The sequence below is a fragment of the Pseudomonas fluorescens genome (assembly GCF_902498065.1).
In the GTDB taxonomy this organism is placed as follows: Bacteria; Pseudomonadota; Gammaproteobacteria; order Pseudomonadales; family Pseudomonadaceae; genus Aquipseudomonas; species Aquipseudomonas fluorescens_BJ.
On record NZ_CABVIR010000009.1, the window covers coordinates 57,672 to 278,785 of the forward strand.

The 221,114-nt window shown below is 60.3% G+C and carries 196 protein-coding genes, 2 tRNA genes and 1 pseudogene (1 of these 199 only partly in view); 94 read left to right on the top strand and 105 right to left on the bottom strand.

The window, feature by feature from the left end:
- The 4 genes from F8N43_RS25530 to F8N43_RS25545 form a co-directional block, all read left to right on the top strand.
- On the top strand, positions 1–958 hold the 3' portion of the coding sequence (locus tag F8N43_RS25530) for an esterase-like activity of phytase family protein (RefSeq protein ID WP_150632392.1). The gene continues 32 nt to the left of window position 1, outside the view; only the last 958 of its 990 coding nucleotides appear in the window; the start codon falls outside the window, past its left edge; it ends in the stop codon at positions 956–958.
- Positions 955–1,479, top strand: a complete 525-nt coding sequence (locus F8N43_RS25535; RefSeq protein ID WP_150632393.1) for a TIGR02281 family clan AA aspartic protease — start codon at positions 955–957, stop codon at positions 1,477–1,479. Before F8N43_RS25530 ends, F8N43_RS25535 begins: the two co-directional genes overlap by 4 nt.
- Positions 1,480–1,486: 7 nt before the next feature.
- On the top strand, positions 1,487–3,754 hold the full coding sequence (parC, locus tag F8N43_RS25540) for a DNA topoisomerase IV subunit A (RefSeq protein ID WP_150632394.1): 2,268 nt from the start codon (positions 1,487–1,489) through the stop codon (positions 3,752–3,754).
- A gap of 177 nt (positions 3,755–3,931) precedes the next feature.
- The gene (locus tag F8N43_RS25545; protein WP_150632395.1) at positions 3,932–4,645 is read left to right on the top strand and encodes a membrane integrity-associated transporter subunit PqiC; all 714 of its coding nucleotides are present in this window, start codon (positions 3,932–3,934) and stop codon (positions 4,643–4,645) included.
- A gap of 232 nt (positions 4,646–4,877) precedes the next feature.
- On the opposite strand, the gene F8N43_RS25550 is transcribed toward F8N43_RS25545, so the two are convergent.
- A complete protein-coding gene (locus F8N43_RS25550) occupies positions 4,878–6,389 on the bottom strand; it encodes an AhpA/YtjB family protein (RefSeq protein WP_150654533.1) in 1,512 nt (503 codons plus the stop codon).
- A gap of 135 nt (positions 6,390–6,524) precedes the next feature.
- On the opposite strand from F8N43_RS25550, the gene serB reads away from it, so the two are divergent.
- Entirely contained in the window at positions 6,525–7,739 is a 1,215-nt protein-coding gene (gene serB / locus F8N43_RS25555; RefSeq protein WP_150632397.1) for a phosphoserine phosphatase SerB, read from the top strand.
- Between the two features lie 144 nt (positions 7,740–7,883).
- Here serB and F8N43_RS25560 read toward each other — a convergent pair whose 3' ends face one another.
- Positions 7,884–9,671, bottom strand: a complete 1,788-nt coding sequence (locus tag F8N43_RS25560; RefSeq protein WP_150632398.1) for a molecular chaperone — start codon at positions 9,669–9,671, stop codon at positions 7,884–7,886.
- Between the two features lie 229 nt (positions 9,672–9,900).
- Here F8N43_RS25560 and F8N43_RS25565 point away from each other — a divergent pair, with 229 nt between their 5' ends.
- Positions 9,901–10,302 (top strand): lectin OAA, encoded by a 402-nt coding sequence (locus F8N43_RS25565; protein ID WP_150632399.1) that lies wholly within the window; start codon positions 9,901–9,903, stop codon positions 10,300–10,302.
- A gap of 57 nt (positions 10,303–10,359) precedes the next feature.
- Here the strand turns inward: F8N43_RS25565 and asd are convergent, their stop codons facing one another.
- Genes asd through F8N43_RS25580 form a run of 3 tightly spaced genes read right to left on the bottom strand, consistent with a single transcriptional unit; the run spans position 10,360 to position 13,632 of the window.
- Positions 10,360–11,220, bottom strand: a complete 861-nt coding sequence (gene asd / locus F8N43_RS25570) for an archaetidylserine decarboxylase (RefSeq protein ID WP_008040415.1) — start codon at positions 11,218–11,220, stop codon at positions 10,360–10,362.
- 18 nt (positions 11,221–11,238) lie between these two features.
- Complete coding sequence (locus F8N43_RS25575) at positions 11,239–12,054, bottom strand: rhodanese-like domain-containing protein (RefSeq protein ID WP_150632400.1); 816 nt, start codon at positions 12,052–12,054, stop codon at positions 11,239–11,241.
- 39 nt (positions 12,055–12,093) lie between these two features.
- A complete protein-coding gene (locus F8N43_RS25580) occupies positions 12,094–13,632 on the bottom strand; it encodes an HDOD domain-containing protein (protein ID WP_150639566.1) in 1,539 nt (512 codons plus the stop codon).
- A 166-nt stretch (positions 13,633–13,798) separates the two neighbouring features.
- On the opposite strand from F8N43_RS25580, the gene motA reads away from it, so the two are divergent.
- Both motA and motB read left to right on the top strand, forming a co-directional pair.
- Positions 13,799–14,650, top strand: coding sequence for a flagellar motor stator protein MotA (gene motA, locus F8N43_RS25585; protein WP_150639567.1), 852 nt, complete (start codon positions 13,799–13,801; stop codon positions 14,648–14,650).
- A 3-nt stretch (positions 14,651–14,653) separates the two neighbouring features.
- Positions 14,654–15,673 carry a flagellar motor protein MotB gene (gene motB / locus F8N43_RS25590; RefSeq protein ID WP_150632403.1) on the top strand — a complete coding sequence of 340 codons (1,020 nt, stop codon included), beginning with the start codon at positions 14,654–14,656 and terminating at the stop codon, positions 15,671–15,673.
- Between the two features lie 93 nt (positions 15,674–15,766).
- Here motB and rsgA read toward each other — a convergent pair whose 3' ends face one another.
- A complete protein-coding gene (gene rsgA, locus F8N43_RS25595) occupies positions 15,767–16,798 on the bottom strand; it encodes a small ribosomal subunit biogenesis GTPase RsgA (RefSeq protein ID WP_150632404.1) in 1,032 nt (343 codons plus the stop codon).
- 107 nt (positions 16,799–16,905) lie between these two features.
- On the opposite strand from rsgA, the gene orn reads away from it, so the two are divergent.
- Together orn and F8N43_RS25605 are read left to right on the top strand one after the other, a co-directional pair.
- Positions 16,906–17,448 carry an oligoribonuclease gene (orn, locus tag F8N43_RS25600; RefSeq protein WP_150632405.1) on the top strand — a complete coding sequence of 181 codons (543 nt, stop codon included), beginning with the start codon at positions 16,906–16,908 and terminating at the stop codon, positions 17,446–17,448.
- Between the two features lie 201 nt (positions 17,449–17,649).
- Entirely contained in the window at positions 17,650–18,261 is a 612-nt protein-coding gene (locus F8N43_RS25605; protein ID WP_150632406.1) for a trimeric intracellular cation channel family protein, read from the top strand.
- Here the strand turns inward: F8N43_RS25605 and queG are convergent.
- Positions 18,243–19,322: a tRNA epoxyqueuosine(34) reductase QueG gene (queG, locus tag F8N43_RS25610; protein WP_150654534.1), complete on the bottom strand. Its 1,080-nt coding sequence runs from the start codon at positions 19,320–19,322 to the stop codon at positions 18,243–18,245. The genes F8N43_RS25605 and queG overlap by 19 nt on opposite strands.
- 63 nt (positions 19,323–19,385) lie before the next feature.
- On the opposite strand from queG, the gene F8N43_RS25615 reads away from it, so the two are divergent.
- From F8N43_RS25615 to F8N43_RS25670, 12 genes are all read left to right on the top strand, one after another.
- Entirely contained in the window at positions 19,386–20,885 is a 1,500-nt protein-coding gene (locus F8N43_RS25615) for an NAD(P)H-hydrate dehydratase (RefSeq protein ID WP_150654535.1), read from the top strand.
- Positions 20,873–21,343, top strand: coding sequence for a tRNA (adenosine(37)-N6)-threonylcarbamoyltransferase complex ATPase subunit type 1 TsaE (gene tsaE, locus F8N43_RS25620; RefSeq protein WP_150632409.1), 471 nt, complete (start codon positions 20,873–20,875; stop codon positions 21,341–21,343). Before F8N43_RS25615 ends, tsaE begins: the two co-directional genes overlap by 13 nt.
- Positions 21,344–21,391: 48 nt before the next feature.
- Positions 21,392–22,771 carry an N-acetylmuramoyl-L-alanine amidase gene (locus F8N43_RS25625; RefSeq protein ID WP_412071024.1) on the top strand — a complete coding sequence of 460 codons (1,380 nt, stop codon included), beginning with the start codon at positions 21,392–21,394 and terminating at the stop codon, positions 22,769–22,771.
- Positions 22,768–24,675: a DNA mismatch repair endonuclease MutL gene (gene mutL, locus F8N43_RS25630; RefSeq protein WP_150639571.1), complete on the top strand. Its 1,908-nt coding sequence runs from the start codon at positions 22,768–22,770 to the stop codon at positions 24,673–24,675. The genes F8N43_RS25625 and mutL overlap by 4 nt, the downstream gene beginning before the upstream one ends.
- Complete coding sequence (gene miaA, locus F8N43_RS25635; protein WP_150654536.1) at positions 24,675–25,646, top strand: tRNA (adenosine(37)-N6)-dimethylallyltransferase MiaA; 972 nt, start codon at positions 24,675–24,677, stop codon at positions 25,644–25,646. The genes mutL and miaA overlap by 1 nt, the downstream gene beginning before the upstream one ends.
- Before the next feature lie 95 nt (positions 25,647–25,741).
- Positions 25,742–26,002 carry an RNA chaperone Hfq gene (gene hfq, locus F8N43_RS25640; protein WP_007902656.1) on the top strand — a complete coding sequence of 87 codons (261 nt, stop codon included), beginning with the start codon at positions 25,742–25,744 and terminating at the stop codon, positions 26,000–26,002.
- A 12-nt stretch (positions 26,003–26,014) separates the two neighbouring features.
- Positions 26,015–27,316 (top strand): ribosome rescue GTPase HflX, encoded by a 1,302-nt coding sequence (gene hflX, locus F8N43_RS25645; protein WP_150632413.1) that lies wholly within the window; start codon positions 26,015–26,017, stop codon positions 27,314–27,316.
- Between the two features lie 96 nt (positions 27,317–27,412).
- Positions 27,413–28,585 carry an FtsH protease activity modulator HflK gene (gene hflK / locus F8N43_RS25650; protein WP_150632414.1) on the top strand — a complete coding sequence of 391 codons (1,173 nt, stop codon included), beginning with the start codon at positions 27,413–27,415 and terminating at the stop codon, positions 28,583–28,585.
- A complete protein-coding gene (gene hflC / locus F8N43_RS25655) occupies positions 28,585–29,454 on the top strand; it encodes a protease modulator HflC (protein WP_017336255.1) in 870 nt (289 codons plus the stop codon). Before hflK ends, hflC begins: the two co-directional genes overlap by 1 nt.
- 316 nt (positions 29,455–29,770) lie before the next feature.
- Positions 29,771–30,958: an ATP phosphoribosyltransferase regulatory subunit gene (locus tag F8N43_RS25660; RefSeq protein WP_150632415.1), complete on the top strand. Its 1,188-nt coding sequence runs from the start codon at positions 29,771–29,773 to the stop codon at positions 30,956–30,958.
- 55 nt (positions 30,959–31,013) lie between these two features.
- Complete coding sequence (locus tag F8N43_RS25665; protein WP_010464193.1) at positions 31,014–32,306, top strand: adenylosuccinate synthase; 1,293 nt, start codon at positions 31,014–31,016, stop codon at positions 32,304–32,306.
- A 150-nt stretch (positions 32,307–32,456) separates the two neighbouring features.
- Positions 32,457–34,391, top strand: a complete 1,935-nt coding sequence (locus F8N43_RS25670) for a methyl-accepting chemotaxis protein (RefSeq protein ID WP_150632416.1) — start codon at positions 32,457–32,459, stop codon at positions 34,389–34,391.
- Positions 34,392–34,515: 124 nt separating this feature from the next.
- Here F8N43_RS25670 and F8N43_RS25675 read toward each other — a convergent pair whose 3' ends face one another.
- The 4 genes from F8N43_RS25675 to F8N43_RS25690 form a co-directional block, all read right to left on the bottom strand.
- Entirely contained in the window at positions 34,516–36,081 is a 1,566-nt protein-coding gene (locus F8N43_RS25675; protein ID WP_150632417.1) for an ABC transporter permease, read from the bottom strand.
- Positions 36,081–37,091: an extracellular solute-binding protein gene (locus F8N43_RS25680; protein ID WP_150639572.1), complete on the bottom strand. Its 1,011-nt coding sequence runs from the start codon at positions 37,089–37,091 to the stop codon at positions 36,081–36,083. Before F8N43_RS25680 ends, F8N43_RS25675 begins: the two co-directional genes overlap by 1 nt.
- Positions 37,092–37,393: 302 nt before the next feature.
- A tRNA-Leu gene (locus F8N43_RS25685) sits at positions 37,394–37,480 on the bottom strand.
- A 166-nt stretch (positions 37,481–37,646) separates the two neighbouring features.
- Positions 37,647–37,733 (bottom strand) — tRNA-Leu (locus F8N43_RS25690).
- A gap of 226 nt (positions 37,734–37,959) precedes the next feature.
- On the opposite strand from F8N43_RS25690, the gene rnr reads away from it, so the two are divergent.
- The 13 genes from rnr to F8N43_RS25765 all read left to right on the top strand — a co-directional run bounded on the left by rnr (position 37,960) and on the right by F8N43_RS25765 (position 56,271).
- Complete coding sequence (rnr, locus tag F8N43_RS25695; protein WP_150639573.1) at positions 37,960–40,578, top strand: ribonuclease R; 2,619 nt, start codon at positions 37,960–37,962, stop codon at positions 40,576–40,578.
- Positions 40,575–41,342 carry a 23S rRNA (guanosine(2251)-2'-O)-methyltransferase RlmB gene (gene rlmB / locus F8N43_RS25700; RefSeq protein ID WP_150632420.1) on the top strand — a complete coding sequence of 256 codons (768 nt, stop codon included), beginning with the start codon at positions 40,575–40,577 and terminating at the stop codon, positions 41,340–41,342. Before rnr ends, rlmB begins: the two co-directional genes overlap by 4 nt.
- A gap of 314 nt (positions 41,343–41,656) precedes the next feature.
- Positions 41,657–42,079, top strand: coding sequence for a 30S ribosomal protein S6 (rpsF, locus tag F8N43_RS25710; RefSeq protein ID WP_003217491.1), 423 nt, complete (start codon positions 41,657–41,659; stop codon positions 42,077–42,079).
- Positions 42,080–42,107: 28 nt separating this feature from the next.
- A complete protein-coding gene (rpsR, locus tag F8N43_RS25715) occupies positions 42,108–42,338 on the top strand; it encodes a 30S ribosomal protein S18 (RefSeq protein WP_002551829.1) in 231 nt (76 codons plus the stop codon).
- A 36-nt stretch (positions 42,339–42,374) separates the two neighbouring features.
- Entirely contained in the window at positions 42,375–43,268 is an 894-nt protein-coding gene (locus F8N43_RS25720; RefSeq protein ID WP_150632421.1) for a hypothetical protein, read from the top strand.
- Positions 43,269–43,287: 19 nt separating this feature from the next.
- Positions 43,288–43,734: a 50S ribosomal protein L9 gene (gene rplI, locus F8N43_RS25725; RefSeq protein WP_008035347.1), complete on the top strand. Its 447-nt coding sequence runs from the start codon at positions 43,288–43,290 to the stop codon at positions 43,732–43,734.
- A gap of 133 nt (positions 43,735–43,867) precedes the next feature.
- A complete protein-coding gene (gene dnaB / locus F8N43_RS25730) occupies positions 43,868–45,262 on the top strand; it encodes a replicative DNA helicase (RefSeq protein ID WP_109627711.1) in 1,395 nt (464 codons plus the stop codon).
- Positions 45,263–45,455: 193 nt separating this feature from the next.
- On the top strand, positions 45,456–47,759 hold the full coding sequence (locus tag F8N43_RS25740) for a YgiQ family radical SAM protein (RefSeq protein WP_150632422.1): 2,304 nt from the start codon (positions 45,456–45,458) through the stop codon (positions 47,757–47,759).
- Positions 47,760–47,973: 214 nt separating this feature from the next.
- Positions 47,974–48,894: an NAD synthetase gene (locus F8N43_RS25745; RefSeq protein ID WP_150632423.1), complete on the top strand. Its 921-nt coding sequence runs from the start codon at positions 47,974–47,976 to the stop codon at positions 48,892–48,894.
- The gene (locus F8N43_RS25750; RefSeq protein WP_150654537.1) at positions 48,891–49,340 is read left to right on the top strand and encodes a hypothetical protein; all 450 of its coding nucleotides are present in this window, start codon (positions 48,891–48,893) and stop codon (positions 49,338–49,340) included. The genes F8N43_RS25745 and F8N43_RS25750 overlap by 4 nt, the downstream gene beginning before the upstream one ends.
- 190 nt (positions 49,341–49,530) lie before the next feature.
- Positions 49,531–52,806 (top strand): DUF2126 domain-containing protein, encoded by a 3,276-nt coding sequence (locus F8N43_RS25755; protein ID WP_150654538.1) that lies wholly within the window; start codon positions 49,531–49,533, stop codon positions 52,804–52,806.
- Positions 52,807–52,894: 88 nt separating this feature from the next.
- Positions 52,895–55,381, top strand: a complete 2,487-nt coding sequence (locus tag F8N43_RS25760; protein WP_150632426.1) for a circularly permuted type 2 ATP-grasp protein — start codon at positions 52,895–52,897, stop codon at positions 55,379–55,381.
- Positions 55,381–56,271, top strand: a complete 891-nt coding sequence (locus F8N43_RS25765) for a transglutaminase family protein (RefSeq protein WP_150639577.1) — start codon at positions 55,381–55,383, stop codon at positions 56,269–56,271. Before F8N43_RS25760 ends, F8N43_RS25765 begins: the two co-directional genes overlap by 1 nt.
- A gap of 144 nt (positions 56,272–56,415) precedes the next feature.
- Here F8N43_RS25765 and F8N43_RS25770 read toward each other — a convergent pair whose 3' ends face one another.
- Entirely contained in the window at positions 56,416–56,607 is a 192-nt protein-coding gene (locus F8N43_RS25770) for a hypothetical protein (RefSeq protein ID WP_110660080.1), read from the bottom strand.
- 68 nt (positions 56,608–56,675) lie between these two features.
- Positions 56,676–57,263: a TIGR00730 family Rossman fold protein gene (locus tag F8N43_RS25775; RefSeq protein ID WP_150639578.1), complete on the bottom strand. Its 588-nt coding sequence runs from the start codon at positions 57,261–57,263 to the stop codon at positions 56,676–56,678.
- 343 nt (positions 57,264–57,606) lie between these two features.
- Here F8N43_RS25775 and azu point away from each other — a divergent pair, with 343 nt between their 5' ends.
- Positions 57,607–58,053: an azurin gene (gene azu, locus F8N43_RS25780; RefSeq protein ID WP_150639579.1), complete on the top strand. Its 447-nt coding sequence runs from the start codon at positions 57,607–57,609 to the stop codon at positions 58,051–58,053.
- 178 nt (positions 58,054–58,231) lie between these two features.
- Here the strand turns inward: azu and nadE are convergent, their stop codons facing one another.
- The 3 genes from nadE to F8N43_RS25795 all read right to left on the bottom strand — a co-directional run bounded on the left by nadE (position 58,232) and on the right by F8N43_RS25795 (position 61,431).
- Positions 58,232–59,059, bottom strand: a complete 828-nt coding sequence (nadE, locus tag F8N43_RS25785) for an ammonia-dependent NAD(+) synthetase (RefSeq protein WP_150632430.1) — start codon at positions 59,057–59,059, stop codon at positions 58,232–58,234.
- A 4-nt stretch (positions 59,060–59,063) separates the two neighbouring features.
- Positions 59,064–60,290, bottom strand: a complete 1,227-nt coding sequence (gene pncB / locus F8N43_RS25790; protein WP_150639580.1) for a nicotinate phosphoribosyltransferase — start codon at positions 60,288–60,290, stop codon at positions 59,064–59,066.
- 229 nt (positions 60,291–60,519) lie between these two features.
- On the bottom strand, positions 60,520–61,431 hold the full coding sequence (locus F8N43_RS25795; protein ID WP_150639581.1) for a LysR family transcriptional regulator: 912 nt from the start codon (positions 61,429–61,431) through the stop codon (positions 60,520–60,522).
- Between the two features lie 175 nt (positions 61,432–61,606).
- On the opposite strand from F8N43_RS25795, the gene F8N43_RS25800 reads away from it, so the two are divergent.
- The 8 genes from F8N43_RS25800 to F8N43_RS25840 all read left to right on the top strand — a co-directional run bounded on the left by F8N43_RS25800 (position 61,607) and on the right by F8N43_RS25840 (position 71,566).
- Complete coding sequence (locus F8N43_RS25800) at positions 61,607–63,097, top strand: aldehyde dehydrogenase family protein (protein ID WP_150634650.1); 1,491 nt, start codon at positions 61,607–61,609, stop codon at positions 63,095–63,097.
- A 119-nt stretch (positions 63,098–63,216) separates the two neighbouring features.
- Positions 63,217–64,500, top strand: coding sequence for an NAD(P)/FAD-dependent oxidoreductase (locus F8N43_RS25805; protein WP_150639582.1), 1,284 nt, complete (start codon positions 63,217–63,219; stop codon positions 64,498–64,500).
- Positions 64,501–64,864: 364 nt separating this feature from the next.
- Complete coding sequence (locus tag F8N43_RS25810) at positions 64,865–65,998, top strand: branched-chain amino acid ABC transporter substrate-binding protein (RefSeq protein WP_008035383.1); 1,134 nt, start codon at positions 64,865–64,867, stop codon at positions 65,996–65,998.
- A gap of 171 nt (positions 65,999–66,169) precedes the next feature.
- The gene (locus F8N43_RS25815) at positions 66,170–67,084 is read left to right on the top strand and encodes an ABC transporter permease subunit (RefSeq protein WP_017336280.1); all 915 of its coding nucleotides are present in this window, start codon (positions 66,170–66,172) and stop codon (positions 67,082–67,084) included.
- A gap of 3 nt (positions 67,085–67,087) precedes the next feature.
- Positions 67,088–68,371 (top strand): high-affinity branched-chain amino acid ABC transporter permease LivM, encoded by a 1,284-nt coding sequence (gene livM / locus F8N43_RS25820; RefSeq protein ID WP_150639583.1) that lies wholly within the window; start codon positions 67,088–67,090, stop codon positions 68,369–68,371.
- Positions 68,368–69,243, top strand: coding sequence for an ABC transporter ATP-binding protein (locus F8N43_RS25825; protein WP_150634653.1), 876 nt, complete (start codon positions 68,368–68,370; stop codon positions 69,241–69,243). Before livM ends, F8N43_RS25825 begins: the two co-directional genes overlap by 4 nt.
- Complete coding sequence (locus F8N43_RS25830) at positions 69,240–69,956, top strand: ABC transporter ATP-binding protein (RefSeq protein ID WP_150634654.1); 717 nt, start codon at positions 69,240–69,242, stop codon at positions 69,954–69,956. The genes F8N43_RS25825 and F8N43_RS25830 overlap by 4 nt, the downstream gene beginning before the upstream one ends.
- Before the next feature lie 842 nt (positions 69,957–70,798).
- Positions 70,799–71,566 carry an SDR family oxidoreductase gene (locus tag F8N43_RS25840; protein WP_150634655.1) on the top strand — a complete coding sequence of 256 codons (768 nt, stop codon included), beginning with the start codon at positions 70,799–70,801 and terminating at the stop codon, positions 71,564–71,566.
- 118 nt (positions 71,567–71,684) lie between these two features.
- On the opposite strand, the gene F8N43_RS25845 is transcribed toward F8N43_RS25840, so the two are convergent.
- From F8N43_RS25845 to F8N43_RS25875, 7 genes are all read right to left on the bottom strand, one after another.
- The gene (locus tag F8N43_RS25845; protein ID WP_150634656.1) at positions 71,685–72,812 is read right to left on the bottom strand and encodes an AGE family epimerase/isomerase; all 1,128 of its coding nucleotides are present in this window, start codon (positions 72,810–72,812) and stop codon (positions 71,685–71,687) included.
- Positions 72,813–72,985: 173 nt separating this feature from the next.
- A complete protein-coding gene (locus tag F8N43_RS25850) occupies positions 72,986–73,558 on the bottom strand; it encodes a HupE/UreJ family protein (protein ID WP_150654539.1) in 573 nt (190 codons plus the stop codon).
- 34 nt (positions 73,559–73,592) lie between these two features.
- Positions 73,593–74,207, bottom strand: coding sequence for an urease accessory protein UreG (ureG, locus tag F8N43_RS25855; RefSeq protein ID WP_150634658.1), 615 nt, complete (start codon positions 74,205–74,207; stop codon positions 73,593–73,595).
- A 23-nt stretch (positions 74,208–74,230) separates the two neighbouring features.
- Positions 74,231–74,905 carry an urease accessory protein UreF gene (locus tag F8N43_RS25860; RefSeq protein WP_150634659.1) on the bottom strand — a complete coding sequence of 225 codons (675 nt, stop codon included), beginning with the start codon at positions 74,903–74,905 and terminating at the stop codon, positions 74,231–74,233.
- Positions 74,902–75,402, bottom strand: coding sequence for an urease accessory protein UreE (gene ureE, locus F8N43_RS25865; RefSeq protein WP_150639586.1), 501 nt, complete (start codon positions 75,400–75,402; stop codon positions 74,902–74,904). The genes F8N43_RS25860 and ureE overlap by 4 nt, the downstream gene beginning before the upstream one ends.
- Before the next feature lie 246 nt (positions 75,403–75,648).
- A complete protein-coding gene (locus F8N43_RS25870; RefSeq protein WP_150634661.1) occupies positions 75,649–76,281 on the bottom strand; it encodes a TetR family transcriptional regulator in 633 nt (210 codons plus the stop codon).
- A gap of 157 nt (positions 76,282–76,438) precedes the next feature.
- Complete coding sequence (locus F8N43_RS25875) at positions 76,439–76,951, bottom strand: hypothetical protein (protein ID WP_150654540.1); 513 nt, start codon at positions 76,949–76,951, stop codon at positions 76,439–76,441.
- A gap of 388 nt (positions 76,952–77,339) precedes the next feature.
- On the opposite strand from F8N43_RS25875, the gene F8N43_RS25880 reads away from it, so the two are divergent.
- On the top strand, positions 77,340–79,409 hold the full coding sequence (locus tag F8N43_RS25880; protein WP_150633412.1) for an AsmA family protein: 2,070 nt from the start codon (positions 77,340–77,342) through the stop codon (positions 79,407–79,409).
- 69 nt (positions 79,410–79,478) lie between these two features.
- On the opposite strand, the gene F8N43_RS25885 is transcribed toward F8N43_RS25880, so the two are convergent.
- The 4 genes from F8N43_RS25885 to F8N43_RS25900 form a co-directional block, all read right to left on the bottom strand.
- Positions 79,479–80,150 carry a hypothetical protein gene (locus F8N43_RS25885; RefSeq protein ID WP_150654541.1) on the bottom strand — a complete coding sequence of 224 codons (672 nt, stop codon included), beginning with the start codon at positions 80,148–80,150 and terminating at the stop codon, positions 79,479–79,481.
- An 80-nt stretch (positions 80,151–80,230) separates the two neighbouring features.
- A complete protein-coding gene (locus F8N43_RS25890; protein ID WP_150633410.1) occupies positions 80,231–81,001 on the bottom strand; it encodes a hypothetical protein in 771 nt (256 codons plus the stop codon).
- A 161-nt stretch (positions 81,002–81,162) separates the two neighbouring features.
- Entirely contained in the window at positions 81,163–81,693 is a 531-nt protein-coding gene (locus F8N43_RS25895) for a ferritin-like domain-containing protein (RefSeq protein ID WP_150633409.1), read from the bottom strand.
- 54 nt (positions 81,694–81,747) lie between these two features.
- The gene (locus F8N43_RS25900) at positions 81,748–82,710 is read right to left on the bottom strand and encodes a LysR substrate-binding domain-containing protein (protein ID WP_224787858.1); all 963 of its coding nucleotides are present in this window, start codon (positions 82,708–82,710) and stop codon (positions 81,748–81,750) included.
- Between the two features lie 108 nt (positions 82,711–82,818).
- Here F8N43_RS25900 and F8N43_RS25905 point away from each other — a divergent pair, with 108 nt between their 5' ends.
- From F8N43_RS25905 to F8N43_RS25915, 3 genes are all read left to right on the top strand, one after another.
- Positions 82,819–83,457 (top strand): FMN-dependent NADH-azoreductase, encoded by a 639-nt coding sequence (locus F8N43_RS25905; protein ID WP_150633407.1) that lies wholly within the window; start codon positions 82,819–82,821, stop codon positions 83,455–83,457.
- Entirely contained in the window at positions 83,458–83,763 is a 306-nt protein-coding gene (locus tag F8N43_RS25910; RefSeq protein WP_150633406.1) for a DMT family transporter, read from the top strand.
- 108 nt (positions 83,764–83,871) lie between these two features.
- Entirely contained in the window at positions 83,872–84,771 is a 900-nt protein-coding gene (locus tag F8N43_RS25915) for an esterase/lipase family protein (RefSeq protein WP_150654542.1), read from the top strand.
- A gap of 88 nt (positions 84,772–84,859) precedes the next feature.
- On the opposite strand, the gene F8N43_RS25920 is transcribed toward F8N43_RS25915, so the two are convergent.
- Complete coding sequence (locus F8N43_RS25920; protein WP_150633404.1) at positions 84,860–85,747, bottom strand: DMT family transporter; 888 nt, start codon at positions 85,745–85,747, stop codon at positions 84,860–84,862.
- A gap of 96 nt (positions 85,748–85,843) precedes the next feature.
- Between F8N43_RS25920 and F8N43_RS25925 the strand changes: the two genes are divergently transcribed.
- From F8N43_RS25925 to F8N43_RS25935, 3 genes are all read left to right on the top strand, one after another.
- Entirely contained in the window at positions 85,844–86,638 is a 795-nt protein-coding gene (locus tag F8N43_RS25925; RefSeq protein WP_191623736.1) for an AraC family transcriptional regulator, read from the top strand.
- Positions 86,639–86,702: 64 nt separating this feature from the next.
- Positions 86,703–87,008, top strand: a complete 306-nt coding sequence (locus tag F8N43_RS25930) for a PsiF family protein (protein ID WP_150654543.1) — start codon at positions 86,703–86,705, stop codon at positions 87,006–87,008.
- A 221-nt stretch (positions 87,009–87,229) separates the two neighbouring features.
- Positions 87,230–88,243 carry an AI-2E family transporter gene (locus F8N43_RS25935; protein WP_150633401.1) on the top strand — a complete coding sequence of 338 codons (1,014 nt, stop codon included), beginning with the start codon at positions 87,230–87,232 and terminating at the stop codon, positions 88,241–88,243.
- 125 nt (positions 88,244–88,368) lie between these two features.
- Here the strand turns inward: F8N43_RS25935 and F8N43_RS25940 are convergent, their stop codons facing one another.
- Both F8N43_RS25940 and F8N43_RS25945 read right to left on the bottom strand, forming a co-directional pair.
- Complete coding sequence (locus tag F8N43_RS25940; protein WP_150654544.1) at positions 88,369–89,643, bottom strand: Hsp70 family protein; 1,275 nt, start codon at positions 89,641–89,643, stop codon at positions 88,369–88,371.
- A 75-nt stretch (positions 89,644–89,718) separates the two neighbouring features.
- Entirely contained in the window at positions 89,719–89,952 is a 234-nt protein-coding gene (locus tag F8N43_RS25945) for a hypothetical protein (RefSeq protein ID WP_150633400.1), read from the bottom strand.
- Here F8N43_RS25945 and F8N43_RS25950 point away from each other — a divergent pair.
- Complete coding sequence (locus F8N43_RS25950; protein WP_150633399.1) at positions 89,942–90,889, top strand: DnaJ C-terminal domain-containing protein; 948 nt, start codon at positions 89,942–89,944, stop codon at positions 90,887–90,889. The two genes, F8N43_RS25945 and F8N43_RS25950, sit on opposite strands and share 11 nt — an antisense overlap.
- 23 nt (positions 90,890–90,912) lie before the next feature.
- Complete coding sequence (locus F8N43_RS25955; protein WP_150633398.1) at positions 90,913–91,218, top strand: chaperone modulator CbpM; 306 nt, start codon at positions 90,913–90,915, stop codon at positions 91,216–91,218.
- A 736-nt stretch (positions 91,219–91,954) separates the two neighbouring features.
- On the opposite strand, the gene F8N43_RS25960 is transcribed toward F8N43_RS25955, so the two are convergent.
- Both F8N43_RS25960 and F8N43_RS25965 read right to left on the bottom strand, forming a co-directional pair.
- Positions 91,955–92,251: an RHS repeat-associated core domain-containing protein gene (locus F8N43_RS25960; protein WP_150654545.1), complete on the bottom strand. Its 297-nt coding sequence runs from the start codon at positions 92,249–92,251 to the stop codon at positions 91,955–91,957.
- 107 nt (positions 92,252–92,358) lie between these two features.
- Positions 92,359–93,498 carry a sensor histidine kinase gene (locus tag F8N43_RS25965; RefSeq protein ID WP_150654546.1) on the bottom strand — a complete coding sequence of 380 codons (1,140 nt, stop codon included), beginning with the start codon at positions 93,496–93,498 and terminating at the stop codon, positions 92,359–92,361.
- 238 nt (positions 93,499–93,736) lie between these two features.
- On the opposite strand from F8N43_RS25965, the gene F8N43_RS25970 reads away from it, so the two are divergent.
- Positions 93,737–99,019, top strand: coding sequence for a dermonecrotic toxin domain-containing protein (locus F8N43_RS25970; protein ID WP_150654547.1), 5,283 nt, complete (start codon positions 93,737–93,739; stop codon positions 99,017–99,019).
- Positions 99,020–99,073: 54 nt separating this feature from the next.
- Here the strand turns inward: F8N43_RS25970 and ureC are convergent, their stop codons facing one another.
- The 23 genes from ureC to cbiE all read right to left on the bottom strand — a co-directional run bounded on the left by ureC (position 99,074) and on the right by cbiE (position 123,189).
- A complete protein-coding gene (gene ureC / locus F8N43_RS25975; RefSeq protein WP_150639634.1) occupies positions 99,074–100,774 on the bottom strand; it encodes an urease subunit alpha in 1,701 nt (566 codons plus the stop codon).
- A gap of 139 nt (positions 100,775–100,913) precedes the next feature.
- Positions 100,914–101,219 carry an urease subunit beta gene (locus F8N43_RS25980; RefSeq protein WP_008146494.1) on the bottom strand — a complete coding sequence of 102 codons (306 nt, stop codon included), beginning with the start codon at positions 101,217–101,219 and terminating at the stop codon, positions 100,914–100,916.
- Positions 101,219–101,752, bottom strand: a complete 534-nt coding sequence (locus F8N43_RS25985; RefSeq protein ID WP_150639633.1) for a GNAT family N-acetyltransferase — start codon at positions 101,750–101,752, stop codon at positions 101,219–101,221. The genes F8N43_RS25980 and F8N43_RS25985 overlap by 1 nt, the downstream gene beginning before the upstream one ends.
- A gap of 6 nt (positions 101,753–101,758) precedes the next feature.
- A complete protein-coding gene (locus tag F8N43_RS25990; RefSeq protein WP_150639632.1) occupies positions 101,759–102,292 on the bottom strand; it encodes a GNAT family N-acetyltransferase in 534 nt (177 codons plus the stop codon).
- Positions 102,293–102,301: 9 nt separating this feature from the next.
- Positions 102,302–102,604: an urease subunit gamma gene (gene ureA / locus F8N43_RS25995; RefSeq protein WP_007907366.1), complete on the bottom strand. Its 303-nt coding sequence runs from the start codon at positions 102,602–102,604 to the stop codon at positions 102,302–102,304.
- 161 nt (positions 102,605–102,765) lie between these two features.
- Positions 102,766–103,605, bottom strand: a complete 840-nt coding sequence (locus tag F8N43_RS26000) for an urease accessory protein UreD (protein WP_150654548.1) — start codon at positions 103,603–103,605, stop codon at positions 102,766–102,768.
- A gap of 30 nt (positions 103,606–103,635) precedes the next feature.
- The gene (gene urtE / locus F8N43_RS26005; RefSeq protein WP_008031204.1) at positions 103,636–104,334 is read right to left on the bottom strand and encodes an urea ABC transporter ATP-binding subunit UrtE; all 699 of its coding nucleotides are present in this window, start codon (positions 104,332–104,334) and stop codon (positions 103,636–103,638) included.
- Positions 104,335–104,473: 139 nt separating this feature from the next.
- Complete coding sequence (gene urtD, locus F8N43_RS26010) at positions 104,474–105,343, bottom strand: urea ABC transporter ATP-binding protein UrtD (protein WP_150654549.1); 870 nt, start codon at positions 105,341–105,343, stop codon at positions 104,474–104,476.
- Positions 105,340–106,419 carry an urea ABC transporter permease subunit UrtC gene (urtC, locus tag F8N43_RS26015; RefSeq protein WP_150633389.1) on the bottom strand — a complete coding sequence of 360 codons (1,080 nt, stop codon included), beginning with the start codon at positions 106,417–106,419 and terminating at the stop codon, positions 105,340–105,342. Before urtC ends, urtD begins: the two co-directional genes overlap by 4 nt.
- On the bottom strand, positions 106,419–107,921 hold the full coding sequence (gene urtB / locus F8N43_RS26020) for an urea ABC transporter permease subunit UrtB (RefSeq protein ID WP_150633388.1): 1,503 nt from the start codon (positions 107,919–107,921) through the stop codon (positions 106,419–106,421). Before urtB ends, urtC begins: the two co-directional genes overlap by 1 nt.
- Before the next feature lie 159 nt (positions 107,922–108,080).
- Positions 108,081–109,346, bottom strand: a complete 1,266-nt coding sequence (urtA, locus tag F8N43_RS26025; protein ID WP_150654550.1) for an urea ABC transporter substrate-binding protein — start codon at positions 109,344–109,346, stop codon at positions 108,081–108,083.
- A gap of 325 nt (positions 109,347–109,671) precedes the next feature.
- On the bottom strand, positions 109,672–110,682 hold the full coding sequence (locus tag F8N43_RS26035) for a FecCD family ABC transporter permease (protein ID WP_150633386.1): 1,011 nt from the start codon (positions 110,680–110,682) through the stop codon (positions 109,672–109,674).
- Positions 110,679–111,626 carry an ABC transporter substrate-binding protein gene (locus F8N43_RS26040; RefSeq protein WP_150639630.1) on the bottom strand — a complete coding sequence of 316 codons (948 nt, stop codon included), beginning with the start codon at positions 111,624–111,626 and terminating at the stop codon, positions 110,679–110,681. The genes F8N43_RS26035 and F8N43_RS26040 overlap by 4 nt, the downstream gene beginning before the upstream one ends.
- A complete protein-coding gene (locus F8N43_RS26045; protein ID WP_150654551.1) occupies positions 111,623–112,411 on the bottom strand; it encodes an ABC transporter ATP-binding protein in 789 nt (262 codons plus the stop codon). Before F8N43_RS26045 ends, F8N43_RS26040 begins: the two co-directional genes overlap by 4 nt.
- A 121-nt stretch (positions 112,412–112,532) precedes the next feature.
- The gene (locus tag F8N43_RS26050; RefSeq protein WP_150654552.1) at positions 112,533–114,653 is read right to left on the bottom strand and encodes a TonB-dependent receptor; all 2,121 of its coding nucleotides are present in this window, start codon (positions 114,651–114,653) and stop codon (positions 112,533–112,535) included.
- Between the two features lie 147 nt (positions 114,654–114,800).
- Entirely contained in the window at positions 114,801–116,180 is a 1,380-nt protein-coding gene (locus F8N43_RS26055) for a PepSY-associated TM helix domain-containing protein (RefSeq protein WP_150633382.1), read from the bottom strand.
- A gap of 127 nt (positions 116,181–116,307) precedes the next feature.
- Positions 116,308–118,425, bottom strand: coding sequence for a TonB-dependent copper receptor (locus F8N43_RS26060; RefSeq protein ID WP_150654553.1), 2,118 nt, complete (start codon positions 118,423–118,425; stop codon positions 116,308–116,310).
- Positions 118,426–118,612: 187 nt separating this feature from the next.
- Entirely contained in the window at positions 118,613–119,062 is a 450-nt protein-coding gene (locus F8N43_RS26065; protein WP_150633380.1) for a DUF2946 domain-containing protein, read from the bottom strand.
- A 21-nt stretch (positions 119,063–119,083) separates the two neighbouring features.
- On the bottom strand, positions 119,084–119,563 hold the full coding sequence (locus F8N43_RS26070; protein WP_150633379.1) for a copper chaperone PCu(A)C: 480 nt from the start codon (positions 119,561–119,563) through the stop codon (positions 119,084–119,086).
- 48 nt (positions 119,564–119,611) lie between these two features.
- The gene (locus tag F8N43_RS26075) at positions 119,612–120,010 is read right to left on the bottom strand and encodes a DUF2946 domain-containing protein (RefSeq protein ID WP_150633378.1); all 399 of its coding nucleotides are present in this window, start codon (positions 120,008–120,010) and stop codon (positions 119,612–119,614) included.
- A gap of 161 nt (positions 120,011–120,171) precedes the next feature.
- Positions 120,172–120,891: a cobalt-precorrin-6A reductase gene (locus F8N43_RS26080; protein WP_150654554.1), complete on the bottom strand. Its 720-nt coding sequence runs from the start codon at positions 120,889–120,891 to the stop codon at positions 120,172–120,174.
- The gene (locus tag F8N43_RS26085) at positions 120,888–121,985 is read right to left on the bottom strand and encodes a cobalt-precorrin-5B (C(1))-methyltransferase (protein WP_150633376.1); all 1,098 of its coding nucleotides are present in this window, start codon (positions 121,983–121,985) and stop codon (positions 120,888–120,890) included. The genes F8N43_RS26080 and F8N43_RS26085 overlap by 4 nt, the downstream gene beginning before the upstream one ends.
- On the bottom strand, positions 121,978–123,189 hold the full coding sequence (cbiE, locus tag F8N43_RS26090) for a precorrin-6y C5,15-methyltransferase (decarboxylating) subunit CbiE (protein WP_150654555.1): 1,212 nt from the start codon (positions 123,187–123,189) through the stop codon (positions 121,978–121,980). The genes F8N43_RS26085 and cbiE overlap by 8 nt, the downstream gene beginning before the upstream one ends.
- Before the next feature lie 168 nt (positions 123,190–123,357).
- Between cbiE and F8N43_RS26095 the strand changes: the two genes are divergently transcribed.
- From F8N43_RS26095 to F8N43_RS26120, 6 genes are all read left to right on the top strand, one after another.
- Positions 123,358–124,110: a hypothetical protein gene (locus F8N43_RS26095; RefSeq protein ID WP_150654556.1), complete on the top strand. Its 753-nt coding sequence runs from the start codon at positions 123,358–123,360 to the stop codon at positions 124,108–124,110.
- 144 nt (positions 124,111–124,254) lie between these two features.
- Positions 124,255–125,562 carry a precorrin-3B synthase gene (gene cobG, locus F8N43_RS26100; RefSeq protein ID WP_150654557.1) on the top strand — a complete coding sequence of 436 codons (1,308 nt, stop codon included), beginning with the start codon at positions 124,255–124,257 and terminating at the stop codon, positions 125,560–125,562.
- On the top strand, positions 125,555–126,181 hold the full coding sequence (locus tag F8N43_RS26105) for a precorrin-8X methylmutase (protein WP_017336331.1): 627 nt from the start codon (positions 125,555–125,557) through the stop codon (positions 126,179–126,181). Before cobG ends, F8N43_RS26105 begins: the two co-directional genes overlap by 8 nt.
- Positions 126,181–126,912: a precorrin-2 C(20)-methyltransferase gene (locus F8N43_RS26110; protein WP_150654585.1), complete on the top strand. Its 732-nt coding sequence runs from the start codon at positions 126,181–126,183 to the stop codon at positions 126,910–126,912. The genes F8N43_RS26105 and F8N43_RS26110 overlap by 1 nt, the downstream gene beginning before the upstream one ends.
- A complete protein-coding gene (gene cobJ, locus F8N43_RS26115) occupies positions 126,912–128,615 on the top strand; it encodes a precorrin-3B C(17)-methyltransferase (RefSeq protein WP_150654558.1) in 1,704 nt (567 codons plus the stop codon). The genes F8N43_RS26110 and cobJ overlap by 1 nt, the downstream gene beginning before the upstream one ends.
- 416 nt (positions 128,616–129,031) lie before the next feature.
- Complete coding sequence (locus F8N43_RS26120) at positions 129,032–129,826, top strand: hypothetical protein (protein WP_150654559.1); 795 nt, start codon at positions 129,032–129,034, stop codon at positions 129,824–129,826.
- A 51-nt stretch (positions 129,827–129,877) separates the two neighbouring features.
- Here F8N43_RS26120 and F8N43_RS26125 read toward each other — a convergent pair whose 3' ends face one another.
- The 14 genes from F8N43_RS26125 to gcbA all read right to left on the bottom strand — a co-directional run bounded on the left by F8N43_RS26125 (position 129,878) and on the right by gcbA (position 148,535).
- Entirely contained in the window at positions 129,878–130,474 is a 597-nt protein-coding gene (locus F8N43_RS26125) for a MarC family protein (RefSeq protein ID WP_007937197.1), read from the bottom strand.
- A gap of 64 nt (positions 130,475–130,538) precedes the next feature.
- Positions 130,539–133,316 (bottom strand): hybrid sensor histidine kinase/response regulator, encoded by a 2,778-nt coding sequence (locus tag F8N43_RS26130; RefSeq protein ID WP_150633370.1) that lies wholly within the window; start codon positions 133,314–133,316, stop codon positions 130,539–130,541.
- Positions 133,317–133,415: 99 nt separating this feature from the next.
- Positions 133,416–134,711, bottom strand: a complete 1,296-nt coding sequence (purD, locus tag F8N43_RS26135) for a phosphoribosylamine--glycine ligase (protein WP_150633369.1) — start codon at positions 134,709–134,711, stop codon at positions 133,416–133,418.
- 154 nt (positions 134,712–134,865) lie between these two features.
- Positions 134,866–136,473 carry a bifunctional phosphoribosylaminoimidazolecarboxamide formyltransferase/IMP cyclohydrolase gene (gene purH, locus F8N43_RS26140; protein WP_150633368.1) on the bottom strand — a complete coding sequence of 536 codons (1,608 nt, stop codon included), beginning with the start codon at positions 136,471–136,473 and terminating at the stop codon, positions 134,866–134,868.
- Between the two features lie 81 nt (positions 136,474–136,554).
- Complete coding sequence (gene fis / locus F8N43_RS26145; protein WP_007907419.1) at positions 136,555–136,875, bottom strand: DNA-binding transcriptional regulator Fis; 321 nt, start codon at positions 136,873–136,875, stop codon at positions 136,555–136,557.
- On the bottom strand, positions 136,872–137,882 hold the full coding sequence (dusB, locus tag F8N43_RS26150; RefSeq protein ID WP_150633367.1) for a tRNA dihydrouridine synthase DusB: 1,011 nt from the start codon (positions 137,880–137,882) through the stop codon (positions 136,872–136,874). The genes fis and dusB overlap by 4 nt, the downstream gene beginning before the upstream one ends.
- 185 nt (positions 137,883–138,067) lie before the next feature.
- Complete coding sequence (locus F8N43_RS26155; protein WP_150654560.1) at positions 138,068–139,327, bottom strand: DUF3426 domain-containing protein; 1,260 nt, start codon at positions 139,325–139,327, stop codon at positions 138,068–138,070.
- 30 nt (positions 139,328–139,357) lie between these two features.
- Complete coding sequence (prmA, locus tag F8N43_RS26160) at positions 139,358–140,236, bottom strand: 50S ribosomal protein L11 methyltransferase (protein WP_150633365.1); 879 nt, start codon at positions 140,234–140,236, stop codon at positions 139,358–139,360.
- A 271-nt stretch (positions 140,237–140,507) separates the two neighbouring features.
- The gene (gene accC, locus F8N43_RS26165) at positions 140,508–141,866 is read right to left on the bottom strand and encodes an acetyl-CoA carboxylase biotin carboxylase subunit (protein ID WP_008153754.1); all 1,359 of its coding nucleotides are present in this window, start codon (positions 141,864–141,866) and stop codon (positions 140,508–140,510) included.
- Between the two features lie 17 nt (positions 141,867–141,883).
- A complete protein-coding gene (accB, locus tag F8N43_RS26170) occupies positions 141,884–142,345 on the bottom strand; it encodes an acetyl-CoA carboxylase biotin carboxyl carrier protein (protein ID WP_121733746.1) in 462 nt (153 codons plus the stop codon).
- A gap of 24 nt (positions 142,346–142,369) precedes the next feature.
- Positions 142,370–142,825 (bottom strand): type II 3-dehydroquinate dehydratase, encoded by a 456-nt coding sequence (aroQ, locus tag F8N43_RS26175; RefSeq protein ID WP_007947649.1) that lies wholly within the window; start codon positions 142,823–142,825, stop codon positions 142,370–142,372.
- Positions 142,826–142,956: 131 nt separating this feature from the next.
- On the bottom strand, positions 142,957–144,696 hold the full coding sequence (locus F8N43_RS26180) for a protein-disulfide reductase DsbD (RefSeq protein ID WP_150654561.1): 1,740 nt from the start codon (positions 144,694–144,696) through the stop codon (positions 142,957–142,959).
- Between the two features lie 169 nt (positions 144,697–144,865).
- Positions 144,866–146,812, bottom strand: coding sequence for a methyl-accepting chemotaxis protein (locus F8N43_RS26185; protein ID WP_150639618.1), 1,947 nt, complete (start codon positions 146,810–146,812; stop codon positions 144,866–144,868).
- A gap of 52 nt (positions 146,813–146,864) precedes the next feature.
- A complete protein-coding gene (gene gcbA, locus F8N43_RS26190; protein WP_150633362.1) occupies positions 146,865–148,535 on the bottom strand; it encodes a diguanylate cyclase GcbA in 1,671 nt (556 codons plus the stop codon).
- A gap of 326 nt (positions 148,536–148,861) precedes the next feature.
- Between gcbA and F8N43_RS26195 the strand changes: the two genes are divergently transcribed.
- The 12 genes from F8N43_RS26195 (at position 148,862) to F8N43_RS26250 (ending at position 160,186) form a co-directional block, all read left to right on the top strand.
- Entirely contained in the window at positions 148,862–150,013 is a 1,152-nt protein-coding gene (locus tag F8N43_RS26195) for a DUF2515 family protein (RefSeq protein ID WP_150654562.1), read from the top strand.
- Positions 150,010–150,693: a hypothetical protein gene (locus F8N43_RS26200; protein ID WP_150654563.1), complete on the top strand. Its 684-nt coding sequence runs from the start codon at positions 150,010–150,012 to the stop codon at positions 150,691–150,693. The genes F8N43_RS26195 and F8N43_RS26200 overlap by 4 nt, the downstream gene beginning before the upstream one ends.
- A gap of 136 nt (positions 150,694–150,829) precedes the next feature.
- Positions 150,830–151,507, top strand: coding sequence for a hypothetical protein (locus F8N43_RS26205; RefSeq protein ID WP_412072602.1), 678 nt, complete (start codon positions 150,830–150,832; stop codon positions 151,505–151,507).
- A gap of 15 nt (positions 151,508–151,522) precedes the next feature.
- Positions 151,523–152,029, top strand: coding sequence for an Hcp family type VI secretion system effector (locus tag F8N43_RS26210; protein ID WP_150634522.1), 507 nt, complete (start codon positions 151,523–151,525; stop codon positions 152,027–152,029).
- On the top strand, positions 152,026–152,502 hold the full coding sequence (locus tag F8N43_RS26215) for a hypothetical protein (protein ID WP_150639613.1): 477 nt from the start codon (positions 152,026–152,028) through the stop codon (positions 152,500–152,502). Before F8N43_RS26210 ends, F8N43_RS26215 begins: the two co-directional genes overlap by 4 nt.
- Positions 152,503–152,653: 151 nt before the next feature.
- Positions 152,654–153,721: a DUF2333 family protein gene (locus F8N43_RS26220; RefSeq protein ID WP_150634524.1), complete on the top strand. Its 1,068-nt coding sequence runs from the start codon at positions 152,654–152,656 to the stop codon at positions 153,719–153,721.
- A gap of 3 nt (positions 153,722–153,724) precedes the next feature.
- Positions 153,725–154,282: an NUDIX hydrolase gene (locus F8N43_RS26225; RefSeq protein ID WP_150634525.1), complete on the top strand. Its 558-nt coding sequence runs from the start codon at positions 153,725–153,727 to the stop codon at positions 154,280–154,282.
- Between the two features lie 177 nt (positions 154,283–154,459).
- The gene (locus F8N43_RS26230; RefSeq protein WP_008031278.1) at positions 154,460–154,831 is read left to right on the top strand and encodes a translation initiation factor Sui1; all 372 of its coding nucleotides are present in this window, start codon (positions 154,460–154,462) and stop codon (positions 154,829–154,831) included.
- 218 nt (positions 154,832–155,049) lie between these two features.
- Positions 155,050–156,963 carry an arginine decarboxylase gene (gene speA / locus F8N43_RS26235; protein WP_150634526.1) on the top strand — a complete coding sequence of 638 codons (1,914 nt, stop codon included), beginning with the start codon at positions 155,050–155,052 and terminating at the stop codon, positions 156,961–156,963.
- Positions 156,964–157,196: 233 nt separating this feature from the next.
- The gene (locus tag F8N43_RS26240; RefSeq protein WP_150639612.1) at positions 157,197–158,513 is read left to right on the top strand and encodes a contractile injection system protein, VgrG/Pvc8 family; all 1,317 of its coding nucleotides are present in this window, start codon (positions 157,197–157,199) and stop codon (positions 158,511–158,513) included.
- Positions 158,510–159,292: a DUF4123 domain-containing protein gene (locus tag F8N43_RS26245; protein WP_150654565.1), complete on the top strand. Its 783-nt coding sequence runs from the start codon at positions 158,510–158,512 to the stop codon at positions 159,290–159,292. Before F8N43_RS26240 ends, F8N43_RS26245 begins: the two co-directional genes overlap by 4 nt.
- 18 nt (positions 159,293–159,310) lie before the next feature.
- The gene (locus F8N43_RS26250) at positions 159,311–160,186 is read left to right on the top strand and encodes an alpha/beta hydrolase (protein WP_150634528.1); all 876 of its coding nucleotides are present in this window, start codon (positions 159,311–159,313) and stop codon (positions 160,184–160,186) included.
- Here the strand turns inward: F8N43_RS26250 and F8N43_RS26255 are convergent.
- The gene (locus tag F8N43_RS26255; RefSeq protein ID WP_150654566.1) at positions 160,180–161,529 is read right to left on the bottom strand and encodes an MATE family efflux transporter; all 1,350 of its coding nucleotides are present in this window, start codon (positions 161,527–161,529) and stop codon (positions 160,180–160,182) included. The two genes, F8N43_RS26250 and F8N43_RS26255, sit on opposite strands and share 7 nt — an antisense overlap.
- 202 nt (positions 161,530–161,731) lie before the next feature.
- Complete coding sequence (locus F8N43_RS26260; RefSeq protein WP_150634530.1) at positions 161,732–162,025, bottom strand: hypothetical protein; 294 nt, start codon at positions 162,023–162,025, stop codon at positions 161,732–161,734.
- A 144-nt stretch (positions 162,026–162,169) separates the two neighbouring features.
- Between F8N43_RS26260 and F8N43_RS26265 the strand changes: the two genes are divergently transcribed.
- The 5 genes from F8N43_RS26265 (at position 162,170) to F8N43_RS26285 (ending at position 166,511) form a co-directional block, all read left to right on the top strand.
- Positions 162,170–162,475 (top strand): MazG-like family protein, encoded by a 306-nt coding sequence (locus F8N43_RS26265; protein ID WP_150639609.1) that lies wholly within the window; start codon positions 162,170–162,172, stop codon positions 162,473–162,475.
- Positions 162,472–163,221 (top strand): methyltransferase domain-containing protein, encoded by a 750-nt coding sequence (locus F8N43_RS26270; protein WP_150639608.1) that lies wholly within the window; start codon positions 162,472–162,474, stop codon positions 163,219–163,221. Before F8N43_RS26265 ends, F8N43_RS26270 begins: the two co-directional genes overlap by 4 nt.
- Positions 163,222–163,233: 12 nt before the next feature.
- Positions 163,234–163,845 carry a DUF4136 domain-containing protein gene (locus tag F8N43_RS26275; RefSeq protein WP_150639607.1) on the top strand — a complete coding sequence of 204 codons (612 nt, stop codon included), beginning with the start codon at positions 163,234–163,236 and terminating at the stop codon, positions 163,843–163,845.
- A 54-nt stretch (positions 163,846–163,899) separates the two neighbouring features.
- Entirely contained in the window at positions 163,900–164,457 is a 558-nt protein-coding gene (locus F8N43_RS26280) for a DUF4136 domain-containing protein (protein ID WP_150639606.1), read from the top strand.
- Between the two features lie 131 nt (positions 164,458–164,588).
- Positions 164,589–166,511 (top strand): pilus assembly protein TadG-related protein, encoded by a 1,923-nt coding sequence (locus tag F8N43_RS26285; protein ID WP_150654567.1) that lies wholly within the window; start codon positions 164,589–164,591, stop codon positions 166,509–166,511.
- Here the strand turns inward: F8N43_RS26285 and F8N43_RS26290 are convergent.
- Together F8N43_RS26290 and F8N43_RS26295 are read right to left on the bottom strand one after the other, a co-directional pair.
- Positions 166,496–169,240, bottom strand: coding sequence for an ATP-binding protein (locus tag F8N43_RS26290; protein WP_150654568.1), 2,745 nt, complete (start codon positions 169,238–169,240; stop codon positions 166,496–166,498). The two genes, F8N43_RS26285 and F8N43_RS26290, sit on opposite strands and share 16 nt — an antisense overlap.
- Entirely contained in the window at positions 169,237–169,677 is a 441-nt protein-coding gene (locus tag F8N43_RS26295) for a TadE/TadG family type IV pilus assembly protein (RefSeq protein ID WP_150654569.1), read from the bottom strand. The genes F8N43_RS26290 and F8N43_RS26295 overlap by 4 nt, the downstream gene beginning before the upstream one ends.
- Before the next feature lie 75 nt (positions 169,678–169,752).
- Here F8N43_RS26295 and F8N43_RS26300 point away from each other — a divergent pair, with 75 nt between their 5' ends.
- Together F8N43_RS26300 and F8N43_RS26305 are read left to right on the top strand one after the other, a co-directional pair.
- Positions 169,753–170,223, top strand: coding sequence for a prepilin peptidase (locus F8N43_RS26300; protein WP_150654570.1), 471 nt, complete (start codon positions 169,753–169,755; stop codon positions 170,221–170,223).
- Between the two features lie 114 nt (positions 170,224–170,337).
- On the top strand, positions 170,338–171,120 hold the full coding sequence (locus F8N43_RS26305) for a response regulator transcription factor (RefSeq protein WP_150639602.1): 783 nt from the start codon (positions 170,338–170,340) through the stop codon (positions 171,118–171,120).
- A 136-nt stretch (positions 171,121–171,256) separates the two neighbouring features.
- Here F8N43_RS26305 and F8N43_RS26310 read toward each other — a convergent pair whose 3' ends face one another.
- Genes F8N43_RS26310 through cpaB form a run of 8 tightly spaced genes read right to left on the bottom strand, consistent with a single transcriptional unit; the run spans position 171,257 to position 178,761 of the window.
- Complete coding sequence (locus tag F8N43_RS26310) at positions 171,257–171,532, bottom strand: DUF3613 domain-containing protein (protein WP_150634539.1); 276 nt, start codon at positions 171,530–171,532, stop codon at positions 171,257–171,259.
- Between the two features lie 9 nt (positions 171,533–171,541).
- Positions 171,542–172,255, bottom strand: a complete 714-nt coding sequence (locus F8N43_RS26315) for a tetratricopeptide repeat protein (protein ID WP_150639601.1) — start codon at positions 172,253–172,255, stop codon at positions 171,542–171,544.
- Positions 172,256–172,265: 10 nt separating this feature from the next.
- The gene (locus tag F8N43_RS26320) at positions 172,266–173,156 is read right to left on the bottom strand and encodes a type II secretion system F family protein (RefSeq protein WP_150634541.1); all 891 of its coding nucleotides are present in this window, start codon (positions 173,154–173,156) and stop codon (positions 172,266–172,268) included.
- On the bottom strand, positions 173,153–174,037 hold the full coding sequence (locus tag F8N43_RS26325) for a type II secretion system F family protein (protein WP_150634542.1): 885 nt from the start codon (positions 174,035–174,037) through the stop codon (positions 173,153–173,155). The genes F8N43_RS26320 and F8N43_RS26325 overlap by 4 nt, the downstream gene beginning before the upstream one ends.
- Positions 174,038–174,047: 10 nt before the next feature.
- On the bottom strand, positions 174,048–175,328 hold the full coding sequence (locus F8N43_RS26330) for a CpaF family protein (protein WP_150634543.1): 1,281 nt from the start codon (positions 175,326–175,328) through the stop codon (positions 174,048–174,050).
- Positions 175,325–176,521 carry an AAA family ATPase gene (locus F8N43_RS26335; RefSeq protein ID WP_150654571.1) on the bottom strand — a complete coding sequence of 399 codons (1,197 nt, stop codon included), beginning with the start codon at positions 176,519–176,521 and terminating at the stop codon, positions 175,325–175,327. The genes F8N43_RS26330 and F8N43_RS26335 overlap by 4 nt, the downstream gene beginning before the upstream one ends.
- Positions 176,518–177,789, bottom strand: coding sequence for a type II and III secretion system protein family protein (locus tag F8N43_RS26340; RefSeq protein ID WP_150634545.1), 1,272 nt, complete (start codon positions 177,787–177,789; stop codon positions 176,518–176,520). Before F8N43_RS26340 ends, F8N43_RS26335 begins: the two co-directional genes overlap by 4 nt.
- A gap of 21 nt (positions 177,790–177,810) precedes the next feature.
- Positions 177,811–178,761, bottom strand: a complete 951-nt coding sequence (gene cpaB / locus F8N43_RS26345; protein WP_150639600.1) for a Flp pilus assembly protein CpaB — start codon at positions 178,759–178,761, stop codon at positions 177,811–177,813.
- Between the two features lie 316 nt (positions 178,762–179,077).
- On the opposite strand from cpaB, the gene F8N43_RS26350 reads away from it, so the two are divergent.
- Together F8N43_RS26350 and F8N43_RS26355 are read left to right on the top strand one after the other, a co-directional pair.
- The gene (locus tag F8N43_RS26350) at positions 179,078–179,287 is read left to right on the top strand and encodes a Flp family type IVb pilin (RefSeq protein WP_150654572.1); all 210 of its coding nucleotides are present in this window, start codon (positions 179,078–179,080) and stop codon (positions 179,285–179,287) included.
- Between the two features lie 54 nt (positions 179,288–179,341).
- Positions 179,342–179,755, top strand: a complete 414-nt coding sequence (locus F8N43_RS26355) for a response regulator (protein ID WP_150634548.1) — start codon at positions 179,342–179,344, stop codon at positions 179,753–179,755.
- A 124-nt stretch (positions 179,756–179,879) separates the two neighbouring features.
- Here the strand turns inward: F8N43_RS26355 and F8N43_RS26360 are convergent, their stop codons facing one another.
- The 4 genes from F8N43_RS26360 to F8N43_RS26375 form a co-directional block, all read right to left on the bottom strand.
- On the bottom strand, positions 179,880–181,547 hold the full coding sequence (locus tag F8N43_RS26360; protein WP_150654573.1) for a ShlB/FhaC/HecB family hemolysin secretion/activation protein: 1,668 nt from the start codon (positions 181,545–181,547) through the stop codon (positions 179,880–179,882).
- Between the two features lie 137 nt (positions 181,548–181,684).
- A complete protein-coding gene (locus F8N43_RS26365; protein WP_150654574.1) occupies positions 181,685–183,121 on the bottom strand; it encodes a collagen-like triple helix repeat-containing protein in 1,437 nt (478 codons plus the stop codon).
- A 430-nt stretch (positions 183,122–183,551) separates the two neighbouring features.
- The gene (locus tag F8N43_RS26370; RefSeq protein WP_150639595.1) at positions 183,552–184,406 is read right to left on the bottom strand and encodes a MaoC family dehydratase; all 855 of its coding nucleotides are present in this window, start codon (positions 184,404–184,406) and stop codon (positions 183,552–183,554) included.
- A 2-nt stretch (positions 184,407–184,408) separates the two neighbouring features.
- Positions 184,409–185,761, bottom strand: coding sequence for a 3-oxoacyl-ACP reductase (locus tag F8N43_RS26375; RefSeq protein ID WP_150654575.1), 1,353 nt, complete (start codon positions 185,759–185,761; stop codon positions 184,409–184,411).
- Between the two features lie 172 nt (positions 185,762–185,933).
- Here F8N43_RS26375 and F8N43_RS26380 point away from each other — a divergent pair, with 172 nt between their 5' ends.
- Positions 185,934–187,211: an acetyl-CoA C-acetyltransferase gene (locus tag F8N43_RS26380; RefSeq protein ID WP_150639593.1), complete on the top strand. Its 1,278-nt coding sequence runs from the start codon at positions 185,934–185,936 to the stop codon at positions 187,209–187,211.
- A gap of 178 nt (positions 187,212–187,389) precedes the next feature.
- A complete protein-coding gene (locus tag F8N43_RS26385; protein WP_150634127.1) occupies positions 187,390–188,181 on the top strand; it encodes an AraC family transcriptional regulator in 792 nt (263 codons plus the stop codon).
- A 92-nt stretch (positions 188,182–188,273) separates the two neighbouring features.
- Here the strand turns inward: F8N43_RS26385 and F8N43_RS30045 are convergent, their stop codons facing one another.
- Together F8N43_RS30045 and F8N43_RS30050 are read right to left on the bottom strand one after the other, a co-directional pair.
- Positions 188,274–189,041 carry a methyl-accepting chemotaxis protein gene (locus F8N43_RS30045; protein ID WP_412072603.1) on the bottom strand — a complete coding sequence of 256 codons (768 nt, stop codon included), beginning with the start codon at positions 189,039–189,041 and terminating at the stop codon, positions 188,274–188,276.
- Between the two features lie 90 nt (positions 189,042–189,131).
- Positions 189,132–190,220: pseudogene (locus tag F8N43_RS30050) on the bottom strand (cache domain-containing protein); the annotation flags it as partial.
- Positions 190,221–190,665: 445 nt separating this feature from the next.
- Here F8N43_RS30050 and F8N43_RS26395 point away from each other — a divergent pair.
- On the top strand, positions 190,666–191,559 hold the full coding sequence (locus tag F8N43_RS26395) for a PA4780 family RIO1-like protein kinase (RefSeq protein ID WP_150634125.1): 894 nt from the start codon (positions 190,666–190,668) through the stop codon (positions 191,557–191,559).
- 231 nt (positions 191,560–191,790) lie between these two features.
- The gene (locus F8N43_RS26400; RefSeq protein WP_150639591.1) at positions 191,791–193,008 is read left to right on the top strand and encodes an MFS transporter; all 1,218 of its coding nucleotides are present in this window, start codon (positions 191,791–191,793) and stop codon (positions 193,006–193,008) included.
- On the opposite strand, the gene cueR is transcribed toward F8N43_RS26400, so the two are convergent.
- From cueR to F8N43_RS26415, 3 genes are all read right to left on the bottom strand, one after another.
- Positions 192,962–193,375 (bottom strand): Cu(I)-responsive transcriptional regulator, encoded by a 414-nt coding sequence (gene cueR, locus F8N43_RS26405; protein WP_150654576.1) that lies wholly within the window; start codon positions 193,373–193,375, stop codon positions 192,962–192,964. The two genes, F8N43_RS26400 and cueR, sit on opposite strands and share 47 nt — an antisense overlap.
- Entirely contained in the window at positions 193,372–195,765 is a 2,394-nt protein-coding gene (locus F8N43_RS26410; RefSeq protein WP_150654577.1) for a heavy metal translocating P-type ATPase, read from the bottom strand. Before F8N43_RS26410 ends, cueR begins: the two co-directional genes overlap by 4 nt.
- A 133-nt stretch (positions 195,766–195,898) precedes the next feature.
- Positions 195,899–196,282 carry a hypothetical protein gene (locus F8N43_RS26415; protein WP_150634121.1) on the bottom strand — a complete coding sequence of 128 codons (384 nt, stop codon included), beginning with the start codon at positions 196,280–196,282 and terminating at the stop codon, positions 195,899–195,901.
- Between the two features lie 147 nt (positions 196,283–196,429).
- On the opposite strand from F8N43_RS26415, the gene F8N43_RS26420 reads away from it, so the two are divergent.
- Positions 196,430–196,627, top strand: coding sequence for a cation transporter (locus F8N43_RS26420; RefSeq protein ID WP_150639587.1), 198 nt, complete (start codon positions 196,430–196,432; stop codon positions 196,625–196,627).
- A gap of 237 nt (positions 196,628–196,864) precedes the next feature.
- A complete protein-coding gene (locus F8N43_RS26425) occupies positions 196,865–198,061 on the top strand; it encodes a multidrug effflux MFS transporter (RefSeq protein WP_150634119.1) in 1,197 nt (398 codons plus the stop codon).
- 8 nt (positions 198,062–198,069) lie between these two features.
- Here F8N43_RS26425 and F8N43_RS29370 read toward each other — a convergent pair whose 3' ends face one another.
- From F8N43_RS29370 to F8N43_RS26435, 3 genes are all read right to left on the bottom strand, one after another.
- Positions 198,070–198,240 (bottom strand): hypothetical protein, encoded by a 171-nt coding sequence (locus tag F8N43_RS29370; RefSeq protein WP_191623755.1) that lies wholly within the window; start codon positions 198,238–198,240, stop codon positions 198,070–198,072.
- 134 nt (positions 198,241–198,374) lie between these two features.
- Positions 198,375–199,388, bottom strand: coding sequence for a zinc-binding alcohol dehydrogenase family protein (locus F8N43_RS26430; protein WP_150654578.1), 1,014 nt, complete (start codon positions 199,386–199,388; stop codon positions 198,375–198,377).
- Positions 199,389–199,420: 32 nt separating this feature from the next.
- A complete protein-coding gene (locus F8N43_RS26435; RefSeq protein WP_150634117.1) occupies positions 199,421–199,714 on the bottom strand; it encodes a putative quinol monooxygenase in 294 nt (97 codons plus the stop codon).
- A gap of 118 nt (positions 199,715–199,832) precedes the next feature.
- Here F8N43_RS26435 and F8N43_RS26440 point away from each other — a divergent pair, with 118 nt between their 5' ends.
- From F8N43_RS26440 to F8N43_RS26450, 3 genes are all read left to right on the top strand, one after another.
- Positions 199,833–200,762 (top strand): LysR family transcriptional regulator, encoded by a 930-nt coding sequence (locus F8N43_RS26440; RefSeq protein ID WP_150654579.1) that lies wholly within the window; start codon positions 199,833–199,835, stop codon positions 200,760–200,762.
- A gap of 316 nt (positions 200,763–201,078) precedes the next feature.
- Positions 201,079–201,813, top strand: a complete 735-nt coding sequence (locus F8N43_RS26445) for an ArsR/SmtB family transcription factor (protein WP_150640042.1) — start codon at positions 201,079–201,081, stop codon at positions 201,811–201,813.
- A 127-nt stretch (positions 201,814–201,940) separates the two neighbouring features.
- Positions 201,941–203,323, top strand: a complete 1,383-nt coding sequence (locus F8N43_RS26450) for an MFS transporter (protein WP_150640041.1) — start codon at positions 201,941–201,943, stop codon at positions 203,321–203,323.
- Between the two features lie 118 nt (positions 203,324–203,441).
- On the opposite strand, the gene F8N43_RS26455 is transcribed toward F8N43_RS26450, so the two are convergent.
- The 3 genes from F8N43_RS26455 to F8N43_RS26465 all read right to left on the bottom strand — a co-directional run bounded on the left by F8N43_RS26455 (position 203,442) and on the right by F8N43_RS26465 (position 206,680).
- Positions 203,442–204,395 (bottom strand): adenosine deaminase, encoded by a 954-nt coding sequence (locus F8N43_RS26455; RefSeq protein ID WP_150634113.1) that lies wholly within the window; start codon positions 204,393–204,395, stop codon positions 203,442–203,444.
- A gap of 78 nt (positions 204,396–204,473) precedes the next feature.
- Entirely contained in the window at positions 204,474–205,442 is a 969-nt protein-coding gene (locus F8N43_RS26460; RefSeq protein WP_150654580.1) for a 2-oxoglutarate and iron-dependent oxygenase domain-containing protein, read from the bottom strand.
- 158 nt (positions 205,443–205,600) lie between these two features.
- A complete protein-coding gene (locus tag F8N43_RS26465; protein WP_150634111.1) occupies positions 205,601–206,680 on the bottom strand; it encodes a BMP family ABC transporter substrate-binding protein in 1,080 nt (359 codons plus the stop codon).
- A 306-nt stretch (positions 206,681–206,986) separates the two neighbouring features.
- Between F8N43_RS26465 and F8N43_RS26470 the strand changes: the two genes are divergently transcribed.
- A complete protein-coding gene (locus F8N43_RS26470) occupies positions 206,987–208,075 on the top strand; it encodes a calcium:proton antiporter (protein WP_150654581.1) in 1,089 nt (362 codons plus the stop codon).
- 77 nt (positions 208,076–208,152) lie between these two features.
- Here F8N43_RS26470 and F8N43_RS26475 read toward each other — a convergent pair whose 3' ends face one another.
- From F8N43_RS26475 to F8N43_RS26485, 3 genes are all read right to left on the bottom strand, one after another.
- On the bottom strand, positions 208,153–209,511 hold the full coding sequence (locus F8N43_RS26475; RefSeq protein ID WP_150634109.1) for an 8-oxoguanine deaminase: 1,359 nt from the start codon (positions 209,509–209,511) through the stop codon (positions 208,153–208,155).
- 196 nt (positions 209,512–209,707) lie between these two features.
- Positions 209,708–210,394, bottom strand: coding sequence for an SDR family oxidoreductase (locus tag F8N43_RS26480; protein ID WP_150654582.1), 687 nt, complete (start codon positions 210,392–210,394; stop codon positions 209,708–209,710).
- 25 nt (positions 210,395–210,419) lie between these two features.
- A complete protein-coding gene (locus tag F8N43_RS26485) occupies positions 210,420–210,770 on the bottom strand; it encodes a MerR family transcriptional regulator (protein ID WP_150634107.1) in 351 nt (116 codons plus the stop codon).
- A gap of 82 nt (positions 210,771–210,852) precedes the next feature.
- Here F8N43_RS26485 and F8N43_RS26490 point away from each other — a divergent pair, with 82 nt between their 5' ends.
- Positions 210,853–211,287, top strand: coding sequence for a hypothetical protein (locus F8N43_RS26490; RefSeq protein ID WP_150640038.1), 435 nt, complete (start codon positions 210,853–210,855; stop codon positions 211,285–211,287).
- A 43-nt stretch (positions 211,288–211,330) separates the two neighbouring features.
- Here F8N43_RS26490 and F8N43_RS26495 read toward each other — a convergent pair whose 3' ends face one another.
- The 6 genes from F8N43_RS26495 to F8N43_RS26520 all read right to left on the bottom strand — a co-directional run bounded on the left by F8N43_RS26495 (position 211,331) and on the right by F8N43_RS26520 (position 217,730).
- Positions 211,331–212,257: an ABC transporter permease gene (locus F8N43_RS26495; RefSeq protein WP_150640037.1), complete on the bottom strand. Its 927-nt coding sequence runs from the start codon at positions 212,255–212,257 to the stop codon at positions 211,331–211,333.
- On the bottom strand, positions 212,257–213,363 hold the full coding sequence (locus F8N43_RS26500; RefSeq protein ID WP_150640036.1) for an ABC transporter permease: 1,107 nt from the start codon (positions 213,361–213,363) through the stop codon (positions 212,257–212,259). Before F8N43_RS26500 ends, F8N43_RS26495 begins: the two co-directional genes overlap by 1 nt.
- 11 nt (positions 213,364–213,374) lie before the next feature.
- Positions 213,375–214,940 (bottom strand): ABC transporter ATP-binding protein, encoded by a 1,566-nt coding sequence (locus tag F8N43_RS26505; protein ID WP_150654583.1) that lies wholly within the window; start codon positions 214,938–214,940, stop codon positions 213,375–213,377.
- 532 nt (positions 214,941–215,472) lie between these two features.
- Positions 215,473–216,054 (bottom strand): IMPACT family protein, encoded by a 582-nt coding sequence (locus F8N43_RS26510; protein ID WP_150654584.1) that lies wholly within the window; start codon positions 216,052–216,054, stop codon positions 215,473–215,475.
- Between the two features lie 7 nt (positions 216,055–216,061).
- The gene (locus F8N43_RS26515; RefSeq protein ID WP_150634101.1) at positions 216,062–216,712 is read right to left on the bottom strand and encodes a TetR/AcrR family transcriptional regulator; all 651 of its coding nucleotides are present in this window, start codon (positions 216,710–216,712) and stop codon (positions 216,062–216,064) included.
- A 97-nt stretch (positions 216,713–216,809) separates the two neighbouring features.
- A complete protein-coding gene (locus tag F8N43_RS26520) occupies positions 216,810–217,730 on the bottom strand; it encodes a LysR family transcriptional regulator (RefSeq protein WP_150634100.1) in 921 nt (306 codons plus the stop codon).
- Between the two features lie 139 nt (positions 217,731–217,869).
- Here F8N43_RS26520 and F8N43_RS26525 point away from each other — a divergent pair, with 139 nt between their 5' ends.
- Both F8N43_RS26525 and F8N43_RS26530 read left to right on the top strand, forming a co-directional pair.
- Positions 217,870–219,219: an aspartate aminotransferase family protein gene (locus tag F8N43_RS26525; protein ID WP_150634099.1), complete on the top strand. Its 1,350-nt coding sequence runs from the start codon at positions 217,870–217,872 to the stop codon at positions 219,217–219,219.
- Between the two features lie 65 nt (positions 219,220–219,284).
- Positions 219,285–220,778, top strand: coding sequence for a CoA-acylating methylmalonate-semialdehyde dehydrogenase (locus F8N43_RS26530; protein WP_150634098.1), 1,494 nt, complete (start codon positions 219,285–219,287; stop codon positions 220,776–220,778).
- Positions 220,779–221,114: the final 336 nt, after the last annotated feature.

Genomic DNA, 221,114 nt, shown 5'->3' on the forward strand with positions numbered 1-221,114 from the left:
ACTCCTGACCTCCATTTCGGCGTTTGCCGAGCCGGCTCCGGAGTTGCGCCTGTTGTCCGAGCATCCCGTCGAGGGCATGCGCGGCGGCAACCTGTCGGGGCTGGCGCAGTGTGGCAAGGATTTGTGGACGATTTCCGATCGCGATGACGATCAGATCTACCGCCTCGAAACCGGCGATACAGTCTGGCAGACGGAAACCGTGCGCATCGGTGTGCCGCCAGTGCCGGACAGCGGTTTGCCCTGGGGCCTGCGTTCGCGGACCTGGGCGGCGTCTTTCGTGCGCGGCGGGGACCTGGATTTCGAAGGCATCACCTGCGACAGCGCGGGCAATCGCTACATCGTCAGCGAGTCCCATGCCGCGGTGCTGCAAGTGCCGCCCGTTGGGCCGACGTCCTGGCTGAAGATCTCGCCGATGCTGGTTCGCGAAGCCCGGGCCAGTGGCATGTTGTTGCACTTCAACGCATTGTTCGAAGGCCTGGCGATCAATCCGGCCGGTGATCAGTTGTGGTTGGCCGCCGAGCGCGAGCGCCGTGGCCTGCTGTTGATCAAGCGCCAGCAAACGGTCTGGGATTGCGACGGCGGCTGTGTGCTGCTGAGCGAAGCCGGGATGGAAATGCAGCCGGCGAAATTTCCCAAGGCCAGGGCAGTGTCACGGGATTTTGCCGACCTGTCGTTGTTCAACGGCAAGCTGTTTACCCTTGAGCGCAATGCGTTCGAAATTTGCCGCCGTGACGCGGTGACGGCCAAGGTCGAGCGTTGCTGGTCGTTTGCCGACGAAGCGTTGCAGGAAAACCGTCGTTATCCACAGGGCTATGGCCTGGCGGAAGCGCTGATCATCGACGCCAGCGGTGCCTGGGTCGGCATTGATAATAATGACGGCGCCCGTGCGGATGGCGAGTATCGCCCGATCGTCTGGCGCTTTGCCGCACCTGAAGGTGGCTGGAGTGCCAAGCCGTGACGCCGCAAACGCCCGGGAAACGCGCGGGTCGGGTGTTCATGGTGCTGGCCTGGTGCGCGGCGCTGTTTCTGGCGACGCGGTTTTTCGGCCAATGGGAGGAGCGACAGCAGAACCCCAACGTCGTCGTCAGCTCGGAGCAGGGCGAAGGTTTTATCGAAGTGAAACTGGCCAGCAATACCCAGGGGCACTTTGTCGCCAGCGGCCAGATCAACGGTCAGCCGGTGGATTTCATGCTGGATACCGGGGCAACCGATGTGGCGATCCCGGCGGAAATGGCCAAACGGCTGAAACTTGAAGAGGGCTTCGGGGTGACCCTGAGCACCGCCAACGGTCGCACCGAAGGGTATCGAACCCGTGTCGACCGCCTGCAAGTGGGCGACATTGTGCTGCGTGATGTGCGCGCCATCGTCGTGCCAGGCCTGGATGGCAAGCAAGTGCTGCTCGGTATGAGCGCGCTGAACAAACTTGAATTTACCCAGCGCGGTGGCACCATGCTGCTGCGCCAGACAACGAACCGATGAGGCCCGCATGAGCGACTCCCTTGATCTCAGCCTGGACGGTGTAGAACGCCGGTCACTGGCTGACTTCACCGAAAATGCCTACCTCAACTACTCCATGTACGTGATCATGGACCGTGCTTTGCCGCATATCGGCGACGGCCTGAAACCGGTACAGCGGCGCATCATCTACGCGATGAGCGAGTTGGGGCTGGACGCCGATTCCAAGCACAAGAAGTCGGCGCGAACCGTCGGTGACGTGCTCGGTAAATTCCACCCGCACGGCGACTCGGCTTGCTACGAAGCCATGGTCCTGATGGCCCAGCCGTTCAGCTATCGCTACACGCTGGTCGACGGCCAGGGTAACTGGGGTGCGCCGGATGATCCCAAGTCCTTCGCCGCCATGCGTTACACCGAAGCGCGGCTGTCGCGTTATTCCGAAGTGCTGCTCAGCGAACTGGGCCAGGGCACCGCGGACTGGGGCCCGAACTTCGACGGCACCCTCGACGAGCCGCTGGTGTTGCCGGCACGTTTGCCGAACATCCTGCTCAACGGCACTACCGGTATCGCCGTAGGCATGGCCACCGACGTACCGCCGCACAACCTTCGCGAAGTGGCGACGGCGTGCGTGCGTTTGCTCGATGAACCGAAAGCCACCGTCGAACAGCTCTGCGAACACATTCAGGGCCCGGATTACCCGACCGAAGCGGAAATCATCACCCCGCGTGCCGACCTGCTGAAAATGTACGAAACCGGCAAGGGCTCGGTGCGTATGCGCGCCGTGTATCACATCGAAGACGGCGACATCATCGTCACCGCGCTGCCGCATCAGGTCTCGGGCGCCAAGGTGCTGGAACAGATCGCGGCGATGATGCAGGCCAAACCGTCCAAGGCCCCACAGATCGCTGACCTGCGCGACGAATCCGACCACGAAAACCCGTGCCGGATCGTGATCATTCCGGGCGCACGGAAAAACTTTGACCACGATGCATTGATGACACACCTGTTCGCCAGCACCGAGCTGGAGTCGAGCTACCGAGTCAACATCAACATCATCGGTCTGGACGGCAAGCCACAGCTGAAAAACCTGCGGGCGTTGCTGGTCGAGTGGCTGGAATTCCGCGTTCAAACCGTGCGTCGTCGTCTGCAGTTCCGCCTCGACAAGGTTGAGCGCCGTCTGCACCTGTTGGACGGTTTGCTGATTGCCTACCTCAACCTCGATGAAGTGATCCACATCATCCGCACCGAGGAACATCCGAAAGCCGCCCTGATCGCGCGTTTCGCCCTCAGCGAAATCCAGGCCGATTACATTCTCGACACCCGTTTGCGTCAGTTGGCGCGACTGGAAGAAATGAAGCTGCGCGCCGAGCAGGATGAACTGCTCAAGGAACAAGCCAAGCTGCAAGCCCTGCTGGGCAGCGAAGCCAAGCTGAAGAAACTGGTGCGCACCGAGCTGATCAAGGACGCCGAAACCTACGGCGACGACCGTCGTTCGCCAATCGTCGAGCGCGCCGAGGCCAAGGCCTTGACCGAGCACGACCTGCTGCCAAATGAGAAAGTGACTGTCGTGCTGTCGGAAAAAGGCTGGGTTCGCTCCGCCAAAGGCCACGAAATCGACGCCACCGGCCTGTCCTACAAGGCTGGGGACGGATTCAAGGCCTTGGCGCCTGGTCGCTCCAACCAGTTTGCGGTGTTTATCGACTCCACCGGTCGCAGCTATTCGGTGGCCTCGCACACATTACCTTCGGCCCGTGGTCAGGGTGAACCGTTGACCGGTCGTCTGACACCGCCGCCAGGCGCCACGTTTGAATGCGTACTGATGCCGGAAGACGATTCGCTGTACGTCATTGCCTCCGATGCCGGTTACGGATTCGTGGTCAAGGGAGAGGACTTCCAGGCCAAGAACAAGGCCGGTAAAGCGCTGCTGAGCTTGCCGAACAACTCGAAGGTCATTCTGCCGCGCCCGGTGGCGGATCGTGAGAACAACTGGCTGGCTTCGGTGACCACCGAAGGTCGCCTGCTGATCTTCAAAATCAGCGATCTGCCACAATTAGGTAAGGGCAAAGGCAATAAGATCATCGGGATTTCCGGTGAGCGTGTGGCCAGCCGCGAAGAATATGTCACGGACATCGCTGTGCTGCCGGACGGTGCCACTTTGGTGCTGCAGGCCGGAAAACGTACCTTGTCACTGAAAGCGGACGACCTCGAACACTACAAAGGTGAGCGTGGACGTCGGGGTAACAAACTTCCTCGAGGCTTCCAGAGGGTAGATGCGCTGCTCGTCGAAAACCTCAATTAAGCGTCCTAGAGCGCTCGATCTACGATTTAACGCGTAGATCGACGCTTTGCCGCTGGAGTCGGAACGCATATTCACGGATGATATGGCCTTTCCAAGCGCCGGCGTGGCCGAGCGTTCTTCATATTTATTGAGTATTTTCACTGTGGTGAGCCTTGTGGCAACCACCTGGATGGGACGATGACTGCTCTGCGCCTTCCTTTTATTTTGATGCTCGCCGGCGTTCTTGGCCTGGCGGGATGCAGCACTCACCAACCGGTGTCGCTGTATCAGCTGGACAGCGGAAGTCCGGCTCAACCTGCGCAAAGCGCGGGCATGGCGGTTTTACTTGGCCCGGTAACGGTTGCCGACTACCTGCAACGTGAAACGCTGTTGCAGCGACAGCCTGACGGGAGCCTTCAGGCTTCAACCGATGGTCGCTGGGCTGGCAGCCTTTCTTCCGACATCGATCAGTTGTTGCTGCGTCAGGTGGCGGGTCATCTGGACAGCCAGCGTGTGGTGCTGGCGCCGGCAACCGTGGGCTTCACGCCGGATGTTCAGGTTCTGCTGACCATCACACGGCTGGACTCGGGTGAATCGCAGCCAGCGATCCTTGATGCACAATGGCGTTTGATCGACCGCCGCGGCCAGGTTCGCGACAACCGCATCATTCATCTGCAGGAACAACACGCTGGCGGTACGGCGGCGCAAGTTCAGGCACAGGGTGTGTTGTTGCAGAAACTCGCCGAGCAACTGTCGGTAGCGCTCAAGCCGCTGGCTAACCAGCCACCGATTGCGGAAGCGCCAAAAAAGCCGGCGTCCAAGCCCGCGGCACCGGCGGCGGAACAGGAAAAGCAGCCAAAGATCCCGATGGCTTCGCCGATCCGTACCGATATGGAAGTGTTCAGGTTCTAAGCCTGGATTGATCCCCAGCAAAGCCCGCCATGTGCGGGCTTTGCTGTTTCTGCGGGTTGGATCTTCATTGGCTGTCCCGGCCCCATCGCCAGCAGGCTGGCTCCCACATTGGATCTGTGGCGTACACATGTCCCCTGTGGGAGCCAGCCTGCTGGCGATGGGGCCAGAACAGGCAACAAAAAACCCGCAGACAATCTCTTGTCTGCGGGTTTTTTTACAGCAGGGCTAAAACTTACGCCCGACGTTCATGCATCCGCGCCAGTTGCCGCTCCAGCATCGATGGATAAGGCTCCATCAACCGCTCCACGCAACAAGCGCCCTCAGGACTGGCAATCGGACGGATCCGCGCGCGCTGGCGAATCAGCGCGTCGTCACCGATCTTGCGCTCCACCAGCAGCAGATTGCGGCTGTGTTGCGACAGGGCCAGGGCGTCCTGGGCGGTTTCGGTGAGCAAGAGATCGATCTGGCTCAGACCGAACAGCTCATCGCCCAAGGTCAGGCCCAGCTGCAATTGCAGGGTGATGCCACTGTCCGCGACTTCGATCTGCAACTGATGGCCCAGTGCCCGCAACAGCTCGCCACAGCAAATGGCGTTGGTCAGGTAGTCGTCGCCGCTGTCCTCGGTGTGAAACACCATCAGCGTGCTGCCATCGTTCAGGCTATGCAGTTCGCCCTCATAGAGCGAAGCGGCCTGGTCGAGGCAATCGCGATAGCGTTTGAGCAGTTCTTCCAGGCGCGCCCGGGGCAGGCGGCGCAGTTGATCCTGAGCGCCGAGCTGCACAGCCAGCACCGCGCTGTGTTGCGGCACGTTCGATACGGGCGCTCTGACGACTGCTTTCGCGGGTGTCGATTCGTCGCGCAAATCGGCAAATGCATCGTCATCCTCGTCTTCGACGGTGCTGACGATGTGCCGTGGCGCAGGTTTCAGACTGGCGACGGGGTTGGTCTCATCGAAACTCGGGTCGCGCAGGTTGCGCACTTCGAAGGCCGGATCGGCTTCTTCGTCGTAATCAACGTCGTCGAGCTCGGGTTCTGGCTCAGGCTCGGCCGGTTCCGGCGCGAAGTTGGCGTGCAGCTGGCGGGCCAGGTCGCCGATTTCATCCTGGCGGTCGGTGGCCGGGGTGTATTCATCGATATTGCGCAGCCACACGCGCAATTGCAGCAGAGGCGTGGAAATGTGTCGGCCCAGGCGCAGGCTCAGGGCCAGCGACAGCGCCAACAGAATCGCACTCAAGATGCCCATGCTTTGCAGGCTGATGGTCATCGGTTGCTGGAACTGATCCATGTCCAGGCTGATGCGCAATTGCCCGGCGGTCACGTCCTGGAAGGTGATCTTGCTCTGGTACATGCCCTCGGCTTCGCCCAGCAGGCTGTGCTTGGGACGCTGACCGGCTTCGGCGAGGATGCGGTTATCCACGCTGTAGATGGCGGCGTGGGCCACCAGCTTGTTCTTGGTCAGGTTATTGAGCAGCACGTTGAGGCTGAGGATGTCATTGGACACCAACAGCTCCGTGGCGGACGTGGCGGTCTGCGTGGTCAGGCTTTCGCCCAGGGCATCCGCCTGCTCGTGCATGGCCTGCTTGAACTGCAAACCCATCACGCAGGCGTAGATCACCAGGGCCAGAGCGACCAGGATCACGTTATGGCTGGCGATGCGCAATGCAATCGGTACACGGCGGTGGCGCAGTGCACGGAAGATCAGCAGAAAGAAGTTATCGGTTTTTACTGGCGTGGGCCGGTTCACTTGAGCTCGGCTCTTTTGTCCGTGAAGTTGACGCGCAGTATAGCGACAGGCCCTAGACCGGCAAAGCGCTCACGGTGCCCGATGGTCACTGAAAGTGGGTAGAATGCGGTTTTTTTCCACCTGCGGGGGTGCGCCTTGCGCGAAATCGTCCTGATAAACATCACGGGAGTCGACCGTCCGGGTCTGACTGCGGCCATTACCGGTGTTCTGGCCCAGGGTGGTGTGAACATTCTCGACATCGGTCAGGCGGTGATCCACGACACCCTGTCGTTCGGCATCCTGGTTGAAATTCCTGGCACCGAGCAAGGCCAGTCGGTGCTCAAGGACATTCTGTTCAAGGGCTATGAACTTGACCAGCAGGTGCGTTTCACGCCGGTGTCCGAAGAAGATTACCAGCAGTGGGTCGGCAATCAGGGCAAGAAGCGCCACATCGTGACGCTATTGACCCGCAAAGTGACTGCCGGGCAATTGCAGGCTGTGAGCTCGATCACCGCCAAATATGGCCTGAACATCGACCACATCGATCGTTTGTCCGGGCGCATGCCGCTGGACACCCCGGCTGACAAGGGCAAGGGCTGCATCGAGTTTTCTGTGCGCGGCGAAGCGGCTGATCCGCAAGCGCTGCGGGCGGAATTCCTCAGCGTCGCCCAGGAATTGAACGTCGACATCGCCTTCCAGGAAGACTCGCTGTTCCGCCGTAATCGCCGCCTGGCGGTGTTTGACATGGACTCGACGCTGATCGAAGCCGAGGTGATCGACGAGCTGGCCAAGGCGGCGGGCGTGGGCGATCAGGTGTCTGAAATCACCGAGCGGGCAATGGCCGGCGAACTGGATTTCCGCGCCAGCTTCAAGGAACGCCTGGCCTTGCTCAAAGGGCTGGACGTCAGCGTGCTGGACTCGATCGGTGCTTCGCTGCGCCTGACCGAAGGCGCCGAAACCCTGTTCGCCGAGCTCAAGCGTCTGGGCTACAAGACCGCGATTCTGTCGGGCGGTTTCACCTACTTCGCCAAGCAATTGCAGGCCAAGTTGGGCATCGACTACGTGTTCGCCAATGAACTGGAAGTGGTCGATGGCAAGGTTACCGGCGTGGCGGTCGAACCGATCGTCGATGCCCAGCGCAAGGCGGACCTGCTGAAGGAGCTGGCGCACAAGGAAGGTTTGCGTCTGGAACAGACCATTGCGGTCGGAGACGGCGCCAATGATTTGCCGATGCTGGCGATTGCCGGGTTGGGCGTGGCGTTCCGCGCCAAGCCGCTGGTCAAGCAGTCGGCGAAGCAGGCGATTTCCACGCTGGGGCTGGATGGCGTGCTGTACCTGCTGGGCTTTCGGGATCGTGACGGGCAGCTCTGAAATCTCGGCTGCCTGATCGGGCCCTGTCGCGGGCAAGCCCGCTCCCAGAGTGACGCCTGCGAGTACAAAATTTGTACACGATGGAGATCCCTGTGGGAGCGGGCAAGCCCGCGATGGCGGCACCGCGGTCTTAAGGTTTCACCCTCAAAGCGTCTTCCACAACGAATCAAATTCCTCCTCAATACCCACCACGCCGCTCCCCGCGGCGTTGTCGTTTCTGGCCACCTCCAGCGAACGATAGGCGAACTGATTGAAGCTGTTGGTGCTCGCCACCCGCCGATCCAGGCCGGCCCGGCGCTCGTCACCGTTGGTGTTGATCAACACCTTGTGGCCTTCCTGGAATGGCAGTCGCGGGGCGAGCAGGGTGGCCGGCAAATCTATCGCGCTGATGGCCGGCAACAACAGGCCGCGCAGGTAGTGACTGTGATCGTCACGGGTGCGCACCAGTTGCAGGCCGCAAGGTTCGGCGTAAGGCGCGACTTGTTCGAGGCCCATTTGCGTTCCGCCACCGCGAACCTGACGAATCCAGCGCACCACGGCAATGCTCCAGCCTGCCCCCGCCGTGTCCTCGATGCCGACCATCTCGCCAGCCTGTAACTCGGCCGGCACTGCGCCGGGCCAGGCCAGGCAATACCCGCCCGGGCTGTGATTGATCACGGACAGGGTGTAGGTCGGAAAGTGGCGGTTACGGTCGGAGGCTTCGTGACTGTCGTCATTCTGCATTTGCGGGTATTCGATTTCTTCGTAGGGCAGCAGCGCATCGGCAGTGCCGTGGGGCGCCGCGTCGAAGGCATGGCTCCATTGGTCTTTTTCCCGGTGCGCGGGCGACGTCGCCGTGAACTGCGCACGACGGACGCCGGGATTTTTCAGGATTTCGCTGAACGGGCGTTGCCCGCCCAGATAGAAGTGCAGCGCGCTCATGCCCACGCACAAGGTCAAGCTGCCCTGACTGGCGGTGCGCTGGAAGCTGCGTTCGACCGCCTGGCCCCACGCGGCACTCAAGTGTTGCAGCGTATCCAGGCTCAGACCCGCCGGCACCGGGAGTGGCGACGTGCTGTCGGTTTTTTGCAAATGGGCCTCGATGGCCGCGACCAGCTGCTGCGGATCGAGTCCCAGCAAGCTCTCCTGTTGTTCGGGACGGAATTTCGAGCGATAACGCGGTCCGATATCGAGCTCCGGGGCGACGGCGAATAATCCATCGGCCGGCCTTTGCGGTTGCAGCTTGACCCATTTGCTCCACGGCTCCAGCACTTCGGCGAGCCGCGCGATCTGGTTCTGGCGCAGTTGATTGCAACGTGCGGCGCCCAGTAGCAGGGCGACTACGTAAGTCTGTTCGATGCTCAGGTTTTGCGTCTGGCTCGCCAAATCATCGCGCAGGTTCAGATGCTGCAGCCGATGGGCACAGGCGATTCGGTACAGCTGATGCAACTCCAGCCACACACCTTCCGGTACCGGGCAATAGAGTTGGGTGGCGCGGGTCAGCGGCCCGTTAAGGCAATGCATCGCACGTTGCAGCGCCTGGGCCAGCAGCGGCGCGCGGTCCTTGCTGAAGCGTGGCGTGATACGTACGACGATTTGTTTGTAGCCGATCGCCAAATGGCTTTGCAGCGCCTGGCAGAGGTTGGCGATCTTGCGTGAACGCTCGTCGAGGACAATCGACTGATGAAGGAAATGCCGCTCCAGGTGTTTGCAGACGTAATACACCTCGGGCCTTAACAGTTCGAGCATTTGCAGGCGATTGTCGCTGGGTGTCAGCAACTGGTTCAGTTCGCTCAAGCCTTGATAGAGCTGGCGAGCGGTTTCGCCGATGTTGGCTTTGGGCAGGTTGGCAATCCAGCGCTTGAGGTCGCGCGGGGTGGCTTCACAGAACGACAGACGCAGCTGTGCGGGGACAGGGGCGCGGAGCAGGAGGTGAGGACTGGTCTCATTCATGCCGTGGACAAACTCCAGCCGGGAAATGGGCCGTCAATGACCTGACTGTAGCAGCAATAACCTGTGGACGTGCGCGCTTACCCAGGTAGGCGCGGCGACCGTTTGTCTGTCAGCCGAGTGAGGTTCGGGTGTGCTACTAATCTGACAGACGTGCGACTGGATACGCACGGTCGTACGGCCTGCTGCCTGTGCCGGGCAGGTCTCTCGTAACTTCAAGGAGATGAAGTTTATGTCTAGATACGTAGTGGCAAATCAATGGGGCGGTAGTTCTGCACCCTGGCATCCGGGCGGAGACTGGACGTTAGGCGCGCGGGACAACCAGAAGGTTGTCGCCATCGACATCAGGTCGAGCGATGGCGGCAAGAGCTTCACCGGTACCATGACGTACTCGGGTGAAGGTCCCATTGGCTTCAAGGCTCAGCGCACGGGCCAGAACCAGTACAACGTTGAAAATCAGTGGGGCGGCAACGACGCTCCATGGCATCCGGGTGGCAAGTGGGTCATCGGAGGCCGGGACAATCAGAACGTTGTCGCGTTGAGCGTGACCTCCAGTGATGGAGGGAAAAACCTCAGTGGCACCAATACCTACGCCAACGAAGGACCGATCGGCTTTCGCGGGCAGATAGAGTAACGGCACCATCGAAATGTCCGACCCCACGAAGACGTTCGTGGGGTTCGGATCAGGAGATCAGGCTTTTGGCAGGCCCATGCCCTGGCCCATCTGCACCGGCGAACCGGCCGCCAGCTCTTCAGCCCACTGCACTTGATCAGGCCCGAACAGCACAACAGCCGTCGAACCCAGCTTGAAACGACCCAGTTCCGCACCTTTTTCCAGGTGGATCGGCGCACGAGCCGCTTCGTCGTAGCGGAAGGTTTTCAGCTCGCGCTTCGGTGGCGTCACCAAACCCGCCCACACGGTTTCGATCGACGCCACAATCATCGCGCCCACCAGCACCACGGCCATCGGCCCGCGCTCGGTGTCGAAAATGCACGCCACACGTTCGTTGCGGGCAAACAATTCCGGAACGTTTTCAGCGGTGGTCTGGTTGACCGAGAAGATCCGGCCCGGAATGTAGACCATCTCGCGCAAGGTGCCGGCCAGCGGCATGTGCACGCGGTGGTAGTCCTTCGGCGACAGGTAAATGGTCGCGAAATCCCCGCCCATGAACGGCGCTGCGTTGGCCGCGTCACCGCCCAGCAATTCCAGAACGCTGAAACTGTGGCCCTTGGCCTGGAACACGCGACCGTGTTCGATCGGCCCGAGCTGGCTGACCGCGCCGTCGGCCGGGCTGAGGATCGCGCCCGGGGTTTCGTCCAGCGGACGAGCGCCGTCTTTCAGCGCGCGGGTGAAGAACGCGTTGAAGTGCTCGTAAGCCGTCAGGTCTTCGACCAGTGCCTGGGACATGTCCACCTGATAACGCTTGGCGAACCACGCGGTGAACGCATTCTTGAACCAGCGTACGCGGCATTCGGCGATGCAGCCGGCCAGTCGCGAGAGCAAGTGGTGGGGCAGCAGGTATTGGCTGAGGATAAACAAACGCTTATTCATTAACTGTCCTTAAAAACCTTAAATCTCTACAGGCGTATCGGGATGGTTACCCCATTCGCCCCAGGAGCCGGCGTAGCCTTTGACCCGCGGATAACCGAGGGACTTGGCCACCAGATAGGTGAAGCCAGAACGGTGGTGAGTCTGGCAGTGGGTAATCACTTCTTTGTCTTTGCTGATCCCGAGTTGTTCGAGGATCTGTGGCATGTCGGTGCGGATGCGCAGGTTGCGCGCCCGGTCCATGCCCGCGGTCCACTCGAAATTGACCGCGCCGGGGATGTGTCCGCCCTTGGCCGCCAGGACTTTCTCGCCGGAGTACTCCAGCGGCCCGCGCGCGTCCCAGATCGCCAGGTCGGCGGCGCCGAGACGGCTTTGCAAGTATTCGCGGGTGGCGGTGGGTTCGTCGTGCAGGGTCAACGCAACCGGGCCGCCGACCGCGGGAGGGATCTGGATCGACATGGGCGAGCCTTCTGCCAGCCACGCCGTCAGACCGCCGTCGACATAGTGATACTTGCTGTGGCCGATGACGTCCAGCAGCCAGATAAAACGCCCGGCCCAACCGCCGCCTTCGTCGTCATACACGACGTAGACCGCATCGGGGTTGTGGCCCAACTCACCGAACAGCGCCTCAAGAGCCGCTTGCGGCGGCATCAGGCCCGGCGCAGGTGGCTGGCCGAGTTGCGTGCGTTTCGGATCGACAAAGCGCGCACCGGGAATATGCCCTTCGGCGTAGCGGGCGCTGCTGGTCAGGTCCACCAGAATCAGATCGCGGGCGTCGAGGCGAGGGAGCAAGTCGCTCGGTTCGATCACCAGCGGCAAACCAGAGAAGTCAGACATGTGAGGTCTCCAGAGCACAAAGGGGGGGATTGTAGCGGGTCATTGGCCGCGATGGCTAAAGCTGTGCAGGGCTTTCTCGATGCACTGCGCGGTTTTGCCGAAGGCTTGCACGGTGATTTCCGAAAACGGCCCGCCGCCCTGGTCCGCCACCACGATCATGATCACGCGGCCGTTGTTGATCAGCGAGCGTAACAGCAAGTGTTCACCACCGAACTGTGAACGCAGGCTGGCCGGCAACAGCGCCGAAAATTGCGCGTTGTTGGCCGGTGTCAGGCGTACCTGGGCTTGTTGCGAAAGTAGACGTTGCAGCACGGTGCTTTGGCTGACCACGAAATTCTGGCCAGCGGTTTCTTTCGGCAGCCCGGCAATCTGGTGCACGCGCAGATTGGCATGCGTGCGGTCGGCCATCAGGATCATTACCCGTCGCATGCCGCACGCGACCAGTGCATCACGGGCCGAGTTGGTCAAATGCATGGCATTGGTGAAGCGACTCGGTTCCACCAGCAGTTCGGCGCATTGTTTGCGCCACTGGGCCAGGTCCTCGGCAGTCGGCGCCGGGGCGGGCAGCAGACCGGCGTGAACATGGTGCATGCCCCACGGCCAGAGCAGCGCAACAGCCGGGTGCCAGAGGTCGGGCATGGCGTGCTGGCGTGCACTGTTGGCGGCTTGCTGGTGCAATTGCTGCTGCACCTCGTCCATTGGGATTTGCAGGTAAAGGCTGGTCAGGTACTGCCAGCGTTCACTGTGCGGACAGTCCCAGGCCTGCTGTGCCGACAGCGCCAGACCGTTGGCCAGCAACACCGTGTTGGCCGGCTGATTGAGCCAGCGACGCAACGTCGGATCGTCATCGAGACGGTTCTGCTGACGCAATGGGTGATCGCTGTCGCGCGCGATACGCAGGACTTTCACCAGTTCCCGTTGCTCATTGAGTAACAGCTTGTAGCCCTGCTGCACCCAGATCGGCAGGTGCCAGATGCTCACCAATGCCTGACCGATTTCCAGCAGGCGTACGCCGAATAATTGTTTCTCGACTTTTCGTGCGGACTCGCCTTTATGGATGACCCGCAGCTCCCATTCTTCAAGCAACTGCGGATGGGTCAACGCCAATGGCCAGAACGGCGATAAAAACAGCAGGCTGCCCCAGTGAATGTCCTGCCACAGCCGCGCCAGGCGAGCGGCGAAAAAGCCGTTGGCTTGTTGCGTCGCGTGCTGGCTGATCATCTGCAACTGACGCAGGGCTGCGGGAATTTCCGATTCCGGTGTCGCGGGCAGCCGGGCGAGCAGTTCTTCGGTGCGCTTCAAACCGAGGCGATTGATCGCCACCTCAAGGTTTTCCGCAGGCTCGGTCATGCTGCCGTGGGTGTGCCGGTTGGCTTCGCGAATCACGCTCAAGGCCAAGGCGGGGCTGCCCTGCATCAGCTCGGCGATATCGCGTAATGAGCTTCGGTTGTCGCCGATGGCCTTGCAGACTCGGTCATGACTGGCTTGCGGAACGGGCAGGTGCACACCATCCAGAAGCTTTACCCAGCCTTGGAGCGTGTTCGGTTTTGGAATGGGTACGTTCGTTTCGTTAGCCATGGTTGGACGCGATCATCGTCTGCATTACCTATGCCCGAAGTGGGCCAAATTGGCTTTTCGCCTGAACTGGCTATAGTCTGGCGCAGTTTTGCCGATAAGTAGAAGAAGAGATTTTTTAACTTCCGAATATGACCTTGAACCCGACTCAGTAAGTGCTCTCCTACCTATGGCTAAAATAATCGGCATCATCGTCGTATTCGCGAGCGTGCTCGGCGGATACGTGCTCTCCCACGGCAAGATTGCCGCTCTGGTTCAACCCTTCGAGGTGTTGATCATCGGTGGCGCGGCCCTTGGCGCATTCCTCCAGGCCAACCCCGGCTACATGACCCTGCACGTGCTCAAGAAGTCCTTGAGCATGTTCAGTTCGCGGTTCAATCACGGCTACTATCTTGAAGTGTTGGGGCTGATCTACGAGATCCTCAACAAGAGTCGCCGCGAAGGCATGATGGCCATCGAAGGCGACATCGAAGATGCCGCCGCGAGCCCCATCTTCGCCAAGTACCCGTCGGTGCTCAAGGACGAGCGCATGACCGCGTTCATCTGCGATTACCTGCGCATCATGTCCTCCGGCAACATGGCTCCCCATGAACTGGAAGGCCTGTTCGACATGGAACTCTACAATCTCAAGGAAGACCTGGAGCACCCATCCCATGCGGTGAACGGCATCGCCGACGCCATGCCCGGTTTCGGTATCGTCGCGGCGGTATTGGGTATTGTGGTGACCATGGCGTCCCTGGGCGAAGGCGATCAGAAATCCATCGGTCTGCACGTCGGTGCGGCACTGGTCGGTACCTTCTTCGGTATTCTCGCCGCGTACGGTTTCTTCGGTCCCCTGGCCCACTCCCTGGCCCACGATGCCAAGGAAGAACTGAACGTCTACGAAGCCATCAAGGCCTCGCTGGTGGCTTCGGCTTCCGGCATGCCGCCATCGCTGGCGGTGGAGTTCGGGCGCAAGGTTCTGTACCCGGCGCACCGTCCTAGCTTCGCTGAGCTGGAACAAGCGGTTCGCGGTCGTTAAGCCATGGAAAACAATCAGCCGATAATCATCAAGCGCGTCAAGCGCATCGCCGGCGGGCATCACGGGGGCGCCTGGAAAATCGCCTTCGCCGACTTCGCAACGGCGATGATGGCGTTCTTCCTGGTGCTGTGGCTGCTGTCCACCGCGACACCGGAACAGAAGATCGCCATCGCCGGTTACTTCAAGGACCCGGTCGGCTTTTCCGAAAGCGGCACGCCGTACATCATCGACCTGGGCGGTACGCCGACCCTGGCGCCGGAAAACACTCTCAACCCCGAAGTGAAATCCCAGCCGCAGCCGGACAAGGTGACGGTCGACGCCGAACAGGTCGAAGGCATGGCCGAGATGGTGGAGAAGGAACGCCTCGAATTGTTGCTGCAAGAATTGCAGAACAAGGTCGAAGAGAACCCGCAGCTGAAGAAATTCAAGGACCAGATTCTGTTCGAGATCACGCCGGACGGCCTGCGCATCCAGATCGTGGACGCCGAAAACCGGCCGATGTTCGACTCGGGCTCGGCACGTCTGAAACCGTATTTCGAAGACATCCTGCTGGCCATGGCCGACACCATCAAAGCGGTGCCGAACAAGATCAGCATCAGTGGCCACACCGATGCCAAGCCTTACTCGGGCAGCGGGGACTTCGGTAACTGGGAGCTTTCAGCCAACCGGGCCAACGCTGCACGTCGTGCATTGGTGGCGGGCAGTTATCCGGAGCAGCAGATCGCACGAGTGGTCGGTTATGCCTCGTCGGCTTTGTTCGATCGCGAGAACCCGCTCAACCCGGTCAACCGTCGTATCGACATTGTCGTGCTGACCAAGAAAGCCCAGCGTGCCATCGAAGGTTCGCAAGGCGCGGAACCAACACCAGAGCCGACCCAGGGGCAGGGTGGCCCGGGTGAAGTGCCGGCCGACCCGAACGCGTTGCCGGCGGATAAAGAGCCGCTGCCGGCGCATGAGCTTCGTGAGCGTTTGAATCTGTTTGATGACCCGGCGCCGAAACCGGGTGAGCCGCCGAAGCAGTGACGCACAAAAAAGCCGCGAGATGATCGCGGCTTTTTTATTTCTGCGGGAAGCTGCTGATCATTTTCGTAGCGTCACGAAAATGATCAGGACTACTTAATAGCTGCTCTCCGGCAAACTCGCGATGATCGAGCGATAGCTGTTCATCCGTTGCTGCTGCACTCGGCCTTCTTCCAGCGCCTTGAGCAGGGCGCAACCCGGTTCGCGGTCGTGCTTGCAGTCGCGGAAGCGGCAGGTGCCGATCAGGTCGTTGAACTCGATGAAGCCGGCTTCGACATCGGCGCGGCTGACGTGGCCCAGGCCGAATTCGCGTATACCCGGGGAGTCGATCAACTCACCGCCACCGGGGAAGTGGAACAGGCGCGCAGTCGTCGTGGTGTGAGTGCCCTGGCCGGACAGCTCGGACAACGGGCCGACGCGAGTTTCGACCTCAGGCAGCAGGCTGTTGACCAGCGACGACTTGCCGACACCGGACTGGCCGACGAACACGCTGATGCGCCCGTCCAGCTGTTCCTGAAGTTGCTCCATGCCATTGCCGTGGTGCGCCGACACTTCCAGTACCGGATAACCCAGCGTGCGGTAAACCGCGAGCAGGGCGTTCAGCGCCGGGGCGTTCTGCTCGTCGATCAAGTCGAATTTGTTGAGCAGCAGCAACGGCCGGATCCCGGCGTGCTCCGCCGCGACCAGGTAGCGGTCGATCAGATTTGCATGGGGCTCGGGCAACGGCGCGAAGACAATGACGATCATGTCGACGTTGGCGGCTACAGGCTTGAGCTGGCCACGGCTGTCCGGGCGGCAGAGTTCGGTCTTGCGCGGCAGTTGCGCCACGATCACCCCGATGCCCTGGTTGCCGGCACGCCAGACCACCTGATCGCCGGTCACCAGCGCTGGCAAGTTAGCGCGCAAGTGGCAGCGGAACACCTGGCCGGCCAAATCGCCATCGAGGGCTTCGACTTCGACCTGCACACCGAAGTGCGCGATCACCAAGCCGGTCTGTTCCGGGCCCAGGTCGCCACCCTCAAGTGCCTCGACAGCCGAGGACTCGCGTTTGGCGGCGCGGGCAGCGCGTTCGCCCTGAATCTTTTCGATGCGCCAGTTTTGACGACGATTGAGTTGGCGTTTGGCCATGGGTGTTCCGTATCAAGAATGCAGCGATTAGGTAAAACGGCCGCGAGTTTAGCACGCCCGGGCGCCGCCCTAGGCTAAACTGCGCAGCATTGCCTAGGAGCCGACACATGCTAAACCCGCAGAATCTGATCTGGATCGACCTGGAAATGACCGGTCTGAACCCTGATACCGACGTCATCATCGAGATGGCCACCATCGTCACCGACAGTGATCTGAACACCTTGGCTGAAGGGCCGGTGATCGCGATCCACCACAGCGATGAAATCCTCGCCGGCATGGACGAGTGGAACACCCGTCAACACGGCGGCTCGGGCCTGACCCAGCGTGTGCGCGACAGCCGCATCAGCATGGCCGAAGCGGAAGCCGAGACCATTGCCTTCCTGGAAAAATGGGTGCCGAAGGGCAAGTCGCCGATCTGTGGCAACAGCATCTGTCAGGATCGTCGCTTCCTTTATACCCACATGAAATCCCTGGAAAGCTATTTCCACTACCGCAACCTCGACGTCTCGACCCTGAAAGAACTCGCTGCACGCTGGGCGCCGGACGTGCGCGACAGCTTCAAAAAGGGCAGCACCCACCTGGCGCTGGACGACATCCGCGAATCCATCGCCGAGTTGCAGCACTACCGCAAGCATTTCATCAAGTTCTGATTCGAAGGTGCCTGGTCCGGCCCCATCGCGAGCAGGCTCGCTCCCACAATGGGCCTGTGTTTACCGGCCAATGTGGAAGCGAGCCTGCTCGCGATGGCGTCCGCACAGTCAATCTTGATGGTCGGGTTGATTCTCCAATGCCCTCTTTTGGTGCCGGGACTAAATGGCTAGACTGCGCGCCTTCCCGCAAGGACTGCCACCATGTTGCTGATGCTTTACCTGATCGCCATCACCGCCGAAGCCATGACTGGCGCACTGTCTGCCGGCCGTCGCGGCATGGACTGGTTTGGCGTGGTGCTGATCGCCTGCATCACAGCGTTGGGCGGCGGTTCGGTGCGCGACGTGCTGCTCGGTCACTACCCGCTGACTTGGGTCAAACACCCGGAATACCTGGTGCTGACCTCGATTGCGGCGATGGTCACTGTCTTCACGGCACGCTGGATGCGTCACCTGCGCTCGCTATTTCTGGTGCTCGACGCCGTGGGTCTGGTGGCGTTCACCCTGATCGGCTGCATGACCGCGCTGGAAATGGGCCACGGCATGCTGGTGGCCTCGGTCAGCGGCGTGATCACTGGAGTGTTTGGCGGCATCCTGCGTGACATCTTCTGCAACGACATCCCGCTGATTTTCCGTCGCGAGCTCTACGCCAGCGTGTCGTTCGCGGCGGCGTGGTGCTACATGTTGTGCCTATACCTGAACGTGCCGGGCGAGCAGGCGATTCTGATCACCTTGTTCGGCGGCTTCCTGCTGCGCTTGCTGGCGATCCGCTTCCACTGGGAAATGCCCAAGTTCGTTTATAACGACGAAGCCTGACGTTCGGCGTGTTGCTTCAACGCCCATTCGACGTGCTCGCGAACCAATTCCGACGGGTATTCCCGTCGTGCCTTCAACGCTTCCAGCACCGGAATGCTCGACGGCGCATTCCCCAGGCCCACCGCCAGATTCCGCAACCAGCGCTCGTAACCGGCACGCCGTAACGGCGAGCCTTCAGTGCTGCTCAGAAACCGATCCTCATCCCACATGAACAACTCAGCCAGTTCGGCGTTGTCCAGGTTGTGCCGTGGCTTGAAGTCGCTTTCGCCGGACGGGCGAGCGAAGCGGTTCCACGGGCAGACGATCTGGCAGTCGTCGCAGCCGAAGACCCGATTGCCGATCAATGGCCGCAAGTCTTCGGGGATCGCGCTTTTCAGTTCGATCGTCAGGTAGGAAATGCAGCGTCGGGCATCCAGCACATAAGGGCCGACAAAGGCGTTGGTCGGGCAGATGTCGAGGCACGCGGTGCAGCGGCCGCAATGTTCGGTGCTGTGGGGCGGGTCGACGGGCAGCGGCAAGTCGACAAACAGCTCACTGAGGAAGAAATAACTGCCGGCCTTGCGATTCAAGACCAGGGTGTTTTTACCGATCCATCCAAGGCCCGCCTGTTCCGCAATGGCTTTTTCCAGCACCGGCGCACTGTCGACAAACGCGCGGTAGCCGAACGGGCCGATGACCGCCTGAATCTTTTCTGCCAGTTGTTGCACACGTTTACGGATCAATTTGTGGTAATCGCGGCCCAAGGCATAACGCGACACGTAGGCTTTTCCCGGTTGGGCGAGTCGTTTGGCCATTTCGGTATCACCCGGCAGGTAATCCATGCGCAGGGACACCACCCGAAGCGTGCCGGGCACCAGCTCCTCCGGATGTGAGCGTTTAGTGCCGTGGGCACCCATGTAGTCCATTTCGCCGTGGTAGCCGGCCGCAAGCCAGCGCTCCAGGTGCTGTTCATGCTCGGCCAGGTCCAGGCCGCTGATGCCGACTTGCTGAAAGCCCAGCTCGCGGCCCCAGTCCTTGATGGATTGGGCGAGGGCGGGCAGGTCTGTGGTAATAGCAGGCATGAGGCGAGAGAAACCGGAGCTGAGGTGCGTATAATTCTGCCAGACATCGGAGCCCGAAGACGCATGCCGCACACTAAAGATGATTTACCCGACGCGCTGTACAGCGCCGCACAAGTGCGAGCCCTCGATGCGAGCCTGATTGCGGCGGGTACGCCGGGCTTCGAATTGATGCACCGTGCGGCACGGGCGACCTGGCGTGCGCTGGTCCGACAGTGGCCGACGGCCAACGAGCTGACGGTAGTCGCCGGTCAAGGCAATAACGCCGGTGATGGCTATCTGGTGGCGGTGTTGGCCCGGCGTGCCGGCTGGCATGTGCGCGTATTGGCGGCGGGTGATCCTCAGCGTTTGCAGGGCGATGCCGGGTTGGCCCACGCCGAGGCCCTGTCCGAAGGCGTTGCCGTTCAAGCCTGGAGCGCGCAATCCGATTTGCGCGGTGTCGTGTTGGACGCCTTGCTGGGCACCGGTCTGACGGGCGAGGTGCGAGAGCCCTACGCCAGTGTCATCGGGGCGATCAATGCCAGCGGCCGGCCGGTGGCTGCGGTAGATATTCCTTCGGGACTGTGTGCCGATACGGGGCGTGTGCTCGGCGTGGCCGTTCGGGCGGATCTGACCGTGACCTTCATTGGTCTGAAACTCGGTCTGTTCACGGGGGATGCGGCGGATGTGGTGGGCGAATTGGTTTTCAATGATCTGCAAGCGCTGCCTGAGGCGTTCACCGGGGTCGCCATCAGTGCCCGACGCCTGGCGGCTGGCAATTTGCCGCGTCTGGCGGGACGAACGCCGACGGCCCATAAAGGCAAATTCGGCCACGTATTGCTGATCGGCGGTGATCGAGGCTTCGGCGGGGCGATTCTGTTGAGTGCGCAAAGTGCGCTGCGCAGCGGCGCTGGCATGGTGTCGGTGGCCACTCGCAGCGAGCATGTGCCGGCCGCACTGGCGAGAATTCCCGAAGCGATGGTGCTGGGCACTTCGTCGGCGAATCAGCTGATGGGATTGCTGCAAAAGGTTTCCGTGCTGGTGGTCGGTCCGGGCTTGGGGCAGGCTTCATGGGGGCGAAGCCTATTGTCGGCGGCGGCCAATGCGCCGCTTGCACAAGTCTGGGACGCCGATGCGTTGAATATGCTGGCGGGCGAACTCGTCACCTTGCCCAAGGACTGCGTGATCACGCCGCATCCGGGTGAAGCGGCGCGGTTGCTGGGAATGTCCACGGCCCAAGTGCAGGCGGATCGACCGGCTGCAGTCCACGCATTGAGCAAAAAATACACAGCTGTAGTGATTTTGAAAGGCGCCGGCAGCCTGATCGCCAGCCCCGATGGGCGCCTGTCGGTGTGCCATCAGGGCCATCCGGCCATGGCCACCGCCGGTCTGGGCGATGTGTTGGCCGGTCTGGTCGGTGCGTTGCTGGCCCAGGGCATGGACGCGTTCGATGCGGCCTGCCTGGGAGTTTGGCTGCATGCCAATGCCGGCACGCAACAAGGTAAATCGGGCCGTGGGCTGGCGGCCAGTGATCTGATACCAGCCATTCGTCAGTTGTTGGAGGAGCAAGCACCGTGTCTGAAGTAACCCTGTACCTGGCTGATGAAGAGGCGATGACCGCGTTTGGCGCCCGCATCGCGAAAACCACCGAAGGGCACGGTCTGATTTTTCTGGAAGGGGATCTGGGGGCGGGGAAAACCACGTTGTCCCGGGGCATCATCCGAGGCCTGGGGCATGTGGGCGCGGTAAAAAGTCCGACGTTCACCCTGGTAGAACCCTACGAGATCGGTGAGGTCCGCGCCTTCCATTTTGATCTCTATCGTTTGGTCGACCCTGAAGAACTGGAGTACCTCGGCATCCGCGATTACTTCGAAGACGATGCCTTGTGCCTGATCGAGTGGCCCGATAAAGGTGCAGGCTTTTTGCCAAAGCCTGACCTGACCATTACCATTAGCCCGCAAGACAGCGGGCGTTCGCTGAAAATTTTGTCCCAGGGCTCGCGTGGCGAGTCGTGGTGTGCCGCTTTGGCATTGGAAACCAATTAAATGATGGGGTCTGGTATGCGCTTTCGCGCGATGGTAGCTGCCGTAGGGATGTTGTTTTTGGCGGTGACCGTCAATGCTGTGGCCGAATCGAAGGTCAACAGCGTTCGTCTGTGGCGGGCGCCGGACAACACACGGTTGGTGTTCGACCTGACCGGGCCGGTGCAACACAGCGTTTTCACCCTGACAGCCCCGGACCGACTGGTGATCGACATCAACGGCGCGACCCTCGGTGCGCCGTTGAACGTCTCCACCGCCAACACCCCGATCACCGCCATGCGCTCGGCCCAACGCACGCCGACTGACCTGCGGGTGGTCATCGACCTGAAAAAAGCCGTTACGCCGAAAAGCTTCACCCTGGCGCCGAATGCCCAGTACGGCAACCGTCTGGTGGTCGATCTGTTCGATAACGCCGCCGACGCCGCGCCAATCCCCGCGCCGACCAACGTTGCCACCGTCGCCCCGGTGCCTGTCACCCCGGTCGACCCTCCGGTCAAGCTGCCGCCCGCACCGGCCGGCAAGCGCGACATCATTGTCGTGATCGACGCTGGCCACGGCGGCGAAGACCCGGGCGCCTCGGGCTCTCGCGGTCAGCGTGAAAAAGACGTGGTGCTGGCCATCGCTCGTGAATTGCAGCGTCAGGTCAACGGCATGAAAGGCTTCCGCGCCGAGCTGACCCGCACCGGCGACTACTTCATTCCGTTGCGTGGTCGTACCGAGATCGCCCGCAAAAAAGGCGCCGACCTCTTCGTTTCGATCCACGCCGATGCCGCGCCTTCGGCCGCTGCGTTCGGTGCATCGGTGTTTGCCCTGTCTGATCGCGGCGCCACGTCGGAAACCGCCCGTTGGCTGGCCGACAGTGAAAACCGCTCCGACTTGATTGGTGGCGCCGGCAACGTCAGCCTCGACGACAAGGACCGCATGCTCGCGGGCGTGCTGCTCGACTTGTCGATGACCGCTTCCCTGACCTCCAGCCTGAACGTCGGCCAGAAAGTTTTAAGCAACATCGGCCGCGTCACGCCGCTACACAAGCAGCGTGTGGAACAAGCCGGGTTCATGGTGTTGAAGTCGCCGGATATCCCGTCGATCCTGGTGGAAACCGGGTTCATCTCCAACGCCAACGAAGCCTCGAAACTCGCGGCGGCCAACCACCAGCAAGCGCTGGCTCGTTCGATCAGCAGCGGCGTGCGCCAGTTCTTCCAGCAGAATCCACCACCGGGCACTTACATCGCCTGGCTGCGCGATTCCGGCAAAATCGCCCAAGGGCCGCGTGATCACCGGGTAAACCCGGGGGAAACCCTGGCGATGATCGCCGTGCGTTATCAAGTGTCCCCGGCCACCTTGCGCAGCGCCAACAACCTGAAAAGTGACGAGTTGAAAATCGGTCAGACCCTGACCATTCCCGGCACCGAACTGGCGTCCAAAGAATGAATCAGGCCGTGACCAACAGCGCTCGCATCGAGCTGCTCAGCCCGCGACTGGCGAACCAGATTGCCGCCGGCGAGGTGGTAGAGCGCCCGGCATCGGTGATCAAGGAGTTGCTGGAAAACAGCCTCGACTCCGGCGCCAAACGCATCGATGTCGATGTCGAGCAGGGCGGCGTCAAGCTGCTGCGGGTTCGCGACGATGGCAGCGGCATTTCTGCCGACGACCTGCCGTTGGCCCTGGCCCGTCACGCCACCAGCAAGATCCGCAACCTGGAAGATCTCGAACAGGTCATGAGCCTCGGGTTTCGCGGTGAGGCACTGGCCTCGATCAGTTCCGTGGCGCGCCTGACCCTGACGTCCCGAACCCGCGATGCCGATCAGGCCTGGCAGGTTGAGACCGAAGGCCGGGACATGGCGCCCCGCGTGCAACCGGCGGCTCATCCGGTGGGCACCTCGGTGGAAGTGCGCGACCTGTTTTTCAACACCCCGGCGCGGCGCAAGTTTCTCAAAACCGAAAAAACCGAATTCGATCACCTGCAGGAAGTGATCAAGCGCCTGGCGTTGGCGCGTTTTGATGTGGCGTTTCACCTGCGTCATAACGGCAAGACCATCCTCAGCCTGCATGAAGCCCATGATGACGCGGCCCGCGCCCGGCGTGTGGCGGCCATCTGCGGTTCAGGTTTCCTCGAGCAGGCGTTGCCGATCGAAATCGAGCGCAATGGCCTGCATTTGTGGGGTTGGGTTGGCTTGCCAACGTTCAACCGCAGCCAGGCGGACTTGCAGTATTTCTTTGTGAATGGCCGTGCCGTGCGCGACAAACTGGTGGCCCACGCGGTGCGCCAGGCCTATCGCGACGTGTTGTTCAATGGTCGGCATCCGACCTTCGTGCTGTTTTTCGAAGTCGATCCGGCCGGTGTCGATGTCAACGTGCACCCGACCAAACACGAAGTGCGCTTCCGTGACGGGCGCATGGTCCACGATTTCCTCTATGGCACCTTGCACCGCGCCTTGGGCGACGTGCGGCCGGATGACCATTTGGCAGCGCCAGTGGCGACAGCCATTGTTCGGCCGAGCGGCATCGAGGCTGGCGAGTTCGGTCCGCAGGGCGAAATGCGTCTGGCGGCCAATGCGTTGCTGGAACAGCCTCAGGCACAACCCTCGCTCAACACGGCTGGCTCGGGCGCGGGCGCCGGTTTTCAGTACCAATACACGCCGCGTCCGCAGTCCGGTGTGCCTGCGGCTGAAGCCCAGGCTGCCTACCGTGAGTTTTTTGCGCCGTTGCCAGAAGCCAACGCGGTCCCGCTTCCGGCCGGTCAGGACGATATTCCCCCGCTGGGTTATGCGCTGGCGCAGCTCAAAGGCATCTACATTCTTTCAGAAAACGCTCAAGGCTTGGTTTTGGTGGACATGCACGCCGCCCACGAGCGGATCATGTACGAACGCCTGAAAGTCGCCATGGCCAGCGAAGGCCTGAGCGGTCAGCCGCTGTTGGTTCCGGAATCCTTGGCCGTGAGCGAGCGCGAAGGCGATTGCGCCGAAGAAAACGTCGCGTGGTTCCAGCGTCTGGGCTTTGAACTTCAGCGTCTCGGTCCGGAAACACTGGCCATTCGGCAGATCCCTGCCTTGCTCAAGCAAGCGGAAGCCAATCGGTTGGTCAGCGACGTCCTGGCCGATCTGATGGAATACGGCACCAGCGACCGGATTCAGGCACACCTGAACGAATTGCTCGGCACCATGGCCTGCCACGGCGCAATTCGGGCCAATCGACGTCTGGCCCTGCCGGAAATGAACGGTCTGCTGCGTGATATGGAGAACACCGAGCGCAGCGGTCAATGCAACCATGGCCGACCGACCTGGACCCAATTGGGCCTGGACGATCTGGACAAACTGTTCCTGCGCGGTCGTTGATGAGCCAGCTCCCTCCTGCGATTTTCCTGATGGGCCCGACCGCAGCGGGCAAGACCGACCTGGCCATCGAACTGACCAAAGTCCTGCCTTGCGAGCTGATCAGCGTCGATTCGGCGTTGGTCTATCGCGGTATGGACATCGGCACCGCCAAGCCGTCAAAAGAGATTCTGGCCGAATTCCCCCACCGTCTGATCGATATTCTCGACCCGGCGGAGAGCTATTCGGCTGCGGACTTCCGTCGTGACGCCCTTGAAGCCATGGCCGACATCACCGCACGGGGCAAAATTCCGCTGCTGGTGGGCGGCACAATGCTCTATTACAAGGCTTTGGTCGAAGGTCTGGCGGACATGCCGGCGGCCGATCAGGACGTCCGTGCGCAGATCGAAGAAGAAGCTGCACGCCTTGGCTGGCAAGCCCTGCACGACCAATTGGCAGTCATCGACCCGGAATCGGCGGCGCGTATTCACCCGAACGATCCGCAGCGACTCAGTCGAGCGTTGGAAGTTTATCGTGTCAGCGGTCAGAGCATGACCGCTCTCAGGCTGAGACAATCTGCGCAAAGTACTGAAGCAGCCGCTTCGGGACTGCAACAATTGCCCTATACTGTCGCGAACTTGGCCATTGCTCCGGCAAATCGTCAGGTACTGCACGAGCGAATTAAACAAAGATTCACTTTAATGTTGGAACAGGGATTCATCGACGAGGTCGTAGCCCTGCGTATGCGAAGTGACCTGCATTCCGGGTTGCCGTCTATACGCGCAGTAGGCTACCGACAAGTCTGGGACTACCTGGATGGCAAGCTGACGCAAGCCGAGATGCAGGAGCGTGGAATCATTGCCACGCGCCAATTGGCGAAGCGTCAGTTCACCTGGCTGCGCAGCTGGGCTGATTTACACTGGTTGGACAGCCTGGATTGCGACAATCTGCCGCGCGCCTTGAAATACCTGGGGACCATCTCCATATTGAGCTGAGTCCTTGCAATTGCCGTCTATCCTTGGGGGTGTGACGGCCACAAGCCATCTGTTTACCTATTTTTTTATATTGAATCCTTAAAGGAGTGCGGCACATGTCAAAAGGGCATTCGCTACAAGACCCTTACTTGAATACTTTACGTAAAGAGAAAGTTGGGGTGTCCATCTACCTGGTCAACGGGATCAAACTGCAAGGCACGATCGAGTCTTTCGACCAGTTCGTTATCCTGCTGAAAAACACCGTCAGCCAGATGGTTTACAAACACGCTATCTCTACAGTGGTGCCGGTTCGTCCAATTCGTCTGCCTAGCGCAACCGAATCCGAAGCAGGTGACGCTGAGCCAGGTAACGCCTGATAGGAGTCTCCTTTGTTCTTTGAGCGCCACGGTGGTGGTGAGCGAGTGATCCTCGTTCACTTGGATGGACAGGACCCTGAGGCGCGCGAAGATCCGCAGGAGTTTCAGGAGTTGGCTAATTCGGCCGGCGCCGAGACCGTTGCGTTTTTTAACGTGCCGCGTCATCGGCCAACCGCCAAATTCCTGATCGGTAGCGGCAAGGTCGAGGAACTACGCGACCTGGTTCATGCCGAAAAGGCAGATCTGGTGATCTTCAATCACATCCTCACACCCAGTCAGGAACGTAACCTCGAACGAGTTTTCGAGTGTCGCGTGATCGATCGCACCGGTCTGATTCTCGATATTTTCGCCCAGCGCGCCCGTACCCATGAAGGCAAGCTCCAGGTAGAACTGGCTCAGCTTGACCACATGAGCACGCGGCTGGTTCGTGGCTGGACTCACCTTGAGCGTCAAGGTGGCGGTATCGGCATGCGTGGCCCGGGTGAAACGCAACTGGAAACAGACCGCCGCTTGCTGCGGGTTCGCCTGCGACAGATCAAGGGCCGGCTGGAAAAAGTGCGCAGCCAGCGTGAACAGTCGCGACGTGGTCGTACGCGTGCGGATATCCCTACCGTGTCTTTGGTGGGGTATACCAACGCCGGTAAATCCACGCTCTTCAATAACTTGACGAAATCCGACGTGTACGCGGCTGACCAGTTGTTTGCCACGCTGGACCCGACCTTGCGCCGTCTGGAACTGGACGACCTGGGGCCGATTGTCCTGGCTGATACTGTGGGTTTCATTCGCCACTTGCCCCACAAGCTGGTCGAGGCATTTCGGTCTACCCTCGAAGAGTCGAGCAACTCCGACCTGCTGTTGCACGTGATCGATGCGGCCGAACCGGATCGCATGTTGCAGATCGAGCAGGTGATGGTGGTGCTGGGCGAGATTGGTGCCCAGGACTTGCCGATCCTCGAGGTCTATAACAAACTCGATTTGCTTGAAGGCGTTGAGCCGCAAATCCAGCGTGACGAAAACGGCAAGCCTCAACGGGTCTGGCTTTCGGCGCGTGATGGCAGTGGTCTGGAATTGCTTGAGCAAGCTATTGCCGAGTTGCTGGGCAGTGAGTTGTTTATCGGTACCTTGCGCTTGCCGCAACGATTCGCTCGACTGCGTGCGCAGTTCTTCGAACTCGGAGCGGTGCAGAAAGAAGAACACGACGAAGAAGGTGTCAGCTTGCTGGCCGTTCGATTACCCCGTTCGGAGCTCAATCGGCTGGTCAGCCGTGAAGGCGTTGTGCCGACAGAGTTCATCGAGCAACACACTTTGCAATAAAAGCCTGAGAAAGCGGTTGTGCCGTGGTGACAGGCATTCTGTAGCATTGGTCGGCGCGCCGTGGGTGCGTCTTTGCTTTATCAGATGGAGAGCGCTATGGCTTGGAATGAGCCGGGTGGCAACTCGAATAATCAGGATCCTTGGGGTGGCAAACGCCGCAATAACGGCGACCGCAAGGGGCCACCGGATCTCGACGAGGCCTTCCGAAAGCTGCAGGAAAGCCTGAACGGGTTGTTCGGTGGTGGTAAGAAACGCGGTGATGACGGCGGTGGTTCGGGCAAGAGTGGCGGCTTCGGCGGTCTGCTCGGCATCGGCCTGGTCGTGTTGGCGGCCGTGTGGCTGTACAGCGCGGTCTACGTGGTCGACGAGCAGGAGCAAGCCGTGGTGCTGCGCTTCGGCAAGTACTACGAAACCGTCGGCCCGGGTCTGAACATCTATTTCCCGCCGATCGATCGCAAGTACCTGGAAAACGTCACGCGTGAGCGTGCGTACACCAAGCAGGGTCAAATGCTGACTGAAGACGAAAACATCGTCGAAGTGCCGCTGACCGTGCAGTACAAGATCAGCAACCTGCAGGACTTCGTGCTGAGCGTAGACCAGCCGGAAATCAGCCTTCAGCACGCGACCGAAAGTGCCTTGCGCCATGTGGTGGGTTCCACCGCGATGGACCAGGTACTGACCGAAGGTCGTGAGTTGATGGCCAGCGAGATCAAGGAGCGTCTGCAACGCTTCATGGATACCTATCGCACCGGTATCACCGTCACTCAGGTCAACGTACAGAACGCAGCGGCGCCGCGTGAAGTGCAGGAAGCTTTCGATGACGTGATTCGCGCTCGGGAAGACGAGCAGCGTTCGCGCAACCAGGCTGAAACCTACGCTAACGGCGTCGTGCCGGAAGCCCGTGGCCAGGCCCAGCGCATCCTTGAAGATGCAAATGGTTACCGCGATGAAACCGTCTCGCGCGCCAAGGGTGAGGCCGATCGCTTCACCAAACTGGTCAGCGAGTATCGCAAGGCCCCTGAAGTGACCCGTGAGCGTCTGTATCTGGACACCATGCAGGAAGTCTTCAGCAATACCAGCAAGGTTCTCGTGACCGGCAACAAGAATGGCCAGAGCAATCTGCTGTACTTGCCGCTGGACAAGATGGTCGAAAGTGGTCGCAACACCAGCACTCCGGTGACTGGCGCGGCAGCCACGAGCAATGAAGCGAATGCACGTGCGGCAGCTGATCTGCAGCAACAGCCAGCACGTACCAGGGAGAGTCGCTGATGAGCAATAAATCGCTGATCACCCTTATTGTCGTCGTCGTTGTAGCGATCGCAGCCTGGAACTGCTTCTACATCGTGGCTCAGACCGAGCGTGCGGTGTTGCTGCAATTTGGTCGTGTGGTTCAGGCCGATGTTCAGCCGGGCCTGCATGTGAAAGTGCCTTACGTTAACCAGGTGCGTAAATTCGACGCGCGTCTGATGACGTTGGATGCACCGACACAACGCTTCCTGACGCTGGAAAAGAAAGCGGTCATGGTCGATGCCTACGCCAAGTGGCGGGTGAAGGACGCGGAGCGCTTCTACACCGCAACTTCCGGTCTCAAGCAGATCGCTGACGAGCGTCTTTCCCGTCGTCTGGAGTCGGGCCTGCGTGACCAGTTTGGTAAACGCACGCTTCATGAAGTGGTTTCTGGTGAGCGTGACGCGTTGATGTCCGATATCACTGCTTCGTTGAACACGATGGCGGAAAAAGAGCTGGGCATCGAAGTGGTCGATGTTCGGGTCAAGGCCATCGACTTGCCGAAAGAAGTGAACCGCAGTGTGTTCGAACGCATGAGTTCCGAGCGTGAGCGTGAAGCTCGCGAGCACCGCGCCAAGGGTAACGAGTTGGCAGAAGGCATTCGTGCCGACGCCGATCGTCAACGCCGCGTGCTGCTGGCTGAAGCTTATCGTGAATCCGAAGAGGTTCGCGGTGATGGTGATGCCCAGGCCGCTGCGATCTACTCCAAGGCCTACGGCCAGGATCAGGAGTTCTACGGTTTCTACCGTAGCCTGCGCGCCTACCGTGAAAGCTTCGCGAACAAATCCGACGTCATGGTCCTGGACCCAAGCAGTGACTTCTTCCGTTACCTGGAAAAAGCCAAGCCTTGATACGACGTTAACCTGAATCATCCCCCGCCTGGCGGCTAAAGCCTCGGGCGGGGTGATCCTTTGGGAAAACGTGTGTATGATGCGGCAGCCGGGAAATTCCCGGCTTTTTTGCGTCTGCACGTTTGATTGCTGTTGTTTAGGCAGGCGCCCGAGTTGAATGACTCGACAGGTTTTTCGAGGAAAGTGATTGGCGAAGCTTATTTTCAGGCTTTTCGCCGCGTTGTTTATGCGTGGCTTGTCAACAAAGCCGATCATTTTCTGCTTCACTCAAGGCTCGCCCAAAGGCTGGCCGCCCGGACCATAGGGGAATGGCGTAATGGCAACGGTAGACCGCTGGCTGCTGCCAGATGGCATCGAAGAAGTACTGCCACCGGAAGCGGCGCGCATTGAAGTTGCGCGTCGTCAGGTGTTGGATCTGTTCCAGAGCTGGGGTTACGAGTTTGTCGTGACTCCCCATATCGAGTACCTGGAATCCCTGCTGACCGGCGCCGGCCAGGACCTCGATCTGCGTACCTTCAAGGTCATCGACCCGCAATCGGGCCGGCAGATGGGTTTCCGTGCCGACATCACGCCGCAAGTGGCGCGTATCGATGCGCACACCCTGCGTCGCGAAGGTCCGAGCCGTCTGTGCTATGCCGGCAGCGTGCTGCATGCAAAGCCGCGTGCCTTGTCGTCCTCGCGCAGCCCGATTCAACTGGGCGCCGAGTTGTACGGCGATGCCAGCCCGAGCAGCGACGTGGAAGTGATCAGTCTGATGCTGGCCATGCTGCAACTGGCCGATGTGCCGGATGTGCACATGGACCTCGGTCATGTTGGCATCTACCGTGGCCTGGCCCGCGCGGCCGGTTTGTCCGGTGAAGTTGAACAACAGTTGTTCGATGCGTTGCAACGCAAAGCCATCGATGAGGTCATTACCTTGACCGAAGGCTTGCCTGCCGAGCTGTCGGGCATGCTGCGGGCGTTGGTTGACCTGTGTGGCGGCCGTGAAGTCCTGGAGGCTGCGCGCGTACGCTTGGCAAATGCGCCGGCGCCAGTTCTGGCAGCGTTGGACGATTTGCTGGCGATTGCCGAGCGTCTGTCCGCACGCTTCCCTGAGTTGCCGCTTTACTTCGACCTGGGCGAGTTGCGCGGCTACCACTACCACACCGGTGTGGTATTCGCGGTGTTCGTGCCGGGCGTTGGTCAGTCCATCGCTCAGGGCGGTCGTTACGACGACATCGGCGCCGACTTCGGTCGCGCCCGTCCGGCAACCGGCTTCTCTACCGATTTGAAAACCCTGGTGACCCTGGGGCGTGCTGAAATCGAGCTACCGTCTGGCGGTATCTGGATGCCTGACAGTACGGATGCGGCACTCTGGCAGCAGGTTTGCCAGTTGCGCAGTGAGGGTCAGCGTGTCGTTCAGGCCTTGCCTGGACAACCTTTGGCCGCCGCCCGTGAAGCGGACTGCGACCGGCAATTGATTCAGCAGAACGGGCTTTGGCAAGTATCGCCACTGGCTTCTTGAGTTTTCCTGTCGGCCCGTGGCCGGCACCAAGTTTGCGCGAATGAGGACAAGTGTTATGGGTAAGAATGTCGTAGTCCTGGGCACCCAATGGGGTGATGAGGGCAAAGGCAAGATCGTTGATCTGCTGACCGAACATGCTGCCGCCGTAGTGCGCTACCAGGGTGGCCACAACGCGGGTCACACCCTGGTGATCGATGGCGAAAAAACCGTCTTGCACCTGATCCCGTCGGGCGTGCTGCGCGAAGGCGTGCAGTGCCTGATCGGCAACGGCGTGGTGGTTGCACCCGACGCTCTGCTGCGGGAAATCATCAAGCTGGAAGAGAAAGGCGTACCGGTGCGTGAGCGCCTGCGTATCAGCCCGTCCTGCCCACTGATCCTGTCCTACCACGTAGCGCTGGACCAGGCCCGTGAAAAGGCTCGTGGCGAGCTGAAGATCGGCACCACCGGTCGCGGCATCGGCCCGGCTTATGAAGACAAGGTTGCACGTCGCGGTCTGCGTATCGGTGACCTGTTCCACCGTGAGCGTTTCGCCGCCAAGCTGGGCGAGTTGCTGGATTACCACAACTTTGTCCTGGTCAATTACTACAAAGAACCAGCGATCGACTTCCAGAAAACTCTGGACGAGTGCATGGAATACGCCGAGCTGCTGAAGCCGATGATGCTCGACGTCACCGCCGAGCTGCACGAGCTGCGTCGCGCTGGCAAAGACATCATGTTCGAAGGCGCCCAAGGCTCCCTGCTGGACATCGACCACGGTACTTACCCGTACGTCACCAGTTCCAACACCACCGCGGGCGGCATCGCCACCGGTTCGGGTTTCGGTCCGATGTACCTGGATTACATCCTCGGCATCACCAAGGCCTACACCACTCGCGTCGGTTCGGGCCCGTTCCCGACTGAGCTGTTCGACGACGTTGGCGCTTTCCTCGCCAAACGTGGCCACGAGTTTGGTGCAACCACCGGTCGTGCACGTCGCTGCGGCTGGTTCGACGCTGTCATCCTGCGTCGCGCTATCGACGTCAACAGTATTTCGGGCCTGTGCCTGACCAAGCTGGACGTGCTGGACGGTCTGGAAACCATCAACATCTGTGTTGGCTACAAGAACCAGGATGGTGCAGTGATCGACGCACCGACTGATGCCGACAGCTACATCGGCCTTGAGCCGGTGTACGAAGAGATGCCAGGCTGGACCGAATCGACCGTCGGTGCCAAGACCCTGGAAGAGCTGCCGCAAGCCGCTCGCAACTACATCAAACGCGTCGAAGAGTTGGTCGGCGCGCCGATCGACATTATTTCGACGGGCCCGGACCGCAACGAAACCATCGTTCTGCGTCACCCGTTCGCTTAATAAGTCGTTGATGTAAAACACAAAGGCCCCTTAATCGGGGCCTTTGTCGTTTATGCCTGTTGGACGGCATGACCTTTGCTGTGATCTTCATTAAGAGCATGTCTTCTGGCGTGCCATCAATTTAATGGCGTTAAAGCAGAGGGATATCAAGTGTCGGCGGTTCTCTCATTGTTACAAAGCCGTCTATTGCGGCCCGTGTTCGTTACCCTTGGTATCGCCCTTTTGGTGCAGGTGCTGGTGGCTGTCGCCCTGACTCGGAGCACAGTGACTGCACTGGAAGCCGATCTGGGTGTGCGCCTGGGGGCGGACAGTCAAAAACTCTCTGGTGAACTTGAGCAGGCGGGGCGTGAAGTCACGTCGAGTCTCGATAACCTCTCCACCAGCACTCGTCAGCGCCTCACGGCCGGTTTGTCCTCGCGACTGGAGGAAGAACAGGCTCAGCTGCGTGCCACGCTGGAAAAGGACCTGAAGGACTCCGCCAATGATATGGCGCAGCTCTTGGCTTCCGTCGCGCCCCGCGCCATGTGGGACAGCGATGTGCCAACCCTGTCCGAATTCGCCCGCCGGGCCCAGCGCAATCCCAACGTGCTGTTCGTGGTCTATGACGACGCAACGGGTCAGCACCTGACGCGCTATCTCAATCGCGAAAACCCGATCAACAAGGCGCTTCTGGAAAAAGGCCAGGGCGAGCGCGCGCTGGACAAAGTACTGGATGCGGCGAAGAACGACCCGTCGGTCTACTACCTGGAGGCCTCGATCAACCCTAATGGCGTGGAAATCGGCAAGGTTTTGATGGGCGTTTCCACTGCCTCGGTGGAAACCGATCTGGCAGCGCTGGACAAGCGCTTCTCGGCGCTGATCGCCAGCAGTGATCAACTGGTCGGCGACAGCCTCAAAGGTGCGGCAGCTGACAGCGCCACCGCGATGCGGGCGCGTCTGGCCTCCGCTCAGTCCACCGCCTCGGAAATGAAAGCCAACACCACCAGTACCGTGCAGGAAGCCGCGGCGACCTTGCGCTGGCGTATCGGCATGGGCCTGGCGCTGGTGGGTTGCGGCGTATTGCTGTTGCTGGCTGTGGTCTTGGGTCGTCGCGTGGTCAACCGCTTGAGGATGCTGATTACCGCGATGGACGACCTGGCGGCAGGCGAGGGTGACCTGACCAAGCGCGTGCAGATCAACAGCAAGGACGAAATTGGCGACATGGCTTCGGCGGTCAATCGCTTTGTGGATAAGTTGCAGCCCATCGTGCGTGAAGCGGGCGATGTGGCTCAGCGTACCGGCGTCGAAATCGGCGCCATGACCCTGCGTAACGCCGGTGCCGACGCGGCCGCAGGTATGCAGCGTGACGAGGTTGCCGAGAGCCTGCGCGCATTGTCGCAGATGGCTGATGAAGCTCAGTCTGAAAGTCATGCGATGCAGGCGGCCTTGCAGCAGGTAGTGGACATCCGTTCGGCGACCGATGAAAACACCCGGACCTCGGCGAAAGTCGGCAGCTTGATCGAAGCGTTGGCCGGACAGGTCGATACCGGCGCGAAAGTCATCGAGCGACTGGCGCAGCAGAGTGAACAGATTGAAGTGGTGCTGACCGTGATTCACGGGATCGCCGAGCAGACCAACCTGCTGGCGCTGAACGCTGCCATCGAGGCGGCACGTGCCGGCGAGACCGGTCGCGGTTTTGCCGTAGTGGCGGACGAAGTGCGGGCGTTGGCGAGCAAGACCCAGAGTTCCACCGGCGACATTCAGGCGCACATCGTGGCGTTGCAGCAAGGTGCGCGTGAGGCGGTTGCCGCGATTGGCCAGGCGGGGCGTCAGGCCAGCGAAGGTTTGCTGGTGTTGCGCGACAGTGCGCGGTTGCAGCAGTCGGTGCAGGCGTCGGTCGAGCAGGTGCATGCGGCGATTGGTCTGGCGACGCAGGCTGCGGCGCATCAGGCCCAAGGCGCGCAGGCAGTGCGGGGTCGGGTTGAAACCATTCATGCACAGGCTGAGAAAGCGGCTCAGGCGGTGGTGGAAACCACGGCCAGCGGCAAGGTGCTGGATGGCTTGGCGGCGCAGTTGAAGGCGAGCCTGGGGCAGTTCAGGGCTTAAAATTCATATTGGCTGGTCTGACGCTATCGCGAGCAGGCTCGCTCCCGCAGTGATTGTTGGTGGACACAAAATTTGTGGGCGCCTCAGATCAAATGTGGGAGCGAGCCTGCTCGCGATGACGGTCTCAGCGGCTCAGATACATCCGAGTTGTCAGTAGGTAAACAGGCAACCCCGACACCAAAATCAACAACGCCGCATAAGGCGCCGCCGCTGCAAATTCCACGTTCGCGGTATGCGCCCAAACCTCCGTCGCCAGTGTATTGAGCCCGGTCGGACTCAGCAGCAACGTCGCCGTCAGCTCCTTCATCGCGTCCAGAAACACCAGCGCAAACGCCGCGCCCAGCGCCGGGAAAATGATCGGCAGCGTTACCCGGCAAAATGCACTGAAGGACGACGCCCCCAGCGTGCGAGCCGCCTCTTCCAGCTGCGGCGCAGCCTTGTTCAATGCCGTACGAATCGGCGCCTGAGCCAGCGGCAGAAACAGCAGCGCATAAGCGATCAGCAGCAATGCCGACGTCTGGTACAGCACCGGCACGTAGTGCAGCGCGAAATACACCAACGTCAGCGCAATCACCAGTCCTGGCAGCGCATGCAGCAGGTACGGCAGGCGCTCGGCCCAGATCGCCAATTGGCCTTTGTAGCGCACCACCAACAAGCCCACTGGCACCGCCAACACCAGGCACAACGCTGCGCCACCCAGCGACAGCGCCAGGGACGACAGCAGCGCCTCGCTGATCGCCGCCACCGGAAACGCCGCAGACGAACCGACTGCCAGCCAATACGCCAGCATCCCCAAGGGAATCCCGCTGCCGATGATCGCCAGTGCCAGGCAATACATTTGTCCGGCGACAGCCCAAGGCCCTAATCGAACCTGTTCCGCTTGTCGCGCGGCGCCCTGGCCGGTGCGCACGTGCCGACCTTTACCGCGGACTCGCAGTTCAAGCCACAGTAGTATCAGGCACAGCGCGAGCAAAACAGCGGAAAGCATCGCCGCGTTGGCGTTGCTGAATTCCAGTTCGAACTGCTGATAGATCGCCGTGGTGAATGTCTGCAAGCCGATGATCGACAGCGCGCCGAATTCCACGAGCATGTGCAGGGCAATCAGTAATGAGCCGGCGAGCAGCGACGGCCAGAGCAGTGGCAGGGTGATTTTGAAGAACACGCCCCAACGATTCTGTCCAAGCGTCCGTGCGGACTCCTCGAGAGAGGGGTCAAGATTGCGCAGGGTCGCCGCAACCGGCAGAAAAATCAGCGGATACTTGGACAGGGTCATCACCAGGATCGCCCCGCCCAAACCTTCGAAGTGGGCGCTCAACGAAACCCAGGTGAAGCTGCTGACAAAAGCCGGCACCGCGAACGGCAAGCACAGAATCACGCCCCACAAACGCCGTCCGGGCAAGTCGCTGCGCTCAAGCAGCCAGGCCAGCGAGAGGCCGATCACGCCACAGGCAACCGTCACGCCCACCATCAATGCCAAGGTATTGCGCAGCAGGCCGAACACATAAGGTCGCCACAACAGATGCAACGCTTCGGCCCAGCCGGCCTGCCAGGTCTTGAGACCGACGTATGCCAGCGGCAAAAGACTGAGCACCACCAGCAGCAAAACCGGCAACAACAACCAAATCGAAGGCCGTTTGCGCCGTGGCACGTAGACCCCGCGAGAAGCAGGGGCTGATAACGATGCGCTCATCAGTTCAAGCCAACGTCACGTTCCAGGTCCAGGGCTTCTTCGGCGTTGCCGAGGTCGGCTGGCGTGACTTTCGGCGCCTCAAGCTCGCTGAATGGCTTGAGGCCGCGATCCGATTCCATGCCTTTGTGCAGCGGGTATTCGGCGGTGGTCTGGGTGATTACGCGCTGACCTTCTTCGCTGGCCATGTAGGCGAGGAATTGCTGGGCTTCTTTTGGATGTTTGCTGGATTTCAGTACCGCTGCGCTGGAAACGGTGATCAGTCCGCCGACATCGCCGCCAGTGAAGTAATGCAATTTCGAATCGAGCTGGCCTTTTTCGCGTTGCAAGGCGAACCAGTAGTAGTTGTTCACCAGCACGGTCGCGACTTCGCCGTTTTCCACGGCTTTGAGTGCGACCATGTTGTTGCTGTAGGTCTTGCCGAATGCGCGCAAACCGGTCAGCCATTCTTCGGCTGCGTCCATGCCGTGCACTTTGATGATTGCCACGGCTTGTTCCTGGAACGCGCCGCTGGTGGGCACGAAGCCAACCTTGCCTTGCCATTTCGGGTCGGAGAATTCCATCACCGATTTTGGCAGGTCTTTTTCATCGATCAGTTTTGGATTGAACGCAACCACGCGGACTCGCGCGGTGATGCCGATCCAGGTGCCATTGCCGGCGACGTAGTCTTTGGGCAGGACGGCAAGGGTGGCGGCATCGGTTTGTGCCAGCAGGCCCTGTTCGCCAAGTTTGTTCAGCGGCGGGGATTCTTCGGTGTAGATCACGTCGGCCGGAGAGCGATCACCTTCCTCGACGACCTGGCTGGCGAGCTGGTTGCTGCTGCCTTTGCGCACGTTGACGTGGATGCCGGTCTTGTCCTCGAAAGCCTTGGCGACGGCGTCGCCGACTTCCTTGTGTTGGCCGTTGTAGAGTGTCAGGGAAACTGGATCAGCAGCCTGGGTGAGGGGAGTGGCGAGTGCCAGGCCGAGTAGGGTGAAGGTCAGGCCGCGGCGCAGGGTATTTCGAAACATCATTCGCAGGGTTCCTCACTGTCGCATTGCAAAAACTTGTAACAATGATAAACGATATTGTTTCTCAAGTGCGCCTTGCGGGGAGCGGCACGCGTTCGTATCTCCCTTGCAGGAGCGAGCTTGCTCGCGATGGGCGTGAACGGTGACGCGTGATGATTGGAGAAATGTGTTGCCTGGGCTCATCGTCGGAACGCCGCCCGGAGCAAGCTCGCTCCAGGGTTTGTGTAGTTTTTCAGATGCCAGAAACGCAAAAACCCGCTTTCGCGGGTTTTTGTGAATTCCAGAGCGAACTCTGAAATTTGAATTGGTGCCCAGAAGAAGACTCGAACTTCCACGACCTTGCGGTCACCAGCACCTGAAGCTGGCGTGTCTACCAATTTCACCATCTGGGCATAATCTTCAGCGTTGCCGCTGTTGATGTGGCGCACTATACGGAGAGCGTTTTGATCTGTAAACCCCTGATTTGGTTTTAATAAATCAGAACCTTAGAATGCAAAAAACCCGCTTTCGCGGGTTTTTGTGCGAGCCTTGAAATTGATCTAATCTCAAGCTCGAAATTGGTGCCCAGAAGAAGACTCGAACTTCCACGACCTTGCGGTCACCAGCACCTGAAGCTGGCGTGTCTACCAATTTCACCATCTGGGCAGTATCGGCAGCGCTAGTGCGTCGTCGATGGCGCGCACTATACGGAGCGTCTTTTTAACTGTAAACCCCCAACATCAAAAAAACCTGAAAAATATTACCAGTGGCATTCAAGTAAGCTTTTCGGTGTCGATAAAGGGCTTTAGGTGGGCTCTCATAGCCTGAAATTTCCCGTTTCATTACGCCTATGCCAAACTAACCCGCATATAGACAAGGTGAAAACTCTCTAATGGCCGATTGGCAGTCCCTCGATCCCGAGGCCGCTCGTGAAGCGGAAAAATATGAAAACCCTATTCCTAGCCGCGAACTGATCCTTCAGCACCTTGCTGATCGGGGTTCGCCTGCTAACCGCGAGCAACTGGTCGAAGAGTTTGGTCTGACTACAGAAGACCAGATCGAAGCCCTGCGTCGCCGTCTGCGCGCCATGGAGCGCGATGCTCAGCTCATCTATACCCGTCGCGGCACGTATGCGCCGGTGGACAAGCTCGACCTGATCCTGGGCCGCATCAGCGGTCACCGTGACGGCTTCGGCTTCCTGGTTCCGGACGACGGCAGTGACGACTTGTTCATGAGCCCGGCGCAAATGCGTCTGGTGTTCGATGGTGACCGTGCGCTGGCGCGTGTTTCCGGCCTGGACCGTCGTGGTCGCCGCGAAGGCATGATCGTCGAAGTGGTGTCCCGCGCTCACGAAACCATCGTCGGCCGTTACTTCGAAGAGGGCGGTATCGGTTTTGTCGTTGCAGACAATCCGAAGATCCAGCAAGAAGTGCTGGTCACGCCGGGCCGCAATGCCAACGCGAAAATCGGTCAGTTCGTTGAGGTGAAGATCACTCACTGGCCGACCCCGCGCTTCCAGCCGCAAGGCGACGTGGTCGAGGTCGTGGGCAACTACATGGCGCCGGGCATGGAAATCGACGTCGCCCTGCGCGCGTACGATATCCCGCACGTCTGGCCTGAAGCGGTGTTGAAAGAAGCCGCCAAGCTCAAGCCTGAAGTCGAAGAGAAAGACAAAGAGAAGCGCATCGATCTGCGCCATCTGCCGTTCGTCACCATTGACGGTGAAGACGCGCGCGACTTCGATGATGCCGTTTACTGTGAAGCGAAGCCGGGCAAGCTGCGCCTGTTCTCCGGCGGCTGGAAGTTGTACGTGGCGATTGCCGACGTTTCCAGCTACGTGAAGATCGGTTCGGCGCTGGACAACGAATCCCAGGTTCGCGGCAACTCCGTTTACTTCCCGGAGCGCGTAGTGCCGATGCTGCCCGAGCAGCTGTCCAACGGCCTGTGCTCGCTGAACCCGCACGTCGATCGCCTGGCGATGGTCTGCGAAATGACCATCTCCAAATCCGGCGAGATGACCGATTACTGCTTCTACGAAGCGGTGATTCACTCCCACGCCCGCCTGACCTACAACAAGGTCAGCGCGATGCTGGAAACGCCGAAGCTCACCGAAGCGCGTCAGCTTCGTGGCGAGTACAACGATGTCTTGCCTCACCTCAAGCAGCTTTACGCGCTGTACAAAGTGCTGCTGGGCGCGCGTCACGTGCGTGGTGCGATCGATTTCGAAACCCAGGAAACCCGGATCATCTTCGGCACCGAGCGCAAGATTGCCGAAATTCGTCCGACCGTTCGTAACGATGCGCACAAGCTGATCGAGGAATGCATGCTGGCGGCCAACGTGGCCACCGCGGAATTCCTGAAGAAGCACGAAATTCCTGCTCTGTATCGCGTTCACAACGGTCCGCCACCGGAGCGTCTGGAAAAACTGCGCGCATTCTTGGGTGAGCTCGGCCTGTCCCTGCACAAAGGCAAGGACGGCCCGTCGCCGAAGGATTACCAGGCGTTGCTGGCGAGCATCAAGGACCGTCCGGATTTCCACCTGATCCAGACCGTCATGCTGCGTTCCCTGAGCCAAGCGGTGTATAGCGCCGATAACCAGGGCCACTTCGGCCTGAATTACGAAGCCTATACCCACTTCACTTCGCCGATCCGCCGCTACCCGGACCTGCTCACGCACCGGGCGATCCGCAGCGTCATCCATTCCAAGCAGGACACCCCGCACGTTCGCCGTGCCGGCGCGATGACCATTCCGAAAGCACGCATCTATCCGTACGACGAGGCTGCGCTGGAGCAGCTCGGCGAGCAGTGCTCGATGAGCGAGCGCCGCGCCGACGAAGCGACTCGCGACGTGGTGAACTGGCTCAAGTGCGAGTTCATGAAAGATCGCGTAGGCGAGTCGTTCCCGGGTGTGATCACCGCCGTGACGGGTTTTGGCCTGTTCGTCGAGCTGACCGATATCTACGTCGAAGGCCTGGTGCACGTCACCGCGCTGCCGGGCGATTACTACCACTTCGACCCTGTGCATCACCGCCTCGCGGGTGAGCGCACCGGTCGCAGCTTCCGTCTTGGCGACACCGTTGAAGTGCGTGTAATGCGCGTCGACCTCGACGAACGCAAGATCGACTTCGAGATGGCTGAAAAAACCATCAGCGCGCCGATCGGCCGCAAGAAGCGTGGGGCTGAAACCACTGCTCCTGCTGGCAAGGCCGCAGCAGAGCCGGCGCCGGCGAAAACCGGTCGTCGTCCGGCCAAGGAAAAAGCACCCGAAGCCTATCGCCCAAGCGATGCTGCGGCAAAAAACGCCGAGCTGCGCAAAAGCCGTGAACTGAAGCAGGCGTTGCTGTCTGAGGCGAAAAGCGGTGGTAAAGCGGCGTCTGGGGGAAAGACCGGACGGTCGGCGCCTGACAAGGCTCCCGGCAGCAAACCGAGCAAACACCGTAAAGGCCCGCCGAAAGCGGGCTCGGCCCCAGCCAAAAGCGGCGGGGCGCGTAAACCTAAGGCCAAGTCATGAGTCAGTTGGAAAAAATCTACGGCGTGCATGCGGTAGAAGCATTGCTGCGTCACCACCCGAAACGCGTCAAGCAGATCTGGCTGGCTGAAGGCCGCAGTGATCCGCGGGTTCAGACGCTGATCGAGCTCGCTGCGGAAAATCGCATAGCCGTCGGCAACGCCGAGCGTCGTGAACTGGATGCCTGGGTTGAAGGCGTGCACCAGGGCGTGGTGGCGGATGTGAGTCCGAGCCAGGTTTGGGGCGAGGCCATGCTCGACGAGCTGCTCGATCGTACCGACGGCGCACCGCTGCTGCTGGTGCTCGACGGCGTGACCGATCCGCACAATCTTGGCGCTTGCCTGCGCTCGGCCGATGCTGCCGGCGCGCTGGCGGTGATTGTTCCGAAAGACAAGTCAGCCACGCTGACCCCGACGGTACGAAAAGTCGCCTGTGGCGCGGCGGAAGTGATTCCACTGGTCGCGGTGACCAATCTGGCGCGCACCCTGGAAAAACTCAAGCAACGTGGCTTGTGGGTCGTCGGTACGGCGGGCGAGGCTGAGCAGAGCCTGTATCAGCATGACATGACCGGCCCGACCATCCTGATCATGGGCGCAGAAGGCAGCGGCATGCGTCGTCTGACTCGTGATCTGTGCGACTACCTGGTGCACCTGCCGATGGCCGGCAGCGTCAGCAGCCTCAACGTTTCCGTGGCGACTGGCGTGTGCCTGTTCGAAGCGCAGCGCCAGCGCAGCGTCAAGGCTGCCGGAACCGCTAAAAAGCCATAAGTCGGTTGTAATCCCTGTGGGAGCGAGCTTGCTCGCGGTAGCGGAGTAACATTCAGCATTAATGTTGAATGTTGCGTCCTCATCGCGAGCAAGCTCGCTCCCACAGTGGTTTGTGATGTGGCGAAATTGGGTGAGTGAGCAAACTGTTCAAATAATCACCAATTGCCTTGCACCTCTTCTGTCCCTTCTCTACAATTGCGCCCCTTGCTGTGACGGCAGGCACGCATGTGTCTATCGCAAGCAAGTCCATAAGTGTCATTCACTCCTTGTCTGACCGCTTTTGAGCGGCAGGCTACAACCCGTAAGGAGCATTCATGCGTCATTACGAAATCATCTTTTTGGTCCACCCGGATCAAAGCGAGCAAGTCGGCGGCATGGTTGAGCGTTACACCAAGCTGATCGAAGAAGACGGCGGCAAAATCCACCGTCTGGAAGATTGGGGCCGTCGTCAACTGGCCTACGCAATCAACAATGTTCACAAGGCTCACTACGTGATGCTGAACGTTGAGTGCACTGGCAAGGCCCTGGCCGAGCTGGAAGACAACTTCCGCTACAACGATGCAGTGATCCGTAACCTGGTCATCCGTCGCGAAGAAGCCGTCACCGGCCAATCCGAGATGCTCAAGGCTGAAGAAAACCGCAGTGAGCGCCGTGAGCGTCGCGACCGTCCTGAGCACGAAGGCGCCGAAAGCGCTGATAGTGATGACAGCGACAACAGCGATAACGCTGACGAGTAATCCACGGACCTTTTGAGGAGCCTATTACATGGCACGTTTCTTCCGTCGTCGTAAATTCTGCCGCTTCACCGCTGAAGACGTGAAAGAGATCGATTACAAAGATCTCAACACTCTGAAAGCTTATGTATCCGAGACCGGCAAAATCGTTCCAAGCCGCATCACCGGTACCAAAGCACGTTATCAGCGTCAGCTGGCCACCGCTATCAAGCGCGCCCGCTTCCTGGCCCTGCTGGCCTACACCGACAGCCACGGCCGCTGAGACCGGGCAGTCGACACGTAGCAAAGGATTGAATGTATGCGTGCCATAGCTGAGTTCATCATGCGCGGCCGTATGCAGGCCACTCTTGTAGTGGCCGGATGCGCAACATTGCCGTTGTTGTATTGGTTGGGTGCTGCCGCCGGATGCCTTGTGCTCCTGCGGCGCGGATTGAAGGACGCCCTTGGCGTACTTGCTCTGGGACTGCTGCCAGCGTTGATCTGGTGGCTTTACTCCGATGACCCACGGGCACTTCTGGTGCTGCTGGGGTCTTCGAGCCTTGCGTTGGTTTTGCGCGCAAGCGAGTCCTGGAACCGCGTGCTGCTGGTCAGCATAGCGATGGGAGTGGTGTTTGCAGTGGTGCTGGGGACAGTTTTTGCTCCCCAAATCGAGATGCTGGCGCAGGCTTTGATAAAAGTCATGCCGTCGCTACTCGGTGATGTCTACCAGAAGTTGTCGGTAGACGAGCAAGCGCATTTTGCGTCCCTGATTGCACCGGTCCTGACCGGCCTGATTGCGGCCTTGTTGCAAATCGTCAGCGTGCTGAGCCTGATTGTCGGGCGCTACTGGCAGGCGTTGTTGTACAACCCGGGTGGTTTTGGTCGCGAGTTTCGCGCCATCCGATTCCCGCTGGGGCTGGCGATGTTACTGCTGGCGTTCATGCTTCTGGGGCCGAACATCGGTCCGCAGATGGCCATGTTGACGCCGTTGTGCAGTGTACCGCTGGTATTCGCCGGGCTGGCCCTGATTCATGGGCTGGTGGCGCAAAAGCGACTGGCCAGGTTCTGGTTGGTGGGGTTGTACGTCACGCTGTTGCTGTTCATGCAGCTGATCTATCCGTTGCTGGTGGTCCTGGCCATCGTCGACAGCCTGATTGATTTTCGCGGTCGTTCGGCGCCGAAAGACGTCGATAGCGCGAACGGTGAAGGTTAAAAGTTAAGAGGATTTTCACATGCAACTGATCCTTCTGGAAAAAGTCACCAACCTGGGCAACCTGGGTGACAAAGTAAACGTTAAGGCTGGTTACGGTCGTAACTACCTGCTGCCTTACGGCAAAGCTACCGCCGCGACCCCAGCCAACCTGGCTGCGTTCGAAGAGCGTCGTGCTGAGCTGGAAAAAGCCGCAGCTGACCGTAAAACTTCGGCTGAAAGCCGTGCCGCCCAACTGGCTGAGCTGGAAGTGACTATCACTGCCACCGCTGGTGACGAAGGCAAGCTGTTCGGTTCGATCGGTACTCACGACATCGCTGATGCACTGACCGCCTCTGGCGTTGAAGTTGCAAAAAGCGAAGTTCGTCTGCCGAACGGCACCATCCGCAACGTAGGCGAATTCGACGTAGCCGTGCACCTGCACGCCGAAGTTGAAGCCACCGTACGCGTTGTCGTGGTAGCAGCTTAAGCAGCACTTGTCGGCTGGCACCCTCGGGTGCTTGTCGGTAACATCGGGCACGATCCTGTTTACAGGTCGTGCCCTTTGTCTTTCTGCAGTTCCTGTTTTTCACACCCTGCTTTTCTAATATAACCAAGTGGCCATGAACGATATCTCCGCTCCCGAGCAATACGATCTGCAAACAGCTGCCCTGAAGGTGCCGCCGCATTCCATCGAGGCCGAACAGGCCGTGCTCGGTGGTCTGATGCTGGACAACAACGCCTGGGAACGCGTGCTCGATCAAGTCTCCGACGGCGATTTCTATCGGCATGACCACCGCCTGATCTTCCGCGCGATCGCCAAGCTCGCCGACCAGAACTCCCCGATCGACGTCGTGACCCTTGCCGAGCAATTGGACAAGGAAGGTCAGACCTCGCAGGTCGGTGGCCTCGGTTACCTCGGTGAACTGGCAAAAAACACGCCGTCCGTCGCCAACATCAAGGCTTATGCGCAAATCGTCCGGGCGCGGGCGACATTGCGGCAGTTGATCGGCATCGCCACCGAGATTGCCGACAGTGCCTTCAACCCGGAAGGCCGTACCGCGGAAGAGATTCTCGACGAGGCCGAGCGGCAGATCTTCCAGATCGCCGAGGCGCGGCCTAAAACGGGCGGCCCGGTGAGCGTGAATGACCTGCTGACCAAGGCCATCGACCGCATCGACACCTTGTTCAACACCGATAACGCCATCACGGGCCTGTCCACCGGTTACACCGACCTCGATGAGAAGACCAGCGGCCTGCAGCCGTCCGACCTGATCATCGTCGCCGGCCGTCCATCCATGGGTAAAACCACCTTTGCGATGAACCTGGTGGAAAACGCCGTGTTGCGCAGCGACAAGTGTGTATTGGTTTACTCGCTGGAGATGCCAGGCGAATCGCTGATCATGCGTATGCTCTCGTCTCTCGGCCGCATCGACCAAACCAAGGTCCGTGCCGGTCGACTGGACGACGACGATTGGCCGCGCCTGACCTCGGCGGTCAACCTGCTCAACGACCGCAAGCTGTTCATCGACGATACGGCGGGTATCAGCCCTTCGGAAATGCGTGCGCGGACCCGGCGTCTGGTGCGTGAGCACGGCGATGTCGCGCTGATCATGATCGACTACCTGCAGCTGATGCAGATCCCGGGTTCCGGCGGCGATAACCGGACCAACGAGATTTCCGAGATCTCCCGTTCCTTGAAAGCCTTGGCCAAGGAGTTCAACTGCCCGGTGGTGGCGCTGTCCCAGCTCAACCGCTCTCTGGAGCAACGTCCGAACAAACGCCCGATCAACTCCGACCTCCGGGAATCCGGAGCGATCGAGCAGGATGCTGACGTGATCATGTTCGTTTACCGGGATGAGGTTTATCACCCGGAAACCGAGCACAAAGGCATCGCCGAAATCATCATCGGCAAGCAGCGGAACGGCCCGATCGGCACGTCGCGACTGGCGTTCATCGGTAAGTACACCCGCTTCGAAAACCTGGCGCCGGGTAGCTACAACTTCGACGACGAATAAAAACCTGTGGGAGCGAGCCTGCTCGCGATAGCAGTGTGCCAGACAACATCAATGTCGACTGACACACCCCTATCGCGAGCAGGCTCGCTCCCACATGGGTCGTCCGTAATTTCCGACCATAGCCGTCGGAATTGGTCATTTTTTGTGCTATATTCCGCGCCCGCGATTTTTCATCTCAACACCGGTCATCGTCATGCAAACAGCCAAGCCGTTATTTGATTATCCCAAGTACTGGGCCGAATGTTTCGGTCCGGCGCCATTCCTGCCGATGAGCAGGGAGGAGATGGATCAGCTTGGCTGGGATTCCTGCGACATCATCATCGTCACCGGTGATGCCTACGTTGACCACCCGTCGTTCGGCATGGCGATCATCGGCCGGCTGCTGGAGTCGCAAGGCTTCCGCGTCGGGATCATTGCCCAACCGAACTGGCAGTCCAAAGACGATTTCATGAAGCTCGGCGAGCCGAACCTGTTTTTCGGCGTCGCGGCCGGCAACATGGATTCGATGATCAACCGCTACACCGCCGACAAAAAAATCCGTTCCGATGACGCCTACACCCCCGGTGGCATGGCGGGTAAGCGTCCGGACCGCGCGAGCCTGGTGTACAGCCAGCGCTGCAAGGAAGCCTACAAGAATGTGCCGATCGTACTTGGCGGCATCGAAGCTTCCCTGCGCCGCATCGCCCACTACGACTACTGGCAGGACCGGGTACGCAACTCGATCCTGATCGACGCCTGTGCCGATATCCTGCTCTACGGCAACGCCGAGCGTGCGATCGTCGAAGTCGCTCAGCGTCTGTCTTACGGTCACAAGATCGAAGACATTACCGACGTGCGCGGCACTGCGTTCATCCGCCGCGATACGCCGAAAGACTGGTACGAAGTCGACTCCACGCGCATCGACCGTCCGGGCAAGGTCGACAAGATTATCAACCCGTACGTCAACACCCAGGACACCCAGGCCTGCGCCATCGAGCAGGAAAAGGGCCCGGTTGAAGACCCGAGCGAAGCCAAAGTCGTGCAGATTCTGGCCAGCCCGAAAATGACCCGCGACAAGACGGTGATTCGTCTGCCGTCGGTCGAGAAAGTCCGTGGCGATGCGGTGCTCTACGCACACGCCAACCGCGTGTTGCACCTCGAAACCAACCCGGGCAACGCCCGCGCGCTGGTGCAGAAGCATGGCGAAGTCGACGTCTGGTTCAACCCGCCGCCGATTCCGATGACCACCGATGAAATGGACTACGTGTTCGGCATGCCTTACGCCCGTGTCCCGCATCCGGCGTACGGCAAGGAAAAAATCCCTGCCTACGACATGATCCGCTTCTCGGTGAACATCATGCGTGGCTGCTTCGGCGGCTGCACCTTCTGCTCGATCACCGAGCACGAAGGCCGGATCATCCAGAACCGTTCCGAAGAGTCGATCATTCGCGAAATCGAAGAGATCCGCGACAAGGTCCCAGGCTTCACCGGCGTCATTTCCGACCTCGGCGGCCCGACCGCGAACATGTACCGCATCGCCTGCAAGACCCCGGAAATCGAATCCGCGTGCCGCAAGCCATCGTGCGTGTTCCCTGGCATCTGCCCGAACCTGAACACCGATCACTCGTCGCTGATCCAGTTGTATCGCAGCGCCCGTGCGTTGCCGGGCGTGAAGAAGATTTTGATCGCTTCCGGCCTGCGTTACGACCTCGCGGTCGAGTCGCCGGAATACGTCAAGGAGCTGGTGACCCACCACGTTGGTGGTTACCTGAAGATCGCCCCGGAACACACCGAGGAAGGTCCGCTCAACCAGATGATGAAACCGGGCATCGGCAGCTATGACAAGTTCAAGCGCATGTTCGAGAAGTACACCAAGGAAGCCGGGAAAGAGCAGTACCTGATTCCGTACTTCATCGCCGCTCACCCGGGCACCACCGACGAAGACATGATGAACCTGGCCCTGTGGCTCAAGGGCAATGGCTTCCGTGCCGATCAGGTGCAGGCGTTCTACCCGTCGCCGATGGCCACCGCCACCGCGATGTACCACTCGGGCAAGAACCCGTTGCGCAAGGTGACTTACAAGAGCGACAGCGTGACCATCGTCAAGAGCGAAGAGCAGCGTCGTCTGCACAAGGCGTTCTTGCGTTATCACGACCCGAAAGGCTGGCCGATGTTGCGTGAAGCGCTGACCCGCATGGGCCGCGCCGACCTGATCGGGCCGGGCAAGGACCAATTGATCCCGCTGCATCAGCCGGCAACCGACAGCTACCAGAGCGCCCGTCGCAAGAACTCGACGCCAGCCGGTAGCCATAAAGTCGCGGGTGAGAAGACCACCAAGATCCTGACCCAGCACACTGGTTTGCCACCGCGCGCCAGCGATGGCGGCAATCCGTGGGACAAGCGTGAGCAGGCCAAGGCAGCGGCATTCGCCCGCAACCAGCAGGCAGCCAAGGAGCGCAAGGATGCGGCCAAAGGCAAGGGGCCCAAGCCTGCGCGCAAGCCGGTTGTGCCGCGTTAATCTGCGCGCCCTATCGCAAAACGCCAGCCTTAGTGCTGGCGTTTTGTTTTCTAGCGAGTGTGCGGTCCGTTTGCTAAGGTGATGCTCGCTTAAATGGCTCGCCGGGATAATTGATTTCCCTGTACAACGCCACAGCCTGAGGGAGCCGGGTTCGCCTGCGTTGAAGGCGGTACAGGCAATAAAGATCTCACCCCGATTTTCAAGGACGATTCACATGAGCAACCCCTTACCGGGTATCGGCATGGACTTCAGCCCCTCCCAGTTCATGGCCCGTCAACGCATCGACAGCCAGATCAACCTGCCACGCCTGTTCGCCGCCATCGACGCCGATCCCGGAATCGTCGGCGCGGGCGTGGTGTACATCGACGCCGAATTCAACGTAGTGACCCTGCGCGAGTTCAAACCGATATGCAGTATCAGGCCCAAGCGAATCATTTTGCGCGAGGCGCAGAAGTACATTGCGCCTGCTCAATTCGCCCAGCAGGTGCGGGACAATCCGCGCGAATCGCGCCTGGTTGGTGAGGCAGTCAACACCAGCTTATCGTGCGTGGGTGCAGTGATCGGCTGGATCGTAGTGCTCAGTGGCTCCGTGGCTATTCCGTTTTCGGCAGGGGCAAGTACGGTGGTCGCTGCGCTCGGTTATACCGCTGCGGCTGCCAGCTCAGTACAGTGTTTCGCCAGCGGCTATCGGACCCGCAATGAGATCGTCAACCCTGCCCGTAACGATGAGCTCGACAGCGAAGAGTGGTACCGGTACACCATGATTGCGCTGGATGCTGCGTCCCTGGTCGGGGTAGGCGCATCCACGCTGACAACGCTCAAACTGGTCAGGATGAATAAGGCCACGACCGGGAAAAGTGTCAGGGAAGTGCTCAGGGGGTTGAATCGACAGGAGCGTGCCAAACTGACCAAAGAACTATTGAGCATTAACGACCCGCGCTTGACGTCGAAGATGATCAAGTTGAAGCAATTGTCGGGTGAATTGCCCAAGCGTTTCACACCCACCGAGGTCAAGCATGCAACGGTCACTCAGATAAAAGACGCCTTGGGCGCCGCTATCGGTTTTACCGGCAGTGCAATTTCGGGGAATGTCCGCACCATTGCCGTAGGCCTGTACGAGGAGGCTGAGCAATGAATGAGCTGCCCAGCATTCGCAATTTTCTATCGAAGTATTTCCCGGTCTTCATGGGGGCAATATTCGCGTCAATTTTTACCCTGGTCTTTGCGGTGTCTTTATTTTTCGAAAGCTATTTTCGAAACCTTCCGTTGGCTGACAACGCCAAGTACTCTTTTTTCGGGGGGATCGCGCTGACCCTCATCGTCGTGCACTGCAATTTCATGGTCGCACGCGGTCGCCCGCAATGGGTGCGGCCTCTGGTCGTGCTCCTGGCCCTTTGTTTTCTTGGGGTATTGCCCACCATTGCATATGAGGTGCAACCCCTGATTTATGCTGTGACGTTGCTGTTCCCACTGCTGGCGCTATTGCTGCTCAACAGCAAACGTCACCGCGAGATGCGCCAGAAACTGCTTGAAGTACGTCACTTGCGCCAAGCTCTTATTGCAAAGCACAAAGCCCGTTAGTTGGTTAGATTCAGCACCCGCCCCTCACACGTGCGCCACAAATATGTGCAGCCCTCGCACTATAACCGCAGCCACGGCGCCGTTTTGGTGCTGTACTGCACCGGCGTCTGTTGATAAAGCGCAATGACCGCCGCTCTGGCATAAGTCTTGCGCCGCTTTCGATAACGTCCAGGCTCGCAGGAGGCACGCCGTGTCGATTCATGTCGCATTGCACCACGTCACGCATTACCGCTACGACCGCGCCGTTGAGCTCGGTCCGCAGATTGTTCGCCTGCGCCCGGCTGCCCACAGTCGTACGCGGATACTGTCGTATGCGCTGAAAGTCTCACCCGAGCAGCATTTCATTAACTGGCAGCAGGACCCTCAGGGCAATTACCTGGCACGGTTGGTGTTCCCGGAGAAAACCACTGAGCTGCGGATCGAAGTCGATCTGCTGGCGGAAATGGCAGTGTTCAATCCGTTCGACTTCTTCCTCGAACCCTACGCGGAAAAAATCCCGTTCACTTACGCTGCGGATGAGCGCAAGGAACTGGCGCCGTACCTGGAAACCTTGCCCCTTACACCAAAGTTCAAGGCCTATCTGGACGGCATCGACCGCACGCCGCTGCCGAGTGTGGACTTCCTCGTCGCGCTCAATCAGCGCCTGAGCGAAGACATCGGTTACCTGATCCGTATGGAGCCAGGCGTGCAGACGCCCGAGCACACCCTTGAGCACGCCTCCGGTTCCTGCCGCGACTCGGCATGGCTGTTGGTACAACTGCTGCGCAACCTGGGGCTGGCGGCACGTTTTGTCTCCGGCTATCTGATTCAACTCACCGCCGATGTCAAAAGTCTCGACGGCCCTTCTGGCACCGAAGTGGACTTCACTGACCTGCACGCCTGGTGCGAGGTTTATTTGCCCGGTGCGGGCTGGATCGGCCTGGACGCGACGTCAGGGCTGTTCGCCGGTGAAGGACACATTCCGTTGGCGTGTAGTCCCGATCCGGGCTCTGCGGCACCGATCAGTGGCCTGGTGGAACCGTGCGAGTGCGAGTTCACCCACGAAATGTCCGTGGAACGGATTTGGGAGGCGCCGCGCGTCACCAAGCCCTACACCGAAGATCAATGGCTGGCGATCCAGGCGCTGGGCCGGCAGATTGATGCCGACTTGCTGGAAGGTGACGTGCGCCTGACCATGGGCGGCGAGCCGACCTTCGTCTCCATCGACGACCCGGACGGCGCCGAGTGGAACACTGCGGCGCTCGGGCCGGACAAGCGTCGCCTGTCCGCCGAACTGTTCCAGCGCATGCGCAAGCGTTACGCGCCCAAAGGGCTGGTGCATTTCGGTCAGGGCAAGTGGTACCCCGGCGAGCAACTGCCGCGCTGGTCGCTCAATTGCTATTGGCGCCGCGATGGCGTGCCAATCTGGCACAACAGCGCGCTGATTGCCGATGAGCAGGAAGACTACGGCGCCGATGGCGAACTGGCCGGGCGTTTTCTGGCGAGTGTCGCTGAACGCCTGAAAATTCCGACGCGTTTTGTGTTCCCGGCCTACGAAGACAATTTCTATTACCTCTGGCGCGAAGGCACTTTGCCGCAGAACGTCAGCGCCGAAGATTCGCGTCTGGAAGAGCCGCTGGAGCGTGCGCGATTGCGCAAAGTCTTCAGTCAGGGCCTGGATAAAGTGATCGGCCAGGTGCTGCCACTGGCGCGCACGGCCAAGGGCGATCAGTGGCAAAGCGGTCGCTGGTATCTGCGCGACGAGCACTGCCGATTGGTACCGGGGGATTCGCCACTGGGTTATCGCTTGCCACTGGGTTCGCAGCCGTGGGTGAAAGCCGCCGAGTATCCCTTCATCTATCCCAACGACCCCAATCAGGAATTCCCGGCGCTTCCAGACACTCAACAGTTGAACAGCCCCGCAGCTGCAGCCGAGGCGGTCGAGCGCGATCTGAAAGTCGACGAATCCGCCGATTGGCTGACGCGCACTGCGTTCTGCGCCGAGGCACGGGAAGGGCGGTTGTACTTGTTCATGCCACCGCTGGAGCGGGTCGAGGATTACCTGGAACTGGTCACTGCGATCGAGGCCACCGCTCAGGAACTGCATTGCCCGGTGCTGCTGGAAGGCTATGAGCCGCCGAGCGATCCACGCCTGAGCAACTTCCGCATCACCCCGGATCCTGGCGTGATCGAGGTCAACGTACAGCCGTCCGCGACTTGGGATGAGTTGGTCGAGCGCACCGAGTTTCTCTACGAAGAAGCGCGCCAGACTCGGCTGACCACCGAAAAATTCATGATCGACGGCCGGCACACCGGCACCGGTGGCGGTAACCATTTCGTACTGGGCGGCGCGACACCGGCTGACTCACCTTTTCTTCGTCGTCCGGATTTGCTGCGCAGCCTCATCAGTTACTGGCATAACCATCCGTCCTTGTCCTACCTGTTTTCCGGATTGTTCATCGGCCCGACGTCCCAGGCGCCGCGCGTCGACGAAGCCCGCAACGATGCGTTGTACGAGCTGGAAATTGCCTTTGCCCAGATGCCTGAACCCGGCGAGGAATGCGCGCCATGGCTGGTCGACCGGCTGCTGCGCAACCTGCTGATCGACGTGACCGGCAACACGCATCGCGCCGAGTTCTGCATCGACAAACTCTATTCGCCCGACGGCGCGACGGGGCGTCTTGGCTTGCTGGAGCTGCGCGCGTTTGAAATGCCGCCCCATGCGCGCATGAGCCTGGCTCAGCAATTGCTGTTGAGGGCGCTGGTCGCGCGGTTCTGGCGCGAGCCTTACGCACCGCCGAAACTGGCACGTTGGGGCACTGAGCTGCATGACCGGTTCCTGTTGCCACACTTTATCGAGCAGGATTTCGCCGACGTCATCGTGGACCTCAATGCCTCGGGTTATCCGGTGCGGGCCGAGTGGTTCGCGGCGCATCTGGAATTTCGCTTTCCCAAGGTTGGCGATTACGCCGTCAGCGGCATCGAGCTGGAAGTGCGTCAGGCGCTGGAGCCTTGGCATGTGCTGGGTGAAGAGGGCGCGGTTGGCGGCACGGTGCGCTACGTGGATTCGTCCCTGGAGCGCTTGCAAGTGAAGCTCACCGGCCTGGCGCCGCAACGTTATTTGCTGACGTGCAATGGCGTTCCCGTGCCCTTGCAGCCGACCGGGCGGGTTGGCGAATTCGTCGCGGGCGTACGCTTTCGTGCCTGGCAGCCGGCCAACTGCCTGCAACCGACCATTCCCGTCCACGCGCCGTTGGTGTTCGACCTGCTCGACACCTGGATGCAACGTTCGCTGGGGGGCTGTCAGTACCACGTCGCCCATCCGGGCGGGCGCAACTATGACAGCTTGCCGGTGAACGCCAATGAAGCCGAGAGTCGGAGGATGGCGCGTTTCTTCCGCATCGGACACAGCCCAGGGAAACTTCCTATACCGATTCTGGAAATTAACGACGAGCTGCCGATGACTCTCGATTTGCGACGTTTCTAAACCGTACGCGACGCTCGGATTTTTCGTATATCCGGGCGTCATGAGCCTGCGTTAGTCTGACCGTTCCTTGCTGTCTGCCGAGCTTTCCATGCCTGATCTGCTTGACCGCTACCCGCTTACGGCGGGCACTTATCACGAACTGCTCGACGACAGTGGCGCCGTGCGCCCCCACTGGCGTCGGTTGTTCGACCAGTTGCAACGCAGCACGCCAGCGCAGCTGGTGCAGCGTCAGGCGCTGCTGACCCGGCAGATCCAGGAAAACGGCGTGACCTACAACGTCTACGCCGACCCCAAGGGCGCGGACCGACCGTGGGAACTGGACCTGCTGCCGCACGTGATCGCCGCTGATGAATGGGAGCAGTTGTCGGCGGGCATTGCCCAACGGGCGCGTCTGCTGAACGCGGTGCTGGCCGATCTGTACGGGCCGCAACGGCTGATCGCCGAAGGTCTTTTGCCTGCCGAGCTGGTATTCGGTCACAACAACTTCCTCTGGCCCTGTCAGGGCATCACGCCGCCCGACGGGGCCTTTTTGCATCTGTATGCCGTGGATCTGGCGCGCACGCCCGACGGTCGCTGGTGGGTCACGGCGGATCGGACTCAGGCACCCTCCGGCGCCGGTTACGCCCTGGAAAACCGCACGATCGTGTCCCGGGCCTTTCCCGAGTTGTACCGCGATTTGAAGGTGCAACACCTGGCCGGGTTCTTCCGCACGCTTCAGGAAACCCTGGCCCGTCAGGCGCCGAGCGACGATGAAGTGCCACTGGTGGTGCTGCTGACGCCGGGGCGTTTCAACGAAAGCTATTTTGAACATTTGTATCTGGCGCGACAGCTTGGTTATCCGTTGGTGGAGGGCGGCGACCTCACCGTGCGCGATGCCACGGTCTACCTGAAAACCTTGAGCGGCCTGCGCCGGGTCCACGCGATCATGCGCCGGCTCGACGACGATTTCTGCGACCCGCTGGAACTGCGCACCGACTCTGCACTCGGTGTGCCGGGCCTGCTCGAAGCCGTGCGACAGGGGCGAGTGCTGGTGGCCAACGCTCTGGGCAGCGGCGTTCTCGAGTCGCCGGGACTGTTGGGCTTCTTGCCCAAGATCAACCAGTTCCTGTTCGGCGAAGAGCTGATCCTGCCCTCTATCGCCACGTGGTGGTGTGGCGAAGCGCCGGTGCTGGCCCAGGCGTTGGAAAAATTGCCGGAATTGCTGATCAAGCCAGCGTTCCCGTCACAGAGCTTCGTGCCGGTGTTTGGCCGTGATTTGAGTGAAAAGCAGCGCCAGAGTCTCTCTGAGCGCATGCAGGCGCGCCCCTACGCCTATGTGGCGCAAGAACTGGCGCAATTGTCCCAGGCGCCGATCTGGCAGGCCGAGGGTGGCCAGTTGCAACCCCGGGCCATCGGCATGCGTGTTTATGCGGTGGCGAGTCGCGACGGGTATCGGGTTTTGCCCGGCGGTTTGACCCGGGTGGCCGCAGAGGCCGACGCTGAAGTGGTGTCGATGCAACGCGGCGGCGCGAGCAAGGACACTTGGGTGCTGGGGGATCGGCCTCCGAGCGGTGAACAATGGAAAGCCCAGCGCAACATCGGCGTGCATGATCTGGTGCGGCGCGATCCGTATCTGCCGTCGCGGGTGGTGGAAAACCTGTTCTGGTTCGGCCGTTACTGCGAGCGCTGCGATGACAGTGCGCGATTGCTGCGGATCATGCTGGCGCGCTACGTCGATGGCGATGACCCGCAAGCGCTGGAGGCCGCGGTCGATCTGGGTGAGCGGCTGATATTGCTGCCTGATGAAGGCGAGTTGCCTGAACGGTTGTTGGCGGCGCTGCTCGGCGACGATTGGCCGTTCAGCCTGCGTTCCAACCTGCAGCGCTTGCAGTGGGCTGCGTCGCAAGTGCGCGGCAAGCTCTCGCGGGAAAACTGGCAGGCGCTGGTGGAGTTGCAGCGTGAGGCCGTTGAACTGGAAACCGAAGAACCGGATTTCGGCGAGTTGCTGGACTTTCTCAACCGTCTGGTGATGTCGCTGGCGGCGCTGTCGGGTTTTGCGCTGGACGACATGACCCGGGACGAAGGCTGGCGCTTCCTGATGATCGGTCGACGGATCGAACGCCTGCAATTTCTCAGCGGTAGCCTGGCGGCGTTCCTGCGCGGCAGCGGTGCCTTCGATCAGGCCGGACTGGAATGGCTGCTGGAACTGGGCAACAGCAGCATCACCTACCGCTCGCGGTATCTGGCGGTGGCGCAATTGATCCCGGTGCTGGACTTGTTACTCCTCGACGAGCAGAACCCTCATGCGGTGCTGTTCCAGTTGAAGCTGGTGACCCGTACCCTTAAACGCTTGAACGATGACTTTGGCGTGCCGCGCGAAGCAGGCTTGCCGCTGCTGGTGGAGCGTCTGGCGCGCTTTGATCTGGGGTGTCTGGAGAATTCGCTGTTTGGTGAAGCCAGCGTGCGCGCTGCCATCAATGGCTTGGCTGATCTGCTGCAAGAGATTGCCGACGCGAGCGGGCAGGTGTCGGATCGTTTGGCATTGCGCCATTTCGCCCATGTCGATGATGTCAGCCAGCGTACGGTGTCCGTCTGATGAGCGCCCATTACCAGATTTTTCACGACACCCATTATCACTACGACAGCCCGGTGTCGCTCGCTCAGCAGTTGGCGCACCTGTGGCCGCGTTCTTGCGCCTGGCAGCGTTGTACCCAGCAACGATTGCAGATCAGCCCTGACCCGACGGCACGTCGCGATGAGCTGGACGTCTTCGGCAATCCGCTGACCCGGCTGGCGTTCGAACGGCCTCACGATGAGTTGCTGGTCAATGCCAGCCTTACCGTTGAAGTGTTGGCCCGGCCAACGCTGGATTTCAATCAATCGCCGGCCTGGGAAGATACCCGCAACGCACTGACCTACAGCAGTCAGCCGCTTTCGCCTGACGTGCTCGAAGCGTGCCGCTACCGGTTCGAATCGCCCTATGTGCATTTGAAGCGCAATTTCGTCGAGTTCTCGGAAAGCTGTTTTCCGGCGGGCCGGCCGTTGTTGCTCGGCGTTCAGGCGCTGATGGAAAAAATCTTCAGTGAATTCACTTTCGATGCCGAAGCCACTCAAGTGGCAACTCCACTGGTGGAAGTGCTGGAGCGCCGGCGCGGGGTATGCCAGGACTTCGCTCACCTGATGCTCGCTTGCGTGCGTTCCCGTGGGTTGGCGGCCCGTTACATCAGCGGCTATCTGCTGACTCAGCCACCACCGGGCCAGCCACGGCTGATCGGTGCCGATGCATCGCACGCCTGGGTTTCAGTGTTTTGCCCGGTATTGGGTTGGGTGGATTTCGATCCGACCAACAATGTGCAACCGGCGCTGGAGCACATCACCTTGGCCTGGGGCCGGGATTTTTCGGATGTTTCGCCGTTGCGTGGGGTCATACTGGGGGGCGGAAATCACGATCCCGAAGTCCGGGTCACCGTGATGCCACTGGAGTAACGCAGATCCCCAGTAGGAGTAAGCGGATGTGCAGTTCTTTCGGGATGGAGGTATTTCAGACTGGTCTGTGAGGGTCAGCAACATCGCTGCTGACCCTGGACACAGATCCGGTGGGCCTGATCAGATCATCGGGCCCTGAGGGTCTCAGGCGTCGGGCGCCTGATCTTTCGGTGCTTCAACATCACTTTCTGCGGCCACTTCACCCTCTGCTTCCGGGTTCAGTGCGGCGGCTTCTTCTTCAGCTGTAGCTTTCTTGCGCTGAAGCTTTTCCTCTTTCTTCTGCTCCTTGGCCAAGTCTCTCTGACGTTTGGCGAAGGAATAATTAGGTTTAGCCATGGGCGATCCTCTGGGGTCGAAGGTGAGGTTGAGCGGCGCATATTCTGCCCTGTATCGGTGCCGAGCCGTTAGCTGGGTTTTTGCTCTGTCCACTTTGGCACTACTGTTGGCTGCCAGGCGTCCAGGGCATCGAGCAGGTTTTGCGGCGATTCGCTCACTTGCAGCATGTCACGGTGTGCTTCTCGAACGAAGCCTTCGCCGACGATATGATCAAGAAAACCGGTCAATTTGCTATAGAAGCCGTTCACTTCCAGCAGTCCCAGCGGTTTACCGTGGTAGCCGAGCTGACCCCAGGTCCAGACTTCGAACAGTTCTTCCAGAGTGCCCAGGCCACCGGGCAGAGCGATGAACGCGTCACTGAGCTCGGCCATCCGCGCCTTACGCGCATGCATGCCGTCGACCACTTCCAGGCGCGTGAGGCCGCTGTGGCCGATTTCCTTGTCCTTGAGGCTTTGCGGGATGATCCCGATCACCTCACCGCCGGCCGCCAGTGCGGCGTCGGCCACAATCCCCATCAACCCGACGGCGCCGCCGCCATAGACCAGGGTCAGCTTGCGCTCGGCCAATGCTCGCCCGAGGGCGACAGCCGCTTCACGATAAGCCGGGTTGGTGCCGGTGCTGGCACCGCAAAATACACAAACGGATGCTAAAGACATGCCTTACTCCATGGTCAGGATGGCCACAGAGTAAAGGCAGAGGCGCGGCGCTCCAAGGTCTAAACTGCGCGTTGGGACGTTTCACAGGTGCCACTGGCGCCACAGGCGTAAGCGGCGAGCAAACTGCACAAAAAGCTGTTGATGGACATGACAGACGCTCCGGATAAGTGATGACGACCTGATGATAGGGCCGACCTAGACGTCTGGCTGGTAGATTGTTTCGATAGGTGTCATAGCTCTAAAGTTGTATACAATTTTTGATTCAGGTCATAGGAACTTGCGAAGTTTTCAGGCAGTCTTCTGTCCATTCGCACTTTTGTTAACCCTGCCTTGGAGATTCACCATGTTTGCCAAACTTGTTGCGGTATCCCTGCTGACACTGGCCAGCAGTCAATTGATGGCTGCCGAGTGCAAGACAACCATCGACTCCACCGACCAAATGTCCTTCAACACCAAGGCCATTGAAATCGACAAAAGCTGCAAAACCTTCACCGTTGAACTGACCCATTCCGGCAACCTGCCGAAAAATGTGATGGGCCATAACTGGGTGCTGAGCAAAGAAGCTGACATGCAGCCGATTGCCACTGATGGCCTGGCTGCCGGTATCGACAAGAACTACCTGAAGGAAGGTGATGCGCGCATTATCGCTCACACCAAAATCATCGGTGCCAAGGAAACCGATTCGGTGACTTTCGATGTGTCGAAGCTTGATGCTGCCGAGAAATACGGCTTCTTCTGCTCGTTCCCGGGCCACATCTCGATGATGAAAGGCACGGTTACGCTGAAATAAGCGAATCGGGCTCATAAAAAAAGCGTCCTGTGAGGGACGCTTTTTTTTGTGCCTGACATTTGACCGAGTCATCGTTCATCGCTAGCAGGCTAGCTCCCGCAGTGGATCTGCGACACTCCGCAAGTCCCCTGTGGGAGCTAGCCTGCTAGCGATGTGGTCGGTTCAGGCGCCGCCTTGCTTATGGTGCAAACGGCATCACTCGCTTGTGATGGGTCTTTTTGTACGTATCACAAATGATCTTGAACGCTTCCTCACGCACCGGCTCACCGTGCAGGAACGCGTCGATCTCGGCGTAGGTCACGCCATGGGACGCTTCGTCCGGTTTACCCGGCGACAGGTCTTCCAGGTCGGCGGTCGGGACTTTTTCCACCAGCGATTCCGGTGCGCCGAAACTACGGGCAATGGCCCGGACCTGGTTTTTCACCAGACCGCTCAACGGGGCCAGGTCGCAAGCACCGTCACCGAACTTGGTGAAGAACCCCATCACCGCTTCTGCCGCGTGGTCGGTGCCGATCACCAGGCCATGGGCCGCGCCGGCGATGGTGTACTGGGCGACCATACGCATCCGCGCCTTGGTGTTGCCGAGGACGAAATCCACCGACACCGCGTGCTTGCCTTCGAAGGCTGCCACTTCATTGGCCAGGGACTTGACCGCCGGGCCGATGTTTACGGTGTGACGCTCGTCCGGCTTGATGAAATCCACCGAAGCCTGGGCGTCGTGTTCATCGAACTGGGTTTCGTACGGCAGGCGCACGGCGATGAACTTGTAGTTGTCATCACCGGTGCGGGTACGCAGTTCACACATGGCGCGCTGGGCCAGCAGGCCGGCGGTCAGGGAGTCCACGCCGCCGCTGATGCCAAGCACCAGGGTCTTGAGCCCGGAATTGACCAGGCAATCCTGGATGAAGGTAATGCGCCGGGCGATTTCTGCCTCGAGGGCGGCCTTGTCGGCGAATGGGGGTTGAACCTTGAGCTGCTCAGCAATCTCACGCTGTACGGCTTGCATGAATTCACTCCTTGCTTGGTGTGCTGGAAAGGGCGGCAGGAACTTTGAAAACGTGTCGCAAGTAGGCGACGAAATTCGGGTCTTTGCAGTGAGTCTTGCCAGGCTCGTCGGAGATCTTTGCCACCGGTTGGCCGTTGCAGGCCGCCATTTTAAGCACGATGCTCATCGGTTCGACACCTGGAATATCGCACGTCAGGTTAGTGCCGATGCCGAAGCTGACATTGATCCGACCGCGTAATGCGCGAAATATTTCCAGCGCCTTGGGCAGCGTCAGACTGTCGGAGAACGTCAGGGTCTTGCTCATCGGGTCGATGCCCAGCTTTTGATAGTGGGCGATCGCCTTTTCTGCCCAGATCACCGGATCCCCGGAGTCATGGCGCAAGCCGTCAAAGAGTTTGGCGAAGTACAGGTCGAAGTCGTTGAGGAAGGCATCCATGGTGATGCAGTCAGTCAAGGCGATCCCGAGCAAACCCCGGTATTCGCGGACCCAGCAATCGAGGGCGGCGATCTGGCTGTCGATCAGCCGCGGGCCGAGTTGCTGGTGCGCCATGATCCACTCGTGAGCCATGGTGCCCAGCGGTTTCATGTCCAGTTCCCGGGACAAATGCACGTTGCTGGTGCCGACGAAACGACCGGGGAAATCGTGCTTGAGCACGTTCACTACTTCTTCCTGCACTCGGTAGGAAAAGCGACGGCGAGTACCGAAATCGGCTACCTGCAATTCCGACAATTCGTCGCTGCCGGCGTTAGCGGTCAGCCAGTCGAACTTGCGATAGAGCTGCTCACGCGCCTGCTCCAGTACGATTTCGCGATAGCGATAGCGGTTGCGCACTTCGCTGACGATGGACAGCAGCGGCACTTCGAACAGGATCACATGCAGCCACGGTCCGCGCAGGCGGATGAACAATTCGCCGTTTTCGATGCCGGTGTGGACGTAGCGCAGGTTGAAGCGGAACAACCCGAGGAACCGCAGGAAATCCGGCTTCATGAAGCTGATGCGCTCCATGAAACTCAACTGGTCGGCGGTCAGGCTCAACTCGGCCAGGCGCTCGATCTGGACGCGGATTTCCGCCAGGTACGGGTGCAGATCTTCACTGTTGCGGCAACGGAACTCCCATTCGACGTCCACGTTCGGGTAGTTGTGCAGCACCGCCTGCATCATCGTCAGTTTGTAGAAGTCGGTGTCGAGCAGGTTCTGCACGATGCGATCGGCAAACACACTCTCGCTCATAACGGGGTTCTCCAGGCTGGCCGCGCCTGTGGCAGCGACGTTGCAGCTGTTTCAATGAATGGGGCTAGTGGCGCATATCAGTGCCGGGTATTGCCAGCGATTTTTATACCGCAGCAGATCCCTGTGGTAGCGAGCCTGCTCGCGATAGCGGTTTGTCAGTCGACTTTGATGTTGTCTGACACGCCGCCTTCACGAGCAGGCCCGCTACCACCGGGGATTGTGTGAAGGCTTAAGCTTGCGGCATGTCCGGGCTATCAACCTGCTCCAGCATCCACTTCACAAAATCCCGCACTTTGGGCACTTCCGCCGAGTGCTCTGGATAGGCCAGGTAATAGGCGTCGGAACTGGGCATCGCGTGCTGCCAGGGTATGACCAGCTTGCCGTCGGCCAATTCCTCTTCCACCAGAAACCGCGGCAACAGCGCCACGCCGCAGCCGACCTGCGCGGCGCGGATGCACATGTAGAAGGTCTCGAAGCGCGGCCCGTGGTAGCTGTGTTCGGTGTGGTAGCCCTGGCTGTCGAACCAGTCGTGCCAGGCCTGCGGTCGGGAGGCGTTTTGCAGCAGGACCAGGTCGGTGAGTTGGGTCGGATCAGTGAACGGTGTAGCCGGCAGGCTGCCCGGTGCGCACACGGGAACAAGCTCTTCGCCGAACAACTTCAGGCATTCGGTGCGGGGCCGTGAGCCCTGGCCGAAATAGAACGCCAGATCGCTGCGACCTTGCAGCAGGTCATCGGCTTCCTGCTCGCTGCACAGGTCCAGATGAATCGACGGATGACGCAGTCGCCAGCCTTTCAAGCGAGGCACCAGCCAACGGGCGCCGAACGTCGGTGGCGTCGAGACGCGCAGGACTTCGGTCTCACCGCCGTAGGAACGCAGGTAATGGGTCGACATCTCGACCTGCGTGAGGATTTTTCGTACCTCCACCAGGTACAAATCACCGGCAGGGGTCATTTGCAGGCGTCGGCGCACCCGACGGAACAACAGGTGCTGCAACAATTCCTCGAGTTGCGCGACCTGCTTGCTGACGGCGCTCTGGGTCAGGTTCAGCTCTTCGGCGGCCCGCGTGAAACTCAAATGCCGGGTCACGGCCTCGAAACACTGCAGCGCGGTGATCGACGGCAGGTAGCGTTTATTCAGCATGGGTTGTCCTTTTTTCTTGTTTCTTGCTGACCAGCAATTCGCAGCATGAATAAACGGAATGATATCTCTCTTAAAGGTCGTTTGTTGGGTAACCTCCGGCGAGCTAAAACTACAGGTCTGATCAGTCGTGATATTCCGACTGCACGTTTTCTGTTTTTTGCTTGAGGAGTGACCCATGGTTGCCGCATTGCTTGATCGTCTTGGTGTGAACCCGGCCCTGTACCAGAACGGCAAAGTGCCGGTGCATTCGCCGATCGATGGCAGCAAGATCGCCTCTGTGAACTGGGAAGGCGCCGCTGAAGTCGAGCAGCACATCAGTCGCGCAGATCATGCGTTCGAATTGTGGCGCAAGGTCCCGGCACCGCGCCGTGGCGAACTGGTACGCCAACTGGGCGACATCCTGCGTGAATACAAGGCCGACCTCGGCGAGCTGGTGTCCTGGGAAGCCGGCAAGATCACTCAGGAAGGCCTGGGTGAAGTTCAGGAAATGATCGACATCTGCGACTTCGCCGTCGGCCTGTCCCGTCAGTTGTACGGTTTGACCATCGCTTCCGAGCGTCCTGGCCACCACATGCGCGAAACCTGGCACCCGCTGGGCATCGTTGGCGTGATCAGTGCGTTCAACTTCCCGGTGGCGGTCTGGGCCTGGAACACCACGCTGGCGCTGGTCTGTGGCAACCCGGTGATCTGGAAACCGTCGGAGAAAACCCCGCTGACCGCACTGGCCTGCCAGGCGCTGTTCGACCGTGTACTGAAAAACTTCAGCGATGCACCTCCGCACCTGAGCCAAGTGATCATCGGTGGCCGCGATGCCGGCGAGGCGCTGGTCGATGACCCGCGTGTCGCGCTGATCAGCGCTACCGGCAGCACCCGCATGGGCCGCGAAGTGGCGCCGAAAATCGCCGCGCGATTCGCCCGCAGCATTCTGGAGCTGGGCGGCAACAACGCCATGATCCTCGGCCCAAGCGCCGATCTGGACATGGCTGTTCGCGCGATCCTGTTCAGCGCCGTCGGCACCGCCGGTCAGCGTTGCACCACGTTGCGTCGCCTGATCGCTCACGAATCGGTGAAGGAAGAAATCGTTACCCGCCTGAAAGCCGCTTATTCCAAAGTGCGCATCGGCAACCCGCTGGAAGGCAACCTGATCGGCCCGCTGATCGACAAACACAGCTTCGACAACATGCAGGACGCGCTGGAACAGGCCTTGAGCGAAGGCGGCCGGGTCTTCGGCGGCAAGCGTCAGCTGGAAGACAAATACCCGAACGCTTACTACGTCTCGCCGGCCATCGTTGAAATGCCGGAGCAGAGCGACGTGGTCTGTCATGAAACCTTCGCGCCGATCCTGTACGTGGTCGGTTACAAGGACTTCGACGAGGCCCTGCGCCTGAACAACGCCGTGCCGCAAGGCCTGTCCTCGTGCATCTTCACCACCGATGTGCGTGAAGCCGAGCAGTTCATGTCGGCGGTGGGCAGCGACTGTGGCATCGCCAACGTCAACATCGGCCCGAGCGGCGCGGAAATCGGCGGCGCGTTTGGTGGCGAGAAAGAGACGGGTGGTGGTCGTGAGTCGGGTTCCGATGCATGGCGCGGGTACATGCGCCGCCAGACCAACACCGTGAACTATTCGCTGGAGTTGCCGTTGGCGCAGGGGATTACGTTCGACTGATCGGGCCCCATCGCTGGCAAGCCAGCTCCTGCACGGCCTGTGTCGTGGCGCATAACCTGTAGGAGCTGGCTTGCCAGCGAAGCTTTTTCTGTTTGTTAGGTTTCTGTTGGAGTCTGGCAATGCCGTTACGCGAAGAGTGTCTGTGGGAAAAACTGACGCCGCAAAGGCCTGATAATGCGGCGCTCAAGAGCGAAGTAACGGCCGATGTTTGCGTCATCGGCGCCGGGTTCACCGGTCTGTCGGCGGCGGTGCATCTGCTGGAACAAGGCAAAACGGTGTGTGTGCTGGAAGCCCATCGTGCCGGTCATGGTGGTTCGGGGCGCAACGTCGGGCTGGTCAACGCCGGGATGTGGATTCCACCGGACGACATCGAGGCCGGGTTCGGCGAAGCGGTGGGCAGTCAGCTCAATCGCATGCTGGGGGCGGCACCTTCGTTGGTGTTCAGCCTTGTGGACAAATACAACATCGATTGCCAGTTACGCCGTGAAGGCACGTTGCACATGGCGCATAACGCCCGTGGTGAAGCGGACCTGCGCAGTCGTGAAGAACAATGGAAGCGTCGCGGTGCGCCGGTCGAACTGCTGACCGGTCAAGCCTGCGAACAAGCGACTGGCACCAGGAAAATCGCCGCCGCGTTGCTCGATCGACGTGCCGGTACGATCAACCCGATGGCGTACACCACCGGTTTGGCCAAAGCGGCCATCGGGCTTGGCGGTCGGTTGTTCGATCATTCTCCCGTGACTCGACTCGAACGTCAGGGCCAGCGCTGGTCGGTGCAAACGGCACAGGGTTCGGTGCTTGCCGAGCAAGTCGTGATTGCGTCCAACGCTTACACCGAAGGTGACTGGACGGAACTGCGACGCAACTTCTTTCCCGGTTACTACTATCAAGTGGCCTCGGTCCCGCTGACTGACGATGCCTCGCAACAAATCCTCCCCGGTGGACAGGGTTCCTGGGACACCCGTCAGGTCCTCAGCAGTATTCGTCGCGACAAAGATGGCCGTTTGCTGCTGGGGAGCCTGGGTAATGGCAATCAGAAGCCGACCTGGTTCCTCAAGGCTTGGGCCGACCGGGTTCAGCAGCACTATTTTCCGTACCTCAAGCAGGTGGAATGGGAGTGCACCTGGACCGGTTGCATCGCGTTTACTCCCGATCATTTGATGCGCCTGTTCGAACCGGCGCCCGGTTTAGTGGCAGTCACTGGCTACAACGGTCGAGGGGTGACTACTGGCACTGTAGTGGGCAAAGCCTTTGCCGATTATTTGTGTAACGGAAATCCTCAGGCACTGCCGATTCCTTTCGCACCCATGCAGCCACTGGCGGGGGTGGGGCTGCGTAGCTGTCTGTATGAAGCGGGATTTTCGCTGTATCACGCGGGCCAGTGCTTGCGGATCGTGATTTGATTGTTGAAATTTGTTGCGGGGAGCGGCGCTTTTCGGCGCAGCGACTAGCCTGTAAAAGGTGCGGGTTGTAGCAGTACCGCACCAGCAGTGTGCACTTCGGTGACGTACGTTGTTACAGGCTGGTTGCACTTCGTTTGGCGCTGCGGTTGCAATGATGGCGCACGCGGGTTGCGCCTTAATAAATAAATGGTTCCACCTTCAGCGGTTTAGACGGTTGCACGTCCAATGAAAATGGACTCGAAACAGTCGAAATAACAATAAAGCAGCGACTTTTTTCAGAATAAAAAACCGATGGCACGGCCCTTGCTCTGAGCATTCAGTGAAGTCGCAGTGCCAACTAAAAAAAACCTTGGAGCACCACCTCATGTCCCAGACGTTTTACAAGAAAGGCTTTCTGGCCCTCGCAGTGGCAGCTGCGTTGGGTGTTTCTGCGTTTGCACAGGCTGACGTAAAAATCGGTGTTGCGGGTCCTATGACAGGCGCCAACGCAGCATTTGGCGAGCAGTACATGAAGGGTGCACAGGCAGCAGCCGATGCAATCAACGCGTCGGGCGGCGTCAACGGGGAAAAAATCGTACTGGTCAAGGGCGATGACGCCTGCGAACCGAAACAGGCTGTGACGGTCGCCAAGGACCTGACCAACCAGAAAGTGGCAGGTGTGGTCGGTCACTTCTGCTCCTCGTCGACCATCCCGGCCTCCGAGATCTACGACGAAGCAGGCATCATCGCAATCACTCCGGGCTCCACCAACCCGCAAGTGACCGAACGCGGCCTGAGCGCCATGTTCCGTATGTGCGGCCGTGACGACCAACAGGGCATCGTTGCCGGCGACTACATCGTCGACGTGCTCAAGGGCAAGAAAGTCGTGGTTCTGCACGACAAAGACACCTACGGTCAAGGTCTGGCGGATGCCACCAAGGCTCAACTGGCCAAGCGCGGCGTGACACCAGTGCTGTACGAAGGTCTGACCCGTGGCGAGAAAGACTTCAGCGCCGTGGTGACCAAGATCCGTGCAGCCGGTGCCGATGTCGTCTATTTCGGCGGCCTGCACCCGGAAGCCGGTCCACTGGTTCGCCAACTGCGTGAACAAGGCCTCAAGGACGTCAAATTCATGTCCGATGATGGCATCGTGACTGACGAACTCGTGACCACCGCCGGTGGCCCGCAGAACGTTGATGGCGTGTACATGACCTTCGGCGCCGACCCACGTCTGCTGCCAGACAGCAAGACCGTGGTAGACACCTTCCGCAAGGCCGGCACCGAGCCTGAAGGCTACACCCTGTACGCCTACGCTTCGGTTCAGACCCTGGCGGCTGCTTTCAACGGCGCCAAGTCCAACAGCGGCGAAAAAGCGGCTGAGTGGCTGAAGAAAAACCCGGTTAAAACCGTAATGGGCGAGAAGACCTGGGACGCCAAGGGCGACCTGAAAGTCTCCGACTACGTGGTTTACCAGTGGGACAAGGATGGCAAATACCACCAACTGGAAAAACAGAAGTGATATGAGCTGCTGAACTACCCGGCGCCTTGTGCGCCGGGTAGTCAACCAACATGTCCGTGCAGTACCTGTCTTTTCTCGTAGAGCTGCACACAACCGTGTTGCGCGGGTGGCTGAACCCCGGTCCGTCGCACCTGGCTTCTGTGCAGTCTCTCAAATGCGTGAGATTGCGTTATGGATGGTATTTTCCTGCAGCAACTGGTCAACGGCCTGACCCTCGGGTCGGTCTATGGCCTGATCGCCATCGGCTACACAATGGTCTATGGCATCATCGGCATGATCAACTTCGCCCACGGCGAGGTTTATATGATTTCCGCTTACCTCGCGGCTATCAGTCTGGCTCTGCTGGCATACTTCGGTATTGAATCCTTCCCTCTGCTGATGCTTGGCACACTGGTCTTCACCATCATCGTCACGGCGGTGTATGGCTGGGTCATCGAGCGTGTGGCCTACAAACCCCTGCGGAACTCCACCCGACTGGCACCGCTGATCAGCGCCATCGGTATTTCCCTTATCCTGCAAAACTATGCACAGATCGCACAGGGCGCCCGTCAACAAGGCGTACCGACCCTTCTGACCGGTGCATGGCGAGTGGAGGTCGGAAGCGGCTTCGTCCAGCTCACCTACACCAAGATCTTCATCCTGATTGCCGCATTCGCCGGCATGGCCCTGCTGACCTACGTCATCAAGTACACCAAGCTCGGCCGCATGTGCCGCGCCACCCAGCAAGACCGCAAGATGGCCTCGATCCTTGGGATCAACACCGACCGCGTCATTTCCTACGTGTTCATCATCGGTGCGGCAATGGCGGCCCTGGCCGGCGTGCTGATCACCATGAACTACGGCACGTTCGACTTCTACGCAGGCTTTGTCATCGGCATCAAGGCGTTCACCGCAGCGGTACTCGGCGGGATCGGTTCGCTGCCTGGGGCGATGCTCGGCGGGATCATTCTCGGGATTTCCGAGTCGCTGTTCTCGGGCCTGGTCAACTCGGACTACAAAGACGTTTTCAGCTTCTCGCTGCTCGTTCTCGTTCTGGTCTTTCGGCCCCAAGGCCTGCTCGGCCGTCCTCTTGTGTCGAAGGTGTAAGCGATGTCTTCAACCACTAAAAAAACCATTGATCTCAAAAGAAGCCTGGTTGACGCGATTCTTGCAGGTCTAGTCGCCCTCATCGTGTTCGGCCCGATTGTTGGCGTAGTCCTTGACGGCTACGGCTTCAACCTGGAAACGACCCGAGTGGCGTGGATTGTCGCCATCGTCATGGCCGGCCGTTTTGCCCTGAGCCTGTTCCTGCAAACGCCCAAAGGCCTGAGAATTCTCGAAGGCTTTGAAAGCACCGGCTCCGGGGTTCATGTACTGCCACCTGATTACAAATCCCGTTTGCGCTGGATCCTCCCACTGGTGGTTGTCATCGCCGTGGTGTTCCCGTTCTTCTCCAACTCCTACCTGTTGGGCGTGGTCATCCTCGGGTTGATCTACGTGCTTTTGGGCCTGGGCCTGAACATCGTGGTCGGCCTGGCCGGCCTGCTCGACCTCGGTTACGTGGCGTTCTATGCCATCGGCGCCTATGGGTTGGCGCTCGGTTATCAATACCTCGGACTGGGTTTCTGGACGGTGCTGCCACTGGCGGCGATCACGGCGGGGCTGGCCGGTTGCATCCTTGGTTTTCCGGTGTTGCGCCTGCACGGTGACTACCTGGCGATCGTGACCCTCGGCTTCGGTGAAATCATCCGCTTGGTCCTCAACAACTGGCTGAGCCTGACCGGTGGTCCGAATGGCATGGCGGCGCCGCTGCCAACCTTCTTCGGCCTCGAATTCGGCAAACGGGCGAAGGACGGCGGTGTACCGTTTCATGAGTTTTTCGGCATCGCCTACAACCCGGACGTGAAGTACTACTTCATCTATGCGGTGTTGTTCCTGGTGGTACTGGCCGTGCTCTACATCAAGCATCGTCTGGTCAAAATGCCGGTCGGTCGCGCCTGGGAAGCCTTGCGCGAAGACGAAATCGCCTGCCGCTCCATGGGCCTGAACCACGTGCTGGTCAAGCTTTCGGCGTTCACCATCGGTGCGTCAACGGCAGGTCTGGCGGGTGTGTTCTTCGCCACCTACCAGGGTTTCGTCAACCCGACTTCGTTCACCTTCTTTGAATCGGCCCTGATCCTCGCCATCGTGGTACTCGGTGGCATGGGCTCGACCATTGGCGTGGTCATCGCAGCCTTCGTGCTGACCGTGGCCCCGGAACTGTTGCGTGGCTTCGCGGAATACCGCGTGCTGCTGTTCGGCATCCTGATGGTGTTGATGATGATCTGGCGACCGCGCGGCCTGATTCGGATCAGCCGTACCGGTGTGACCCCGCGTAAAGGAGTAGCGCCATGAGCGAAGTCGTACTCTCGGTCGAGAAGCTGATGATGCACTTCGGCGGCATCAAGGCGTTGAACGACGTCAGCCTGAAAGTCCACCGCAACTCGATCTTCGCGTTGATCGGCCCCAACGGCGCCGGCAAAACTACGGTGTTCAACTGCCTGACCGGTTTCTACAAGGCCTCCGGTGGCAAGATCGAACTCAGCGTGCGGGGCGAGCAGACCAACGTCATCCAGTTGCTGGGCGAATCGTTCAAACCTGCGGATTTCGTTTCGCCGAAATCCTTTCTCAGTCGGCTGTATTACAAGATGTTCGGCGGCACTCACCTGGTGAACCGGGCCGGCCTGGCGCGGACTTTCCAGAACATTCGCCTGTTCAAGGAAATGTCGGTGCTGGAAAACCTGCTGGTGGCCCAGCACATGTGGGTCAACCGCAGCATGCTCGCCGGTATCCTCAACACCAAGGGCTACCGCAAGGCTGAAAGCGATGCGCTGGACCACGCTTTCTACTGGCTGGAAGTGGTGGACCTGGTGGATTGCGCCAACCGTCTGGCCGGCGAGTTGTCCTACGGGCAGCAGCGTCGTCTGGAGATTGCGCGGGCCATGTGCACCCGGCCACAGATTATCTGCCTCGACGAACCGGCCGCCGGCCTCAACCCTCAGGAAACCGAAGCGCTGAGCGCGATGATCCGGCTGCTGCGCGACGAGCATGATCTGACCGTGGTGCTGATCGAACACGACATGGGCATGGTTATGAGCATTTCCGACCACATCGTGGTACTGGACCACGGCGTCGTCATCGCCGAGGGTGGACCCGATGCGATACGCAATGATCCGAAAGTGATTGCCGCCTACCTGGGCGCCGATGAAGAGGAAGTGGTGCTATGAGCCAACCGATCCTCGAACTCAAAGACCTGGACGTGTTTTACGGCCCGATCCAGGCGCTGAAAAAAGTCTCGCTGCACATCAACGAAGGGGAAACCGTCAGCCTCATCGGCTCCAACGGCGCGGGCAAGTCGACCCTGCTGATGTCGATCTTCGGCCAGCCGCGCGCGGCAGACGGGCAGATCATCTATCAGGGCGTGGACATCACCCATAAGTCGTCGCACTACATTGCGTCCCACGGCATTGCACAATCACCGGAAGGCCGGCGCGTGTTCCCCGACATGACCGTCGAGGAAAACCTGCTGATGGGCACCATCCCGATCGGTGACAAGTACGCCAAGGAAGACATGCAGCGCATGTTCGAGCTGTTTCCGCGTCTCGAAGAGCGGCGGACCCAGCGGGCCATGACCATGTCCGGCGGCGAGCAGCAAATGCTCGCCATCGCCCGTGCGCTGATGAGCCGGCCGAAACTGCTGTTGCTCGATGAGCCGAGCCTGGGGCTCGCGCCGATTGTGGTGAAACAGATCTTCGCCACGCTGCGGGAACTGGCCAAGACCGGCATGACCATCTTTCTGGTCGAGCAGAACGCCAACCACGCCCTGCGGTTGTCGGATCGGGCCTACGTGATGGTCAACGGCGAGATCCGCCTCAGTGGCACCGGCAAGGAGCTGCTGGTGAACGAAGAAGTGCGTAACGCCTATCTCGGCGGGCATTGAGTCCATCGTTGTAATCAACAAGCCCTGGCGAGCAATTGCCGGGGCTTTTTTACATCTCCAATACGCCACAAATCCCTGTGGGAGCGAGCTTGCTCGCGATAGCGTCATAACAGTCACAAATGAGGTGACGGACCCACCGCTATCGCGCGCAAGCTCGCTCCCACAAGTGTCCGTGGTGTGCTTTGGGGAAATTGTGGAAAACAAATTCACCAAGCTCTCAAAGCGCGACATAAAGCCGCTGCAAATAGTTGTTTTGTCACGGTTTTGACTTGTCCCCGTTTGCTGTGGAGCTGGCTGTGAATAACGTGGGAGTAGCTGGCTGAGAGCCTTTAAAATCATGGCCTGCAGAGATGTGATTGTTTTTTGATCAGGTGTTTTTGTCGGGCTTGGGGTCAGCATTGTCAACCTTTTTATTGGTGACGAAAGTGGCCTGAAAAACACGAGGTCAGCCTGTGGATAAGTCTGTGGTTAAACTCTGGAAAGACTCGGCTAACGGCCGTAGTTACTGGCTTGGCGCCATCGTTGGCTAACCCGGTCAATCGTGCAGAATGCCTTGGACTACACAGCCAGCACTTCAGGGTCAAGCGAAAAACTTTCTGATCTGCCCGCAAAGCCTTGTGCACAGCGGCTTCCAGCTTTTTCACTTGCCCCCGGAAACTGTGGACCGGCCTGTGGATAACGTGCGCGTACATGGCTGCAGGCCACGGTGTATATGGCGTCGCCAGCATTGATCATTTTTCGTACAGATTTTCTGATGGTTGCCGCTGTCGGCAAGGCCGGGCATGCTGCCAGCTGATTTTCTATTCCAATGGCGACCCGTGCGCCGAAGCAAGGAGAACACGATGTCCAACACCCTGTTTATTACCGGCGCGACTTCCGGTTTTGGCGAAGCCTGTGCCCGTCGTTTTGCCGAGGCAGGCTGGAAACTGGTGCTGACAGGTCGTCGTGAAGAGCGCCTGAATGCCTTGTGCGCCGAGTTGTCGAAGCAGACCGAGGTCCATGGCCTGGTGCTCGACGTGCGTGATCGCAAGGCCATGGAGGAGGCGATCGGTAATCTGCCACCTTCCTTCGCCAAGCTGCGCGGGTTGATCAACAACGCCGGCCTGGCGCTCGGCGTGGATCCGGCGCCAAAGTGCGATCTTGATGATTGGGACACCATGGTCGACACCAACATCAAGGGCCTGATGTACAGCACTCGCCTGCTGTTGCCGCGCCTGATCGCCCATGGCCGTGGCGCCGGCATCATCAACCTTGGCTCCATTGCCGGCAGCTACCCGTATCCGGGCAGTCACGTGTATGGCGCAAGCAAGGCGTTCGTCAAACAGTTCTCCCTGAACCTGCGCTGCGACCTGCAAGGCACGGGCGTTCGCGTCAGCAACATTGAGCCGGGCCTGTGTGAGAGTGAGTTCTCGCTGGTGCGTTTTGCCGGTGATCAGGAGCGTTATAACGCGACCTACGCCGGTGCAGAGCCGATCCAGCCGCAAGACATCGCCGAGACCATTTTCTGGGTCCTCAACGCGCCGGCGCACATCAACATCAACAGCCTCGAGTTGATGCCGGTGAGCCAGACGTGGGCCGGGTTTGCGATTGAGCGTAATGCGAAGGCTTAAGACCGTGTAACGGCCATCGCGGGCAAGCCACGCTCCCACAGACCTCGAGTTGTATCGCCAGTTTGCGAACGACACAAACCCTGTAGGAGCCGGCTTGCCGGCGATAGCAATCCTTGTGTCAGCGCAGATATTCAGCCAGTCCGCGATAGCAGGTCGCCAAGTGATAAGGCGTGGTCGAAGGCATGTCCTGTCGGCTCACTTCACCGTTCTCATCGCGACACTCATACCAGCCCCCCGCATGCAGTGAGCGCTGTTGCAGCGTCTGCAATTGGTGCAATACCGATGATTCGCTGCCCGGGCGCAGAGTTAATGCGCGCAGGTATTCAGCCTGAGCCCAGATGCGTTGGGTGGCATCTTTCGAATGCCCGTCGAGCGTGAGCATCGCGCGCACGGCGCCACTCGATTGATCGACGCCCAGCTGCTCGGTGAGCGCAAAGGCGCGTTCCACAGAAGTGTGCAGTTTGGAGTCGCGCAATAACGGCGAAGACTCCAGCAGGAAATACCACTCGAACTGGTGCCCCGGCTCAAACCAGTTATCCACAGATCCGAGCGGCTTTTCCATCAGCACACTGTGTTGCGGATCGATAAAGCGCTGTTGCATGGCTGTGCATAACTCGACGAGCGCGCGTTGCACGGCGAGGTCTTCACGTACCGACAATGTGGCGAGAAACGCTTCGGCGAGGTGCATCAACGGGTTTTGCAGAGGCCCGGTGTCGAGCAAGGACCAATCACGCTCAAGGCAGGCTTCGTACAAGCCGTCGCCGGTACTGAAGCGCTGCGCCAACACTTCCAGCACGGCGTTGAGCACCGACTCCACCAGCGGCTCGCGAACCTTGTCCCAGTAATGGGCGCAGGCGAAGAGGATGAAGGCGTGGGTGTAGAGATCTTTGCGCTGATCAAGCGGCGCGCCCTGTGGGTCGATGCTGTAGAACCAGCCACCGTGTTCGGCATCGTGGAAATGTTGCTGCAACGAGCGGAACAACGCCGCCGCCCGCTCTTTCGCGCCCGGCACCTGGCCGATCAGGCTGGAAAACAGATACAGCTGCCGCGCGCAGGCCATGGCCCTGTAGCGTTGCGGTGGCAAGGGATGATGCTCGGCATCCAGCGCTTCGTAGGGCAGCGCCAGCTCGGCATTCCAGCCGGGGCCTTGCCAGAGGGGCACGATCACGTCCTGGAAATGCTGTTGCACGGTGGCAAACAGAGCGGTCAATTCAGACTTGGAGGCGGAGCGGGAATCGGGTGGCATTGGCTGGCGTCGTCACGGCAGAGTTGATTGCGCGACATGTTAACAGGCCTGAGAGTTGCGGTGTCTGTCAGGCCGCCTTCGCGGGCAAGCCCGCTCCCACATTCGAACTGTGTATACAGATCCAATGTGGGAGCGGGCTTGCCCGCGAAGAGGCCATCACTGGCGGTAAAGAATCAACCCGCCAACAACCAGACCCCAGCCGCCGCCGAAGCCGCCCCCGCCAGACGAACCAACGGCGCCGCCGCTTGCGGCAACACACGAACCAGCGCATAACCCGCTGCATGCAACGCCGCCGTCGCCGCCACAAACCCTGCGGCATATGCCCACGGGCTCGACATGTCGGGCAACTCCAGCCCATGCGCCACGCCATGGAACAGGGCAAACAGCGCCGTCGCACCCACCGCCAAGCCCAATGGCGGACGCACCGCGAGTGCCACCGCCAGGCCCAGCGCCAGCACCGACGCGGCGATCCCGCTTTCCAGCGCCGGCAGGTTCAGCCCTTCAAACCCCAACAGACCGCCGATCAGCATGGTGCCGACGAACGTGCACGGCAGCGCCCAGCGTGCGGCGCCTTTCTGCTGCGCCGCCCACAGCCCCACGGCAAGCATCGCCAGCAAGTGATCGAGGCCGCCAATCGGGTGGCTGATGCCGGCGATCAAGCCGTTATTGCCGTGACCGGGGTGGGCGAAGGCGATGGCCGGGGTCAGCAGCAGGGCCATGGCGCCGAGGATGCGTTTAAGTGTCATGGATAAGCTTCCTTGTTGATAAGTTTGATCGTGATCAGGCTGCAGTCAGCAGGCCCTGGCGCTCGATGAACGCGATGATTTGTTCCAGTCCAAGACCGGTTTTCTGGTTGCTGAAGACAAACGGTTTGCCGTTGCGCATGCGCTTCGTGTCGCTGTCCATCATCTCCAGCGACGCCCCAACCAGTGGTGCGAGGTCGACTTTGTTGATCACCAACAGGTCGGATTTGCAGATCCCCGGCCCGCCCTTGCGCGGCAGCTTGTCGCCGGCCGAGACGTCGATCACGTAGATCGTCAGGTCCGACAGTTCGGGGCTGAACGTGGCCGACAGATTGTCGCCACCGGACTCCACCAGAATCAGGTCCAGCCCCGGAAAACGGCGGTTCAGTTGGTCCACGGCTTCGAGGTTGATCGAGGCGTCTTCACGGATCGCCGTATGTGGGCAGCCGCCGGTTTCCACGCCGATGATTCGCTCCGGCGCCAGGGCTTCGTTGCGCACCAGAAAATCGGCGTCTTCGCGGGTGTAGATGTCGTTGGTCACAACGGCCAGGTTGTAGCGGTCGCGCAGGGCCAGGCACAGGGCCAGTGTCAACGCGGTTTTGCCGGAACCGACAGGGCCGCCGATGCCGACGCGCAGAGGTTGTGTGTTCATGTGATTCTCCAAAATAACAGGCCCTAGGAACGGAACAGACGGCTGTACTGACGCTCATGGGCCATGCATGCCAGTGACAGGCCGAAAGCGGCGCTGCCATAGTGTTCGGGGGTGATTCGGGTGGCGTCCTGCTGGGCTTGTTGCAGCAGCGGCAGCAGTTCGCTGGTCAGGCGTTGCGCGGCTTGCTGGCCCAGCGGCAGAGTTTTCATCAGCACCGCCAATTGGTTTTCCAGCCAGCTCCAGAGCCATGCGGCCAGCGCATCTTGCGCACTGATGTGCCAGGCGCGCGCGGCCAGTGCCCAGCCGAGGGCCAGGTGCGGTTCGGGGCGTTGTTCAAGAAAGGCGCGGGCCGGTGCATCGAGTTCCGGCAGACCGTTGAGCAGTTGCTGCAAGGAGTAGCCCATCTGTCGGCTCTCCTGATGCAACTCGCGGGTTTCCCGGCTGGCGCGGTGTTCTTCACAGCGTTGCAGCAGTTCGGCCCAGTTTTCTGTGGCGGCGGCCACGCAATGGGCGAGCAACAGCGGCGCTTCGAAGCGTGCGAGGTTGAGCAGTAATTGATCGCTGATCCAGCGGCGGGCGCTGTCGGAATCATTCACCCGACCGTTATCCACCGCCATTTCCAGGCCTTGGGAATAGCTGTAACCGCCAATCGGCAACTGCGGACTGGCCAGGCGCAACAACGCCCAGGCCGGATTCACGGGCGCACGCCGAACTGGTGCAGTTTCGGCGGGTAGTTGAAGTCCTCGTCGCCATGCCGCGAATGGTGATGGCCACCGCCATAGGCACCGTGCTCAGGCTGGAACGGCGCTTCGATGTGTTCAACCTTGGCCTCCAGTTGTTCGAGCATGGCCTTGAGCACGTAATCGTCGAGCAGGCGCAGCCAGCCATCGCCGACTTGCAGGGCGACGTGGCGATTGCCGAGGTGATAGGCCGCGCGGGTCAGCTCGAAGGCATTGGCGCAAGTGACGTGCAGCAGGTGTTCGGGGCGGGCGCAGACGCGGACGACGCGACCGTCTTCAGCTTGTAGGCATTCGCCGTCAGACAGCGGCGACTGACCGCGCTCCAAAAACAACCCGACGTCTTCACCCTCGGCACTGAAACAGCGCAAACGGCTTTTGCTCCGGGCTTCGAAGGTCAGGTGCAACTCGGCGGCCCAGACGGGTTGAGGCTCGATTCTGCGATGAATCACCAGCATCGGTAAGCTTCCAGCTATGGACAATAGTCAGGCTAGAGCAAGGGGCTTGCCAATCGGGGGGATGTGTAGGAAATGCCTGTCGGCGTTGAGGAGGTGTTTAAGATTGTTGCGGCAATTTGGTGCGAGGTTGTGCTGGGCGCACCAAATGACAGCGCACGGTGTGCTCCAGATTAGTCGCGCGTCGCACAACGTTGTAGGCGCCAGATAGCCGGCTCCTGCCGGAGATAGGGGTGTTATGGAGAGGGATTATTCGGTGCTGCCCAGGCCTTGCCAATGCTTGAGGCCGATGAAGATAAAGCGCAGCTGTTGGGTAATCTTCGCTTGCGGCGTCAGATGCTCGGGCAATGCTTCGGCCGGTGGATCAATGATGTCCGGCAAGGTTGCGAACACGCTTTTAACGATGAGATCAGCCATGACACTCAGGCCGGCGATGTCCAGGTGTTGCAGTTTCGGCATTAAGGACAAATCGGCCGCCAGGTCCGAGCTGATGTCGTCGCGCAACCGTCCGATGGCCAGGCGCACCGGCAGCGAGCCGCCGTATTGCTCGCGGGCCAGAAACAGGAACTGCGAACGATTGGCCGACACCACGTCGAGAAAAATCCGCACCGAGGCGTCGATGATGCCGCCCATGACGAACTCGTTGTGGCGTACCAGGCGAATGGTTTCGCGGAAGGTTTGTCCGACTTCGCTCACCAACACCAAGCCCAATTCGTCCATGTCGGCAAAGTGCCGATAGAAACCAGTGGGAACGATGCCGGCGGTTTTCGCCACTTCGCGCAGGCTCAGGCTGCCGAATCCTCGGCCGCACTCCATCAAGTGGCGGGCAGCGTCCATCAGGGCGTTGCGGGTTTGTTGTTTCTGTTCGGCGCGGGGCAGCATCGCAAGGGTGTTTTCTGGACAGGACAGCGGCGCACTCTAGCAAATCGGCTTTGCCGGCGTCGAACGACTATCGGGGGTGACGCGAGGGAATGTGTGGCTTCTATAAAGTCAAAAGCCCAATCCGTGGATTGGGCTTTTTTTCAGGGCCGCCATGGGCTTAGCTCACAGCGCTGTTGCGTTCGATCACGCGGTCACCACCGCCTTCAGCCAGGGTTTGGCCTTGTGGAGTGCGGTCGGAACCGTCAGCGGCCAGGGTTTGACCTTGTGGGGTGCGATCGGAACCGTCAGCAGCCAGGGTTTGACCTTGTGGAGTGCGGTCGGAACCGTCAGCAGCCAGGGTTTGGCCTTGTGGAGTGCGGTCGGAACCGTCAGCAGCCAGGGTTTGGCCTTGTGGGGTGCGTTCGGAACCGTCAGCGGCCAGGGTTTGGCCTTGTGGGGTGCGTTCGGAACCGTCAGCGGCAAGGGATTGGCCTTGTGGGGTACGGTCCGAGCCATCTTGAGAGATCAGGCCTTTTTCTTTCAGGCGATCGTTACCACCTTCGGCAACGGTCTGGCTGAACACCGAGTGATTCGATTTAACTTGGGGAGTTGCCTGATCTGCAGCTGGCAGAGCGAAAGCGGTGCTGGCCAGCATGGAGAGGGTAAGGCTAAGCAGTAATTGGCGTTTCATGATTGGGTGCTCCGTGGGGGGGCGATAAAGTGGGTACGAGGGCAATGCTACTCTCGATAAGTCGATATAAAAGTTCATAAACGCAATGGTAATAATCAACAGAATTGATTGTTCCGTGCGAAGGCTCTAGATCGGGCCTTTCCGGCGGACGTTTTCGCACTGAAGTGGGTATTTTCGACTCACATGCGCCGCGCAAAAGTGCGGGGGCGGTAACGCCGGATTTCGCGTGCAGGGTGTCCCCGACCGATTATTTGAACGTTAAGCGGCATTTCGGTTAAACCTGCACCGCGTTTCCCAGTCCTAGGTTTCATGGCAGGCCGGTTCTGGCCTAACGTTTCACACGTGCGTCGCGGTCAGGGCGCTCAGTCGTAATCAGGAGCCCTGTGCAATGACGCGCACCCCGAAAATTCTCGCCTGGACCTTTGCCAGCCTGGCTGTGCTACTGGCGCTAGTGGTTCTGATCATCGTGTTCTTCGATTGGAACCGGATCAAACCAACCATCAACACCAAAGTCTCCGAAGAGCTGCATCGACCGTTTGCCATCAATGGCAACCTTGCGGTGGTCTGGCGGCGTGAGCTTGACGAAGGTGGATGGCGCGCCTGGGTGCCGTGGCCTCATGTGGTGGCGCAGGACCTGACCCTCGGTAACCCGGACTGGTCGAAGCAGCCGCAGATGGTCACGCTTAAGCGCGTTGAGCTGCGCATTTCGCCGCTGGCCCTGTTGGCGCAACGGGTGACGATCCCACGCATTGACTTGACCGAGCCCAGCGCCGACCTCCAGCGCCTGGCTGATGGCCGCGCGAACTGGACCTTCAAGTTCGACCCGAAAGACCCGAACGCCGAACCTTCAAATTGGGTGGTGGACATCGGCGCGATCGGCTTCGATAAAGGCCACGTCACCCTCGACGACCAGAGTCTGAACACTCAGCTCGACCTGATCATCAACCCGCTGGGCAAGCCGATTCCGTTCAGCGATATCGTCGGCGACAAAGCCGCGAAAACTGCACAGGAGAAGGGCGCTGCTCCCCAGGATTATGCGTTTGCGCTGAAGGTCAAAGGCCAATACCACGGCCAAAAACTGGCTGGCGAGGGCAAGATCGGCGGCCTGCTGGCCTTGCAGGATTCGGCCCGACCGTTCCCGCTCCAGGCCCAGGTCAAGATTGCCGATACCAGCGTCGAGCTCGCCGGCACGCTGACCGATCCGCTCAACCTCGGTGCACTGGACCTGCGGCTGAAACTGGCCGGCAGCAGCCTGGGTAACCTCTATCCACTGACAGGTGTGACCCTGCCGGATACACCACCCTACGCAACCGACGGTCACTTGATTGCCAAGCTGCATGAGCCAGGCGGTGCGGTGTTCCGTTACGAGGAGTTCAACGGCAAGATCGGCGAGAGCGACATTCATGGCAGCCTGGCCTACGTCGCCAGCCAGCCACGGCCGAAACTCAGCGGTTCACTGCTCTCCAATCAACTGTTGTTTGCCGACCTGGCGCCCTTGATCGGCGCCGACTCCAATGCCAAGCAAAAGGCTCGCGGCGGTGAAAGCAAACAGCCGGCGGACAAGGTGCTGCCGGTCGAAGAGTTCAAGACCGAGCGCTGGCGCGACATGGACGCCGACGTCGAATTCACCGGCAAGCGCATCGTCCACAGTGAAAAACTGCCGTTCAACGATCTCTACACGCACCTGGTGCTGACCGATGGCGTGCTCAGCCTCGAACCGCTGCGTTTCGGCGTAGCCGGCGGCAAGCTGGATGCGCAGATTCGCCTGAACGGACGCACCGAGCCGCTGGAGGGCAACGCCAAGCTCACTGCGCGGGGTTTCAAACTCAAGCAGTTGTTCCCGACGTTTGAGCCGATGAAGACCAGTTTCGGCGAGCTCAATGGCGATGCGGACATCAGTGGTCGCGGCAACTCGGTGGCCAAGCTGTTGGGCACGGCCAATGGCAATCTGAAGATGCTGATCAACGACGGTGCCATCAGCCGCGAGTTGATGGAACTGGCCGGTCTGAACGTTGGTAACTACGTGGTCGGCAAAATCTTTGGTGACAAGGAAGTGAAGATCAATTGCGCGGCGGCCGACTTCGACATCAAGACGGGACTGGCGACCTCTCGGTTGTTCGTCTTCGATACCGAGAACGCGATCATCTACATCGATGGCACGGCGAACATGGCGACTGAGCAACTGGACCTGACCATCACGCCGGAATCCAAGGGATGGCGCCTGATTTCCCTGCGTTCGCCGCTGTATGTACGGGGCAAGTTCATCAAGCCGGACGCCGGTGTCAAAGCGGTGCCGCTGCTGCTGCGCGGGGCAGGGATGGTGGCGTTGGGTGTGATTGCAGCGCCAGCGGCGGGGTTGCTTGCGTTGGTGGCACCGAGTGGTGGCGAGCCGAATCAGTGCGCGCCGTTGCTGGAACAGATGAAAGCGGGCAAGGCGCCGAAGACGGTCAAAAACTGACGTCTGTCAGAACGGTTCAATCGCTTTCGAGCGGGCGATTCAAGAGCGATTAATCCCTTTGTAAAGATTTCAGTTCAATCGGTTTGCCATGGGGATAAGTAGCAGGTCAGTAGTGATCTTGTCCCCGAGTTTATTGATCACCGTCTCTCTGACTTCGTTGTATTGGAGCTCATTCAGTGAGCTGCGCAGCAATCGAATATTGGGTTTTTCGTCGTTGACTGACTTCAGCAGCGGTTTGTCCAGGATGTCGATATCAATCACCTTGGGCGTTTTGAAGGCTAGCTGCAGTGTTAATACGGTTTTGTCTTGGCGGACAATGTTCAACAGCGTGTGTGTTGCGCCGGCAGTCGCAGAGCCGCTGCTGTTGAGTTTGTCGATGATTGTATGAATGGCCAATGAGCCGCGTTCGAGTTTTTTTATTCGTGAAAAGGCGTTGGCCACGATGTGTTGTTCAGCTTGTGGCAGGGCGGGTCCCGCACTCTGAATCAAGAGCTTCAGCAAACTTGAATTGTCAAACGCCGTGCTCTGCGTTTCTCGACTGTTGATGATCCATTTGAACTTGCTCACTATTTCTGTATACGTTGTCCATAATGCTTCCCGATCACCACGGCGCTGCGTCGCCACCAGTTCGGCATAGAGGCTTGAATTTAAAATGTCGCTCTTGAACGTGTCAGTGTGAATGCCACAAAAAATGGTGATGTTGCCATTGACAAGATAGGTATCGAATGGGGAGATGTCCATTATTAGCTCCAGGCGAGGGTTGTGCTCGGCAACGTTATTTAAATCGACAATTATTTGTCGATTTAAATATTCAATGGTAATTAGAAGTCAGGAAGATCCTTGATGAATTTTTTTCCGGCTTCAGTGAACCTGGAATAAAGTTCCGAGCGCAGTCCCGAGAAAACCTGAGTGTCCAGATAGGTGCGTACGGCACCTGTTTTTATGGTGGTGGACTGTTGGGTGGACTTCCAGAACAGAATGCCGCGCGTGCTTTCCCGTGCATCCAGGGAAATGCAATTGAGGAGCATGTTCGGTTGATTGTTTGTATCGACCCAAACCGGCGCGATATCAAACTTGGATTGTGTGCCGGTTTTCCTGTTTCGGTCAAAAATCTGAATGGCGCCGGGGTCTCTTTGCACTACGTCGACAGCCAATTGGGCCGCGTTTGCCAAAATGGCGGCGGGACCTGCTCCGATCAGAGCGGAGGCGACGTGAAGGGCCACCTGATCCATGGTCAGGCCGATTTTTCGGACGGTGACAGTTTCCATGTTTTTGTTTTGTATAACCCAGCCAAGATTGTCCAGGCCGCTCACATAGTATTTGTACCACTCGTAAAGTTGTGCATCTTCAGGATAAAGTTTGGTGGCGGCATTCTGCATGACTAACTTGCACAGATTGACGTCATCGATAGTTTGCTGTGAAACGCCGGGGAGGAATGCGTTGATCGTATCAGGCATGACGCTGGCGGTTGGCTTGTCAATGTTATGGTGCGGTGCGCTGGTCAGCGAACGGCGCATAATGATTCGTTCATTTGAAGCCGCTGGCAGGGGGGGCAGGGAGTCAATGAATTCGAGTCGTTCTTCCATGTGCATGGTTACAGTCCTTTATAGGTTTATTTAAACAACCTCTGGGTTGTGGTTGTTAGAATAAGTCCATGCTGGAAAATGTCTATGTGGTGATTGTAACTTTAGGTTTGAAGGGGGGTGTTTATAAAATCCTTATCGCAATTGCGCGATAAGGATTTAGTTGTTAGTTACAAGTCTTTCAATATGTCCGCCATGTCATCCGCATGCTCTTCTTCCTGAGCCAGGATGTCTTCGAAGATACGCCGGGTGGTCGGGTCTTTTTCGCCGATATACTGAATGATCTCGCGGTAACTATCGATGGCGATGCGCTCGGCGACCAAGTCTTCGTAGACCATCTCTTTGAGCGAGTTGCCGGCCACGTACTGCGCGTGGGAATTTTTCGACAGCAGGTCAGGGTTGAACTCAGGCTCGCCGCCCAGTTGCACGATGCGCTCGGCCAGGCGGTCGGCGTGCTCGGCTTCCTGGGTCGCGTGTTCGAGGAACTCGTCGGCGGCGACGTGGGCTTTCAGGCCGTTGGCCATGAAGTAGTGGCGTTTGTAGCGCAACACGCAGACCAGTTCGGTGGCCAGCGACTCGTTGAGCAGACGCAGAACTTCGTCGAGGTCGGCGCTGTAGCTTTCGGTCACCGCGCCATTCTCGACGTTCTGGCGGGCACGTGCGCGAAGGGTGGTTACGTCAGACAAATGCATGTCACTCATCTCGTTCTCCTTGGAGGCTGATCCGGTTTTGCGTCACTTTCTGGGAAGTGATCGCTACTTAGGTGTGAGTGACGAGCGCGGCGAAAAGTTTGATGAGATTTGTGATCTTGGCAACAGGCCAGACAATCGAGCTTCCTCCTGCAACCACGCAAAAAATGCGCGCACCGGCGGATGGCGCTCACGACCTGGTACACAGAGCGCGCTGTAGCCCGCGCCGTTTACCTGAATTTCACTCCGGTAAGCCACCAACAAACCACTGGCCACGCTCTCGGACACCAGAATATTGCTCGCCAGCACCAGGCCTTGCCCGGCGATCGCTGCTTGCAGTGCGTAATGCTCTTCGTCGTACTCCCGGACCGCCGTGTTTTCCGTCAGCCAGGTTTCTGCGGACCGCGAGCACCAAGCCTCCCAGCCATGGGCGTACAGCTTCGAGTTGTGCCACCGCACGCTGATCAACGTCGGTGCCCGGATAGAGGCCTGCGCAACCTGCTCCGGCGAGCCATAAACGCCGAACGATTCATCGAACAGGCACAGGCCATAAAGGTTCGGATAGTCATCAAGGCTGTAGCGCACCACCAGATCGACGCTGGCGTCCTGATGCAAATCGATGACTTCGCAGTGGGTATCCAGCCGTACGCTGATGTTCGGATGCCGGGCGTAAAACCGTCCCAGTCGCGGCACCAGCCACAGCGCGGCAAATGCGGCGGTGGTGGAAATCGTCAAGCTTGCACCGCTGCGTTGCGGGCGCAAAGTATCGACGCTTTGCGCCATTTCCAGAAAAGCGCCGTGCAGGCTGTGGAACAGGCGCTCACCGCACTCGGTCAGGCGCACTTGCCGTGGCAGGCGCTCGAACAGCGGCACACCGAGCCAGGTTTCCAGCGAGCGGATCTGATGGGAAACCGCCGTGGGCGTCACCGACAGTTCTTCGGCGGCGGCCTTGAAGCTCAGCAGGCGAGAGGCGGATTCGAAGGCGCGCAAGGCGGTCAGCGGCAGCGAGGCAAACATTGAACACTCCATGGATGAAATGAATTCACCCAAGCTGATTTTTGCTCATTTGAGGCGAGGCGTTAGCGAGCACAAGCTGCACGCTACACGCCGTTCGAGTTTAGTCCTCAGGAGATTCAGATGAACAAAATTCTTGCCATTCACGCCAGTCCGCGGGGCGAACGTTCCCACTCCCGTCGCTTGGCCGAGGTGTTTCTCAGCGCCTGGCAGGCGCGTCATCCGCAAGCGCAACTGACTCGCCGCGAAGTCGGACGGGCGTTGATTCCGCCGGTCAATGAAGCGTTTGTGGCCGCCGCGTTTTACCCGCAACCCGAGGCGCGGCCGCTGACGATGCAGGCCGATCTCGCGTTCAGCGATGAACTGGTCGCGGAATTGCTGGGCCACGATCTGCTGCTGATTTCCACACCGATGCACAATTTCAGCGTGCCCAGCGGCCTCAAGGCGTGGATCGATCAAATCGTGCGACTCGGGCTGACCTTCAATCACACGCTGGACAACGGCGTCGCGCAATACGAGCCACTAGTACAGGGCAAGAAAGCGCTGATCGTCACCAGCCGTGGCGGGTTCGGTTTCGGTCCCGGGGGAGAGCTGGAGGCCTTGAACCATGCCGATACGCTGTTGCGCACCGCGCTGGGGTTCATCGGCATGACGGATGTCACCGTCGTGGCCGCCGAGGGTGAAGAGTCCGCCGCACGTACCTTCGAGATCTCCGCTGCCGAGGCCGAGCAGCGTTTGCTGGCGCTGGCCAGGGAGTTCTAGATGGCCTGGGTGTTTTTGCTGATCGCCGCCGGGTTCGAAGTCACCTTCGCCATGGGCATGAAGTACGCCGAAGGCTTTACCCGGCTCTGGCCGTCGATGATCACGGTCGTGGCGGCGGTGGGCGGGATCTACTTCCTGACCCTGGCCATGCGCGAATTACCGGTGAGCGTCGCCTACCCGATCTGGACCGCTGTCGGCTCACTCGGCACGGTGTTTCTCGGGTTTGCGCTGCTCGGTGAAAGCCTGACGGCGGTCAAACTGGTGTCGGTCGGGCTGATCGTGGCAGGGGTGGCGGGGTTGAAATAGGGGAGATGTCATAGACTGGTCGTCGAGTTGTCATTTTTGATGTCGATGCTTGGCTGATGTCTTGCATTCAGCCTTGCGTCACCTGACCGATCACAAGGATGTCCGCCCATGTCGCAAGGTTCTGCCACGCGTTATCCGTTGGTGCTGGTCCCGGGAATGCTCGGGTTTATCCGTCTGGTGCTCTATCCCTACTGGTACGGGATCGTGGCGGCGTTGCGCCGGGGTGGTGCGACGGTGATTGCGGTGCAGGTTTCGCCGCTGCACTCGAATGAAGTGCGCGGTGAACAATTGCTGGCGCAGATCGAAGAGATCCTGCGGGAAACCGGGGCCGAGAAGGTCAACCTGATCGGTCACAGCCAGGGCTCGCTCACGGCCCGATACGCCGCCGCCAAACGCCCGGATCGTGTGGCTTCTGTCACCTCGGTGGCAGGCCCCAATCACGGCTCGGAACTGGCGGATTACCTGCACAAACACTACCCGGCGGACAGTGCGAAGGGACGGCTGCTGGCGTTTTTATTGCGGGTGATCGGTGCGTTGATGAGCCTGCTGGAAACCGGTTATCGCGGGCCGAAGCTGCCGGTGGATATCCACGCCTCCCATGAATCGCTGACGACGGCGGGTGTGGCGCTGTTCAACCAGCGTTATCCACAGGGTCTGCCTGACACATGGGGCGGACACGGGCCGGAAGAGGTGAATGGCGTGCGCTATTACTCGTGGTCCGGCACGTTGCAGCCGGGCAAGACCGATCGCGGGCGCAATCTGTTGGACGGGACGAATCGCAGTTGTCGACTGTTTGCCAAAACCTTCGTGCGCGAAGTCGGGCATTGCGACGGGATGGTCGGGCGTTACAGCTCGCACCTCGGCACGGTGATTGGCGATGAGTATCCGCTGGATCACTTCGACATCGTCAACCAGTCGTTGGGGTTGGTGGGGAAGGGGGCGGAGCCGATCCGGTTGTTTGTCGAGCATGCGGCGCGGTTGAAGGCGGCGGGGTGTAACGTCAGATAAACCGAATCATCGTTCATCGCGAGCAGGCTCGCTCCCACAGTTGACCGCATTCCCCTGTGGGAGCGAGCCTGCTCGCGATGACTTCATATCAGGCGACGCTAATCCTGCGGCCGAGCACGGTGGTCCAGCGCTCCGAAACAATCACCCCACCCAACGTCAACACCCCGCCCACCAGGTGATACATCGCCAATTGCTCATGCAACACCGCCGCGGCAATCAGTGCAGTAATCACCGGCAGCAAATTGAAAAACAGCGTCGTCCGGCTCGGCCCCAGACGCACCACGGCCTGCATCCACGCCAGCGGCGCAACCATTGATGCCAGCAGGCAGGCGTACAGCACCAGCGGAATATTCTGCAGCGTCGGACCGATTTTTGGTGACACGGCGAACAGCGGAAACAGCACCACCACCGCCACCCACACCTGCAGATACAACAACACCAGCGGCGGCAAACGCAGCTGCCATTTTTTCAGCAACGTGCTGTAAATCGCGTAGGCCAGCGTGGCGATCAACATCATCGCATCGCCCAGATTTACCCCGTGCTCAAGCAAGGCACTGAGGCTGCCGGACGACACCACCACCAACACGCCGGCAAACGACAACACCGCACCGGCCAGCGCTCCCGCCGTCAGACGCTGACCGAGGCTGATGATTGCCATGGCCAGCGACATCAATGGCATCAGTGACAGGATGATGCCCATGTTGGTGGCTGAGGTCAGCGTCGCGGCGAAGTACGCCAGGCTCTGATAAACCGCCATGCCCAGCACGCCGAGGATGAAAATCTTCCCCAGGTTCGGGCGGATGGCCGACCAGTGGGCAATCACGGTTTTGAGCATGAACGGCGTGAACAGCAATCCGGCCAGCAGCCAGCGGTAAAAACCGATCTCGGCCGGGAAGATCGCTCCGGCCGACATTTTGGTGATCACGGTATTGCCAGCCCAAATGAAAATGGCCAGCAGGGGATAAGCGTATTGCATCGGAAAAACCAGAAACGTTAATAAGGGCTGATTATCGCCTGTCTGGATGAAAGCCTATACTTCGATCCAGACAACCTGCCCCGGATGACGGACAGCATGACCAGTAAACACATCGACCTGCTGGACTTCAGCGAATTGCCTTCGCCGGTCTACTTCCGTTATGCCGACTTCGACACCCACGAATATGCCTCCGCCCACCGTCACCCCTGGGGCACCCTGGAGTATTCGGCCAACGGTGTCTTGCACATGGAAATCGGCAGCAGCCGTTTCATGTCGCCCCCGCAATACGCCGTGTGGGTGCCGCCGCAGATTGAACACAGTTTCTACAGCAATCAGCCCATCAACTACCGCGCGGTCTGCCTCGCGCCTGCGCTGTGCCGCGAGTTGCCAAAGCAGGCCTGCACCCTGGCCATCAGCGACATCCTCAAAGCGATCCTCAAGGACTTCGCCGCCCGTGACGTGAAGGTTCCCGAGCAAGAGGCCGACCAACGCCTGGCCCAAGTGCTGGTGGATCAGCTGCAGCAGGCGCCCGTCCACGACTGCTATTTGCCCTACGCCAGCAGTCCCGGACTGCTCGGCATTCTCGAAGCCTTGCAGGCTGAACCGGGAGATAACCGGCCGCTGTCGGCGTGGGCAGAGCAGATCCACGTCAGCGAGCGCACCCTGGCGCGGCAGTTTGTGCGCGAGTTGGGCATGAGTTTTGGCGAATGGCGGCAGCGCCTGCGCTTTTTGGCGGCGATCGAAGCGTTGGACAGTCATCGCAGCATTCAGGAAATCGCGTTCGACATGGGCTACAGCACCGGTTCGGCGTTCATCGCCATGTTCCAGCGTCAGGCTGGGTGTACGCCGGAGCAGTATCGCCGCAGCCATCTGTCGGGCAGGAAGGTGTAACAGGCTTTGTCTACACTCCAGAGCGAGGCCGCGCCCCTCGGTGCGGCAACAAGGAGAAAACTCCATGAAGATGTTGCGTGTCCCTTTGTTGATGATCGGTTTGCTGCTCTGCTCCCAGGGCTTTGCTGCCACTGCCCAACAGAACAAGATGACCACCTGCAATGCCGACGCTACCGCAAAAAGCCTCAAGGGCGATGAGCGCAAAGCCTTCATGAGCACCTGCCTCAAAGCGGCGCCAGCCGCCAATGACGCCAAAGCCCTGAGCCCTCAGCAAGAGAAGATGAAAACCTGTAATGCCGATGCCGCGACCAAAGCCCTCAAGGGGGATGAGCGAAAGGCGTTCATGAGTGATTGCCTGAAGAAAAAATAAGCACTGGACTGGGGCACTGTGAGGACCTCATCGCTAGCAGGCTAGCCCCCACACTTGGAATGCATTCCCCTGTGGCAGCTGGCCTGCTAGCGATGGGGCCGGTAAGGTCACTGCAAAAAAACATCCGAGCCCCGATCAAGGTCGACCCACACAATCCCTAGTGCTGACACCCGAACGCTGGCAGACTGCCAATCCTTTTACGCCGTTCGTTTTGAGGCTGTATGCCAACGTTTTCTCAACGCCAAGTCTTGCTGGTTATCAGTTGGGTCATCATCTTTGGTGGCTTGCTGCTGGTGATCCCGTTGCGCTTGCTGCCAAGCCTGTTGGCCGGCCTGCTGGTGTTCGAACTGGTCAACATGCTCACCCCGCAATTGCAGCGGCTGATCGAAGGTCGGCGTGCGCGCTGGCTGGCGGTGGCGTTGCTGGGGACATTAGTGGTCAGTGTGCTGACGCTGATCTTCGCTGGCGCCATCAGTTTTCTGCTGCATGAAGCGGAAAACCCCGGTGCTTCCCTCGATAAATTCATGCACGTGGTCGATCGCGCGCGCGGGCAATTGCCGCCGTTCATCGACGCCTATCTTCCGGCCAGTGCTGCCGAGTTCCGTGTGGCGATTGGCGAGTGGATGAGCAAACACCTCAGCGACCTGCAACTGGTGGGCAAAGACGCGGCGCACATGTTCGTGACGTTGCTGATCGGCATGGTGCTCGGCGCGATCATCGCCCTGCAACGGGTGCCAGACCTGACCAAGCGCAAGCCGCTGGCCGCTGCACTGTTCGATCGTTTGCACCTGCTGGTGCAGGCCTTCCGCAACATCGTGTTCGCGCAGATCAAGATTTCCTTGCTCAACACCTTCTTCACCGGGATTTTCCTGGCGGTGGTCTTGCCGATGTTCGGCATCAAGCTGCCGCTGACCAAGACCCTGATCGTGCTGACCTTCCTGCTCGGCCTGTTGCCAGTGATCGGCAACCTGATGTCGAACACGCTGATCACCATCGTCGGCCTATCGCTGTCGATCTGGGTGGCAGTGGCCGCGCTGGGTTACCTGATTGTTATCCACAAGCTCGAATACTTCCTCAACGCGCGCATTGTCGGCGGGCAGATCAGTGCCAAGTCGTGGGAGTTGCTGTTGGCGATGCTGGTGTTCGAGGCCGCGTTCGGCCTGCCGGGGGTGGTGGCGGGGCCGATTTATTACGCGTATTTGAAGAGTGAGTTGAAGCAAGTGGGGATGGTTTGATCCCAGAGATGTATTGCCTGATCTGACGCCATCGCTAGCAGGCTAGCTCCCACACTGGTTTTGTGAACACCACAGATCCAATGTGGGAGCTAGCCTGCTAGCGATGGGTGCACCCCGGTTTCGGGTCAGTCCATCGGGCCGTAACGCTTGGCCGCTTCGATCGCCAGGCCGCTGCCGATGCTGCCAAAGATGTTCCCTTCCACATGCCGCGCATTCGGCAACATCGCCGAAACACTGTTGCGCAACGCCGGAATCCCGCTCGAACCGCCGGTGAAGAACACCGTATCCACCTGATCGACCCGCACATTGGCGTCGTTCAGCAACTGGGTCACGCTGTTGCGCACGCGCTCCAGCAGGTTGTCGATGGCCGATTCGAACAGCGCCCGGCTCAGCTCCACGCTCAGGCCCGGCTCGATGCGGTCCAGCGGCACATGGCGGCTGTCGGCATGGGTCAGCTGGATCTTGGTTTCTTCCACTTCCATCGCCAGCCAGTGCCCGGCGCGTTGCTCGATCAGCTTGAACAGACGGTCGATGCCGCCGGTGTCTTCGATGTCGTAGCGCATGCTGCCCAAAGCCAGGGTCGACTTCTGCGAGTACACCGAGTTGATCGTGTGCCAGGTCGCCAGGTTCATGTGGTGGCTGGTCGGCATGTAGGCGCCGCTCTTCATGCGGCTGCCGTAGCCGAAAAGCGGCATCAGGCCTTGCAGGCTCAGCTGCTTGTCGAAATCGGTCCCGCCGATGTGCACGCCGCCGGTGGCGAGGATGTCATCGTGACGGTTGTCGTGGTTGCGGCGCTCAGGTGACAGGCGCACCAGCGAGAAGTCGGACGTACCACCGCCGATGTCGACGATCAGTACCAGCTCTTCCTTTTCGATGGTCGATTCATAGTCGAACGCCGCCGCAATCGGCTCGTACTGGAACGACACATCCTTGAAGCCGATGGCGCGGGCCACGTCCACCAAAGTGTTTTCTGCTTCCTGGTCGGCCATTTCATCGTCATCGACGAAAAACACCGGACGGCCCAGCACCACTTCTTCGAACTCCCGACCAGCGGCGGTTTCGGCGCGCTTCTTCAGCTGGCCGATGAACAGCCCGAGCAGGTCCTTGAACGGCATCGCCGTACCGAGGACGCTGGTGTCGTGCTTGATCAGCTTGGAGCCCAGCAGGCTCTTGAGCGAGCGCATCAACCGGCCTTCGTAGCCTTCCAGGTACTCGTGCAGCGCCAGCCGGCCGTATACCGGGCGGCGTTCTTCCATGTTGAAGAAGACCACCGACGGCAGGGTGATCTTGTCGTCCTCCAGCGCGATCAGCGTTTCCATGCCGGGGCGCAGCCAGCCGACGGTGGAGTTGGACGTGCCGAAGTCGATACCACAGGCACGGGCTGGAGATGCGTTTTTCATGTCTATCAGGTTCCGGTTAAAAAACGGCCGCGCAGTGTATGTCAGTGCGACGCAGATTCGAAGGCCGACTATCCGCTAAATCTCAGCCAATAGCGCCTTGATAAGCTGGCGGGATGCCCCAAACTTGTCTGCAATGAGCCTGGCAGCCATCGGACGGTCGCAAGAACCGCCTTCTGCTGCCGATAAACTTCTGATGCGCTGCCCGGTCACAAACTTGAGATCGGTCAACCCTGCGGCTGCCAAAGAGCGCATGCTGTCGGTGACGGCGCGATTTTGATAATGGATGGTGATTCCTACGATGGACTTCAAAGACTATTACAAGATTCTCGGTGTGGAACCGACAGCGGACGATAAGACGATCAAAGCGGCTTATCGCAAACTGGCGCGCAAATACCACCCGGACGTCAGCAAGGAAAAGGACGCCGAAGCCAAGTTCAAGGATGCCTCGGAAGCCTATGAAGCGCTGAAAAGCGCCGACAAGCGCGCCGAATACGACGACTTGCGCAAATACGGCCAGCACGGCCAACCGTTCCAGGGCCCGCCGGGTTGGCAGGGGCGTGGTGCAGGTGGTTTCAGTGGCGGCCAGGATACGGGCGATTTTTCGGACTTCTTCAGTTCGATCTTCGGCAACCGTGGTCCGGGTTTTGGTGGTGGGCAGTCGGGCCGCAGCGCCGGACGTCGAGGGCAAGACGTGGAAATGGAGCTTGGGATCTTTCTGGAAGAAACCCTCTCGAACGAATCGAAGAAGGTCACCTTCCAGGTGCCGCAGTACAACGCGGCGGGCCAGCACGTCAGCAACACCAGCAAAAGCCTGAACGTGAAAATCCCGGCCGGCGTGACCGACGGCGAGCGCATCCGCCTCAAAGGGCAGGGTGCACCGGGAGTCGGTGGCGGGGCCAACGGCGATTTGTTCCTGATCATTCGCTTCGCGCCGCATCCGAAGTTCGACGTCGAAGGCGAGAACCTGATCATCACGCTGCCGCTGGCACCATGGGAATTGGCACTGGGCACCGAAGTGGCTGTGCCTACACTCACAGGCAAGATCAACCTCAAGGTGCCGGCCGGCAGCCAGAATGGCCAGCGCATGCGCGCCAAGGGCCACGGCTTGCTGAACAAGGCCGGTCAACGGGGTTATCTGTTCGTGCAATTGAAAGCGGTCATGCCAAAAACCTCGAGCGATGAGGTCAAGGCGTTGTGGCAGGAACTGGCGAAAAAAGCTGCATTCGACCCGCGAGAAAATTTCTGATCCAAGAGACGGAGTAGCCCATCATGAGCAACCCCCTGATCGTTCAACTGGACATGGCAGAATTCTGTGAGGCGGCCGAATTGTCGGACGTCTACGTGATCGAAATCGTCGAGCACGGCATCCTCGAACCTCAGGGCAAGCAGCCCAAGGATTGGCGTTTCAACGATTATGAGCTGGCGCTGGCCAAACGTGCCGCCAAGCTGCGGCACGACCTGGAGCTGGAGTGGGAAGGCGTCGCCCTGGCGCTGGATCTACTCGAAGAAGTCCAGCAGCTGAGGGCGGAGAACCGGATGCTGAAGCAGCGGTTGGGGCGGTTGGTGGTGGAGTAGGTCGTAGGGTGTGGACGGGGGCGCCTCGACGCCTCCATCGCTTTACTGACCAGTGAGGAACCAAGGGCCCACCTCCTTTGGTAATGGTCAAAAATCAACCACCTGGTGCTGGTGGGTCCCTTCTGATTTGGTCTTGTATCGAGCTCAAATTCGCCTTTTCATAACTACTATGCATAACCCTGCCATCTTCAGTTACTTGACCACGGTAAAAACGGGTGGCACCGCTCTCTAGTCTTCTTGGCGCAAGAGGAGGGACTACATAGGTAGACGTTTCGGCTTGGACCCACGGCCGTCTTCCGGACGAGCCTGGCAACGAGGGGTTCTGCAATGGAGCCGGCGTTGTACTTCTTCCCGTTGGACCGTATGCGTTGCTGGCTACGGCGCTAAATACTTGACCAAGAGGAGATTCTGGTTTGAGGTAGCGCCTTGGCGGTGGAACTTGATAGTCCTCATACCCGTCCGGTAGCCCTCTACGTCTATTGTTTCGCACCGATGGGGGTGTTTGTGGGTTTGTGTTAGAGGGGAGGTTCACTGTTGACGTTGGAGTAGCCGTCGCACGCGAGCTCACTGGAAGTGGCACATATTCGTTGCGGCTAGTTCGTGGTCTGGCTTCGAGAGCAGGAAACGAATTTGTCGTTCTGGGTTTGAATATCCTCTTGATATTTCGCCCCCACTTTGCAGGGTTAAAGTGCCCCGACGGATCTGAACCCATCACTGGCTCACCCCCACAATACATTTAGGCATTCAACCCGCCCGCTCCAAACGGACTCCAGCCGTCCGGACTATGGAAACACATCAAGACCGGGTTGTAAGCTCGATAGCCGTTGCCCAGTAAATACCATCCGATGTTGCTTTCGCGTATTTGACCGTTGAACCCTAGGTTCGTGGCTATCTTCTGCCGGGCGGTCTGGTAGCCATAGGCGGAATAAGCAACGGAGTTAGGACGCCCCCCCGCAAGTTCAGCGAATATCGAGTGCTTGCTGTCAGTCGCCAGCAACAGGGAGCGTGGCGGGTGTGGAGGGCCGGAGGTCATGGGAGCCTTTCCTTGGTGAGAAAGTCGACTTTGATCAACGCCCCTAGTGTGCCTCTACTGCAGAGTGCCGGGAACTATCAGAACTGATAGTGAGGTGCCGGTGGCTCTTACACAGTGCTGCGGATATTGCGCGGCAACACCACCGTGAACAACGTCCCGTCGGTTTCGTTCGAACTGACTTTAATCGTCCCGGCGTGGGCATCGACCACTTCCTTGACGATAAACAAACCCAGCCCGAGGCTGGTGGAGGGCTGGCCGAGTTGTTCATCGGCGCTGCGCACCAGCGGGTCGAAGATCGTGCCCAACGCGTCGTCGGGAATCGGGGCGCCGTAGTTATGCACCGTGAGGCGAACCGCATCGGGCTCGCCGCTGAGGGTGACCGTCACATCCCGCTTGTTCAACCCATGCTGCAACGCGTTGCCGATCAGGTTTTGCAGCAGTTGAGCCAGGCGTCCGGCATCCCAGACGCCTGTCGTGTCTCCCTCGACATGAACCGTCGGATCACACTCCGGATTGCCGGCACACGCTTCGGCAATCGCCGCGTGGGCGGCATCGGCCAGGTCCATCGGTTTCGGTTCAATCGGCAGGCGCTTGCCCAGGCGACTGCGCACCAGCTCCAGCAAATCGCTGACCATCACCGCCATGTGCCGCGCGCCACGCTTGATATTGACCGCGCAAGCCAGCGCTTCGTCTTCAAGCGGGGCTTTGCGCATCAGCAATTCGGTGGACATGCTCACGGCTTGCAATGGCGCGCGCAGGTCATGGCCGAGAATAGCCAGGAAGATATCCCGCGAACGATTGACCTGTTCGGCATAAGCCGCCGTGGATTCGGCAAGGGCTTCATCGATGGCTTCATTGAAACGGATCATGTCCTGGAAGTAGGCAAGGTCCGGCGATTCCAGGCTGTTGACCCACAACCGGATCACACAGGCGCGCAGGTGGCGGAATTCGCTGGTCATCTGCACCAGATCAAAGCCCACGGTATGCCGCAGTTCACCATGGCTGGCGCCGGCTTCGTCGAGGCTCGGGGTTTTCTCCGGGCCTTCGCCTTTGGCCTTGGCGCGTTGTTCGCTGGCGGTTTGCGCGGTGGTCATGTCTCGAGCGGCGGCCAGCAGGATTTCCTTGGCGTGATCACGCAAGGAAACCCGATCCATGTTTTCGGCTGCCGGGGTAATCGTTCTGGCGAACTGCTCCCATTCATCGACGATACGGTCTACGTGTTGCCTGATGAATTCGGATAAGCGCATGGTCGGTTTCCTGGTGGCAATCTGGGGGCATCTTAGCCTCTTTGACGTCCCCTAAAAACTCCCATTGTGCCGGCCACCATACTTCGGTGGCTTCAGGGGGCTAATTAATTGTTTTTTAGAATCTGAAATTCAATGCAATGTTGATTTATCTCTATGTTCCCAGTGGCTTTTTAATCTTTTTTTTTAAACCGCATTCAGTAGTCTGGTGATTCTTTTTCATCGCATAAGGATTTGCGAAATGACCCAACTATCTGACGTTCCGGCGCTTCAAAATAATTCCGGACAGGGAGAGGGCAAAGATAATGTTCATCGTGATTATCTACTGGGCAAACTGCCTTCGCCGGTAAAAGACGCACCGGTTTCGCGACTGCTCACGATGGCTGATTCGACAGTGGATTTCCCGGAGTGGTATTTGAATGCACGCGCCATTGACCGTCAGTACCTCAAGCAACTGACCGATGAGCGCTGGCGTACCCAGGTTCCGCTGGACAAAGCGCTGGAGGATTTGCAGCAGGACATTTCCGCCTTCGCCGAACCCTTGCTCGTCAAAGCATTAAAGGAACAACTGAATCTCGATCTGGACGTCAATGCGACGCTCATTCGGCTGTATATCCCGGCAAAGCTGGGTTTTGGCATCGATACCAATGCCAGTCGATTGAGGCAGTCCACGTTGCTGGAAGCGGCGCTTCACAATTTCGAGGCGCCCGAAACGCAGGCCGGCGGTTTTCGCGATGGCTCTGGCATCTTCACCCTGGACGGCGAAAATCAGTTACTGCGGCATGCGCTGACCGTCGAACGATTTGCTGACCTGTGCCGCACGCTTGATATCGGAATGCACTATCAGCAGCACATAAAAGGCCTGCTGAGTCCGCAAGAAGGTACGGCCAAAGCGTTGGTTGAACGGCAATGCCTGGCCAGCGAAAAAGCCGCTTTCAACGAAGCCGCGCTGATCGCTTACTTGAAAAACGACATCAGTTCCTATGGCTACGGGAAACTCAAGCAAGTTAGTGACGATGAAAAGGGCATCCTTTGGAACAATCGCCCTTTGCAATGTCATCGACTTTCGCTGATGGGGTTCAGGTTATCCGGCATCCTGTTATTCAGCGCAGTGGCAGACCCCACTGAAGTCAAAAGAATTTACGACAGTCTGGTTCCCGCGCACCAGCGCACACTGCTGGAATGGTCCAGTCGTTTGACGCTGCTGCCAGGCCAGGAATTTGAACAGTTCAAACTGCTCGAGGCGTTTTTCGCCAATGGCCCCGGCGGTCTCGTCGACGCCATGTTGCAAAGGGAAGATGGTTTTCAACAAAGCCGTCTCGACGGGGCGTTGATCGCCTATGTCCCGGATGATCCCAGGCACCCGCTCAAAGAGTATGCGTCCTTCACTGACTTCATGAAGGAGCTGACGAGCCAGTTGCGCTCGCCGGACTATCAGCAGTTTTTCAGCCGATTCGTCGCACAAAAAGACCATGGCAAATTCTTTGCCCGGCTTCGCGAACGTTTCACCACGTTCACCTGGACGCAGCGTGAGCCGCTGGACATGGGGCCGTGGTGGCGAGAGACCGCGGTTGAAAACGCCAACGCAGAGCCCATCACCAACATCATCTCAGGCGATCTCTGGCCGCAAATCGGTCGCTGGCGCAGGGACAAAGCGATTGCGGATGCGCGGCGTATCGCTGTGCCGACCGGGGACGAAGACGCGACCACCCGCTGGAATCGGTTGACCAGTTATCTGACCATCGGCTGGAACGTGTTCAACTTCGGCGCCATGTTGGTGCCCGGGCTCGGCGAAGCGATGCTGGCGGTCATGGTCGGGCAGATGCTGTTCGAAGCCATGGAGGGCATTGAGGAGTGGAGCAAGGGCGACAGGGAGGAAGCGGCGGCCCATCTCACCGGGGTCATGATCAATTTTGCACAACTGGCGATCATGGCGGCGGGAAACGTTTTACCCGCCGGTGCAGCGGCGTCGGTCAAACCGTCGACCTTTATCGATCAGTTGAAAAAGGTTGAGTTGCCTGACGGCCAGACGCGCCTGTGGAAGCCGGACCTGTCGCCCTACGCCCATGACCTGACGCTGCCCAACGGAACGAGGCCAAGCGAACAGGGGCTGTACCGCCACAGTGAAAAAGACTTCCTGAAGCATGAAAGCAAACACTTCGAAGTCAGAAACGATCCGCGCACGGGTCAGCCACGCCTGCAACATCCGGAGCGGCCGCAGGCGTATCAGCCAGCACTCGAACACGACGGTGCGGGCGTCTGGAAGACCGAGCTCGACCGACCCGTCGAGTGGGACAAAACCACACTCATGCGGCGCATGGGGCCGGCGGTCGAGGGTTTCTCCGATACCACGCTGGAGCAGATTCGGCTCGTCAGTGGTATCGAAGAAGACCTGTTGCGCAGATTGCATGTGGTCAACGAACCGGCGCCAGCATTGCTGACCGACACGATAGAACGGTTCAAGACCTGGGCCGACGTGCAAAAGCTGCCGGAACAGATTCTGCGCGATGAGGTGCCTGAAGCGTTCATCGAGCAGGTGCCCCGTTTGCTGGTTGACCTGCCGAGATGGCCTGAGCAAAAAAGTATCGAGCTGTTTGACGGCGCTGGTTTTACGGGGCGTTCGACTACGTACGGCAATGTCGACGCGTCGCCGGCCAACACGCTGAAGATAAGCCGAGCCGAGGTCAGCGCAGGAAAACTTCCAGAGCTTGCCGTGAAGTTCATGAACGAAGCCGACGTCCACGCGATGCTTGGGCAGGGCATTTCGGCAGACGAGCACATCCGGATCGACGCGTTGAAAAACAAGATAGCCGTGCGGGCGGGCCATCAGCGTGAGTCGCTGTTCAACGCGCTGGATCGCCGTCTGCAACAGACCGACAATCGGCAAGTGCTGGCGCTCCAGGACGCGTTCGGCGGCCTGCCCACGGTGATCGCCCGGGAGTTGCTGGCCGACGTCGAACCGCAAACCCGGCTCAACATCACCGAGTCTTCGCGCATCCCCTTGCAACTCAGAGAACGCACGCGGGCAACCTTGCAGGCGATACGAGCGGCACGCGCCTACGAAGGGCTGTTTCTCGATGCCGCGTACGGCGTCGATACCGAACGGCTGGCGTTGCACTCGTTGCAAGCGTTGCCCGAGTGGCCCGACAACGTGCGGATCGAAATCCGCGAGGATTCATTTGATGGACCGTTGCGCGCCAGTGTCGGCCCGGCGGATGCCTCCGTTCGCCGGGTCCTGGTCCGCGAGGACGGTCAGTACCAGGCCCGTGATGACGATGATCTGCACCTGCATGGGCCGGACGACCTCTACGTGTCCGTGTTGCATGCCCTGCCGGATGCCGAACGAAACACACTGGGGTATCACATCAATCAAGGCGCAACGCTCAAGCAGGCCGTGCAAAAAACGCCATTGTCACGGGACAGGTTCAACGTTCTTCTGGCGGATAACCCTGTTAGCAAACCCGCGTACGACCCGGCCACGATGCGGCTGCGTGGCGGCATGCGCGGGGTTTCTCAGGGCGTGCGACGGGTCGCCGGGCGGTTGACGCCGCAAGAGCGGGTCCGAGTCGTTCGTCCCGGATGGACGGAGGCCGAGGCGCAGGCTTATCTGGAGGCGGGTGGCAGCGACGTCAGTCTTGAACAGAGGGCGAGTGCACTGGAAGGGGAATTCGATCGGCTCAATGTCAATTTTCAACGTTGGTTGAGGTCACCGACCGAAGGGTCCTGGTTCACTGGCGCCGGCGCCGCCGAGTGGCAATCCAGAAACGCGGTATACAAAGCGATCAGGGAGTGTTGGCAGTACACCGGGTTGCGCCATGTGGATTCGTTCGGCGAGCTGCAAGGCGCTGTGCTTGACCTCGAGAACATACCGTTGGGTCGTCATTTGCGCACTATGCCTATGCTGGAGGGCACCTTCGATCACGTCACCCGCCTCAATCTGACCCTGACCGAATTGACCGATGCGCATATTTCCCTGCTCGATCATTTTCCCCGATTGCGTTCGCTCAACGTCAACGGTAATTCGCTCACCCGGTTTCCTCGTGCCGTCGGTCGCATGCGCGCGCTGACGGAGCTGAGCATGCGAGGAAACCGCATTGTGCTGGATACGCAAGGCGCGGCGGACCTGCGCAACCTGACACGGCTTCAAGCCCTGGACCTGTACGGCAACCCTCTGGGCCGGGAACCGGATATTGGCAGCATGCGCATGTTGCATACGCTGATCCTGGCCGACACTGGCATTCGGACCTGGCCGGACGGTTTGTTCGCGCAGCCACGCTTCCGGCATTTTTACCTGGACATGCAGTACAACGAAATCACCTACGTGCCCATGGTCGCGCGTGGCTCCATTGAGGCGGAATTGCTGGCGCGCACGGTGTTGAGCCGGGACACGGATTATCTGCCGGCCTTCAATCTGCAGACGCTCAGGGAGTACATCGCCTCCGTCGGCATGGACCCCGATCGACCGTATCCGCCTCGTGGCGTGCGTGACAGCCTCGATTGGGAGGCCGGCATGACCCGACGGGAATGGGTGGCCAAACAGGCAGTGTGGAACAGCGTCGAGGATGAGATCGGCTCGCTCGGGTTTTTCAACGAGATTCGCAAACTCACGGAATCGGGACATTTCAAACACGACACCGGGTTTCGGGTCGACATGACCGCCAAGGTCTGGCGAATGCTCGAAGCGATGTCGAAAAATACCGAGCTGCGGCAAAAACTCTTCACTATGACCACCGTGCCCACGGCGTGTGTCGATGCCGGCGCGCAGCTGTTCAACGCCATGGGAATGGAGGTGCTGATTCATGAAGCCTATGAACTGGCCAATCCCGCGCTGGTAGAGGCTGAACTGGTGACGCTGGCGCAGGGCAAGTCGCGTCTGGATGAGCTCAGCAGGATTGCCCGCAAAACGGTGTCCGAGCGCGAGGCGATGGGCGAGCAATTCAGGCGCGTCAATGCCGCGGGCGAGGTCACCGGCACGATTGATGAGGTTGAAGTTCACCTGGCGTTCATGACGGATCTTGCCGAGCGGCTGGACCTGCCCTGGCAGACGCGAAAAATGCAGTTCAGAAAAATCGCCGCGGTTACGCCAGAGATGATCGAGGATGCTTTTCGACGTGTGCTGGACCTTGAGGAAGGAGAACTTCTGGGGGATTTACTCGTCGATCAACCGTTCTGGGCATCCTATGCCGAGGGGGTCAATCGGGGGGTTATCAAAGGTTTCCGTCGCCGGATCGAAGCCACGATCGAGTTCTACTCAGCGTTGGAAAAACGCGCAACCGAGACAACACTTTCTCTGGAGCAAAAGGCTCAGTTAAAGGAAGAACTCAGGGTGCTCGGTGCTGAATTGAACAAACCGCAAAGCGCGTTTGCACCGGGACGCGTCATGACCGAAGCGGAATATGCCGCCGAGCTGGAAGCCATCGACGAGGACAGGAAAACGTTTATCAAAACGTTCACGCGCCAGGCGATCGAACGGGCAAAACTGCAACGGGTGGAAATGCCCTTCACCGTACAGCCGAACAGCTGATCGTGGTTGTTTGACGCCGGGGCCCGGCAGGGCCCCGGTGATCCAGTCGATCGATCAAAACAGGAAGTAACGCTGAGCCATCGGCAGCACATCCGCTGGCTCGCACCACAACAACACACCGTCGGCCTTGACCTGATACGTCTGCGGATCGACATCGATACTCGGCAGGTAGTCGTTGTGGATCAGATCGGTTTTCTGCACCTCGCGGCAGCCTTTGACCACGCCGATTTTCTTCTTCAAACCCAAGGCCTCGGGAAGACCGGCCTCCTGCGCCGCCTGACTGATAAACGTCAGGCTGGTGGCGTGCAACGAACCGCCGTAGCTGGCGAACATCGGGCGGTAGTGCACCGGTTGCGGTGTCGGAATCGAGGCGTTGGCATCACCCATCAGACTGGCGGCAATGGCGCCGCCCTTGAGGATCAGCGTCGGTTTGACGCCGAAGAACGCCGGGCGCCAGAGCACCAGGTCCGCCCACTTACCAACTTCAATCGACCCCACTTCATGGCTGATACCGTGGGTGATTGCCGGGTTGATCGTGTACTTGGCGATGTAGCGTTTGGCGCGGAAGTTGTCGTTGCCTTCGCCATCACCGGGCAACGGGCCGCGCTGTTTTTTCATCTTGTCGGCGGTCTGCCAGGTGCGCGTAATGACTTCGCCGACGCGGCCCATGGCCTGGCTGTCGGAGCTGATCATCGAAAACGCGCCGAGGTCGTGGAGGATGTCCTCGGCGGCAATCGTCTCGCGCCGGATGCGGCTTTCGGCGAAGGCCACGTCTTCGGCAATGCTTGGGTCCAGGTGATGGCAGACCATCAGCATGTCGAGGTGTTCGTCGATGGTGTTGCGGGTGAACGGCCGGGTCGGGTTGGTCGAGCTCGGCAGCACGTTGGCGAAGCCGCAGGCCTTGATGATGTCCGGAGCATGCCCGCCGCCCGCGCCTTCGGTGTGATAGGTGTGGATGGTGCGGCCCTTGAAGGCGGCGAGGGTGGTTTCGACGAAACCCGACTCGTTGAGGGTGTCGGTGTGGATCGCCACCTGCACGTCGTACTGATCGGCAACACTCAGGCAGTTGTCGATGCTCGCGGGTGTGGTGCCCCAGTCTTCGTGCAATTTGAGACCGATGGCGCCGGCCTTGACCTGTTCGATCAATGGCCCAGGCAGGCTGGCGTTGCCCTTGCCGGTGAGGCCGATGTTCATAGGGAAGGCATCCGCCGCTTGAAGCATCCGCGCCAGGTGCCATGGGCCGGACGTACAAGTGGTCGCGTTGGTGCCGGTGGCCGGCCCGGTGCCGCCGCCGATCATGGTGGTGACGCCGCTCATCAGCGCCTCTTCGATCTGCTGTGGGCAGATGAAGTGGATGTGCGTGTCGATGCCGCCGGCGGTGAGGATCATGCCTTCACCGGCGATCACTTCGGTACCGGCGCCGATGGCGATGGTGACGTTCGGCTGTACGTCCGGATTGCCGGCCTTGCCGATGCCGGCGATGCGCCCGTCCTTGAGACCGACGTCCGCTTTGACGATGCCCCAGTGGTCGATGATCAGCGCGTTGGTGATCACCGTGTCGACGACTTCGGCGGCCAGTAGCTGGCTCTGACCCTGGCCGTCGCGGATGACTTTGCCGCCGCCGAATTTCACTTCTTCGCCGTAGGTGGTGAAGTCTTTTTCGACCTCGATCCACAGTTCGGTGTCGGCCAGGCGGACCTTGTCACCGACGGTGGGGCCGAACATGTCGGCGTAGGCTTGACGGGAAATCTTCATTCGTTCGCCTTGAGATTCAATTGAATTTGAAATCGTTCGCTGCGCTCACTATCGCGAGCAAGCCCGCTCCCACAGTTGATCGCATTCCCCTGTGGGAGCGAGCCTGCTCGCGATGGGGCCAGAACAGACACCGTGTCACCTAGAGGTCACCCATGATCCGCCCGGCAAACCCGAACACCCGGCGATGCCCGGCCAGGTCGACCAGCTCGACCTCGCGGCTCTGCCCCGGTTCGAAGCGTACGGCGGTGCCGGCGGGGATGTTCAGGCGCATGCCGCGGCTGGCGGCGCGGTCGAAGGTCAGGGCGTCGTTGGTTTCGAAAAAATGGTAGTGCGAGCCGACCTGGATTGGCCGGTCGCCGCTGTTGGCCACTTTCAGGCTGACGGTGCGGCGGCCGACGTTGAGTTCGATGTCGCCGGGCTGGATCTGGTACTCACCGGGAATCATCAATGGGCTCCTTGGAGAATCTTGTAGTAAAGGGCGGTCGGCTTGTACTGGCCGCTCGGGTCGCAGGCGTAGTCGGGAATTTGTCCCGCACGGGTGTAGCCCAAAGCCTTGTAGAAGTCTTCGGCGGGGGAACCGGCTTCGGTGTCGAGGTAGAGCATGCCGCGCTTGTGCTGGAGCGCGGCCTGTTCCAAAGCGCTCATCAACTGTTGGCCCAAGCCACGGCGGCGCGCGTGTTCACGCACCAGCAGTTTCTGTACTTCAGCGCGGTTCAGGCCGTTGGCTTTCTGACACAGGGTCAGTTGCACGCTGGCCTGCACCTGTTCGTCCTTGACCACCACCCACAGCAGCACGTTGCCTTTGTTCAGGTCGTCTTGAACGCCATCGAAATAGGCGCGTGCCTGAGTGGCATCCAGATCGGCCATGAAGCCGACACTGGCGCCATAGCCCACGGCGTCAAGCAGCAGATCAATCAAACCCTGGCGATAGTGCGCAAAGCTTTCAACATTGACGCGTCGCAGCTGGGCGGCGTTCATCGGACATTACTCCTTGCTGGCGGGTGGCGGTTCGGCGCCAGGATTGAGGGTCAGTTGCATGAAGGTCAGGTCCAGCCAGCGGCCGAACTTGGTGCCCACCTGCGGCATCTGCCCGGTGGTCACGAAACCGGCGCGTTCATGCAGGCGGATGGAAGCGGCATTGCCGCTTTCGATGGCAGCGACCATCACATGCTTGTCGCAGCCTTTGGCGCGTTCGATCAGTACGTCCATCAATTGCGGGCCGAGACCATTGCCGCGCTGGTCGCTGCGCACATAGACCGAGTGCTCGACGGTGTGGCGGAAACCATCGAACGGTCGCCAGTCACCAAATGAAGCGTAGCCGAGTACGCTGTTATCGCCGTCAACGATCACCAGAATCGGATAGCCCTGGGCTTGCCGGGCGCTGAACCAGGCCTGACGGTTGCCCAGGTCCACGGCCTGTTCGTTCCAGATCGCCGTGGTGTTGAGCACGGCGTCGTTGTAGATGTCGCGGATCGCCGGCAGATCGGCGTGCACTGCATCGCGGATGTGATAGGTCATGGCGCGGCCTCAGGCGATGGGTTGGTGGACGGTGACCAGTTTGGTGCCGTCGGGGAAGGTGGCTTCGACCTGGATCTCCGGGATCATCTCCGGGATGCCTTCCATCACTTGTTCGCGGCTGAGCAGGGTGGTGCCGAAGTGCATCAGCTCGGCCACGGTCTGACCGTCACGCGCGCCTTCGAGCAGCGCTGCGGAGATGTAGGCCATGGCTTCCGGGTAGTTGAGTTTCACGCCGCGCGCCAAACGCCGCTCGGCGACGAGGCCGGCGGTGAAGATCAGCAGCTTGTCTTTTTCGCGTGGGGTCAGGTCCATCGTTTGGAATCCATCTGGGCAGATAAAAATTATTGGATCTGTGAATACATGACCTGCGGGAGCGAGCCTGCTCGCGATAGCGGCCAATCAGGCGACGTCAATGTTGTGTGTGCCGACGCCATCGCCGGCAAGCCGGTCTCGCTCCCACACAGGATCGCGTTTCAGGTGCTCCATATTCGGGGTGGGACGGCTTCTCGGCCTAACAGCGCCGGCCGGAGCAATCGCCACAAATCAATCAACCAGCCTCGCGCCAACAGCGCCTCACTGGCCAGGCACCGGGCAACGATCAGCCCCGGCAACTGCGTCAAATCTCCACGCACGTCATTGTTCAACGAACGGCATTTCTCCAGCAGTTCACTGTCCACCTCGTCCGTCACCAGCAACGTCGCAAATACCGGTTGCCCGTCCAGGCCAATCGGCGAATCGAGCAAACCGTCATTCCCGACAATGCGCTGGCGTTCGTGCCAGAGCAACTGGCCGTCGCGACGGATATCCAGCTGCGCCTGAAAATGCCCGAGGTCAAAACGCTCGCCGCTGGCCGGGCGACCCAGTGCCACGACGTCCCAGTAGAACAGCCGCGCATCACCTTCCAGATCAATGGCGGTGCGCAGTTCAGCTTGCGCGGCGCTGAAGATAATTGTCTCTTGCGGCAACCATTCCAGGGTCGCGCCTGCGGCCACTTTCAGCTCCAGTGTCTGATAAGCCGGACCTGCGGCGCGATACCACTTGGCCGCGCCGGGGCTGGTAATTTGCGCCCACGCATCGCGGCCGACGCTGGCGCTGATGTCGAGCCGATCACCGCCGGCAATCCCGCCGGGCGGGTGGACGATGATGTGCTGGCACACCTCGGGGCCTTCGGCATACAGGTGCTTTTGCACCCGCAACGGTCCCTTGTGCCGGCGCTGAACCGGGCGCGTGGTGTCGCCGAATCGGGCATAGCCCAACTCCAGCTCGGCGTGCCAGCTCGGGGTAAACAGGACAGTGGCAAGAGGTAGGTTCATGGTTTCTAGTTATCGTTAGGACGCTACAGATTAGATCGTTACCAGACCGCGTACACCCTCGGCTTCCATATTTTCGCCGCGGCCCTGCTGCACGATCTCACCGCGGGACATCACCAGGTATTGATCGGCCAGTTCGGCAGCGAAATCGTAGAACTGCTCAACCAGCAGAATCGCCATGTCGCCGCGTGCTGCGAGTTTTTTGATCACCGCGCCGATCTCCTTGATCACTGAAGGCTGGATGCCTTCGGTCGGCTCATCGAGGATCAGCAGCCGAGGACGGCTGGCCAGCGCTCGGCCGATAGCCAACTGCTGCTGTTGGCCACCGGACAGATCACCGCCGCGCCGTTGCTTCATTTGCAGCAGCACCGGGAACAGCTCGTAGATGAACGCCGGGACTTCTTTCGCTTCGCTGCCCGGAAAACGCGACAGGCCCATCAGCAGGTTTTCCTCCACCGTCAACCGACCGAAAATCTCCCGGCCCTGAGGCACGTAAGCGATCCCGGCGTGCACCCGCTGGTGCGGTTTGAACGTGGTGATCGGTTTGCCTTCCCAGTTCACCGCGCCTTCTTTGGCCGGCAGCAATCCCATCAGGCATTTGAGTAGCGTGGTTTTGCCCACACCGTTGCGCCCGAGCAGGCAGGTGACTTCACCGACCTTCACGTCAAACGTCAGGCCGCGCAGGATGTGGCTACCGCCGTAGTACTGGTGCAGCTTGTCGACTTGTAGCATGTTCAAATTCCTTGTGGTTCACACCGAACCCTGTGGGAGCTGGCTTGCCAGCGATGAGGCCGGCACATCCGAAAATGATGTTGACTGACCCACCGCTATCGCTGGCAGGCCAGCTCCCACAGTGACCGTGTTGGCAGGTTCAGCGACCGAGGTACACCTCGATCACCCGCTCGTTTTCCTGCACCTGCTCCAGCGACCCTTCGGCCAGCACGCTGCCCTGGTGCAACACGGTGACGTGGTCGGCAATCGAGCCGACAAACCCCATGTCGTGTTCCACCACCATCAGCGAATGCTTGCCCGCCAGGCTTTTAAACAGCTCGGCGGTGAATTCGGTTTCAGCATCGGTCATGCCCGCCACGGGTTCGTCGAGCAGCAGCAATTGCGGGTCTTGCATCAACAACATGCCGATTTCCAGAAACTGCTTCTGACCGTGGGACAACAAGCCTGCCGTGCGATTGACCGAGGTGGTCAGGCGAATGGTTTCCAGCACTTCGCTGATGCGATCTTTCTGTTCGCCACTCAGGCGAGCCCGCAGGCTGGCCCACACCGACTTGTCGGTTTTCTGCGCCAGTTCGAGGTTTTCAAACACGCTCAGCGCTTCAAACACGGTCGGCTTCTGGAACTTGCGACCGATGCCGGCCTGGGCAATCTGCACTTCACTCATCTGCGTCAGATCGAGGGTTTCACCGAACCAGGCTTTGCCGTGACTGGGGCGAGTCTTGCCGGTGATCACGTCCATCAGCGTGGTCTTTCCCGCGCCGTTGGGGCCGATGATGCAGCGCAGTTCGCCGACGCCGATGTACAGGTTCAAATCGTTCAGTGCCTTGAAGCCATCGAAGCTGACGCTGATGTCTTCCAGGGTCAGGATGGTGCCGTGGCGAGTATCCAGGCCGGGGCCGACGCGTTGGCCGAGACCGATGGCGTCGCGGCTGCTGCCGGCGTCCTTGTTCGGCTGCGGTGGATAGAAGGCCGGCTCGAGCATGAATTCAGCCGTCGCAGTCACTCTCATTGGTCACCCCTTTTCTTCAGCAGGCCGATCACGCCTTTGGGCAGGTACAAGGTCACGACTATGAACAACGCGCCGAGGAAGAACAGCCAGTATTCCGGGAAGGCCACGGTGAACCAGCTCTTCATGCCGTTGACCACGCCGGCGCCAAGCAGCGGGCCGATCAGCGTGCCGCGACCGCCGAGCGCCACCCAGACGGCGGCTTCGATGGAGTTGGTCGGCGACATTTCACTCGGGTTGATGATGCCGACTTGCGGTACGTACAGCGCACCCGCCAGACCGCACAACACCGCACTCAAGACCCAGACAAACAGCTTGAAACCCCGTGGATCGTAGCCGCAGAACATCAAACGGTTTTCCGCATCGCGCAGGGCAGTCAACACCCGGCCAAACTTGCTCTGCGCCAGGCGCCAGCCGATGAACAGGCTCGCCACCAGCAACAGCACCGTGGCGAAAAACAGCACTGCACGCGTCCCCGGCTCGGTGATGCCAAAGCCAAGAATGGTGCGGAAATTGGTGAAGCCGTTGTTGCCGCCGAACCCGGTTTCGTTGCGGAAGAACAGCAGCATCCCGGCGAAGGTCAGGGCCTGGGTCATGATCGAGAAATACACGCCTTTGATCCGCGAGCGGAAGGCAAAGAACCCGAACACCAGCGCCAGCAGCCCCGGCGCCAATACCACCAGGCACATCGACCAGAGGAAGCTGCTGGTGCCGGTCCAGTACCAGGGCAGTTCGGTCCACGACAGGAAGGTCATGAACGCCGGCAAGGCATCGCCCGAAGCCTGGCGCATCAGGTACATGCCCATCGCATAACCGCCGAGGGCGAAGAACAGACCGTGGCCGAGGGACAACAGGCCGGCGTATCCCCAGACCAGATCGAGGGCGAGGGCGACGATGGCGTAGCAAAGAATCTTGCCCACCAATGTCAGCGTATAAGCCGAGACATGAAACGCGCTGTCCGGCGACAACAGCGACAGCAGCGGCAACGCCAGCAGCAGAACGAGGATCACCGCGCCGACGGCAATCGTGACTTTGGGGCCGGCCTTTTGCGTGGCCGTGAGCATCAGGGGCTGGTTCATCAGTCGATCACCCGTCCTTTCAGTGCGAAGAGCCCTTGCGGACGTTTCTGGATGAACAGAATGATCAGCGCGAGGATCAGGATCTTGCCGAGTACGGCGCCGATCTGCGGTTCGAGAATCTTGTTGGCGATACCCAGGCCGAAGGCGGCGAGCACGCTACCGGCCAGTTGACCAACCCCGCCGAGCACAACCACCAGGAACGAGTCGATGATGTAGCTCTGGCCGAGGTCCGGGCCGACGTTGCCGATCTGGCTCAGCGCCACACCGCCGAGACCGGCGATGCCGGAGCCGAGGCCAAAAGCAAGCATGTCGACGCGCCCGGTGGGCACGCCGCAGCAGGCCGCCATGTTGCGATTCTGAGTGACGGCGCGCACGTTCAAACCGAGGCGCGTCTTGTTCAGCAACAACCAGGTCAGCACCACCACAAACAAGGCGAAGGCAATGATGACGATGCGGTTGTACGGCAGCACCAGATTCGGCAGCACCTGAATTCCGCCGGACAACCACGCCGGGTTGGCCACTTCAACGTTCTGCGCGCCGAACACCAATCGCACCAGCTGAATCAGCATCAGGCTGATGCCCCAGGTGGCGAGCAGGGTCTCCAAAGGGCGGCCGTAGAGGTGACGAATCACCGTGCGCTCCAGGGCCATGCCGATCGCGGCCGTGACGAAAAACGCCACCGGCAACGCGATCAGCGGATAGAACTCGATGGCTTGCGGGGCGAAGCGCTGGAACATCAGTTGCACCACGTACGTCGAGTAGGCGCCGAGCATCAACATCTCGCCGTGGGCCATGTTGATCACGCCGAGCAGGCCGAAGGTGATCGCCAGACCGAGCGCCGCGAGCAGCAGGATCGAGCCCAGCGACATGCCGCTGAAGGCCTGGCCGAGCATTTCGCCAATCAGCAGTTTGCGTTTGACTTGGGCCAGGCTGGTTTCGGCAGCCGTGCGCACATGGGTGTCGGCTTCGACACCCGGTTCCAGCAGACTCTCCAGACGAGTGCGGGCCAGTGGATCGCCGGTTTCGCCGAGCAGACGCACGGCAGCGAGGCGCACGGCCGGATCGCCGTCCACCAGTTGCAGGTTGGCCAGCGCCAGGCTGAGCGCGGCGTGAACGCTTTCGTCTTGTTCGCCGGCCAGTTGCTGGTCGAGGAATTTCAGCTGCGCAGGCTTGGCGCTTTTCTGCAATTGCTGCGCGGCGCCCAGACGGATTTTGGCGTCGGCGGCGAGCAGTTGATGACTGGCCAGTGCGGTGTCGATCAGACCCCGCAGGCGATTGTTCAGGCGCAAGGTTTTCGGTTGACCGTCGACCGTCAACTCGCCTTGTTGCAGGGCGTTGATCAGCTCGACACGGGCCGGATCGGGCTGCGCGGCCCAGGCTTCCAGAAGCTTGGCTTGCTGCACGGGATTGGCGGCGACGAAGTCTTCGGCGTCGCCTGCGAAAGTGCTCATCGGCAGTAATAGCGCGATGGCAAAGATGAATCGGTAAAAGGCAGTGGGCATATAAAGTCGCCTTGCTCGGACATTGTGGGAGCTGGCTTGCCAGCGATGCAGGCGACTCGGAGTCTCTGATGTACCGAGGCGATGCCATCGCTGGCAAGCCAGCTCCCACAGAATTTGTGTCGGGCACGAACGATGTATTCGGCCCGACATCCAGGTGGCTTAGTTGCTCTTCACCGCATAATCCGGCTTCTTGTCGTTACCCGAGATGAACGGGCTCCACGGCTGGGCGCGGATCGGCCCTTCGGTCTGCCATACCACGTTGAACTGACCGTCCGCCTGGATCTCGCCGATCATCACCGGCTTGTGCAGGTGGTGGTTGGTCTTGTCCATGGTCAGGGTGTACCCGGACGGCGCGGCAAAGGTCTGGCCGGCGAGGGCTTCGCGGACTTTGTCGACGTCGGTGGACTTGGCTTTCTCCGCCGCTTGCGCCCACATGTGAATGCCGACGTAGGTGGCTTCCATCGGGTCGTTGGTCACCGCTTTGTCGGCGCCCGGCAGATTGTGTTTCTTCGCGTAGGCTTTCCAGTCGGCGACGAATTTCTTGTTCGTCGGGTTCTCTACCGACTCGAAGTAATTCCACGCCGCGAGGTTGCCCACCAGCGGTTTGGTGTCGATGCCACGCAGTTCTTCTTCACCGACCGAGAACGCCACCACCGGAACGTCGGTGGCTTTCAGGCCCTGGTTGGCCAGCTCTTTATAGAACGGCACGTTGGAGTCGCCGTTGACGGTGGAGATGACCGCAGTCTTGCCACCGGCCGAGAATTTTTTGATGTTAGCCACGATGGTTTGATAGTCGCTGTGGCCAAACGGGGTGTAGACCTCTTCGATGTCCTTGTCGGCCACGCCTTTGGAGTGCAGGAACGAACGCAGGATCTTGTTGGTGGTGCGCGGGTAGACGTAGTCGGTGCCGAGCAGGAAGTAACGCTTGGCGCTGCCGCCTTCTTCGCTCATCAGGTATTCCACTGCCGGGATCGCCTGCTGGTTCGGCGCCGCACCGGTGTAGAACACGTTCGGCGACATCTCTTCGCCTTCGTATTGCACCGGGTAGAACAGCAGGCCGTTGAGCTCTTCGAACACTGGCAGCACCGATTTGCGCGACACGGAAGTCCAGCAACCGAACACCACGGCGACCTTGTCCTGGGTCAGCAGCTGACGGCCCTTTTCCGCGAACAGCGGCCAGTTCGAGGCCGGGTCGACCACTACCGGTTCGAGCATCTTGCCGTTCACGCCGCCCTTGGCGTTGATCTCGTCGATGGTCATCAACGCCATGTCCTTGAGGGACGTTTCGGAGATCGCCATGGTGCCGGACAACGAATGCAGAATACCGACCTTGATGGTCTCGGCGGCCTGGACGGTCCAGGTCAAGCCCATCGCGGCAATGCTTGCCGTGAGTGTAAAAGCCTTGATCAAACTGCGACGCTTCATTGTGCGATCTCCATGAACTTATGAATTTTCTTGGTTGGCAGATGCGGACTACTGAAGGCTGTTTTGCAAGGGCTGTGCCCAGTCGGAAAAAGGCAGGGAAATGTCGTATTAGAGCGGTCGCGCGGTTGGGGTGGCGCACCATGAAGGATCGCGTCCGGCGCGTTGGTGCGGAGGGGTGCGCCACATTGGGGCGCAGGTCTTGCGGGCAACACAGATCAACGGTGGGAGCGGGCTTGCTCGCGAAGAGGGCGTGTCAGTCGCCATTTATGCTGTCTGACACACCCTCTTCGCGAGCAAGCCCGCTCCCACAGTTTTGATCTGTGTGTCAGCGGCGGCGCATGAGGCCGATGAAGAACAAGCCACCGATGGCAGCGGTGGCGACGCCGATGGGCAGGTCTTCGGGAGCAATGAGCGTGCGCGCGGCGACATCGACCCAGACCAGGAAGATGCTGCCGAGCAACACGCACACCGGCAGCAATCGCCGATGTTCAGCCCCCACCAATCGGCGTGCGATGTGCGGCACCATCAATCCGACAAACCCGATGGACCCGCTGATCGACACCAGCACCCCCGTCATCAGCGACGCAATCAAAAACACTCGCAGGCGTACGCTACGGGCGTTGAGCCCCAGCGTGACGGCCGTCTGTTCGCCGGCCATCAACGCATTCAACGGTCGCGCCATGCCCAGCAACAAAACCAGCCCCAGCAACACGCTCGCCCCCGGTACCGCGAGCAATTCCCAGCGCGCCAGGCCGAGCCCGCCAAGCATCCAGAACATCACCGCAGAGCTGGCGCGGTGATCGCCGAGAAACAGCAGAAGATTGGCGATTGCCATCATCACGAACGACACCGCCACGCCGCACAGCAGCAGCCGGTCACTGTCCAGCCGACCGTTGCGGTTGGCGATCACCAGCACGATCAGCATGCTCAGCAACGCGCCGATAAAGGCAGCGATGGGCAAGGTCAGCAGGCCGACGATTTCACCGACATGCAGCACCACGATCACTGCGCCAAGCGTCGCGCCGGAGGTCACCCCGAGCAAATGCGGATCGGCCAGTGGATTGCGCGTCACCGCTTGCAGCACCGCGCCGATCAACGCCAAGCCAGCGCCCACCAGCGCGCCGAGCAACATGCGCGGCACGCGGATCAACCACACGATGTGTTCCTGCCCGGCCGTCCAGCTCACCTCGCCAAAACCGAACACCTTGTGCAGCAAAATTTGCCAGACCACGTCCACCGGCACCCGCGCCGGGCCGAAGCCCAGCGACACCACGCACGACACCAGCAGCAATGCGCCGAGAGCGATCAGCAACAGAGCGTAGCGACGATTGATCATTCGCCGTGGAGACCTTTGGCCAGGGTTTCAACCGCCAGCACGTTGTCGATGCCCGGCGTGGCCTGCACATAGGGAATGACGATGAAGCGCTGGTTCTTGATCGCGTCCACCGATTGCAGCGCCTTGTTAGCGAGCAGAAATTGCACCTTCTGCTCGGCGGTGACTTCACCGTAATCGACGATCACGATCACCTGCGGATTGCGCTCGACCACGTTTTCCCAATTCACCCGGGTCCAGCTCGCCTCGACGTCATCCAGGATGTTGCGCCCACCCGCCGCGTCGATCAGCGCTTGCGGCATGCCCAGGCGACCCGAGGTCATGGCGCGGTCTTCGCCACTGTCATAGAGGAACACTCGTGGTTTGTTGGCCGGCAGATCCTTGCGTACCTCGGCAACCTGCGCCTGCATGTCGGCGATCAGGGCATTGGCGCGATCCTGCACGTCGAAGATTTTGCCGAGGTTACGCAGGTCGTTATAGGTGTCTTCCAGGCTGGCCGGCGGACGCTGCATGACGAAGGCGCAGGACTCGGTCAGCTCGTAGACGTTGATGCCCAGCGGCTGCAACGTTTGCGGGGTGAGATCACCGCCGACGCGCATCCCGTAATCCCAGCCGGCAAAGAAGAAATCGACGTTGGCGTTGAGCAGGGTTTCCACTGAGGGGTATTTGGCCGCCAACTCGGGCAGGCCGTCGAGGAGGCTCTGCATCTGGGGCGTGACCGACTTCCAGCCGCTGACACCGCTGTAGCCGGCCATGCTCGGTTTGAGGCCGAGGGCGAGCATCATCTGCGTCATGTTGATGTCGTGGCTGACCGCGTGTTTGGGCGCCTGCGCGAAGGTCACTTCGCGGTTGCAGCTCTGGATCGTCAGCGGGTACTTCGTCGCTTCGGCAAACGCCTGGGCGCTGCCCAGCATCAGAGCAACGCACAGCAGGGAACGCAAAGTCATGGTTGGGTTATCCAGGTGATTCGTGGGTAGCCGTGCATGGGGTGTTCATCGATCAGCGCTTCGACGCCGAACACATCACGCAGCAGCGGGGCGGTGAGGACTTGTTTCGGTGTGCCGCTGGCGACGATGCGGCCGTGATTGAGCACATACAGCCGGTCACAGAAAGCGGCGGCGAGATTGAGGTCATGGATGCTCGCCAGGGTGCCGATCTGCAGGTGTTTGACCAGCTGCAACAGCTCCAGCTGATAGCGCGGGTCGAGGTGATTGGTCGGCTCGTCGAGGATCAGCAATTGCGGTTGCTGGGCGAGGGCGCGGGCGAGGATCACGCGTTGTTTTTCGCCGCCGGAGAGGGTGGCGAAAGCGTGGTCTTCGAAACCGTTGAGGCCGACGGATTCCAATGCTTGCGTCGCGAGGTTTCGGTCTTCGAGGGTGTCGCTATCAAACAAACCTTTGTGCGGGGTGCGGCCCATGGCGACCACTTCGTCGACGGTCAGGCCGAAGGCGTCGGGGAATTCCTGCAACACTACGGCGATACGTTGCGCGCACCAGCGTGAGGATTGTTTCCAGACATTGTGGTGGTCGAGCCGGACCTCACCGTTTTCCGGTTTGCTGAAGCGGTAGGCACAGCGCAGCAGGCTGGTCTTGCCGCTGCCGTTGGGACCGATCAACCCGACAAACTCACCAGAGGCCACGTGCAACGAGGCATCACGCAGCTTGAACTGGTGATGACAGTGGCCGTGGCCCAAGGGGGTCCAGGCGAGGTTGGTGAGGTTCAGCGAGGTCATGCGTTAACTCTGAAATATTGGGTGATGCTGATGGCCTCATCGCGAGCAGGCTCGCTCCCACATTGGAATGCGATCAAATGTGGGAGCGAGACCAGCTTGCCGGCGATAGGGGCGACACGGTTTAAAACTGGTAATCAGCGGTGACGAAAAACGATCGCGGCTCCCCGAGAATCCACTGCTGGCCCTCATTGTATTGGCTTTGCGCATACTGGCGGTCAAACAGATTGTTCAGTTGCAACCCCAGCGTTGTATTACGCAACGCTTTCCATGACAACGTGGCATCGACCACGGTGTAACCCGGCAGCTCGTTCCGGTTGGCCATGTCAGCATAACGCGCATCGACATAACGCACGCCAGCGCCTGCCTTCAGGTCGTCGCCGAGTGCTTTGCTCAGCCACAGATTCGCCGTGCGCCGAGGCACGTCCACCGGGCAATTGCCGTTGCGCGACACGGGTATGCCACCGACCACTTCTTCGAAATCGTCGTACTTCGCTTTGACGATGGCCGCGTTGGCCTGCAGTTGCCAGGCGTGTGGCAGTTGCAGATCAAGGCTGGCTTCGAGGCCATTGGACGATTGTTGGCCGACCTGTTGTTTGAGCGTCGGGTTGCCCGGATCGTCGGTCAGCAGTTTCTTTTTGACGATGCGATAAGCCGCCAGCGTCCACTCGCCACGCTGATCCCAGAACATCTGCTTCACGCCGATTTCAGTTTGCTTCGCGGTGGCCAGGTCGTATTGCTGCTGGCCCGGGTTCAGGGAAATGAGGCCGCCAACACCGTCGGTGCTGGTGGCGTACTGGCCGTAGAACGAGGTGTCCGGCGTCACGGCAAACACCAGCCCGGCCTTCCAGTTGTTGCCGGTCAGGGTCTTGTCGCTCTGGCTGCCATCGACCTGATTGTCGTAATCAACGTGCACGTAATCGCGGCGCACACCGGTCACCAACGACCAGCGCTCACTCAGCTGCGTGCGGTTTTCAGCGAACGCCGACATTTGTCTGGTGGTGCTCTGGAACTGGTCACGATACGGATCGGCGCTTTCGAATCGACTCGATTGCGGGTGATGCAGGTCGACCGACTGACCGCCCGGCAGCACGTCATTGAACGGCGAGTTGCTGGCGAGCTGGAAGCGGATGCGGTTGTAATCGACACCGGTCACGGTCTGGCTGTCGAGGCCGAACAGCGAGTGTTGGAAGGTGAACGTCTGACGATCGCCGACCTGTTCCTGCTGGTGGCCGATGCCGAAATAGCCGCTGCGGCTGAGCTGCTGTGCGCCACGGTCGAAGTTGTAGTTCTCGGCGTTCTGCCAGCGGCGTTGGGCCTTGAGGTAATACAGCTCGTTGCTCGAACTGACGTTCTCGGAGATCCGCCAGTCGCTGGTCAGGCGCGTCCATTGATCGTTGTAGTGCTGCTTGTCGTTGCTGATGTTGTAGTTCTTGTCGCGCAGACCTTCGTGGAAGCGGCCATTGATCAGCGGCGTGCCAAAGTCGTTCATCGGCTTCTGATCGCCGTAATCGTGGGCGAGAGTGAATGCCAGATCGTCCGTGGCCTGCCAACGCAGGGCGGCGCTGATGAAGTCGCTGGAGGAATCGCCGCGGTCGACCCAACCGTTGCTGCGCAGGCGATTGAGGTTAAAGCGGTAACTCAGGGTGTCGCTCAGAGAGCCGCCGCTGTCCAGGGCCTGTTGCTGAGTGTCGTAGGAGCCGTAACCGAGACGCACGTGGTTTTCGATCTCGCCTTCGAACGGCTTCTTCGGAATCACATTGACCACCGCGCCCGTCGCGCCTTCGCCGTACAACACCGAGGCCGGGCCGCGCAGCACATCGACACGCTCCACCGACCAGGTATCGACCGGGAAGGTCACAGTGCCCATGCCGGTGTACATCCGGTTGCCGTCATACAACTGCATCACCGAGTTCTGTCCGGTAAAGCCTCGTGCGGTCAATGAGGTTCCGCCGTCGCCCGGTGTGCCGGTGCGGCTGATCCCGGTGCTGCGAGACGCCGCGTCCTGCACGCTGCGGTCACCCCGCGCGCGGATCTGTTCGCCGGTCAGGCTTTCCACACTGGCGGGTGTTTGCAGGGCCGTGAGGTTCAGGCGCGAACCGGCGGTGGTCGGGGTGTTGAGGTTGACGGTTTCGTCGTCAACGGCCGGTGCGGTGATGGTGCCGGCGGGCAGCGTCAACGATTGCGCCTGGGCGCTGTTGTTCAGGGCGAGCAGGCAGAGGCCGGACAAGAGGTACTTGTTCATCGGGATGGTGACACTTCTTCAAAAGAAAACCCGCAGCCATGGCTGCGGGTTGGGCGGTGCATTTGCGTTATACAGTAACACTAAAAATGACCGTGCGATAAGCGCCCGAAGTCTACAGATCCCTCTAAAACGCGCATCTCGCCTGCTTCATGATGAAGATGAGACCGATTCAGTTTGTCGGGTGAATCGCGACAACAGCACGCGATCCAACAGCCAGACCACCACCAACGAAGCCCCCACCAGCGGAAACACCACTGCCAGCACCAGCATGATTGCCACGCCGGTTTTCCATTTCGGCAGGTCATGGCGCAGCGGAGGAACACCGAACTTGCCTTGTGGCCGACGTTTCCACCAGATCACCACGCCGCTGACGGCACTGAGCAGAATCATCAGGCAGATCAGCAGCACGATGATCTGGTTGAACACACCGAACATCTTGCCTTCGTGCAACATCACACCGGTTTCCGTGGCGCGGGCCACTGCGCCGTAATGTTCCCAACGCACATCGGCGAGGACGTTGCCGGTGTACTGATCGACATGCAGCGTGGCGTCATTGCGCGGGTCGTCGGCGAACACGGCGATGGTAAACACGCCGGTGGCCGTGGTCGGGAAAGTAATGCTGTAACCCGGTTCAACCTTGCGTTGCACGGCGATGTTCTGCACGTCTTGCAGGCTGATGGTCGGTGCGGCGGGACCGGCTTGCGCGCTGCCGTGGGCCATGTGTTCGGCGTGGTCGCCGGACATCGGCATCGGCGTGTTTTCCATCGCCCACGGCACGGTCTGGCGCGTGGCGGTGTTGAGGCTGCGGGCCTCGACGTCAGACTTGGGCATGTCATTCCACATGGCATCCGGGAACACGTTCCAGACCCCGGCGTATTGCTTGCCCCAGAACCCGGTCCAGGTCATGCCGCTAAGCAGCATCACCAGCAGAAACGCGGCGCCCCAGAACCCGGTGACGGCATGCAGGTCGCGCCACAGCACGCGACCGCGACTGCTCAAACGCGGCCACAAGATGCCGGCGGCCTGGCCTCGCGGCCACCACAGGAACACCCCGGAAACCACCAGCACAATGCCCCAGCCAGCGGCGAGTTCGACCAGTCGATCACCGACCGTGCCGATCATCAATTCACCGTGGATCGCACGGGCAACGGCTTGCAGATTCTTCTTCGCATCTTGCTCGCCGAGGATGTCACCGTGATACGGATCGACAAAAACATTCAACTCATTGCCGCCATTGAGTACGACAAACTGCGCGCTGCGTTCGGCGTTGATCGGTGGCAGGTACTGCTTGATCGTTGCTTGTGGATACGCGTCTTTCACCCGCTTGAGCAGGTCGTCGGCCGGGACGCTGTGATGACCGGCCGGGACGTTCATCAGGCTGCCGTACATCAACGGATCGAGTTGCGGCTTGAACAGGTAAATGACGCCGGTCACCGCCAGCATCACCATGAATGGCGCGACGAACAGACCGGCATAGAAATGCCAGCGCCAGGCCAGGTTGTAAAAATTCGGTTTGGGCTGTTTCATCGGTTGCGCTCCGCTTGGCTTGGTTCTTTTGTTGTTGTCTGGTGACTGCTGCGCAGTCATTCGCGAGCAGGCTCGCTCCCACAGGTTCAACACTTTCCATGTGGGAGCGGGCTTGCCCGCAATGCTCTTAGAAACTCATGTCCACCTTGGTCCAGAGCGTGCGCCCCGGTTCTTTGATGGCCTGCGGGTCATTGGCCGGGTAACCAAAACCGGCGTTGCCGGCCAGGTTCAAATGCTCGGCGTAAGCCTTGCCGAACAGGTTGTCGACGCCGCTGCTGACCTTCCAGTTCTGGTTGATCCGATAGGCACCGTTGAGCGAGAACACACCGAATCCCGAGGACTTGTCGAAGTCCTTGCCGACCACGTTGCCCTTGTTCTGATCAATGCGGTTTTGCGCGGCGACCACCCGCCACAAGGCACCGGCGCTCCAGTTGTCTTCGCTGTAGGTCAGGCCGAATCGCGCGTCCAGCGGCGGCATTTGCGGCAATGCCTTGCCGTCGCTGCTGTTCTTGCCCCAGGCGTAGGCCAGGGTTGCGTCGGCCTTCCAGTTCGACGTCAGCTTGTAAGCCGCCCCGAGTTCACCGCCCATGATCCGCGCGTCGATGTTCTCGGCTTGCGAGGTCGTGCCCATCATTCCCGGCGTGTAGTTGAACAGGATGTAATCACGCACCTGTCCGACGTAACCCGAGGCCCAGGCTTCGAGGTCTTCGGTCTTGTATTGCAGGCCGAAGTCGAGCTGGGTGGTTTTTTCGGGCTTGATCGAATCGAAGGCGTTCACCGAGCCGGCGGGGCCGGAGTTAGGCGAAAACAGCTCCCAGTAATCCGGGAAACGCTGGGCGTGACCGAGACCGGCGTACAGCGTGGTCGGGCTGTCGGCGAGGTCGTGCTCGTAGCGGACGAAGCCGCTGGGCAAGGTGTCGGCGCGGGTGTCGTCGGCGGTCGGGTTGCGCCGGGTCATCATCCCCGAGCCAGTGGTCTGGCGAAAATCCTTGGCCGAAGCGCGGTCCAGTCGCGCGCCGGTGATCAAGCGATCACGGTCGGCGGCGTACCAGGTCAGTTCGCTGAACACGCCGTAGTTGTGGAAATCGGCGTCCTTGTCGCGCGGCAGATCCTTGTAGGTGTCGATGCCCATGGCGCTGCGCTTGCGGTGTTCGTTGGTCTGCGCGTCGATGCCGCTGATCAATTGCACATCGGCCCAGCGCCAGGTGGCTTTGATCCGTGCGCCGAGGGTTCGGCGATCGACACTGGAGGCCATCGGGCCGGCCATCATCCCGGTGCCGGACGGCGTGCGCAGGGTGTAGTTGTCCATCACGTGGTCGGCGTAGTTGTAGTAGATCTGTGCTTCGACCTTGTCCAGTACGTCGCCAATGTTGGACTTCTCGAAGCGCAGGCCGAGGCTTTCGCGCTTGAATTGCGAGCCGTCCATGCCGCGTCCGGCGTAACGGGCTTCGCCATCGCCCTTGCCGGCGGTCAGCTCCAGCAGGGTATCGGCGTCCGGGGTCCAGCCGACGGCTACGTCGCCGTTCCACTTGTCATAGCGTGATGCCACGGTGTCGTTGTTGCCGTCGCGGTAGTCGTCGGAATGCGCGGTGTTGCCGATCACTCGAACGTAACCCAACGGGCCGCCGGCTGCAGCGTCCACCACTTTGTCGAAGCGGCCGTTGGAACCGGCCAATATGCTGGCATTCACTCGGGTACCGAGTTCGCCGAAGCTTTCCGGTTCACGGTCGAACAGGATGGTCCCGGCCGAAGCGCCCGGCCCCCACAGCACGGTTTGCGGGCCTTTGATGACGGTGAGTTTGTCGTAGGTTTCCGGCGAGATGTAGGAGGTTGGCGCGTCCATCCGGCCGGGGCAGGCGCCGAGCATCTGGCCACCGTTGGTGAGGATGTTCAGCCGCGAGCCGAACATGCCGCGCAGCACCGGATCACCGTTGGTGCCGCCGTTGCGTACCAGGGCGAAGCCGGGGATGGTCTTCAAGTAGTCACCACCGTCGCTGGCCGGCACCGGTTGGCGCGGGTCCTTTGGGTTGGTGACGATGGTCAGCGGCGAACTCGGCGCGATGGCGGTGATTACCGTCGGGCTCAGTTCTTCGTTGTGGCCGGCGTGATCATCGGCCAGCACCATCGGTGTCAGCAGGACGCCGCAAAGTACGGCGGTCGCGTGCCTGAAACGAACGCGCGTTTCGTTCAGGGCAAAAGAAGCTTGGGCGGCGCTCAAGCGTGTGTCAGCAGAAAACCTGGACATGACAATTTCCATCGAACAGTCGTAAACGACACGGCCGGCAGCCTGCGTAATCCCTGTGGAAGCGAGCCTGCTCGCGATGGGGGTGGGTCAGCCAACATCAATGTTGAATGACCCAGCGCTTTCGCGAGCAAGCCCGCTCCCACAGGTTGCTTGGCTGTCTTCTAACCGTGTGAGATTGGGGGGGTGTTTACGCGACGATGGGCGGTGCGCGAGTGCGGGCGCCGGGGAAGAAAGTTTGTCGGGCGTGGCCCAGGCGGGTGGAGGGCGTGCTGAAGGTGCTGGTTTTGGGTGCGTCGAAGGCAACGAAAGACTGGCCGCCCGTCAACGCCGGGCAGTTGAACAGCAGGCTGCAATAGCCGCATTTTTCCCAGATGGCGTGATGGGAGGTTTTGGGCGGGCAGTGCTCGGCGGCGGGCGCTGCGTCGTGCTCGCCGTGCGCCATCGCTGACATGTCCATGCTCATGTCCATCGACATGTTCATGGACATTGAAGAGGCGCGCTGATCCATCGGCATCGACTGAGAAATCAGCGGGCCGATGAAGATCATCAACATGGCGAACAGGCTGATCCAGCTGCCGCGGGTCAGGCTCAAGGGCTGACGACGGGGAGCGGATGACCTGGCGCTAAGCGGGCGCATGGGCGTATTCAGTTTTGGCGATTACGGGGTGTGCGCGTGCACTTGCGCGCCGTCCGGCGCTTTTTTCTGCACCGTGACCTCGACGGTCACATCACCGGATTTCTCGAAATGCATCGTCAGCGGGAACCGCTTGCCGTCGCTCAGCAGGCTGCGGTCTTTCAGTTCCAGCAGCATCACGTGATACGCCATCGGGGCAAACGTGACGCCGCCGCCAGCCGGGATTTCAACGGTCGGCACCTGCTGCATTTTCATCAGATCGTTCTGCATCACGTGTTCGTGCAACTGGGCGACGCCTGCGATCGGCGAGTCGACGCTGAGCAGTTTGTCTGCGGTCTTACCGTGGTTTTGAATCACAAAGTAGGCAGCAACGGTCGGCGCATTCGGTGGCAATTCCTGCGACCACGGGTGCGCGATTTCCAATTCTCCAGCCTTGTATTCATGGGCATTGGCAAAGCAGGCAGGCAGCAGCAGCGCAGCCAGAACGATGAGTTTGTTCAACATGGCAGTTCTCCAGAACGATTCAAAACGCAGGTCAATTGCGAGAAGGAATCACACCAGAGGGGATGCGCGGGGGTTGAGATTCGGCCATTGCTGGCGCGGAGTGGGGGTGTCGGGAGTGGCGGCGGGCAGGTTTCGATGGGACTCGAAACGCGCGAAATACAACTGCGGCACATGCCCGGGCAACGCCATCAGTGGCGCAGATCCGGAGCAGCACCAGCAATGCTGCATGCTGGAATGATCGTCGTTCTGCGGGGTTTTCTGTTCAAGCGTCCCCAGAGAAATCGCCACCATCTTCGTGCCGGTGGACGAACAGAAACTGCCCCACAACACCTGTTCGGCCGGCGATTTCGCCGTCTGCGCCATCGCTCCGGTCATCGGCATGGCGAGCATGTTGAACAGCACTGCGAAGCAGGCTATCCAGGCAATTGCGAGCCGTTGTCGGGACATGGGACAGATCCGGTTGGGTGGGAGATCAAGCGCGGCTATTTAGCCTGATCAGTGCCGATAAGTAAAAACGTGGCCTGCGGTTTGGTGTCGCAGCGTATTTCAAATGAGTGTAGCGGCTCCGATTCAAAATGCCGGGAGGCGTTGTGGCTCGCCACAAATACTTAGGCGTCCGTCAGTGCGGCCAGGACTTCACTCACCGACCCGAACTCCCGATCCACCCTCGCCAACATCGGCCGCTTCAACACCAGCACCGGCATCCCCCGTTCCCGCGCCACGTCCAGTTTCGGCTCGGTGGCGGTGCTGCCGCTGTTCTTGCTGATCAGCACATCAATCTGCCGCCGTTCAAACAGCTCACGTTCATCGTCGATCAGAAACGGCCCGCGGGCGCCGATCACTTCGCAGCGCTCGTTGCCGGGATAAACATCCAGTGCGCGCAACGTCCAGAATTGCTCCGGCGGGATTTCATGCAGGTGTTGCAAGGGTTCTCGGCCGAGGGTGAACAGCGGTCGGCGGAACGGTTTGAGGGCTTCGATCAACTCGGCCCAGTCGCTGACTTCGCGCCAGTCATCTCCGGCTTGCGGTTGCCAGGCCGGACGCCTGAGTGCCCAGCAGGGAATGCCGGCCCGTCGCGCGGCAGTCGCGGCGTTCTGGCTGATTTGTGCCGCGTACGGATGCGTCGCGTCCAGCAGCAGGTCAATCCCTTCGTCGCGGATGAACTGCGCCAGCCCCTCAGCACCGCCATAGCCGCCGACGCGCACCTGGCAATTCAGATCAGTCGGCACTCGACCGACGCCGGCCAGGCTATAGATGTGCTCCGGTCCAAGCGTACGGGCGATCGCCAGTGCTTCCGTCACGCCACCGAGCAGCAAGATGCGTTTCATTGAAAAACTCCCGCATGGCCGACGATCCCGCCCTGGCGATCGATGGCAAACACTTCAACCTGTACCTGCGCCGGCACCACGCTGCGCGCAAACGCCAGCGCGTGTCCGCACACCGCATCGCCAAGCGCAATGCCGGCCGCGCTGGCCATCGCCAACGCTTGCTGACTGGTGTTGGCGTCGCGGATCGCTTGCTGCAACGCTTGATCCGCGCCGACCGCCGCCGCCCATTCGGCCAGTTGCGGCAGGTCGATGCTCGAATGCCGACTGTGCAGATCCATGTGCCCGGCCGCCAGTTTGCTGATCTTGCCGAAACCGCCACAAATGCTGAGTTTATCCACAGGCACTTTGCGCACGTGCTTGAGCACGGCGCCGACGAAATCGCCCATTTCGATCAGGGCGATTTCAGGCAAGTCGTAGACGCGGCGCATGGTGTCTTCGCTGGCGTTGCCGGTGCATGCGGCGATGTGCAGGTAACCGTTGGTTTTCGCCACGTCGATGCCCTGATGGATCGAGGCAATGTAAGCCGCGCAGGAAAACGGCCGGACGATACCGCTGGTGCCCAGGATCGACAATCCACCGAGAATGCCCAGCCGCGGGTTCATGGTTTTCAAGGCCAGCGCCTCACCGCCCTCGACGTTCACCGTGACCTCGAAGCCGCCGTGATAGCCGTATTCCTCTGCGAGCAGGGTCAAATGGTCGGTGATCATTTTGCGCGGGACCGGGTTGATCGCCGGTTCGCCGACACCCAACACCAACCCTGGTCGGGTGACCGTTCCCACCCCCCGACCGGCACTGAAACGAATGCCCGGTTCGGCGTTCAATCGCACTTGGGAAAACAGCAGTGCGCCGTGGGTCACGTCCGGATCGTCGCCGGCATCCTTGATCGTGCCGGCTTCGGCGCCGTCATCCAGGAGTCGACAGAACTCCAGACGCATCTGCACCTTCTTGCCTTTGGGCAGGACGATGTCCACCGCGTCCGCGCGCTCGCCGCCGAGCAGCAAGCGAGCGGCTGCCAGGCTGGTGGCGGTGGCGCAACTGCCGGTGGTCAGGCCGCTGCGCAGCGGTGCGGGTTGTTCGGCGGTTTCGTCACGCATCGAAAGATTTGACCACGTCCAGCAGGGTAATCGGCAAGGCCTGGCGCCAGGTATCAAAGTCGCCCAGCGGTTGCGCCTGGGCAATATGAATACGCGTTAGCTCGCCGCCGTGTTGCTCGCGCCAGGCCATCAGGGTCATTTCACTTTGCAGCGTGACCGCGTTGGCAATCAGTCGGCCACCGGGTTTGAGCCGGGCCCAGCAGGTGTCCAGTACGCCTTCGCGGGTGACGCCTCCACCGATGAAAATCGCGTCCGGGCGTTCCAGTCCGGCGAGCGCTTGCGGTGCACCGCCGCGAACCAGTTGCAGGCCGGGTACGCCGAGCGCGTCGCGGTTGTGCTCGATCAACAGTTGCCGACCTTCATCGGCCTCGATCGCCAGCGCCCGACAACTTGGATGGGCGCGCATCCACTCGATGCCGATCGAGCCGCTGCCGGCGCCGACGTCCCATAACAGTTCACCGGGAACCGGGGCCAGGCGCGCAAGAGTGATTGCGCGCACATCACGCTTGGTCAATTGACCGTCGTGCCTGAAGGCTGAATCCGGCAGACCGGCCAGTCGCGAAAGGCGTGGCGTATCGGGTTCAGCGATGCACTCGATGGCGATCAGATTGAGGTCGGCGATCGCCGGATCGGCCCAGTCGTTGGCGACCGCGTCGATGCGTCGCTCGGCCTCGCCGCCCACATGTTCCAGCACGCTCAGGCGGCTCGGGCCGAATCCACGCTCGCGCAACAGCGCCGCTATTGCGGAGGGACTCTGCCCATCGTTGCTGAGCACCAGCAAGCGAACACCGCTGAACAACTGTGCGTTAAGCGCCGTGACCGGGCGCGCGACCACCGACAGCGTGACCACCTCCTGCAACGGCCAGCCCATTCGCGCAGCGGCCAGCGAGCAGGAAGAGGGCGCCGGCAGAATCAGCATTTCATCGCTGGGCAGTTGTCGGGCGAGGGTGGCTCCGACCCCGAAGAACATCGGATCACCGCTGGCCAGCACGCACACCGGCTCACCCCGCAAGGCCAACACCGGGTCGACGGAGAATGGACTCGGCCACAGTTGGCGTTCGCCGCGAATGCACGGCGGCAGCAGGTCCAGTTGCCGCTGACTGCCGAAGATCTTCGACGCAGCCAGCAACGCATGCCGGGCATTCCTGCCCAAACCCTTGAAGCCGTCTTCACCAATGCCTGTCACGGTCAGCCAGCGTGCCATGTGTAATCTCTATTGATCTGCATAAAGCGGCACATGATACGCGTCGGCAGTGAATGCGAGTAATAGAATGTTTTAAGTTGGTTTGCTTAGTCTGTGGTTGGCGACAGGGAAGTTATATAGCCTGAATCTTCTTTGGCGACTCTTATAATGCTTAAAAAGGAATTGACTATGCTTATTGATAAGTCTGGGAGCTTGGACTTGACGGCTTATTGTGATGTTTTCAATCGGGACTTTGCACCACGGCAAACACGCTTGTCCCGACGTTATGCCTCGCCGGGTCAGCAAGGCGCCGCCGGGGCGCTATTGGGTGGCAACCTGGTCAGCACGGCCAGGGGCGTGTCGCGCCAGGACCGGCGCGACGTCAACTCCAGCGTGCGCTATGCGCAGTGGTATGCGAGTCAGGAACGCAATCGCGAAACAGATCCTCAAGGCTGGTTTTCCCTGTTTGCCGTGGTGTTATGGGATCTGGGCTGGGAAATTGACGAGCGCCGGGTTGTCGAGAACAGTTACAGTAACTTCGCAGGCAAAGTCAGTCAGGTTTATTTGAACAGCATTGCCGCTGTTAATAGCCAGATGGCGATAGTTACAAAAGACATGTTTGAATCCCTATTGGCTAATTCGTCGGCGCTTTGGTCATTGGCCACCGAAAGTCGGCGCGGCCGGGAGTTTTCCATTGCGCCCGCTGAATACGACAAGCAAGGGAAGTTGTCACTGGACCTGAATGATTATTCGCTTCGAGCGCTGGCACAGCGGGAAGATTTTCTGTTTTGGGACTGGAAGGAAGGCAACGTGACGCTCACGCATCGAGCCGCTCCTTTCACCCTGAACAGAGCCCGCTTCGAAGAAATCCGCCCGCGGTTGAGCGACCGTCTCGACCGAATCGCGGACGCCATATTCGAGTTTTATTCAGAGCGGCTGTGAGGGGGCCGTCTGATGGATTCAAGGTCGGAGCATTTGCGACACGCGGTCTTATGATGCCGCGCGGCAAAGCAGGCATAATACCGCTCGCCTTCGACGGGGGGCGCTCCCACTACAGATCCGGTCATCCCTTTGAACGAACTCCCTATGTCCCGCGCTTTACGCCCCTCGGCCTGTCCGGGGCTGCTGCGTATCGTCCAGGCCAGAGATGGCGGTATCTGCCGGATAAAACTCGCCGGCGGCACCCTCAGTTCCGAGCAGGCCAACGCCATTGCCGAGGGCGCGCAGCGTTATGCCGGCTCGGTGATCGAGGCCACTAACCGGGCCAACCTGCAGATTCGTGGCATCAAACATGAGCAGGCCGCGTTGATCGAAAGTCTGCTCGCCGCGGGCCTTGGCCCTTCGCATGCGGCGGGCGACGATGTGCGTAATCTGATGGTGAGCCCGAGCGCAGGCATCGACCGGCAGATGCTGTTCGACACGCGAGAATTGGCCGGACAGATTCTCGCCACCCTGCAAGGGCAAGAGCGCTTTCACACTCTCAGCGCCAAATTCGCCGTGCAACTGGATGGCGGCGAACGTCTGGCGATGCTCGAACACCCCCATGATCTGTGGTTGTCCGCAGTCGAGCGAGAGGGCGAGCGCTGGCTGGCATTCGGTCTGGCGGGATGTCCCATCGATCAACCGGCCGGTCGTGTCCCACTGGAAGACGGCCACGCGCTGGTGGTCGCCGTGCTTGAGCTTTTCCTGGAGCTGGCGGGGCCTGAACACACGCGAATGCGTCATTTGCTGGTCGACGTCCCTCCTGCCGAATTTTTCGTTCGCCTCGCTGAGCGGCTACCCTTCGAACCCGTTGGCGCCTGGCAACGTTCAGTCAATGACGAGGTTCTACACATTGGCGCCCATCCGCAGGCGCAAGCCGGGTATGTCTATGTCGGCGCCGTACCGCCGCTGGGACGTCTAGATAGCGCCATGCTTCGGGGCGCCGCTCGTCTGGCGCAGGAATACGGCGATGCAACGCTGCGGTTCACGCCATGGCAAAGCCTGTTGTTGCCGAACATCCGCCGCGACAACGCCGATGAAGTCATCCGTCGCCTGCACGAGTTGGGCCTGATAGGCGACGCCGATCAGCCCTTGTCGCGATTGATCGCCTGCACCGGTTCCACTGGTTGCGGCAAAGGCCTGGCCGACACCAAGGGCGACGCCCTGCAACTGGCCGCGCTACTGCAGCGTCATGGCCGGGTGCTGAATGTGCATCTGAGCGGTTGCCCGCGTTCCTGTGCCGCTGCGCATGTCACACCGGTCACTTTATTGGCCGTCACCCCCGGTCATTACGACCTTTATTTTCGCGAAGCAGGGCAGCCGGGTTTCGGCGCCCTGCACGCACGCAACCTTACTATTGAAGCGGTCGCAGCCTTGCTCGACGCCCGCCCACGGAGCCCCCTTGATGCTTGATTACATCCGCGACGGTCAGGAGATCTATCGCAACTCCTTCGCGATCATTCGTGCCGAAGCCAACCTCGAGCGAATCCCGGCCGATCTGGAAAAACTCGCGGTGCGGGTAATACACGCCTGCGGCATGGTCGATGCGATTGATGGCCTGCAGTTTTCCGACGGCGCGGGTAAAGCCGGGCGCGATGCGTTAGCCGCCGGTGCGCCGATCCTGTGTGATGCGCGGATGGTGTCCGAAGGCGTGACCCGCACACGCTTGCCGGCAAACAACGAAGTGATCTGCACCCTGCGCGATGAAAGCGTTCCGGAGCTGGCCCGTGAATTGGGCAACACCCGGTCCGCCGCCGCGCTGGAACTGTGGCGCCCGCACCTGGAGGGCAGCGTAGTGGTGATCGGCAACGCGCCGACCGCACTGTTCTATTTATTGGAAATGCTCGACGCCGGCGCGCCGAAACCGGCGCTGATTCTCGGCTTCCCGGTGGGCTTTGTCGGCGCCGCCGAATCCAAGGCAGCGCTCGCGGCTGACAGCCGTGGCGTGCCGTTTGTCATCATGCAAGGCCGGCTGGGCGGTAGCGCCATGGCCGCCGCCGCCGTCAATGCCCTCGCCACGGAGATCGAATGATGCAGCAACCTGGACGTTTGATCGGCCTCGGCGTCGGACCTGGTGATCCGGAGCTGATTACCGTCAAGGCCCTGCGCCTGCTGCGCGAATCGCCGGTGGTGGCGTACTTCGTCGCCAAGGGCAAAAAGGGCAACGCCTTCGGCATCATCGAAGCGCATTTGCAGGACGCACAAACCCTGCTGCCGCTGGTGTATCCGGTGACCACCGAAGCCTTGCCGGCACCGCTGTCCTATGAACAAGTGATCAGCGATTTCTACGATGCGGCCGGCGAAGAACTAGCAGCTCATCTTGATGCCGGACGTGACGTTGCAGTGATCTGCGAAGGTGATCCGTTCTTCTACGGCTCCTACATGTACCTGCACGATCGCCTGGCGGAACGTTATGAGGCCGAAGTCGTGCCGGGTGTCTGTTCGATGCTCGGCGGTGCTTCGGTACTGGGCGCGCCGTTGGTGTATCGCAATCAGAGCCTGTCGGTGCTGTCCGGCGTGTTGCCGCCTGACGATCTCAAGCGCCGTCTTGCCGATGCGGACGCGGCGGTGATCATGAAGCTGGGGCGTAACTTCCCCAAAGTCCGTCAGGTGCTGGAAGAACTCGGGTTGGCCGAACGTGCGCTGTACGTCGAACGCGCGACCATGGCCAATCAGAAGATCGTGCCGCTGGATCAGGTCGAGCCGATGTCCTCGCCGTACTTCTCGCTGATCATCGTTCCGGGTGAAAGGTGGCAAGGCTGATGACTCGTCCAGTTCCGGCGATTGTCATTCTTGGCAATGGCAGCCTCGCGACCGCGCGCACAATTCAGCAGGTTTACCCGGGCGCCTTGATCCACGGTCTGGCCGAGCGGGTCGAGGGCGCGGACCGTGTCTATCACGAGTTCGGCGCCACCTTGCGCGAGCTCTATCAACAGAACACACCGATCATTGCCCTGTGCGCCGCTGGCATCGTGATTCGCACCCTGGCGCCGTTGCTCCTGGAAAAAGGCGCCGAGCCGCCGGTGCTGGCCGTTGCTGAAGACGGCAGCGCGGTGGTGCCGCTGCTGGGTGGCCTGGGCGGCGTGAACGTCATGGCGCGAGAAATGGCGGCTGCGCTGGACGTGGCGGCGGCGATCACCACCAGCGGTGAATTGCGCTTCGGCACCTGCCTGCTCAACCCACCCAGCGGTTATGCCCTGGGCGATCTGGAACTGGGCAAGCGCTTCGTTTCCGATTTGCTGGCCGGTGAAACGGTGCGAATCGAAGGCTCGGCCCCTTGGTTGGCGCAGGCGCAGTTGCCCGAAGACCCACAGGCGCGGCTGGCCGTTCACGTCGGTCATGCCGAGCGTACGCCAGCGGCCAACGAGCTGTTGATCTATCCGCGAAACGTATTGGTGGCCGTCAGTAACGGCGTGGCCGATCTGCCAAGTGCGGTTCGCAAGGCGTTGCATCAGGCAAAAATCGCCGTGCAATCGGTGGCTTGTCTGCTGGCCGCCGATAGCGAGATATCGAGTGCGGCGCTGCGTGAAGCGGCGCTTGAGCTGGGTGTGCCGCTGCGGTTTGGCAACGATGTCGGCGCCGTCAGTGAGCTGGCGCGCAACGCCCTCGGTCAGTCCGTGAAGATCTTCAGCGATGACAGCCTTGCAATCGCGGTGGCCGAACAACCTCTGGACCCATTGTCGATTGGCCGTCCTCGCGGTCGCCTGGCGGTGATCGGTCTTGGTCCTGGTGCTGCCGAACTGATGGTGCCGGCGGTCAAGGCCGAACTGGCGCGCGCCAACGATGTGCTCGGTTACGAAACCTATGTGCGCATGGCCGGCCCGTTCCGTGCTGATCAAGTCATGCATTGCACCGACAACCGCGAAGAGATGCAGCGCGCGCGTCACGCGTTCGAACTGGCGGCGCAAGGGCGTTCGGTGGTGGTGGTTTCTTCCGGTGATCCGGGAGTGTTCGCCATGGCGGCTGCGGTGCTGGAAGCACTTCACGAGTCCAGCGAGGCTGCGTGGCACAACGTCGATCTGGAGATTCTGCCGGGGGTTTCTGCGTCTCTGGCGACCGCTGCTCAGGCGGGTGCGCCGCTGGGGCATGACTTCTGTGTGCTGTCGCTGTCGGACAACCTCAAGCCTTGGGAGATCATTGAGAAGCGTCTGGACCTTGCATCACAGGCTGACCTCGCCCTGGCGTTCTACAACCCGATTTCACGGTCCCGGCCGTGGCAATTGGGCCGGGCACTGGAGATCGTCGCGCGATATCGCACACCGCAGACGCCGGTGGTTTTGGGTCGAGATATCGGTCGCCCAGGACAAACGCTGCGAGTGACGACACTCGGCCAGTTGACTCCGGATCAGGTGGATATGCGCACCATGGTCCTGGTGGGTTCGTCTACGACCTGCGTGTTTTCGCGTGTGGGTGGCGGTGACTGGGTGTATACGCCGCGTTGGTACGCAGAGAAGCCTGCCACCTGACGCGGTGCGCTTCGCTCAAAAAAGCCACGGCCGAGTTGTTACTCGATTTGCCGTGGCTTTTTCTTTGCCGTGCCGTAAAAAACATTCGCTAGAGGATGTAGGTTAATTCCTGCATGAGCGGGGAGAATTTACTTTCGAGCGCTCTTGGTGAGTCGGACTGATTACCTGTTCGTGTAAGTTAAATTTTGTTTTTTATTTTATTCGTGCAGGAGTGTGCGGGTCTGTTGGGTTTTTCTGTTTTCTTTAAGTGTTATTGTTTTGTCGTAATTGATCGTGGGTTGTTACTTATAAATTATTGTCTGGGTTTTGTTGTCTTTTATAAGGTCGGGCGCTGTTGAATGTATTCGGTGAGTACGATAGTTTTTTGACAGGGCCAGTTCGGCTTTTCTATATATTTGAATTTAAGGTTTAACGAAATGAATAAAATGAATGAAGCAGAGGCCAGTCTTTATTTTGATCAATGTCTTGAGCAGTGTCGGGCCAAGCTTAAATATACCGGCCCGAAGATCCAGGCGCGCTCTGCAGTAAAGTTGCCGTTTGATCGGGATGAAATGAATGCCGCGATCATGGGCAGCGGTGTGGTTGGCTTCTTGGACGGGATGTCGAGGCGTAACAAACGCATCGTAAAAAATACGTACGCGTATGCCGATATCGCTTCAAAAGTGCTGTTTCCTGCTAAAGACGAGAAACTTGCCCGATACGAGTGTTTTAAAAAGCTGATGTTTGCCACGGGCTGGACCGAATATCACAGTGCCTTTACCCAATACAAGTCCACCTCCGCCAAGTTGACGCTGGATAATGTAGCGCTGGATATTGTTCATTCTGTGGCCGGTGGCCTGGCGGGTACTGCCGCGAATGCGTTGAAAGCTGTCGCCGACAAGACCATGGATGCGCTAAAAAAACAACCTAAGGCGGTCAAGCTTTTTGAGCGTCATGCTACTGAGGCCAGTGGTGGCAACTTTGGCGTGTCCGTTTGCAAGCAAGACGAAGAAGCTGAAGTAACAATGGCCGTGGCGACGGTCCGTTACGACTCATTGGACAATAATGCAAAAGTTCTTTTTGTGGAGTGGGATAGTTCTGAGCTTCCGATCTTTCAAGGTAAGGCGCACTTTACCATTCACGAGGAAGACTCGAGGAAAGAGGCTGAGTGCATCAAGTACCTTGATGAACTCAGAGAGGCCGTTTTCATGGAATTTGCGCCGGTGAAATGACGCCCGGCCGCCAGAGGCAATCAGCCTCTGGCTTTCTGTTGCGGGTTGGCACTAAGGCACCAGGTACCCTTTGACGCCAGTGAAGATGATTTGTGCTGCCAGTGCACACACAAACAACCCCATCAACCGGCTGACAATCTGCAAGCCCTGGTCGCCGAGGATTCTCTCGATGCGGTTCGACAGGTAAAGCACCACACCGACGGTGAAGCTGGCCAGGGCAATGCTGAGGATGGCGGTGAGTTTGTCATCCCAGTGGGGCTGGCTCACGCCCATCACCAGCAAGGCGCCGATGGTGCCGGGGCCGACGGTCAGCGGAATGGTCAACGGGACGATGGTGACGTCCTGCTGCACGTTATCGGTCTGGACCGCCGATTTGCCCTGGGCCATGCCCAGCGCCGAGATGAACAGTACGCTGCCGGCACCGATGCGGAACGCGTCCACGGTGATGCCGAAAACACTGAAAATGACCCGTCCGAACAAGTACAGCAAGACACTGGAAACCAGGGTGGCCGTCGCCACTTTCCAGGCCAGTCGTCGTTGCTCCTTGCGCGAATAACCGCGGGTCAGGCTGATGAAGCAGGACAACACGAAGAACGGGCTATAGAGCACCAGCATCTTCAGGTAAACGCTGAACAACACGTGGAGCATGGTGCAGGCTCACTGGCGAGAGAAGTCGTGGGGGAGTCTATCAGGCGTTGCGGGGTCTGTCGGCTCAGGACGGTTGCGTTGCCGTCCGTTGTTGCTGATCGCGCTGGGCAACCCAATGTTCGATCAGCTCGCGCAACTGCGACAGTTCAACCGGTTTGGCCATGTGGCCGTCCATTCCGGCCTGACGTGCACGCTCTTTGTGCTCGGCGAGGATGTGTGCGGTCAACGCCACCACCGGGGTGCGAACCCGTTGGTTGCTGACTTCCCAGGCACGTAATTGCTGGGTGGCCGAGAAACCGTCCAGGATCGGCATTTCGCAATCCATCAACACCAGGTCGTAACGTTGGGCTTTCATGGCCTGCAGGGCTTCTTCGCCATTGCTGGCGGTGTCCGGTTGCAGGTTGAGTTTGCCCAGCATGCCGCGTATCACCTTGGTCGAGATACTGTTGTCTTCGGCCACCAGGATGCGGAAGTCGTTGGGAACCTTGATCGGCAGGGTCGTGCCGGTGGGTGGGAACTGCGAGACCGCGAGGCCCTTGTTGCGCTGATTCAGCTCATCCGCCAGTGTGGTCTTCAGGGTGTAGCCGGCTACCGGTTTGGCGAGGATGCGTTTGATGCCGGAGTTGCGCGCGATGATCTTGCTCGGCGCATTGCTGATGCCCGTGAGCATGATCAGCAGGATGTCGTGGTTAAGGCTCGGGTCTTCCTTGATCTTGGCCGCCAGTTGCATGCCGGTCATGCCGGGCATGTTCTGGTCCAGCAGGACCACGTCGAAGTAGTCGCGCAGGTGAGCCTTGGTACGCAGCAGCGCCAAGGCTTCCTTGCCGGACGGGACCGCGCTGACATTCAGGCCCCAGGCGCTGCACTGTTGCACCAGTACCTTGCGGCAGGTGTCGTTGTCGTCCACCACCAACACCCGTGCGCCTTGCAGCGGGCCATCGAGGTCGGAGGTCGGGTGTTCAAGGCGGTCGGGGTCCAGCGGCAAGGTCAGCCATAAGGTGCTGCCCTGGTTGGTGCCACTCTTGATGCCGAACTCCCCTTGCATCAGACGAATCAACTGACGGGCAATCACCAGTCCCAGGTTGCCGCCCAGGCGGGTGGCCGAGAGGAAGTTCTTGCTGTGCAGTTCGGCGTGCATCAGCGCGTCACGTTCTTCGGCGTCCATCGGCTCGCCGCTGTCCTGTACGGCAATGCGTAAACGCGGTTTGGCCGTGCGCTCGTCGAGGGCGACAACGATCAGGATCTCGCCTTCGTCGGTTTTCTTCAGGGCGTTTTCCAACAGGCTCAGCAGGGTCTGACGCAGGCGCGTCGGGTCACCGCTGATGACCCGCGGCACTTGCGGCTGGATAAAGCTGATCAGCTCGACGTTCTGCTGTTCGGCCTTGGCGCGGAAGATGCTCAGGCAGTCTTCGATCAGCGCATTGAGATCGAACTGCACATCGTCCAGCTCGATCTGCCCGGACTCGAGCTTGGAGATGTCGAGAATCTCGTTGATCAGGGTCAGCAGTTCATTGCCGGCGCTGTGAATGGTTTGTACATAATCGCGTTGTTTGACCGAAAGTGGCGTGCCCAGCAACAGTTCGGTCATGCCCAGTACACCATTCATCGGGGTACGGATTTCATGACTGATCTTCGCCAGGAACTCGGCCTTGGCATTGATCTCGGCATTGCTGGCGGCCAGATCGCGGCTGACGCTGAACCGGTCTTCGGTGATGCTGCGTTGGCGTTCGCTCAGGGCAATGCTCATCAGCAGGCCGCTGATGCAAATGAACACCAGCAGGGCAACGATCAGGCCTTGCGGTTCTACCAGCGTGAGGCCGAGCAGCGCCGGCAGGATAATCAGCGTGCCGACGTTGAACACCACCATGGCGGCGACGAACAGCCGGGCCGGGCGATAGCCTTTTTGCCAATGCCAGGCGCTGACGAACAACATCGTCAGGCCTGCGAGGGCGACCAGCGCGTAGGTGATGATGTTCAGCGGCAACGTGTTGACGAACAGCAGCAGCAGGCCACAAGCCACAATGAACAGGATGTCGCCCAGCAGCAGCTTGTTCAGCGGGTGCGGGCCGAGCGGGGCGAAGAATCGGTAGGCGAACATCAGCCCGCACGGCGCGGTCAGCAACAGGGCAAGGTAAGCGCCGGGCGTTTGCAGCGCATGCCAGTCCGGCAACCATGGGCCCGCGAGGTTCAGCAGCAGCGCCAGGCTGATCATCAACAACGCTTCACAACCCGCCAGCCACAGGCTGCTGCGCGACCGGGTGTAGGCGTAACGGATCAGGTTGTGCAGGATCAGCATCCCGATGCAGCCGAACAGCAGACCGTAGATCAGCGTCTGGCTCTGATTGGCCGCGGTCATGATTGCCGATTGCAGGGTGATGTAAGGCCGCATCTGGTGTTCGGACACCAGGCGCAGGTAAACGTCGAGGGGTTTGTCGCTTTGCGGCAACGGCAACATGAAGTCGCTGTTGGGTAGCGGCCGTTCTGCCTGAGGCTGTTCGGTGCCGGTGTTCAATTGCTCGATCAGCTTGTCGCCGTCCAGCACATAAAGATTGAGGTGCGACAGGTCAGGAGCGAACACCCGCAGCAATTGCTCATGCTTGCCGGGCGCCAGCCTGAAGCGCAGCCATAACGCACCACCGGGTTCGGCTGCGGTGAGGCGTTCGAGTTCGATGGGGCTGAATTGATTGGTGAAACGAGCGGAACGGATGTCGCTGAGCTGCAGGTCGCCCTGTTCGTCGAGCAATAGCGCCCAGCCACTGCCTTGCGCGGCCTGGGCCGGGAGCATGCAGAGCAGCGTCAGCAGCGTGACTGTGAAACCTATGGCAATCCTGAGCCAGCGCACGGCGAAATCCCTTCGTAGGTTGATGCCAGAATATAACTATGCGCGGCGCTGGAATAGTCCGGCAAGGGCCTGAATCCCAAGCCCTGCCGAATGGATCGTTTATTCCTGACTTTCGCCACGCTCACGGGCAATGGCGCGGTAGCCAATGTCCTTGCGATAGAAGCAGCCTTCCCAGTCAATCTTCGCGGCCAGCTTGTAAGCCTGCTGCTGAGCAGCATCGACGCTGGCACCCATGGCGGTGGCGCAAAGCACCCGTCCACCGGCCGTCACCACTTGACCGTCCTTGAGCGCCGTACCGGCGTGGAAGACTTTGCCTTCCAGCGCGGCGGCTGCATCCAGACCGTTGATGGCGACGCCTTTAGCGTAGTCGCCAGGATAGCCGCCTGCCGCCAAAACAATACCGACGCTCGGACGTGGATCCCATTGGGCTTCGACCTTGTCCAGCGCTTGCGCCAGGGCCGCCTCGACCAGCAATACCAGGCTCGACTGCAAGCGCAGCATAACCGGTTGGGTCTCAGGGTCGCCGAAACGGCAGTTGAATTCGATGACTTTTGGGTTACCAGCCTTGTCGATCATCAGGCCGGCATACAGGAAACCCGTGTAAACATTGCCTTCCTCGGCCATGCCGCGCACGGTTGGCCAGATCACGAGGTCCATGACGCGCTTGTGCACTTCGCTGGTGACGACCGGGGCAGGGGAGTAAGCACCCATGCCGCCGGTGTTCGGCCCTGTGTCGCCGTCGCCGACACGTTTGTGGTCCTGGCTGGTGGCCATCGGCAGTACGTTCTTGCCGTCGACCATGACGATGAAGCTGGCTTCTTCGCCGTCGAGGAATTCTTCGATGACCACGCGCGAACCGGCGTCGCCAAACGCGTTACCCGCGAGCATGTCGCGTACGGCGTCTTCGGCTTCGGCCAACGTCATGGCAACGATCACGCCTTTACCGGCAGCCAGGCCATCGGCCTTGATCACGATCGGCGCGCCTTTTTCACGCAGATAAGCCAGCGCTGGCTCGATCTCGGTGAAGTTCTGGTAGTCGGCGGTCGGGATCTTGTGGCGTGCCAGGAAATCCTTGGTGAAGGCTTTCGAACCTTCCAGTTGAGCGGCGCCAGCGGTCGGACCGAAGCAGTCCAGGCCACGGGAGCGGAACAGATCGACGACGCCGGCAACCAGCGGCACTTCCGGGCCGACGATGGTCAGGGAGACGTTCTTCTCGGCGAAGTCGGCGAGTTGTTCCAGTGCGAGCACATCGATCGCGACGTTTTCGCACTTGGCTTCAATGGCCGTGCCGGCATTGCCCGGAGCCACGAAAACTGTCTGCACGCGCGGATCCTGAGCCACTTTCCAGGCCAGGGCGTGTTCACGGCCACCGCTGCCAATGATCAAAACATTCATTTCAAAAAACCTCGGATGACGCTAATTCTGTTGAGCGCCGCAGGGACGCTTTTCTGTGGGAACTGGCCTGCCGGCGATGCAAACAACTCGGTTTATCAGCTAAACGGAGGGGATGCTATCGCTGGCAGGCCAGCTCCCACAGTTGATCGTCGTATCAGTGACGGAAGTGGCGCATGCCAGTGAATACCATGGCGATGCCAGCTTCATCAGCGGCTGCAATCACTTCTGCATCACGCATCGAGCCGCCTGGCTGGATCACCGCAGTGATGCCGACCTTGGCCGCATTGTCCAGACCGTCGCGGAACGGGAAGAATGCATCGGAAGCCATGACCGAGCCGGCGACCTGCAAACCGGCGTGCTCTGCCTTGATCGCAGCAATGCGCGCGGAGTTCACACGGCTCATCTGGCCCGCGCCGACACCAATGGTCTGACGGTTCTTGGCGTAGACAATGGCGTTGGACTTGACGTACTTGGCGACTTTCCAGGCGAAGATCAGGTCGTGGATTTCCTGTTCGGTCGGAGCGCGCTTGGTCACGACTTTCAGGTCATCGGCACCGATCATGCCGATGTCGCGGCTCTGCACCAGCAGGCCACCGTTGACGCGTTTGTAGTCCCACGCAGCGGCGCGGTCAGCCGACCACTCGCCGCAGGCCAGCAGACGCACGTTGGCTTTTGCCGCGACGATGGCGCGGGCTTCTTCGCTGACGCTTGGGGCAATGATCACTTCGACGAACTGACGCTCGACGATGGCCTTGGCGGTCTCGGCATCCAGTTCGCGGTTGAAGGCGATGATGCCGCCGAAGGCGGATTCGGTGTCGGTGGCGTAGGCCAGTTCGTAAGCCTGACGAATGCCGCCTTCGGCGTCCGGGCTGACGGCAACGCCGCACGGGTTGGCGTGCTTGACGATCACGCAGGCCGGTTTGACGAAGCTCTTCACGCATTCCAGCGCGGCGTCGGTATCGGCCACGTTGTTGTACGACAGCTCTTTGCCTTGCAGTTGGGTCGCGGTGGCGATGCCGACTTCGGCAGGCTTGGCTTCAACGTAGAACGCCGCGCTCTGGTGCGGGTTCTCGCCGTAGCGCATTTCCTGAGCCTTGATGAACTGGCTGTTGAAGGTGCGCGGGAACTCGCTGCGACCTTCGGTGCTGAGGGTGTCAGCGGCCTGGTTCACGGTGCCCATGTAGTTGGCGATCATGCCATCGTAGGCGGCGGTGTGTTCGAAGGCCTTGAGCATCAGGTCGAAACGCTGAGCGTAGGTCAGGCCGCCGGCCTTCAGGCTTTCCAGCACGTTGGCGTAGTCGCTGGCATTCACCACGATGGCCACGTCTTTATGGTTTTTTGCTGCGGAACGGACCATGGTCGGGCCGCCGATGTCGATGTTCTCGATGGCGGTCGGCAGGTCGCAGCCTGGCTTGTTGATGGTGGCTTCGAACGGGTACAGGTTGACCGCCACCAGATCGATCGGCTTGATGCCGTGCTCGTTCATGATCGCGTCGTCGATACCGCGACGACCGAGGATCCCTCCGTGGATTTTCGGGTGCAGGGTTTTCACCCGACCGTCCATCATTTCTGCGAAACCGGTGTAATCCGCGACTTCCACTGCGGCAACGCCGTTGTCACGCAGTAGCTTGAACGTTCCGCCGGTGGAGAGGATCTCGACGCCGAGGGCTTCAAGCTCTTTGGCGAATTCGAGGATCCCGGTCTTGTCGGAAACGCTGATCAAGGCGCGGCGGATCGGCAGGCGGGTAGTCTGGTCGGTCATTTCAATTTCCATCAAAAGCAAAGGAGTCAGCAAAAAAGGCGACCGTTTTTACGCGGGCGCCTTTCTGGTTTGATTGAATGCTTACAGCAAATCGTACTGCTTGAGTTTTTTGCGCAGGGTGCCCCGGTTCAGTCCGAGCAGCTCGCTGGCCTTGGTCTGGTTGCCCTTGACGTAGTTCATCACGCACTCGAGCAGAGGCGCCTCGACTTCGGAGAGCACCAGGTTGTACACATCCGTGACGGCAGCGCCCTCAAGGTGGGCGAAATAATTGTGCAGCGCCTTCTCGACACTCCCGCGAAGGGTCTGACCTTCTTCGCTCGGCGTGTTGAGGTGCTGTTTCAAATTCACGTTGTCGCTCACGGGTGTTGTTCCACTCACTAAAGTCTCGGTCATCATCGTCATGCGGCCACCTCTTCTCCGTCCCCTGTCAGGCTCTTGTAACGTTCGGCGAAGAAGCCCTGAACGTTGGCGCATTGTGCTTCCGTATCTTCCAAACGATTGAAGTGGGCGCGAAACTCCCTGGCGCCCGGCAAGGTTGCGAGATACCAGCCCACATGCTTCCGAGCGATCCGGACACCCATGACATCGCCATAGAAGACGTGCAGTGCGGCCAGATGCTCTAGCAGAATGCGTTCCACCTCGATCAATTCCAGCGCCGGAAGTTTTTCGCCGGTACGCAGAAAATGATCGATCTCACGAAAAATCCATGGCCGCCCCTGGGCGGCCCGTCCAACCAACAGTCCATCGGCACCGGTCGCATCGAGCACGTAACGGGCCTTCTCCGGTGAATCGATGTCGCCGTTGGCGAAGACCGGCATCGACACCGCCTGCTTGATCGCGGCGATGGTGTCGTACTCGGCTTCACCGGTGTACAGATCGGCACGGGTGCGGCCATGAACCGCCAACGCCGTAATGCCTGCCTGCTCGGCGATCTTCGCCACCGTCAGACCGTTTTTGTTGTCCCGGTCCCAGCCGGTACGGATCTTCAAGGTAACCGGCACATCAACTGCCGCCACCACGGCTTGCAGGATCTCGGTCACCAGTGCTTCATCTTTCAACAGTGCAGAACCGGCAGCCTTGTTGCAGACCTTCTTCGCCGGACAGCCCATGTTGATATCAATAATCTGTGCGCCCAGTTCGACGTTGGCCCGGGCCGCATCCGCCAGCATCTGTGCATCGCCACCGGCGATCTGCACCGAGCGTGGCTCGGGATCACCTTCGTGGATCATGCGCATGCGCGATTTGCGGGTGTTCCACAAGCTCATGTCGCTGGTGACCATTTCCGAGACTACAAGTCCTGCGCCCAGTCGCTTGCACAGCTGACGAAAAGGTTGGTCGGTGACACCCGCCATGGGGGCGAGAATCAAGCCGTTGTGCAATGTGTATGGACCGATGCGTACCGCCGACATAGGGCTTTCCAGTTGTGGGGCCGGATCATGAGAGTTCGAAAAAGGGTTGGCATGATACCCGCTCTCGATGACTGGATAAAGGCTGAATTGAACAAAATCTGAACAGTTATTCTGTTATCGCCAGCAGTTTGGTATGAGCGGTCTCTGTCAGAAATGTGCCGTCAAACCCGTAGCACTGAACCGTTTCACTCGGGTGAATGAAAGCTCAGGCTGTAGTTCACGGCTTTGGCGCCTGGGTCGAGGATATCCAGGGCGATGTGGATCGGTGTTTGTGGTGGCATTTCGGCCATGCCTTCAAGATCGCCGTTGAGGTACTCGCCGGGTTTGAATCGACGGCTGGCGATCAGGTGACCGTTGAGGTCGGCAAAACGCAGCTCCAGCAGCGGGAACGGCTGGGAGAACGGCGCGCGGTTGTAGATGATCGCGTCGACCACCAATGCGCCATTGAATTCCGGATGGCTGCGCACCACCAGGTTGCTGCTCTTGATTTTCGCGATGTCGACTTTCGACGGCACGGTGCAGCCGATTTGCGGGCAAAACTGCTGAAACCACGGACGGTACTGATCCTGGCGCGCCAGCTCATCAAAATGGTAGGCGATGTACTGGCCCGCGAGCGCACCAGCGCCGAGCAAGATCAGCAGCAACCAGAAAAACCGACGGCCCCAGGGGGAGCGGCGTTTTTGCCAATCGAGTTGCAGCGGGTCGTCGGTCAGGTCTTGCAGCACTTCGGCGCGCATCGCTGGTTCGCTGCGTTCGCGGCGTTTGCGCAGTGGCTCGATCGACGGCAGGTCGTCTTCGATGTCGTCGCTGGCGTCGGTCGCGGACAGGCGTTCGTGATGAAGCGGGGCGTCGAGCGGATCGTTCAGGCGCAGTTGCGGCGGCAGCGTCTCGTCGTCCAGTTCTACCGGCTCCAGGGACAGCGAGGGCTCGGTGCGCGCGGGTCTGCTCGGCTCGATCGCCGGCTCCGGCGTCAGGGTGACTTCGGTCGCTTCCGCCGCTTCTGCCGCTTCCGCGCGATCGGCGGCCGATTCGCTGAACAGGCTGTCGGACCATGGCGCTTCGTCGTGCTCGGCGCTGTCCCTGCGGGCGCTCAGGCTGTCTTCGCGGTGGCGACCGAACTCGGTGGTCGGCTGGATTTCCCGCTGTTCCAGGCGAGCGAGTTCTTCATCCAGGTCCAGGCTGTCCAGGTCCAGCTCAGCGGCAGTCCACTGCTTCTGGCTGATGGCCCTTGGTTCTGGCTCGGCTGGCTCGGCGGTCTCGACGATGGCCGGAGCCACCGGGAGGATCGCTTCCTTGCCCGCCTGCTCAAGCAGTTGCTTGGCGGCGTTGAACACCTGCAGGCACGAGCCGCAACGAACCACTCCACGGGCCACACTCAATTGAGCATGGCTGACGCGGAAGCTGGTTTGGCAATGCGGGCACTGGGTGACGAAGCTGTCGGTCATGCGGCGATCCGGATTATGCAGGCGTCCATTCTAGCGCCGACGGCCAGTGATGCGCACCCAGCCATCGCGATTGGCGATCGGGTCCAGATCGAAGTCCTGCGCGTAGGCGGCGGCCACTTCATCACCTTGTTCGGCGAGGATGCCCGACAGCGCCAGACGACCGCCCGGTTTGACCAGGCTGGACAGTTGGGGGGCCAGGGAGACCAGCGGGCCGGCGAGGATGTTGGCCACCAGCACATCGGCCTGAACCTGCGGCAGGTCTTCCGGCAGATACAGCGGGAAGAGCGCTTCGGCGATGTTGTTGCGACCGGCGTTATCGCGTGAGGCTTCCAGCGCCTGCACGTCGATGTCAGTGCCGACGGCTTCCTTGGCGCCCAGCAACAGGGCGGCAATCGCCAGGATCCCCGAACCGCAACCGAAATCCAGCACGTTGCAGTCTTTGAGGTCCTGACCGTCGAGCCATTCCAGGCACAGCGCGGTGGTCGGGTGCGTGCCGGTGCCGAATGCGAGGCCAGGGTCCAGCAGAATGTTCACGGCGTCGGGTTCGGGAGCCGCGTGCCAGCTCGGCACGATCCACAGGCGCTGGCCGAAGCGCATTGGCTGGAAATCGTCCATCCAGGTGCGTTCCCAATCCTGGTCTTCGATGACTTCGCTGTGATGCTCGGGCAGCGGGCTGCCGGTCAGCAACTCAAGGTGCGCCAGCACGGTGGCGGCTTCGGTGCCACCTTCGAACAGGGCCAGCAGATGAGTGTGCGACCACAGCGGGGTGGTGTTGAGTTCCGGCTCGAAGATCGGCTGATCTTCGGCGTCCATGAAAGTCACCGATACGGCGCCCACTTCAAGGAACGCGTCTTCGTAGGTTTCGGCTTGTTCTGGGCTGATGGCGAGACGGACTTGCAGCCAAGGCATGGCGGGCACCTTTGAAAAATATTGATTGCAGCCTAGCGGGCTGCGAGAAGCGCGCAAGTTTACGCGAGCGCGGAGGTTTTGTGGGAGTCCACTGTACCTGTGGGGGCGAGCTTGCTCGCGAAAGCGGACGGTCTGTCACATTGATGTTGGATGTGTCGACGCCTTCGCGGGCAAGCTCGCTGCCACAGGGACTGTGCAGGGGGGCAGGTTTGATGAGATGTCCAGAAACAACAAAGCCGCCCGAAGGCGGCTTTGTTGATCGGGCTAAAGCTTAATGCTTTTCGCCAGCCAGCTTGTGTTCCAGGTAGTGGATGTTGATCCCACCTTTGCAGAAGCCTTCGTCGCGGACCAGATCGCGGTGCAGCGGGATGTTGGTCTTGATCCCGTCGACAACGATTTCGTCCAGCGCATTGCGCATGCGCGCCAGTGCTTCGTCACGGGTTGCGCCGTAGGTGATCAGCTTGCCGATCAACGAATCGTAGTTCGGCGGAACGGCATAACCGCTGTACAGGTGCGAATCGACGCGAACGCCGTTGCCGCCTGGAGCGTGGAAATGCTTGACCGTGCCTGGGCTTGGCATGAAGGTTTTCGGGTCTTCGGCGTTGATCCGGCATTCCAGCGCGTGACCGCGGATGACGACGTCTTCCTGGGTGTACGACAGCTTGTTGCCAGCGGCGATGCTGAGCATCTCCTTGACGATGTCGATGCCGGTGACCATTTCCGAAACCGGGTGCTCAACCTGAACGCGGGTGTTCATTTCGATGAAATAGAACGCGCCGTTCTCGTACAGGAACTCGAAAGTGCCCGCGCCGCGGTAGTTGATGTCGATGCACGCTTTAACGCAGCGTGCGAGGACTTCAGCCCGTGCTTTCTCGTCGATGCCCGGTGCCGGCGCTTCTTCGAGAACCTTCTGGTGACGACGTTGCAGCGAGCAATCGCGGTCGCCCAGATGGATGGCGTGGCCCTGGCCGTCGGAAAGCACCTGAACTTCCACGTGGCGTGGGTTGGTCAGGAATTTTTCCAGGTAGACCATCGGGTTGCCGAACGCCGCGCCTGCTTCGGTGCGGGTCAGTTTGGCGAAGGAGATCAGGTCTTCTTCTTTATGCACAACGCGCATGCCGCGACCACCACCGCCGCCAGCGGCTTTGATGATCACCGGGTAACCGACTTCGCGACCGATGCGCAGAGCGGTTTCTTCGTCTTCCGGCAGCGGGCCGTCAGAACCCGGAACGGTTGGAACGCCGGCAGCGATCATCGCGTGCTTGGCCGAAACCTTGTCGCCCATCAGGCGAATGGTGTCGGCTTTCGGGCCAATGAAGGCGAAGCCGGAGTTCTCGACCTGTTCAGCGAAATCAGCGTTTTCCGCAAGGAAACCGTAGCCTGGGTGAATGGCGGTAGCGCCGGTCACTTCAGCCGCGGCAATGATTGCCGGGATGTGCAGGTAAGAATGGGCGGCCGAGGCCGGACCAATGCAGACGGATTCGTCTGCCAGGCCCAGGTGCATCAGCTCTTTGTCAGCCTTGGAGTAAACGGCGACGGTCTTGATGCCCATCTCTTTGCAGGCACGCAGAATCCGCAGTGCGATCTCACCGCGGTTGGCGATCAGAACTTTTTCCAACTTCGCAGTCATCAAAGTTTCTCCGCGGTTCAAACGATGGTGAACAGCGGTTGGTCGTACTCAACCGGCTGGCCGTCTTCGACGAGGATGGATTCGATCACACCGCTGGTTTCAGCTTCGATGTGGTTCATCATCTTCATGGCTTCGACGATGCACAGGGTGTCGCCTTTCTTCACGGTCTGGCCGACTTCAACGAAGGACGGCGAGCTTGGCGAAGATTTGCGATAGAAGGTGCCGACCATTGGCGAACGGGCAACGGTGCCGTTCAGGACTGGCGCGGCCGGAGCAGCAGGAGCGGCAGCTGCAACCGGGGCAGCAGCGGCAGGCGCTGGAGCCGGAGCGTGCATTGGCGCCGGAGCGTAGTACTGCTGAGCAGGAGTCTTGCTATGGCGGCTGATGCGAACGGACTCTTCGCCTTCCTTGATCTCGAGCTCGTCGATGCCGGACTCTTCCAGCAGTTCGATCAGTTTCTTAACTTTACGGATATCCATGAATCATCAACTCCCAAGGGTCGGTCAGGGGCGTATAGCTTGTTGTTCAAGCTGCTCTAGTGCAGCCTCCAGGGCCAGTCGATAACCGCTGGCGCCAAGGCCGCAGATCACTCCCACCGCTACGTCGGAGAAGTAAGAGTGATGGCGGAAAGGTTCGCGTTTGTGCACGTTAGACAAATGCACTTCGATGAATGGGATGCTCACCGCCAGCAGCGCGTCACGTAATGCGACACTTGTGTGCGTAAAAGCTGCTGGATTGATCAAAATGAAGTCCACACCTTCGCCGCGGGCAGCGTGGATGCGGTCGATCAATTCGTACTCGGCGTTGCTTTGCAGGTGCAGCAAATGATGGCCGGCTTCGCGGGCGCGGCGTTCCAGGTCCTGGTTGATCTGTGCCAGTGTCGTAGCGCCATAGGTGCCCGGTTCACGGGTGCCGAGCAAGTTCAGGTTGGGGCCGTGCAGAACCAATAGGGTCGCCATCTGCTGTTCCTTGTTATCCATGTGCATTTGTCAGAACCCGGCGACTATGCCGCAAAGCCTTTGTGACTGTCCAGTTCTATGCAATAGCCAGCACGATGGCCGATGTTTGCGCGAAATATGTGACCGGGTGATTAAATCCGGTCATTTGCTTTGGCGACACGTTCGGCGAAGTCCGTGGCGTTGATCTCGCCGATCACTCGCACCTCGGTGCGTTCGACACCGTCCTTGCCGAAAAACATCAGCGCCGGTGGGCCGAACAGTTTGTAGCGGTCGAGCAGCGCACGTTGCTCGGCGTTGCTCGCAGTGATGTCGAAACGGATCAGCCGATAGCCTTTGAGGCGTTCGACGACCTTCGCGTCGTTGAGCACTTCGTGTTCGATGACTTTGCAGCTGATGCACCAGTCGGCGTACCAGTCGAGCAGCAGTGGTGTGCCGGAGGATTTGGCCTCACTGAGCACGCGATCCAGTTCGGCCGGGGTGGTCAGGGTTTGCCAGTCGCTGCTGCCTTGCCGCTGCTCATTGCTGCTGACGAGGCGCGGCTGGCCGATTGGGTTGAGCGGATCGGTCTGGCCACTGAAGGCGCCGTACCAACAGGCCAGCGCATAAAACAGCAGGAACATCCCGAGCAACTGACCTACGCGTTTTCGCGGAGGTTTGTAGACGAACTCCAGCGCGCCCATGAACAAGCCGACGCCACCGGCGAGTAAACCGATCAGCAGCAAGGTGATCTGCCCCGGCAACACCCGACTGAGAAGACCAATCGCCAGACCCAGCAACAACACGCCAATCGCGTTTTTCACATAGACCAGCCACGGTCCGCTTTTCGGCAGCCAGGCGGCGCCGCCGGTGGCGACCAGCAACAGCGGGGCGCCCATGCCGAGGCCGAGCATGAACAGTTTCAAGCCGCCGCCCAACGCATCGCCACTGGCGCTGATGTACAGCAACGCGCCGGCCAGCGGTGCCGAGACGCAGGGCGACACCAGCAGGCTGGAAACCACGCCCAGCACCGCCGCCCCCCACAACGAGCCGCCTTCGGTGCGCCCGGCAATTCGGACCAGTCGACTGCTGATCGCCTGCGGCAACTTGAGTTCGAAGACGCCGAACATCGCCAGGGCAAACACGGCAAAAAACATCGCGAACGGCACCAGCACCCACGCCGATTGCAGCCGCGCCTGAAGATTGAGCTGCGCGCCGAACATCCCCATCAGCGCACCGAGCAAAGCGAAGCAGGCGGCCATCGGCAGCACGTACGCGAGCGACAGATTGAAGCCGCGCAAGCCACCCACCTGACCGCGCAACACCACGCCGGACAGGATCGGCAGCATCGGCAGCACGCAAGGGGTGAAGGTCAGGCCAAGGCCCGCAAGAAAGAACAATGCCAGCGCTCGCCAGCTCCAACTCGTGGTGGTGCCGCCGCTGCCCTCGATCGTCAGGCGTTCAGTCTCGGGTGGATAGCACAGGCCTTTGTCGGCGCAACCTTGATAGGTCACAGCGAGCGTGAAGGCGCGTTGATCGCTGCGCGGCAGTTCTACATCGAGAATCCCGTGGTAAACCTCGACGTCGCCGAAGTACTCATCGTGCTTCTGCTCGCCCTTGGGCAGTTGCGCCGGGCCGACGACGACCTCGGCGGGATCGGCACGAAACTGAAAGCGATGGCGGTAGAGGTAGTAACCCTCGGTGGCGACGAAACGCAGCTTGATCGATTGTGGCGTGCTTTCTACCAGGCTCAGTTGAAAGGCTTCGCGCACTGGCAGGAAATCCGCGCTGTTGTTGATCGAGCCCAGGGTGGAACTGGGCCGACTCTCCAGCAAACCGGCGGCGGTGGCCGGCAGGGCGAGCACTAAAAGCAACAGGCAAAGCAAACGGCGCATGACGATCTCGCGTATCGGAGTTGGGGGCATGATAGCGGACAGTTGCGGGGTGTGCAGGCGGGGAGTTTTGCGGTGCTTGTTCTGGTGCCATCGCCGGCACGCCAGCGCCTACAGGTACGGTGGTGTCCTTGTAGGCGCTGGCTTGCCGGATCGCAGCGATGGCGGTCGGTCAGACGCGGAAAGCCTGGACGGCTGTATGCAACCGCCCACCCAACACCAACAAATGCTCGCCTTGCTCGCGGCCTTCACCGATACGCAGCAAGTTATCCCCGCCCAATTGGTGGATCCGCTCACTGTGGTCGCGGATTTCGCTGACGGCGCCGCTCTGCTGAGCCGTGACATCGGCGATGCGCACGGCGGTGTCGGAAATGGTCTGAATTGCCCCGACGATTTTATCCAGCGCCCCGTCGGCCGCCTGGGCTTGATTGGCCGTGGCTTCAGCATGCTCGACCTGCGCGCGCATGCCCTCCACCGATTGTTGCGCCGCCGTTTGTAACCCGGCGATCAAGACCTGAATTTCGGCCGTGGCGCCCGCGGTGCGTTGCGCCAGTGAGCGAACCTCTTCAGCCACGACGGCAAAACCGCGACCCATTTCCCCGGCACGGGCCGCTTCAATGGCGGCGTTGAGGGCCAGCAGGTTGGTCTGGTCGGCAATTGAGCGAATCACCGTCAGCACGCCGCCGATGGTGGCCGATTCCGAGGCCAGGTGTTCGATCATCTGAGCATTGCCTTGCACTTCATCGACCAATGCGTGCAGCCCGGTGAGGCTCAAACCGATGACTTTCTGTCCGTGTTCCACCGCCAATCCAGCATGACGGCTGGCGTCGGCAGCCTGACTGGCATCGCCGGCGACTTGTTGAATGGTCGCTTCCAGTTCGCCGAGGGAGTCGCGGATCAACGCCGTATCACCCGCCTGATGCTCGGCGCCGCTGTGCAAATCATTGCTCAACTCGGCCAGGGTGCGGCTGCTACCGGCGACCTGCTCGGCGTTGAGGCGGATGGTCCCCACCAGATCGACGAGGTAGGCGCGCAGCCGATTGAGCGAGGCCTGGATGTCATGCAATTCGCGATTGGTCTTGCCCAATTCGATGTCGCGGCTGAAGTCGCCTTCGGCCCAGGTCGAGAGCGCTGGCGCAAGATTGGTCAGCGTCCGGGCCAGGCGCCGTTGCAGGGTGTCGATGAGCAAGGCGATCAGCAGAATCAGGCCGATCATCACCCCTTGCATCAGTCGTACTTCGCTCTGGATCTGCCCGTGCTGGGCACGGACCGCCGGTTCCAGCCCGGCGATGGACTGTTGCACGGCAGCGATCTTCTGGTGAGTCGCGGCACTGAGGTCGGCGCGTTTCTGGATCTGCTCGCGGGTGCGCGCTAGCTCTGCGGGATAGCGTGTCAGCAGGCTGTTGAGCTCGCGTTTGAGGCCGACGCCGGCATCTTCCGCAACGGTTTTTTCGGTGTTCTCCAGGCCCATCAGCGCCGCGAAATCATCCGTGTCCGATTCACTTTTACTGGCAACGCCGAGCAGCGGCAGGGCATTCAGGCGTTCTGCTTGAGCGCGGATACTGGTGACTTCGCGTTCAACATCTGCCGCCAGTTCGCTGCGGCCGCTGCTGACCAGTTTGTCCCGCGCCAGAGAGAGTTTGCCCAAGTGTTGAGAGGCCGCGAGCAGTGGCGTCAGATAGCTTGCATCAGCGCTGGCGTATTGACTCAGTTGGTCGAGGCTGGCGCCGAGTTCGCGTTCGGCTTGCAGCAGCAGCGCCTGAGGATCGCCCGCGAGTTTGCCGGCGGCCAGCAGGTCGGTTTTGCTGAATTCATCCAGGTTCGACAGGCTCGGTCGCAAGCTGTCGGCCAACGTCGGGGGTAACTCGGCGAGTTCCTTTTGCAAGCCGTCGATGGCCTGACTGGCGCTGCTCAGGCGCAGGGCATCGCCGCTGGCGAGGTAATCCTCGATATTACGCGCCACTTCATTCTGAAATTGTTGGGACAACCCGAGGTAGCGCTCCATCAACAAATAGGGGCGTTCCAGGGCTTTTTGCGACCACCACAGCGTAGCGCCGAGGGCCACGCACACGGCGACTAAAAGGAGGGTGTTGAGATTGGTCAGCAGCTTCAGGCGCATCGCGGGACTACCAACGGCGAAATGGTAAGTGCCTGAAGTTATTGCGTTTCTGTTACAGGGTTATGACTGAATGGGTCGATTCTGATGAAAAGGTGGCACTTTGCTTTGATGTCCGTGCGGCTTGTACGCGGTTGCGCCCGGCATGCTTGGCGCGGTACAGCGCCTCGTCCGCCTGGCTGGCCATCATCAGGCCGTCGGAGTCTTCGCACAGTTCGACCACCCCGGCGCTGAAGGTGCACCAGAGGTCCTGGGGCTGAGCGGGGTAGTGGATTTCGGCGAAGCGCTGACGGATTTCGTCGAGGACTTTGCAGGCTGCTTCGATATCGGTGTCCGGCATGACGATGGCGAATTCTTCACCACCGTAGCGGCCGATGAAATCGGTTTTGCGCAAACGCTGCTTGAGGAACAGCGCCAGGCTCTTGATCACACGGTCGCCCATGGGGTGGCCGTGGCTGTCGTTGACCCGTTTGAAGTGGTCGATGTCGAGCATCGCAAAGCTCAGCGGCTTGCTCTCGCGACGGGCGCGGAAGGTGCAGTCTTCAAGCAATTGCAGGATGTGCGTGTGGTTGTAGAGCCCGGTGAGGCTGTCGCGGACCATCCGTGCTTTCAGATTGCGCGCCCGCGCCGCGCGGTTGCGCACGGTGGTGATCAGGTGCCGGGGCTTGATCGGTTTGGTCAGGAAGTCGTCGCCGCCCTCGCTCATGGCGTCGAGTTGCTTGTCCAGATCATCTTCGGCCGACAGGTAAATGATCGGCACGCTGACATAGCGGTCGTTGTGGCGGATCACTTTCGCCAGTTCAGTGCCGGTGCAGGCCGGCATATACATGTCGAGAATGATCAGGTCGGGCTGGAAGTCCGCCAGTTCGGCCATGGCCTGGATCGGCTCGATCAAGGTCCGCGTAACGATCCCGGCGCTGTTGAGCAGGCGCTCGGTGTGCAACGCCTGAGCGCGGGAGTCGTCGATGATCAGTACTTTATAAGGTTCGTACTGCGCGACGCAGGTCAGGACTTCGATCTTCTCCAGCAGGCTCGAGGCTTCAAGCGTGCCGGTGAGAAATTCCTGGCCGCCGGCGCGCACGGCGGCGAGGCGGGTCGGGGTGTCGGTTTCGAGCAGGCTGAAAAACAGCAACGGCAACGGCTCATCCAGACCGACCTGGGCTTCGGCGGCCAGTTTCAGGCCGATGCCGGGGCCGCTGAAGTCCACGTCCATGACGATCGCGGCGGGCAAACGCTCGACCATCGAGGAGCGAAACGCTGCCACGCTGTCGAGGGACTGGGCGCTGAGCCCGAAAAATTCCAGTTGTTTGGCCAGGCGCTCGGCACGGTCGTGATCCTGCAGCATCACGTAGATCGGTTTGCGCAGCGGTGGCAAAAAGGTTTGTTCGAGCTGATCGCCATGGCGCAGCCCGGTGCGCGACAGGCGCTGCATCAAGCGATTGAGGTCAGTGATCAGGCCGCTGCTTAGGCGTCCGCGATTGGCGTCGACAGCCTCCAGCGACTGGCCGATGTGGCGCGCCAGTTGCGAGTGTTCCGGTTGTTCGAAACGCTCGGCGAAACGCAGCAGGCGCAGGTTCGCTTCGCTCAACTCCGATAAGTCGGTGGTGGACCACTCACTGCGTTGCAGGCGCTGCCAGATCTCAAGAATTTGACGTGCCTGATGAATTACCCGCTGGGCAAAGTGGTGCTTGAGGCGCTCACGGCTGGGGTCTTCTGGCTCGGTCATATCCTGACTACTAGTTAGGGTTCATGCTGAGATCGACTGGTGGCTCTATGCTAGCACCTCTTTTCAGTCGCATGAGTGTCGTATGTCAATAATCTGCAAAGCGACATCATTCAGTTTCTGACTGGCAGGTCTGAAAATGCCTCCAGGCTATTTGGAAAGGCCCGTGGGTTAGGCGTCTCAGGGCAATTTTTTTGTTTTTGTGCGAAGCGTCCGTCAGCTCCGCGAGTGTTATTTGTCGGGGGATTCTGGTTTTTAGCGTGCTGGATTCGAGCCGGTTTTTTGGCTGGTAGGGTGTCAGGGAAACCCTTAGATGCCAGCCGTGAATCATGACCCAGTGTTTCAAAGACCACCCCAGCGATCAGCAGCGCCTCAACCACAACAGCACCCCCGTAGCTGAATGTGAATGCAGAGAGGAGCTGCTTTACGGCACCAAGACGCTCATTACCGAAGTGCCAATCCTTACGTGCGCCTGCCTATGGCGACACTACCAGCGCGAGGCGGAAGAGATTGTTGCCCCCGGTGGTGTACTGATTGCCGACCCGGTAGAGCGCAACCGCGTGATCAACGCTGCCTACGCTCGCCTGTGGCTGCACGATTCAAGGTTTCAGTGGGCCGGGCTGGCGGCCTTTGCCTCCAAGCAGGTCGGCTGCGGGTTGCTGCATGCGGCGGACAGTATTGAACATATTCGAGATGAATATGAGTCGCGACAGCGTGTGCGCGATAGCCGCCGCGAGTTCGGGCTGTTGACGCCAGACAAGATGTCCGAGCAGGCGGGTGAGCTGCGTGAATATAAAGAAGCGGATGCACGTAATCCGGTGCCCTCTGTGGATTTTCGTGCAACGGGGGACGACTTGTCGTTGGTGCAACAACAGTTCCGGCATGTGCACGACATGATGGCACTGGGGAATACCACGCTGTTTCTGGATGTTTTTCCGTTGCATGAGTTTTATGCGAAACGCGGGTTCAGAGAGTTGAAAAAGTGTCTGGAAGCCCGGGCGGGAATATTTGGGCATCCGAAGTTTCCGGTGATGTGGCCGGTGGGGAAGGAGAAGCTGGAATACGGGCTGGATTACCCCGAGATTTTGCTGGGTTTTGAGGCGATAGAGGACGGAGATATTGCCGGGAGCGTTGAGCATCTAGCTTGGCATGAGCAACAGAATATTCTCCAGCCAACTATTTACAAGGATCGGCAGTTGGTCAGCTTACTGCGTGCCAACCACGCATCCTATGTCACGGGGTTTCCTTCAGGCGCTGCCAAAGCGATTGAGTTGACCCTTACCAGCCAATGCGAGCGCGTCGAGGATGAGCGCACCATTGGTTTCAGCAATAACCCGCTGGCGGACTTGTCGGATATCCAGCAGCGAATGCCTTTCGTACTTCGCGCTGCAGCACGCTTTGATCAGATGCTTAACGACACGAACCGAAGTGTGCTTGAGCAGTCGATCATCGAGATTGCGTCTGGGCAGGTAATCCCATGAGTCTGCGGCCAGGTATCGACCGCTGGCGGCTTGGGGCGGGTTTGCTGTTTCTGGCTGTTCTGCTATGGATGGCTACAAATCAGTTAGTTGAGTCTCTATCGCAAGAGCCGGTCATCGCATTGGAAATGGGCGGTACCTACGAAACCTTACGCAAACATTCTTCAGTTCCCTTCAGCCCTATGGTCCCCGGGCACGTCTGGATGGGCCTTCCCAAGACGGATGCGCGTCTTCGATTAATCGATCCGCAGTACGAATTCCTCACACCGAGAGCGCGCTTTTTCACTGTTGTATTTGACGACAATATCGTTAGCAGCATCCGCATGTCTCCGCAGATAGAGCCACTACTAATCGATGATGCCCTCAAGGTAGTTCTCGACCTGCAAGACCAATGGCGTGAAAAAGGCTGGGTGGCAAAGGGGCTACGAAACAATCCCACGATCGCCGATACCCCTGAATGGCGTGAATGGCTTCGCAGAGGAATTCTTGCCGGACGGTCCTATTGGCTGGCGGGGGATAAGTACCAGGCCATGCTGATATTGGGACGTTTCGAGGATTATCGAAACCCCACCGAGGAGCGCTACCTCATCACCCTTGCACTCGCCAAGCCCTGGACGCCCTTCGACGAAATCGAAGACATGTACGACGAGCCCAGTCACTTCCCCGCCCCACAACCCAAATAAAAAGGAGCGCTTTTATGCAAGTTGCTTCCGGGTTTCGGGCAGCGGCACGCTGTAATCAGATGCTTAACGACACGAGCCGAAGTGTGCTTGAACAGTCGATCAACGAAATCGCATCGACTGGTAGCAGGTATTGAGTATGCGACCACATTTGTTCGGCTGGCGCTGCGGCGCCTATCTTCTTGTCCTGGCTGGCCTGACGTGGGTCGTCATACACCGCTTGACGCAACCTCTCTGGGATGAACCCGAAATCGTCGTGGAAATGGGGGGGACGTATGAAAACCTGCTCAGAAACTCTTCAGCTCCCTTTAGTCCGGAGATCCGTGACCGCATCTGGTTCGGCATTCCCATGACCGACGCACGATTGCGATTTGTTGATCCACAGTTCGGGTTCACCACGCCGGCGGCGCGCTTCTTCACTGTCAATTTTGACGACTATGTCATTTCCGGTATCCGCATGTCCCCGCAGGTCGAACCGCTGCTAATCGATGATGCCCTCAAGGTAGTTCTCGATCTGCAAGACCAATGGCGTGAAAAAGGTTGGGTGGCAAAGGGGCTACGAAACAACCCCACGATCGCCGATACCCCTGAGTGGCGGGCCTACTTGAGTAAAGGAATTCTCTCTGGGCGATCCTATTGGCAGGCGGGCGACAAGTATCAGGCCATGCTGATATTGGGACGTTTCGAGGATTATCGAAACCCCACCGAGGAGCGCTACCTCATCACCCTTGCACTCGCCAAACCCTGGACGCCCTTCGACGAAATCGAAGACATGCGCGTCGAGCCCAGTCACTTCCCCGCCCCGCAACCCAAATAAAAAAGGAGCCCCACCATGCCAACCCCCGCCTTCATGACCCTTCGTGGCGAGCGACAAGGCCTGATCAGCGCTGGTGCTTTTACCGAGGCTTCAGTCGGCAACGTTTACCAGGTGGGCCGTGAAGACCGGATCATGATTCAAGCCCTGAGCCATGGCATTTTCGTGCCGAATGGGTCGGGGAGCGGGCGTCGGATGCACAAGCCCTTGATCATCACCAAGACCATCGACAAAGCGACACCGCTGATCAACAACGCTTTATGTTCGGGAGAGTTGCTCAAAGAGTGCCGCGTCGAGTGGTATCGCACCTCGGCTCAGGGCTCCCAAGAGCATTTCTACACAATGGAGCTGGAAGACGCGCTGATCATCGGCGCTGAAGTGCTGATGCCCCATTGCCAGGATCCCGGCACCGCGCACCTGACTCAACTGGAGAAAGTCCACTTCAGTTACCGGCGAATTAATTGGCGGCATGAAGTCAGCCGCACCATGGGTTCTGATGAGTGGAACACCGAGGAGCAGGGATGAGGCTGGTCAACGAGTTCGATCTGTCCGAACGGGAGCGCCAACATGCCTGGCCCCGTGAGCAAGCGCTGGAGCTTGTGCGCCAGGCGCTGCTGGATCGGCAGCCCATCGATGGCATGAACGAGTTGCGTCGGGGGCTGCTGATCGATATCGACAGCGAGGTGCTTGACCTGATCGAGCGGGGAGAATGGCGATTGGTCAGGCCTGAAGCCGACTACGCTGACTGGAAAATGCCCAATCGGGCCTTTGATCCAAGGGTGATGGAGCTGATGCAAAACCCGCCCGTCCAGCCTTCGAGGTCACCAAAAATCTTTCTCCTCGTAGACAGCGTAACCGGTGAGCCGCTGCCGCAGCGTCACTACATCGCGAGGGTGGATGGAGGCACGGCGCCGCGCAGAACCGACGGCGCGGGCATCGCTCATTTGTTTGTATCGCCCGGGGTGCAGCAGATATCGATGGCGATCATCGGCGTTTAACCCGGGCGGCGCTTGAGTTCAGGGGCGCACGGTTGTCACAGCTACCGACGCAAATTTATCCGGATAACCCGACGACGGGTGCCGGGCAAAGGCACGTTGTTGTATGGTTGTGGTCGAACCGATGAACTCAAGTGATTGAAAGGATATCGCCATGCTGGACTGGAAGAACCGCGCGGGCAGCGCGCCTGAACGTGCCGCCGAACCGAAATCGGCCACCCGCAGTTACCTCGGCGGCCTCTTGTTCAGCCGGGCGCTGGCCACACTGATTGGTCTTTATCTGCTGGTCGCGATTGCGCTGGGTTGGTATTGGAGCCAGGAACCGGCGCTGTTCCCGGTCCAACAGAACGCCCAACTGGCGGCTGAAAAAGAAGGCAAGCAGATGGTCATCGGCTACACCACGGTCGAAACCCTCAAGACCGTTGCCGATACCTTGCTGACCAAACCGGGCGGCTACATCTCCAACGACCGTTTCCCGCCGGGTCTGTGGATGGACAACACGCCGAGCTGGGAATACGGGGTGCTGGTCCAGGTCCGCGACTTGACGCGGGCGTTGCGTAAAGACTTCGCCCGCTCGCAATCGCAATCGGCCGAAGACTCCGATCTGGCCAAGGCCGAGCCGCGTTTCAACTTCGACAATAAAAGCTGGGTGCTGCCCTCCAGCGAGTCCGAGTATCAGGAAGGCATCAGTTCCCTGAGCCGCTATCAGGCGCGCCTGTCCGATCCTTCGCAGAAAAACGCGCTGTTCTACGCTCGCGCCGACAACCTGAACAACTGGCTGGGCGATGTCGGCACCCGTTTGGGTTCGCTGTCGCAACGCCTGTCGGCCAGCGTTGGTCGGGTCAAGCTCAACACCGCGCTGAAGACTGAAGTGGTGGCGCCGGGTCAGGTGCCACAGGTTGACGAGGAGATCGTCGAAACCCCGTGGATGCAGATCGACAACGTGTTCTATGAAGCTCGCGGTCAGGCCTGGGCCTTGTCCCACTTGCTGCGCGCCATCGAAGTCGACTTCGCCGATGTGCTGGCGAAGAAGAACGCGACCGTCAGCGTGCGCCAGATCATTCGTGAACTGGAAGCGTCGCAGGAGCCGGTCTGGAGCCCGATGATCCTCAACGGGAGCGGCTTCGGCGTACTGGCCAACCACTCGCTGGTCATGGCCAATTACATTTCCCGGGCCAACGCTGCAGTGATCGATTTGCGTCAACTGCTCAATCAGGGTTGAGTCATGGTCGATAACGCCAAAGAGGCCGCCCACCGTGCAGCCTCGGATGCCGAACAGATCGCCTGGGTCGACGAGCGGGACAACCTGCTCGGCGCACTGGTTCGCTCGGACCTGCGCGAGCGCGGGCTGATCGGGCGCGGCACCTACATCATGCTGTTCAATTCGGCTGGTGAACTCTGCGTTCACCGGCGCACCCTGAGCAAAGCGATTTATCCCGGTTATTGGGACGTGGCAGCGGGGGGCATGGTGCTCGCCAGCGAAACCTACGCCGAGTCGGCCGCCCGCGAGCTCGAAGAAGAGTTGGGCGTGGGCGGTGTGGAACTCACGGCCCATGATCACTTTTTCTTCGAAGACACCGGCAATCGTTTGTGGTGTTCGGCATTTTCGGCGGTGTGGGACGGGCCGTTGATCCTGCAACCGGAAGAGGTGCTCGAGGCGCGCTTTTTGCCAATCGATCAAGTGCTTCGGGAAATCGACGAAAAGCCTTACTGCCCGGACTCTCTGGCCGCGTTGAAGCGCTATCTCCGGGCTCGTGGCGACGACGTCGCAAAAGAGGCATAAATTGGCGCCGATTGGCTCTTAGCAAGTCGGCTTTTTGCCGTTACACTGCGCGACCTTTTCAAGCTGAACCGGCAATTTCTGGTTCAGTAGCGCTGCCCCTGCCTGAGTGGGGCTTCGCGGTCGATGGCACTTGCCCAAGTGCCGCGACCAGTCTTTGTCCTCCCAAGAGGATTGCCGGTGGCCAAAAAAGCCGCATCCTTCGCCGCCCTTGGTGGCCTGGTATTTTCCACCGACGCAGGTCGTCATTGCCCGGATTGCAGTAAACCGGTGGACGCCTGTATCTGCAAACAGACCGTTATCCCGGCCGGCGACGGCATCGCTCGCGTGCGTCGCGAAAGCAAGGGCCGTGGCGGCAAGACGGTGACCACCATCACCGGCGTGCCGTTGGCAGAAGACGCGCTCAAGGACCTGGCCACCACGTTGAAGAAACGCTGTGGCACCGGTGGGGCGTTGAAAGACGGAATCATTGAGATCCAGGGCGATCATGTTGAGCTGCTGTTGGGCGAGCTGATCAAACTCGGTTTCAAGGCAAAGAAGTCCGGCGGCTAGCAGCCTCTGTGAAAACCACCCTCGGCTTGACCTGGTCCTGATTTGCTTGTGGTCCGGTGTCGCCTACATGGTTTTCACAGAGCCTGTTCTGACCGGTTTCTAAACTCACTGCGGTCAGCGAGGTCTATCCCCTCGTTGACGAACCGTCATTTTCATCCTTTAGACTGCGCCGGCCTGAACCCAGGCGACGCTCTATGACTTCTTTATAGGGGACTTCAATGTCCGTACGACGCACACGCAAAGACGATGGCAGCCAATGGACAGTTGCGGACAGCCGCAGTGTTTACGGGATTCGCCATTGGGGGGCCGGGTATTTCGCGATCAATGACGCCGGTCGCGTCGAAGTTCGTCCGAACGGTCCGACCAGTTCGCCTATCGACCTCTTCGAGCAAGTCGACCAGCTGCGCCAGAGCGGCCTGTCCTTGCCATTGCTGGTCCGTTTCCCGGACATCCTGCAAGACCGCGTGCGTCAACTGACCGGCGCCTTCGATTCGAATATCGAGCGTCTGGAGTACCAGAGCAAGTACACCGCGCTGTACCCGATCAAGGTGAACCAGCAAGAAGCGGTGATCGAAAACATCATCGCCACGCAGGATGTTTCCATCGGTCTGGAAGCCGGCTCCAAGCCGGAGCTGCTGGCCGTGCTGGCACTGGCGCCGAAGGGCGGCACCATCGTCTGCAACGGTTACAAGGACCGCGAGTTCATCCGTCTGGCGCTGATGGGCCAGAAGCTCGGTCACAACGTGTTCATCGTGATCGAGAAAGAGTCCGAAGTCGGCCTCGTGATCGAAGAAGCCGCCTCGCTGAAGGTCAAGCCGCAGGTCGGTCTGCGCGTGCGTCTGTCGTCGCTGGCATCGTCCAAATGGGCGGACACCGGCGGTGAAAAATCCAAATTCGGTCTGTCGGCGGCGCAACTGCTGTCGGTGGTCGAGCGTTTCCGCGCGGCCGGTCTGGACCAGGGCATTCGCCTGCTGCACTTCCACATGGGTTCGCAGATCGCCAACCTGGCGGACTACCAGCACGGCTTCAAGGAAGCGATCCGCTACTACGGCGAGTTGCGCAACCTTGGCCTGCCGGTTGACCACATCGACGTCGGGGGCGGTCTGGGCGTCGACTACGACGGCACGCATTCGCGCAACGCCAGCTCGATCAACTACGACATGGACGATTACGCCGGTGTCGTGGTCGGGATGCTCAAGGAATTCTGCGACGCGCAGAGCCTGCCGCACCCGAACATCTTCTCCGAAAGCGGCCGTTCCCTGACCGCGCACCACGCCATGCTGGTGGTGCAAGTCACCGACGTCGAGAAACACAACGACGACGTGCCGCAGATCGAAAACAAGGAAGCGCTGCCGGAAACCGTGCAGTGGCTGGTTGACCTGCTCGGCCCGACCGACATCGAAATGGTCACCGAAACCTACTGGCGCGCCACCCACTACATGAGCGACGTGGCGACCCAGTATGCCGACGGCAAGCTGACCCTGGCTGAAAAAGCCCTGGCCGAGCAGTGCTACTTCGCCGTGTGCCGTCGCCTGCACAACTCGTTGAAGGCGCGTCAGCGTTCCCACCGTCAGGTGCTCGACGAACTCAACGACAAGCTGGCCGACAAGTACATCTGCAACTTCTCGGTGTTCCAGAGCCTGCCGGACACCTGGGCCATCGGCCAGGTCCTGCCGATCCTGCCGCTGCACCGTCTCGACGAAGAGCCGCTGCGCCGCGCGGTGCTGCAAGACCTGACCTGCGACTCCGACGGCAAGATCAAGCAATACGTCGACGAGCAGAGCATCGAGACCAGCCTGCCAGTGCACGCACTGAACGAGGGCGAAGACTACCTGCTGGGGATCTTCCTGGTCGGCGCCTATCAGGAAATTCTGGGCGACATGCACAACCTGTTCGGTGACACCGACTCGGTGAACATCTACCAGAATGCCGACGGCAGCGTGTACCACGCGGGTATCGAAACCCACGACACCATCGAAGACATGCTGCGTTACGTGCATTTGTCGCCGGAAGAGCTGATGACCCACTACCGCGACAAGTGTGCCAGTGCGCGCATCACCGCCGCCGAACGCACGCAGTTCCTCGACGCCTTGCGCCTGGGCCTGACCCGTTCGTCTTACCTGTCTTCTTGAGGTAAGGAACCATTCTCGCCGGGTTGTCTGAAAATGTTCCGCAAGCTGCGGAAATTTCAGATGACCTGGTGCGGCGGTTCTCTATTTTCCAGCGAAACGTCCCACACTCCCGGCTATCAAAGCCATTTGGTCTTCTTTTCGCGTAGGCCATTTCCTAAGTTGTACTTCGGCACTCTACTCGGCCATGTCTCTCGGCGAGAATCCCCGACCGCCCCTCCTGTAGAGAATCGCCGATGTTCGATCCAGTCAACGAGCCTTCATTTCGTCTGGACGTAGCCGGTCTGCCCGACCCTTTCGAAGTCCTGGCCTTTACCGGTAGAGAAGCGATCAGCGAGCCCTTTGTGTTCGATGTGGATCTGCTGATCGATGATCCGACGCTCGACCTTGCCAGCTTGCTGTACCGTCCGGCCGTTTTGCATTTCGGGCCAGAGGGCAGCGCTTTTCACGGCCAACTGCATGAACTGGTCCAGCGTGACCATGGTCCGAGCGTCAGGCTTTGCCACGTGCGACTGGGGCCGAAGCTGGCGTGCCTGTCCCAGCGTTTCAGCCAGCGAATTTTCAGCGCGCTGTCGGTGCCCGAGATCCTCAGCCAGGTGCTTAAGGAGCACGGCATTGCCGGCAAGGACCGACGCTTCGAATTGCTTGGCGATTACCCGCCCCGTGATTTCTGCACGCAATATCGGGAATCGGATCTGCAGTTTCTCCAGCGCCTGTGCGCCGAGGAACGCCTTCACTACCATTTCGAGCATCAGCCCGATGGGCACTGTGTGGTTTTTTGCGACGGTCACGGGCATTTTCGCCTCGGCGAAAACGTGGTGTTCGCGGTCGATCAAGTCGCCCCTGCGGTGCGTCAGTTTCAGCGTGAGGCCGGTCAACGCACGGTGCACAGCGCCGAAGGTTGCACCGACCTGCCGACGCTGCGCAGCGGTCAGTTGATGCCGTTGTCTGGCCATCCGGTCGGCGAGTGGAATCAGCTGTGGTTGCTGACCCATGTCGAACATCAGGGTAGCCAGGATCAAGTGGCTCCCTACAGCAATCAGATTCGTGCGATTCATGCCGAGGCCTCCTTCGTCCCGGCCCCTTGTGCGGTGAAACCGCAGATGCACAGTCTGCAACGAGCCTGGGTGGTCGATGTCGATGAACCTCGGCCCGATCCCTCCCGACCGGTGGCCGTGCAGTTCGACTGGCTCTATCAGGGCGAAGGTGCGACGCCCAGTCATTGCTGGCTGCCGGTGGCGGCTGAACTGGCAGGGCCGACCGCCTCGCCGCTGAGCGAAGGGACCGAGGTGGTGGTGACCTTCATCGAGGGCGATCCGGATCAGCCGCTGATTTGCGGGTTTCTTCACACGCCGTTGGCAGTCGAAGCGGTCGAGGAACCCAGCCCGCCTGGGGCCGGCTCAACCCATGAAGGTTTGCTGGAACTCCTGCGCTCGGGCGAGCCCTTGGTGCTGTTGTGTCTGTTGCCCGGCGGCGGCAGCTTCAGTCACTGCTCGCAGGCGCATTGCACCTGTCGGGCGGCGACGCTGTTCGGCCAGAGTGGTGCTGCATGATTGGCGCAACCCCGCAATGGCTGTTGCTGGACGTCCCGAGTGCACCTCAAGCGAGCGCAACACTGCGACAGGCGTTCTCGCAGGCTCAGTGGTTCTGGTTGTTCGAGGGCACCGAACTGCAGGCGTTGCGCGAAGACGGCCCGGCACTGGTCGACCTTCGAACGTGCCCGGCGCTGGCCGAGTTGTGCTACAGCAATACGCAGGCCTGGCGTGGCTTGCTGATTGTCAGCGAGGTGCCGTCATCGCAATTGCTGGCGCATTTACGCCGCATGCTTACCGTGACTTGCGGGCTGCACCATCGGGCCTTGTTGAATTATTACAACCCGAACACGGCCAGTTACTTTTTCGACGCCTGCGACGCCCGGGAACTGAGTCGCTGGCTGGGTCCGATCAGCCAGTTGCACTGGTTCGGCGGAACTTGGGCCGATCGCGCGATCGGCAGTCAGGGCTGGCAGCAGTTGCTCAACCCGGGGCTCGCCGTCAGCCAGTTGGCGGTCGAAGAATGCCTCAGCCCCCGTCAGCGCGAAACCCTGCAAACCTGCCTGCTGGAACAGCATGCCTGGCACTGGAGCCAATCCACCGGGACCGATTACAGCCGCCTGTGGTTCCATGTGCAGGAAGGGCTGGCGCTGGGTTTCAGCGAACGGCCGGTCCTCGATGGCTGGTTATGGCTACGCTTGCAGTACCCCCGCGCATCGCTGGTGCCGCCGTTGTCGGGGCTGACCCAGCAGGAGCGCCTCGATAGCCTGCGCAATCGGTGGCAGAACGATCAACCCTGAACACGAGGTTGTGCATTGATGGCGAGCACTTTGCGGCGACTGTTCAACCTGGCAATCGGCGGGTGTCTGTTGTTCGCGATGACGGCGTGCTCGCCACTGAAATTGCTCAATGCCCTGACCCCCGACGGGAGTTTCGACAAGACCGAGGGCATCGCCTACGGTGCTGATCCACGGCAAAAACTCGATGTGTATGTGCCGCGTCATCTAATGGCAAACGCCCCAGTGGTGGTGTTTTTCTATGGCGGCAGCTGGAACAGCGGGTCCCGCAGCGATTACGGGTTTGTCGGCGAGGCTTTGGCGTCCAGGGGGATTATTGCGGTGCTGGCGGATTATCGGTTGTATCCGCAGGTGCGTTATCCGCTGTTCCTGGAGGATGGCGCACACGCGGTTGCCTGGACGCACGAACACATTCGGCAGTTTTCCGGGAATCCGCAGCGGTTGTACCTGATGGGCCACAGTTCCGGGGCGTACAACGCGGCGATGTTGGCGCTGGACCCCGGTCTGCTCGGGGCGGTGGGCTTGTCGCCGCACAACCTCAGCGGCTGGATCGGTCTGGCGGGACCGTATGATTTTTTGCCGATCAAGAATCCGGACGTACGACCGGTGTTTTTCTGGCCGGATTCACCGCCGCAGTCGCAACCGATCAATCACGTCAGTCGTGGCGCGCCGCCGGCTTTGTTGATGGCCGCGACAGACGATGATCTGGTCAACCCGACGCGCAACACCGGCGGGCTGGCACGCAAGCTGCGCGAGGCGGGCGTGCCGGTGCAGGATCTGTACTTTTCGCGTCCCGGCCACGCCACGCTGGTCGCGACGCTGTCACGACCGATGCGCGGTCTGGCGCCGGTGCTGGAGCAGATCGCCGCGTTCGTGAAGGCGACGCCGGGTCAGTGAGCCCGACCGCTGAACCAGCCGTCGTTGTTGTGCAGAAACCAGGCAATTACACCAAGGGTCAGGCTGCGTAGCACCATGAACAACAGGAAAGTTATCCACAGTCCGTGGTTGCCCAAACCTTGCAATGCCCAGCCAAATGGCAGCAGCAGAATCACGGTCAACAGCATGCCGTTGCGCATTTCACGGGCGCGGGTTGCGCCGATGAACAGCCCGTCGAGCAAGTAGCTCCAGACCGCGATCAAGGGCAGGGCGGCGAGGTAGGGCAGATAGATGAATGCCGTGTCGCGCACGCTCTGAATGTCGGTCTGCATCTCGATGAACAGGTGCCCGGCGAACAGAAACAGCACGGCAAACCCCAGGCTCGCCAACAGCGACCAGCCACAGGCAACGACCAGTGAGCGGCGCAGGGCATCACGGTCGCGAGCACCAATCGCATGCCCGCACAACGCTTCCACCGCGTGGGCCAGACCATCGAGCGCATGGGCGGTCAGCAGCAGCCCGTTGAGCAACAAGGCGTTGGCCGCGACGGTGGCGTCACCCAGGCGTGCGCCCTGTACGGTGATCAGGAAAAACACCGATTGCAGCAACAGGCTGCGGATGAAGATGTCGCGGTTGACCGCCAACAACGGCCGCCAACTCTGCCACAGCGCCAGCGCGGCCCAGGCGATGTGGCCGGGGTAGGCGCGCAGGGCCTTGCGGGTCATCAGCAGGCCGATCAGCGCGCCGGTCCATTCGGCGATCACTGAGGCCCGGGCCGCACCGACTACGCCCCATTCCAGGCCAAGGACAAACCACAGGTTCAGCGCAATGTTGACCAGGTTGGTGCTGAGCAAAATCGCCAGCGGCGCCCGGGCGTTTTGCGTGCCGAGGAACCAGCCGACCAGTGCATAACTGGCCAGCGCCGCGGGCAGACCGAACAATCGCGTGTGGAAGAATTCGCGGGTCAACTGATCCAGTTCTGGCGAAGGTTGCATGAAGTGCAACGCGACACCGCTCAACGGAACGCCCAGCGCACCCAAGGCAATGGCCAGCCCCATGGCCAGCAACAGACCCTGCAACAGAATCTGCCGCAACGCCGCGCCATCCCCGCGTCCGGCGGCCTGGGCGGCAAACCCGGTGGAGCCCATGCGCAGAAAGCCCATGGCCCAGGCGAGAAAGGTATACAGGCTGGCCCCGACCGCGACGGCGCCCAGTTGATGGGCGTGAGGCAAGTGGCCGATGACCGTGCTGTCGACCAGCGCCACCAGCGGCACGGAAATGTTCGAGAGGATCATGGGCGCAGCGAGCGCCCAGACCCGGCAATGGGTCGGGCGGTCACGCCAGTCGGCAATCAGGTTGGACATGCAGGCTCCTTGGAGAGCCGGCATTGTAGCGGTAGATTCCGAATCAGCTCAGTGAACACAATCTATAAAACGTCACACGTCGAGTGTGAGAGCGGCGGTGCGACGATTCGACTTGCCCGAGATGAGGCCGGTAAATCCACCACCTATGTTGACTGTCAGGCCGCTATCGCGGGCAAGCCCGCTCCCACAGGGATTGCTGGTGTCAGTGGATTATCCAGCTCAACAACCACAACCCCAGCAGCAACCAGATGATCCCCATGATGATCGACGCATTCATGAATGCCCGGATCGCTGACCACAGCAGCATCAGCCCCAGGATCAACGCGATGATGTTGATGATCGACGTATCCATGCCCAGCGCGCGGGACAATCCTTCGACGAAGTTGCCGCCGGCGTTGCTCAACAGATTGAACAGGCCACTGAGGGCGTCAATGATAAAGCGGATGACCGAACCGAGCGCCTGGCCGAGCCATTCGAAAAAACTTTCTACCTGCATGTCGTTAACGTCCTGATGTAAGTGGTTGAGCCTTGGGCCATTGATCGCGCTGGCGAGTTCCCTGCAAGCATAGTGGTTTTGCGGCGTGTGCCGCTTGCCTTAACGTTGCATCCCCCCGAAGCTATACGCCTTCAGGAGAGCCCGATGAACCTTGTTGAACTGACCGAACGCCTGCACGCCATCCGTGACCGCAATGACTGGCGGCAATTTCACAGCCCGAAAAACCTGGCCATGGCCGCGAGCGTGGAAATGGCCGAGCTGGTGGAGATCTTCCAGTGGCTGAGTGAAGACCAGTCGCGCCAGTTGCCGGCGGACAAACTGGCCCATGCCGGGCAGGAGGTCGGTGACATCGTGCTCTATCTACTGCTGCTGTGCGGCGAGTTGGGGCTGGACATGAATGAAGTGGTGCGCAGCAAGCTCGCGGACAGTGAACGGAGGTTCAGCCGATGAGCGACCGTCATTTCGATCAGCTGGCAACCCGTTTCGCCGAAAAGATCTACGGCGGCGCCAAGGGCGCGATCCGCCTGGCGGTGCTTCAGGCCGACCTGGCCGAAACCCTGCCTGACCGTCCGCTGCGTGTGCTCGACATCGGCGCCGGCCTTGGCCATATGTCGTTGTGGCTGGCCCAGCGCGGGCATGACGTGACACTGGCCGAGCCCGCCGAGCCGATGCTGGAAGGCGCCCGCCAGCGTTTTGCCGACGCCGGCCAGACGGCTACTTTCATTCAGGCGCCGTGGCAGGATTTGCTCGGCCAACTCACCGAGCCCTACGATCTGGTCCTGTGCCACGCGGTGCTGGAATGGCTGGCCGAACCCCATGCGATCCTGCCGGTATTGCATCAATTGACCCAGCAGGATGGCTGGTTGTCCCTGGCCTTCTACAACCGCGATGCGCTGATCTACCGCAACCTGCTCAAGGGCCACTTCCGCAAAATGCGCAAGAACGACATGGCCGGTGAAAAGCAAAGCCTGACGCCGCAACAGCCCCTCGATCCACGAGAATTGGCGGCGCAACTTGAAGGCCTGTGGCAGGTCGAAACCCAGAGCGGGGTGCGGGTTTTTCACGATTACATGCCGGTGGAATTCCAGGCTCGCGCCGAATTGGTGGATTTACTCGAAATGGAGCTGGCCCACCGGCGTCACCCAAGTTTTGCCGGGCTTGGGCGCTACTTGCACTGGATCTGTCGACCGGCCTGATCGGAGCGCGAAATGAAAACTCGTTCAGGGTTGCTGGTGATTTGTCTGGGGTTGGCTGCCTGCCAGGGCACCAATCCCTATGTGGCAAGTTCCAAACCGTTGCCGCCGGCGCCACCCGAGGCGGCCAACACCTTCGATCGCAGCGCCTACCCGGCTGCGCCGCGTGACTACGGCCGCTACCGCAGTTGGGCCTGGCTCAATGGGCAACTGCCGCCGGGCTCGGCGTGGGCGGACTCGGCGCAAGTCGCCGAAGCCGTGAGCAATGCCCTCGATCAACGCGGCTTGCGCCCGCTGCACGACAATCGTCCGGCAGACCTGTTCGTCAGCGCCAATCTGCATCTGGAAACCCGCTTGCGGCAGGTTCAGGACGACTATGGTTATTACGGCGGCTATGGCGGGTACAACCGTTACGGCAGTGGTTATGGCATGTACAACACGGTGCCGATCGTTCGCACGTATTCGGAACAGGTCGTGGTGGTGAGGGTGGACCTGTTCGATGCGCAAAGCGGTCAACCGGTTTGGAGCGCGAGCGCCGAAACCGCCAACAAGGGTAGCCAGAGCGCACGCGCCGATGCCATACGGGAGGCTGTGGAAAAGGCCATGTCGGCGTATCCTCCCAGTTAGCTTCTGCAATCAAGAAGCGTTCCGCAGGTTCATGTCTTCAACCGGAGAATCATCATGTTCCGCCGTCTCGCTTTACTGGCCATCGCCGCGCTCCTCAGTGCCTGCGCCGGCAACCAGGTCAATCATGACTTCGACGCCAGCCGCGACTTCGCCGCCTATCGCAGCTGGAGCTGGAAAGACCCCGCCCTGCAATATCGCCCCGATGACCCACGGATCAAAAGCGACCTGACCGAACAGCGCATCCGCCAATCGGTGGCCGATCAGCTCGATCAGCGTGGCCTGCGCCCGGCCGCTTCGGGCAAAAAAGGTGATGTGAGCGTGCAAACCTACCTGATCGTCGAAGACCGTCAGCAACAAGTGACGACCAACTACGGCGGCGGGTGGGGCGGCCCATGGAATGGCTACTGGGGCGGGCCGATGTACAACGAAACCCGCAACATCAGCTACAAGGTGGCGATCATCCAGATTGACCTGCTCGACGGCAAGGACGGCAAACTGGTGTGGCGCGGCAGTGACGAACAAATCCTCAGCCGCTCACCGAACCCGTCGGACCGCAGTACGGCGATACGCGAAACGGTCGGCCGGATACTTGCCAACTACCCACCCAGGTAAACCGGCATCCCGCCCCCACAAGTTTTTTTGGGCGGGGATGGCGGGTTGCCAGCAGGCTCTCCCAGCCTTGTCTACACTGCTTTTCACCAATGGAGGTTGCGCCCGGCAGTGCGCCGGCAAAGGAGTGCGCCATGTCTCCCCGCTTGCAGTTTCGCGGCCCGGCCCGGCAACGGGGGGCGATCGGATTGATGGCGGCCCTGACCCTGGCCATGGCCCTGGGCTTCACGGTGCTGGTCATCGACAGCGGTCGGCTCTATCTGGAACAACGGAAGTTGCAGCGGGTGGCGGATACTGCGGCACTTGAGGCCGTGACCCGCGATGGCAATTGCCTGCCCGGGCTCAGCGCTGCCAGTTACGCCACGCAAAGTGCGACGCGTAATGGTTTTACCGTCAACGCCACTGGCACGCTGACGGTCAGTTGCGGCACCTTGCAGACCGGCGCGGACAACCTGCGCGCCTTCAGCGTCGACTCGACAAAAAGCGCCGCCGTGCGCGTCATCGCCACCCAAACCGTTGCCACCAGCGTGGCCGCCGGCATCGGCGCTTTGCTGTCCGGCGGGCCCTTCGCTTTAACCACCCAGCTCAGCGCCACCGCCGTGGCGGCCGAGCCCAAGCTGACATTGGCGCAACTCAGCATTCGAAGCAGCCTCGTGGGCGCCGATACCTCCCGATCGAACCTGTTGAACCCGCTGTTCTCGACCCTGTTGGGCGGCAACGTCAACCTCTCTGCCGTGGGCTGGGACGGTTTGATCAAAACCGACGTCAACCTGTTGCAGTTCATGGATCGACTGGCGATAAAACTGGGTGTGGCGGCGGGCGACTACACCACGTTGTTGAACACGCAAGCCAGCGTGACCCAGTTCATCCAGGCCGCCGCCGATGTTCTTCCCTCCAACGGCTCCACGGCGACCGTCAAGACCGCGCTGGGTAATCTGCAATTGGCGGCCACCAATGCCTCACCGATCAAGTTGGGTGACTTGCTCCAACTGCAAACCGGCGCACAAGCGGCCAGTCTCGACGCCACGGTGCAACTGTTCCAGTTGGTTCAAGGGTTTGTGCAACTGGCGAACAAGAACAGCGCGGTGGCCGCGGTATTGCCGGTGAATGTGTTGGGGCTGGCTGGCATGACCACCCGCATCAAAGTCATTCAGCCGCCGCAGTTTTCTGCGGTAGGGAACCCCGCGCTGGCGAAAGTGGCACCGCTGGGCGCGAACAAAATATACGTGCGCACTGCACAAATCCGCATCCTCGTGTCGGTAGACCTGACGTTGATCAATGTCGTCTTGCAAACCGTCAATGCGCTGTTGCAGACGGTCATAGGCCTGATCAATACAGCTCTGGCGCCGGGCTGCATCCTGGGGAGCTGCACCCAGACGGACCTGCAATTACTGCCCGATGGATTGAACCTCGACGTCGGTCTTGAAGCCGGTGTCGGCAGCAGCTACGTCACCGATTACTCCTGCGTCAGCCCTGCAAACAAGAGCCTCACCGCCACCACCAATATTTCCGCGGTGCAACTCAAGGTCGGAAAAATCGATCCGGTGATCTGGCTCTCCTCTTCCGCGGCGCCCAGCCTGTCGCCGTTGACCTTGGTGGATATCGGCTCCAAGACCTGCCACTTGCTTAGCTGCGGCGCACGCACACCGTTCGGGGGCGGCGGTTTGGAACTCATGATAGACAGTCCTGTTGGCGGCACCACCGAGCCCAATTACACCTTCGCCAATCCGCATGAGGTCAATGTGGCCCCAGACCCCACGCACCCGGTGACGGTGTCGGGTGTCGTGGGCAGTTTGAAGGGGACGCTTACGGGTATGACGTTGATTCAACACCCCCCAACCATTGGCAGTCTGTTGGGGGCGCTGCTCAATACCTTGCTGTCGACGCTGGCCGATGTGACCCAGCTTCTGGTCACGGCCATCAGTGGCCTGATCACGCCACTGATTGACCCGATCGTCGACAGCCTGTTGCTCAACCTCGGCATCGACGTCAACAAAGTCGACGTTGGTTTTAACCTGACCTGCGGGCAAAAAGGCAAAGCCTATCTGGTGATCTGATCGTCCACGACAATCGGCAGCTCGATACAGAACCGTGCGCCCTCGGCCGAGTTCCGCACGCTGAGTTTGCCGCCCATGTTCTCGACGATCCCATAGCTCACCGACAAGCCCAGCCCGGTGCCGACGCCTACTGGCTTGGTGGTGAAAAACGGTTCGAAGATCCGCTCCAGCAGGCGTGGATCAATCCCGCCGCCGTTGTCCTCGACCCACAGTCGAACCGACTGCGCATCACGTTCGGCGTACAGCGAAATCCACGGTTTGAATTGATGATCAGCCTCACGTTTGACGAGGAGCGCATCCCGGGCGTTGACCATCAGGTTGATCAGTACTTGTTCCAGCTGATCGACATGACCGCGCACCAGAGTTTCGAAGCCGGTCTCGCTGACCCGCAACTCGACACCTTTGCCGCGCATGCCTTCGGCCAGCAACGACAGTGTGCCTTCGATGGCTTGAACCGGATTGAAAGGGTGCTGTTCGATCTCCGAGCGGCGGCCGAACACCCGCATGTGATCCACCACCCGCGCCGCGCGCTGGACCTGCGCATCGATGCGGTTGAGTTTGTCGGTCAGGTAATCGATCTGCACATCGCCGTTACTCAAGCGCTTGAGCACATTGACGATGGCCATGCGCATCACGTTCAGCGGCTGGTTGATTTCATGGGCCAGGCCGGTGGCCATTTCGCCGAGCGTGGCCATTTTCGCGCTCTGGGCCAGTTGCTGTTGCGAACGGCGGACTTCGGTGTTGTCGCGGCCCACGGCCTGAACCTCAAGCAAGCGACCTTGCGCATCGAACACGCCGCGATCCGACCAGACCCACCAGGCGTGTTCCCGGCCCGGCAGCTGCAGGTTGATTTCCGCCGTGCTGACCGGAAACTCCGGGCTCAGTTGGCCCAGCCGGCGCAGAAACGCTTGCTGTTGTTCTGCCGACATCCAGCTGCCCAGGTTCACGCCTGGCAGTTGCTCGGGCTGGCATTCCAGATACGTCGCCAACGGGCGGTTACCAAAGGTCAGGGTCAGGTCCGGCCGATAACGGCAGATCATCGCCGGTGAATCCTCGACCAGAATCCGATAGCGCTCTTCGCTTTGTTTGACTTGCTCGGCGGCCAGGGTCGCGTCGGTCACGTCCAGCCATAACCCGACGGCTTCGACCGGCAGGCCAAGGTCGTCGCGTAACAGCTTGGCTTCGTCGAGCAACCAGTGGTAGTCGCCGCGACTGTCACGCAGGCGGTAGCGCGCACGGACCGACCCTTCGCGAAGCAGTTGCCGAGAGCGCTCGAAATAGCGCTCGCGGTCCTCGGGATGAACCCGTTCTACCAGTGCTCCAGCTGCGCAATCTGCGAGGGTCCACCCCAGCAAAGGCAACAGGCTGTCGCTGAAAAAGCTCGGTTGCAGCGCACCTTCGGCATAACGCTGCACATAGATCACCGCCGGTGAACTGGCGATCAGGTTGTCCAATCGGGCATGAGCCGCCGCTGCCTGCTGCTCCTGATTTTTGATGTCGCTGATGTCGAGCATGAAGCCCACCAGCCGGCGGTTTTTGCCGATGCCCAAGGCCTGGCCCTGCAGGCGATACCAGATCGGCGTGTCGCGCTGATGCAGGCGCACACAGAGCAGCAAAGGCGTGCCCTCATCCTGCAAGTCTTGCAGGCGACTGCGCAGTTCTTCGCGGTCGGCGGGATGGATCTGCTCAAACCAGTCAGGCAGGGGCAGGCGTGTGCCGGGCAGGTCGAGGGTGCTGGCCAGCGACGGCGCCAATTGCACCTCGGTACCGTCGCTGAAAACCTCCCACCAACCGGTGCCCAGCAGGGCTTGTAACGAGTCCAGTCGCTCCAGTTGCACATGGTGCCGATGCTCGCGCAAGCGCTCCAGCAGCGGGCCGGCGAGCGCCGCGGTGAGCTGCAACCAGTCGCGGGCGTTGACGTCGGGTGCTCGCTGCTGCACCGGGTAAAACCCGCACAGCAACCACGCGACCACGCCTTGCGCATCGTGATAGGGCACTGCAAACCCTTCAGCATTGCCGAAAGTGGCTTGCAGGCGCGGGTGCTCGCCGAGGGCAAGAGGCTGCGGGGCCGAACCGTTCAAACTGTCGAGCCCGGTGCCCAGGCGCTGACCGTTTTGCCACAGTTGTGGGGCGTCGAAGCCAGCGTAGTGCTGGTGGATCTGCCAACCGTCTGCGTGCTCATCCTGCAACGCCAAGGCGATGCAGGGGACTTGATAACGCTGCGCCAGGCTCTGCAATTGCTCCGCCAATACCTCGGGCAGACGCGCCAGGCTGCACAGGCGCAACTGGTCGCCGATCTGCGTCGCGAGCCATTGGGATTGTTCGCGGCTGCGCGATTGCTGGCGTTCGAGCAACAGGTCGCCGATGTCCAGCAACTGCAGCAGCCAGGCGTCAGCCCACGGCTGCACCCAGCCGCGCAGGTGCAGGGGTTGCCCGCTGAGGCTGTAAAAGTCCAGATCCAGCGGTTGCCCTTGCCAATCGGCCGGCGTGCCTTCAACGGCGAGGCCGCTGTGGGGCAGGAGAAAATCCAGCAGGTGCGGCGCCCGCGCGGCAGTCAGTTGCTGGGCCAGCCCATGCCGCAGCGGACCGGTCAGATGAAGCACTCGGCCTTCGGCATCCAGATGCATCTGTAAACCGACATCAGGCACGCTCAAGCGGTTCGGAGCGTCCTGGGTCGGTGGCGGTTGGCGGTTGAGCAGGCGCCCGAACAGTCTGTCCCCGGAACTCAAAATTGCAGGCTCGAACTGGCGGTGAGCGTGGCCGGCAGATTGGGTACCGAGCCGATCCCCGGCAGGGTCAGAAACGGAATGACTTGCCTGAGTTTGCTGGTGGGGTAGTTGATGGAGACCTTCAATACCCCGCCCGCGTAAGTGGCGGTGGTATCGGTGGCGACATTGAAATTCAGCGCCGCCGGAATCCAGGCCAGTTGCCGGCTCAGTTCAGCCGTGGCAACGGTCTTTATCACGGTGTCGTAACCGGGGGTGTTCGGGTCGAGTGTGACGCTTTGGCGCACGGCTTCGGCGGTCGACTGGTTGAACGATTGCATAAGCAATAGCGGCAAGCTGTAGGTGACGATGCCGTAGAACACAGCGAAAAATATGACGAACACCAAGGCGAACTCAATCGCGATGGCACCTTTTTGCTGGCGGGGGAGGTTTGTTTTCATGAGTGCGTCTACCCTGACAATCACTGCGTAATGTCAGCATAGAATCATTCAGCCAAAACGGACGTTTTTTACCGAATGCAGAGTTTTTTCCTACTGATTTGGCTGACGCTATGCGCCGCGCAGGATATCCGGCAGCGGCACATCGCCAATCACCTGACCCTGGGCGCAAGCGTGGTGGCACTGGTGTTTCTGGGGTGGACCGACCGCACCTGGCTCGGGGCCGAAGCCGTGCAGGGTGGTTGGGCTTTTCTGTTGGCGCTGGCCTTCACGTTGCCCGGCTATGCGGCGCGGCGCCTGGGCGCAGGCGATGTGAAACTGATGACAGCGTTGGCTCTTGCGACGGACGGTATGCATGTCCTTGGCACATTTATGGGCGCCGGATTGGCCAGCGTAGGTTGGCTGCTGCTGGCGCCAAGAGTCTGGCTTCATATGAGTCAAGGCCTTAGGAATCATCTTCGATATCTAGGGCCCGGAACGTCAAACAAGCAGCCATTTGCACCGTTTGTATTGCTGGGTTTTTTGCTCTCCCTCGCCTGGATTCAGTAGTCACCTGTTCTATGTACATAGTCAAAAAGTACGTCTACTTTCAAATCAGTAGTTGTACAGCCCGCGGCTGTCGGTAAAGGAACAGCCAGCCTTTGGTTTTGCAGGGAGTTGCATGTGAACAAGCCTACCTCCGCAGTGAAAGTTCTTGTGGTCGATGATCAACCCTTGATTGTTGAAGAACTTTGCGAGTTTCTTGAAAGCAGCGGTTACCGTTGCGTGCCATGTGAGTCCAGCGCGCAGGCAGTCGAACGATTCGCTGAAGACGTGGACATCGGCCTGGTGCTCTGCGATTTGCACATGCCCGGGCTGGACGGCATCCAGTTGGTCCAGGAACTGCAAAGGTTGTCCGGCAAGCATCGGGCATTCGAAGCGATCATGCTCACCGGGCGCGCGGACAAGCAAGATGTGATCAAGGCTTTGCGTGCCGGGATTGCCGATTACTATCAGAAGCCGATTGACCTGGATGAGTTGCTCGAGGGCATTGCGCGACAGGAGGTGGCATTGCGGGAGCGGCAGAAGAGTTTGCAGCTGGGGCATTTGAATCAGAAGCTGCAGTACCTTTCCGAGTCGATCGATGACCTGTATCAGGATTTGGACAAGGTTCGGCGTAGTCCGCCGTTATCGGGTTCTTCTGATAGCGATGTCAGTGAGCTGGATCGGATTGAGATCCCGGCGGTTTTCAATCAACTGTCGCCCAGGCAGTTGGACGTGGCGCGTTTGGTGGGCAAGGGGCAGACCAACTATCAAATTGCCTGTGAGCTGGGGATTACCGAAAACACGGTGAAGTTGTACGTGTCGCAGGTGCTGCGGTTGACGCACATGCATAATCGGACGCAGTTGGCGTTGGCGTTGTCGCCCAGCAATTCGGGTTTGCGCCAGAGGGTTACGGCTCACTAGCACTGTGCGTCCGCTCAATGATTGGGCTTGTCAGCGAAGGCATCCAGAATCCCCAACCTTTCGCTGGCAAGCTGTTGCCTGCATGATGCGGGACCTGCGCATCCATCGCGCCACTTAGGCTCGTTAAGGGGGGCTGTTATCCCCCCGATCCACTGTCAACCTTCCCGCCCTCATCCTGATCGAAAAACTGCGGGATCTCATGCTCATAACTCTTCAGCCAGCGCTGCATGCTCAACTCGCGTTCCGTCGCGGTTGAGGTTTGCTGTTGGGGGGACGCTGCCTTGTTGCTTCTCTGCAATTGCAGCCAGCCTTCGGTTTCCTGTTGTTGCGGCGACGCCGGGCCAGCGTCGATTGCGTGCGCAGCGATAGGCAGGGTCAGCAGGCCGAGGCAGCAGATCAGTGTCGTTTTCATGACGTCTCCCTATTGAAGGCTCGGGGCCGCGACGGCGGCGACCTGGTTGGCATTGGCCGGGACTGCTTTGCCCGGGGCCTTGAGTTTTTCCGCGCGGGCCTGGGCTTCGGTGACTTGGGCAGGGCTCAGGCCAAGGCGGCTGACCAGTTCGGCGGCGCGGCTCCAATCGTCCTGGTAGATCAGCAACGTCACCAGATTCAACGCCGCCAGTTGATCGCTTTGTTTGAGTTCCATCGCCGTCAGAAACTCGAAGCGCGCATCTTCGACGCGCAATTGATTGAGGTACACCACGCCGAGGTCGTTGCGGATTTTTTCATCGGTGGGTGCCAGCCGTGCTGCGCGTTGCAAGTGGGTTTGAGCCTGGCTGTTATCGCCCTTCGCGGCGGCGAGTTGGCCCAGGCCGTGTTCGGCTTCGGCCGTGAGGCAACTGCCGAGCAGGCTGCGGTACAACGGCTCGGCTTCGCTGCGGCCCAACAATCGGTAGACCCTGGCCTTGCGCAGGCGCACGTCGGCGAGGTTGTCGGGCAGGCTTTGCAGGTTGGCCAGGCTGGCGTGCAGTTTGCCATCGTTGGCCATGTCGTCGGCCAGGTTCATTGATAGCTGCTCATCGGAACTCAGCTTGCCGCAATGGGGGGTGTTGGTCAGGGCGTTCCAGGGCGTCTGGCCGTTGCTCGCACAACCGCTCAGCAGCAGCAGACTCAAACCGGCAATCATTGCTTTCATCAGGTTCCCTCTAGGAAGCAAAGGCCCGGGCCAGGGCGGTAAAGCCGGGGCCGGCCAGTACGATCAACAACGCCGGGAAGAGAAACAGCATCATCACGACGGACATCTTGGCGGACATCTTGGATATGTATTCCTGCAAGCGCGTCAGGCGCCGGTCATCGAGCAACTGTTTGAGGGCCAGCAGGGATTTCATCGCGCCGCCGCCCTGGTGAATCAACTGCTGAAGGATCACGCAGGTGTCGGTGAACTCATCCACCGCCAGCAACCGGGTGGCCTTGTTCAGTTCTTCGCCCAGCTCCAGGCCGGAATCGACACGGGCCAGCACCAGGCGCAGTTCATGGGTCAGCGCCGGCAGCAATTGTTTGCCTTCGTTGCTCAGGACGCGCAGCGACTGCTCCACGGCCATGCCCGATTCGAACAGGATGCGCAGCAGCGGGATGAAGGTGGAGATCTCCATGGCCAGTTGTTTTTGTCGACGTTTGGCGGCCGCGGCCAGCAGGCGTTTGGGCAGCAGGTAGCCGATGCCGGTGGCGAAGGCCGGGGCGATCCAGTGGTTTTCCACAGGCGCGAAGAACAGGCTTTGGACCAGCACGCTCAAGGCCAGCGCGAGTACCGGCACGCCCACCTGGAACGCCGCGAACAATGAGCGTCGCCGGGTACTGCGCCAACCCAGACGGTTGAGCAGGATCCGGGTTTCATTGTCCAGATTGACCGAGCGCTGGCCGATGCGGCTGCTGCCCAAGGCTTGCAGCCAATGCTCGACGCGGTCGGCGTTCGGCGATTTGCCATCCAGCCGTTGCGCCACCTGTCGGACCTGCCGCTGCTGCTTCAGCAATCCACTGATGAGCAGGATCCCGGCGGCCAAAAACAGCAGCGCGCTGATCAGCAAGGGGATCTTCATACGCTGCGCAACATGCGCCAGAGCGCAAGGCTGCCCACCAGCTGCAGGCCGAACGCCGTTGCGAGCATGATTCGCCCGGAATCGTCGTGCCACATGGCGAGCAAATAGTGAGGATTGGCCATCAGGAAATAGCCGGCCAGGCCAATAGGCAAACAGCCCAGTACCCACGCCGTGACGCGGGTTTCACCGGTCATGGCGCTGAGCTGGCGCGCAGCCTGTTCGCGTTCGCGGATCATTTTTATCAGGTTCTCCAGCAGCTCGCTGGCGTTGCCGCCGTAGCGATGGTTGACCTTCAAGCCGAGGGCAAACAAATGCAGTTCGTCTTTTTCATACAACCTGGCGAGGTCGGAAGCGGCGTCCGGCAAACTGACCCCCAATTGCACGTTGCGTTGCACCCGGCCCATGGCCTGTTTCAATGGATGTTCCGCAGTCTCGATGGCGCCCAGCACCGCATCCGCCAACGTTCGCCCGGACTTCAGGCTGCGCACCGCGTGATCGAGTAGCTGCGGCAGTTGTTCGATCATGCGTTTGAGCCGGCGCTGATAACGCCAACTGACATACAACCGCACCGCCAAGGGCGGCACCAGCAACAGCAGCAGGGCGCCGATCCAGCTGCCGACGGCAAAACCGAGCAGGATGCCAAACACCCAGAGTGTCAGCCACAGGCCGATGCGCTCGGTGGGGCGGCCGAGGCCTGCGCGTAAAAACGCCCGTTCCAGGCCGGTCCACGAGGATTTCTCGACCACTCGCTGCGGCTGCTCGTGGGCCAGTCGATCAAGGACCCGATCGGTCCCGGACTGGCGAATACCGCGATAGAACAAGCGCACCGACAACCCGAACAAACCCAGGCAGACGAGGATGAGCAGCAGCGGTTTGAGCATGCCGGGGCCTTCAATACGCGGAGGGAGAAAGCGCCGACTCGCGGCGCAGTTTGTCGCCAGCGGGGTTGACCGCCTCGCGCAGGAAACCGAACCCGCCGCGCCGGTCGAGACGGAACAGGGTGTTGGTGACGTAGACGTCGTCGCGGATGCCGATCACCTCCACCACTTCGCTGACACAGCGGCGGCCATCGGGCATGCGCGTCAACTGAATCACCACGTCCAGCGCCGCGCAGATCATTTGCCGCAGGGTCCGTTCGGCGATGGTGCGGCCGGTCAGGCCGACCAGCGTTTCCAGGCGCAACAGCGCATCCTGGGCGTTGTTGGCGTGCACGGTGCTCATGGAACCGTCGTGGCCGGTATTCATCGCGGTGAGCACATCGACCACTTCGACGCCGCGAATCTCGCCGAGGATGATCCGGTCGGGACGCATCCGCAGGGCGTTGCGGATCAGGTCGCTGGCCTTCACTTCGCCGTGGCCCTCGGCATTCGGCGGCCGGGTTTCGAGGCGCACGACGTGCGGGTGGCCGAGTTGCAGTTCGGCCACGTCCTCGATGGTGACAAGCCGTTCGTGCGGGCTGATCAACTGGCTGAGGATGTTCAGCAACGTGGTTTTGCCGGTGCCGGTGCCACCGCTGATCAGGATGTTGCAGCGTTTGCCCACGGCCTCCTGAATGAACTCCAGGATCGCCTGATCGATGGTTTGCATCGCCATCAGGTCGGTGCTTTTGAGCATGTCTTTGCGGAATTTTCGAATCGACAGGCACGGGCCGTCGAGGGCGATCGGGGGAATGATCGCGTTGACCCGGCTGCCATCCGGCAAGCGCGCATCGACCATCGGCGATGACTCGTCCAAGCGTCGGCCGAGGGGGGCGAGGATCCGCTGCATCACGCGTTCGACGTGATGCGCGTCGATAAAACGCAGGTCGCTCTGATGCAGGACGCCGTCGCGTTCGACGAACACCCGATGCGGCCCGTTGACCAGGATTTCGCTGACCGCCGGATCGCGCAGCAGCACTTCCAACGGTCCGAAACCGGTGAGCTCATCGACGATTTCTTCGGCCAGACGCTCCATCTCATAGCGGGAAATCGCCAGGTGCAAACGGGCGATGTACTCGGCTACTTTGTCGATGACGAACTGCGACAACACTTGCCGCGAGCCTTCCAGCAGGTTTTTTCCCGACTCTTCAATGGCGTCGATGATGTAGCGGTGCAGCACCAGTTTGAGGCCTTCGTGGTCCGTGTTGCCAGTGGTGGTGCGCACCGGAGCGCCGAACAGTTTTTCGCCGTTCATGGCGTGCCCCTCAAGCGGGTGAACCAGCCCGCCTTGGGTTTCGTCAGGCCTTCGGAGCGCCTGGCCAGGCATTCGCCGAGGTTCCGCAGGCTTTGGGTCAGGCCTTCGCGGGGGGCCAGTTCAAACAGGGTGACGCCCTGGTTTTTGGCATTGAGGCGTACTTCCGGGCTGTAGGCGAGCGTTGCGATGACTTCCATGCCGAAGCTTTTACCCAGGGTTTCCGAGTCCGGCGCGACGTTGCGCAGGTAGCGGTCCACCAGCAGTCGGGCGTGATCGAGCTTCATGCCTTTTTCGCGCCAGAGGGTGAGCAGGGCCAGATTACGGCGGCAGTCGATCACGTTCTGGTCGGTGTACCAGATCAACTTGTCGCAATGGCTGACAAAGGTGCGCAAGGCTTCACTGTCGGACTGGCCGGTGAGGTTCACCACGATGTGCTGGAAGTGTTGGCGCAAGGCGCTGAGCAACATGTACAACTCGGCGGCGCTGGTGTGGTCCAGGGGCTCATCGTTATTGGCATAGGCGAGGATTCGCAGCCCGGCATCACAGCTGGTGAACGCGCTGTCGATCAGCGTCGCATCGAGGCGCCGCAAATGCCGCAGGGCATCGCCGAAGTGAAACGAGCTTTCCAGGCCGAGCAGTGCCAGGCTGTCGCCGCGTGGCAGGCCAAGGTCGAGCAACAGCGTTTGCTGCCCACTCTTCTGCACCACTTGCGCCATGTGGGTGGCAAGCAGTGCCCCGTCGGCGTTGCTCTGCACGCCGTAGAGCACGGTCAACCCGCCCAGTTGTGTATTCGGCGCCACCGACGGCATGCGTTTGCTCAGCCGGCGCACCAGGCCGGCGACCTCACTGGAGCGCGAGCCATACGCGACGAAATCCCGGGCCCCGGCGCGCATCGCATTGAGTACCAGCTGATTGTCCATGCCGTCGCCCAGCGCGACGATCGCGAGCATCGGTTTGGCTTCCAGCGCACCTTCGATCAATGCGCTCTGGGCCACCACGTGTTCACGATCGAGGCCGACGAATACCAGGGTGGCGAAGGTCACGTCCACCAGCGCCAGCAACTCGTCGAGGCTGCCGCCACCGGCGCTGACCACCTGGCCCAATGGCGCGAGGGCGCCTTGCAGCCACTCAAGGTCGGTGCTGTTGCGTGTAATCGCGAGGAAGGTCTGACTCAGGCTTGGACTCTGGCTCATTGCGATAACCCGCTGCGTTTGTCGAAGTTGCCGTTTTCGAGGAAGTACAGGCGATACCAGTTCGGGTCGTAGTTGCGCAGTTTTTCCCCGGGCAACGAGGGCAACTGTGCGTTGGCGGCCAGCGGTTGCACCAGGTGCGGCGTGACAATCATCAGCAGTTCGCGTTCTTCGCGCTTGAGCTGAGAGTTGCGGAAGAACGCACCGAGAATCGGAATATCGCCCAGCCCGGGAAACTTGCTGACTTCGGACGCGTTGTGCGTGCTGATCAAACCGCTGATGACGAAACTCTCGCCGTCGGCCAGCGAGATGCTGGTGTCGGTGCGGCGAATGGTGAACGCCGGCACGGTGGTGCCGCCGATGGTCACGCCGTTGTTGTAATCCAGTTCGCTGACTTCCGGTGCCACTTTGAGGGCGATGCGGTCGTGGCTGACCACGGTCGGCGTGAGCGTCAGGCGGATACCGAACTCCTTGTATTCGATGGAGTAGCTGTTGCTGTTGGCGCTGGGCACGGGGATCGGGATTTCACCACCCGCGAGGAAACTCGCACTCTGTCCGCTGAGGGCCACCAGGCTTGGTCGCGCCAGGGTGTAGGCGAAGCCGCTGCCTTCCAGGGCGTTGACGATACCGAGGAATTTGCTGCTGCCACCGCCCCAGACAATGTTGAAGCTGTCGTTGAGCAAGGGAATGCTCGGCGCCGCGATACGTGGATCGATATTGAACAGCGGCACGACGCCCGGCGTGACGCCGGTGTTGGGTACCGTGCCAGGGGCGCCGAAGAGAAAGTTGTTCGAGGCCTTGCCGAAAATCGAGGTGCCGGCCTCTTTCAGTTTGGTCCGGCTGACTTCGACAAAGCGGATATCGGTCTGCACTTGCGACGGCAGCAACGGGTTATCGGACGGCAGTTGCGTGGCAGTGGTCATGGCCGCCGTGGCCCGCCCCTGAACGAACACCATGCTCTGGCGCGGTGCGCTGGCGCAGGCTGTCCAGACCATCAGGCTGGTGGCGCCGGGCGCCATACCAGTGAGCAAAAAGGCTTGGTTGCCATTGACACGCACGTCGGCGATTTTCGGATCGCCCACGGCCACTCGCGTGATCGCCACCGGGGCCTGCACCTCCTTTTGCAGCCCTTCTCCGACTTCCAGCACTGCCGGCAATGCCGCGAGTGCGGCGCAATTTCCAACGGCGGCGAACGTCGCCGTCAGCGGCAGTCCGCTTAACAAAGTGACCCATAGCAGGCCTTGAAACATGGGCATGGAACGTCTGCGCATTTAGATGCGTCCTTGCACGATTCAGGGAGTTTGTTGCGTGATTTCGTTGCCGCGAATGACTTCCACACTCGACTTGCGCGGTGCTGCGACGATGCTGCTGGTGGTGATGGGCTTGGGCGCGGGCGTCATGGCCAATTGGTTGAACTGGATCAGCTCGCGGTTGGTGTCGGCGAGGTTGGCCGAAGCATCGCTTTCGCCAGCCCAGTAACGGGCCAGGCGTTTCTCCTCGGCGCTGCGTACCGCCAGGCGCAACACCCCGGCCTGAGCCGCAAGCATCAGACGACTCAAGAGTGCTTCGGGAACGGCGAGCACCACCGTCCGCGCGCTGACGCGCGACTGTTCCTGCTTGAGCTTTTCTTCGCTGCTGTGCGCCGGGCTGGCGGGTTGGCCGTCGTTGGTCAGCCCCAACTGCTCGCCGACCGCGAGTACGCGCAGGGCCGGGACCACCAATTGAGCCGATGGCTGCGGGTTGTTGCTGTCCAGACGCAAAAACAGCAGCACATCTACATAATCCCCCGGCGTCAGTTGCCCTCCAGCATTGATAACTTCATCGACGGCCACGGCGAGGGCGCGCTCATCGGGGCGAATCATTCGCGCCAGTTTGCTGCCGGCCTCGAAGCTTTCGTCATTGAGCCAGGTGCCGGCGGCCAGGGCGCGCCAGGTCGTCTTTCCGATGGCTTGATCGATCCGGCTCAGGCTGCCGGCGGGGACGATGGCGAGTTTTTCCACGGCCACGTCGGCTGCGGTGATTTGCTCGAACGGCGCGAGGTCCCGCAGCAGTACTACCACCGGATGACGGGTGGGATCCTCGACGGAAGCAGGTGCCTGTGGGGTGGGATCGGACGAACCCCTGTCAACTTGCGCGACAGGTTCGGCAGTGGGTTGACGGCTTAGCGTCAGGCCCCAGTAACCGGCAATCAAGGCGCCCACCAGCAGCACGCCGGCCAGGCCCAGGGTGACACGACTGTTCATAACGGCTCTCCCTTTCCTGCTGCTCAAACAACCTCGTCTTTTCCAACGAGACAACTTCTCAAACAGGCAGCTATGAACTTGAACTATTTCGCTATTTGACGGTAGCGCAGCTAGAGCGAAACGCCATTACTGCTTTGAAAATAACTGGCGAAGGGCGCAAAGCATGCGGTTTTTTTAACGTCAACGAAAGGGCTAGTACTTTAGTGATAATTCGTTTTTACAGTTGTTGGCAGGGGGAATGCCGACAATGCTGATGCTGGCATAGGGGAATCATGTTGCGACAGCGCAACACCCGCCGCCATCAAGGAGAAATGTCATGTCCTTCACCAAGCTCGCTCAGAAGATCAAATCCGAAATCGCTTTTTACAAAGGTTTGGCAAAAGACACTGAGGGGGCTTCAGGTATCGAGTACGCGATTGTTGCGGCGATGGTGGCTGTAGTCATTGCGGGGCTCAGTGCGGGAATGGGCACGACGATCACGACTATCTTTGGAAAAATCACCACGGCATTGGGTGGCACTCCGTAAGTTGCCGCAATTAAAAAATCCAACGTTAGCGATAGTTCATTCCAGGTGTTGCCTATGAACGCGCCCGCTGTTGCGCGCCAACAACTTCTGCTGGTCGATGACGAGGAAGATGCGTTGCTTGAACTGGCAGAGTTGCTGGAGGGCGAGGGTTTTGATTGCCTCACCGCCACGTCGGTCAAGCTCGCGCTGCACCACCTGACTCGTCACCCCGATATCGCGTTGGTCATCACTGATCTGCGGATGCCGGAGGAGAGCGGCATGTCGTTGATCAAGCGGTTGCGCGAGCACACGTCGCGTCAGCATTTGCCGGTGATTGTGACGTCGGGGCATGCGGACATGGAGGACGTCAGTGACATGTTGCGCTTGCAGGTGCTCGACCTGTATCGCAAGCCGATTTATCACGTGCGGTTGCTGGAGACGTTGAACACTCTGTTTCCGCAACCACGGCTGAATCTGGCGAGTCCTTAGCAATCCCCCCAACACCATCGGACCCTGTCGGCGCTGCGGAGTGACGCTTCGACTTGCCAGCGATGACGTCCTGAAGTCCCAATCGCTCAGCCTTTGCGGTTTCTGCAGGGGCGGGGTGCCCGGCCTACAACTGATAACTGAAACTGATGCTGTACCTCGGCTTGCGATTGAACGTATCCAGCGCCTCATCCGACATCGGCTTGGCCGCTTCAAGCGCGATGTTGTAGTACTTCGCGTCGCCAAATCGCAATCCGACCGCCGCCGAGGACAGGTTGTTGCCCTTGATCGGCAACTCGTTGAACCAGGTCCTGGCGCGATCCATCACCACATAAGGTTGCAGCACCCTGACCCAATTGCCGTCGCGGTTGAAGCTGTAGTTCAGCTCATACGCCACGCCCCAACCCTTGTCGCCCGAGGCCTGGTCATCGGGGTAGCCGCGGCCGAAGTTCTGTCCGCCGAAAACCGCGCGTTCACTTTCGGGCAAGGTGTCGTCGCTCCAGTACAGCGCGGCCGAAATCACTCCCTGCCAGTTGTCGAAAAACTTGTCGCTCTGCACCCCTGAGAACCGCAAGCGAAAGAAGTCCAGGTCTAGCTCAGGGTTGTTGGTTTTTGCTCCCATGCCGTCGATGCCCTGATACAGCCCGCCGCTGAGAATGCGCAGTTGTTTTTCATCGGCCTTGCGCCAGTCGCTTTCGAAGGCGAGGGCGCGAATGTCGGTGCGTTCCTCAAGGGTCAGCGGGAAGCCGACGACCTGATAACGCGTCTTGTCGTTGACCGCGTACAACCGCGCACCAGCGCCGAGCAGCTCGTTGGGCGAAGCAATGAACGGGTGACTGAAGCCAATGGAGTAGCGATCGTTTTCCCGGTGCGGTTTGAGTTCGATGCCGTTGTCCAGTTGCACGTTGGTGCCCGGGTCGGCGCGGTAACGCGAGGCGGACAAGGCCAGCTGCGTGCCTTCTGCGTTGAGGAACTGGTTGTAGTCCAGGCGGTAGTAATGCTCATCGTCGTCCCCGGGTGGAAACAGTCCGCTGAGGCTCAGTTGTTCACCCATGGCCGTCTGCGAGTTGCTGCTCGCGCCGAGCAAGGCCTGGGTGCCGTTGCGGTTGTCCTCGGTCGCACTCAGTGAGCTGGTAAACGGCTTGCGACTGGCCTGGGCAACGAGGTAAGCCGCGCCGTCGGTGGTGCCCGGCGGCGGCACTTGTGCCTGCAAGGTCACGCCGGGAATGCGGCTCATCAGCGTGGTGTAGCGCTCGAAAGTCTTGCGCGTCAGGGGGCGCTCGGTTTGCAGTTTGGCCACCAGTTTGTCGAGCAGACCCTTGACCCGCCCGACGTCGCCCTGCAACCGGTAATCCTTGATGTAACCCTCCACCAGCACCACGCGCACCACGCCATTGTCGAACGACTGTTGAGGCAGAAACGCGTAGGACAGTAGATACCCGTCCTGTTGATAGCGACGCGTGATGCTGCGGGTGGCTTCGATCAGATCGGCGAGGCTGGTTTCGTGGCCGAGCAACGGCTGGAAGAGCGTTGCCAGTTCGCCGAGCGGGTAAATCGTCCCGCCTTCGATCTGCACGGTTTTGAGGGTGACTTTGGTACCCATCATCAACGGTTGGCCCTGGGTCGCTCCGGGCTCCGGCACTTGCAGCGGCGCAGCGGTCGGGCGGTAGGCGTCGGCGGGGAGGTTCGGGACAGGGAGGTTGCGAATGGTTTCGTTGCTGTTGAGAAAACTCGGAAGGGTGTCTGCAAAGGTACAGGTACTGACGGTGAGCAACAGCAAAGACGCAACGCGCATAGGACACTCCCTGTTCAATTCGCTACATCATTTGGATCTTCGTGTTCCAAAGAAAGGGCGGAAGACTCATGCGAATCTTCCGCCTCCAACCAAGCGTAGGCGCTGTAGGTAAGGCCGTCGAATCGGCCAGGTGCAATTCAGCGTTTGTTGCCGCCCAGGCCACCGAGGAGTCCGCCCAGACCACCGCCGGTCCCGCCATTGGCCAACCCGCCAACGCCGGTGACGGTATTGCCCAAGGAGGTGACAGTGTTACCCAGTGCCGCAGTGACCGGGTTGGCATTGCTGGCGACAATCGCGCCGCCGAGGTTGGCGACCGCGCCGCCGGCCTGGCCGGTCAGACCCGCGATCGGACTGCCGAGGCCGGTGGCGGCGCCGACGTTTTGGGTGAGGCCGGTGACGGCGCTGGTCACCGGGTTGAGCGCTGTGCCGATGTTGCCACCGACGCTGGCCAGTGCGGCGGTGGGGCCGAGATTGGCGACACCGCTGCCGCCCAGGCCGCCGCCTACAGTGGCGACCAGATTGCCGCCGGCAACAGCGTTTTTGCCAGCCGTGCCGACCACCCCGTTACTGGCGCCCAGGCCCTGGCCGAGATTGACCACCGCGCCGCCGACGGTTTCCAGCAGGCCGTTGCCACCCAGACCACCGCCGCTGCCGGTGCCTGAATCCTTGCCGTTGGACACCAGGCCACCAGCCTTGCCAACCGCGGTGCCGGTGTCGCTCAGGGCGTTGCCGAGGGTGTCGGTCACTGGATTGCCATTGCCGGCATCGGCGACGTTGTCACCCACGCCATCGACGGTATCGCCGACTTTCTTGATCACGCCTTTGAGCGGATCGCCCAGGCCGGTGGCGTCGCCCACTTTGTCCGTGGTGTTCTCGACCAGGGCAATCACCGGCACCAGTTTGCTTCCGACTTCCTTGGTCACCGAACCCAAAGGACCTGTGGTGGTTGCGGTGCTCAAGGTGTCGCCGAGCATGGTGACTCTCTCGCCGACGCCATCGAGCACTGGCGCGACTTTGGTGACCACGCCGCCCACCAGCGGGACGCTGCTGGTCGCGGTGGCGAGCTTGCCGCTGACATCGGAGACACCGTTGCCGACATCCTGTACCACGCCGCCCACCGAGGCGGCCGTGACGCCAAGGCCATTCGGGTCGGTGGCCAGTTTGCCAATGCCGTTGCCCAAGCCGTCACCCAGTGTGGTGACCACATTGCCGGCGGTGTTGGCGACGCTTTGAACCACGCCACCCACCACGGGAACTGAACTCAGGGAATTGCCGAGCTGCCCGACGCCATCGCCGAGGCCGCTGACGGTTGTGCCGACATCCTGTACCAGTGTGGTGGTCACCAGCGGCGAGACAGTCGGCGTGGTCGGGCCACCACCGCCTGTACCTCCACCGGTGCCGCCGCCCGTACCGCCACCACTTGCGCCACCGGCGCCCGTCGTGTTCGTGCTGTCAGGGGACGAGCCGTCGGAGCTGCTGTGATGACCACCGCCGCCGCTGCTGCATCCGGTCAGGCCGAGAGAGAGGACAAGCGCCAATGCTGTTGCCGAATTACACCAAACGTGAGTGTTCATGAGTGAGATTCCTTGCACCTGTAACAACGTCGTTGTTTTCGATAGCTCGCCGGTTCTGTCGTCGGCAATGCCTTCGTCCGTTGTCCACATAACAATCGCAAAGGCTCTGAATCACCATTCTCCAGTTGGTATTAACCCCTTATATACGGGCGTGCGGGTGCCGCCTAAGGACTAATACCTTGGGAGAAGTGTCAAAGAAAAATCCGTTTTAAATCAATGGGGCAGTTTTAGGGGGGAGGGTTGGAGGCAGCAGAAAAACTTAAGTTATATATACACAATTAACCAGGTATCCATCCCGAGTCACTGACCCGACGCGATCCTGTGGGAGCTGGCTTGCCAGCGATGGCGGCCTGAAAATCAACGCACATCCGAAGGTCTCATCGCTGGCAAGCCAGCGCCTGCAGGTTATGTGTGGGGTTCGAATCTGCTGTCAGGCAACCGGTCGCCATTGCCCGACCATGTGCTCCAGCTCCGCCGCGCCTACCAATTGGAAATCGCCGCTGGCCCCCGCTGTGCTGGCGAGCAGAGTCACCTCGCTGGGCAGGCGTACCGGCTTGCGAAACTGCACGGCAATCTCGACGTTGGCGATCGGTAAGTGATCGCTCAGCGCCGCGAGTGTCCGCGCCTTGTTCCACAACCCATGGGCAATGGCTGTCGGGAAACCGAACAGTTTGGCGCTCATTGCACTCAGGTGAATCGGGTTGTAGTCCCCGGACACTTTGGCGTATTGCCGGCCAATGTCTGCCGGCGCTTTCCAGCGGGTGACTTCAGTCAGCGACAACGTCGAAGTCAGCACATCCTCGACCGGCTCGCCTTCCAGTTTGACCCCGCGACAGAGCATCCGGCTTTGCGCTTCCCACAACGGCCCGAGCTGATCATCGAGCGTGGTCAGCAGGTCGAACGTCGCCCCCTTGGCATGGGGTTGCAGGTTCTGCACCTGCACGCTGACCCGCGCACGGTTGACGCCGCCCATGGGCCGCAGGACGCGAATGCGGTTGCTCAGATGAATCAACCCCAGCAGCGGGAAGGGGAAATCCTTGGCAGTCAGCCGTTGCATCTGCAACGCAAACGCCAGGATGTGGGGATACGTCGGCGGCAACAAACCATTGTCGGCAAACCCGCAGACGTTGCGATAAGCCGCCAGGCGTTTCGGATCGACATCGACCCAGCAACGCAAACCCGAATCGGGCAGCGTCGTGCCGGTGATCTTGCGGCGCGTCGCGGCCTGCACGTACAACCCTGGCAGGCTCGGTTCGCGGTTGAGTGTGTGCCAATCAGTGATCATCGCTAAGCCCCCAAAACACTTTGTCCACAGACCCGCAGCGCTTGTCCGGTGAACGCGCCTGTGCCCGGTTGTGCCAGCCAGGCCACCGCTTCGGCAACGTCTTGCGGCAGGCCGCCCTGGCCCAGCGAACTCATGCGTCGGCCGGCTTCACGCAGGCCGAACGGAATGTGCGCAGTCATTTGCGTCTCGATGAACCCCGGCGCCACCGCGTTGATGCTGATGCCGCGCGCGTTGAGCAGCGGCGCCCAGGCCTGGGCCAGACCGATCAAACCCGCCTTGCTCGCCGCGTAATTGGTTTGTCCTCGATTGCCGGCGATGCCGCTGATGGACGCCAGCAAAATAACCCGGCCGTTGTCGCGCAAGGTGCCACTGTCGAGCAATGCCTTGGTCAACACTTGCGGGGCATTGAGGTTGACCGCGAGCACCGCGTCCCAGAATTCCGGGGTCATGTTGGCCAGGGTTTTATCGCGGGTGATACCGGCGTTGTGCACCACGATGTCGACGCCGTCAGGTAACTGTTCGATCAACTGCGTGGCGGCATCTTCGGCGCAGATGTCCAGGGTGATGCTGCGTCCGCCGAGGCGTGCGGCGAGGGCGTCGAGATCGGTTTTCGCCGCAGGCACGTCGAGCAGGATCACTTCGGCGCCGTCACGGGCCAGGGTTTCGGCAATCGATGCACCGATGCCGCGCGCGGCGCCGGTGACCAGCGCCTTGCGCCCCGACAACGGACGCGTCCAGTCCGTCACCGGCGTGGCGCAGGGGGTCAGACCAATCACTTGCCCGGAGACGAACGCACTTTTTGGCGAAAGGAAAAACCGCAGCGGGCCTTCCAGTTGATCCTCGGCACCTTCGCCGACGTGAATCAGTTGCAAGGTGCCGCCACTGCGCAGTTCCTTGGCCAGCGAACGACTGAAACCTTCCAGGGCACGCTGAGCGCTGGCCGCAAACGGATCGCTCAACGTCTGCGGCGCGCGCCCGAGCATGACCAGGTGCGCAGAGTCGTCGAGGTTTTTCATCAGTGGCTGGAAGAACTCGCGCAGCTGTTTGAGCTGGTCGGTGTGCACCAGATGACTGGCGTCGAACACCACTGCCTTTAGCTTCGGGCCGTGACCGGGAATCCACGCGGTGGCGATCGAAGGCTCGCTGCCGTAGCTGTAAATCGCATCGGTCAGGCGGTTGGCGAAAGCGCTGACGTTCTGTGCCAGCGGCCCGCCGCCGATCAACAGCGCCCCTTCGACAGGACGCAGTCGGCCCGCCTGCCAGCGTTCCAGCCGAACCGGCGCCGGCAGACCCAAGGCCCCGACCAGACGATGGCCGATGGATGAATTGACGAAGTCGATATAGCGGTCAGACATGGAACGCGCTCCAGCAGCTGGGGTTCAAAGTGTGGACCACGAATGGCAATCAGTCGTTCGATCCACGAGATAAGGCCTACGCTTGGACATTGCAGATTGGTTTTATCCCGGGATTTTGTGGCGATCCCTGTAGGGGTTTAGCGCACATTTGGATTTTCATCAGGAGCTTTTCATGACTCAGCTGCGTCGCGTCGCGATCATCGGCGGTAACCGGATTCCCTTCGCCCGCTCCAACGGGCCGTACGCCACCGCGAGTAACCAGGCGATGCTCACCGCCGCACTCGAAGGCCTGATCGAGCGTTTCAACCTGCACGGTTTGCGCATGGGCGAAGTGGCGGCGGGCGCAGTGCTCAAGCATTCCCGGGACTTCAACCTGACCCGCGAATGCGTGCTTGGCTCACGGCTGTCGCCGACCACGCCGGCCTATGACATTCAGCAAGCGTGCGGCACCGGTCTGGAAGCGGCGTTGCTGGTAGCCAATAAAATCGCTCTGGGCCAGATTGAGTGCGGCATTGCCGGTGGCGTCGACACCACGTCCGACGCGCCGATCGGCATCAACGAAGGGCTGCGCAAAATCCTCCTGCAGGCCAACCGTGCCAAGACCACTGGCGACAAACTGAAAACCTTTTTGCAACTGCGGCCTGGGCATCTCATTCCGGAGTTTCCGCGCAACGGCGAGCCGCGCACTGGACTGTCGATGGGCGATCATTGCGAGTTGATGGCGCAGACCTGGAGCATTCCGCGCGCCGAGCAGGATCAACTGGCGCTGGAAAGTCATCAGAAAATGGCAGCGTCGTATACCGAAGGCTGGCACAACGACCTGATGACGCCGTTTCTCGGTCTGACCCGCGACAACAACCTGCGCCCGGACCTGACCCTGGAAAAACTCGCCTCGCTCAAACCCGCCTTCGAGAAAAGCGCCAAAGGCACGCTGACCGCCGGTAACTCGACGCCGCTCACCGACGGCGCGTCGCTGGTGCTGCTGGGCAGTGAAGAATGGGCGAAGGAGCGCGGCTTGCCGATCCTCGCGTATTTGCGCGATGGCGAGGCGGCGGCGGTGGATTTTGTCAACGGTGCCGAAGGGCTGTTGATGGCGCCGGTGTACGCGGTGCCGCGTTTGCTGGCGCGCAATGGCCTGACCTTGCAGGACTTCGATTACTACGAAATCCACGAAGCCTTCGCCGCGCAAGTGCTCTGCACCTTGAAGGCCTGGGAAGATCCGGAGTACTGCAAAACCCGCTTGGGCCGGGACGCGCCACTCGGCTCCATCGACCGCAGCCGGCTCAACGTCAAAGGCAGTTCGCTGGCGGCGGGGCATCCGTTTGCCGCCACTGGCGGACGTATTGTGGCGAGCCTGGCGAAGTTGCTCGACGCTGCAGGCAAGGGGCGAGGGCTGATCTCGATTTGTGCGGCGGGTGGGCAAGGCGTCACCGCAATCGTTGAGCGTTGAATCAAGACCTGTGGGAGCGAGCCTGCTCGCGATGGCTGCGGCACATTCAACATTAATGTCGTCTGACAGTCCGCCATCGCGAGCAGGCTCGCTCCCACAGGGGATCAGCGGTGTTGAATGCGGGAGTGGCTTGGCCTAACGTCGACTCTTTAGCAACCTTGCGACACAAGGCTCATCAATGCCGACTAACGGACAACTCTCCCTCGAACGGACAATTCCCGCACTGACCGTGCTGCCGCGCCCACTGTATGCGCGGGCGGAAAGCCTGAATGCCGGTTCGTGGACGCCGTCTCACCGCCACGACTGGGTGCAGTTTTCCTACGCGATCAGCGGCGTTCTCGGTGTGCACACTGCCGAGGGCAGTTTCTTTGCGCCGCCGCAGTGGGGGATCTGGATTCCGGCGGATGTCGAGCATCAAGTCGTGACCTCGATGCGCGCCGAGATGCGCAGCCTTTATGTGCGTCGTGAGGATTGCCAATGGGCGGACGACCGGTGTCGGGTGCTGGAGGTGACGCCGCTGGCCCGGGAGTTGATCAAGAGTTTTTGCCTGCTGCCCGTGGAATATCCACAGGGCGACAGCCCGCAAGCGCGGCTGGTGAGTGTGTTGCTGGACCAGTTGGCGAATCTGCCCGAAGTCGGTTTCTCGCTGCCGTTGCCGCGCCATGAGCGCTTGCTGGGCCTGTGCAACGAGCTGATCGAAAGTCCGGAGCGCAACGTGACCTTGCAGGAGTGGGCGCAGCGACTGGGCACGTCGGAGAAAACCCTGATGCGCTTGTTCCAGCGTGAAACCGGGCTGAGTTTTCGCAGCTGGCGGCAACGGATGCGGCTACTGTCATCGTTGAGTTTGCTGGAGGAGGGGGACAGCGTGACGAATGCCGCGTTGTCGTGTGGATATGACTCGACGTCGGCGTTTATTGCGGCATTCAAAGGGTTGTTCGGGTTTACGCCGGGAGAATTGTTTCGGCAGTGACGGCCTCATCGCGGGCAAGCCCGCTCCCACAAGGACAGCGCAAAACTCTGTGGGAGCGGGCTTGCCCGCGATTGACGCGACGCGATGCTGGATCAGGTTTTGAAACGGCGAACCAATCCGTCCAGCTCATTCGACAACCCGGCCAGGCTCTGCGAATCAAGCCGCGCCGAGTTCGCCAGTTCGGCCACCAACTGTGCATCGCCATGAATCTGGCTGATGTGCCGGTTAATGTCTTCGGCCACCTGATGCTGCTGTTCCGCGGCAGTGGCGATCTGGGTGTTCATGTCGCGGATCACGTCCACCGATTCACGAATCAGCCCGAAGCTGCTGCGCGCCTCGCCGATGCGGGTCACCGACTGTTGCGACACTTCCAGGCTTGCATGCATCTGCTGAGTGACCTGGCTGGTGCGCTTGGCAAGATTACCGAGCAGGCCGTCGATTTCCGCCGTGGAGTCGGCCGTGCGTTTGGCCAGTGCCCGCACTTCGTCCGCCACCACCGCAAAACCGCGACCTTGTTCACCGGCCCGCGCCGCCTCGATAGCGGCGTTCAGCGCCAGCAGGTTGGTCTGTTCGGCGATTGAACGGATAGTCCCGAGAATCGATTGGATGTCATTGCTGTCGCGCTCAAGTTGTTGCATCGACTGCGCCGATTGTTCGATTTCCTGGCTCAGGCGATCAACGCTGGTCACGGCTGCATCAATCTGTTGCTGACCTTCGCGCGCCTGGCGCTGGCCACTGTCGGCCGACTCAGCCGCCTGGCTGCACGAGCGTGCGACTTCGTTGGCGGTGGCGACCATTTCGTGGAACGCGGTGGACACCATGTCCACGGCTTCACGCTGACGTCCGGCCGCTTCGGCCATGTCGCTGGAGACCTGGGTCGAGCTCTTGGAGGTGGCGAGGATTTTGGTCGCGGCGCCGCCGATGCTTTGAATCAGGTTGCGAATCGCGGTCAGGAACTGGTTGAACCAGTTGGCCAGTTGCGCGGTTTCGTCGCTGCCACGGATTTGCAGGTTTTTGGTCAGGTCGCCTTCACCCTGGGCGATACCTTCCAGGCCATCGGCCACGCTGCGGATCGGACGCACGATGACGCTGGCGAAACTGGCGCCGACGATGGCGAAGACCACGGCCAGCACGGCGGCGATGATTGCGATCAACCAGGTCAGTTGGGTCGCGGTGCTCATCACATCGCTTTGCTTGATCAGGCCGATGAAGGTCCAGCCCAGTTGCTCGGACGGCCAGACGTTGGCCATGTAGCGCTCGCCATTGAGTTCGACTTCGACCAGGCCTTTGCCGGCCTTGGCCAGTTGCGCATAACCCTCGCCGAGGCTGCCCAGGGCCTTGAAGTTGTTTTCCGGTTGTTTCGGATCGACCAGGACGGTGCCGGAGTTTTCCAGCAACATCAGGTAGCCGGTTTCGCCGAGCTTGATCTGTTTGACCAGTTCGGTGAGTTGTTTGAGCGAAACGTCGATGCTGACCACGCCGCCGTTGGTGCCCAGCTTGTTGTCGATGGTGCGTACGGTGCTGACGTAGGACGTATCATTTTCGGCCCAGTAATAGGCCTCGGTGCGGAACGGCTTGCCCGGTTTGGCCTGGGCCGCCTTGTACCACGGACGCTGGCGCGGGTCGTAGTTGGCCAGCTTGGCATCGTCCGGCCACGACACGTAACCGCCGGCCGCTGTGCCGAGGATCGCGTAGGCGTAGGACGGATGGGCGTTGCCCAGGTCTTGCAGGAAGCCGAAGACTTTTTTGTCCATCTCGCCTTGGGGAATGCTGGCGGCGTTGGCATTCATGTAGGTCTTGAGGCTGTCGTCGGAGTTTGTGATCAGCGGTTGCTTGGCCAGGTATTCGACGTTCTGGCTGATGCCGTCGAAGAACAGTTGCATGGCGTTGCTGACCTGACGGATCTCGCGACCGCTGTTGTCGACGAATTCGTCCTTGGCATCACTGCGCAAGTTCAGCACAACGAGGGTGGCAACCAGTACCACGGGCAAGCAGGCAATGATTGCAAACGCCCACGTCAACTTCTGTTTGATGTTCATCCGCGCTCCAGATTTTCTTGTAGGCCCACGCAGTGCAGATGACTCGCGGAATTATTGGCAGCCGTAAACGTACTTTTTGAACCCGATCCCTTGGGCGCGTCATCGTTTTTTGTCGGAACGATCGTCGGACAATTCACTTTGTTACTGATGACTTCGGCTGCTGAAGGCGGAAATTTAGGGCTATTGAAAAAAATCCTGCGGTGGATAGAGATCGGTATGTCGGATTCTGTCGTAAATCCCCTCGCATCCCTTCTCCAACAAGTGCTGCCGGCTCGGCTATGATCCTTGTCGGTCGATGGGCATCGGCGGGTTTGCCGGTTTTTTTCGGCACATTGTGTGCATCCGCTACGTTCATAGGTCGGCAACCCCTCCCCCGAATGAGTGGATTGCCGTATAACGAATGACTTTCGCGTGTTTGGTAATAAAGGACCCACAATAAAAGCTGATGAAGACTCCAAAACGCATTGAACCCCTGATCGAGGACGGTCTGGTCGACGAGGTGCTGCGCCCACTCATGAGTGGTAAAGAAGCAGCTGTTTATGTGGTGCGCTGTGGCAACGAGTTACGTTGCGCGAAGGTCTACAAGGAGGCGAATAAACGCAGTTTCCGTCAGGCGGCCGAGTATCAGGAAGGCCGCAAGGTACGCAACAGCCGTCAGGCTCGGGCGATGGCCAAGGGCTCCAAGTTCGGCAAGAAAGAAACCGAGGACGCCTGGCAGAACGCCGAAGTGGCGGCGCTGTTCCGTCTGGCCGGCGCGGGTGTGCGGGTTCCTAAGCCTTACGACTTCCTTGAAGGCGTGCTGTTGATGGAGCTGGTCGCCGACGAGTACGGCGATGCCGCGCCGCGTCTGAACGACGTGGTGCTGGAGCCGGACCAGGCACGCGAATATCACGCGTTCCTGATCTCGCAGATCGTGCTGATGTTGTGTACCGGTCTGGTGCACGGTGACCTGTCCGAGTTCAACGTCCTGTTGACGCCGACCGGCCCGGTCATCATCGACTTGCCGCAAGCGGTCGACGCGGCGGGCAACAACCACGCGTTCAGCATGCTGGAGCGTGACGTGGGCAACATGGCCTCCTACTTCGGGCGGTTTGCCCCGGAGTTGAAAAAGACCAAGTACGCCAAGGAAATGTGGGCGTTGTACGAAGCCGGCACCTTGCACCCGGCCAGTATCTTGACCGGCGAGTTCGATGAGCCGGAAGAGTTGGCCGACGTTGGCGGGGTCATACGCGAAATCGAGGCGGCACGCCTGGATGAAGAACGCAAACAAGCGGTCCGCGCGGCAGATGATGCGCCGCCCGGCAAAACCGAAGAACCGCCTCCACCCTGGATGCAGTGATCGGTTGAAAAGAAACCCGGCTTCGGCCGGGTTTTTTATGGGGGCACTGTTTTGAAACCGCGTCGCCTGCATCGCGGGCAAGCCACGCTCCCACAGGTCATGTGTCGTCCATTGAATGAGCGGCTGACACTCAACTTGTGGGAGCGTGCGGTGCGGCGATCCGACTTGCCCGCGATGGCGTCAGGCCAGACAATCCACAACGGCCATACACCCCACACTCAAGGATTGAATGTGAACACCTCCACCCGCAACGCCCAGTTGATCATCGCCGCCCGTTTGGTCTCGGACTTCGGCGCGTTCCTCAACATGGTCGCCCTGGCCACCTACGTTTACCTGCTCAGCAACAGCGCCATGAGCGTCGGCATCTTCCTCGCCAGTCGCGTGGGTGGCGGGATTGTCGCCAGTCTGATCGGCACGAGGTTTTATCGCCGCTGGGCCGGGCGTCTGCCATTGATCGCTTTCGACCTGCTGCGCGCCGGGCTGCTGGGACTGCTGCTGGTGCTGCCCGTCAGCCAACAAGCGCTTTTTCTGCCGGTGATCGCTTTTGGCCTGGGCTTGGGCAATTCAATGTTCGCCATCGGCCTCAACAGCCAGTTGCCGCACTTGATAGATGGCGAGCACTTGCTCAAGACCAACGCCTGGATCACCTCCGCGTCGTCGGCGGCGATGGTCGGCGGAAGTCTGGTGGCCGGTCTGTTGGTGGCGGCGTTTGGCTTTGAAACGGTCTTCGCGCTGAACGTGGTCACTTATCTGCTGGCCGCGTTGTTCATCCTGCCGCTGCGGTTTGCCGGATCGCCTCCCGGTGCGCAGCCCGATGATGGACGAGGCGAATGGTCAGCCCTGCGCCAGGGGCTGCGCACTGCGCCGGTGGTGGCGGCCATGCTCGCGGTCACCATGGCCGACACCTTGGGCAGCGCCGCGCACAACGTCGGCTTGCCGATTGTTTCAAAGCTGCTGACTCCGGAATCGGCGAGCACCACCCTGGGCCTGATGCTGGCGGTATGGGCCGTTGGCAAGCTCATCGGCGCGCGGATCGCCAGCCGCTTGAAAGGCTCGGGCAACGTCAACCTGGAGCGGCGGTTTTTCTTCGGTGTGTTGCTGATGTCCTGCGGCTTCATCCTGATGTTTCAGCAACAGACCCTCTACGGTTTGTTGCTGTTCTCGCTGCCAGCAGGGTTGGGCGACGGTTTCTCTGAGGTCGGTCTGATGTCACGTCTGCAGCGTGAACCGGACCATCTGCGCCTGCCGATTTTCAGCTTCCTGACCTTGCTGCAAATGACTGGCTTCGGCATCGGTATGCTGATCGCCGCGCCGTTCTATTCATGGTGGACGCCCGGCGCCGTGGTGCTGTTGTTCCACGGCATTCCTCTCACCACGTTGCTGGTGGTGAAGGTGCTCGCGATCAGGGGCGAGCGGGTACGGCGCAGCAACCCGACTCAAGATTTTTGAGGATCGGGCAGTCCGGACGGTGATCGCCGTGGCAGTGCTCGACCAGGTCCTGCAGGGTGTCGCGCAACTGACCGAGTTCGAGGATTTTCTGGTTGAGCTCGTCGATGTGCTGACGAGCCAAAGCCTTCACGTCAGCACTGGCGCGCTGACGGTCCTGCCAGAGGGTCAGCAGCTTGCCGACCTCTTCCAGGGAGAACCCCAAGTCCCGCGAACGCTTGATAAAGGCCAGCGTGTGCAAGTCGTCAGCGCCGTAAACCCGGTAACCGCTGTCGGTACGATGGGCCGCCTTGAGCAAACCGATGGACTCGTAATAACGGATCATCTTCGCGCTCAGTCCACTTTGGCGGGCTGCTTGGCCGATGTTCATCGGTTGTCCTCCAGATCCTTGGGTTTCCAGGTTTTCAACAGTAGCGCATTGCTCACCACGCTGACGCTCGACAATGCCATCGCCGCGCCGGCCAGCACCGGGTTGAGGAAACCGAACGCGGCCAACGGAATGCCGATCAGGTTATAGACGAAGGCCCAGAACAGGTTCTGACGAATCTTCGCGTAGGTCTTGCGGCTGATCTCCAGCGCCGCCGGCACCAGACGTGGATCGCCGCGCATCAGGGTGATGCCCGCCGCGTGCATGGCGACGTCGGTGCCGCCGCCCATGGCAATGCCGATGTCGGCGGCGGCCAGGGCCGGGGCGTCGTTGATGCCGTCACCGACCATCGCCACCACGCCGGTTTTTTTCAATTCGGCGACGGTGGCGGCTTTGTCGGCCGGCAGCACTTCGGCGTGCACGTCGGTGATGCCTAATGCCTCGGCGACCACTTTGGCGCTGCCGCGATTATCGCCGGTCAGCAAGTGGCTGCTGATGTGGCGGGCGCTGAGTTGTTGCACCGCTTGCAGCGCACCGGGTTTGAGCGTGTCACCGAAGGCGAACAGACCCAACACGGTCGGTTCGGGGCTTTGCTCGATCAGCCAGGACAGGGTCCGGCCTTCGGTTTCCCATGCGGTTGCCGCGTCGGCCAATGGGCCCGCGCTCAACCCGCTTTCTTCCAGCAAACGACGATTGCCCAGCGCCAGGCGCCGACCGTCGAGGTTGCCGGCAATGCCGCGCCCGGTCAGGGATTGGCTGTCGCTGACATCGGCCACGGTCAATCCGCGTTCGGCACAGGCATCCAGAACGGCCTTGGCCAAGGGGTGTTCACTGCCGCGTTGCAGGGCGCCGGCCATTTGCAGCAGGGCGGCTTCGTCACCGTCGATGGCGTTCAGATGAGCGATGCGCGGTGCGCCCGAAGTCAGCGTGCCGGTCTTGTCGAAGACCACCGCGCTGACTTCATGGGCACGTTCCAGTGCTTCGGCGTCCTTGATCAAAATCCCGTGGCGCGCAGCCACACCGGTGCCGGCCATGATCGCCGTTGGCGTGGCCAGCCCGAGGGCGCAAGGGCAGGCGATCACCAATACCGCGACGGCATTGATCAGCGCGGTTTCCATCGGCGCGCCGTACAGCCACCAACCGATCAGGGTCGCCAGTGCAATCAGCAGCACCGTCGGCACAAACACCTGGCTGACTTTATCCACCAGTTTCTGAATCGGTGCTTTCGCCGCTTGCGCGTCTTCGACCAGACGGATGATGCGTGCGAGCACGGTTTCTGCCCCCAATGCCTGGGTGCGAACCAACAGGCGACCTTCACCGTTGATGGCGCCGCCGGTGACTTTGTCGCCGGGTTGTTTCGGCACCGGCAGGCTTTCGCCGCTGATCAGCGCTTCGTCGGCGTGGCTCTGGCCTTCGACCACTTCGCCGTCCACCGGAAAGCGTTCACCGGGTTTCACCAGCACCAGATCATTCAGGCGCAAGGCGCTGATGGCCACGTCCTGCTCGCGACCGTCGATGACTTGAATCGCCCGCTCCGGGCGCAAGGCTTCGAGGGCGCGAATGGCGCTGGCGGTCTGGCGTTTGGCGCGGCTTTCGAGGTATTTGCCCAGCAGCACCAGGGCGATCACGACCGCAGAGGCTTCGAAGTACAGGTGCGGCATACGCCCGGCGGCGGTGGCCCATTCGTAGAGGCTCAAGCCATAGCCGGCGCTGGTGCCGAGGGCGACCAGCAAGTCCATGTTGCCGGCGCCGGCGCGCAGCGCTTTCCAGGCGGCCACATAAAAGCGTGCGCCGAAGATGAATTGCACCGGCGTTGCCAACGCAAATTGCACCCACGCCGGGAGCATCCAGTGCACGCCGAACGGTTGTAGCAGCATCGGCAATACCAGCGGCAAGGCGAGGGCGATCGCCATGATCAACACCCAGCGTTCGCGGTGCAGGCGCTGTTGTTGAGTGTCGGTTGTCGGGTGTTCGACTTCCCAGACGCTGGCGTGGTAGCCAGCCTTGGTCACTGCGCTGATCAGGGTTTGCGGATCGATCTGCCCGAGCAGTTCGAGGTGGGCGCGTTCGTTGGCCAGGTTGACGCTGACGCTTTTGACGCCGGGCACTTTGGCCAGCGCTCGCTCGACCCGACCGACGCAGGACGCACAGGTCATGCCGTCGATGCTCAATTCCAGACTCTGCTGCGGCACGCTGTAACCGGCCTGCTGCACCGCGTCGATCAACGCCGGCAAGCGGTCGCTGGGCGCTTGAACCCGCGCCTGCTCGGTGGCCAGGTTGACGCTGACGGCGCTGGTGCCGATGACTTTGCTCAAGGCACGCTCGACGCGCCCGGCGCAACTGGCGCAGGTCATGCCGGCAATCGGCAAATCAAACGTGGTGGATTCGGACATCGGTCGCACTCCCTGTAGTAGATGCCTACAGGATCAACCTTGCCATGCTGGCAAGGTCAAGCGCCATGATTCAGATCAACGCTGTGCTTTTATAGGAGCAGCCGGGCGGCGTTCCTGCAAAAGGACGGGGAGATCAGTAATCGAGGGCTGTCGGCTTCAGATACATCCCTTCCTGCGTCATCGCAATCCGGAACTTCAACACATCCCCGGCCTTGAGCGTGATGTTCTGCGAGCCCGGCGCCAGCAAGCCTGGGTTGCAGCCCGGCGCTTGACCCGGCAGCAGCTTCAGACGCAGGGAAACATTGCCCGGCGGCAGGTTGAACGAGGTGCTTTGTTCCTGAAACAACCGCGCCGACAGTTGATCCTGGAGGTACACGCCGATTTCGCAGTTGGTTGATACTTCCAGGCGCTCGCGGGAAATGATCAGCACACCGTAATCCTCCCCGGCAGCATTGACCGAGGGTACGGCGGCGAAAAGGCTGAGGAAGCCAAACAGGCTGAGAGCTGACCAGCGCATGGCTGAATCTCCTGAGATCGAGTCATTGATGCACGCAGCTTGGCCGAGCGCGGCGCCGATTGCCAGCCCGGCAGATCACTTCAGAACTTGACCTTGCCATGGTGGCAAGCTCAAGACTGCTCGCAACCTCACTAAAGGAGTCATTCCATGCAAGTGTTCAACGTTCAAGGCATGTCCTGCGGTCACTGCGTCAAAGCCATCACTCAAGCGCTGCAAGCCAAGGATCCTGCGGCCAGCGTGCGGATCGACCTGGCGGCAAAGGAAGTTGGCGTCGAAAGTACGTTGACCGTGGATCAGGTGATCGCCGCGATCAGCGAAGAAGGCTACGACGTGAAAGTCGCTTAAGGCCAAACGCAAAAACCTGTGGGAGCGAGCTTGCTCGCGATAGCGGTTTGACAGTCACCGAAATGTTGAATGTTGCATCGCTATCGCGAGCAAGCTCGCTCCCACAGTTTCTGAGTTTTAACTGACAGGTATCAGCTGTCCGTGGTTTTTTAATTGTTAGCGAGCTATCGGAATGTTCAAGGCGTCGACGCGCGGCTAAACTACGGGGCCGCCGACCTCAGTCCCACTGGATGCCCGATGAACTTCCGTACCATTTTGATACTTGGCGCCCTGAGCGCTTTTGGCCCGCTGGCGATTGATTTCTATCTGCCCGCGTTCCCGGCCATGGCGCTGGCATTCGGCACCGACGAACAACACGTTCAACTGACACTGGCGGCGTATTTCCTCGGTTTGTCCATCGGTCAGTTGATGTACGGCCCGGTGGCGGATCGTTTTGGCCGACGCATTCCGTTGCTGACGGGTGTCGGTCTGTTCACCGTTGCTTCCCTGGCGTGCGCCTATGCGCCGAATCTGGAATGGCTGCTCGGTGCGCGGTTCGTCCAGGCGCTGGGCGGTTGTGCGGGGATGGTGATTTCACGGGCGATCGTCAGTGACAAATGCGATGCGGTGGGTTCGGCGAAAGTCTTTTCACAGCTGATGCTGGTCATGGGCCTGGCGCCGATTCTCGCGCCGATGCTCGGCGGGTTGCTGGTCAATACCACGGGCTGGCAGTCGATCTTCCTCGTGCTGACCGGTTTCAGTGCAATGGCGGCAGTGGCCGTGGCGCTCGGCTTGCCGGAAAGCATGCCCGCGCATGTGCCACGCCAACCACTGTCGGGCGCGCTGCGGCAGTACGGTCGCCTGTTGTCGGATCCTGTATACCTCGGCCATGCCCTGACGGGTGGCATCGCCATCGCCGGCATGTTTGCCTACATCGCCGGCTCGCCGTTTGTCTTCATCAAACTCTACGGCGTGCCGGCCGAGCACTTCGGCTGGTTGTTCGGCACCAATGCGGCGGGGTTCATTCTGGTCGCGCAGGTCAACGCACGGCTACTGGCCAAGCGTGGCCCGGCATTCCTGCTGGCGCGCACCGTGTGGATCTACCTTGCAGCGGGTCTGGCGTTGTTTGCGGTCAGCTCGCTGCACACCGAGCAGTTGTGGCCGTTGCTGATTCCGCTGTTTATCTGCATCGCCAGCCTCGGTTGCATCCTGCCCAACGCCTCGGCTTGCGCCATGAACGGGCAGGGCGCGCGTGCCGGCAGTGCGTCGGCGATGCTCGGTTGCCTGCAATTCAGCGTCGCCGCCGGGGCCGCGTCGCTGGTGGGGATTTTGTACGACGGCAGCGCCATGCCGATGGCCATGGTCATCAGCCTGTGCGGAATTCTGGTGGTGAGCATAGCGATGCTCACCCGGCGTTTGCAAAATGCCCGGGCGTTGGCACAAGCCCAGGTGTGAGGAAGGTCTCAGCCGGCAGCGCGCTGCTGCTGGGCGGGAATCTGATGAGGGGCGAGCAATCGTGCTTCGAGGGTTCGAGTGAAAGCGCGCGCTTCGGCTTCGCTACGGAACGTCACCGCGTGTTGGTCCAGGCGGACCTGCCACTGGGATTTTGCCAATTCTTTTATCAGGATCTTCATTACTGACCTCCTCGGTTAAAAGATTGCATCGCAGAGTTCACGATTGTAGACCCGAATACGATCGAAATTATGACAAGGGTCAACCTTCTGACTGACGGTGTCGTCCATTCGGACGACACTTGTATCAATCTGTCTCAGAAGCCTTCGAGGACAATCTTGCCCTTGGACTTGCCGCTCTCCAGCAGCTCATGCGCACGCCGCAAATTTGCTGCGTTGATCGTTCCGAAGTGCTCGCCAACCGTGGTTTTCAACGTCCCGGCATCGATCAGCGCGGCCACGCGGTTGAGCAAGTTGTGTTGCTCGATCATGTCCGCGGTTTCGAACAGCGAGCGGGTATACATGAACTCCCAGTGCAGCGACAGGCTCTTGCGCTTGAGCTTGGTCACGTCCAGCGCCTTCGGGTCATCGATCAGCGCCAGTTTGCCCTGCGGCGCCAATGCTTCGACCAATTGATCCAGATGCTGATCGGTCTGGGTCAGGCTGGCGACGTGGGTCACCGAGTTCACGCCCTCGCGTTTGAGCGCTTCGCTCAGCGGTTGGCTGTGATCGATCACCAGATCAGCGCCCAGTTCACGCACCCAGCTCTGGGTTTGCGCACGGGACGCGGTGCCGATGACTTTCAGCCCGGTGAGCTGGCTGGCCAGTTGCGTAAGGATTGAACCGACACCGCCGGCCGCCCCGACGATCAGCAAACTCTGGCCTTCATCAGTATTGCCTTCGCGCACTTGCAGGCGTTCGAACAACAATTCCCAGGCGGTGATCGCCGTCAACGGCAGCGCGGCGGCTTCGGCGAAACCGAGGGTTTTCGGCATATGGCCGACGATCCGCTCGTCCACCACGTGCAACTCGCTATTGCCGCCGGCGCGGGCAATGGAGCCGGCGTAGAACACCTTGTCGCCAGCCTTGAACAATGTCACTTCACTGCCGACCGACTTGACCACACCGGCCACGTCCCAGCCCAGCACTTTGGCTGCGCCGCCTTCAGGCTGCACGTTCTGGCGGACTTTGGTGTCCACCGGGTTGACCGAGATGGCTTTGACTTCCACCAACAGATCGCGCGGTCCGGCGACCGGTTCTGGCAGTTCGATGTCTTGCAGGGCGTTGGCGTCGCTGATCGGCAACGAGGTGTAATAGGCAATGGCTTTCATCAGGGATTTCCGAACAGTAATAGAAGAAGGGGTCAAGCCACGGAGCGCAGGCGCTTGAGTTCGAAGTGCTCGAGAAAGTCGCCGGCCTTGGCACGAAAGTCTTGAATGTGCGCGCTCGCGTCATGGGCCTGCAGGGCTTCGTCGCTGCTCCACTGCTCGATCATGTAGAAGGCGAGTGGATTGGCCAGGTCCTGATGCAGGTCGTATTGGCCGCAACCGGCTTCGGCGCGGGTCGGCTCCAGCAGTGCGCGCAGGTGCTGTTCGAGGGCGTCCTGCTGACCGGTTTTGGCGATCAGGGTGGCAATGGCGGTAAATGGCTGGGACATGTTCGACTCCGATGACGGGCTGATTTCGATGGGGTGGATGATTGGCTATTTCTCTGCAAGATAAAACCCGCTAAAAGAGCAGTCTCTTTCAATGTTTTTTTGATAATCGAGGCTTGAGATGCTGCGTTTCGATGACTTGCAGTTGTTTGTCCGGGCCGCGGACCTCGGCAGTCTGTCGGCGGCGGCGCGGGGAATGGACATGTCGGCGGCGGTCGCCAGTGCGGCGTTGAAGCGCATCGAACAGCAACTCGGCGCGCGGTTGCTCGCCCGTTCTACCCGCAGCCTGCGCCTTACCGCCGAGGGCGAAGGGTTTCTCGAATACGCCCGGGCCGCCCTGAGCAACCTCGACGAGGGCCGCCGTTTGCTGGCCAGCGGTCAGGACCAGGTCAGTGGCGTGTTGCAGCTGTCGGCGCCATCGGATTTCGGTCGCAACCTGTTGCTGCCATGGCTGGACGAGTTCCAGCGTGAGCACCCGAAACTCACGGTGCGCCTGCTGCTGGGCGACCGCATCGCCGACCTGTTCCGCCAGCCGGTGGACATTGCCCTGCGCTACGGCGAGCCGGAAGACTCCAGCCTGGTGGCGCTGCCCATTGCCCCGCAAAACCGCCGCGTGCTGTGTGCCGCCCCGAGCTACTTGGCCCAACACGGCGAGCCGCGGCAACTGGAGCAACTGGCGCAGCACAACTGTTTGCTATTCATGCTCGGCAGCCGGGTTCACGACCACTGGAGTTTTCACGACGGCAAACGCGAGGTCAGTCTGACCGTCAGCGGTGACCGTTTCAGTGACGATGCCGATGTGGTGCGCCTATGGGCCGTGGCGGGCGCCGGAATCGCCTATAAATCCTGGCTGGATGTCGCCGCCGATGTGTTGGCCGGTCGCTTGAAAGTGCTGATGCCGGAGCTGCTCTGTGAGCGCGCACCGCTGAATTTGCTGTGCGCCCATCGCGCACAATTGAGTAAGCCGGTGAACCTTTTACGGGAAATGCTCGCCAGCCGATGCGCCGGTTTAAGTAGTCAATTTCCGATGTTGGCGGTGACTGATCATTAGTCGCAGGCAAATAGCGAAATTTCACTCAGGAACTATCACCATCAAGGGATTTCAGAGGGCAGGAACCGACGGTTAACGCGCTTATACTAGCGCTCGCCTCAGGTTCGCACGGTCGATCTCGCCAGGGTGAGCCCGCGTTTGAGTCGGCCTGGCCGGCGGTCGATCGCCGAGCCTTTGCACAATGCGCAAGGCAATGGCTTGTGTGAGTGGATGGCTTTGCCCGGTTTGTCGCGGTTTCCGCGTCTTGGCCGACGACACATTACTGGTCAAGATGTCTCTGAGCAGTAGACGAAACGATTCAACAGGGAGTGAATACATGGAACATGCACCTTGCATCAGCCAGATCGCCACGTTGCTGGCTGACCCAAAGCGCAGCGCAATGATGTGGGCCTTGATGGACGGCTCAGCGCGACAAACCGAAGAGCTGGCCTTGCTGGCCGGCCTGTCACCATCTTCGGCCAGTGCACACCTGGGGCGTTTGTCCGCCGGAGGTCTGTTGAAAGTCGAAACCCGGGGCCGCAAGCGGTTTTTCCGCTTGGCCGCGCCCGAGGTCGGCGCCGCGATAGAAGCACTGGCCAGTGCGACAATTGCCAGCGCACCCCGAGACATCCCGGACGTATTAAAACGCACCGCACCTCTCTCCAAACCTCAGGCGGCACCTTCATCGTTGTTGCGCGCGCGACTCTGCGACGATCATTTGGGGGGCACGTTGGCCGCCGATCTTTACCAGCGTTTGCTGGATACCGGCTGGATCGAACAGTTCGAGCAACGGGTGTCGATCACTCACAAGGGCGCCACTCAGTTGGCCAAACGCGGTGTGTTTGTCCAGGCGCTGGCGCACAGCACCCGCCGAGCCGCTTGCGCCTGTCCCGACTGGAGCGAAAGACGTCCGCACATGGGCGGTTCGCTGGGCGCGGCGTTGCTGCAATTGTTCATGCAATCCGGCTGGCTGAGCTTGCCGAACGATTCGCGAGCCTTGCACGTGACGGCGACGGGGCAGCGTGAAATCCATCGGTTCGCCAAGGAGACCGAGCTGGAAATGGCGTTGTAGACGCCTCGGGAGCGACGTCTGGAATCTCGGGCGTCGTTCAGAGCTGTGGCCATGTCGCATCCAGCAATAACCCTCAGCGGCTATCGCGCACACTCGATCCAGGGACTTTCGGATTGGGGGATGTGGCATGGAAACACGCGGCTTCAGCGCGGCAGAACGTTTGGAACGGCTGCCTGTCAGTGGTTATCACCGGATCATTTTCATCATCATTGCCCTGGCGTTTTTCTTCGACTCCATGGACCTGGCGATGATGACCTTCCTGCTCGGCTCGATCAAAACCGAGTTCGGCCTCAGCACGGCGCAGGCGGGGTTGCTGGCCAGTTCGAGTTTCTTCGGCATGGTGCTGGGCGCGTCGCTGTCCGGCATGCTCGCCGACCGTTTCGGTCGCAAACCGGTGTTCCAGTGGAGCATCGTGTTGTGGGGCATCGCCAGTTATCTGTGCTCCACGGCACAGAACGTCGAAACACTGACCTTGTTCCGCATCCTCCTGGGGATCGGCATGGGTATGGAGTTTCCCATCGCGCAATCGATGCTGTCCGAGCTGATACCCGCCAAACGACGCGGGCGTTACATCGCGTTGATGGACGGTTTCTGGCCGCTCGGGTTCGTCGCGGCCGGGGTACTGTCGTACTTCCTGTTGCCGGTGATCGGCTGGCGGGACATCTTCCTGGTCCTGGCAGTGCCGGCGGTGTTCGTCCTGGCGATTCGCTTTTTCATTCCCGAGTCACCGCGCTGGCTGGAACAGGCCGGGCGGCATGAGGCGGCAGACAAGGTGTTGCTGGGCATCGAAGAGCGGGTCCGGTCCTCGCTGGGTCAATCGGATTTGCCTGAGCCTGTGCGCCTGCCGCATGTGACGAGTACGCCGGGCACTTTCTTTTCGGCTTTGCAGCAGATCTGGTCGCCGCTGTATCGCCAGCGCACGATGATGATCTGGAGCGTCTGGTTCTTTGCCTTGCTGGGTTTCTACGGCCTGACGTCGTGGCTCAGCGCGCTGTTGCAACAGTCGGGTTTTGCCGTGACGCAATCGGTGTATTACACGGTGCTGATTTCCCTCGGCGGGATCCCCGGTTTCCTTATGGCGGCGTGGCTGGTGGAGCGTTGGGGGCGTAAACCGGTATGCGTGGTGACGCTGCTGGGCGGCGGGGTGATGGCGTTTCTTTACGGTCAGAGCGCCGTGTTTGGCGGCAATGTCGGCTTGCTGATTACCTCGGGGCTATTGATGCAGTTCTTCCTGTTCGGCATGTGGGCGGTGCTCTACACCTACACGCCGGAGTTGTACCCGACGTCGGCGCGGGCCACGGGTTCGGGGTTCGCCTCGGCGATTGGACGTGTGGGTTCGTTGCTCGGGCCGTTGGTGACCGGGCTGGTGTTCCCGATGACCGGGCAGGGCGGCGTGTTCGCGCTGGGGGCGATGTGCTTTGCGATTGCGGCGGGGGTGGTGTGGGTGTTCGGGATGGAGACGCGGGGCAAGACACTGGAGGAGTTGACTGAATCTTCTGTCATCGGCTGAACGCATAACCTGTGGGAGCGGGCTTGCCCGCGATCGCGGTGTATCAGGGGCCAACGATCTTGACTGGCACTCCGTCATCGCGGGCAAACCCGCTCCCACAGGGGTTATGCGGTGAGGCTTACGGTTTTACCAGCCGCGCATCCAGGCTGTTCTGCGCCAGACGCTTCGCCTGATCCTGGGTCATGCCCAGATCGGTGTACAGCGCATGGAAGTTCTCGGTCACATACCCGCCGAAGTACGCCGGGTCATCCGAGTTCACGGTGACTTTCACGCCGCGTTCAAGCATGTCGAGAATGTTGTGCTGGGACATGTGATCGAACACGCAGAGCTTGGTGTTCGACAACGGGCACACGGTCAACGGGATCTGCTCGTCGATGATCCGCTGCATCAGGCGCTCGTCTTCGATGGCGCGCACGCCATGGTCGATGCGCTGGATTTTCAGCAGGTCGAGGGCCTCCCAGATGTACTCGGGCGGGCCTTCTTCACCGGCGTGGGCGACGGTCAGGAAGCCTTCGTGACGGGCGCGATCAAACACACGCTGGAACTTGCTCGGCGGGTGACCCATTTCCGAACTGTCCAGGCCGACGGCCACAAACGCATCACGGAACGGCAGCGCCTGGTCGAGGGTTTTCTCGGCTTCTTCTTCGCTCAAGTGGCGCAGGAAACTCAGGATCAAACCGCTGGTGATGCCCAATTGCTGCTCGCCATCCTTCAGCGCCGCGGCGATGCCGTTGAGCACCACTTCGAACGGGATGCCACGGTCGGTATGGGTTTGCGGGTCGAAGAACGGTTCGGTGTGAATCACGTTCTGCGCCTTGCAACGCAACAGGTAGGCCCAGGTCAGGTCGTAGAAATCCTGCGAAGTGCGCAGCACATCGGCGCCCTGGTAATACAGGTCGAGAAACTCTTGCAGGTTGTTGAAGGCGTACGCCTTGCGCAGGGTTTCGACATCGCTCCACGGCAGGGCGATCTTGTTGCGTTCGGCCAGGGCGAACAGCAACTCGGGCTCCAGTGAACCCTCCAGGTGCAAGTGCAGTTCTGCCTTGGGCAGGGCGTTCAGCCAATCGTACATTGTCGACATCTCATCAGGTGCAATGCCGGCATTCTACAGATGCTGACTGCAATAATTGGTAAAACCTGACCAAGCGGTTCATCCCCCGGCGTCGTGTTCCCGCCGGTAAGCGTAGGTATCGGCGAAGCGCGAGAGCAGGAATTCGGCGCAGGTGGTGGCCGGGTATTTCGCCGGGTGCGACTCATCCTGGCAACCGGGCAGGCATTCGATGCGCGTGTCGGGATGCGGCTCGGCGAAGAACGGCATTGAGTAACGGTCCACCCCTAACGGGCTGATCACCCGGTGCGGGGTCGACAGATAACGGTCGTTGCTCCAGCGCGCCATCATGTCGCCGAGGTTGACCACGAACGTGCCCTCGATGGGCGGTGCGTCGATCCAGTCGCCTTTGACATTGCGCACTTGCAGGCCACCGGCCGCGTCTTGGTACAGCAGGGTGATGCAGCCGTAATCTGTGTGGGCACCGGCACCTTGCTGATCTGCCGAGCTGGCGTTGTGACGTGGCGGGTAGTGGATCATCCGCAGCACGCTGACCGGCTCATGGAAACGCCTATCAAAGAAGTCGCGATCGATGTTCAGCGCCATCGTCATTGCGCGCAACAGGGTTTGGGCGAGTGCCTGCATGTCGACGTAGTGCTGCTCCATCAGTGCTTGCCAACCGGGTATCGAGGGATGACGGTTGGGGCCGCGCAGCGGTTTTTCCGCGAGGACTTCCGGGTGATCGGCCGGCAAGTGCAGACCCATGTCGAAGGTTTCTTTGAGGTCGCTGGGTTTGCTCGGGTCGAGTTGTTCGGTGGCGATGGCGCCGTAGCCGCGATGGTGACGGGTCTGGGTGATGTCGATGGTGAGTTTTTCGGCAGCAGGCAGGGCGAAGAAACGGGTGGCGTGATTGAGCACGGCGTCGATGCGTGCGGCGCTGATCGGGTGGCCCTTGATGTAGAAAAAGCCCCACTCGCGGCAGGCGCGGTCGATGTGCGTGGCGACGGTTTGCCAGGCGGTTTGGTCATCGCTGTAGAGCGGGCCGATGTCGATGATGGGAAGGCTGTTCATGCGATTGTCCTTAGGAGTACGCAGATCTGGAATACACCGGAGCACCTGTGGGAGCGGGCTTGCCCGCGATAGCGGACTGACAGTCAACGATGATGTTGAATGTGCTGGCCTCATCGCGGGCAAGCCCGCTCCCACAGGGTTTTTTGGTGGGCTCGGAATTACTTCGGAATGTCGGCCTTCATACCTTCAACGTAGTAATTCATCGAGGCCAGTTCCGCGTTGCTCGCCGTCGCGCCCGCCGCAATTTTCTCGACGCCGGCCTGATCCTTGATCGGCCCGGTAAACGGATGCAGCGCACCGCTCTTGATGTCCGCGATGATCTGTTCGGCCTCGGCTTTCACCGGCGCCGGTACCAGATCGCTGATCGGCAGTTCAACCGTGCCTTCCTTCAAACCGCCCCAGTAGTCCTGCGATTTCCACGCATGGTCGATTACGCTTTGGGTCGCCTGAATATAGTGCGGTGCCCAATCGTTGACGATCGAGGTCAACACCGCTTTCGGCCCGAAGTGTGCCATGTCCGAAGCGTAGCCCACGGCATACACGCCGCGACGTTCGGCAGCCTGAATCGGCGCCGGGCTGTCGGTGTGCTGGAACACCACGTCCACGCCTTGATCGATCAGTGCGTTGGCGGCGTCGGCTTCCTTGCCCGGATCGAACCAGGAATTGACCCACACCACTTTGATCTCAGTGCCGGGGTTGTATTTGTTCAGGGCCAGTTGAATGGCGTTGATGTCGCGGATCACTTCCGGGATCGGGAACGAGGCGACATAACCGATCTTTTTGGTCTTGGTCATTTTTGCTGCGAGGAAGCCACCGACGTAGCGACCTTCATAGGTGCGCGCAAGGTAGGTGCCAAGGTTCTTGTCCTGTTTGTAGCCGGTGGCGTGTTCAAAGGTCACTTTGGGAAACTGCTTCGCGACTTTCAGGGTCGGGTTCATATAGCCGAAGGACGTGGTGAAAATCAGGTCGTAGTTGTCCTTGGCCATGTTGCGGATCACCCGTTCGGCGTCGGCACCTTCGGCAACGTTTTCCACGTAGTGGGTGGTGATCTGTGGGCCGAGTTTTTCCGCCAGCGCCTTGCGCCCCTGTTCATGCTGATAGGTCCAGCCGTGGTCGCCAATCGGGCCAATGTAGACGAAGCCGACTTTCAGCGGGTCGGCGGCGCTGGCGGTCAGGCTGACGCTCAGACCGAGGGTTGCGGCGACGGCGCACAGCAGCTTAAACGGACGTTTATGCATGAATTCCCACTCCATTTTGTTTTGAGGTTGGAGGGGGTAATGCAAATTGCTGACCAACAGGACAACAAAATGTGAGGTTTGAGGTTTTGTGGGGATTGGGAGGGCGCCATCGCCGGCAAGCCGGCTCCTACAGGGACGCGGTGATCGGCTTTTGCAGGAACCCGTTTGCTGGCGATGACGCACGGCGGTGCGCCGCTGAATCTTCCTGCTTGCCCGTGGTGCGCTAAGGTGTAACGAAACGTTAGCGCCGCCCCGCAGTCAGTAGCTCATCGCACTGATTTCGCTCCACTCGGCAAAAGGCCCGCAATGCTCACACTCCTCAGGCAAGAAAAATTTCTGCTGCTGGCCCTGATCGCCGCGTTCATCGCCTATCCGCTGGAGCCATGGATGCTGCACAGCGGCCAGCCCATTGCGTTGACCGCCGGCCTGGCCTTGATCGGGTTCATCGTCGCCGCGTCCATGCGCGTCGCCCATCACGCCGAACTGCTGGCGGAAAAGGTCGGCGACCCTTACGGCACGATGATCCTGACCCTGGCAGCGGTGCTGGTCGAAGTGGTGATCCTGGCGATCATGATGAGCAACGAAGCATCACCGACGCTGGTGCGCGACACGATCTATTCGGCGGTGATGCTCGACATCAATGGCATCCTTGGCCTCGCCGCGTTGATGGGTGGAATCAAGCACGGCGAGCAGTCTTACAACGATGACTCGGCGCGCAGCTACAGCGTGATGATCCTCACCGCCATGGGCGTTTCCATGGTGGTTCCGGAGTTCATTCCCGAGGCGAACTGGAAGGTGTATTCGGCGTTCACCATTGGCGCGATGGTCGTGCTCTACACCCTGTTCCTGCGCATGCAGGTCGGGCCGCACAGCTATTTTTTCAGCTACAGCTACCCGGAAAAACGCCGCAGGAAAGTCTCGGAGGAAGAGCCGGAACCGGTCAATCTTGCCTTGAGTATCGGCACGTTGGTGTTTGGCGTGGTGGTGATCGGCGCCTTGGCCGAGGTGATGTCGAAAACCCTCGACCTGGGGCTGGAAGGGACGGGGGCACCGCCGGTGATCACGGCGATTCTGGTGGCAGGGATTTCCGCTGCCCCAGAGATTCTGACCGCGTTGCGCGCCGCGTTGGCCAACCGCATGCAATCGGTGGTCAACATCGCCATGGGGGCATCGTTGTCGACGGTGATCCTCACGGTGCCGGTGATGGAAGCGATGGCGCTCTACACCGGCCAGCCGTTTCAGATGGCGATGACGCCGGTGCAGACGGTGATGATTTTCCTCACCCTGATCGTCAGCGCGATCAATCTCAACGATGGCGAAACCAATGCCATCGAAGGCATGACCCATTTTGTGTTGTTTGCGACGTTCATCATGTTGTCGCTGCTGGGCCTTTAAATGCATCGCAGGCAAGCCCGCTCCCACAAGGTCAACGAAGAACCTGGGGGAGCGGGCTTGCCCGCGATTGCGTCTGATCAGACGCCGCTGATCAACTGTCGGGCCGCCTGGCTGTGATCGGCGATCAGGCCTTTGATATCCAAACCTTCAACCTGACCATCAATCACTCGCCACTTGCCCCCCACCATGACCCGATCCGCCCGATCCGCACCACACAACAACAACGCTGAAACCGGATCATGGCTACCGGAAAAACGCAGCTCATCCAGCTTGAACAACGCCAGATCCGCCTGCTTGCCCACCGCCAGTTCACCGATGTCGGCACGCCCGAGCAAACTCGCCGAGCCCTTGGTCGCCCACCCCAACACCAATTCCGGGGTGATCTTCTCGGCGCCATAACGCAGTCGCTGGATGTAAAGCGCCTGGCGGGTTTCGAGCATCATGTTTGACGCATCGTTGGACGCCGAGCCATCCACGCCCAAGCCCAGCAACGCGCCGGCGGCGGTCAGCTCCAGGGTCGGGCAGATGCCGGACGCGAGGCGCATGTTCGAGCTCGGGCAATGGCAAATGCCGGTGCCGGCCGCGCCGAGGCGGGCGATTTCATCCGGGTTGAAGTGGATGCCGTGGGCCAGCCAGGTGCGCGGGCCGAGCCAGCCGACGCTGTCCAGATAATCGACGGTGCGCAGGCCGAAGCGTTGCAGGCAGAAGTCTTCTTCGTCGAGGGTCTCCGCCAGGTGTGTGTGCAAGCGTACGTCGAGACTGTTCGCCAGTTCAGCGCTGGCGGACATGATTTGCGGGGTCACCGAAAACGGTGAGCACGGCGCGAGGGCGATCTGGATTTGCGCGCCATCGCCACGCTCGTGGTACTCGGCGATCAGACGCTGACTGTCCTCGAGGATCACTTCGCCTTCCTGCACGGTCTGCTGCGGCGGCAGGCCGCCGTCCTTTTCGCCGAGGCTCATGGAACCACGGGTCAGCATGGCGCGCATGCCCAGGTCGCGGACGCTTTCGACTTGTACGTCGATCGCATTTTCCAGGCCTTTCGGGAACAGATAATGGTGATCGGCGGCGGTGGTGCAGCCGGACAGCAGGAGCTCGGCCAGCGCGACTTTTGTGGCAAGGGCGAGCTTTTCAGGGGTGAGGCGTGCCCAGACCGGGTACAGGGTTTTCAGCCACGGGAACAACGGCTGATTGACCACCGGCGCCCAGGCGCGGGTCAGGGTTTGATAGAAGTGGTGATGCGTGTTGATCAGCCCCGGCAGGATCACATGTTCACGAGCATCGAACACGTGTCCACAGGGCGCGGACGGTTGCTGGCCGGCAGCGAGGACTTCGACGATCAAGCCGTCTTGCAGCACCAGGCCGCCACGGGCATCGAGGCCATTGGCAGTGAAGATCGCGAGGGGGTTTTTTAACCAGGTACGGGTCGCAGGCATGTTGGCCGGCTCCTCTGAAAGTGGGGTTCAGGTTAGCCAGCTCAGTGATTACCCTGTCTGCTGATCCAGGGTCGCCGCGAGGGACGAGGTGCGGAGTTTCAAACAAAACCGGGTTGCGGGCAAGCCCAACCCGACAGGACGGTCAATAACCCGTAGGAGCCGGCTTGCTGCGGGCGGCTCCTCCAGATGGGATGTCTTACCAGGGAATGGTTTCGCCCTTGTAATTGACGAAGTGATGCCCGCCCTTGCCGGTGTAAGCATTCACCTGATCCACCAAACCACGCGTGCTGGTTTCCACATCCAGGTCGGCACCTTCACCGCCCATGTCGGTCTTCACCCAGCCCGGATGCAGCGACAACACGGTCAGTTTCTGATCGCCCAATTGCGTCACAAAACTGTTGGTCATCGAGTTCAACGCAGCCTTGCTCGCCTTGTACAACGCCAGTTCCGGCGCGTCCGGCATGGTCACGCTGCCGAGCACCGAACTCATGAACGCCAGCACCCCGCTGTCCGGACGAATCTGCCCGACAAAACGCTGTGCCAGGTTGATCGGCGCCACCGCATTGGTGAAGAACAACTGACCGACTTCCGCCAGCGTTGCGCCGCCCGGTGTCTGCACGTCAGGTCCTTTGACCCCGGCATTCACGAACAGCAGATCAAACACTTCGCCCTTGAGCTGCTGACTCAAGGCAATGACGGCCTGCTGATCATCCATGTCGAGTTTTTCGATCCGCACCTTGCCCAGTGCCCGCAAGGCGTCGGCGTTCTGCGGATTGCGCACGGTGGCGGTGACTTGCCAGCCGTCGGCCAGCAGGGTTTTCACCAGCCCGAGGCCCAAGCCCCGGGAGGCGCCGATGATGAGTGCGGTTTTTGCCGTAGACATGAGTGGCTTCCTTGGTAAGTGAGGATCACGGATTCAATGGACAACGTTGCCCGAGACGTTGTTGCAACTCGCTGCGCAATGCGCCGAGTTCGTCCATGCGGGTTTCGATCAGTTTGAGTTTGTCTTGCAGTAATTGCGTGACGGCGCTGTCCGGATCGGGCGACTTCCACAACGCGGCGACGCTGTTGCCGATCTCGCCGAGGGTAAAGCCCAGCCGTTGAGCGGTCTTGATGTAGAGCACCAGTTGCACCATGTCATCTGGATACTCGCGGTACCCGTTGGCGCTGCGTTGGGCCGCGATCAATCCGCGCTGCTCGTAGAAGCGCAGTGTGTCGCGGCTGACGGCGCTGGCCCGGGCTAGTTCACCGATGCGCATTCTGAGGTCTCGAGAGGGCTTGACCCTGGAGCATACTCCAGGCTTTAGCCTTGTTGCTCCCTGATTTTTTGGAGCAAGACAGATGTGGACTTCAGCGCAATATCGACGTTTGGTGCGCGGCAGCGCCTGGTATGACTTGATCGTGACGGCCGCGTTTGCCACGCCATGGAGTTTTGTGGCGTTGCATGGGGTACTGACGAGTGTCAGCCAGGCCTTGGATTTGCCCGGTGAACTGCCGGCGTTTGAGCCGATGCACATGCTGATGGCGAACCTGTTGGGATCGATTGTCTGTGTGTGGTCGGTGCTGCGGATTCGGGATCCGCAGCAGGTTTATGGACGGTATGACGCAGTCGGCAGATTTCTGTTTTCGGCTTGGCAGCTCTATGCCTTGCTCCATGGCGCCAGTTCGCTGTTGGTGCTTTTCCTGGTCTTTGAATTGGCGTGGGGCGTTGCTCAGGTGTTGCCTGTTCGGGCCTCATCGCGAGCAGGCTCGCTGCTACAGGGGAGTGCGGTCTAATGTGGGACCGAGCCTGCTCGGGATGAGGCCGGGCCGGTCAACCCTAATGCCCGCCCTGCCACGGCTGCCCCAACGACACCGGCGCATACAACCGTGTGCGCACGGCGTCCCGCGACAACAGCACCAGCACCACAATCGTCGCGACATACGGCAGCATCGCCAGCAGACTCGACGGAATCGTCAGCCCCAAACCCTGTGCCACCAGGTGCAGGATGCTGGCGAGCCCGAACAGGTACGCCCCCAGAAGCAACCGCCACACCCGCCAACTGGCAAACACCACCAGCGCCAGGGCAATCCAGCCGCGACCGGCGCTCATGTTTTCCGCCCACATCGGCGTGTAGGCCAGCGACAGGTACGCCCCGGCCAATCCCGCCATCGCACCACCGAACAGCACCGCCAGCGTGCGCACGCCCAGCACTGGCAAGCCCATCGCGCTGGCGGCATCCGGGTTTTCGCCGACGGCCTGAATGATCAGCCCGACACGACTTTTCACAATCACCCACGCCACCAACGCAAACAACGCGAACGACAGGTACACCAGCAGATCCTGCGCAAACAGCATCCGCCCGATCAGCGGGATCTCGCTCAACCAGGGGATCGCTACCGGTTCAAAACCTGCCAGCGGTTTACCGACCCACGTCGCGCCGACAAACGTCGACAGGCCCACCCCGAAGATCGTCAGCGCCAACCCGGTGGCCACCTGATTGGCGTTGAACACCAGCGCCACCAACGCAAACAACGACGACAGCAACATCCCGGCGAGCATCGCCAGCAACACGCCAAGCCACAGGTTGCCGCTGTTCAGCGCGACGATAAAACCGATCACCGCGCCAAACAGCATCATGCCTTCCTGGCCGAGGTTGAGGACGCCGCTCTTCTCACAGATCAGTTCACCCAGCGCCACCAACAGCAACGGCGTGCCGCAGCGCACCATGGCGTAGAAAATATTGCTCAGCAGATCGATATCCATCACAGCGCTCCTGCATGAATGGCGGTGGCGGGCGAACGGCGCGCCCAGCGCAGATTCAGACGCGGTCGATAGAGAATCAGCACGTCACTGGCCAACAGGAAAAACAGCATCATGCCCTGGAACAATTGGGTGATCGCTTGCGGCAGATTCATGCTCATCTGCGCGCTCTCGCCACCGATGTACAGCAGTGCCATCAACAGGCTGGAAAATAGAATCCCGATGGGGTTGAGTCGCCCTAGAAACGCCACGGTGATCGCGGCATAGCCGTACCCCGGCGAGACTTGCGGCACCAGTTGGCCAATCGGCCCGGTGACTTCACACACGCCGGCCAGCCCCGCCAATCCACCGCTGATCAACAGCGCCAGCCAGATCAGGCGCTTCTCGCGAAACCCGACAAAACCCGCCGCACGCTTGTCCAGCCCGAGCACTTTGATCTGGAACCCGACAAAGCTTTTCTGCAATAACACCCACACCGTCACCAACGCGAGCAAGGCAAAATAGACCCCCGCGTGAACCCGCCCGTCCTCCATCAACAGCGGCAATCGGCTGGCATCGCCAAACATCGCCGACTCCGGAAAGTTGAACCCGGCCGGATCCTTCAGTGGCCCGTGCACGCAGAACAGCAACAGGTTCAGGGCGATGTAATTGAGCATGATGCTGGTCAGGATTTCATTGGCATTGAAGCGCGTGCGCAACCACGCCGTCAGCCCGGCCCAGGCCGCGCCGGCCAGCGTGCCGACGAGCAGCACAAACACCAACGCCCAGCGGCTTTGCAGGCCAATAAGGTTGACCGCCAACGCACTGCCGGCCAGCGCGCCGAGCAGCAATTGACCTTCGGCGCCGATGTTCCAGATCCGCGCCTGATAAGCCACGGCCAGACCCAAGGCGCAGAGCAGAATCGGCAGCGCCTTGACCAACAATTCGGAGACACCATACACGTCGCTGACCGGTGCGATCAGCAGCGTGTGCAACGTCAGTAAAGGGTCATGGCCCAGCGCGATAAACAGCAGCGAGCCACAGCCTAAAGTCAGGACCGCCGCCAGTAACGGCGAGCACCACAGCATCAGGCGCGATTGCTGGCCGCGGGGTTCGAGAGAAAGCAGCATGTGAAACTCCGTTAAACCGGTGCGTGTGCAAGTGATTGAGAGGCGTCGAACTGGCCGGCCATCCAGGCGCCGACGTCGATCAGGCGGGTGTCGACAGTTGCCTTGAGTGGCGACAAGCGTCCGCTGCACAAGGCGCCGAGCCGGTCGCTGATCTGGAACAGTTCGTCGAGGTCTTCGGAGATCACCAGGATCGCCGCGCCGGCATCGCGCAAGGCAATCAGCGCGCGGTGAATGGTCGCGGCGGCGCCGACGTCCACGCCCCAGGTCGGGTGCGCGGCCACCAGCAGTTTCGGTTGCTGAAGCATTTCCCGACCGAGGATGAATTTCTGCAAGTTGCCACCGGACAGACTGCGGGCCGGCGTTTGCGCATCGGGCGTCTTGACGCCAAAGCGGCGGATGATTTCCTCGGCCAGCGCATTGACCTTGGTCCGCTGGATCAACCCGTTGCGCACCAGGCCCTGTTGAAAGGCAGTGAGCAGGGCGTTGTCGGCCAGGCTCAACTCCGGCACCGCGCCGTGACCCAAACGTTCGGCGGGGACGAATGCCAGGCCGAGCGTGCGGCGAGCGTCTGGCGGCAAATGAGCCACCGCTTGCCCGCCAAAACGCAGGGTTTCACCGTCGTTGCGGTGCAGGCGTTGTTCGCCGCTGAGCAGCGCCAGCAATTCATCCTGGCCATTGCCTGCCACCCCGGCGATGCCGACGATTTCGCCGCTGCGCACTTGCAGGTCGATGTTCTTCAGCGAGCAACCAAACGGATCCGGGTTGTGCCACGACAATCCGCTTACGTTCAAAAAAGCATCACCGCCCACAACCTTCGGGTAATCAGTGATCAGTTCGGCCGCTTCCCCGACCATCAACTTTGCCAGCTGCTGATCCGAGCACTCCGCCGGCACGCAATGCCCCGCCACACGACCGCCGCGCAGCACCGTCGCGCTGTGGCACAACGCCCGCACTTCACCGAGCTTGTGGCTGATAAACAGAATGCTGCAGCCCCCGGCTGCGAGCCGGCGCAGGGTGACGAACAATTCGTCGGCCTCTTGCGGGGTCAGCACCGAGGTCGGTTCATCGAGAATCAGCAGGCGGATGTCCTGCATCAGGCACCGAATGATTTCCACCCGCTGCCGTTCGCCAATCGACAGGCTGTGGACAAGTCGCTCCGGTTCCAGTGCCATGCCGTAGCGCCGGGACACTTCACGGATTTTTGGCTCAAGTTGTTTCGGTGTGCCGGCCGCCGCGCCCATCGCCAGCGCAATGTTCTGCGCCACGCTGAGGGTTTCGAACAACGAGAAGTGCTGGAACACCATGCCGATCCCTAAATCGCGAGCCTGAGCCGGGTTGCGCATGGTCACGCGCTGGCCTTGCCAGATCATCTCGCCGGAATCGGCACGGGTGACGCCGTAGATAATTTTCATCAGCGTACTTTTGCCTGCGCCGTTTTCGCCGAGCAGCGCGTGGATTTCGCCAGGCGCAATACTCAGGTCGATGGCGTCGTTGGCCAGGCAACCCGGGTAGCGTTTGCTGATTTTGCGCAGTTGCAGGCGCGGCGTTTGGTCGGGGATCGGCACGGGGTTGGGCATGACAGGCTCGGATCGATGGACGTTGTGCCTGTGGATAAAGCAATTTCCTGGCCATTGAGTCAGGAAAAATGAAAAAACGTGTCGGCAGAGGCGTCGGGAGCGCTGCTTCGCCATCTTGCGATCTCTAACCAGGCACCACATGAGGGCGAAGCCGTTGTTCAGGCTCCGGTTTTGCGCATGCGAGTTTGGTTAAAAAACGAGCAATTGAATGAAAGCCATGCCGGATATGGGGCCGCGCCAGCCATGAACGGGTTATCCACAGATTGCTCCACAGTATTTGTGCGCAAGCGTAAAGCTCGGGCATAAGCAATGACCGGCTTTCTTCTAAAGGTGCTAAACCATGCTAACTGATTGTTTTTACGTGGATTTAGTTTGTTTAATGGCGAATTGGACGAAAAATAAGCAATGCCCGCAAAGCCGCATGACAGAAGGGTTACAGCGGTATGTGCTCAGGTTATCCACAGCCGGGTGCACAGTAGATGTGGGCAAATACATGGGATCGATGGAAGGGCGTTGAGCGTTGTTGGTGCGCTCAGCGCTGCAACAGAATGCGTCCGCGACTCAAATCAGCGAGCTGCGTTTGCAGGGTGTCGATCTGCGCTTCGCCCATCGCCAGTTTCAGCTCCACGCCATTGGCGGTAAATGTTTCTTCTACAATCAGTCCGCCCAGTTCGGCCACTCGCAGCTTCAGCAGCGTCAGTTCGCCAAACCCACAGGCGCAACTCAGTGGCACACGGCTGATCAGCTCGACTTTCGGTGCCGCTTGCAGGCACTTGTTCGCACCGCCGCCATACGCTCGGGCGAGGCCGCCGGTGCCGAGTTGAATGCCGCCATACCAACGGATCACCAGCACCGCGACCTGGTCGCAATCCTGTGCGTCGATCGCCGCCAGAATCGGTCGCCCGGCGGTGCCCCCAGGCTCCCCGTCATCGGTGCTGCGGTATTGGGCACCGAGTTTCCACGCCCAACAATTGTGCGTGGCGTTCAGGTCGCTGTGCTGCTCGATGAATGCCTGGGCTTCATCAGGGCTGCTGATCGGTGCGGCCAAAGTGATAAAGCGGCTTTTGCGAATTTCTTCGCGGTATTCGCAAAAGCCGCTGAGGGTAAATGGCATAAGAGTCTTAAATGGTTGGAGTCAGGCCGCAGCCTTTGAGAATGATGCGGATCAGGTTGTCGCCGGCGTCTTCCATGTCTTGCTTGGTCAATTTGGTGCGGCCGCTGACCCGGCAAATCTGCGTGGCAAAGTCCGCGTAATGCTGGGTGCTGCCCCACAACAGAAAGATCAGATTGACCGGGTCGACCGGGTCCATTTTGCCAGCGTCGATCCACGCTTGAAACACAGCCGCCCGGCCCTGGAACCAGGCGCGATAGTCCTGGTTGAAATATTCGGTCAGGCACTCACCGCCGCTGATCACTTCCATGGCGAAGACTCGCGAGGCTTGCGGCTGGCGGCGGGAGAATTCCATTTTGGCGCGAATGTACCGCGTCAGCGCTTCGGCCGGATCATCCTCGGCGGTGAGGGTGTTGAAGGTGCTGTCCCACAACTGCAGGATGTTGCTCAACACCGCCACATACAACCCGAGCTTGTTGGTGAAGTAGTAATGCAGGTTCGCCTTGGGCAACCCGGCATTCAGGGCGATGGTGTTCATGCTGGTGCCTTTGAATCCGTGACGGGCGAACTCGTCTTCGGCGGCTTTGATGATGGTCTCTTCGTTCTTCTGACGAATGCGGCTGGCAGGTTTGCCGCCGTGAGCGGGGACTTCAAAGGTCATAGGCACTTCCAAACAGGTGGGTGGGTGCAACCAATGCGTTGATAGCGCACCCATGGGGATCCGACAAGTCCTGATGCAATAAAAGCGCCGCGACTTTTTAGCGTGTGGCGGCCAGGCTCTCCAAAAAACTTTCCAGTACCAAATGCGGGCGACGTCCCTTGCGTGTAACCGATGCGAGGCTCAGGTCATAGAAGCGTGCGTTGGGTTTCAGTGCGCGCAAACGACCCTGTTGAACCCAGAGGCTCGCGTAGTGATCCGGCAGGTAACCGATGTAGCGCCCGGTCAGGATCAGAAACGCCATGCCTTCGCGGTCCGATGCACTGGCGGTGCAATTGAGTGCCTGATAATGCGCCTGAATCTCGGCTGGCAAGCGGAAGGTCGGGGCGATGGCGTCCTGACTGTTGAGGCGCTCGTCGTCCAGTTGTTTGTCGTCGACGTAGAACAAGGGATGCCCGACCGCGCAATACAACAGCGAACGTTCGCTGTAGAGCGGTTGATATTCCAACCCCGATAGCGCACTTGCCTGCGGCACCACGCCGACATGCAGACGGCCGTCGAGTACGCCTTGCTCGACTTCATTTGGCGCGATCATGCGGATCTGAATCTGCACATCCGGTCCGCGCTCCTTCAATTGCGCCAGCGCATGAGTGATACGCATGTGGGGCAGGGTGACGAGGTTGTCGGTCAGGCCAATGGTCAACTCGCCGCGCAAGTGTTGATGCAGACCGTTGACCTCGGTGCGGAAACTTTCCAGCGCACTCAATAGCTGCAATGCCGATTGATACACCTCGCGGCCTTCTTCGGTCAGGGAAAACCCGGCGCGACCGCGCTGGCACAGACGCAGGCCGAGGCGCTGTTCCAGGTCGCTCATTTGCTGACTGATCGCCGAGCGGCCAATCCCGAGCACCGATTCCGCCGCAGAGAAACCGCCGCATTCCACCACGCTGCGAAAAATCCGTAGCAGGCGGATATCAAAGTCGCTGACTTGTGCCAGCGGATCGGGGCGACGAGTGCTCATGCTCTAATTACTCAAAGTTTAGTGGCGGTCTGACTGAACATTAGAAAAGTTGGATTTCACAGACTTTATCCCCGTGGCAATTTAGCTGCAAGAACGCTTTTCATCTCCACGCCGCTTATTGCCTTGCGAGGTTTTGCCCATGAACTTGCCTGAAAACGCCCCGACTTCCCTGGCCAGCCAGCTCAAGCTCGATGCTCACTGGATGCCCTACACCGCCAACCGGAATTTCCAGCGCGATCCGCGACTGATCGTGGCGGCTGAAGGCAGTTGGCTGACGGACGACAAGGGCCGCAAGGTCTACGATTCGCTGTCCGGTCTGTGGACCTGTGGCGCCGGGCACACCCGCAAGGAAATCCAGGAAGCGGTAGCCAAGCAATTGGGCACCCTCGATTACTCGCCGGGCTTCCAGTACGGTCATCCGTTGTCGTTCCAGCTGGCCGAGAAAATCACTGACCTGACGCCGGGCAATCTGAATCACGTGTTCTTCACTGATTCGGGTTCCGAGTGTGCGGATACCGCGGTGAAGATGGTTCGCGCTTACTGGCGCCTGAAAGGCCAGGCAACCAAAACCAAAATGATCGGCCGTGCCCGTGGTTACCACGGCGTGAACATCGCCGGCACCAGCCTCGGCGGCGTCAACGGCAACCGCAAAATGTTCGGTCAGGCGATGATGGACGTGGATCACCTGCCGCACACCTTGCTGGCGAGCAATGCTTACTCGCGCGGTATGCCGAAAGAGGGCGGTATCGCGCTGGCCGATGAGCTGCTCAAGTTGATCGAACTGCATGACGCGTCGAACATCGCCGCCGTATTCGTCGAGCCAATGGCCGGTTCCGCTGGCGTGCTGGTTCCGCCTGAGGGCTACCTCAAGCGTCTGCGCGAAATCTGCGATCAGCACAACATCCTGCTGGTGTTCGACGAAGTGATCACCGGTTTCGGCCGTACCGGCTCGATGTTCGGCGCAGACAGCTTCGGCGTGACCCCTGACCTGATGTGCATCGCCAAGCAAGTCACCAACGGCGCGATCCCGATGGGCGCGGTGATTGCCAGCTCCGAGATCTACCAGACCTTCATGAACCAGGCGACGCCCGAGTACGCCGTGGAATTCCCGCACGGTTACACCTACTCCGCGCACCCGGTCGCTTGCGCTGCAGGCCTGGCCGCCCTCGACCTGCTGCAAAAGGAAAACCTGGTGCAGAGCGTGGCCGAGGTCGCACCGCATTTCGAAAATGCGCTGCACGGCCTGAAGGGCTCGAAAAACATCATCGACATTCGTAACTACGGTCTGGCCGGTGCGATTCAGATCGCGCCTCGTGACGGCGACGCCATTGTGCGTCCGTTCGAAGCGGGCATGGCCTTGTGGAAAGCCGGGTTCTACGTGCGCTTCGGCGGCGACACCCTGCAGTTCGGCCCAACCTTCAACAGCAAGCCGCAAGACCTTGATCGTCTGTTCGACGCGGTCGGCGAAGTGCTGAACAAAATCGACTGATTTTTCCCTTCTATATAGAGGCGCTCTTTGACGGGCGCCTGCGGACAACTTTTCAGGAGCCCTGCATGAGCCTTATCCCGCATTTGATCAACGGCGAACTGGTGACCGAAGACGGTCGCACCGCCGACGTGTTCAACCCGTCTACCGGCCAGGCGATCCACAAGCTGCCATTGGCCAGCCGCGAAACCATCCAGAAAGCCATCGACTCGGCCAAGGCTGCATTCCCGGCCTGGCGCAATACTCCGCCGGCCAAACGTGCGCAGGTGATGTTCCGCTTCAAGCAACTGCTGGAACAGAACGAAGCACGTATCGCCCAACTGATCAGCGAAGAGCACGGCAAGACCCTGGAAGATGCTGCCGGTGAACTGAAGCGCGGTATCGAGAACGTCGAGTTCGCGTGTGCGGCGCCGGAAATTCTCAAGGGTGAATACAGCCGTAACGTTGGCCCGAACATTGATGCCTGGTCAGACTTCCAGCCGTTGGGCGTAGTTGCCGGTATTACTCCGTTCAACTTTCCGGCGATGGTGCCGCTGTGGATGTATCCACTGGCGATCGTCTGCGGTAACTGCTTCATCCTCAAACCCTCCGAGCGTGATCCAAGTTCGACGCTGTTGATCGCTCAGTTGTTGCTGGAAGCCGGTCTGCCGAAAGGCGTGTTGAGCGTTGTGCATGGTGACAAGGCTGCCGTAGATGCGCTGATCGAAGCGCCGGAAGTCAAAGCGTTGAGCTTTGTCGGTTCGACGCCGATTGCCGAATACATCTACGCCGAAGGCACCAAGCGCGGCAAACGCGTTCAGGCACTGGGCGGCGCGAAGAACCACGCGGTGCTGATGCCGGATGCAGACCTGGATAACGCCGTCAGCGCACTGATGGGCGCGGCTTACGGTTCTTGCGGTGAGCGTTGCATGGCGATCTCTGTGGCCGTGTGTGTCGGTGATCAAGTGGCCGATGCGTTGGTGGCCAAACTGACGCCGCAGATCAAGGCATTGAAAATTGGCGCAGGTACCACTTGTGGCTTGGACATGGGGCCATTGGTCACCGGTCAGGCTCGAGACAAAGTCAGTGGCTATGTAGAAGACGGCGTTGCGTCGGGTGCAACCTTGGTGGTGGATGGTCGTGGTCTGAGCGTCGCCGGTCATGAGGAAGGGTTCTTCCTGGGTGGTTGCCTGTTCGATAACGTCACCCCGCAAATGCGCATCTATAAAGAAGAGATCTTTGGGCCGGTGCTGTGTGTCGTCCGGGTCAACAGTCTTGAAGAGGCGATGCAGCTGATCAACGATCACGAGTATGGCAACGGCACCTGCATCTTTACCCGTGATGGCGAAGCGGCGCGGTTGTTCTGCGATGAGATCGAAGTCGGCATGGTCGGCGTCAACGTGCCGTTGCCGGTGCCGGTGGCTTACCACAGCTTTGGTGGCTGGAAGCGTTCACTGTTCGGTGACCTGCATGCGTATGGCCCGGATGGCGTGCGCTTCTATACCCGTCGCAAGGCCATTACCCAGCGCTGGCCGCAGCGGGCGAGCCATGAAGCGTCGCAATTTGCGTTCCCTAGCTTGTAAGTAGAAGGGAAGAAGGCCGAGCCCCTTGGGCTCGGCCTTCGTGTTTCTGGGCTTTTTTGACCTATATGACAGAAATGTGAAATTAGGTGTTGACGGCAGATTCTGGAAGTCTATAATTCGCCCCACTTCCGGCGCAGTCGAAACGGAAAACTCCTTGGTAAACAAAGAGTTACGCAGTTTTCGACAGCGAGTTGCTTCAGATCATCGAAGCCCAGAAGGAGTTGGTTGAGCAGTGTGTTGTCGCTCAATTGACGGTTCGATCTTCTCGGTCGAAAGCGGAGAAAAAGAGGTGTTGACAGCAGCGAGTAACGCTGTAGAATTCGCCTCCCGCTAACG

Bases quoted from the DNA above. Each gene is read 5' to 3' on its own strand.
- parC (WP_150632394.1), top strand. From the start codon at position 1,487: ATGAGCGACTCCCTTGATCTCAGCCTGGACGGTGTAGAACGCCGGTCA.
- F8N43_RS25545 (WP_150632395.1), top strand. From the start codon at position 3,932: ATGACTGCTCTGCGCCTTCCTTTTATTTTGATGCTCGCCGGCGTTCTT.
- F8N43_RS25560 (WP_150632398.1), bottom strand. From the start codon at position 9,671: ATGAATGAGACCAGTCCTCACCTCCTGCTCCGCGCCCCTGTCCCCGCA.
- F8N43_RS25565 (WP_150632399.1), top strand. From the start codon at position 9,901: ATGTCTAGATACGTAGTGGCAAATCAATGGGGCGGTAGTTCTGCACCC.
- asd (WP_008040415.1), bottom strand. From the start codon at position 11,220: ATGAATAAGCGTTTGTTTATCCTCAGCCAATACCTGCTGCCCCACCAC.
- F8N43_RS25575 (WP_150632400.1), bottom strand. From the start codon at position 12,054: ATGTCTGACTTCTCTGGTTTGCCGCTGGTGATCGAACCGAGCGACTTG.
- F8N43_RS25580 (WP_150639566.1), bottom strand. From the start codon at position 13,632: ATGGCTAACGAAACGAACGTACCCATTCCAAAACCGAACACGCTCCAA.
- motA (WP_150639567.1), top strand. From the start codon at position 13,799: ATGGCTAAAATAATCGGCATCATCGTCGTATTCGCGAGCGTGCTCGGC.
- motB (WP_150632403.1), top strand. From the start codon at position 14,654: ATGGAAAACAATCAGCCGATAATCATCAAGCGCGTCAAGCGCATCGCC.
- rsgA (WP_150632404.1), bottom strand. From the start codon at position 16,798: ATGGCCAAACGCCAACTCAATCGTCGTCAAAACTGGCGCATCGAAAAG.
- orn (WP_150632405.1), top strand. From the start codon at position 16,906: ATGCTAAACCCGCAGAATCTGATCTGGATCGACCTGGAAATGACCGGT.
- F8N43_RS25605 (WP_150632406.1), top strand. From the start codon at position 17,650: ATGTTGCTGATGCTTTACCTGATCGCCATCACCGCCGAAGCCATGACT.
- queG (WP_150654534.1), bottom strand. From the start codon at position 19,322: ATGCCTGCTATTACCACAGACCTGCCCGCCCTCGCCCAATCCATCAAG.
- F8N43_RS25615 (WP_150654535.1), top strand. From the start codon at position 19,386: ATGCCGCACACTAAAGATGATTTACCCGACGCGCTGTACAGCGCCGCA.
- F8N43_RS25625 (WP_412071024.1), top strand. From the start codon at position 21,392: ATGTTGTTTTTGGCGGTGACCGTCAATGCTGTGGCCGAATCGAAGGTC.
- mutL (WP_150639571.1), top strand. From the start codon at position 22,768: ATGAATCAGGCCGTGACCAACAGCGCTCGCATCGAGCTGCTCAGCCCG.
- miaA (WP_150654536.1), top strand. From the start codon at position 24,675: ATGAGCCAGCTCCCTCCTGCGATTTTCCTGATGGGCCCGACCGCAGCG.
- hfq (WP_007902656.1), top strand. From the start codon at position 25,742: ATGTCAAAAGGGCATTCGCTACAAGACCCTTACTTGAATACTTTACGT.
- hflK (WP_150632414.1), top strand. From the start codon at position 27,413: ATGGCTTGGAATGAGCCGGGTGGCAACTCGAATAATCAGGATCCTTGG.
- hflC (WP_017336255.1), top strand. From the start codon at position 28,585: ATGAGCAATAAATCGCTGATCACCCTTATTGTCGTCGTCGTTGTAGCG.
- F8N43_RS25660 (WP_150632415.1), top strand. From the start codon at position 29,771: ATGGCAACGGTAGACCGCTGGCTGCTGCCAGATGGCATCGAAGAAGTA.
- F8N43_RS25665 (WP_010464193.1), top strand. From the start codon at position 31,014: ATGGGTAAGAATGTCGTAGTCCTGGGCACCCAATGGGGTGATGAGGGC.
- F8N43_RS25675 (WP_150632417.1), bottom strand. From the start codon at position 36,081: ATGAGCGCATCGTTATCAGCCCCTGCTTCTCGCGGGGTCTACGTGCCA.
- F8N43_RS25680 (WP_150639572.1), bottom strand. From the start codon at position 37,091: ATGATGTTTCGAAATACCCTGCGCCGCGGCCTGACCTTCACCCTACTC.
- rnr (WP_150639573.1), top strand. From the start codon at position 37,960: ATGGCCGATTGGCAGTCCCTCGATCCCGAGGCCGCTCGTGAAGCGGAA.
- rlmB (WP_150632420.1), top strand. From the start codon at position 40,575: ATGAGTCAGTTGGAAAAAATCTACGGCGTGCATGCGGTAGAAGCATTG.
- rpsF (WP_003217491.1), top strand. From the start codon at position 41,657: ATGCGTCATTACGAAATCATCTTTTTGGTCCACCCGGATCAAAGCGAG.
- rpsR (WP_002551829.1), top strand. From the start codon at position 42,108: ATGGCACGTTTCTTCCGTCGTCGTAAATTCTGCCGCTTCACCGCTGAA.
- F8N43_RS25720 (WP_150632421.1), top strand. From the start codon at position 42,375: ATGCGTGCCATAGCTGAGTTCATCATGCGCGGCCGTATGCAGGCCACT.
- rplI (WP_008035347.1), top strand. From the start codon at position 43,288: ATGCAACTGATCCTTCTGGAAAAAGTCACCAACCTGGGCAACCTGGGT.
- dnaB (WP_109627711.1), top strand. From the start codon at position 43,868: ATGAACGATATCTCCGCTCCCGAGCAATACGATCTGCAAACAGCTGCC.
- F8N43_RS25740 (WP_150632422.1), top strand. From the start codon at position 45,456: ATGCAAACAGCCAAGCCGTTATTTGATTATCCCAAGTACTGGGCCGAA.
- F8N43_RS25745 (WP_150632423.1), top strand. From the start codon at position 47,974: ATGAGCAACCCCTTACCGGGTATCGGCATGGACTTCAGCCCCTCCCAG.
- F8N43_RS25750 (WP_150654537.1), top strand. From the start codon at position 48,891: ATGAATGAGCTGCCCAGCATTCGCAATTTTCTATCGAAGTATTTCCCG.
- F8N43_RS25760 (WP_150632426.1), top strand. From the start codon at position 52,895: ATGCCTGATCTGCTTGACCGCTACCCGCTTACGGCGGGCACTTATCAC.
- F8N43_RS25765 (WP_150639577.1), top strand. From the start codon at position 55,381: ATGAGCGCCCATTACCAGATTTTTCACGACACCCATTATCACTACGAC.
- F8N43_RS25770 (WP_110660080.1), bottom strand. From the start codon at position 56,607: ATGGCTAAACCTAATTATTCCTTCGCCAAACGTCAGAGAGACTTGGCC.
- F8N43_RS25775 (WP_150639578.1), bottom strand. From the start codon at position 57,263: ATGTCTTTAGCATCCGTTTGTGTATTTTGCGGTGCCAGCACCGGCACC.
- azu (WP_150639579.1), top strand. From the start codon at position 57,607: ATGTTTGCCAAACTTGTTGCGGTATCCCTGCTGACACTGGCCAGCAGT.
- nadE (WP_150632430.1), bottom strand. From the start codon at position 59,059: ATGCAAGCCGTACAGCGTGAGATTGCTGAGCAGCTCAAGGTTCAACCC.
- pncB (WP_150639580.1), bottom strand. From the start codon at position 60,290: ATGAGCGAGAGTGTGTTTGCCGATCGCATCGTGCAGAACCTGCTCGAC.
- F8N43_RS25795 (WP_150639581.1), bottom strand. From the start codon at position 61,431: ATGCTGAATAAACGCTACCTGCCGTCGATCACCGCGCTGCAGTGTTTC.
- F8N43_RS25800 (WP_150634650.1), top strand. From the start codon at position 61,607: ATGGTTGCCGCATTGCTTGATCGTCTTGGTGTGAACCCGGCCCTGTAC.
- F8N43_RS25805 (WP_150639582.1), top strand. From the start codon at position 63,217: ATGCCGTTACGCGAAGAGTGTCTGTGGGAAAAACTGACGCCGCAAAGG.
- F8N43_RS25810 (WP_008035383.1), top strand. From the start codon at position 64,865: ATGTCCCAGACGTTTTACAAGAAAGGCTTTCTGGCCCTCGCAGTGGCA.
- F8N43_RS25815 (WP_017336280.1), top strand. From the start codon at position 66,170: ATGGATGGTATTTTCCTGCAGCAACTGGTCAACGGCCTGACCCTCGGG.
- livM (WP_150639583.1), top strand. From the start codon at position 67,088: ATGTCTTCAACCACTAAAAAAACCATTGATCTCAAAAGAAGCCTGGTT.
- F8N43_RS25825 (WP_150634653.1), top strand. From the start codon at position 68,368: ATGAGCGAAGTCGTACTCTCGGTCGAGAAGCTGATGATGCACTTCGGC.
- F8N43_RS25830 (WP_150634654.1), top strand. From the start codon at position 69,240: ATGAGCCAACCGATCCTCGAACTCAAAGACCTGGACGTGTTTTACGGC.
- F8N43_RS25840 (WP_150634655.1), top strand. From the start codon at position 70,799: ATGTCCAACACCCTGTTTATTACCGGCGCGACTTCCGGTTTTGGCGAA.
- F8N43_RS25845 (WP_150634656.1), bottom strand. From the start codon at position 72,812: ATGCCACCCGATTCCCGCTCCGCCTCCAAGTCTGAATTGACCGCTCTG.
- F8N43_RS25850 (WP_150654539.1), bottom strand. From the start codon at position 73,558: ATGACACTTAAACGCATCCTCGGCGCCATGGCCCTGCTGCTGACCCCG.
- ureG (WP_150634658.1), bottom strand. From the start codon at position 74,207: ATGAACACACAACCTCTGCGCGTCGGCATCGGCGGCCCTGTCGGTTCC.
- ureE (WP_150639586.1), bottom strand. From the start codon at position 75,402: ATGCTGGTGATTCATCGCAGAATCGAGCCTCAACCCGTCTGGGCCGCC.
- F8N43_RS25870 (WP_150634661.1), bottom strand. From the start codon at position 76,281: ATGCTGCCCCGCGCCGAACAGAAACAACAAACCCGCAACGCCCTGATG.
- F8N43_RS25875 (WP_150654540.1), bottom strand. From the start codon at position 76,951: ATGAAACGCCAATTACTGCTTAGCCTTACCCTCTCCATGCTGGCCAGC.
- F8N43_RS25880 (WP_150633412.1), top strand. From the start codon at position 77,340: ATGACGCGCACCCCGAAAATTCTCGCCTGGACCTTTGCCAGCCTGGCT.
- F8N43_RS25885 (WP_150654541.1), bottom strand. From the start codon at position 80,150: ATGGACATCTCCCCATTCGATACCTATCTTGTCAATGGCAACATCACC.
- F8N43_RS25890 (WP_150633410.1), bottom strand. From the start codon at position 81,001: ATGCACATGGAAGAACGACTCGAATTCATTGACTCCCTGCCCCCCCTG.
- F8N43_RS25895 (WP_150633409.1), bottom strand. From the start codon at position 81,693: ATGAGTGACATGCATTTGTCTGACGTAACCACCCTTCGCGCACGTGCC.
- F8N43_RS25900 (WP_224787858.1), bottom strand. From the start codon at position 82,710: ATGGAGTGTTCAATGTTTGCCTCGCTGCCGCTGACCGCCTTGCGCGCC.
- F8N43_RS25905 (WP_150633407.1), top strand. From the start codon at position 82,819: ATGAACAAAATTCTTGCCATTCACGCCAGTCCGCGGGGCGAACGTTCC.
- F8N43_RS25910 (WP_150633406.1), top strand. From the start codon at position 83,458: ATGGCCTGGGTGTTTTTGCTGATCGCCGCCGGGTTCGAAGTCACCTTC.
- F8N43_RS25915 (WP_150654542.1), top strand. From the start codon at position 83,872: ATGTCGCAAGGTTCTGCCACGCGTTATCCGTTGGTGCTGGTCCCGGGA.
- F8N43_RS25920 (WP_150633404.1), bottom strand. From the start codon at position 85,747: ATGCAATACGCTTATCCCCTGCTGGCCATTTTCATTTGGGCTGGCAAT.
- F8N43_RS25925 (WP_191623736.1), top strand. From the start codon at position 85,844: ATGACCAGTAAACACATCGACCTGCTGGACTTCAGCGAATTGCCTTCG.
- F8N43_RS25930 (WP_150654543.1), top strand. From the start codon at position 86,703: ATGAAGATGTTGCGTGTCCCTTTGTTGATGATCGGTTTGCTGCTCTGC.
- F8N43_RS25935 (WP_150633401.1), top strand. From the start codon at position 87,230: ATGCCAACGTTTTCTCAACGCCAAGTCTTGCTGGTTATCAGTTGGGTC.
- F8N43_RS25940 (WP_150654544.1), bottom strand. From the start codon at position 89,643: ATGAAAAACGCATCTCCAGCCCGTGCCTGTGGTATCGACTTCGGCACG.
- F8N43_RS25950 (WP_150633399.1), top strand. From the start codon at position 89,942: ATGGACTTCAAAGACTATTACAAGATTCTCGGTGTGGAACCGACAGCG.
- F8N43_RS25955 (WP_150633398.1), top strand. From the start codon at position 90,913: ATGAGCAACCCCCTGATCGTTCAACTGGACATGGCAGAATTCTGTGAG.
- F8N43_RS25960 (WP_150654545.1), bottom strand. From the start codon at position 92,251: ATGACCTCCGGCCCTCCACACCCGCCACGCTCCCTGTTGCTGGCGACT.
- F8N43_RS25965 (WP_150654546.1), bottom strand. From the start codon at position 93,498: ATGCGCTTATCCGAATTCATCAGGCAACACGTAGACCGTATCGTCGAT.
- F8N43_RS25970 (WP_150654547.1), top strand. From the start codon at position 93,737: ATGACCCAACTATCTGACGTTCCGGCGCTTCAAAATAATTCCGGACAG.
- ureC (WP_150639634.1), bottom strand. From the start codon at position 100,774: ATGAAGATTTCCCGTCAAGCCTACGCCGACATGTTCGGCCCCACCGTC.
- F8N43_RS25980 (WP_008146494.1), bottom strand. From the start codon at position 101,219: ATGATTCCCGGTGAGTACCAGATCCAGCCCGGCGACATCGAACTCAAC.
- F8N43_RS25985 (WP_150639633.1), bottom strand. From the start codon at position 101,752: ATGAACGCCGCCCAGCTGCGACGCGTCAATGTTGAAAGCTTTGCGCAC.
- F8N43_RS25990 (WP_150639632.1), bottom strand. From the start codon at position 102,292: ATGACCTATCACATCCGCGATGCAGTGCACGCCGATCTGCCGGCGATC.
- ureA (WP_007907366.1), bottom strand. From the start codon at position 102,604: ATGGACCTGACCCCACGCGAAAAAGACAAGCTGCTGATCTTCACCGCC.
- F8N43_RS26000 (WP_150654548.1), bottom strand. From the start codon at position 103,605: ATGAACCTACCTCTTGCCACTGTCCTGTTTACCCCGAGCTGGCACGCC.
- urtE (WP_008031204.1), bottom strand. From the start codon at position 104,334: ATGCTACAAGTCGACAAGCTGCACCAGTACTACGGCGGTAGCCACATC.
- urtD (WP_150654549.1), bottom strand. From the start codon at position 105,343: ATGAGAGTGACTGCGACGGCTGAATTCATGCTCGAGCCGGCCTTCTAT.
- urtC (WP_150633389.1), bottom strand. From the start codon at position 106,419: ATGAACCAGCCCCTGATGCTCACGGCCACGCAAAAGGCCGGCCCCAAA.
- urtB (WP_150633388.1), bottom strand. From the start codon at position 107,921: ATGCCCACTGCCTTTTACCGATTCATCTTTGCCATCGCGCTATTACTG.
- urtA (WP_150654550.1), bottom strand. From the start codon at position 109,346: ATGAAGCGTCGCAGTTTGATCAAGGCTTTTACACTCACGGCAAGCATT.
- F8N43_RS26035 (WP_150633386.1), bottom strand. From the start codon at position 110,682: ATGATCAATCGTCGCTACGCTCTGTTGCTGATCGCTCTCGGCGCATTG.
- F8N43_RS26040 (WP_150639630.1), bottom strand. From the start codon at position 111,626: ATGACTTTGCGTTCCCTGCTGTGCGTTGCTCTGATGCTGGGCAGCGCC.
- F8N43_RS26045 (WP_150654551.1), bottom strand. From the start codon at position 112,411: ATGACCTCGCTGAACCTCACCAACCTCGCCTGGACCCCCTTGGGCCAC.
- F8N43_RS26050 (WP_150654552.1), bottom strand. From the start codon at position 114,653: ATGAACAAGTACCTCTTGTCCGGCCTCTGCCTGCTCGCCCTGAACAAC.
- F8N43_RS26055 (WP_150633382.1), bottom strand. From the start codon at position 116,180: ATGAAACAGCCCAAACCGAATTTTTACAACCTGGCCTGGCGCTGGCAT.
- F8N43_RS26060 (WP_150654553.1), bottom strand. From the start codon at position 118,425: ATGTCCAGGTTTTCTGCTGACACACGCTTGAGCGCCGCCCAAGCTTCT.
- F8N43_RS26065 (WP_150633380.1), bottom strand. From the start codon at position 119,062: ATGCGCCCGCTTAGCGCCAGGTCATCCGCTCCCCGTCGTCAGCCCTTG.
- F8N43_RS26070 (WP_150633379.1), bottom strand. From the start codon at position 119,563: ATGTTGAACAAACTCATCGTTCTGGCTGCGCTGCTGCTGCCTGCCTGC.
- F8N43_RS26075 (WP_150633378.1), bottom strand. From the start codon at position 120,010: ATGTCCCGACAACGGCTCGCAATTGCCTGGATAGCCTGCTTCGCAGTG.
- F8N43_RS26080 (WP_150654554.1), bottom strand. From the start codon at position 120,891: ATGAAACGCATCTTGCTGCTCGGTGGCGTGACGGAAGCACTGGCGATC.
- F8N43_RS26085 (WP_150633376.1), bottom strand. From the start codon at position 121,985: ATGCGTGACGAAACCGCCGAACAACCCGCACCGCTGCGCAGCGGCCTG.
- cbiE (WP_150654555.1), bottom strand. From the start codon at position 123,189: ATGGCACGCTGGCTGACCGTGACAGGCATTGGTGAAGACGGCTTCAAG.
- F8N43_RS26095 (WP_150654556.1), top strand. From the start codon at position 123,358: ATGCTTATTGATAAGTCTGGGAGCTTGGACTTGACGGCTTATTGTGAT.
- cobG (WP_150654557.1), top strand. From the start codon at position 124,255: ATGTCCCGCGCTTTACGCCCCTCGGCCTGTCCGGGGCTGCTGCGTATC.
- F8N43_RS26105 (WP_017336331.1), top strand. From the start codon at position 125,555: ATGCTTGATTACATCCGCGACGGTCAGGAGATCTATCGCAACTCCTTC.
- F8N43_RS26110 (WP_150654585.1), top strand. From the start codon at position 126,181: ATGCAGCAACCTGGACGTTTGATCGGCCTCGGCGTCGGACCTGGTGAT.
- cobJ (WP_150654558.1), top strand. From the start codon at position 126,912: ATGACTCGTCCAGTTCCGGCGATTGTCATTCTTGGCAATGGCAGCCTC.
- F8N43_RS26120 (WP_150654559.1), top strand. From the start codon at position 129,032: ATGAATAAAATGAATGAAGCAGAGGCCAGTCTTTATTTTGATCAATGT.
- F8N43_RS26125 (WP_007937197.1), bottom strand. From the start codon at position 130,474: ATGCTCCACGTGTTGTTCAGCGTTTACCTGAAGATGCTGGTGCTCTAT.
- purD (WP_150633369.1), bottom strand. From the start codon at position 134,711: ATGAATGTTTTGATCATTGGCAGCGGTGGCCGTGAACACGCCCTGGCC.
- purH (WP_150633368.1), bottom strand. From the start codon at position 136,473: ATGACCGACCAGACTACCCGCCTGCCGATCCGCCGCGCCTTGATCAGC.
- fis (WP_007907419.1), bottom strand. From the start codon at position 136,875: ATGACGATGATGACCGAGACTTTAGTGAGTGGAACAACACCCGTGAGC.
- dusB (WP_150633367.1), bottom strand. From the start codon at position 137,882: ATGTCGGCGGTACGCATCGGTCCATACACATTGCACAACGGCTTGATT.
- F8N43_RS26155 (WP_150654560.1), bottom strand. From the start codon at position 139,327: ATGACCGACAGCTTCGTCACCCAGTGCCCGCATTGCCAAACCAGCTTC.
- prmA (WP_150633365.1), bottom strand. From the start codon at position 140,236: ATGCCTTGGCTGCAAGTCCGTCTCGCCATCAGCCCAGAACAAGCCGAA.
- accC (WP_008153754.1), bottom strand. From the start codon at position 141,866: ATGACTGCGAAGTTGGAAAAAGTTCTGATCGCCAACCGCGGTGAGATC.
- accB (WP_121733746.1), bottom strand. From the start codon at position 142,345: ATGGATATCCGTAAAGTTAAGAAACTGATCGAACTGCTGGAAGAGTCC.
- aroQ (WP_007947649.1), bottom strand. From the start codon at position 142,825: ATGGCGACCCTATTGGTTCTGCACGGCCCCAACCTGAACTTGCTCGGC.
- F8N43_RS26180 (WP_150654561.1), bottom strand. From the start codon at position 144,696: ATGCGCCGTTTGCTTTGCCTGTTGCTTTTAGTGCTCGCCCTGCCGGCC.
- F8N43_RS26185 (WP_150639618.1), bottom strand. From the start codon at position 146,812: ATGCGCCTGAAGCTGCTGACCAATCTCAACACCCTCCTTTTAGTCGCC.
- gcbA (WP_150633362.1), bottom strand. From the start codon at position 148,535: ATGACCGAGCCAGAAGACCCCAGCCGTGAGCGCCTCAAGCACCACTTT.
- F8N43_RS26195 (WP_150654562.1), top strand. From the start codon at position 148,862: ATGACCCAGTGTTTCAAAGACCACCCCAGCGATCAGCAGCGCCTCAAC.
- F8N43_RS26200 (WP_150654563.1), top strand. From the start codon at position 150,010: ATGAGTCTGCGGCCAGGTATCGACCGCTGGCGGCTTGGGGCGGGTTTG.
- F8N43_RS26205 (WP_412072602.1), top strand. From the start codon at position 150,830: ATGCGACCACATTTGTTCGGCTGGCGCTGCGGCGCCTATCTTCTTGTC.
- F8N43_RS26210 (WP_150634522.1), top strand. From the start codon at position 151,523: ATGCCAACCCCCGCCTTCATGACCCTTCGTGGCGAGCGACAAGGCCTG.
- F8N43_RS26215 (WP_150639613.1), top strand. From the start codon at position 152,026: ATGAGGCTGGTCAACGAGTTCGATCTGTCCGAACGGGAGCGCCAACAT.
- F8N43_RS26220 (WP_150634524.1), top strand. From the start codon at position 152,654: ATGCTGGACTGGAAGAACCGCGCGGGCAGCGCGCCTGAACGTGCCGCC.
- F8N43_RS26225 (WP_150634525.1), top strand. From the start codon at position 153,725: ATGGTCGATAACGCCAAAGAGGCCGCCCACCGTGCAGCCTCGGATGCC.
- speA (WP_150634526.1), top strand. From the start codon at position 155,050: ATGTCCGTACGACGCACACGCAAAGACGATGGCAGCCAATGGACAGTT.
- F8N43_RS26240 (WP_150639612.1), top strand. From the start codon at position 157,197: ATGTTCGATCCAGTCAACGAGCCTTCATTTCGTCTGGACGTAGCCGGT.
- F8N43_RS26245 (WP_150654565.1), top strand. From the start codon at position 158,510: ATGATTGGCGCAACCCCGCAATGGCTGTTGCTGGACGTCCCGAGTGCA.
- F8N43_RS26250 (WP_150634528.1), top strand. From the start codon at position 159,311: ATGGCGAGCACTTTGCGGCGACTGTTCAACCTGGCAATCGGCGGGTGT.
- F8N43_RS26255 (WP_150654566.1), bottom strand. From the start codon at position 161,529: ATGTCCAACCTGATTGCCGACTGGCGTGACCGCCCGACCCATTGCCGG.
- F8N43_RS26260 (WP_150634530.1), bottom strand. From the start codon at position 162,025: ATGCAGGTAGAAAGTTTTTTCGAATGGCTCGGCCAGGCGCTCGGTTCG.
- F8N43_RS26265 (WP_150639609.1), top strand. From the start codon at position 162,170: ATGAACCTTGTTGAACTGACCGAACGCCTGCACGCCATCCGTGACCGC.
- F8N43_RS26270 (WP_150639608.1), top strand. From the start codon at position 162,472: ATGAGCGACCGTCATTTCGATCAGCTGGCAACCCGTTTCGCCGAAAAG.
- F8N43_RS26275 (WP_150639607.1), top strand. From the start codon at position 163,234: ATGAAAACTCGTTCAGGGTTGCTGGTGATTTGTCTGGGGTTGGCTGCC.
- F8N43_RS26280 (WP_150639606.1), top strand. From the start codon at position 163,900: ATGTTCCGCCGTCTCGCTTTACTGGCCATCGCCGCGCTCCTCAGTGCC.
- F8N43_RS26285 (WP_150654567.1), top strand. From the start codon at position 164,589: ATGTCTCCCCGCTTGCAGTTTCGCGGCCCGGCCCGGCAACGGGGGGCG.
- F8N43_RS26295 (WP_150654569.1), bottom strand. From the start codon at position 169,677: ATGAAAACAAACCTCCCCCGCCAGCAAAAAGGTGCCATCGCGATTGAG.
- F8N43_RS26300 (WP_150654570.1), top strand. From the start codon at position 169,753: ATGCAGAGTTTTTTCCTACTGATTTGGCTGACGCTATGCGCCGCGCAG.
- F8N43_RS26310 (WP_150634539.1), bottom strand. From the start codon at position 171,532: ATGAAAACGACACTGATCTGCTGCCTCGGCCTGCTGACCCTGCCTATC.
- F8N43_RS26315 (WP_150639601.1), bottom strand. From the start codon at position 172,255: ATGAAAGCAATGATTGCCGGTTTGAGTCTGCTGCTGCTGAGCGGTTGT.
- F8N43_RS26320 (WP_150634541.1), bottom strand. From the start codon at position 173,156: ATGAAGATCCCCTTGCTGATCAGCGCGCTGCTGTTTTTGGCCGCCGGG.
- F8N43_RS26325 (WP_150634542.1), bottom strand. From the start codon at position 174,037: ATGCTCAAACCGCTGCTGCTCATCCTCGTCTGCCTGGGTTTGTTCGGG.
- F8N43_RS26330 (WP_150634543.1), bottom strand. From the start codon at position 175,328: ATGAACGGCGAAAAACTGTTCGGCGCTCCGGTGCGCACCACCACTGGC.
- F8N43_RS26335 (WP_150654571.1), bottom strand. From the start codon at position 176,521: ATGAGCCAGAGTCCAAGCCTGAGTCAGACCTTCCTCGCGATTACACGC.
- F8N43_RS26340 (WP_150634545.1), bottom strand. From the start codon at position 177,789: ATGCGCAGACGTTCCATGCCCATGTTTCAAGGCCTGCTATGGGTCACT.
- cpaB (WP_150639600.1), bottom strand. From the start codon at position 178,761: ATGAACAGTCGTGTCACCCTGGGCCTGGCCGGCGTGCTGCTGGTGGGC.
- F8N43_RS26350 (WP_150654572.1), top strand. From the start codon at position 179,078: ATGTCCTTCACCAAGCTCGCTCAGAAGATCAAATCCGAAATCGCTTTT.
- F8N43_RS26355 (WP_150634548.1), top strand. From the start codon at position 179,342: ATGAACGCGCCCGCTGTTGCGCGCCAACAACTTCTGCTGGTCGATGAC.
- F8N43_RS26360 (WP_150654573.1), bottom strand. From the start codon at position 181,547: ATGCGCGTTGCGTCTTTGCTGTTGCTCACCGTCAGTACCTGTACCTTT.
- F8N43_RS26365 (WP_150654574.1), bottom strand. From the start codon at position 183,121: ATGAACACTCACGTTTGGTGTAATTCGGCAACAGCATTGGCGCTTGTC.
- F8N43_RS26370 (WP_150639595.1), bottom strand. From the start codon at position 184,406: ATGATCACTGATTGGCACACACTCAACCGCGAACCGAGCCTGCCAGGG.
- F8N43_RS26375 (WP_150654575.1), bottom strand. From the start codon at position 185,761: ATGTCTGACCGCTATATCGACTTCGTCAATTCATCCATCGGCCATCGT.
- F8N43_RS26380 (WP_150639593.1), top strand. From the start codon at position 185,934: ATGACTCAGCTGCGTCGCGTCGCGATCATCGGCGGTAACCGGATTCCC.
- F8N43_RS26385 (WP_150634127.1), top strand. From the start codon at position 187,390: ATGCCGACTAACGGACAACTCTCCCTCGAACGGACAATTCCCGCACTG.
- F8N43_RS30045 (WP_412072603.1), bottom strand. From the start codon at position 189,041: ATGGCCGAAGCGGCCGGACGTCAGCGTGAAGCCGTGGACATGGTGTCC.
- F8N43_RS26395 (WP_150634125.1), top strand. From the start codon at position 190,666: ATGAAGACTCCAAAACGCATTGAACCCCTGATCGAGGACGGTCTGGTC.
- cueR (WP_150654576.1), bottom strand. From the start codon at position 193,375: ATGAACATCGGCCAAGCAGCCCGCCAAAGTGGACTGAGCGCGAAGATG.
- F8N43_RS26410 (WP_150654577.1), bottom strand. From the start codon at position 195,765: ATGTCCGAATCCACCACGTTTGATTTGCCGATTGCCGGCATGACCTGC.
- F8N43_RS26415 (WP_150634121.1), bottom strand. From the start codon at position 196,282: ATGCGCTGGTCAGCTCTCAGCCTGTTTGGCTTCCTCAGCCTTTTCGCC.
- F8N43_RS26420 (WP_150639587.1), top strand. From the start codon at position 196,430: ATGCAAGTGTTCAACGTTCAAGGCATGTCCTGCGGTCACTGCGTCAAA.
- F8N43_RS26425 (WP_150634119.1), top strand. From the start codon at position 196,865: ATGAACTTCCGTACCATTTTGATACTTGGCGCCCTGAGCGCTTTTGGC.
- F8N43_RS29370 (WP_191623755.1), bottom strand. From the start codon at position 198,240: ATGAAGATCCTGATAAAAGAATTGGCAAAATCCCAGTGGCAGGTCCGC.
- F8N43_RS26430 (WP_150654578.1), bottom strand. From the start codon at position 199,388: ATGAAAGCCATTGCCTATTACACCTCGTTGCCGATCAGCGACGCCAAC.
- F8N43_RS26435 (WP_150634117.1), bottom strand. From the start codon at position 199,714: ATGTCCCAGCCATTTACCGCCATTGCCACCCTGATCGCCAAAACCGGT.
- F8N43_RS26440 (WP_150654579.1), top strand. From the start codon at position 199,833: ATGCTGCGTTTCGATGACTTGCAGTTGTTTGTCCGGGCCGCGGACCTC.
- F8N43_RS26445 (WP_150640042.1), top strand. From the start codon at position 201,079: ATGGAACATGCACCTTGCATCAGCCAGATCGCCACGTTGCTGGCTGAC.
- F8N43_RS26450 (WP_150640041.1), top strand. From the start codon at position 201,941: ATGGAAACACGCGGCTTCAGCGCGGCAGAACGTTTGGAACGGCTGCCT.
- F8N43_RS26455 (WP_150634113.1), bottom strand. From the start codon at position 204,395: ATGTACGATTGGCTGAACGCCCTGCCCAAGGCAGAACTGCACTTGCAC.
- F8N43_RS26460 (WP_150654580.1), bottom strand. From the start codon at position 205,442: ATGAACAGCCTTCCCATCATCGACATCGGCCCGCTCTACAGCGATGAC.
- F8N43_RS26465 (WP_150634111.1), bottom strand. From the start codon at position 206,680: ATGCATAAACGTCCGTTTAAGCTGCTGTGCGCCGTCGCCGCAACCCTC.
- F8N43_RS26470 (WP_150654581.1), top strand. From the start codon at position 206,987: ATGCTCACACTCCTCAGGCAAGAAAAATTTCTGCTGCTGGCCCTGATC.
- F8N43_RS26475 (WP_150634109.1), bottom strand. From the start codon at position 209,511: ATGCCTGCGACCCGTACCTGGTTAAAAAACCCCCTCGCGATCTTCACT.
- F8N43_RS26480 (WP_150654582.1), bottom strand. From the start codon at position 210,394: ATGTCTACGGCAAAAACCGCACTCATCATCGGCGCCTCCCGGGGCTTG.
- F8N43_RS26485 (WP_150634107.1), bottom strand. From the start codon at position 210,770: ATGCGCATCGGTGAACTAGCCCGGGCCAGCGCCGTCAGCCGCGACACA.
- F8N43_RS26490 (WP_150640038.1), top strand. From the start codon at position 210,853: ATGTGGACTTCAGCGCAATATCGACGTTTGGTGCGCGGCAGCGCCTGG.
- F8N43_RS26495 (WP_150640037.1), bottom strand. From the start codon at position 212,257: ATGGATATCGATCTGCTGAGCAATATTTTCTACGCCATGGTGCGCTGC.
- F8N43_RS26500 (WP_150640036.1), bottom strand. From the start codon at position 213,363: ATGCTGCTTTCTCTCGAACCCCGCGGCCAGCAATCGCGCCTGATGCTG.
- F8N43_RS26505 (WP_150654583.1), bottom strand. From the start codon at position 214,940: ATGCCCAACCCCGTGCCGATCCCCGACCAAACGCCGCGCCTGCAACTG.
- F8N43_RS26510 (WP_150654584.1), bottom strand. From the start codon at position 216,054: ATGCCATTTACCCTCAGCGGCTTTTGCGAATACCGCGAAGAAATTCGC.
- F8N43_RS26515 (WP_150634101.1), bottom strand. From the start codon at position 216,712: ATGACCTTTGAAGTCCCCGCTCACGGCGGCAAACCTGCCAGCCGCATT.
- F8N43_RS26520 (WP_150634100.1), bottom strand. From the start codon at position 217,730: ATGAGCACTCGTCGCCCCGATCCGCTGGCACAAGTCAGCGACTTTGAT.
- F8N43_RS26525 (WP_150634099.1), top strand. From the start codon at position 217,870: ATGAACTTGCCTGAAAACGCCCCGACTTCCCTGGCCAGCCAGCTCAAG.
- F8N43_RS26530 (WP_150634098.1), top strand. From the start codon at position 219,285: ATGAGCCTTATCCCGCATTTGATCAACGGCGAACTGGTGACCGAAGAC.